General features: G+C 56.2%; 217 protein-coding genes and 1 tRNA gene (1 of these 218 cut by a window edge). 150 read left to right on the forward strand and 68 right to left on the reverse strand.

Annotation, left to right across the window (positions count from 1 at the left end; all coding sequences use genetic code 11):
• The coding region (locus H573_RS0105930) for an integrase core domain-containing protein (protein WP_027873460.1) at nt 1–313 on the forward strand (313 nt) is incomplete at its 5' end.
• Nucleotides 314–348: 35 nt separating this feature from the next.
• The gene (locus tag H573_RS0105935) at nt 349–612 is read left to right on the forward strand and encodes a hypothetical protein (protein ID WP_036255958.1); all 264 of its coding nucleotides are present in this window, start codon (nt 349–351) and stop codon (nt 610–612) included.
• A 445-nt stretch (nt 613–1057) separates the two neighbouring features.
• On the opposite strand, the gene H573_RS19870 is transcribed toward H573_RS0105935, so the two are convergent.
• Both H573_RS19870 and H573_RS0105950 read right to left on the reverse strand, forming a co-directional pair.
• Nucleotides 1058–1210 carry a CcdB family protein gene (locus tag H573_RS19870; RefSeq protein WP_036256026.1) on the reverse strand — a complete coding sequence of 51 codons (153 nt, stop codon included), beginning with the start codon at nt 1208–1210 and terminating at the stop codon, nt 1058–1060.
• Nucleotides 1210–1452 carry a type II toxin-antitoxin system CcdA family antitoxin gene (locus H573_RS0105950; RefSeq protein ID WP_027873462.1) on the reverse strand — a complete coding sequence of 81 codons (243 nt, stop codon included), beginning with the start codon at nt 1450–1452 and terminating at the stop codon, nt 1210–1212. Before H573_RS0105950 ends, H573_RS19870 begins: the two co-directional genes overlap by 1 nt.
• A 162-nt stretch (nt 1453–1614) precedes the next feature.
• Here H573_RS0105950 and H573_RS0105955 point away from each other — a divergent pair, with 162 nt between their 5' ends.
• Entirely contained in the window at nt 1615–1857 is a 243-nt protein-coding gene (locus tag H573_RS0105955; RefSeq protein WP_234701843.1) for a TIGR02450 family Trp-rich protein, read from the forward strand.
• Nucleotides 1858–1912: 55 nt separating this feature from the next.
• Here H573_RS0105955 and H573_RS18885 read toward each other — a convergent pair whose 3' ends face one another.
• A complete protein-coding gene (locus H573_RS18885; RefSeq protein ID WP_051171051.1) occupies nt 1913–2350 on the reverse strand; it encodes a PaaI family thioesterase in 438 nt (145 codons plus the stop codon).
• Between the two features lie 206 nt (nt 2351–2556).
• Entirely contained in the window at nt 2557–3915 is a 1359-nt protein-coding gene (locus tag H573_RS0105965) for a cytochrome P450 (RefSeq protein WP_027873464.1), read from the reverse strand.
• Nucleotides 3916–4203: 288 nt separating this feature from the next.
• Here H573_RS0105965 and H573_RS0105975 point away from each other — a divergent pair, with 288 nt between their 5' ends.
• The 6 genes from H573_RS0105975 to H573_RS0106000 all read left to right on the forward strand — a co-directional run bounded on the left by H573_RS0105975 (nt 4204) and on the right by H573_RS0106000 (nt 11537).
• Nucleotides 4204–5376: an acyl-CoA dehydrogenase family protein gene (locus tag H573_RS0105975; protein WP_027873466.1), complete on the forward strand. Its 1173-nt coding sequence runs from the start codon at nt 4204–4206 to the stop codon at nt 5374–5376.
• Nucleotides 5377–5411: 35 nt separating this feature from the next.
• Nucleotides 5412–6185, forward strand: a complete 774-nt coding sequence (locus H573_RS0105980) for a 3-hydroxyacyl-CoA dehydrogenase (protein WP_027873467.1) — start codon at nt 5412–5414, stop codon at nt 6183–6185.
• A gap of 122 nt (nt 6186–6307) precedes the next feature.
• Nucleotides 6308–7486, forward strand: coding sequence for an acyl-CoA dehydrogenase family protein (locus H573_RS0105985; protein WP_027873468.1), 1179 nt, complete (start codon nt 6308–6310; stop codon nt 7484–7486).
• A gap of 9 nt (nt 7487–7495) precedes the next feature.
• Nucleotides 7496–8626: an acyl-CoA dehydrogenase family protein gene (locus H573_RS0105990; RefSeq protein WP_027873469.1), complete on the forward strand. Its 1131-nt coding sequence runs from the start codon at nt 7496–7498 to the stop codon at nt 8624–8626.
• Nucleotides 8627–8668: 42 nt separating this feature from the next.
• Entirely contained in the window at nt 8669–10222 is a 1554-nt protein-coding gene (locus tag H573_RS0105995; RefSeq protein WP_036255960.1) for a long-chain-fatty-acid--CoA ligase, read from the forward strand.
• 82 nt (nt 10223–10304) lie between these two features.
• Nucleotides 10305–11537 (forward strand): iron-containing alcohol dehydrogenase, encoded by a 1233-nt coding sequence (locus H573_RS0106000; protein WP_027873471.1) that lies wholly within the window; start codon nt 10305–10307, stop codon nt 11535–11537.
• 98 nt (nt 11538–11635) lie between these two features.
• Here H573_RS0106000 and H573_RS0106005 read toward each other — a convergent pair whose 3' ends face one another.
• Nucleotides 11636–13168 carry a hypothetical protein gene (locus H573_RS0106005; protein WP_027873472.1) on the reverse strand — a complete coding sequence of 511 codons (1533 nt, stop codon included), beginning with the start codon at nt 13166–13168 and terminating at the stop codon, nt 11636–11638.
• Nucleotides 13169–13276: 108 nt separating this feature from the next.
• Nucleotides 13277–14335 (reverse strand): helix-turn-helix domain-containing protein, encoded by a 1059-nt coding sequence (locus H573_RS0106010; RefSeq protein WP_154653849.1) that lies wholly within the window; start codon nt 14333–14335, stop codon nt 13277–13279.
• Between the two features lie 205 nt (nt 14336–14540).
• On the opposite strand from H573_RS0106010, the gene H573_RS0106015 reads away from it, so the two are divergent.
• A complete protein-coding gene (locus H573_RS0106015; protein WP_027873474.1) occupies nt 14541–15554 on the forward strand; it encodes an AraC family transcriptional regulator in 1014 nt (337 codons plus the stop codon).
• A gap of 95 nt (nt 15555–15649) precedes the next feature.
• Nucleotides 15650–16090: a nuclear transport factor 2 family protein gene (locus H573_RS0106020; protein WP_027873475.1), complete on the forward strand. Its 441-nt coding sequence runs from the start codon at nt 15650–15652 to the stop codon at nt 16088–16090.
• 29 nt (nt 16091–16119) lie between these two features.
• On the opposite strand, the gene H573_RS0106025 is transcribed toward H573_RS0106020, so the two are convergent.
• From H573_RS0106025 to metG, 7 genes are all read right to left on the reverse strand, one after another.
• Nucleotides 16120–16833, reverse strand: a complete 714-nt coding sequence (locus tag H573_RS0106025) for an electron transport complex subunit E (RefSeq protein ID WP_027873476.1) — start codon at nt 16831–16833, stop codon at nt 16120–16122.
• Complete coding sequence (rsxG, locus tag H573_RS0106030) at nt 16826–17464, reverse strand: electron transport complex subunit RsxG (RefSeq protein WP_027873477.1); 639 nt, start codon at nt 17462–17464, stop codon at nt 16826–16828. Before rsxG ends, H573_RS0106025 begins: the two co-directional genes overlap by 8 nt.
• Nucleotides 17464–18513 (reverse strand): electron transport complex subunit RsxD, encoded by a 1050-nt coding sequence (gene rsxD, locus H573_RS0106035; RefSeq protein ID WP_027873478.1) that lies wholly within the window; start codon nt 18511–18513, stop codon nt 17464–17466. Before rsxD ends, rsxG begins: the two co-directional genes overlap by 1 nt.
• Nucleotides 18514–18515: 2 nt before the next feature.
• Nucleotides 18516–20897, reverse strand: coding sequence for an electron transport complex subunit RsxC (rsxC, locus tag H573_RS0106040; protein ID WP_027873479.1), 2382 nt, complete (start codon nt 20895–20897; stop codon nt 18516–18518).
• A 27-nt stretch (nt 20898–20924) separates the two neighbouring features.
• A complete protein-coding gene (gene rsxB, locus H573_RS0106045) occupies nt 20925–21530 on the reverse strand; it encodes an electron transport complex subunit RsxB (RefSeq protein ID WP_027873480.1) in 606 nt (201 codons plus the stop codon).
• A gap of 10 nt (nt 21531–21540) precedes the next feature.
• Nucleotides 21541–22119 (reverse strand): electron transport complex subunit RsxA, encoded by a 579-nt coding sequence (gene rsxA, locus H573_RS0106050; RefSeq protein WP_027873481.1) that lies wholly within the window; start codon nt 22117–22119, stop codon nt 21541–21543.
• 145 nt (nt 22120–22264) lie between these two features.
• Nucleotides 22265–24310 (reverse strand): methionine--tRNA ligase, encoded by a 2046-nt coding sequence (gene metG / locus H573_RS0106055; RefSeq protein ID WP_027873482.1) that lies wholly within the window; start codon nt 24308–24310, stop codon nt 22265–22267.
• Nucleotides 24311–24524: 214 nt separating this feature from the next.
• Here metG and apbC point away from each other — a divergent pair, with 214 nt between their 5' ends.
• Nucleotides 24525–25595 (forward strand): iron-sulfur cluster carrier protein ApbC, encoded by a 1071-nt coding sequence (apbC, locus tag H573_RS0106060; protein WP_051171052.1) that lies wholly within the window; start codon nt 24525–24527, stop codon nt 25593–25595.
• A gap of 38 nt (nt 25596–25633) precedes the next feature.
• Nucleotides 25634–26200, forward strand: coding sequence for a dCTP deaminase (dcd, locus tag H573_RS0106065; RefSeq protein WP_027873484.1), 567 nt, complete (start codon nt 25634–25636; stop codon nt 26198–26200).
• A gap of 14 nt (nt 26201–26214) precedes the next feature.
• On the opposite strand, the gene H573_RS0106070 is transcribed toward dcd, so the two are convergent.
• From H573_RS0106070 to purM, 3 genes are read right to left on the reverse strand one after another with little or no spacing between them, the layout of a single operon-like run.
• Nucleotides 26215–26955 carry a DUF3108 domain-containing protein gene (locus H573_RS0106070; protein WP_027873485.1) on the reverse strand — a complete coding sequence of 247 codons (741 nt, stop codon included), beginning with the start codon at nt 26953–26955 and terminating at the stop codon, nt 26215–26217.
• On the reverse strand, nt 26909–27559 hold the full coding sequence (gene purN, locus H573_RS0106075; RefSeq protein ID WP_027873486.1) for a phosphoribosylglycinamide formyltransferase: 651 nt from the start codon (nt 27557–27559) through the stop codon (nt 26909–26911). The genes H573_RS0106070 and purN overlap by 47 nt, the downstream gene beginning before the upstream one ends.
• Before the next feature lie 3 nt (nt 27560–27562).
• A complete protein-coding gene (gene purM / locus H573_RS0106080; protein ID WP_027873487.1) occupies nt 27563–28612 on the reverse strand; it encodes a phosphoribosylformylglycinamidine cyclo-ligase in 1050 nt (349 codons plus the stop codon).
• Between the two features lie 151 nt (nt 28613–28763).
• On the opposite strand from purM, the gene H573_RS0106085 reads away from it, so the two are divergent.
• The 6 genes from H573_RS0106085 to H573_RS0106115 all read left to right on the forward strand — a co-directional run bounded on the left by H573_RS0106085 (nt 28764) and on the right by H573_RS0106115 (nt 37351).
• Entirely contained in the window at nt 28764–29840 is a 1077-nt protein-coding gene (locus H573_RS0106085; RefSeq protein ID WP_027873488.1) for a DUF2066 domain-containing protein, read from the forward strand.
• Nucleotides 29837–30934, forward strand: coding sequence for an AI-2E family transporter (locus tag H573_RS0106090; RefSeq protein WP_027873489.1), 1098 nt, complete (start codon nt 29837–29839; stop codon nt 30932–30934). Before H573_RS0106085 ends, H573_RS0106090 begins: the two co-directional genes overlap by 4 nt.
• On the forward strand, nt 30934–31629 hold the full coding sequence (gene hda / locus H573_RS0106095) for a DnaA regulatory inactivator Hda (RefSeq protein ID WP_027873490.1): 696 nt from the start codon (nt 30934–30936) through the stop codon (nt 31627–31629). Before H573_RS0106090 ends, hda begins: the two co-directional genes overlap by 1 nt.
• A gap of 220 nt (nt 31630–31849) precedes the next feature.
• Entirely contained in the window at nt 31850–32959 is a 1110-nt protein-coding gene (locus tag H573_RS0106100) for an OmpA family protein (protein ID WP_027873491.1), read from the forward strand.
• Nucleotides 32960–33262: 303 nt separating this feature from the next.
• Nucleotides 33263–35446, forward strand: a complete 2184-nt coding sequence (locus H573_RS0106110) for a molybdopterin oxidoreductase family protein (protein ID WP_027873492.1) — start codon at nt 33263–33265, stop codon at nt 35444–35446.
• A 51-nt stretch (nt 35447–35497) separates the two neighbouring features.
• A complete protein-coding gene (locus tag H573_RS0106115) occupies nt 35498–37351 on the forward strand; it encodes a DmsC/YnfH family molybdoenzyme membrane anchor subunit (RefSeq protein ID WP_027873493.1) in 1854 nt (617 codons plus the stop codon).
• Nucleotides 37352–37359: 8 nt separating this feature from the next.
• Here the strand turns inward: H573_RS0106115 and H573_RS0106120 are convergent, their stop codons facing one another.
• The gene (locus H573_RS0106120) at nt 37360–38040 is read right to left on the reverse strand and encodes a DNA-3-methyladenine glycosylase I (protein WP_027873494.1); all 681 of its coding nucleotides are present in this window, start codon (nt 38038–38040) and stop codon (nt 37360–37362) included.
• A 153-nt stretch (nt 38041–38193) separates the two neighbouring features.
• Between H573_RS0106120 and H573_RS0106125 the strand changes: the two genes are divergently transcribed.
• The 4 genes from H573_RS0106125 (at nt 38194) to H573_RS0106140 (ending at nt 46219) form a co-directional block, all read left to right on the forward strand.
• The gene (locus H573_RS0106125; protein ID WP_027873495.1) at nt 38194–39906 is read left to right on the forward strand and encodes an FAD-binding protein; all 1713 of its coding nucleotides are present in this window, start codon (nt 38194–38196) and stop codon (nt 39904–39906) included.
• 385 nt (nt 39907–40291) lie between these two features.
• The gene (locus H573_RS0106130; protein ID WP_027873496.1) at nt 40292–43771 is read left to right on the forward strand and encodes an indolepyruvate ferredoxin oxidoreductase family protein; all 3480 of its coding nucleotides are present in this window, start codon (nt 40292–40294) and stop codon (nt 43769–43771) included.
• 12 nt (nt 43772–43783) lie between these two features.
• A complete protein-coding gene (locus H573_RS0106135; RefSeq protein WP_036255963.1) occupies nt 43784–44857 on the forward strand; it encodes a Glu/Leu/Phe/Val family dehydrogenase in 1074 nt (357 codons plus the stop codon).
• A gap of 12 nt (nt 44858–44869) precedes the next feature.
• Nucleotides 44870–46219, forward strand: a complete 1350-nt coding sequence (locus tag H573_RS0106140; RefSeq protein WP_027873498.1) for a class II 3-deoxy-7-phosphoheptulonate synthase — start codon at nt 44870–44872, stop codon at nt 46217–46219.
• 28 nt (nt 46220–46247) lie between these two features.
• On the opposite strand, the gene H573_RS0106145 is transcribed toward H573_RS0106140, so the two are convergent.
• Entirely contained in the window at nt 46248–46724 is a 477-nt protein-coding gene (locus H573_RS0106145; RefSeq protein WP_027873499.1) for an Lrp/AsnC family transcriptional regulator, read from the reverse strand.
• A 180-nt stretch (nt 46725–46904) separates the two neighbouring features.
• Here H573_RS0106145 and H573_RS0106150 point away from each other — a divergent pair, with 180 nt between their 5' ends.
• From H573_RS0106150 to H573_RS17240, 3 genes are all read left to right on the forward strand, one after another.
• A complete protein-coding gene (locus H573_RS0106150) occupies nt 46905–47543 on the forward strand; it encodes a DUF2959 domain-containing protein (RefSeq protein ID WP_036255965.1) in 639 nt (212 codons plus the stop codon).
• 121 nt (nt 47544–47664) lie between these two features.
• Entirely contained in the window at nt 47665–49206 is a 1542-nt protein-coding gene (locus H573_RS17235; RefSeq protein WP_084497948.1) for a flavin-containing monooxygenase, read from the forward strand.
• A gap of 15 nt (nt 49207–49221) precedes the next feature.
• Nucleotides 49222–50091: an alpha/beta fold hydrolase gene (locus H573_RS17240; RefSeq protein WP_051171053.1), complete on the forward strand. Its 870-nt coding sequence runs from the start codon at nt 49222–49224 to the stop codon at nt 50089–50091.
• Here H573_RS17240 and H573_RS0106165 read toward each other — a convergent pair.
• On the reverse strand, nt 50088–51077 hold the full coding sequence (locus tag H573_RS0106165; RefSeq protein ID WP_205618907.1) for an AraC family transcriptional regulator: 990 nt from the start codon (nt 51075–51077) through the stop codon (nt 50088–50090). The genes H573_RS17240 and H573_RS0106165 overlap by 4 nt on opposite strands.
• Before the next feature lie 304 nt (nt 51078–51381).
• Here H573_RS0106165 and H573_RS0106170 point away from each other — a divergent pair, with 304 nt between their 5' ends.
• Nucleotides 51382–53841 carry a TonB-dependent receptor gene (locus H573_RS0106170; RefSeq protein ID WP_084497977.1) on the forward strand — a complete coding sequence of 820 codons (2460 nt, stop codon included), beginning with the start codon at nt 51382–51384 and terminating at the stop codon, nt 53839–53841.
• Between the two features lie 144 nt (nt 53842–53985).
• Here H573_RS0106170 and H573_RS0106175 read toward each other — a convergent pair whose 3' ends face one another.
• From H573_RS0106175 to H573_RS0106190, 4 genes are all read right to left on the reverse strand, one after another.
• The gene (locus H573_RS0106175) at nt 53986–54666 is read right to left on the reverse strand and encodes a copper resistance protein B (RefSeq protein WP_027873503.1); all 681 of its coding nucleotides are present in this window, start codon (nt 54664–54666) and stop codon (nt 53986–53988) included.
• On the reverse strand, nt 54663–56498 hold the full coding sequence (locus H573_RS0106180) for a copper resistance system multicopper oxidase (RefSeq protein ID WP_027873504.1): 1836 nt from the start codon (nt 56496–56498) through the stop codon (nt 54663–54665). Before H573_RS0106180 ends, H573_RS0106175 begins: the two co-directional genes overlap by 4 nt.
• Nucleotides 56499–56508: 10 nt before the next feature.
• Nucleotides 56509–56985, reverse strand: a complete 477-nt coding sequence (locus tag H573_RS17245) for a DUF411 domain-containing protein (RefSeq protein WP_036255967.1) — start codon at nt 56983–56985, stop codon at nt 56509–56511.
• A 68-nt stretch (nt 56986–57053) separates the two neighbouring features.
• On the reverse strand, nt 57054–57470 hold the full coding sequence (locus H573_RS0106190; RefSeq protein ID WP_027873505.1) for a hypothetical protein: 417 nt from the start codon (nt 57468–57470) through the stop codon (nt 57054–57056).
• A gap of 209 nt (nt 57471–57679) precedes the next feature.
• On the opposite strand from H573_RS0106190, the gene H573_RS0106195 reads away from it, so the two are divergent.
• Together H573_RS0106195 and H573_RS0106200 are read left to right on the forward strand one after the other, a co-directional pair.
• Complete coding sequence (locus tag H573_RS0106195) at nt 57680–58750, forward strand: SMP-30/gluconolactonase/LRE family protein (RefSeq protein ID WP_154653850.1); 1071 nt, start codon at nt 57680–57682, stop codon at nt 58748–58750.
• Between the two features lie 105 nt (nt 58751–58855).
• Nucleotides 58856–58932: transfer RNA gene (locus H573_RS0106200), tRNA-Arg, on the forward strand.
• A gap of 354 nt (nt 58933–59286) precedes the next feature.
• Here H573_RS0106200 and H573_RS0106205 read toward each other — a convergent pair.
• Together H573_RS0106205 and H573_RS18890 are read right to left on the reverse strand one after the other, a co-directional pair.
• Nucleotides 59287–59535, reverse strand: coding sequence for a DUF2970 domain-containing protein (locus H573_RS0106205; protein ID WP_027873507.1), 249 nt, complete (start codon nt 59533–59535; stop codon nt 59287–59289).
• 128 nt (nt 59536–59663) lie between these two features.
• Nucleotides 59664–60245: a TetR/AcrR family transcriptional regulator gene (locus H573_RS18890; RefSeq protein ID WP_027873508.1), complete on the reverse strand. Its 582-nt coding sequence runs from the start codon at nt 60243–60245 to the stop codon at nt 59664–59666.
• Nucleotides 60246–60366: 121 nt separating this feature from the next.
• Between H573_RS18890 and H573_RS0106215 the strand changes: the two genes are divergently transcribed.
• On the forward strand, nt 60367–61524 hold the full coding sequence (locus H573_RS0106215; protein WP_036255969.1) for an alkane 1-monooxygenase: 1158 nt from the start codon (nt 60367–60369) through the stop codon (nt 61522–61524).
• A 50-nt stretch (nt 61525–61574) separates the two neighbouring features.
• Here H573_RS0106215 and H573_RS0106220 read toward each other — a convergent pair whose 3' ends face one another.
• Nucleotides 61575–63074, reverse strand: coding sequence for a protein adenylyltransferase SelO (locus H573_RS0106220; protein ID WP_027873510.1), 1500 nt, complete (start codon nt 63072–63074; stop codon nt 61575–61577).
• Nucleotides 63075–63285: 211 nt separating this feature from the next.
• On the opposite strand from H573_RS0106220, the gene plsB reads away from it, so the two are divergent.
• From plsB to olsF, 5 genes are all read left to right on the forward strand, one after another.
• A complete protein-coding gene (gene plsB / locus H573_RS17255) occupies nt 63286–65781 on the forward strand; it encodes a glycerol-3-phosphate 1-O-acyltransferase PlsB (protein ID WP_051171054.1) in 2496 nt (831 codons plus the stop codon).
• A 102-nt stretch (nt 65782–65883) separates the two neighbouring features.
• Entirely contained in the window at nt 65884–67869 is a 1986-nt protein-coding gene (locus H573_RS18895; protein WP_051171055.1) for a sensor histidine kinase, read from the forward strand.
• Nucleotides 67856–68275: a response regulator gene (locus tag H573_RS0106235; protein ID WP_027873511.1), complete on the forward strand. Its 420-nt coding sequence runs from the start codon at nt 67856–67858 to the stop codon at nt 68273–68275. Before H573_RS18895 ends, H573_RS0106235 begins: the two co-directional genes overlap by 14 nt.
• 99 nt (nt 68276–68374) lie before the next feature.
• Nucleotides 68375–69184: a UDP-2,3-diacylglucosamine diphosphatase gene (locus H573_RS0106240; RefSeq protein ID WP_027873512.1), complete on the forward strand. Its 810-nt coding sequence runs from the start codon at nt 68375–68377 to the stop codon at nt 69182–69184.
• Nucleotides 69185–69201: 17 nt separating this feature from the next.
• On the forward strand, nt 69202–70908 hold the full coding sequence (gene olsF, locus H573_RS0106245; RefSeq protein ID WP_027873513.1) for a bifunctional ornithine lipid synthase OlsF: 1707 nt from the start codon (nt 69202–69204) through the stop codon (nt 70906–70908).
• 77 nt (nt 70909–70985) lie between these two features.
• Here olsF and H573_RS0106250 read toward each other — a convergent pair whose 3' ends face one another.
• The 5 genes from H573_RS0106250 to H573_RS0106270 all read right to left on the reverse strand — a co-directional run bounded on the left by H573_RS0106250 (nt 70986) and on the right by H573_RS0106270 (nt 75147).
• On the reverse strand, nt 70986–71735 hold the full coding sequence (locus H573_RS0106250; protein ID WP_027873514.1) for an alpha/beta fold hydrolase: 750 nt from the start codon (nt 71733–71735) through the stop codon (nt 70986–70988).
• The gene (locus H573_RS0106255) at nt 71728–72843 is read right to left on the reverse strand and encodes a DUF2817 domain-containing protein (protein ID WP_027873515.1); all 1116 of its coding nucleotides are present in this window, start codon (nt 72841–72843) and stop codon (nt 71728–71730) included. The genes H573_RS0106250 and H573_RS0106255 overlap by 8 nt, the downstream gene beginning before the upstream one ends.
• Nucleotides 72840–73895 (reverse strand): MJ1255/VC2487 family glycosyltransferase, encoded by a 1056-nt coding sequence (locus H573_RS0106260; protein ID WP_027873516.1) that lies wholly within the window; start codon nt 73893–73895, stop codon nt 72840–72842. The genes H573_RS0106255 and H573_RS0106260 overlap by 4 nt, the downstream gene beginning before the upstream one ends.
• Before the next feature lie 31 nt (nt 73896–73926).
• A complete protein-coding gene (locus tag H573_RS0106265) occupies nt 73927–74454 on the reverse strand; it encodes a phosphatase PAP2 family protein (protein ID WP_027873517.1) in 528 nt (175 codons plus the stop codon).
• A gap of 78 nt (nt 74455–74532) precedes the next feature.
• Nucleotides 74533–75147, reverse strand: a complete 615-nt coding sequence (locus H573_RS0106270; protein WP_027873518.1) for a class I SAM-dependent methyltransferase — start codon at nt 75145–75147, stop codon at nt 74533–74535.
• Nucleotides 75148–75274: 127 nt separating this feature from the next.
• Between H573_RS0106270 and sthA the strand changes: the two genes are divergently transcribed.
• The 4 genes from sthA to H573_RS0106290 all read left to right on the forward strand — a co-directional run bounded on the left by sthA (nt 75275) and on the right by H573_RS0106290 (nt 79018).
• Complete coding sequence (gene sthA, locus H573_RS0106275; protein WP_027873519.1) at nt 75275–76666, forward strand: Si-specific NAD(P)(+) transhydrogenase; 1392 nt, start codon at nt 75275–75277, stop codon at nt 76664–76666.
• A gap of 158 nt (nt 76667–76824) precedes the next feature.
• Entirely contained in the window at nt 76825–77019 is a 195-nt protein-coding gene (locus H573_RS0106280; RefSeq protein ID WP_027873520.1) for a hypothetical protein, read from the forward strand.
• A 198-nt stretch (nt 77020–77217) separates the two neighbouring features.
• On the forward strand, nt 77218–78006 hold the full coding sequence (locus H573_RS0106285) for a DUF3014 domain-containing protein (RefSeq protein ID WP_027873521.1): 789 nt from the start codon (nt 77218–77220) through the stop codon (nt 78004–78006).
• An 85-nt stretch (nt 78007–78091) separates the two neighbouring features.
• Nucleotides 78092–79018 carry an NAD-dependent epimerase/dehydratase family protein gene (locus H573_RS0106290; RefSeq protein ID WP_027873522.1) on the forward strand — a complete coding sequence of 309 codons (927 nt, stop codon included), beginning with the start codon at nt 78092–78094 and terminating at the stop codon, nt 79016–79018.
• On the opposite strand, the gene H573_RS17265 is transcribed toward H573_RS0106290, so the two are convergent.
• Nucleotides 79015–79881, reverse strand: coding sequence for a MaoC family dehydratase (locus H573_RS17265; RefSeq protein ID WP_051171056.1), 867 nt, complete (start codon nt 79879–79881; stop codon nt 79015–79017). The two genes, H573_RS0106290 and H573_RS17265, sit on opposite strands and share 4 nt — an antisense overlap.
• Nucleotides 79882–80029: 148 nt before the next feature.
• Here H573_RS17265 and H573_RS0106300 point away from each other — a divergent pair, with 148 nt between their 5' ends.
• Nucleotides 80030–81061: an AraC family transcriptional regulator gene (locus H573_RS0106300; protein WP_027873523.1), complete on the forward strand. Its 1032-nt coding sequence runs from the start codon at nt 80030–80032 to the stop codon at nt 81059–81061.
• Nucleotides 81062–81094: 33 nt separating this feature from the next.
• Here H573_RS0106300 and H573_RS0106305 read toward each other — a convergent pair whose 3' ends face one another.
• Nucleotides 81095–82480 (reverse strand): 3-oxoacyl-ACP reductase, encoded by a 1386-nt coding sequence (locus H573_RS0106305; RefSeq protein ID WP_027873524.1) that lies wholly within the window; start codon nt 82478–82480, stop codon nt 81095–81097.
• A gap of 170 nt (nt 82481–82650) precedes the next feature.
• On the opposite strand from H573_RS0106305, the gene H573_RS0106310 reads away from it, so the two are divergent.
• Nucleotides 82651–83949, forward strand: coding sequence for an acetyl-CoA C-acetyltransferase (locus tag H573_RS0106310; RefSeq protein ID WP_027873525.1), 1299 nt, complete (start codon nt 82651–82653; stop codon nt 83947–83949).
• A gap of 739 nt (nt 83950–84688) precedes the next feature.
• Nucleotides 84689–85159 (forward strand): Dps family protein, encoded by a 471-nt coding sequence (locus tag H573_RS0106320; RefSeq protein WP_027873527.1) that lies wholly within the window; start codon nt 84689–84691, stop codon nt 85157–85159.
• A gap of 24 nt (nt 85160–85183) precedes the next feature.
• On the opposite strand, the gene H573_RS18900 is transcribed toward H573_RS0106320, so the two are convergent.
• Entirely contained in the window at nt 85184–86329 is a 1146-nt protein-coding gene (locus H573_RS18900) for a GGDEF domain-containing protein (RefSeq protein ID WP_084497953.1), read from the reverse strand.
• 222 nt (nt 86330–86551) lie between these two features.
• On the opposite strand from H573_RS18900, the gene H573_RS0106330 reads away from it, so the two are divergent.
• Genes H573_RS0106330 through H573_RS0106355 form a run of 6 tightly spaced genes read left to right on the forward strand, consistent with a single transcriptional unit; the run spans nt 86552 to nt 92209 of the window.
• On the forward strand, nt 86552–88714 hold the full coding sequence (locus tag H573_RS0106330; protein ID WP_027873528.1) for an FAD-dependent oxidoreductase: 2163 nt from the start codon (nt 86552–86554) through the stop codon (nt 88712–88714).
• 4 nt (nt 88715–88718) lie between these two features.
• Entirely contained in the window at nt 88719–89519 is an 801-nt protein-coding gene (locus tag H573_RS0106335) for a DUF547 domain-containing protein (RefSeq protein WP_027873529.1), read from the forward strand.
• Entirely contained in the window at nt 89512–90222 is a 711-nt protein-coding gene (locus H573_RS0106340; protein ID WP_027873530.1) for a TIGR04283 family arsenosugar biosynthesis glycosyltransferase, read from the forward strand. The genes H573_RS0106335 and H573_RS0106340 overlap by 8 nt, the downstream gene beginning before the upstream one ends.
• A gap of 16 nt (nt 90223–90238) precedes the next feature.
• A complete protein-coding gene (locus tag H573_RS19725) occupies nt 90239–90895 on the forward strand; it encodes a TIGR04282 family arsenosugar biosynthesis glycosyltransferase (protein WP_051171059.1) in 657 nt (218 codons plus the stop codon).
• Nucleotides 90888–91691 (forward strand): sterol desaturase family protein, encoded by an 804-nt coding sequence (locus tag H573_RS0106350; RefSeq protein ID WP_027873531.1) that lies wholly within the window; start codon nt 90888–90890, stop codon nt 91689–91691. Before H573_RS19725 ends, H573_RS0106350 begins: the two co-directional genes overlap by 8 nt.
• The gene (locus tag H573_RS0106355) at nt 91688–92209 is read left to right on the forward strand and encodes an MOSC domain-containing protein (protein ID WP_027873532.1); all 522 of its coding nucleotides are present in this window, start codon (nt 91688–91690) and stop codon (nt 92207–92209) included. The genes H573_RS0106350 and H573_RS0106355 overlap by 4 nt, the downstream gene beginning before the upstream one ends.
• On the opposite strand, the gene H573_RS0106360 is transcribed toward H573_RS0106355, so the two are convergent.
• Nucleotides 92198–92986: a crotonase/enoyl-CoA hydratase family protein gene (locus H573_RS0106360; protein WP_051171102.1), complete on the reverse strand. Its 789-nt coding sequence runs from the start codon at nt 92984–92986 to the stop codon at nt 92198–92200. The two genes, H573_RS0106355 and H573_RS0106360, sit on opposite strands and share 12 nt — an antisense overlap.
• Nucleotides 92987–93103: 117 nt before the next feature.
• Here H573_RS0106360 and H573_RS0106365 point away from each other — a divergent pair, with 117 nt between their 5' ends.
• The 7 genes from H573_RS0106365 to nadA all read left to right on the forward strand — a co-directional run bounded on the left by H573_RS0106365 (nt 93104) and on the right by nadA (nt 100905).
• Entirely contained in the window at nt 93104–93703 is a 600-nt protein-coding gene (locus H573_RS0106365) for a TetR/AcrR family transcriptional regulator (RefSeq protein WP_154653851.1), read from the forward strand.
• Nucleotides 93704–93802: 99 nt separating this feature from the next.
• On the forward strand, nt 93803–94942 hold the full coding sequence (locus tag H573_RS0106370; protein ID WP_027873535.1) for a CaiB/BaiF CoA transferase family protein: 1140 nt from the start codon (nt 93803–93805) through the stop codon (nt 94940–94942).
• A gap of 168 nt (nt 94943–95110) precedes the next feature.
• Nucleotides 95111–96946 (forward strand): phosphogluconate dehydratase, encoded by a 1836-nt coding sequence (gene edd, locus H573_RS0106375; RefSeq protein WP_036255973.1) that lies wholly within the window; start codon nt 95111–95113, stop codon nt 96944–96946.
• Entirely contained in the window at nt 96943–97605 is a 663-nt protein-coding gene (locus H573_RS17280) for a bifunctional 4-hydroxy-2-oxoglutarate aldolase/2-dehydro-3-deoxy-phosphogluconate aldolase (protein WP_036256047.1), read from the forward strand. Before edd ends, H573_RS17280 begins: the two co-directional genes overlap by 4 nt.
• Nucleotides 97595–99046, forward strand: coding sequence for a glucose-6-phosphate dehydrogenase (gene zwf / locus H573_RS0106385; protein ID WP_027873537.1), 1452 nt, complete (start codon nt 97595–97597; stop codon nt 99044–99046). The genes H573_RS17280 and zwf overlap by 11 nt, the downstream gene beginning before the upstream one ends.
• Complete coding sequence (pgl, locus tag H573_RS0106390) at nt 99039–99764, forward strand: 6-phosphogluconolactonase (RefSeq protein WP_051171060.1); 726 nt, start codon at nt 99039–99041, stop codon at nt 99762–99764. Before zwf ends, pgl begins: the two co-directional genes overlap by 8 nt.
• An 88-nt stretch (nt 99765–99852) precedes the next feature.
• Complete coding sequence (gene nadA, locus H573_RS0106395) at nt 99853–100905, forward strand: quinolinate synthase NadA (protein WP_027873539.1); 1053 nt, start codon at nt 99853–99855, stop codon at nt 100903–100905.
• Between the two features lie 353 nt (nt 100906–101258).
• Here nadA and H573_RS0106400 read toward each other — a convergent pair whose 3' ends face one another.
• Nucleotides 101259–102644, reverse strand: a complete 1386-nt coding sequence (locus H573_RS0106400) for a M48 family metalloprotease (RefSeq protein ID WP_084497958.1) — start codon at nt 102642–102644, stop codon at nt 101259–101261.
• A 233-nt stretch (nt 102645–102877) separates the two neighbouring features.
• On the opposite strand from H573_RS0106400, the gene H573_RS0106405 reads away from it, so the two are divergent.
• From H573_RS0106405 to H573_RS0106460, 11 genes are all read left to right on the forward strand, one after another.
• Nucleotides 102878–103108: a sulfurtransferase TusA family protein gene (locus H573_RS0106405; protein WP_027873541.1), complete on the forward strand. Its 231-nt coding sequence runs from the start codon at nt 102878–102880 to the stop codon at nt 103106–103108.
• Between the two features lie 53 nt (nt 103109–103161).
• Nucleotides 103162–104253 carry an AI-2E family transporter gene (locus tag H573_RS0106410; RefSeq protein WP_027873542.1) on the forward strand — a complete coding sequence of 364 codons (1092 nt, stop codon included), beginning with the start codon at nt 103162–103164 and terminating at the stop codon, nt 104251–104253.
• Nucleotides 104254–104275: 22 nt separating this feature from the next.
• Nucleotides 104276–107119 carry an insulinase family protein gene (locus H573_RS17285; RefSeq protein ID WP_051171062.1) on the forward strand — a complete coding sequence of 948 codons (2844 nt, stop codon included), beginning with the start codon at nt 104276–104278 and terminating at the stop codon, nt 107117–107119.
• Nucleotides 107120–107454: 335 nt separating this feature from the next.
• On the forward strand, nt 107455–110100 hold the full coding sequence (gene aceE / locus H573_RS0106425; protein ID WP_027873543.1) for a pyruvate dehydrogenase (acetyl-transferring), homodimeric type: 2646 nt from the start codon (nt 107455–107457) through the stop codon (nt 110098–110100).
• A 15-nt stretch (nt 110101–110115) separates the two neighbouring features.
• Entirely contained in the window at nt 110116–111801 is a 1686-nt protein-coding gene (aceF, locus tag H573_RS0106430; protein ID WP_027873544.1) for a dihydrolipoyllysine-residue acetyltransferase, read from the forward strand.
• Nucleotides 111802–111893: 92 nt separating this feature from the next.
• Nucleotides 111894–112754, forward strand: a complete 861-nt coding sequence (locus H573_RS0106435) for an SDR family NAD(P)-dependent oxidoreductase (RefSeq protein WP_051171063.1) — start codon at nt 111894–111896, stop codon at nt 112752–112754.
• Between the two features lie 148 nt (nt 112755–112902).
• Entirely contained in the window at nt 112903–113736 is an 834-nt protein-coding gene (locus tag H573_RS0106440; protein ID WP_027873546.1) for an alpha/beta fold hydrolase, read from the forward strand.
• Between the two features lie 3 nt (nt 113737–113739).
• Complete coding sequence (locus H573_RS0106445) at nt 113740–114525, forward strand: fumarylacetoacetate hydrolase family protein (protein ID WP_027873547.1); 786 nt, start codon at nt 113740–113742, stop codon at nt 114523–114525.
• 73 nt (nt 114526–114598) lie between these two features.
• Complete coding sequence (locus H573_RS0106450) at nt 114599–115507, forward strand: acetaldehyde dehydrogenase (acetylating) (RefSeq protein WP_027873548.1); 909 nt, start codon at nt 114599–114601, stop codon at nt 115505–115507.
• A 10-nt stretch (nt 115508–115517) separates the two neighbouring features.
• A complete protein-coding gene (gene dmpG, locus H573_RS0106455; RefSeq protein WP_027873549.1) occupies nt 115518–116546 on the forward strand; it encodes a 4-hydroxy-2-oxovalerate aldolase in 1029 nt (342 codons plus the stop codon).
• A 189-nt stretch (nt 116547–116735) separates the two neighbouring features.
• Entirely contained in the window at nt 116736–117860 is a 1125-nt protein-coding gene (locus tag H573_RS0106460) for a helix-turn-helix transcriptional regulator (RefSeq protein ID WP_027873550.1), read from the forward strand.
• Here the strand turns inward: H573_RS0106460 and H573_RS17290 are convergent.
• Both H573_RS17290 and H573_RS0106470 read right to left on the reverse strand, forming a co-directional pair.
• On the reverse strand, nt 117857–118705 hold the full coding sequence (locus H573_RS17290; protein WP_205618908.1) for a methylated-DNA--[protein]-cysteine S-methyltransferase: 849 nt from the start codon (nt 118703–118705) through the stop codon (nt 117857–117859). The two genes, H573_RS0106460 and H573_RS17290, sit on opposite strands and share 4 nt — an antisense overlap.
• A gap of 163 nt (nt 118706–118868) precedes the next feature.
• Nucleotides 118869–119804: a sensor domain-containing diguanylate cyclase gene (locus tag H573_RS0106470; protein WP_027873551.1), complete on the reverse strand. Its 936-nt coding sequence runs from the start codon at nt 119802–119804 to the stop codon at nt 118869–118871.
• 284 nt (nt 119805–120088) lie between these two features.
• On the opposite strand from H573_RS0106470, the gene H573_RS0106475 reads away from it, so the two are divergent.
• From H573_RS0106475 to pyk, 6 genes are all read left to right on the forward strand, one after another.
• Nucleotides 120089–121153, forward strand: a complete 1065-nt coding sequence (locus H573_RS0106475) for a 3-ketosteroid-9-alpha-monooxygenase, oxygenase component (protein ID WP_027873552.1) — start codon at nt 120089–120091, stop codon at nt 121151–121153.
• Between the two features lie 46 nt (nt 121154–121199).
• Nucleotides 121200–122111: a VOC family protein gene (locus tag H573_RS0106480; RefSeq protein ID WP_027873553.1), complete on the forward strand. Its 912-nt coding sequence runs from the start codon at nt 121200–121202 to the stop codon at nt 122109–122111.
• A gap of 93 nt (nt 122112–122204) precedes the next feature.
• Complete coding sequence (locus H573_RS0106485) at nt 122205–123353, forward strand: acyl-CoA dehydrogenase family protein (RefSeq protein ID WP_084497960.1); 1149 nt, start codon at nt 122205–122207, stop codon at nt 123351–123353.
• Nucleotides 123354–123570: 217 nt separating this feature from the next.
• The gene (pomA, locus tag H573_RS0106490) at nt 123571–124341 is read left to right on the forward strand and encodes a flagellar motor protein PomA (RefSeq protein WP_027873555.1); all 771 of its coding nucleotides are present in this window, start codon (nt 123571–123573) and stop codon (nt 124339–124341) included.
• Nucleotides 124341–125198, forward strand: coding sequence for a flagellar motor protein MotB (locus tag H573_RS17295; protein ID WP_036255976.1), 858 nt, complete (start codon nt 124341–124343; stop codon nt 125196–125198). The genes pomA and H573_RS17295 overlap by 1 nt, the downstream gene beginning before the upstream one ends.
• 98 nt (nt 125199–125296) lie before the next feature.
• A complete protein-coding gene (gene pyk / locus H573_RS0106500; protein ID WP_027873556.1) occupies nt 125297–126718 on the forward strand; it encodes a pyruvate kinase in 1422 nt (473 codons plus the stop codon).
• A 38-nt stretch (nt 126719–126756) separates the two neighbouring features.
• Here the strand turns inward: pyk and H573_RS0106505 are convergent, their stop codons facing one another.
• Complete coding sequence (locus H573_RS0106505) at nt 126757–127536, reverse strand: SDR family oxidoreductase (protein WP_027873557.1); 780 nt, start codon at nt 127534–127536, stop codon at nt 126757–126759.
• A gap of 279 nt (nt 127537–127815) precedes the next feature.
• Between H573_RS0106505 and npdG the strand changes: the two genes are divergently transcribed.
• The 7 genes from npdG (at nt 127816) to H573_RS0106540 (ending at nt 135158) form a co-directional block, all read left to right on the forward strand.
• Nucleotides 127816–128490 carry an NADPH-dependent F420 reductase gene (npdG, locus tag H573_RS0106510; RefSeq protein ID WP_027873558.1) on the forward strand — a complete coding sequence of 225 codons (675 nt, stop codon included), beginning with the start codon at nt 127816–127818 and terminating at the stop codon, nt 128488–128490.
• Nucleotides 128491–128499: 9 nt separating this feature from the next.
• Nucleotides 128500–129270, forward strand: coding sequence for a coenzyme F420-0:L-glutamate ligase (gene cofE / locus H573_RS0106515; protein WP_027873559.1), 771 nt, complete (start codon nt 128500–128502; stop codon nt 129268–129270).
• A complete protein-coding gene (cofD, locus tag H573_RS0106520) occupies nt 129270–130226 on the forward strand; it encodes a 2-phospho-L-lactate transferase (RefSeq protein ID WP_027873560.1) in 957 nt (318 codons plus the stop codon). The genes cofE and cofD overlap by 1 nt, the downstream gene beginning before the upstream one ends.
• A 3-nt stretch (nt 130227–130229) precedes the next feature.
• Nucleotides 130230–130952 carry a 2-phospho-L-lactate guanylyltransferase gene (gene cofC, locus H573_RS18905; RefSeq protein ID WP_051171064.1) on the forward strand — a complete coding sequence of 241 codons (723 nt, stop codon included), beginning with the start codon at nt 130230–130232 and terminating at the stop codon, nt 130950–130952.
• Nucleotides 130952–133402: a 5-amino-6-(D-ribitylamino)uracil--L-tyrosine 4-hydroxyphenyl transferase CofH gene (gene cofH / locus H573_RS0106530; RefSeq protein ID WP_234701844.1), complete on the forward strand. Its 2451-nt coding sequence runs from the start codon at nt 130952–130954 to the stop codon at nt 133400–133402. The genes cofC and cofH overlap by 1 nt, the downstream gene beginning before the upstream one ends.
• Before the next feature lie 23 nt (nt 133403–133425).
• Nucleotides 133426–134187 carry an SDR family oxidoreductase gene (locus H573_RS0106535; protein WP_027873562.1) on the forward strand — a complete coding sequence of 254 codons (762 nt, stop codon included), beginning with the start codon at nt 133426–133428 and terminating at the stop codon, nt 134185–134187.
• 83 nt (nt 134188–134270) lie between these two features.
• On the forward strand, nt 134271–135158 hold the full coding sequence (locus H573_RS0106540; RefSeq protein WP_036255978.1) for an AEC family transporter: 888 nt from the start codon (nt 134271–134273) through the stop codon (nt 135156–135158).
• 34 nt (nt 135159–135192) lie between these two features.
• Here the strand turns inward: H573_RS0106540 and H573_RS0106545 are convergent, their stop codons facing one another.
• Both H573_RS0106545 and H573_RS0106550 read right to left on the reverse strand, forming a co-directional pair.
• Nucleotides 135193–135978, reverse strand: a complete 786-nt coding sequence (locus H573_RS0106545; RefSeq protein WP_027873564.1) for an enoyl-CoA hydratase — start codon at nt 135976–135978, stop codon at nt 135193–135195.
• A 116-nt stretch (nt 135979–136094) separates the two neighbouring features.
• Entirely contained in the window at nt 136095–136580 is a 486-nt protein-coding gene (locus H573_RS0106550; protein ID WP_027873565.1) for a DUF3806 domain-containing protein, read from the reverse strand.
• Between the two features lie 184 nt (nt 136581–136764).
• On the opposite strand from H573_RS0106550, the gene dapA reads away from it, so the two are divergent.
• The 6 genes from dapA (at nt 136765) to H573_RS0106585 (ending at nt 141546) form a co-directional block, all read left to right on the forward strand.
• On the forward strand, nt 136765–137640 hold the full coding sequence (gene dapA / locus H573_RS0106560; protein ID WP_027873567.1) for a 4-hydroxy-tetrahydrodipicolinate synthase: 876 nt from the start codon (nt 136765–136767) through the stop codon (nt 137638–137640).
• A 28-nt stretch (nt 137641–137668) separates the two neighbouring features.
• Nucleotides 137669–138688 carry an outer membrane protein assembly factor BamC gene (bamC, locus tag H573_RS0106565; RefSeq protein WP_205618909.1) on the forward strand — a complete coding sequence of 340 codons (1020 nt, stop codon included), beginning with the start codon at nt 137669–137671 and terminating at the stop codon, nt 138686–138688.
• Complete coding sequence (locus tag H573_RS0106570) at nt 138688–139446, forward strand: MBL fold metallo-hydrolase (protein ID WP_027873569.1); 759 nt, start codon at nt 138688–138690, stop codon at nt 139444–139446. Before bamC ends, H573_RS0106570 begins: the two co-directional genes overlap by 1 nt.
• An 18-nt stretch (nt 139447–139464) precedes the next feature.
• Nucleotides 139465–140184 (forward strand): phosphoribosylaminoimidazolesuccinocarboxamide synthase, encoded by a 720-nt coding sequence (purC, locus tag H573_RS0106575; protein WP_027873570.1) that lies wholly within the window; start codon nt 139465–139467, stop codon nt 140182–140184.
• Nucleotides 140185–140345: 161 nt separating this feature from the next.
• Nucleotides 140346–140738: a putative signal transducing protein gene (locus tag H573_RS0106580; RefSeq protein WP_027873571.1), complete on the forward strand. Its 393-nt coding sequence runs from the start codon at nt 140346–140348 to the stop codon at nt 140736–140738.
• A 109-nt stretch (nt 140739–140847) separates the two neighbouring features.
• A complete protein-coding gene (locus H573_RS0106585) occupies nt 140848–141546 on the forward strand; it encodes a VIT1/CCC1 transporter family protein (protein ID WP_027873572.1) in 699 nt (232 codons plus the stop codon).
• Between the two features lie 47 nt (nt 141547–141593).
• On the opposite strand, the gene H573_RS0106590 is transcribed toward H573_RS0106585, so the two are convergent.
• Nucleotides 141594–142643: an AraC family transcriptional regulator gene (locus H573_RS0106590; RefSeq protein ID WP_027873573.1), complete on the reverse strand. Its 1050-nt coding sequence runs from the start codon at nt 142641–142643 to the stop codon at nt 141594–141596.
• A 230-nt stretch (nt 142644–142873) separates the two neighbouring features.
• Between H573_RS0106590 and H573_RS0106595 the strand changes: the two genes are divergently transcribed.
• The 10 genes from H573_RS0106595 to H573_RS0106640 all read left to right on the forward strand — a co-directional run bounded on the left by H573_RS0106595 (nt 142874) and on the right by H573_RS0106640 (nt 153662).
• A complete protein-coding gene (locus H573_RS0106595) occupies nt 142874–144157 on the forward strand; it encodes a DSD1 family PLP-dependent enzyme (protein ID WP_027873574.1) in 1284 nt (427 codons plus the stop codon).
• A gap of 40 nt (nt 144158–144197) precedes the next feature.
• On the forward strand, nt 144198–144563 hold the full coding sequence (locus tag H573_RS0106600) for a c-type cytochrome (protein ID WP_027873575.1): 366 nt from the start codon (nt 144198–144200) through the stop codon (nt 144561–144563).
• Between the two features lie 2 nt (nt 144564–144565).
• Nucleotides 144566–145957, forward strand: coding sequence for a D-arabinono-1,4-lactone oxidase (locus H573_RS0106605; RefSeq protein WP_205618910.1), 1392 nt, complete (start codon nt 144566–144568; stop codon nt 145955–145957).
• 51 nt (nt 145958–146008) lie between these two features.
• Entirely contained in the window at nt 146009–148336 is a 2328-nt protein-coding gene (locus H573_RS17305; protein WP_051171065.1) for a TonB-dependent receptor, read from the forward strand.
• 92 nt (nt 148337–148428) lie between these two features.
• Nucleotides 148429–148992: a Tll0287-like domain-containing protein gene (locus H573_RS0106615; protein ID WP_027873577.1), complete on the forward strand. Its 564-nt coding sequence runs from the start codon at nt 148429–148431 to the stop codon at nt 148990–148992.
• Nucleotides 148993–149147: 155 nt separating this feature from the next.
• Nucleotides 149148–150224: a 3-ketosteroid-9-alpha-monooxygenase, oxygenase component gene (locus H573_RS0106620; RefSeq protein ID WP_027873578.1), complete on the forward strand. Its 1077-nt coding sequence runs from the start codon at nt 149148–149150 to the stop codon at nt 150222–150224.
• The gene (locus H573_RS0106625; RefSeq protein ID WP_027873579.1) at nt 150224–151117 is read left to right on the forward strand and encodes a VOC family protein; all 894 of its coding nucleotides are present in this window, start codon (nt 150224–150226) and stop codon (nt 151115–151117) included. The genes H573_RS0106620 and H573_RS0106625 overlap by 1 nt, the downstream gene beginning before the upstream one ends.
• 21 nt (nt 151118–151138) lie before the next feature.
• Nucleotides 151139–152320, forward strand: a complete 1182-nt coding sequence (locus tag H573_RS0106630) for an acyl-CoA dehydrogenase family protein (protein ID WP_027873580.1) — start codon at nt 151139–151141, stop codon at nt 152318–152320.
• Nucleotides 152321–152331: 11 nt separating this feature from the next.
• The gene (locus H573_RS0106635) at nt 152332–152712 is read left to right on the forward strand and encodes a globin domain-containing protein (protein ID WP_036255981.1); all 381 of its coding nucleotides are present in this window, start codon (nt 152332–152334) and stop codon (nt 152710–152712) included.
• Nucleotides 152713–152801: 89 nt separating this feature from the next.
• The gene (locus H573_RS0106640; protein WP_027873582.1) at nt 152802–153662 is read left to right on the forward strand and encodes an acid phosphatase; all 861 of its coding nucleotides are present in this window, start codon (nt 152802–152804) and stop codon (nt 153660–153662) included.
• Nucleotides 153663–153682: 20 nt separating this feature from the next.
• On the opposite strand, the gene H573_RS17310 is transcribed toward H573_RS0106640, so the two are convergent.
• The 4 genes from H573_RS17310 to H573_RS0106660 all read right to left on the reverse strand — a co-directional run bounded on the left by H573_RS17310 (nt 153683) and on the right by H573_RS0106660 (nt 158892).
• On the reverse strand, nt 153683–153988 hold the full coding sequence (locus tag H573_RS17310; RefSeq protein WP_051171066.1) for an RNA recognition motif domain-containing protein: 306 nt from the start codon (nt 153986–153988) through the stop codon (nt 153683–153685).
• Nucleotides 153989–154055: 67 nt separating this feature from the next.
• Nucleotides 154056–154919, reverse strand: a complete 864-nt coding sequence (locus H573_RS0106650; RefSeq protein WP_027873583.1) for an alpha/beta fold hydrolase — start codon at nt 154917–154919, stop codon at nt 154056–154058.
• 71 nt (nt 154920–154990) lie between these two features.
• Nucleotides 154991–157288: a TonB-dependent receptor gene (locus tag H573_RS0106655; protein WP_027873584.1), complete on the reverse strand. Its 2298-nt coding sequence runs from the start codon at nt 157286–157288 to the stop codon at nt 154991–154993.
• A gap of 167 nt (nt 157289–157455) precedes the next feature.
• Nucleotides 157456–158892 (reverse strand): sodium:solute symporter family transporter, encoded by a 1437-nt coding sequence (locus tag H573_RS0106660; protein WP_036255983.1) that lies wholly within the window; start codon nt 158890–158892, stop codon nt 157456–157458.
• A 150-nt stretch (nt 158893–159042) separates the two neighbouring features.
• Between H573_RS0106660 and H573_RS17315 the strand changes: the two genes are divergently transcribed.
• The 3 genes from H573_RS17315 (at nt 159043) to H573_RS17320 (ending at nt 161409) form a co-directional block, all read left to right on the forward strand.
• Entirely contained in the window at nt 159043–159696 is a 654-nt protein-coding gene (locus H573_RS17315; protein WP_036256060.1) for a TetR/AcrR family transcriptional regulator, read from the forward strand.
• Between the two features lie 20 nt (nt 159697–159716).
• Nucleotides 159717–160490, forward strand: a complete 774-nt coding sequence (locus tag H573_RS0106670) for a 3-hydroxybutyrate dehydrogenase (RefSeq protein ID WP_027873586.1) — start codon at nt 159717–159719, stop codon at nt 160488–160490.
• A 91-nt stretch (nt 160491–160581) separates the two neighbouring features.
• Entirely contained in the window at nt 160582–161409 is an 828-nt protein-coding gene (locus H573_RS17320) for a class I SAM-dependent methyltransferase (protein WP_051171067.1), read from the forward strand.
• Here the strand turns inward: H573_RS17320 and dapE are convergent.
• Entirely contained in the window at nt 161406–162542 is a 1137-nt protein-coding gene (gene dapE, locus H573_RS0106680; protein WP_036255985.1) for a succinyl-diaminopimelate desuccinylase, read from the reverse strand. The genes H573_RS17320 and dapE overlap by 4 nt on opposite strands.
• A 195-nt stretch (nt 162543–162737) precedes the next feature.
• On the opposite strand from dapE, the gene H573_RS17325 reads away from it, so the two are divergent.
• A complete protein-coding gene (locus tag H573_RS17325) occupies nt 162738–164351 on the forward strand; it encodes a class I adenylate-forming enzyme family protein (protein ID WP_051171068.1) in 1614 nt (537 codons plus the stop codon).
• A 172-nt stretch (nt 164352–164523) separates the two neighbouring features.
• Nucleotides 164524–164712: a hypothetical protein gene (locus H573_RS0106690; RefSeq protein ID WP_027873588.1), complete on the forward strand. Its 189-nt coding sequence runs from the start codon at nt 164524–164526 to the stop codon at nt 164710–164712.
• On the opposite strand, the gene H573_RS0106695 is transcribed toward H573_RS0106690, so the two are convergent.
• The 3 genes from H573_RS0106695 to H573_RS0106705 are packed head-to-tail and all read right to left on the reverse strand — an operon-like array spanning nt 164689 to nt 166016.
• Complete coding sequence (locus H573_RS0106695) at nt 164689–165219, reverse strand: CYTH domain-containing protein (protein WP_036255987.1); 531 nt, start codon at nt 165217–165219, stop codon at nt 164689–164691. The genes H573_RS0106690 and H573_RS0106695 overlap by 24 nt on opposite strands.
• Nucleotides 165219–165542 (reverse strand): hypothetical protein, encoded by a 324-nt coding sequence (locus H573_RS19610; RefSeq protein WP_027873590.1) that lies wholly within the window; start codon nt 165540–165542, stop codon nt 165219–165221. Before H573_RS19610 ends, H573_RS0106695 begins: the two co-directional genes overlap by 1 nt.
• A 27-nt stretch (nt 165543–165569) precedes the next feature.
• Nucleotides 165570–166016: a DUF1499 domain-containing protein gene (locus H573_RS0106705; protein WP_051171069.1), complete on the reverse strand. Its 447-nt coding sequence runs from the start codon at nt 166014–166016 to the stop codon at nt 165570–165572.
• A gap of 134 nt (nt 166017–166150) precedes the next feature.
• Here H573_RS0106705 and H573_RS0106710 point away from each other — a divergent pair, with 134 nt between their 5' ends.
• Nucleotides 166151–167659 (forward strand): transglutaminase domain-containing protein, encoded by a 1509-nt coding sequence (locus H573_RS0106710; RefSeq protein ID WP_161624245.1) that lies wholly within the window; start codon nt 166151–166153, stop codon nt 167657–167659.
• Between the two features lie 7 nt (nt 167660–167666).
• Here H573_RS0106710 and H573_RS0106715 read toward each other — a convergent pair whose 3' ends face one another.
• The 15 genes from H573_RS0106715 to map form a co-directional block, all read right to left on the reverse strand.
• Nucleotides 167667–167867, reverse strand: a complete 201-nt coding sequence (locus tag H573_RS0106715) for a hypothetical protein (protein WP_027873593.1) — start codon at nt 167865–167867, stop codon at nt 167667–167669.
• Nucleotides 167868–168032: 165 nt separating this feature from the next.
• Nucleotides 168033–168449 carry a VOC family protein gene (locus tag H573_RS0106720; RefSeq protein ID WP_027873594.1) on the reverse strand — a complete coding sequence of 139 codons (417 nt, stop codon included), beginning with the start codon at nt 168447–168449 and terminating at the stop codon, nt 168033–168035.
• Between the two features lie 27 nt (nt 168450–168476).
• Entirely contained in the window at nt 168477–169031 is a 555-nt protein-coding gene (locus tag H573_RS0106725) for a YaeQ family protein (protein ID WP_027873595.1), read from the reverse strand.
• A gap of 18 nt (nt 169032–169049) precedes the next feature.
• Entirely contained in the window at nt 169050–169478 is a 429-nt protein-coding gene (locus tag H573_RS0106730; protein WP_027873596.1) for a YqaA family protein, read from the reverse strand.
• Nucleotides 169475–170152, reverse strand: coding sequence for a gamma-glutamyl-gamma-aminobutyrate hydrolase family protein (locus H573_RS0106735; protein WP_027873597.1), 678 nt, complete (start codon nt 170150–170152; stop codon nt 169475–169477). The genes H573_RS0106730 and H573_RS0106735 overlap by 4 nt, the downstream gene beginning before the upstream one ends.
• Before the next feature lie 29 nt (nt 170153–170181).
• Entirely contained in the window at nt 170182–171198 is a 1017-nt protein-coding gene (locus H573_RS0106740) for an amidoligase family protein (RefSeq protein ID WP_051171070.1), read from the reverse strand.
• Nucleotides 171179–172264, reverse strand: a complete 1086-nt coding sequence (locus H573_RS17330) for an AI-2E family transporter (protein ID WP_051171071.1) — start codon at nt 172262–172264, stop codon at nt 171179–171181. The genes H573_RS0106740 and H573_RS17330 overlap by 20 nt, the downstream gene beginning before the upstream one ends.
• The gene (locus tag H573_RS0106750) at nt 172257–172709 is read right to left on the reverse strand and encodes an MgtC/SapB family protein (protein WP_036255990.1); all 453 of its coding nucleotides are present in this window, start codon (nt 172707–172709) and stop codon (nt 172257–172259) included. Before H573_RS0106750 ends, H573_RS17330 begins: the two co-directional genes overlap by 8 nt.
• A 9-nt stretch (nt 172710–172718) precedes the next feature.
• Complete coding sequence (locus H573_RS0106755) at nt 172719–172907, reverse strand: PLDc N-terminal domain-containing protein (RefSeq protein ID WP_027873600.1); 189 nt, start codon at nt 172905–172907, stop codon at nt 172719–172721.
• 132 nt (nt 172908–173039) lie between these two features.
• A complete protein-coding gene (dapD, locus tag H573_RS0106760; RefSeq protein ID WP_027873601.1) occupies nt 173040–174077 on the reverse strand; it encodes a 2,3,4,5-tetrahydropyridine-2,6-dicarboxylate N-succinyltransferase in 1038 nt (345 codons plus the stop codon).
• Between the two features lie 20 nt (nt 174078–174097).
• Nucleotides 174098–174457 carry an ArsC family reductase gene (locus H573_RS0106765; protein WP_027873602.1) on the reverse strand — a complete coding sequence of 120 codons (360 nt, stop codon included), beginning with the start codon at nt 174455–174457 and terminating at the stop codon, nt 174098–174100.
• A gap of 96 nt (nt 174458–174553) precedes the next feature.
• Nucleotides 174554–175234 carry an endonuclease III gene (nth, locus tag H573_RS0106770; RefSeq protein ID WP_027873603.1) on the reverse strand — a complete coding sequence of 227 codons (681 nt, stop codon included), beginning with the start codon at nt 175232–175234 and terminating at the stop codon, nt 174554–174556.
• The gene (gene dapC / locus H573_RS0106775) at nt 175231–176421 is read right to left on the reverse strand and encodes a succinyldiaminopimelate transaminase (protein ID WP_027873604.1); all 1191 of its coding nucleotides are present in this window, start codon (nt 176419–176421) and stop codon (nt 175231–175233) included. The genes nth and dapC overlap by 4 nt, the downstream gene beginning before the upstream one ends.
• On the reverse strand, nt 176421–179084 hold the full coding sequence (locus H573_RS0106780) for a [protein-PII] uridylyltransferase (RefSeq protein ID WP_027873605.1): 2664 nt from the start codon (nt 179082–179084) through the stop codon (nt 176421–176423). The genes dapC and H573_RS0106780 overlap by 1 nt, the downstream gene beginning before the upstream one ends.
• Before the next feature lie 5 nt (nt 179085–179089).
• Nucleotides 179090–179881 (reverse strand): type I methionyl aminopeptidase, encoded by a 792-nt coding sequence (gene map, locus H573_RS0106785; RefSeq protein WP_027873606.1) that lies wholly within the window; start codon nt 179879–179881, stop codon nt 179090–179092.
• A 288-nt stretch (nt 179882–180169) separates the two neighbouring features.
• On the opposite strand from map, the gene rpsB reads away from it, so the two are divergent.
• From rpsB to H573_RS0106970, 37 genes are all read left to right on the forward strand, one after another.
• Nucleotides 180170–180916 (forward strand): 30S ribosomal protein S2, encoded by a 747-nt coding sequence (gene rpsB, locus H573_RS0106790; protein ID WP_027873607.1) that lies wholly within the window; start codon nt 180170–180172, stop codon nt 180914–180916.
• Between the two features lie 108 nt (nt 180917–181024).
• Complete coding sequence (gene tsf, locus H573_RS0106795; RefSeq protein WP_027873608.1) at nt 181025–181888, forward strand: translation elongation factor Ts; 864 nt, start codon at nt 181025–181027, stop codon at nt 181886–181888.
• 83 nt (nt 181889–181971) lie between these two features.
• Entirely contained in the window at nt 181972–182703 is a 732-nt protein-coding gene (pyrH, locus tag H573_RS0106800; protein ID WP_027873609.1) for a UMP kinase, read from the forward strand.
• Between the two features lie 65 nt (nt 182704–182768).
• A complete protein-coding gene (gene frr / locus H573_RS0106805; protein ID WP_422730524.1) occupies nt 182769–183290 on the forward strand; it encodes a ribosome recycling factor in 522 nt (173 codons plus the stop codon).
• A 20-nt stretch (nt 183291–183310) separates the two neighbouring features.
• Nucleotides 183311–184069, forward strand: coding sequence for a polyprenyl diphosphate synthase (uppS, locus tag H573_RS0106810; protein WP_051171072.1), 759 nt, complete (start codon nt 183311–183313; stop codon nt 184067–184069).
• A 20-nt stretch (nt 184070–184089) separates the two neighbouring features.
• Nucleotides 184090–184926, forward strand: coding sequence for a phosphatidate cytidylyltransferase (locus H573_RS0106815; RefSeq protein WP_027873612.1), 837 nt, complete (start codon nt 184090–184092; stop codon nt 184924–184926).
• A complete protein-coding gene (gene ispC / locus H573_RS0106820; protein WP_205618911.1) occupies nt 184926–186101 on the forward strand; it encodes a 1-deoxy-D-xylulose-5-phosphate reductoisomerase in 1176 nt (391 codons plus the stop codon). Before H573_RS0106815 ends, ispC begins: the two co-directional genes overlap by 1 nt.
• Nucleotides 186102–186112: 11 nt before the next feature.
• The gene (rseP, locus tag H573_RS0106825; RefSeq protein ID WP_084497962.1) at nt 186113–187471 is read left to right on the forward strand and encodes a sigma E protease regulator RseP; all 1359 of its coding nucleotides are present in this window, start codon (nt 186113–186115) and stop codon (nt 187469–187471) included.
• Between the two features lie 84 nt (nt 187472–187555).
• A complete protein-coding gene (gene bamA / locus H573_RS0106830; protein ID WP_027873615.1) occupies nt 187556–190138 on the forward strand; it encodes an outer membrane protein assembly factor BamA in 2583 nt (860 codons plus the stop codon).
• Nucleotides 190139–190168: 30 nt separating this feature from the next.
• Nucleotides 190169–190678, forward strand: a complete 510-nt coding sequence (locus H573_RS0106835; RefSeq protein ID WP_027873616.1) for an OmpH/Skp family outer membrane protein — start codon at nt 190169–190171, stop codon at nt 190676–190678.
• Nucleotides 190678–191739: a UDP-3-O-(3-hydroxymyristoyl)glucosamine N-acyltransferase gene (lpxD, locus tag H573_RS0106840; RefSeq protein ID WP_027873617.1), complete on the forward strand. Its 1062-nt coding sequence runs from the start codon at nt 190678–190680 to the stop codon at nt 191737–191739. Before H573_RS0106835 ends, lpxD begins: the two co-directional genes overlap by 1 nt.
• A gap of 2 nt (nt 191740–191741) precedes the next feature.
• Nucleotides 191742–192182, forward strand: a complete 441-nt coding sequence (fabZ, locus tag H573_RS0106845) for a 3-hydroxyacyl-ACP dehydratase FabZ (RefSeq protein WP_027873618.1) — start codon at nt 191742–191744, stop codon at nt 192180–192182.
• Nucleotides 192182–192979 carry an acyl-ACP--UDP-N-acetylglucosamine O-acyltransferase gene (gene lpxA / locus H573_RS0106850; protein ID WP_036255992.1) on the forward strand — a complete coding sequence of 266 codons (798 nt, stop codon included), beginning with the start codon at nt 192182–192184 and terminating at the stop codon, nt 192977–192979. Before fabZ ends, lpxA begins: the two co-directional genes overlap by 1 nt.
• A 42-nt stretch (nt 192980–193021) precedes the next feature.
• The gene (lpxB, locus tag H573_RS0106855) at nt 193022–194194 is read left to right on the forward strand and encodes a lipid-A-disaccharide synthase (RefSeq protein WP_027873620.1); all 1173 of its coding nucleotides are present in this window, start codon (nt 193022–193024) and stop codon (nt 194192–194194) included.
• The gene (gene rnhB, locus H573_RS0106860) at nt 194181–194807 is read left to right on the forward strand and encodes a ribonuclease HII (protein WP_234701846.1); all 627 of its coding nucleotides are present in this window, start codon (nt 194181–194183) and stop codon (nt 194805–194807) included. The genes lpxB and rnhB overlap by 14 nt, the downstream gene beginning before the upstream one ends.
• Before the next feature lie 80 nt (nt 194808–194887).
• Complete coding sequence (gene dnaE, locus H573_RS0106865; protein WP_027873622.1) at nt 194888–198370, forward strand: DNA polymerase III subunit alpha; 3483 nt, start codon at nt 194888–194890, stop codon at nt 198368–198370.
• An 83-nt stretch (nt 198371–198453) separates the two neighbouring features.
• Nucleotides 198454–199404 (forward strand): acetyl-CoA carboxylase carboxyl transferase subunit alpha, encoded by a 951-nt coding sequence (gene accA, locus H573_RS0106870; RefSeq protein WP_027873623.1) that lies wholly within the window; start codon nt 198454–198456, stop codon nt 199402–199404.
• 19 nt (nt 199405–199423) lie between these two features.
• Complete coding sequence (gene tilS / locus H573_RS17335) at nt 199424–200743, forward strand: tRNA lysidine(34) synthetase TilS (RefSeq protein WP_051171073.1); 1320 nt, start codon at nt 199424–199426, stop codon at nt 200741–200743.
• Nucleotides 200744–200796: 53 nt separating this feature from the next.
• Nucleotides 200797–201579, forward strand: coding sequence for a tRNA (cytosine(32)/uridine(32)-2'-O)-methyltransferase TrmJ (gene trmJ / locus H573_RS0106880; protein WP_036255995.1), 783 nt, complete (start codon nt 200797–200799; stop codon nt 201577–201579).
• A 145-nt stretch (nt 201580–201724) separates the two neighbouring features.
• On the forward strand, nt 201725–202201 hold the full coding sequence (gene iscR / locus H573_RS0106885; RefSeq protein ID WP_027873625.1) for a Fe-S cluster assembly transcriptional regulator IscR: 477 nt from the start codon (nt 201725–201727) through the stop codon (nt 202199–202201).
• A gap of 59 nt (nt 202202–202260) precedes the next feature.
• A complete protein-coding gene (locus H573_RS0106890; RefSeq protein ID WP_027873626.1) occupies nt 202261–203475 on the forward strand; it encodes an IscS subfamily cysteine desulfurase in 1215 nt (404 codons plus the stop codon).
• 24 nt (nt 203476–203499) lie between these two features.
• Nucleotides 203500–203883: a Fe-S cluster assembly scaffold IscU gene (iscU, locus tag H573_RS0106895; protein WP_027873627.1), complete on the forward strand. Its 384-nt coding sequence runs from the start codon at nt 203500–203502 to the stop codon at nt 203881–203883.
• Between the two features lie 20 nt (nt 203884–203903).
• Nucleotides 203904–204227, forward strand: a complete 324-nt coding sequence (iscA, locus tag H573_RS0106900; protein ID WP_027873628.1) for an iron-sulfur cluster assembly protein IscA — start codon at nt 203904–203906, stop codon at nt 204225–204227.
• A gap of 94 nt (nt 204228–204321) precedes the next feature.
• Complete coding sequence (gene hscB, locus H573_RS0106905; RefSeq protein WP_051171074.1) at nt 204322–204858, forward strand: Fe-S protein assembly co-chaperone HscB; 537 nt, start codon at nt 204322–204324, stop codon at nt 204856–204858.
• A gap of 31 nt (nt 204859–204889) precedes the next feature.
• Nucleotides 204890–206740, forward strand: coding sequence for a Fe-S protein assembly chaperone HscA (hscA, locus tag H573_RS0106910; protein WP_027873630.1), 1851 nt, complete (start codon nt 204890–204892; stop codon nt 206738–206740).
• Between the two features lie 10 nt (nt 206741–206750).
• On the forward strand, nt 206751–207089 hold the full coding sequence (fdx, locus tag H573_RS0106915; protein WP_027873631.1) for an ISC system 2Fe-2S type ferredoxin: 339 nt from the start codon (nt 206751–206753) through the stop codon (nt 207087–207089).
• 28 nt (nt 207090–207117) lie between these two features.
• Nucleotides 207118–207318, forward strand: a complete 201-nt coding sequence (gene iscX / locus H573_RS0106920) for a Fe-S cluster assembly protein IscX (RefSeq protein WP_027873632.1) — start codon at nt 207118–207120, stop codon at nt 207316–207318.
• A 126-nt stretch (nt 207319–207444) separates the two neighbouring features.
• On the forward strand, nt 207445–207873 hold the full coding sequence (gene ndk / locus H573_RS0106925) for a nucleoside-diphosphate kinase (RefSeq protein ID WP_027873633.1): 429 nt from the start codon (nt 207445–207447) through the stop codon (nt 207871–207873).
• A gap of 12 nt (nt 207874–207885) precedes the next feature.
• Entirely contained in the window at nt 207886–209034 is a 1149-nt protein-coding gene (gene rlmN, locus H573_RS0106930) for a dual-specificity RNA methyltransferase RlmN (protein ID WP_027873634.1), read from the forward strand.
• 11 nt (nt 209035–209045) lie between these two features.
• Nucleotides 209046–209837 (forward strand): type IV pilus biogenesis/stability protein PilW, encoded by a 792-nt coding sequence (pilW, locus tag H573_RS0106935; RefSeq protein WP_027873635.1) that lies wholly within the window; start codon nt 209046–209048, stop codon nt 209835–209837.
• A 5-nt stretch (nt 209838–209842) separates the two neighbouring features.
• Nucleotides 209843–210619: a helix-turn-helix domain-containing protein gene (locus H573_RS0106940; protein ID WP_027873636.1), complete on the forward strand. Its 777-nt coding sequence runs from the start codon at nt 209843–209845 to the stop codon at nt 210617–210619.
• Complete coding sequence (gene ispG / locus H573_RS0106945; RefSeq protein WP_027873637.1) at nt 210616–211728, forward strand: flavodoxin-dependent (E)-4-hydroxy-3-methylbut-2-enyl-diphosphate synthase; 1113 nt, start codon at nt 210616–210618, stop codon at nt 211726–211728. Before H573_RS0106940 ends, ispG begins: the two co-directional genes overlap by 4 nt.
• A gap of 30 nt (nt 211729–211758) precedes the next feature.
• Nucleotides 211759–213033 carry a histidine--tRNA ligase gene (gene hisS / locus H573_RS0106950; RefSeq protein ID WP_084497978.1) on the forward strand — a complete coding sequence of 425 codons (1275 nt, stop codon included), beginning with the start codon at nt 211759–211761 and terminating at the stop codon, nt 213031–213033.
• Nucleotides 213034–213058: 25 nt separating this feature from the next.
• Nucleotides 213059–213745, forward strand: a complete 687-nt coding sequence (locus H573_RS17340; RefSeq protein ID WP_036255998.1) for a YfgM family protein — start codon at nt 213059–213061, stop codon at nt 213743–213745.
• Between the two features lie 8 nt (nt 213746–213753).
• Complete coding sequence (gene bamB / locus H573_RS0106960) at nt 213754–214905, forward strand: outer membrane protein assembly factor BamB (RefSeq protein ID WP_036256075.1); 1152 nt, start codon at nt 213754–213756, stop codon at nt 214903–214905.
• A gap of 39 nt (nt 214906–214944) precedes the next feature.
• Nucleotides 214945–216360: a ribosome biogenesis GTPase Der gene (gene der / locus H573_RS0106965; protein WP_027873640.1), complete on the forward strand. Its 1416-nt coding sequence runs from the start codon at nt 214945–214947 to the stop codon at nt 216358–216360.
• A gap of 32 nt (nt 216361–216392) precedes the next feature.
• On the forward strand, nt 216393–216785 hold the full coding sequence (locus H573_RS0106970) for a group III truncated hemoglobin (protein ID WP_027873641.1): 393 nt from the start codon (nt 216393–216395) through the stop codon (nt 216783–216785).
• Nucleotides 216786–216798: 13 nt separating this feature from the next.
• Here H573_RS0106970 and H573_RS0106975 read toward each other — a convergent pair whose 3' ends face one another.
• Nucleotides 216799–217512 (reverse strand): ZIP family metal transporter, encoded by a 714-nt coding sequence (locus tag H573_RS0106975; protein WP_027873642.1) that lies wholly within the window; start codon nt 217510–217512, stop codon nt 216799–216801.
• Nucleotides 217513–217926, reverse strand: a complete 414-nt coding sequence (locus H573_RS0106980; RefSeq protein ID WP_027873643.1) for a YbaN family protein — start codon at nt 217924–217926, stop codon at nt 217513–217515.
• 209 nt (nt 217927–218135) lie between these two features.
• On the opposite strand from H573_RS0106980, the gene H573_RS19730 reads away from it, so the two are divergent.
• The 11 genes from H573_RS19730 (at nt 218136) to H573_RS17355 (ending at nt 229287) form a co-directional block, all read left to right on the forward strand.
• On the forward strand, nt 218136–219113 hold the full coding sequence (locus H573_RS19730) for a Zn-ribbon domain-containing OB-fold protein (protein WP_051171075.1): 978 nt from the start codon (nt 218136–218138) through the stop codon (nt 219111–219113).
• A 1-nt stretch (nt 219114) separates the two neighbouring features.
• A complete protein-coding gene (locus H573_RS0106990) occupies nt 219115–220173 on the forward strand; it encodes a thiolase domain-containing protein (protein WP_027873645.1) in 1059 nt (352 codons plus the stop codon).
• Nucleotides 220173–221336 carry a thiolase domain-containing protein gene (locus H573_RS0106995; protein WP_027873646.1) on the forward strand — a complete coding sequence of 388 codons (1164 nt, stop codon included), beginning with the start codon at nt 220173–220175 and terminating at the stop codon, nt 221334–221336. The genes H573_RS0106990 and H573_RS0106995 overlap by 1 nt, the downstream gene beginning before the upstream one ends.
• A gap of 203 nt (nt 221337–221539) precedes the next feature.
• The gene (locus H573_RS0107000) at nt 221540–223171 is read left to right on the forward strand and encodes an acyl-CoA synthetase (protein ID WP_234701845.1); all 1632 of its coding nucleotides are present in this window, start codon (nt 221540–221542) and stop codon (nt 223169–223171) included.
• 104 nt (nt 223172–223275) lie between these two features.
• The gene (locus H573_RS0107005) at nt 223276–224097 is read left to right on the forward strand and encodes a crotonase/enoyl-CoA hydratase family protein (protein WP_027873648.1); all 822 of its coding nucleotides are present in this window, start codon (nt 223276–223278) and stop codon (nt 224095–224097) included.
• Nucleotides 224098–224185: 88 nt separating this feature from the next.
• Nucleotides 224186–225325: a CaiB/BaiF CoA transferase family protein gene (locus H573_RS0107010; protein WP_027873649.1), complete on the forward strand. Its 1140-nt coding sequence runs from the start codon at nt 224186–224188 to the stop codon at nt 225323–225325.
• A gap of 12 nt (nt 225326–225337) precedes the next feature.
• Complete coding sequence (locus tag H573_RS0107015) at nt 225338–226009, forward strand: nitroreductase (protein ID WP_027873650.1); 672 nt, start codon at nt 225338–225340, stop codon at nt 226007–226009.
• 16 nt (nt 226010–226025) lie between these two features.
• Nucleotides 226026–226796 carry an enoyl-CoA hydratase-related protein gene (locus H573_RS0107020; protein ID WP_027873651.1) on the forward strand — a complete coding sequence of 257 codons (771 nt, stop codon included), beginning with the start codon at nt 226026–226028 and terminating at the stop codon, nt 226794–226796.
• A gap of 51 nt (nt 226797–226847) precedes the next feature.
• Entirely contained in the window at nt 226848–227342 is a 495-nt protein-coding gene (locus H573_RS18910) for a thioesterase family protein (RefSeq protein WP_051171076.1), read from the forward strand.
• A complete protein-coding gene (locus H573_RS18915) occupies nt 227339–228283 on the forward strand; it encodes a peptidyl-prolyl cis-trans isomerase (protein WP_051171077.1) in 945 nt (314 codons plus the stop codon). Before H573_RS18910 ends, H573_RS18915 begins: the two co-directional genes overlap by 4 nt.
• The gene (locus H573_RS17355; RefSeq protein ID WP_036256000.1) at nt 228280–229287 is read left to right on the forward strand and encodes a HupE/UreJ family protein; all 1008 of its coding nucleotides are present in this window, start codon (nt 228280–228282) and stop codon (nt 229285–229287) included. The genes H573_RS18915 and H573_RS17355 overlap by 4 nt, the downstream gene beginning before the upstream one ends.
• A 4-nt stretch (nt 229288–229291) precedes the next feature.
• On the opposite strand, the gene H573_RS0107040 is transcribed toward H573_RS17355, so the two are convergent.
• Complete coding sequence (locus H573_RS0107040; RefSeq protein ID WP_027873652.1) at nt 229292–229651, reverse strand: nuclear transport factor 2 family protein; 360 nt, start codon at nt 229649–229651, stop codon at nt 229292–229294.
• Nucleotides 229652–229747: 96 nt separating this feature from the next.
• On the opposite strand from H573_RS0107040, the gene H573_RS0107045 reads away from it, so the two are divergent.
• Nucleotides 229748–230686, forward strand: partial view of a cytochrome P450 gene (locus H573_RS0107045; RefSeq protein ID WP_084497967.1) — the 5' portion only. Its footprint extends 516 nt past the window's final position; 939 of the gene's 1455 nt are visible here — the first part of the coding sequence; its start codon is at nt 229748–229750; its stop codon lies beyond the right edge, outside the window.

A 230686-nucleotide genomic window follows, 5' to 3' on the forward strand; every position in this document is an offset into this window, starting at 1 on the left:
AGATCAGGGCGTTCAATACACCAGTTTGCGCTTCCGGCAACATCTGTGGCGCTACCAGATTAAGCAGAGCATGAGTCGGCGGGCCAACTGCTGGGATAACGCGCCAATGGAACGGTTCTTCCGCAGCTTGAAAACCGAGTGGGTACCGGAAACGGGATACCGCTCTTTTGCTGAAGCGAAGCAGTCGATCACGGATTATGTGATTGGCTACTACAGCGGAATCAGGCCGCATCGACACAACGATGACCTGCCGCCAAATGTGGCAGAAAGTATGTACTGGAAAACTTATAAACCCGTGGCCAGTTTTACTTGACCACTACACTCTTTCTTCTGAAAAGGAAGGAACATGTGGCGGACGTTCCCTATTTACAATTTGTGACAGCCTTCGGTAATAGTATGTATCAAATAGTATTGCCGATGCCGGAACAAGACTGCAGAATATTGAATAAATCTATTCAGCTTTCTCTTTTTCCAACCCCCTTCAATAAAAAAAATAAATACGGACTAACGTTAGATCGCCAATTAGACTTAAGTAGCTATGAAATCGTAAAAAATGAAGAACAAGTTCTATACATGGGGTTCGAAAGTGTGGTCGTGGATAAAGCCCCTTAACAAGTGCAGGCAATTTTTTCCTTTCGGTCGCCGGACACCCGAAAGGAACGTTCCCCTAATTAGTAGACGCCTATCTCAACCTGGAGGTAGGCAAGTATGGCAAAGATTCATAGCAAAGAACGGGTTATTAAATGCGCGGTTGATTATAAAATCAAAGTGGTAGTGCTAACCGAAAAGCTCGATGCATACACAGCCCAGATTGCAGAGATATTGGGCGTTCGGCCGGTGACGTTTTATCGTTGGCGGCTTTGAAAAACGAGAACAACTTCTTAAAAAAAGTGGGAACAGTATCTGAAAGATCAGAAGCAGGCCGACTGCGATTCATAGAAACGCATCGGGGTGCGTTTGGTGGCAGATACTTATGTAAGCGCTTAGCGGCTGCCGGGCGCCCATGTCAGGGCGCCGCTTATTGTTAGTTCCCAATTTTTACAATGGGGCACAGGTTTTAGGGAAATTTTTTTGCATCCTGTACCGGAGAAGTCGATATAACGACGCGACTATTGAGATCATCGAGTAGGTCGGTTTGTACATCCACGAAGAAAGGGTAGGTTGCGTGGCTATCAGAATCTGGATTCTCGTATAGGTCGAATTGCTTCATTAGAAGCCCCGATGTTTGTCAGCAAAGAGCCCGCTTTCTGCAAGGCGATTGCAGTTCTCTATGGCTTGTTTGTTGTCTTCGCGCCATTTTCTGCGTTTGCTTGCTCTGACTTCCTCTTCCAGTGCTCGCTCAAGGGTAGCAGAAAGGTTTACTTTTAAGCTCTTTGCCTCGGCAAGTAATCTGCTGTTTATGCTAAGGTTTGTGGCTTTTTTTGGAGCCTTTTTATCAAATATCCCGCGCATTCCAGAATCTCCTGTATGCACTATGCGTATACAGTGTGCGCATGATAGCAGTAAGGCATTTAAAAAAACAAAGCTGACCGTCGCCGGAGAGCGTCGTGAACCGCAGAGGGTGCGTATATCTGCTAAGTACCTGCAGTCGTACAATCCCGTGGCCTTAGTACTATGAGCCGCAAAGGAGCAAACTTCACCATGAACCCCATCAATCCCAAAAAACTCCTCCACAGCAAGTGGACGGCGGTTCAGCCAGTCAACAAAGAAAAGCACTTTATGGTGACGGAGGTGGAATTTGATGAAGAGGGTGTGGTGGTGGACTGTGTGATCGAGGCGGTGATGTCCAAGCGCACCGAGTCGATTGACTGGACGGTGTTGAAGAATACGGATAACTGGCGGCAGGGGTGGAAGTAGCGTTTGCTCTGCTTGCACCATTTCGTTCCACTGCCGGTTTCTTGCCGATTAACCCTTAAGCAGGCAACTTTCGTAGTGTGGCGCTAAAGCTGCACAGTATCTTTCCTGCCTGATTGAGCGTGCCGCGCGTAAAGCCCATGCGGCCGGTTTCCTGAAGTAGTTCAACATCGGCGATTATGTCTTGCCCGAGCTTTCCGCCCTGTAAAAACTGCATACTGAAATCGATGGTGACGACGCGTCCTAATGCTACGCAGCGCTCGGTATAGAGCGGCAGATAAAACACTTGTTCAGCGCGCGCGGCGAGGTAGCCGCCGTGTATGCCGTGCTGAATGTTTTTACTGTTGTCGTCGCACCCAAAGCGGGCCTGGGCGTTGTTATTGCCGAGTTTACGAAATTCAAACGCGCCAAGGTGGCTGTCGAAGGAGGTGCCTTCTACCATCGGCATGGTTTGCCAGTCTGAGCTTTCGCATTCGGGGAAGTAAGGAGCGGGCATGGTGGTTTTCTCGTGCAGTTATGTTGTGTGGTGGCCTACTTATTCATCGCTGTGCTGTCTAACGGCGCACGGCGGTGCTTGGCGCGAAGGCACGCAGGACGTTCGCGCATTGCGATAGCGGTATATTTTCAGGCATAAGTATCCACTGAAAATAAAAACGACGGCCCGTGTACGCGGGCCGTCGTTAGTTGGTTTTGCTAGTGCTTTCAGATGGGCTCAAAACTCACGGGCAAGCCGTCGGCAGGGAAGATTAGCGGCACCCAGCTGCGGGGCATTTCATAGCCGTCTTTCACTTTTATGTTGTAGCGGCGCAGCAGGTGGAACAGGAACAGCTTGGTTTGCACCTCGGCAAAGTTCAGGCCCAGGCATTTGTGTGCGCCGCCGCCAAAGGGCACCCATTGGAAGAAGTGTTTTTTGTCTTCGGCGCGTTCTTTGGAAAAGCGCTCGGGGTCGAAGTCATTGGGCTTGCTCCAATACTCTTCCATGTAGTGTGTGAGTAGTGGGGAGATGGCCACTGCGGTGTTTTTGGGCACGTGGTAGCCAAAAATGTCCATGTCTTTCAGGGTGCGGCGCGGAATGGCCGGCACGGGGGGATACATGCGCAGGGCTTCTTTAAACACCAGCTTACTGTCGTCGAGTTTATTCAGGTCGTCGTAGTCGAGCTGGTCTTTGCCGATGGCCGCGTATTCCTCGCGCAGTCGCTGCTGCCACGCGGGGTTCTTGGCCAGTGCGTAAACAATGGAGCACAGCGTGCTGGTTGTGGTGTCGTGGGCAGCGAACAGCAGGAAAATAATATGGTCGCGCACCGCTTCGTCGGAGAAGTAGTTGCCGTCTTCATCGGTGGCGTGGCAGATCTGCGAGAAAATATCCCGGCCTTCGTGTTTGCGCTTGTCGTCGATATGCGCCATCACAAAGTGTTCTAAATGCTTGCGGCCGGTCAGGCCGCGATGCCAAAGCGTGCCGGGGATGGGGAGCTTTAATACCGCCATTGAGGCAAGCATGGTGTCCACAAAGGCGGTATTCACGCCGCTGGCTTCTTCGCCCATTTCCACACCTAGAAACACCTCGGCGGCCACTTCCAGCAGCAGTTGTTTTACGGCGTGTTGAAAGTGGAACTCTTTGCCCTTGGGCCACTCTTCCAGACCGCGCTCCAGGTGCGGGCTCATGGTGTGCAAATAGCCTTCGATAGAAGCCTTTTTAAACGCGCCTTGCAGAATTTTACGGTCGTAGCGGTGGGCCTCGGCGTCTTTCAGCATCAGCCCGTTGGGGAACAGCCTGTCCAGTAATGGGTTCCAGGCCAACATGCTGGAGAACTGCCCGTCGCTGTTTTTCAGTACCAGTTCGTTCGCTTCCGGGCCGAGCAGGGTCAGGCTGTGTTGGAAAAGGGTGTTGCCGCGCGAAATTTTGCCGTATTTGCGGTAGCGCATTTCGGTGAGCGCTTTGTAGTTCTTCAAAAAACTGAAGGTCTGGCCGAACAGGGGCAGGCCGCTGTCACCAGGAATATGCGTCAGCTTGCGATTGGGTTGGCGCGGGTAGTCTTGGTAGTCAACGCTGGTGCTGTTCATGGTGTTCCTCGTTGTGGCTAGCCGCAGTGCGGCACATCTTGGCAGACACAGTAGGGCAGGCGTTTTTTAGGGTCTAGTCGGCAGGCGACGGCGGTGGTCGATGCGCGCCAGTGGGCAGGGGATTCCCGTTTTTTGTAAGAAAATGTCAAGTGGTTGTCACGGTCAATCATTGCCGCTTTGGGGGCGGCGAGGCGATGCTGTGCGTCGACACGCAGTGCCGAGCCTCGGCTCTGGCAGGAAAAACAAACCTCGGCGCCAGCGCGCCGATTGAATAACGAGAGAAGAACCATGCTTCCCAGAGATTTTACAGAAGAGCAGCAAATGTTTCGTTCGGCCTACCGCAAATTCCTGGAACAGGAAGTGGCCCCGAATGTGGATGCCTGGCGCGAGCAGGGCATTGTTGACCGGGAGGTATTTAAAAAGGCCGGTGAGCAGGGCTTTTTGATGGTTTGGCCCGACGAGCAATACGGCGGCATGGGCGACCGCGACTTCCGTTTTGAGCAGATCATTATTGAAGAGACCGCCAACGTTTACGCAGGTGATTGGGCGAACACCCTGCACAGCCGTTTGGTTGGCCCCTATATCGACCGCTTTGGCAGTGAAGAACAAAAGGCGCGCTTTTTGCCGCGCTGTGTGAGTGGTGAATTGATTCTGGCCGTGGCGATGACCGAGCCCGACGCCGGTTCCGACCTTGCGGGTATGCGCGCCGTGGCTAAAGACATGGGTGACCACTGGCTGCTAAGCGGTAACAAAACGTATATCACCAACGGCATTAATTCCGACGTGGTGGTCGTAGCGGCCAAGACCGACCCGGAAAACAACCCCCACGCGATGGGCCTGTTTTTGGTGGAGCGCGGCATGGAAGGCTTCGAGCGCGGCCGCAATTTGAAGAAGATGGGTATGAAGGCGCAGGACACCGCCGAACTGTTCTTCAATGAAGTGCGTATTCCCAAAGAGAACGTACTGGGCGACCCAACCATGGGCTTTATTTACCTGATGGAAGGCCTGGCTGAAGAACGCTTGATTGGCGCCTGCGGCTTTTTGTCTTCAGCGCAGAAGGCGTTTGAAGTGACGCGCGACTTCTGTGAGCAGCGCAAGGTGTTTGGTAAGCCGCTGTCAAAAATGCAGAACACCCAGTTCAAAATGGCCGAACTGCGCACCGAATTGGATGTGGCGCAGGCCTATGTCGACCAGTGTGTTGCCGTGCATAACCGTGGCCAATTAACGGCGGAAGATGCTGCCAAAGCCAAGCTGTATACCAGTGAGTTGCTGTGCCGCATGGTTGATGAGGGCGTGCAGCTGCACGGTGGTGCGGGTTACATGGACGAGTATCCGATTTCCCGTATGTACTGCGATGCGCGGATTACCCGCATTTTTGCCGGTACCTCAGAAATTATGAAGCTGATTATTGCCCGCGATGTATTTGCCGACAGCTTCGTTCCCTTTGTTGATCGCGCCTAGGCGCGGTTTCACTCATAACGTTTAGGAGTAGAAAGATGGATGTAAACGGAAAAGTTGCCCTGGTCACCGGTGGTGCATCGGGTTTGGGTAAGGCGACGGTTGAGTCGATTGTGGCGGCGGGCGGCAAGGTCGCCATTCTGGATATGAACGAAGCCCTCGGTCAGGCCCTGGCTGAGCAGCTGGGCAGCGACAACGCGCTGTTTGTTGCCACCAATGTGGCGGACGAAGCCTCTGTTGAAGCGGCGGTGAAGGCCTGTTTGGAGGCCTTCGGCGCGATTCACATCTGCTGTAATTTCGCCGGTATTGGCAACGCCATTAAAACAGTGGGCAAGCAGGGCGCCTTCCCGCTGGACCAGTTTAAACGTGTGATCGACATTAACCTTGTGGGCTCGTTCAATGTGCTGCGATTGGCGGCTGAAGCCATGGCCAAGCAAGACCCCATTGACGAATTTGGTGGCCGCGGGGTGATTATCAACACCGCATCGGTTGCCGCCTTCGACGGCCAAATTGGCCAGGCTGCTTACAGCGCCAGTAAAGGCGGTGTTGTTGGCATGACCCTGCCGATCGCCCGCGACCTGGCGAGCTACGGCATTCGTGTAAACACCATTGCACCGGGTTTGATCGACACGCCGCTGTTGGCGTCTTTGCCTGAAGAAGCGCGCCAGTCGTTGGCGCAGTCGGTACTTAACCCCAAGCGCCTCGGCCAGCCCGAGGAAATTGCCAGCCTGGCGATGCACATAATCGCCAACGACTACCTCAATGCTGAAGTGATCCGTATGGATGGCGGCATTCGCATGCAGCCGCGGTAAGTCTGCTTGCCCCGGGTCGGCCGCTGCCAACAAACGGCGCCCGGGGACTAACCCCTTTCTGTACGCTGCTGATAGCCTAGATTCAGGATGCAGCGTGGCCTGCCAATAATAGAGAGAAAGCTATGCACGCGACATTTTCTGCAGAAGAGCTCGCCTTCCAAGAGGAAGTTCGGGCGTTTTTGCGCGACAACTTTAACGACGATATGGCCGCGCGAATTCGCGACCCCAAGACCTTTAAAGCCGCAACCATCGAGTGGCAGAAAAAGCGTTTCGACAAGGGTTGGGTGGCGCCGGGCTGGCCGGTTGAGCACGGCGGCTGTGGTTGGAGCGACACCCAAAAATATATTTTCGACAGCGCCCTGGCCGAAGCCGGCGCGCCGGATGTGCCGCCCTTCGGTTTGAAGATGGTCGGGCCGGTGATTTATACCTTTGGCACCGAGGAACAAAAGCAGCAATTCTTGCCCGGCATTCTCAATGGTGACACCTGGTGGTGCCAGGGCTACTCCGAGCCGGGCGCGGGCAGTGACCTGGCCGGTTTGCAAACTCGCGCCGAACGCGATGGCGACGACTATGTGATTAACGGCACCAAAATCTGGACCACTTACGCCCAGTACGCCGATTGGATCTTTGCATTGGTACGCACTGACAACAGCGGCAAGCCGCAGCAGGGCATCAGCTTCTTGCTGATTGATATGCGCACGCCAGGCATCACCGTTTCGCCGATTATTGCCATTGATGGTGAGCACCACTTAAACGAAGTCAGCTTTGAAAACGTGCGGGTGCCGGTGGTGAACCGCATCGGTGAAGAGAATCAGGGTTGGACCTACGCCAAGGCGCTGCTCAGCCACGAGCGCACCGCGCTGTCTGGTATTGCTTACTGCAAACAAGTGCTGAACAACGTGCGCAAGCTGGCGGCCGATGAGAACGACGACGGCCAGCCGCTGTTGAATAACCCCACGTTTCAGGCGCGCATGGCCGACATTGAAATGGAGTTGATGGCGCTGGAATACACCGAGCTGCGCGTGCTGGCCACCGTGGCCAATGGCGGCGCACCGGGCATGGAGTCGTCCTTGCTCAAGCTCAAAGGTACGGAGCTGCAACAGGCTGTGCAGAATTTGTTTTTCGATGTGGCGGGGCTGTACGGCAGCGTGCTGCCGGCCGATGCTGATTTGTCATCGCTGGGCCATGACTACGGCGACCAAGCGCGACGGGAGTACATGTACGGTCGGGCCTGCACCATTTACGGCGGCAGTAACGAAGTACAAAAAAATATCATCGCGAAATTTGGGCTGGGGCTGTAGGAGGGCGTTATGGATTTTTCACTCAATGCTGAGCAGCAACTGCTCAAAGACAGTATCGATAAATATATGGCCGAGCGCTACGGCGCCGACCAACGCAGACAGTACCTGGCTGAAGGGACAGGTTTTTCCGCCAAGGTGTGGCAGGACTACGCCGAGCTGGGTTGGCTGACCGTGCCCCTGCCCGAAGCGGAAGGTGGCTTTGGCGGTTCGGTGGTGGATACCTCCGTACTAATGGAAGCCATGGGCCGCAGCGTTGCCGTTGAGCCCTATCTGGGTTCGATTCTGCTGGGCGCTCAGTTGATTGCGCTCGGCAATAACGCGGCAGTAAAAGGCCGCTACCTGGAAGAAATTATGGCGGGCAGCTGCCACGCCGCGTTCGCCTATCAGGAACGTCGTAGCCGCCACCAGCTCGATGCCATGGACTGCCGCGCAGAGCGCAGCGCTGACGGATATCGCCTGAGCGGCAGTAAAACGCTGGTGCTCAATGGCGCGGCCGCCGATGTGCTGGTTGTGGCCGCATGGCTGGATGACGCTTACACACTGTTTGCGGTGCCCGCGACGAGCAATGGCGTACAGCGCGATGCCTTCAAATTGATGGACGGCCAGCGCGTCGCGAATATTCAATTCGATGCGGTGGAGCTCGCTGGCGATAGCGTGATCTGCGAGGGCGATGCCGCCCTGGCAATGGTCGAAACGGTGATTGCCGAAGCGACCATTGCGGTGTCGGCTCAAGCGGTTGGCGCGATGGAAAAGCTGCTGAAAGAAACAGTGGAATACAGCAATACCCGCAAGCAGTTTGGCCAGCCCATCGGCAAATTCCAGGCCCTACAACACCGCATGGTGGACATGTACACGGCTACTGAGCAATGCCGTTCGCTACTGGTGCGTGCGCTGTGTTCGCACAGTGGTGGCGAAGCGCAGGCAGCCAGTGATACGGCGGCACTGAAAGCCATGGTCGGCAAACACGGCCGCGCAGTCGCCGAGGAAGCGGTGCAGCTTCACGGCGGTATGGGCGTGACCGAAGAGCTGAGCATTGGCGACTACTTAAAGCGACTAATGGTTATCGACACCCTGTTCGGTGACAGTGATTGGCAACGTCGGCGGTTTGCGGCGCTGCGCTACGGGCCGCAGGCCGCGTAGCGGGGCGCGCGCCCTCTGATAAAAACGATAAGGAAGACACCCATGTTTGATAGTTTTGTTGAGTACCTGGCCTTTCAGGCAAAAATGCGCCCCGAAGCGCCCTTTGGCAATGACGCAGACGGCCATTTGAGCTACGCCGAGGCGTGGCAGAAAATGGGGCACGTCGCAGCGCGCTTGCAGGCGCGCGGCATCACCAAGGGTGACCGAGTGGCCATTCTCAGCAAGAACTCCCTGGACAACTTCCTGGTTTTTCTTGGTTGTGCGCGCGCCGGTGTGGTGCCGGTAGGCATTAACTACCGCCTTACCGCTGATGAAGTGGGCTTTATTGCTGAAGACGCCGAGGCTCGAATGCTGTTTGTCGACGGCGAATTTGCACCGTTGATCGGCTCCTATCTGGCCGGTGTGGAGCAGGTTTCTATTGTGGGTGATGTCGATGGCGCAGTGCCCTTAAACGAGTGGTTGGGCGAAGCACTGACGCCGGACGCGGTGACCCTGAACGGCGACGATGTGCTGTTTCAAATGTACACCAGCGGCACCACCGGTTTGCCTAAGGGTACCTTGCTGACCCACCGCAATTTGATCTGTAACAGCATTCAAGCGCCGCTGACCACTGGCCGCGCGCCGCGCGCCGGTGACCGCGCCTTAATTATCGCGCCTACCTTCCATGCCCTGGGCTTGGTGGGTGCCTTGATGGCGGTGTATTACGGCTGCGAGTTGGTGTTGCACCGCGACTACGACCCCATTGGCATGATCGAGACCATGGCCAATGAGAACATCACCTATGTTTCCGTGGTGCCGGTGATGCTGCAGTTCTCGCTCGCCTGCATTCCCGATATCGAGAAATACGAATTCCCGAATCTGCGATGGATCAACTACGGCGCGTCGCCGATTTCGGTGGACCTATTAAAGCGCTGTTTGGAAGTCTTCGACTGCGAGTTTTATCAGGGCTATGGTCAGACGGAGTCGACCACCGCACTGACCTTCCTCACCAACGACGATCACATGCGTGCTCTGCAGGGCAAACCTGAATTGCTGCGCTCCTGCGGTCGCGCGGTGTTTGGCACCGAGTTGCGTATTGTCGATGACAAGGGCAATACGCTGCCTACCGGCGAGGTGGGTGAAATTCTCGGCCGTGGCCCACAGGTGATGAAGGGCTATTGGAAGCGCGAAGAGGCCACTGCAAAAACCGTGGTGGATGGCTGGTTGCATACCGGCGACGCCGGGTATTTGGACGAAGACGGCTATCTGTTTATTAAAGACCGTGTGAAAGATTTGATTATTTCCGGGGGCGAAAACATTTACCCCGCGGAAGTAGAAAACGTATTGATGTCTCACCCGAAAATTGCCGATGCGGCGGTGATTGGTGTGCCGGACGAAAAATGGGGCGAAGTTCCTCTGGCGGTGCTGGTGGCAGGTGAAGACGGTGAGATCACCGTCGACGAAATGGTTGAACACTGTCGCAGCTCACTGGCCGGGTTTAAAACGCCGAAGCTGATCGAATATGTGGCGGCGCTGCCACGCAACCCCAGCGGCAAAATACTGAAAAAAGAACTGCGCGCCAGTATCGTGCCTAAGTATCAGGGCGAAACTGCCTGATAAGGCATGATCCACAGGCCGGTAGCCACTGCGTATACCGAACTGGCTATTACAGAATCACTGTCCTGCTATGGAGTTAAGGATGAGTAAATTTTTTAGAACCCTGCTACAGCGCACGTATCTGGCGTTGATTGCTATTCCCTTCAAGTTGATGCCGTCGCTGGCTTATATGGCCTTCAACGGCCAGGGAAGTACGGCGCAGCTGTGTCGACATATTGCCCGCCAAGGCGCGCAGCGCGTGTTAATTGTCAGCGATAAAATTTTGGTGGAGCTGGGCATTGTCGGTAAGGCCGTTGATGTGTTGAAGGAAGAGGGTGTCGACTGCGTAATTTATGACGGCATTCTTCCCGACCCAACCTTTGCAATGGTTGATGAAGGCCTGGCACTGCAACAGCAGCACAATTGCGATGCGGTGTTGGCTATTGGTGGCGGCTCGTCAATTGATTGCGCCAAGACCATTTCCTCAGCGGCGACCAATGGCCGCGACGGTCGTAAGCTTGAGGGCTACTTCAAAGTAAAAGCGGCGCCTTTGCCGCTATTTGCACTGCCGACGACCTCTGGTACTGGCTCAGAAGCGACCATCGCTGCGGTAATTTCCGACCCAGCGAGCCATGAAAAGTGCTTTTTGGCCGACCCTAAAATGCTGCCCAAAGCAGTCGCATTGGATGCTGACCTACTGCTGGGTATGCCTGCGCCGATCACCGCCGCCACGGGGATGGATGCACTGACCCACGCGGTGGAAACCTACATAAGCCTGTGGGGCACCGAGAGCAGCAATGGCTACGGCTTTGCGGCGGTAAAAATGATTTTCGACTACCTGCCGCGTGCCTACCGTGACGGCAGCGACGCCGAGGCGCGCGAGCAAATGGCGTTGGCGGCCTACTACGCGGGTATGGCAATTAACGACGCCGGGGTGGGTAATGTTCACGCGATCGCTCACCAGTTGGGGCGCCATTACGGCACACCACACGGCCTGGCAAATGCTTTAGTCATGCCTGAGGTATTGCGCTTTATGGCCAAGGCCTCGGAAAAACCGCTGGCTGAGTTGGGGCGCTTGATTGGTGTGGCCGATGCCAGCACTGGCGATGCCCAGGCGGCAGAGAAATTTATCGATGCGGTGGCGGATTTGAATACCCGTTTGGGTGTACCCGATGTGTTGGATACGCTGCGTGAAGAGGATATTGCTGCCATTGCCGCGGATGCGGTGAAGGAAGGGGCGGGTTATCCGGTACCGGTGTTGATGAGCCGCAAAGAGTGTCAGGCGATTTTGCGTACTCTGTTAAAGCAAACCGGTGATGCGCGCGCGATGGCGTAAGTAACACGTGCCACACACTGGTGATAAGCCATAAAAAAACCGGCATTTGCCGGTTTTTTTATGGGCGGCGTTTTCAGCCGCCGCGCGTGCGGAAGGGCTTAGTCGAACCTAAACAGATTGTGCTCCTCGCCGGTGGACACTACGCCACGCCGCCCGATCATATCCTCATGCATCATTTGTGCGAGCAGGGCGTCGTCTTTCTCGGTGTGGGCGATGAAGCGTCGGCCATTGTCCAGGCTGCCAACGATAATGCCCTGCTGCGGGCCGTCGCCGTCGCAGACCACGGTAAAACTGTCCACGACACCGGGGCCTTCCGGGGCGTCATCAATGCGGGGGTGGTCTTGGCTGTCGATCTGCTGTTGCAAGGGCGCGTCGTCGCCGCGCTGCCAGTTTTGGTGAGCGGGGCGCGTGCTGTAAATACCAATGGCCTGCTTGGTCATATACCAGCCGTTGGCGGTAATCATGCCATTGGCGCCGGGTTGCTGGCGCAGTTGCTCGGCCATGGTGACGACGGCGTGCAGGCTGTAACCGTGGCCGGGGCCACCGAAGTAGGGCAGGCCGCCGGTGAGGCTCAGTGCCCGGTCACCGAAGGGGTCGATACCCAGCGCGTCGCAGGCCAGTTCAACGGCGCAGGGGAAGCAGCTGTAAATATCCATCAGAGCGATGTCGTCGATCTGGCAGTTGGCGCGCGCCAGTGCCGTTTTACCGGCTAGGGCGACGGCGTTGGACCGGGAAAGGTCCGCGCGCTCGCCAACAAACCACACATCATTCACTTCGGCGCAACCATTGAGGTAGACCCAGCGGTCTTCGGCAATGCCGAGTTCGCGTGCGGTGCCGACGGTGGTCATAATCACCGCGGCGGCCATGTCGATATTCATCTGAGCGCATAGGTATTTGTTATAGGGCAGCGCGAGACAGGGGCTGCGCTCGTTAAAGCCGGTGAGCTGCTCGGCGCTGCGTGGCCGCTGGTAGGACCAGGCGTCGGGGTTGGCGGCAGCGGTGTCGCTCAAACCCTGCATGATCTTGCCGATATGCTGCTGGTGTTGTTCAAGGCTGTGGCCATAGCGGTGGCGCAGCGCATTTTCAAACAGCGCATACATATGGGTGGGCAGCCACAAATTGTGTTTGTGTTCCTGGGCGTGGGCGCCGTCGCGTTCTGCCCAGGGCTGCTCCGTTTCGCCACTGGCGCCTTGCTGCCAGTGGCCGATATCACCGCCACCACCGAGCAGGGTGCGAAAGCTCGCGGTCAGTTCGCCGCCGCAGATCGCCACGGCGCGACGCTTACCGCGGTTGAGCTCATCGGCGAAGTGGTTGATCAACATTTGCGGGCCGTTGCCGCCGTCGGGGGCTTTCAGGCACTGGGCATTGTCAAAGCCCAAACGCTTTGCCAATTCCGGCCCGGGGAAGCGGTTAAGTAATGCGGCCAGTTCTTCCGAGACTTCCAGCAGGCTGGGCTCAGTACACAGGGCGTCAATGGCACCGCGCAGTGCATCGCCTTTGCCGGTGTTGTCCAGGGCGCCTTGCAGGGCTTCCTGAAGCGCATCGGTAGGGGTGCGCTCGGGATTGCCGGTGTCGCGGTAGGTCTGCTGGCTGACTCCGACCAGAATCGGGGTGTTGTCGGCTGCAATCATAGGTAAACCTTTTTTCTTGTTAGCAAGTTAAAGTATGGCGGTTGCCAGCTAGCCCGCTATTGTGGGGCCAGTTGGTCTACATCAGTAGGGTTTTCGACGCCAGAGTTGTCAGCCTGCGCCAGGCGGCTCTGCGCGCTGAAAGGCTTGGTAGTGCTGCCGTCGCATCGTCTGCGGGGACTGACCATAGTAATCGCTGAAGGCGCGGTTGAAATTGCTTGGGTGTTTATAACCAAGCTGGTAGGCCACCTCCTTCAAACTCATGTGCGTATTAAACAGGTACTCCCGCGCTAATTCCATGCGCACGCTCAGGCAAATTTGGCGAAAACTGTGTCCGCTTTGTTCCAAATGTCGGCGCAGGCTGCGCGGGCTTAAACGCAGTAGCTTTGCCGTTTTTGCCAAATTGAATTCGCAGTCTTGGGGGCGCGACATCAACAGCCGTTTAACCTGCGGGGCAATGCCGGCTGTGCGATAGCTCTCGCTGACGATTTGCTGCACGTGGTGAGAACAGGCAATGAGCGCCTGTTCATTGCCGCTGGGGATCGGTCGGCTCAGCCAGTGCAGGGGCAGGGCAATGGTGTTGCGCGGGGCGTCGAACACCACTTCACAGCCCAGCAATTCGCGGTAGCGCTCGGCGTGGTCGGGTGTGCTGCTGGTCAGCTCTACGTAGTCGGGCACGGCGGCGCGGCCCTCGGGCAATATCCCTTGCACATAGCGCCAGGCAGCGACGCTGCACAGCTCCATTAACAGCTGCTCGATGGGCAGGGCATTGTCGGTGAGTTCAAAGCGAATGAGCGCGTGTTGCTCGCCGCGCTCAAGGTGTACCCGCACTAAAAAGCTCGCTTCGCTGAAGGCGTGACAACTGATATTCGTGGCCTGTTCACAGTTGGCGGCGGTAAGCATGGCGTAGCCCAGCAGGCCGAGGTCGCTCAACTGCGCAAGATCGCCCAGTTCCAGTGCAATGGCAGGCGCGCCGTCGTCGCGCAGGGCGTTTAACAACACCATTACATTTATCAGCGTATCGTTGCCGGTGGCCTGCCACCAGGTCTCGCCCAGCTCGCAGCGCCGACCAAGCGCCGCGCAGTCTATGTCGGGATAGTGTTGTTGCAGTAGGCGCCAAAGTACCCGCAGTAAACGGGCACCCAGCTGCTCCATTTCTATTAATTGCACAATGAATAATCGACTATGGCCATAAATGATACAAATTGGCGGTCACTAATGATAATACTTTTAGTGGCGGAGGGGGACAAGTCTCGCTGCGAAATTGCTAGTCTGTTACGCAGTTTAGGTCATACCGGCGGCGTGCCGCCCACAACAATAACAGTGACAGATTCGCCCGCAGTGCTTTGCCTGGGCGTTTTGTAGGGAGGGTGAAATGCGAACACCAACAGTCTGCAAAGAATATCTCGATAACCTTCTAGAGTACCTTGAGGGCCAGGGCCTCAGCAGCCGGCAGCTGCAATCGGTATTGCGCCTGAATCCTCTTTCTCACATTAGTGAGCAAGGGCGCGTTCCTCTACGCTTGTTTGAAATGACCTTAGACGCCGGTGCGAACTTGCTGGGTGACCCCTGCCTTGGCGCGAAAGCGGGCACTCATTGTTCGCGCACGCCCTGGGGAATGGTGAATTATCTGGGGATGAGCGCTTCCAATACCCGCGAGGCCGTGGATGCGATGCAGCGCTTTTCACGCCTGTTGATCGACCACGGCGATATGGTGCTAAGTGAGGTTAATAGCAGCACGGCTTGCCTGAGCTGGCAACAACCGCCCCGGCAGCAGGCGTCGGTTCATGTTGTCGAATTTTTCTTTGCCAATTGGTATCGCGTCAACAAGCCGATGTTGGACCGCGGTGCCACGCGCCGAGAAGTCCACTTCGCTCACGGTGCGCAGGGGCGTGAAGCGGAAATGGGAGCCTTGTTTGAAGCGCCGGTGTCCTTCGGTAAAAAATTAAACGCGGTGCACTTCGGTCGTGAACTGCTCGACCAGCCAACGCTTTACCCCCATCCCGGTATTCACAAATCGCTGGAGCAAGCGGCGCTGATTGAGTTGTCGAATCTGCAATTTGAAGACCGATTGATCAAAGATGTGCGCGACTGCATCGTGAGTCAACTGGCCGACGGCGTGCCCCGGTTGGAGGATATTTCCGCACAGTTGGGCATTGCGCCGCGCACCTTACAGCGGCGGTTAAACAACACCGAAACCAGTTACAAAAGCTTGGTGGATGATGCCCGCAAGGAGCGCTCACTGGGGCTGATATCGCGCCGTGAACTCGGCTTGTTGGAGATTTCCGCAGAGCTTGGCTTTAGCGACCAAAGTGCTTTCCAAAAAGCGTTTAAGCGCTGGTATGGTCAGGCGCCCGGCCGCTATCGGATGATGCTGCAATCTGCTTAATGCTTGGCGCGAATCGCTGCGCCGTGGTGGGCGGCTTGACCGGCATAGCAAAATTGCGTGTAGTACTCCCTCGCTAATGCTCGAGTGAGGTCGCCGTGGACGACGCGCGTCAGATTGAAAACTTGCTGTATCTCTACGCTGAAAAAATTGATGCCGGTGACTTTGCCGGCGTCGCGGCGTTATTTCGCGACGCCGATATTGTCGCGCCGGCGCACAATAGCGTGGTGAGTGGCGAGGAGGCCGTGTTGGCGATGTACCAGCAGTCGACGCGCCTCTATGCCGATAGCAACACGCCGAAAACCCGCCACCTGATTAGTAATGTGATTATCGAACATTCGCCGGGCGCGGTCAGCGCGACGGCGCGTTCCTGCTATACCGTGCTGCAGGCCACCGATGCACTGGCCTTACAGCCTATTATCAGCGGTCGATACCGGGATGAACTGTGCAAGCGGGACGGCGTGTGGGGTTTTGCCCGCCGCGAGATGCATGTGGATTTGGTGGGCGATCTCAGCCAGCACCTGTTATTTGAGTTGTAAGGCGGACATAGGCCCGCCTAGACGTTGGCTTAGCTAATATTGCCGGTGACCCGTACGCGGCGACTGGTCGGCGCGGTGTTTTCCGCTTTGGCGGCCTCGCGCTTTTGAATCTCGCCGTCGATCACGTTTTTCAGGGCGATGATCAGGCCAGTGAAGATGAAGGCGCCGGGGGGCAATATCGCCACCAGGAAGGCCTTGTAGTCTTCAACCAAAACAATCTTCCAGGCCTTTGCGGACTCGCCGAATAACAGCTCCATATTGGCGAAGATGTGGCCCGTACCAACCACTTCGCGGATAGCGCCGAGCAGAATTAGCACCGCTGAAAAGCCCAGCCCCATAATGAAACCGTCGTACATAGACGGCAGCAGGCGGTTCTTGCTGGCGAAGGCGTCGGCGCGGCCGAGAATCACGCAATTGGTGGTAATCAGCGGCAGGAAGATGCCGAGGATCTGGAACAATTCATAGGCGAAGGCCTGCATCAACAGTTCTATGCAGGTCACGGCGGCGGCAATAATCATCACAAAGGCTGGCAGTCGCACGGCATCGGAGGTGATGTTGCGAATCAGCGACACGCAGGTATTTGATACTGTGAGTACGAAGATGGTGGCCAGCCCCATGCCGATGGCGTTGATCACCGAGCCGGTAACGGCCAGCAGTGGGCACAGGCCCAGCAGCTGCACGATGGCGGGGTTGTTTTTCCACAAGCCATTCAGGGAGATCTCGCGGTAGTTCACATCACTCATCGCCTTTCTCCTGCTTCACTTCGTCTAGCAACATGGGTCGCTGCTGCGCATAGAATTTCAGGCTGCGTTTCACGGCAGCGGTAACGGCGCGCGGCGTAATCGTGGCGCCGGTGAACTGGTCGAAGACGCCGCCATCTTTCTTCACTGTCCACTTTTCTGCTTCGGGATTAAGAAGACTGCGGCCGATAAAGCCGTCTACCCACTGGCTTTTCTTGTAGTCGATCTGGTCACCCAGCCCCGGTGTTTCGCGGTGGCTCAGTACCCGCACACCGGCCACACTGCCGTCCCGATTGACGCCGATGATCAGGTCGATATCGCCGGTGTAGCCATCGCGGGCGGTCGCCGGGAGAATCACCGCCACTACCTCACCGTTTTGTTTGGCGCGGTAGGCATTGCGCGGCTCTCGAAGGCCGAGGAGGGCATCGTCGCCAAGCGCAACGGCGTCGTCGAGCATACTATTGTCGTGGCGATCGCGGGGGATAATTTCCAGCAGGGCGCGTTCCTCAGCGGCGCGAATATTGTCCTGCACCAAGCCGCGGGTAGAGAGGTAGGTGCCGGCGATTACGCCGGTGGTCACCACGGCGAACAGTCCCAGCAGCAAACCGTTTTTCGTAATGGATTGGCCGAGCATTACGCTTTCTCCTGCGCGTTGGGCTTTTTATGCCCGTAAGTGCGCGGCTGAGTGTAGTGGTCGATGAAGGGCGCGGCAAAGTTCATTAACAGCACCGCAAAGGCGACGGCGTCAGGGTAATTGCCCCATGCGCGAATAATGTAGACCAGCACGCCGATCAATGCGCCGTAGATCACCCGCCCGCGATTGGACACTGCCGAGCTTACCGGGTCGGTAATAATGAAGAACGCACCGAACATGGTGGCGCCGCTGAACAGATTGAACAGTGCGCCGCCGCCGGAGGCAGAGCTGCCGCCGTCATTAAACAACAGAGCCATAATGGCAATCGCCAGCAGCATGCTCAGGGGCGCGTGCCAAGTGAAGACGCGGCGATAGAGTAGATACAGGCCGCCGAGCAAAAAGGCCAGGTTGACCCATTCCCAACCGATGCCCGCTACGGTGCCGAATTGCGGGGTTTGTGCCCACAGGTCGTCCACCAGTAGCGCGTCATTTTGTTTGAGAATGTCCAGCGGTGTGGCCATGCTCACGCCGTCTATGGGGGCACTGCCAATGCCGAGGCTGCGCAACAGTGCGTCGACGGGGCCGAGCAGCTCGGATGCCGGCACGGCGCCGCGCGGTGCCAGCCAGTTAGTCATTTCAACCGGGAAGGAGATCAGCAGCAATACATAGGCTGCCATTGCTGGATTAAACGGGTTGTAGCCCATACCGCCGTACATGTGCTTGCACAATAGGATGGCGAAACCGGTGCCCACCAGAATCAGCCAGAGGGGCGAGCCGGGTGGCAGGGCGATACCGAGTAAGAACGCGGTGACCAGTGCACTGCAATCGTTTAAATAAAACGCGATGGGGCGTTTGCGCAGCTTCAGGGCCAGTGCTTCAAAAGCGAGGGCGCTCAGGCTGGCCCACAACACATTGGTGAGGGTGCCAAAACCAAAAAACCAGGTGAGTGCCACCAAGCCTGGAATGGTCGCCATTAATACCAGGCGCATGACGCGGCCGGTGCTCATCGGGCCGTGGGCGTGGGGGGAACTTACTTTCAAAAACGCCATGATCAGTTCTCTTCCTGGCTAAGGGCGTCCAAGGCCTGACGAGCCTCGTCCAGCTTGCCCTGCAATTTGGCCAGGGTGTCGGACAGAATCGCGGCGTTGTCGTCGCCATCGGCCTGGGCTTGGTCGAGCTTTTGCTGGGTTTTGGCAATGCGTTTTTCCAGCGAGCTGACCGCGTTGCGCGCCTTGTCCGCCTCGCTCAACTCGGCATTGGCGTTGCGTGCGGCCAGTGCCCGGGCAATGGCCTGGGCGGCGGGGTCGTCGGCATTGCTTGCTTCGGCGGGTGGTTCAGGCTCGGCGGCGGGCAGGGCTGCTAGCTCAGCGCGCAGCTTGTCCAGCTTCGCCTGGGTTTTCTCTACGGCGGTGGCAAAGGCGGCGGCATTGGCATCGCCCTGGGCCTGTGCATCAGCGTGTTTTTGCTGGGCAGCATCGAGGCGCTTTTCTGTGCTGGCAATTTGCGTCGTCAGGCGCTCGCGGGCGGCATAGGGGCTCTCCGCTTCAGCCCCGCCTGCGCGCTTGGCCTGGGCGCGGGCGATCGCCGCGGCGGCCGGGTCGTCGCTAACACTTTCAGCGGGCGCAGGTGCCTGGCTGGCGCGGTGGGCGTCGAGCTCCTTGCGCAGTGTTTGCAACTTGCCTTCGGTTTTTTCTACGCCGCTGCGGAAGGCCTCAACATTGTCGTCATTGTTGTCGATGGCCAGCTGTAATTTTTGCTGGGCCGCTGCCAAGCGCTTTTCAGTGCTGGCCAGCTGTTTTTCCAGCCGGGCGGTTTTTTCTTCGGCAGTTTCGCTGACGGCGTCGCCACTGCGCGCGGCTTGGGCGCGGGCAATGGCCGCTTGGGCGGGGTCTTGTGACGGCGTGTCGGCGCCACCGGACTTCTTCGCCTTACTGCGGGCGATCGCAGCCTGAATAATGTCGTCTTTACTGCCGTCTTTGGTGGCAGATTGTTGCTTGGCCTTGGCCGCTTCCAGGCGCGCCTTGCGCTTGGCTTCTTTCTCGGCGGCTTCGCGTTCGATACGTGCCTGCCGCGCCTCGAAGCGCTCTTTTGAACGCTCGGCCTTTATCTTGTCTTGCTGGGCCTGACGAATTTCTGCCTTGGAGGCGCGGTAGTACTGCACCAGCGGGATATTGCTGGGGCAGACGTAGGAGCAGGCGCCGCATTCAATGCAGTCGTCGAGGTTGTGTTCCTCGAGTTTGTCGTGCTCTTGCGCGCGTGAGAACCAGTACATTTGCTGGGGCAGCAGCGATACCGGACAGGCTTCGGCGCACATGCCGCAGCGAATACAGGCTTGTGCAGGTGGCGGTGGCGGCAGCTCCTCAACGGTGGGCGCCAGCACACAGTTGCTGGTTTTAACGATGGGCACCGCGGTATCTTGCAGGGTGTAGCCCATCATCGGCCCACCCATAATCAGGCGAATACAGCGACTGGCGTCGAAGTGGCTGAGGTCGAGTAGATATTGCACCGGGGTGCCGATCAACACGTCGTAGTTGCGCGGTGTGCTGCAGGCCTCGCCGGTGACAGTGGTGACGCGAGAGATCAGCGGTTCACCGTGGCAAACGGCGCGATAGATGGCGCGAGCGCTGCCGATATTCTGACAGACAATACCGATATCGGCGGGCAGGCCGCCGGAGGGGACTTCCTTGCCGGTGAGAATTTGAATCAGCTGCTTTTCGCCGCCTGACGGGTACTTGGTGGGGAAGCTAACCACTTCAATGCCGGTGCCTTCGGCGGCAGCGCGCATGGCTGCCAGCGCTTCGGGCTTGTTGTCTTCAACGCCGATCAGGGTCTCGTTGGGCTCGACAATATGCCGCAGGATTTCGGCGCCGGCGATAATTTCGGCGGCGCGTTCCTGCATTAAAATATCGTCGGCGGTGATATAGGGCTCACACTCGGTGCCGTTGAGGATCAGTGTGTCGATGGGCTTGTCTTTTCCGCCACTGAGTTTTACCGAGCTTGGGAAACCAGCGCCGCCCATCCCGGCAATACCGGCGTTGCGGATGGTGTCGACCAGGGTGTTTTTGTCGAGGCTGCGGTAGTCACTAATGCCCTGATGGCTGATCCACTCGTCTTTGCCGTCGCAGTTGATTACCACGCATGGCGCACTCATGCCCGACGGGTGGGGGATGACACGCGGTTCAATGGCGGCTACCGTGCCGGAGCTGGGCGCGTGCACGGGCGCACTGACAAAGCCTTTGGCCTCGCCGATCATCTGACCTTTCAATACGCGATCGCCGACATTAACAATGGGCGCGGCGGGTGCGCCGATGTGCTGAGACAGCGGCACAATCAATTGGGCCGGAATACCGGCAGCGCGGATATTGTCTTGCAGTGATTGTGTTTTATTCTCGGGCGGGTGAATGCCGCCGTGAATGTCCCAAATCTTTCTCATGCTTCGTGACTATCCTCGGGCGTGCGTTCAGGCCGCTTCAATCGGCGAGTTGCCGCGGCGGTCGCTGGCGATTAGGTCTTCTGTCGGCTGCGGCTTGTCCCAGTGCCAGGTCTGCAATGTGGTCTCGATGGGCCGCATCTCTATGCAATCCACCGGGCAGGGCTCAACGCAGAGGTCACAGCCGGTGCACTCGCTCGCGATAACGGTGTGCATATGTTTGGCGGCGCCGAGTATGGCGTCGACGGGACAGGCTTGAATGCACTTGGTACAGCCGATGCATTCGTCCTCGCGAATATAGGCCACAGACGGTACGGCTTCTTCGGCGGCGTCGAGGGGTTTGGCCTCAACCCCTAGCAGGTCGGCAAGTGCGGCGATGGTCGCCTCGCCACCGGGCGGGCACTTGTTAATGTCGTCGCCATTGGCAATGGCTTCGGCATAGGGGCGGCAGCCTGGATAGCCGCATTGACCACACTGGGTTTGCGGCAGCAGCGCTTCTACCTGGTCGGCGATGGGGTCGCCTTCGGTCTTAAATTTTACCGAAGCAAAGCCCAGCAGCGCGCCGAATACCAGGCCCAGACTGACCAGTGCCAGTAGTGCTGCAGCGAAGGGGTGTTGAGTAATTAGCTCGATCATAAAGGCTCCGCTATACCAGTCCGGCAAAGCCCATAAAGGCGAGAGACATCAGCCCGGCGGTTACCATGCCAACCGCGGCGCCCTTGAAGGGCACCGGTACATCGGCAACAGCGATGCGCTCGCGCATGGCGGCGAACAGCACTAACACCATGGAGAAGCCCGCAGCGGCACCGAAGCCGTAGAGCGCGGATTCCACGAAATTGTGCTCTTTATTAATGTTCAGCAGGGCGACACCGAGCACCGCGCAGTTGGTGGTGATGAGCGGGAGAAAAACACCCAGTACTTTGTAGAGCAGGGGGCTGGTTTTACGCACCACCATTTCGGTGAATTGCACGACCACGGCGATCACCAGGATGAAGGTAATGGTGCGCAGGTATTCCAAACCCAGTGGCTGCAGCAGCCACTCGTAGGTCATCCAGCTGCAGATAGAGGCCAGTGTCAGTACAAAGGTGGTGGCACTCGACATGCCAATAGCGGTTTCCAGCTTGCTGGACACGCCCATAAAGGGGCACAGGCCAAGGAACTGAACCAACACGAAGTTGTTCACTAAAATGGCGCCGAGCAAAAGTATTGTGTAATCCGCTAGCAAAGCGCTTGCCTCTATTGCCGTGGAGCGCGGCGGCTACAAATGGCCGCCCGCTATTTATTGTGATCGAGATGCTATTTTATTTCGATCAAGTGTTCAATTTAAAATCTTTTAATCCACAATGCATTATCGGCAAAATCGATAATGCTTACTGGACTCTCATGCCGGGTTTGGCGCCCTCGTGGGGTTCCAGCAACCACAGTTCGTCGCCACCGGGGCCAGCGGCCAGCACCATGCCCTCAGACACACCAAAGCGCATCTTGCGCGGCGCCAGATTGGCCACCATTACAGTGAGCTTGCCGATCAGTTGCTCTGGGCTATAGGCTGCTTTGATCCCCGAGAACACTTGTTTTTGACCGTGCTCGCCGAGATCCAGCGTCAGCTGTAACAGTTTGTCGGCCCCTTCAACGGCCTGGGCATCGACAATCTTGGCCAGGCGCAGGTCTATTTTGGCAAAGTCTGGAAACTCTATCGTGTCCGCAATGGCATCGTCATTGATCTGCGCCGCCTTTTTCTCTGGCTTTTTGCTGGCTTTTTGTACGGTCTTCGCCGCCTCGATGGATTGCCGGCTGTCGTCGACCATCGCTTGCACCTTATCGCTGTCGACGCGGGCCATCATGGCTTTGAAGTTTTCAATTTTGTGGTCGAGTAGTGGGGTGAATTCCTCTGACCAGCTCAGGCGAATATTCAGGAATTGCTCAACCTGCTCAGCAAGTTTTGGCAGCACCGGAGCGAGGTAGGTAACCAATACGCGGAATACATTGATGCATTGCGAGGCGACCGCAGCCGCTTCTTGCTTACCGTCTTCCTGTTTGGCCAGCTTCCAGGGCTCACAGGCGTCGAAGTATTCATTGGTCGCGTCGGCCAGTGCCATAATTTCGCGCACGGCTTTGCCGTAATCGCGGCGCTCGAGGTGCGTGGCGATGTCGCCGGCGGCGCCGGTTACCTGTTGCCACAGTTCCGGCTTGTGAAGTTCGCTGCTCAGGCGGCCTTCATTTCCTTTGTGAACGAACTTGGCGCTGCGACTGGCAATGTTGACCAGCTTGCCGATCAAGTCGGCGTTCACTCGCTTGGTGAAATCCTCCAGGTTCAGGTCGATGTCGTCGACTGCGCCGGAGAGCTTGGCGGCAAAGTAATAGCGCAGGTACTCGGCGGGCAGATGGTTCAGATAGGTTTCTGCCTTTATAAAGGTGCCGCGACTTTTGGACATCTTCTTGCCGTTGACGGTAAGGAAGCCGTGGGCATAGATGGCCGTGGGCTGGCGGAAGCCCGCGGAGTCGAGCATGGCTGGCCAGAACAAGCCGTGGAAATTGATGATGTCTTTGCCGATGAAGTGGTAGAGCTCGGCCGTTGAGCCTTTTGCCCAGTAGTCATCGAAACTGCGGCCTTCGCGCTCGCACCAGTTGGCGCAGCTGGCCATGTAGCCGATGGGCGCGTCCAGCCAAACGTAGAAGTACTTGCCCGGTGCGCCGGGAATTTCAAAACCAAAATACGGCGCATCGCGGGAAATATCCCAGCTTTGTAAGCCGGCATCTAACCATTCGCGAAGCTTATTGGCGATCTGCGGTTGCAGGGCCTCGCTGCTGGTCCAGTCGCGAAGCAGTTGCTCGAAGTCGCCCAGTTTGAAGAAGTAATGGGTGGAGGCTTTTTCGACGGGGGTGGCACCGGAGATGGCCGAGCGCGGATTGATCAGCTCGGCGGGGGTGTAGGTGGCACCACAGGCCTCGCAATTGTCGCCGTATTGGTCCTCGGTTTTACACTTCGGGCAGCTGCCTTTGATATAGCGGTCGGCCAAAAAGAGCTGCTTTTCGGGATCGAATAGTTGGGTGATTTCGCGTTTCTCGATGTGCCCATTGGCCTCGAGGCGGCGGTATATTTCTTCCGAATAATGTTGGCACTCGGGGGAGTGGGTACTGTAGTAGTTGTCAAACTCGATCAGGAAGCCGCCGAGGTCGCGCTCGTGCTCGGCTTTGACGCGAGCGATTTGCTCCTCCGGGGTGATGCCGAGTTTTTCCGCCGTCAGCATAATCGCGGTGCCGTGGGCATCATCAGCGCAGAGGTAGGCGCAGTCGTTGCCGCGCAATTTTTGAAAGCGCACCCAGATATCGGTTTGTATCGATTCGAGGAGGTGCCCCAGGTGCAGTGGGCCGTTGGCGTAGGGCAGGGCACTGGTAACCAGAATCTTGCGCGACATGCTAATCCTTCATAAAACAATGAGTCAGAGACGTAGCGGCGTTTACCGCGGTGTAGACTGCCCGGCGGCGTTGCCGTCGGGGGGCGATACTATAGCGTTTTTACGTTGCCGACGCATCTATGCGGCCGTTGTGAGGGCGCTTGCTGCGGCGTATACTCGCCCGCTTAGCCGCTGTAGTGACGCCTCGCCGAGGCCGCCCATATAGGAGCCTGTTTTGCCATCTGAACACGCCATTCAAGAGTGCCTGTCAGCCGTAACCCTGCCGGGGCTCAGTCAGCCGCTGGCAAGTATTGCCAGTATTCGCATACCTGCCGAGGGTGTTTGCGAGGTGGTGCTGGGTTTTCCGGCGCGCAGCCACCAACAACAGTACGAGGCATTTTTGCGCGACAGTTTGGCGGCGCAGGGGCTGTCTTGTGAAGTGAGCGTGAGCTGGGAAATCGCCGCTCATCAGGCGTCACAGGGCATTAAAAACATGGAAAATGTCCGCAATATTATTGCGGTGGCATCGGGTAAGGGAGGCGTGGGCAAGTCGACCACGTCGGTGAATCTTGCCTTGGCACTGGCTGCCGAAGGCGCGAGAGTTGGCCTGTTGGATGCCGATATTTATGGCCCAAGCGTACAGATGATGTTGGGCGTTGAGTCGGGTGTGCGCCCCAAGCAATACGGCACGCAGTATCTGTTGCCCATTGAGGCGCAGGGTATTCAGTCGATGTCGATGGCGTATTTGGTGACCGAGAAAACACCAATGGTATGGCGCGGCCCCATGGCGACCGGTGCGCTGCAGCAGTTGTTATACCAAACCTATTGGCAGGATCTGGATTACCTGATTATCGATATGCCACCGGGAACCGGTGATATTCAGTTGACCCTTTCACAGAAAGTGCCTGTTGCGGGTGCCGTTGTGGTCACTACGCCACAGGACATCGCCTTGCTCGATGCCAAGAAGGGCATTGAGATGTTTGCCAAAGTGTCGGTGCCGGTGCTGGGTGTGGTCGAGAATATGGCGGTGCATGTGTGCAGCCAGTGCGGCCATGCAGAACATATATTCGGTGAGGGTGGTGGAGAGCATATCGCTCGTGACTACGCTGTGCCGATGCTGGGCGCCTTGCCGCTGTCGATGCAGATTCGCGAACAGGCCGATCGCGGCGCGCCGGTGGTGACGCAGGCACCTGACAGTGAAGCGGCACAATTGTATCGCGATATGGCCACGGCCACGGCGGTCGAGTTGGCCCGGCGCCAGCGCAGCAGTGCGGCGGCACCACAGATTTCTATTAGCGACGATTAATACTATTTGCTGCCGATGCGGCGGCTCAGGGGAAAGCAATGGCGATTAAATCAGACAAGTGGATTCGTCGAATGGCGGAGTCAGAAGGGATGATCGAGCCCTTCGAGCCGGGGCAGGTGCGCGAGCAGGATGGCAATCGAATCATCAGCTACGGTACTTCCAGCTACGGCTACGATGTGCGCTGTGCCAATGAGTTTAAGGTGTTTACCAATACTTACTCGGCAACGGTTGACCCCAAGGCCTTTGACGACCGCAGTTTCGTAAACATTACTGGCGATTCCTGCATTATTCCGCCCAATTCGTTCGCGCTGGCGCGCACCGTTGAGTACTTCCGGATTCCGCGCAGTGTATTGACGGTGTGTTTGGGTAAGTCCACCTATGCGCGCTGCGGTATCATCGTGAATGTCACGCCACTGGAGCCCGAGTGGGAAGGCCACGTGACTCTGGAATTTTCCAATACCACCACGCTGCCAGCGAAGATATACGCCAATGAAGGTGTCGCGCAGATGCTGTTTTTCGAATCTGATGAGGTGTGTGAGGTGAGTTACCGCGACCGTGGCGGCAAGTATCAGGGACAGCGCGGCGTGACGCTGCCAAAAACCTGATAGTGCGTGATTGCTCAGCGCAGGGGCGTGTCGAACTCGGCGCTGAGCAGGTTCATCGAATAGAGCTCGTCGTCTTCGCGCTGTTCTAGTTTCACTATTAAGTAGTTCAATGCTGGCGCCAGCCAGATAAACGTTTCGCTGCTGCTGCCGTCGCGATGCTTGCGCAGCTTCACGGTTTGCAAGGTGCCCATTGCCGTCTCAATACGCTCTTCACCGATGCGGCTGATACCATAGGTTTTGAGCTTACCCTTTCTTTTTACTACCGTCTGATTCTGCTGTGAATCCAGCTGGCCTTTGATCAGCATTTCACGCAACTGCAGCTGGGCGCTCAGTTGGTCGCTGAAGTGAGGTTTGAGGTCTTTCTGCCAAGGCTTTTTGGCCTGCTTGTCGGAAACGATTTGCTTGGTCCAGTCGAAGGTCAGTTCGAGGTTTTTCTTGCTGCTGACATTGTTTTCGTAGCGGTAAGACAGGGGGCGCAACTTGCCCTTGTGCACTTCCAGTTTGCTTTCTTCGTCGACTTTAAAGAAAAACAATTTTGCGTGTTGGCTGAGCCGCCAGTGGTCGCCGTCGCGCTCCAGGATGCGTTCAGCCTTGGTGCTGAGGCCGTCGTGGCTAATTTGGTAGTGCGCGCGATAGGGAGTGAGGGCATCGGCGTCGGCGTGGACAAGGCTGACACTGCCGACAAGCAGCAGGGTGCTCGCCAGGGCCTTAATGCTCGTTAAAGATAACGCCGTGCTGAGGAAGTTCCTGTTCATCGAGTACCGCCTTTGAAGCCACGAGTGACAATCGTCCTTCGGCAAACCAGCGAGCCGCCAAAGGATAAATTTGATGCTCTTTGGACAAGACCTTGTTGGCAAGAGTTGCAGCATCATCGCCAGCGTTTATCGGTATTTTTGCCTGAATTATCGCCGGGCCGCCATCCAGCTCTTCGGTAACAAAGTGCACCGTAGCGCCGGCTTCACGGTCACCGGCATCCAGTGCGCGCTGGTGAGTGTTGAGGCCGGGGTACTTCGGCAGCAGTGAGGGGTGAATATTCAGCAAGCGCCCCAGGTAATGGCGCACGAAACCGCCTGTGAGAATACGCATAAAGCCAGCGAGAATCACAAGGTCGGGTCGATGTTGGTCGATGGTTTCCTGCAGGGCGGCATCAAACGCCTCGCGGCTGCTGAAGTCGGTGTGCGGTAAGCACTTAGTGGCTATTCCGGCGCGTTCGGCCCGCTGCAGGCCGCCAGCGTCAGCCTTGTTGCTGATAACGGCGACGACGTCGCCGCCACCCAGCTGCTGTGCTTGGGCGGCATCAATAATGGACTGCAGATTCGAGCCGCCACCGGAGATCAGAACTACTATACGACAGCCCATCATTTACAGGTCGCTGATAACCACTCGGTCTGCGTCGTCGTCGCTGGCCTCAATGCGGCCAATGACCATGGCTGTCTCGCCGTGCTGATGAAGCATATCGACAATGCTATCGGCCTGCTCTGCTGATACGGCCATGACCATGCCGATACCGCAGTTGAAGGTGCGGTACATTTCGCGTGCTTCGACATTGCCCTGTTCTTGCAGCCAGTCGAAGATGGCGGGGCGCTGCCAGCTGTCACTGTCGATAACTGCGCGGGTGTTGCGCGGCAGTACGCGAGGAATGTTTTCCAGTAAGCCGCCGCCAGTGATGTGGGCAAGCGCATTAACCTGGAACTGTTTGATGATATTCAGCACGGGCTTCACGTAGATGCGCGTGGGGGCGAGCAGGGTTTCACCCAGTGTGCTGCCGCCAAATTCGCTGTCGAGTGCCTGACCACTGTGGTCGATGATTTTGCGAATCAGCGAGTAGCCGTTGGAGTGAGGGCCAGAGGAACCGATGCCAACCAGTGCATCGCCGATGCGAACAGAACTGCCGTCAATAATGCCGGACTTCTCCACAACGCCAACACAGAAGCCGGCCAGGTCGTAGTCTTCACCTTCATACATGCCGGGCATTTCTGCGGTTTCACCGCCGACCAGTGCGCAGCCCGATTGTTCGCAACCGGCGCCGATGCCGGTAACGACACTGCTGGCAATATCGACGTTGAGCTTGCCCGTGGCGTAATAATCGAGGAAGAACAGCGGTTCAGCGCCTGTCACTAGCAGGTCGTTGACACACATTGCGACGAGATCGATACCAATGCTGTCGTGAATGCCTGTGTCCATGGCGAGTTTTAACTTGGTGCCGACACCGTCTGTGCCCGACACCAGGACGGGTTCTTTATAGCCGGTCGGCAGTTGGCACAGGGCGCCGAAACCACCGAGGCCGCTCATGACTTCCGGGCGACGAGTGCGTTTGGCAACATCTTTGATGCGCTCGACGAGTGCATCTCCGGCGTCAATGTCTACACCGGCATCTTTGTAACTCAGGCTGGGCTTGTTGGTATCAGTCATAGTGCTTGGCTGTCCTCTTTGAGGGCGCTATTCTAGCTTGGTTGGTCGCGCAATTCAGCAGCTAAACCGGGAATTTTGCACTGCTTCAGGACTTGGTAGGCGCGCCTTGCTAAACTGTGGCGCCAGTTTCAGGTAGAGGGATTTTAATACTGTGATTAATGCGCTAAAGCGGCCGCTGCTATTGTTGTTAGCCGCCTGCCTGTGCTCGGCCGCTGTCGCGGGCCGAGTCGATGACCTCTACAAGGGGCGCGAGGCCGTTGCCGAACAGTCCCCTGCGACGCTCCGCCGTGGTGCTGCCAGTGCGTTGGAGCAAGTCTTCGTGCGTGTTTCCGGTCAGGGCCAGCTGCCACAGTCCTCCGCACTTTCTGAAGCACTGGCTTCCCCCGAACCATTTTTGACTCGCTACAGCTATCGCCGTGAAAACATCGATGGCGAAGAGCGCCTTTGGCTGGACATGAAGTTCTCTCCTCGGCAGGTCAATGCGGTGCTTCAATCAGCCGGTTTGCCGGTCTGGTCGGCAAATCGTCCTACGGTACTGCTATGGCTGGTGGTCGATACGCCAGAGGGCCGAAGCTTCCTCGGCAGCGGTAGCCACCCGGACTTGGAAGAGGCGCTACAAGAAGCTGTGGCACGCCGCGGCCTGGCGTTGCAGCTGCCGTTATTCGACTTAATTGATGCGGGTAATCTGAGTGCGCAGGCTCTGTGGCAAATGCCCGAGGGCCGAGTTCGCGAAGCCTCGCAACGGTATGCGCCGCCCTTCATTCTTATGGGGCGGGCGTCCCAATTGTCCACTGGCCAGTGGTTGGCGAGCTGGGCCTTGCTCGATGAGCAGAGGGGCGAACGCTTTGATACCCAGAGCCAACAAGACGGTGGCTTTCTGGCGGCAGCGGTCGACCGAGTCGCCGATGTTCAAGCGCGTCGCTACGCGGTTAATAGTGTCGCCGGTGCCGGTGGGCGTACGCTAATCCATGTGAGTGGCCTCACGCGCTTTGACGACTACGCGCAGATGGTGAGTTATCTGGAATCTCTTGCGGTGATAGAACACGCGAATGCGGCGTGGGCGTTTGGCGAGGAGTTGGTGCTGGAATTGGTGTTGAAAGACGATATGGATAAAGTCGAGCGCTATCTGCAGCTGGACGGCCGCCTGCGCCGCGCCGCTGAGGGCGTAAGCCGCAGCCGGGCGCCGCTGGTGACACAAGGTAACTATATCTGGCAGGGTCAGCCATGACCGTGAATGTTCGCTGGTTATGGTGGTTGGGGGGATTATTACTGCTGGCGTGGCTGCTCAATGCCCTAAGCCCAATATTAATGCCCTTCGCCATTGCCTCAGTGCTGGCGTATATGGGGGACCCGCTCGCCGACCGCTTAGAGGCCAGAGGCGTGGGCCGAACCATGTCAGTGGTGTTGGTCTTCAGTGGCTTGTCACTGTTCTCACTGCTGATGTTTTTAATCACCTTGCCGTTGCTGCTGGACCAAATGCAGCTGCTAGTGCAGCGTTTATACGCCTTGCTTGCATGGTTGCAAGAGACGGCATTGCCCGGGCTGCGTGGATTTTTGGATCTGCCTGAGCAGGCCCAGCCAATTGATACGGCTAAAGAGGCAATCAGCAAGCACTGGGATGCGGCAGGTGGCATTTTTGTCTATGTGTGGCAAAAAATAAGCGGCTCCAGTGTCGCGGTGATGACGTGGGTGGCAAACATCACGCTCATTCCTGTTGTCACCTTCTATCTGTTGCGTGATTGGGATGTGATGATGGCGGCAATCCGCAAACTGCTGCCGCGCTCCCACGAAGCGCTATACGTTGATATCGCGCGTCAATGCGACGAGATCTTAGGCGCCTTTGCGCGCGGGCAATTTTTGGTAATGTTATCGCTTGGTGCGATATACACCGTCGGTCTGTTTATCCTCGGGCTTGATCTGGCATTGGTGTTGGGCTTGGCCGCTGGCTTGGCCAGTATCGTCCCCTACCTAGGGTTTATCGTTGGTATCGCTGCGTCGGGTTTGGCGGCGTATTTTCAATTTGACCTCTCCTGGCAGTTGCTGGGCGTTGCGGTGGTGTTTGGTTTTGGCCAACTGTTGGAAAGCTTGTATTTAACACCGTCGCTGGTGGGCGACAAAATTGGCCTGCACCCGGTAATGGTGATTTTCGCTATATTGGCCGGAGGCCAGTTGTTCGGCTTTCTAGGCATTTTATTAGCGCTGCCGGTTGCCTCGGTAATGAAGGTGATGGCCGGCTATCTTCACGATGCCTATTTGCGCAGCGAGTGGTATCGAGAAGGCGGAGAAATCCCGCTAGTGGTTGAAGGCGAGGACGAGGACTGATGGCGTCAACGCAGTTGCCCCTGGCGCTTAGCCTCGATACTGAAGCGACCTTCGACAATTACTATGTCGCACCATCGCAGCAGCTTCCGGTAGCAGTACTAAAGGGGGTGGCAACGGGGCAGGGAGAGAAGCTGGTCTATCTTGCCGGGCGCAGCGGTCGGCGGCACCTGTTGCAGGCCTGTTGCCAGTTAGCCGACGCTCAGGGGCGTTCGGTGCGCTATATTCCCGCCGCGGAATTGCTGGACTATCCTGCTGAAATGGTACTCGAAGATGCCGATTTGGCAGACCTTGTGTGCATTGACGGTTTGTCGGACATTGCCGGTCGCAGTGACTGGGAAGTGGCGCTGTTTAGTCTTTATAACCGTGCGCTTGGCGGGTGCTGCTCCCTGCTTTTTGCGTCCACCGACGTTCCCGATCAGTTGGCGATTGAGCTGCCTGATTTGGCGTCTCGCCTGCAGAGCTTTAGTGTTTACCGACTCTCTGAACTTAGCGAGGAGGAGCGAATCGCCGCGCTTTGCCACCGCGCTCAAATTATGGGCCTGGACATTAATGAGGCCCTCGCTGAGTTTATCTATCGCCGCTGTCAGCGTGATCTAAAAGCGCTATTTGACGTACTAAGCGAGTTGGACCGCCACAGCCTGGCGCGGCAACGGCGACTGACGATCCCGTTTGTAAAGGAAATAATGTCTTGGTGAGTGAACTTTTCACTCAATCCAGACTCTCGATGCGGGCGTGGCGTTGCGAATAGTGGTTGCTTCTTTCTTGCAGAGCTTCTATAACTCTTTGCAACGCCGTCGCGGTAAAATTACTGAAAAGCAGGCGTGCAAGGGCATACTTGCGTGTTATTCTTGAACCAAGACCCACCATTAAGGTAGGGCGACGGAAGACCTAAGTGATAATCAGGGGAGCTACAAAATGCGTAAACAATTAATGGGTGCTGCGATTGCTGCGGTGATTGCCGCACCAGTGATGGCGGACGACCACAGTAATAAGTGGTACTTGAATGCCGGCGTGGGTTATCAAGTTTTTGATTCTGCTTGGGACCTGGAAGAAACGGCTGCCGCGTTGTTCAGCGTTGAGCAAAAACTCAGCAAGGACTGGGGCGTGGAAGTGGGTGTTAGCTACTCGGACACTGACAATCGCTACAATGTAGGCGCGGCGGACGCGGAAGTAACTTTCCTGTCGGCCAGTGCTCTGCGCTATTACGATATGGACTCAAAAGTTGAGCCCTATGCGGCCATTGGTCTGGGCATGGGTGTGGTGAATTTCCACACTATTCGCGAAGAAGAGATTACTCAGGCTAACCTGGGTGGTGGTTTCCGTTACGCACTGTCTGGTCCTCTGTCTCTGCGCGCTGATGCCCGTTACTTTTACGGTTTCGACCATGAAACTAACGACGGTATCGTCTCTTTGGGTCTGAGCTATGCATTCGGCGGTGAGTCTAAGCCGGCTCCTGCCCCAGCGCCTGTTCAAAGCAATGACAGCGATGCTGACGGTGTTGAAGATGGTGCTGATCAGTGCCCAGGCACACCAGCAGGTGTGGCTGTTGACGCGAAAGGCTGTGCCTTGGATAAAGACGGTGACGGCGTACCTAACTACCGCGACAAGTGCCCCAACACGCCAGCGGGCCGCCAGGTTGATAAATTCGGTTGTAAGTTTGTACTCAAGCACACCGAGTCGATCAAAATGGACGTGAAATTCCCACTGAACTCCGACGCAATTCCTACGTCGCAAATCAGTGAGCTGAAGAAAGTCGCTGAGTTCATGAAGCGCTTCGGTGGTGTTAAAGCCGTTGTTGAGGGTCACTCTGACAGCACTGGTGCTGCGGCCTACAACAAGCAGTTGTCTCAGCGTCGCGCCGACGCCGTTCGCAGTGCTCTGATTAAAGAGTTCGGCATTGATGCCAGCCGCCTGAGTGCGATTGGTTACGGTGAAGAGCGTCCTATCGCTGACAACAGCACCAAGGCTGGCCGTCAGGCTAACCGCCGCGTTGTTGCAGTAATGGAAGCAGAAGTCGCTAAATAAATCGCGACTGGTGCATACCGGAAGGGGCCCCTGAGGGCCCCTTTTTTTTGCCTGAATTTCGACCCCCCCTCCTGTTAAATATTCCCCAACTTGTCATGCCCCAATTGAGGGCGAGTTGTTCTGTGTCGCCGAATACCCCTCCGTATTTTCTGGCTCTCAGCCTGATTTAGTTAGTTGGCATAGTTCTTGTTTAATCCAAGGTAGATGCGGTGATTTGCTTGGCAATTCACCAAGTTGGTGCGCTTTTTTAGCCCCCGCTGGCTCGATTTAGCACACAAACAGTGCGCAATAATGAGGAATTCCATGATATTCGGTCGCAGAAAACGCAAGCCCATTACGATTGCTGACAAGCAGGTAGTGGACTGGAAGTATGCAGTCTGTGGTTATTGTTCCACCGGGTGCTCAATTGAGGTCGGTTTGAATGCCGACGGAAAGCCGGTGGCGAGTCGCGGCAAGGGCAATGCGCCGGTTAATCAAGGCAAGCTTTGCATAAAGGGTATCTTCGAGCATGAACTGAGTGGCACCGCTGGTCGTGGTACGCAGCCGCTGATGCGCGACCGGATATACGATGCGTTTTCTCCGACCAGTTGGAATGACGCGCTCGATCGCACGGCTGAGGAGTTTATGCGAATCCAGCAGAAGTACGGTCGCGATAGCGTGGCGATTGTGTCCACCGGCCAACTGCTGACAGAGGAGTTTTACACCCTGGGAAAATTGGTTCGCGGGGTAATTGGCAGCAATAACTACGATGGCAACACCACACTGTGTATGGCATCGGCAGTCTCCGGTTATAAGCGCTCCTTCGGCGCTGACGGGCCGCCCGGCTGCTACGAGGACTTCGAAAATACTCACTGCCTGATGGCCTTTGGCTCAAACCTCCCTGAGCAACACCCCATTATTTATTGGCGACTAAAAGAGGCGTTGGAGAAGCGCAAGTTTCCACTGATTGTTGTCGACCCGCGCGTGACCATGCTGGCGCAATTTGCCGATATCCACTTACCGATAACACCGGGTACTGACCTGGTGCTGCTAAACGCCTTAGCTCACGTCATTTTGAAGGAGGGCTTGCAGGATCAGTCTTATATAGACGCCCACTGCAACGGCTTTGATGAGCTTGCTGCGACAGTAGAAAAATATGACCCCATCACCGCCTCGCGGATATGTGGTATCGACCCAGACACCATCAAGCATGTGGCCCGCATTTACGCAAAGGCACCGTCGGCAATGAGTATCTGGACGATGGGTATTAATCAGAGTACCCACGGCACCGACGGCGTGTGCGGCATTAATAACCTCAACCTGATTACCGGCAATATCGGTGTGCCCGGCGGGACCAGCCTGTCTATTACCGGGCAGTGCAACGCCATGGGCACCCGGGAGTGGTCATCCTGCTCGGGCCTGCCAGGCTATCGTATGCTTGAGAAGCCGGAGCACCGCAAGGAGGTGGCCCAGTTTTGGGGGGTTGATGAATCCTTCTTCCCAGCGAAGCGCGGTTTGCAACAGACCGATATTTTTCCGGCGATAGAGTCGGGTGACATTAAGGCCTTGTGGATCGTTGCCACCAACCCCTTGACCTCCATGCCGAACCAATCGCGAATTAAAAAGGCGTTGGAAAAGCTCGAATTTATGGTGGTGCAGGACGGCTACCGCGACTGTGAAACGGTCGACTATGCCCATGTTTATCTTCCCGCTGCAGTGTGGGGGGAAAAAGAAGGGGTACAAACGAACACCGAGCGGCGGGTAAATTTGGTGCGCAAGTTTACCTCGCCGCCGGGGGACGCCAAGCCCGATCATTGGATTTTCTCGCAACTGGCCAAACGTTTTGAGCGGGGCAGGGAAATCGCTTTCCCAGAGACGACCTCTGAAATCTTCGATGAAATGAAGCAGTTGTCAAAAGGTCGCGGCCGGAATTTGGATATCTCCGGCATGAGCCATGATCTAATTGAAGCGCAGCGCGGCATCCAATGGCCGATGCGCGAGGGCGATGATACCGGTAGCCCACGGTTGTACAGCGACGGTGTGTTCCCCACTGCAAACGGGCGCGCGAACCTGCTGGCCATGGACTACATCGAGGACAATGAGGTGCCGGATGAGCACTATCCTTTCTGGATGAACAGCGGCCGTGTCGTGGAGCATTTCCACACCCGCACTAAGACCGGAAAAATTGGAAACCTCAATAAGTTCAGCCCAACGCCTTACATGGAAATGAATCCAGACTCTGCACGCGCGGCCGGGGTGAGCCACCAGAGCTATGTGCGTCTGGTGTCGCGTCGCGGCGACGCTGTCGTTATGGTGCAGCTCACGCAGCGGGTGCCCCGCAATATGCTGTTTATCCCCATGCATTATCACGACTGTGTTAACCGGCTGTCGCTGGGACTGCTTGACCCCTATTCCCGCCAGCCAGCGTTCAAGCAGTGTGCTGTGCGCATTGAACATATTGATCAAAAGGAGGCGGCGCGACTCAACGTTGAGCGCCGGGCTTTCTAGTTGGCCGTGTTCGCCGTGACATCCCCCATTACACCAAGAAGGGCTTAGTTTATGTGGAAGGTTCGAGACGATGAGCCGCAGTACGCTTTCCTGAAAGAGTCTGGCGCGCCTGAGGTGAATTACTATGAGGCGCCCATTGATCTGATCGCCCGCAGCGGCGGCGCTGTGCCTGCCGGGCGAGAAATGTTTATCAATGAAGAGCCGGGCGTGGGCAGCAACCCGAATCGCAACAAGCAACACGCCTTTCACTTTACCGCGGACAACTGCATTGGCTGCCACGCCTGTGAGGCCGCGTGCAGTGAAAAAAATGATAACCCAGCGCATATCAGCTTTCGCTCAGTGGGCTATGTCGAGGGAGGTAGTTACCCCGACTTCAAGCGCATGAATATCTCGATGGCCTGTAATCACTGCGACGATCCGGTGTGTTTGAAGGGGTGCCCAACGCGCGCCTATACCAAACATGTTGAGTATGGCGCGGTATTGCAAGACCCGGAAACCTGTTTTGGTTGTGGCTATTGCACTTGGGTGTGCCCCTACAATGCGCCGCAGTTAGACCCGATAAAAGGGCAGGTGAGCAAATGCAATATGTGCGTTGATCGCCTGGAAGTAAATTTAAAACCGGCCTGTGTTTCCGCCTGCTTGGGTAACGCGCTTAATTTTGGGGTCGTGGAAGATCTGCCGGAGAATCGCGAGCAGGCCAAGCTCAGTATTCCCGGCTTTCCCAGCCCGGAAATTACGCATCCGAATATTCGCTTCCAGCAAACTAAGCGCATGCCGGATGAGGTGACACGCACCGACGGTATGGCGGTGAAATATCACAAAGATGAGCAGGGTGAGTACCGCCCGGTTGTGGACCAGAAAAAAGGCGTTGAAAAGCGTTGGGGGCTGGACAAGCTTAACTCTCGCGAAAACCCCCTGGTGATTTTTACACTGGTTAGTCAGGCGTCCTTGGGGGCCTTTGCTATCAGTACGCTGGGTTCGGCGTTCGCCCTTGAGCCGATACTCGCGCTGCGCTCATCGGCGCTGTATGTGCCGTTTGTTGCGCTGGTTGTCGCCCTGGCAGGTGTCGGTATGCTGATGTCGGCAACCCACCTGGGCAAGCCGCTGCGCTTTTACCGCGGCTTCAATAATCTTCGCCATTCCCCGGTGTGCCGCGAGGGCTTGGGCATGCTGTTATACATGGTGTTTGCCGGCCTGCATTTGCTGAGCGTACTGCCCGATAATGCGGTATTTCAGCGTTGGTTTGGTGATTGGGGACACTACCCGGTCGCGGCCGCTGTGTTGAGTACACTCGCACTGGTGTCTGGCGCCGTTGGCCTGTATTACATGTATCGCTGCTATCGGATTCCTGCGCGGCCGTTTTGGAATCACTGGCAAACAGGCAGCAGCTTTGTTGGCTCTGCCCTGGCTCTCGGCGGTATTGTTTGCTTGTGGTTTATGTTGCTTAGCGCACCGGCCAGCGGCGCGGCTGAAAACACCGTCGCCATGCTTACTCTTGGGGCTGGGTTGATTGTGGTCGCCGCACTAATCGAGGGACTGGGGCTGTGGCAACACGCCCGAGCAATGAACGTTGCCAACAACGAGGGCAGCGTTTCCCATTACATTCAAACAACGGTGTTTGCTAAAAGTTATTTGCTGCGCAACGCGCTGTTGTTACTTAGCGCGGTGATTGCCCTGAGCCTTACCTTCACACAGGGTGGCATCGCCAGCGGTTTGGTCGCGGCGGCGCTGAGCCTGTGTGTGTTGGGATATGCGGTAATTGGGCGGGCGCTGTTTTATGTGTTGGTTGTACCGACCACGATGCCCGGCGCATTTTTCTGGAAGAACAAAGACTTCGAGGAACACGCCCGGGACATCGGCTTAGCCAACCTGCCGCAGGTCGGTGTGGTCGCCGACCTGCACTAAGCGAGGGTTTAGCGCGGGCCCAGAGACAGTGCGAGAATCATACTGATCTCGCACAGTGGTCGGCCGCTCTGGGACTGGAGGGTGTTGAAGGCATCCTGCACCTTGATCAGGTCGCGTTTGGCAGTGATCTGGGTGCGGTCAACAATCCCCTCGGCCATCAAGGCGGTGGCGACGTCGCGGCTCAGTACGAAGGTATCTTTGCCGACAAAACGCAGGAAGTATTGGCCGCTATTGCCGCCGAGTCGGCAGCCATGTTTTTTCAGATATGCCCAAAGACCGATGGTGTCATCACCGGGCCAGTCGGCGAGGAATTGGCCCACGCCACCATGCTGTTCCTGCAGCTCTAAAACAAAATGGGCGTTTTCCTGCACCGCGCGCACCTTGCTCAGGTTGCGAATAATTCGCGTATCGCTGGCCATCTCTTCAATCTGCTCAGGGGAGCGCATTGCCACCCAGATAGGCAGAAAGTGATTGAACACCTCCTCAAAGCCGGGCCATTTTTGGCCGACAACGCGCCATACAAAGCCCGCGCGAAAAATACAGGCCGCCATTTCAGCGAGGTAGCGGTCGTCCGTTGTACCGATCAGCTCAGCGGGGCTCTTATGGCTGGGCAATTGCGCTTCTATGGCGGCGATGCTGCCGTGTTGATCAATGGCACGAGATAAATAACGGTCATAGAGCGTCGACATGTGATTTCTCCGAGTGCGGGCCAGCCTCATGCAGACGGATGATTGGGTGCTGCGGGGCGTGGGGCTACCATGATGGCCGATCATACACTTTAAATACGCCCGATGGACGCAGTTCGACCGCGATAACTGGGCCAGCACGCCGGAATAAGAACTATGACAGAACAAAACTGGGATCACAGCGTCGACGTCTTGGTGGTCGGCAGTGGTAACGGCGCCATGACCGCCGCTCTCAGCTGCTACGAAATGGGTGTTACCGACGTCCTATTGCTTGAAAAGTCCGAGCTTGTTGGGGGCACCAGCGCAACGTCGGGTGGCGGCGTGTGGATTCCCAATAATCGCTATGCCAAGGCGGCGGGCGCGCAGGACAGCATCGAGGATGCCAAAAAATACTTGCTGAACACCACCCCAGCGGGTGCGGTGCCTGAAGAAATGGTCGATGCCTACCTGGAGAACGGCCCAAAGATGGTCGAGTTTCTGCATCAGCGCAGCGATGTGCGCTACGAGACTCTCGAACACTATCCCGATTACTACACCAATGTAGAAGGCTCGCGCACGGGCCACCGCTCAATGGAACCGGAGCGTTTCGATTCTTCGCTATTGGGCGACGATGTCAAACGCCTGCGCCCGTCGCATCACATGATGCGCCTGTTTGATCGTATTTATTTCACCCAGGTTGAGGCGGCGTTGCTAACGGTTCAAGGGCCGGGTTGGGTAAAGCTGACGCTGAAACTGATGGCCAGCTATTTCCTGGATTTCGCCTGGCTGCTGCGCGGTCGTAAAACCAGCCGCAAGGTGTGTACCGGGGCTGCGGGGGTGGCGCGCCTGTGGTATTCGCTTAAAAAGCGCGACATTCCGCTGTGGACCGAGAGCCCCATGCTATCGCTGATCGAAGAGAACGGTCGCGTGGTGGGTGCCGAAGTTAGCAAACAAGGCAAGCGTATGCGCATTCAGGCTCGCAAGGGCGTGGTGCTGGCGGCCGGCGGTTTTGAGAAGAATCAGGCCATGCGTGAAAAATATTTGCCCGCGCCTACCAGCACACAGTGGAGCGGTGGCGTGGACGGCAACACTGGCGATGCGATCAACGAAGGTATGCGCCTGGGAGCGGCCACCCGCCTGATGGATGGCGCCTGGTGGTGTACCACGATCTCCGTGCCAGGAGAGCCGGCACCGCGTTTGAGCATTATGGAGAAATCCTTCCCTGGCTCGTGCGTGGTGAATATGAACGGTGAGCGTTTTGCCAATGAGTCGCAAAACTATATGGCCTTCCAGAAAGACCTCTACCAAGTGCACAGCGAAGAGAACCCCTGCTCACCGATGTACCAGGTGTTCGACGCGCGTTTTCGTCGCGACTACATTGTTGGCCCATTAATGACGGCCCAACTCAAACCGGATTGGACGATTCCCAAGAATTGGTTTGACACCAAGTTGGTCGGAAAGGCTGACAGTATTCGCGAGTTGGCCGGGCAGCTGGGCATTAATGCCGACAACCTCGAAAAGACCGTTGAGAAAATGAACGGCTATGCGAAAACCGGCAAAGATCCTGAGTTCCAGCGCGGCGACTCGGCCTATGACCGCTACTATGGCGATCAGCGCTTTGAGCCGAACCCCTGTTTGGGCGCCATTGACGAAGCGCCGTTTTATGCGATTCGTGTCGACGCCGGTGATTTTGGCACACAGGGCGGACTGGCCACTAACCCCAACGCACAAGTGATGAAAGAGGATGGCCAAGCGATCGATGGTCTCTACGCGGTGGGCAATTGCAGCGCGGCGGTGCTGCCAACCTACCCAGGCCCGGGCTCAACACTGGGGCCTGCGATGACCTTCGCCTACCAGGCCGCCAAGCACATCAGCGGTTACCAAGACTAAAATACCCGCGGCGAGGGCAATGCTCGCCGCTGTCTCTTTCCTGCAACAAAACCGTCGTCAAAATGTAGTTCTGCTCTATTAGCCTGCTCCCTAACCATATAGTCATCGAGCGCGATAACTAAGGCGGCCCTGATGACTAATGACAACGACGGCGTCGATGACAACAGTGGCGAAACCCAGTTGTTGAACTTGGGCAATATTGTGAATTAAACAATAACCGGCCCTAATCACTCAGTCCGCGCAAGCGGGCTTTTTTTTTGCATTGCTTATATTTGGGTCTAAATTAGACCGCTATCTGCGTTTACCCTGTCTGAATAAAATAAAAAATTCGCGTTCGGCTGCCTATTATTAGTCCATGTCAAAACAATAACAGGCAGGTAGCAGCATGGCACTGCGCAAAGTATCGCTGGCAGACAAATACGCATTGGACACGACCAGGGCTTATCTCACCGGGATAGAGGCCTTGGTGCGTTTACCCATTCTTCAGCATCAGCGCGACCAGGAGCGAGGCCTGAATACTGCAGGTTTCATTTCGGGCTATCGTGGCTCGCCACTGGGCACGCTGGATCAAACGCTGTGGCAGGCTCAGGATTACCTGGACCGCCACCATATCAAGTTTGTACCGGGCATCAACGAGGACTTAGCGGCAACCGCCGTTTGGGGCAGCCAGCAGCTCGGGCTACACGGCCATGCAAAGTACGACGGCGTGTTCGGCATGTGGTACGGCAAGGGGCCGGGTGTCGACCGCAGCATGGATGTCATCAAACATGCCAATGCTGCCGGCACCAGCCAATACGGCGGTGTACTCGCGGTGGCGGGGGATGACCACGCGGCCAAGTCGTCCACGCTGCCCCATCAGTCGGAGCATATGTTTATCGGTGCCTCGATTCCGGTGCTGGCCCCGGCAAATGTGCAGGAAGTGTTAGATCTCGGTGTCTTCGGTTGGGAGTTGTCGCGTTACTGCGGTAGCTGGGTGGCTTTAAAAGCGATCACCGAAAATATGGATTCGGCGATCTCAGCTGAGATAGACCCGCATCGCATCAATATCGTGTTGCCCGAGGACTTTGTTTTGCCCGCTGACGGTGTCCACCTGCGTTGGCCCGACACACCCCTGGATCAGGAGCGCCGGCTGAATAAATACAAAATTTATGCGGCCCGCGCCTTTGCCTTGGCAAACCATATCAACCGCATTGTTATTGATAGCCCCAAGCCGCGTTTGGGCATTATCACCAGCGGTAAAGCCTACCTCGATGTTATGCAGGCGCTGGAGGATTTGGGTATCGATCACGACAGCGCCGCCGCGATCGGTTTGCGTGTATACAAAGTGGGGATGCCGTGGCCACTGGAGCCAGTGCTTACTCACGAGTTTGCCAGTGGCCTGGAAGAGATTCTGGTCGTCGAGGAGAAGCGCTCGATCATCGAAGACCAGCTCACAGGTCAGCTCTACAACTGGGCCGTCGATAAGCGGCCGCGGGTGATCGGTGAATTTGATGAGCACGGCGCAGACCTGCTGCCCAATGTGTCCGAGCTCACTCCGGCAATGGTGGCCCGGGCTATTGCGGCGAGGATCCGCCGTTTTTATCAGAGTGAAGACATTGAGAAACGCCTGAGTTTTTACCAGCAGAAGGAGCAGTCGCTGGCGAGCAAACGCAACAAGATTGATCGCAAACCCCATTACTGCTCAGGCTGCCCCCACAATACCTCTACACAAGTGCCGGAGGGCAGCATTGCCATGGGAGGCATTGGCTGCCACTACATGAGCACGTTTATGGAAAGCCGCCCCGCGCAAACGTTTACGCAAATGGGCGGCGAGGGTGTGACATGGATCGGGCAGGCCGCCTTCACCGACACTGAGCATGTTTTCCAAAACCTCGGTGACGGAACGTATTTCCACTCGGGAATTTTAGCGATCAGGCAGGCCATCGCTGCCGGTGTGAATATCACTTATAAACTGCTCTATAACGATGCCGTGGCAATGACCGGCGGCCAGCCGGTAGACGGTCAGCTCAGTGTGGAACAAATTATTTTACAGTTGCGCGGAGAGGGCGTTGAGCGCATCGCGCTGGTGTCTGACCAACCGGAAAAGCACACCCTTGCCGAGACCGGCGGACTGAGTATTCACCACCGCGATGCGGTGCTGGCGGTGCAGGAAATGCTGCGCCGGGTAAAAGGTTGCAGCGTATTGATCTACGAGCAAACCTGCGCGGCGGAAAAACGCCGGCGGCGCAAACGTGGGTTGTTGGATGATCCCAATCGCCGCGTCGTCATCAATCAGGCGGTATGTGAAGGCTGTGGTGACTGCGCGAAAAAATCCAATTGTCTATCGGTGGTGCCGGTAGAAACGGAGCTGGGTCGCAAGCGCGAGATTGATCAAAGCGCCTGCAACAAAGACTACTCCTGCGTGAAGGGGTTTTGCCCCAGCTTTGTCTCGGTGATCGGCGGCCGTTTAAGGCAGAGCACAGCAACAGCAGAGGATGACTTTGCCGCGCTACCGGAGCCAACAGCCCACACTCTTGAGCAACCTTGGAATATTGTCGTTACAGGCATTGGTGGTACTGGGGTGCTTACCGTTACCGCGGTATTGGCGATGGCGGCGCATATTGAAGGCAAGGGCTGCGCGACGATGAACCAGACGGGGCTGGCGCAAAAATTTGGACCAGTCGTAAGCCATTTGCGCATCGCCCGCCGTCAGGACGATATCAATGCGGTGCGTATTCCCGCGGGTGACGCCGACCTTTTGTTGGGCTGCGACTTGGTAGTGAGTGCCAGCGACGAGGCGATGGCGAAGGTGAATATCGAGCGCTCGCATGCGGTGATTAACGATAGCGAGGCGCCAACATCGGCCTCGATATTCGACCCCGACGCGGCCTTTCCTGCCTGTGAAATGAAGCAAATTATTGAAGAAGAGGTCGGCGCCGGCAAGGTCCACTTTATTGAATCAACTGTCATGGCCACTCACCTGATGGGAGATGCCGTCGCCAGTAATTTCTTTATGCTCGGCTACGCCTTTCAACGCGGTTTAATTCCCGTTTCCAGCGAGGCGGTAGACGCGGCGATTGAGTTGAACGATGTTGCCGTGGAATTCAATCAGCGGGCATTCCGCTGGGGGCGCAGGGCGGCACTCGACGAGTTGGCTGTGCGACGGGCCAGTGGCCTGGCAGCAGAGCACTGGCAACCACTGTCTGACCTGGACCAGATAGTTGAGCACCGTTACGGCCAGCTTTGTGATTATCAAAACGCCAGCTATGCCCAGCGTTACCGCGACGCGATAACGCAGCTTGCCGATAGTGAACGCGCGGTGGTGGGTGACCAGACGTTGTCGCTGAGTATCGCGGCGGCACGGACGCTCTACCATGTCATGGCATATAAAGATGAATATGAGGTTGCCCGCTTATTTACTAACGGAGACTTTATGCGGCAACTGCGCGAGCAGTTCGAAGGGGATTTCACTTTGCAGTTTCATATGGCCCCGCCCTTGCTAAGTCGTGTAGACCCGAATACTGGCGAGCCCAAAAAGCGCCGCTTGCCCGGTTGGTGTCTACCGGCGTTTAAACTACTCGCCGCGGCCAAGGGGCTGCGAGGAAGCCGATGGGATATTTTTTCCTACACGGCGGAGCGGCGCAGGGAGCGAGAATTATGCGAGCAATTTCTCGGGGATCTCGCTGATATCTCCGCGCAGTTAACTTTCGAAAACAGAGACTACGCGCTAGAGCTGGTTAAGAGCCTCGACAAAGTCAGGGGCTTTGGTCACGTGAAGTTGGCGAGCGTTGAACGTTATACGGTGGCTCGCAAGGCGCTGTTGGCGAAATTTCGCGGCGATGCGTTGCCCTTTGTCGAGCTGGCGAGCGCCAGGAATCAAGCATAAAAGGTGTCGGTTATGACAGTGTTTAGTGCTCCCTCTTTTGATCAACACGAGCTTGTCGCTTTCTGTGAAGATCGCTCCACGGGCTTGCGGGCAATTATTGCTGTGCACAGCAGCCAACTTGGTCCTGCGGTGGGCGGTTTGCGAATGTACCCCTACACTGATGATGCGGCGGCGCTTGACGATGTGCTGCGGCTGTCGCGTGGTATGACCTATAAATCTGCGCTTGCCGGGCTACCAATAGGTGGTGGCAAAGCGGTGATTATTGGTGACCCCTCGCGCGAAAAAAATGCCGCGCTACTTGAGGCAATGGCCGGTTTTATTGATAGTTTGGGCGGCCGCTATGTCACGGCTGAAGACTCCGGCACCACGGTGGCCGACATGGCGCAAATAGCCAAACACACCTGCTATGTTTCCGGGCTCGACAGCCACGGTGGCGGCGACCCGTCGCCATACACCGCTTACGGTGTTTACTGCGGTTTGCGCGCGGCACTGCAACAGCAACGCGGCAGCGATAACCTCGATGGTGTGAGGGTGGCAATTCAGGGAGCGGGGGCCGTTGGCAGCCACCTCGCGAGGCGGTTAATCGGAGAAGGCGCAACCGTACTGGTTGCCGATGTGAATCCGGCATTACTGACACCGTTGCAGGCACTTGGGGCGGTAGTGGTCGAGCCAGCAAGCATATTGAGTCAGCCTGTTGATGTTTTGGCGCCCTGCGCAATGGGGGCGGTGCTAAATGCGAAAACGGTGCAACAGCTGAGGGCATCGATTATTGCCGGTGCCGCCAATAATCAGCTGGCAACACCGGCTCAGGCGCAGCAGCTTGCCGATCGCGGTGTCTTATACGTGCCGGATTTTGTTATTAATGCCGGGGGGATTATTGCGGTCTACCATCAGCGCCAGCACGGCGGGGCGTTGTCAGCCGATGCAGAGTCGACCCTGTTGCAGCATATCGAGGGCATTGGCGACAAGCTGGGGTTGATCTTCAAACGCGCGGCGCAGCAATTGTGCCCGCCTCATGTGGTGGCCGAAGCGATGGCTGAAGAGGTATTGTTGGCACAGGGTAGGCAAGCCGCAACAGAGAACTGAAGGAGGGAATAGGTGACAACGTGGAGCCCAGATAGCTGGAGAAATAAGACCGCCTTGCAACAGCCGAGGTATGGCGACGCTGCTGTACTAAGCGCAGTGGAGCAAAGTCTAGCCGCAAAGCCGCCGCTGGTGTTTGCCGCTGAGGCCCGCGCCTTACACAGCCAGTTGGCTGAAGTTGCCGAGGGGCGTGCGTTTTTGCTTCAGGGCGGCGACTGCGCTGAAAGTTTTGGTGACTTTTCGGCGAACAATATCCGCGATACCTTCAAAGTGTTGATGCAGATGGCCATCGTGCTTACCTATGCGGGGCGTTTACCCGTGGTGAAAGTGGGCCGCATGGCGGGGCAGTTTGCCAAACCGCGCTCGGCAGAAACAGAAGAGCGCGACGCCGTGGTGCTTCCCAGTTATCGCGGTGACATCATCAACTCGCCCGAGTTTGATGCGGCGGCCCGAGCGCCCGACCCGCAGCGAATGCTGCAAGCCTATCACCAGTCCACTTCCACGTTGAATTTGCTGCGGGCCTTTGCCACCGGCGGCTTGGCTGATTTACACCAGGTTAATCAATGGAACCTCAGCTTCTTGGATGGCAATCCGCTGCGCGAGCGCTATCAGGCCTTGGCGCACAGCATTCAAGATGCACTGGCGTTTATGGAGGTGTGTGGCATCAATAGCGACAATACCCCCACGCTACGTGAAACGCAGCTGTATACTTCCCACGAAGCGTTGCTCCTCAATTACGAGGAGGCCCTGACTCGCCAGGACCATTTAACCGGCGAATTCTACGATTGCTCGGCACATATGTTGTGGATCGGTGAGCGCACTCGTCAGCTCGATGGCGCTCATATCGAGTTCTTTCGCGGCCTGAAAAACCCGGTTGGCGTAAAGGTCGGCCCGTCGATGACCGGCAACGAGTTGATCGCCTTAATCGACGCCTTGAACCCGGAAAATATTCCCGGTCGCCTAACCCTAATTACCCGCATGGGCGCCGACGTATTGGCTGAGCGTCTACCGGCGTTGGCGCGGCGAGTGCAGCAAGAGGGGCGCAGCGTGGTGTGGTCCTGTGACCCCATGCACGGCAATACCGTGAAGGCGGGTAATGGCTACAAAACACGTTCCTTTGATCGCATTCTGGAGGAAATTCGCCACTTCTTTGCTGTGTTGCGTAGTGAGCAGCAGCACCCCGGCGGTATTCATTTGGAGATGACTGGTCAGCATGTGACCGAGTGTACGGGCGGGGCGTACCGGCTGTCCGAGTCGGACTTGGATAAGTGCTACCAAACTCAGTGTGATCCGCGTTTAAATGCCGACCAAGTGCTCGAACTTGCCTTTTGCGTGGCGGACTTTCTGCGCGACGACGGCCGTTGAAGCAAATGGCTGCCGCACGGCCAGTGACTCACAGCTGAGTTTCTAACGGAAGCTCGGTTGTGTTTTTGATTTCTGTTACCGCGATGTGCGAGTGCGTTTCGCCGATCATCGGCAGGCTCAGCAGGCGCTCACGAACAAAGCTTTCGTAGTGGCCAATATCGCGGGTGATAATCTTCAACATATAATCCCACACGCCGGTCATCGTGTAGCATTCGACGACTTCGGGGAAATCGCTCACCGACGACTCAAACTCTTCAAGCTGCTGCCGCCCGGTAATGCTCAGGTTTACCGTGGTGAAAACCACTAACTCCATACCCAGTTTTTCGCGGTCGAGGATGGCGACTTTTTTACGCACAATCCCGGCTTGCTCTATCCGGTTGATCCGCCGCCAGCAGGGCGACTGGGACATGTTGAGGGTTTCGGCAATCTCACTGGATGTCTTGCTGGCGTCGCGCTGAAGAATGCGCAGGATGGTGATATCTTGTTTGGCCAGTTCTGTTGGCATTCGCGCCCTCCAATGCATAAATAAGATAAGGCTTTATCGCTTTGCGTCTAACTATAGTCGCCGTTGTGGAGTTGTGCGCAATGCGATTTGTGCGCAGCGCGGTGGGGCGCTATGCTTTTGCTCAGAGCATTACACTACACAACACAAGGTCTGTTCTCCGCCCACTAACTGGAATGTCCTATGGTCGCTAAGCGCTTTTTTCTTGTCATTGCTGCACTGCTTCTTGTCGCCTGTGAATCCACCTATTACAACGCCATGGAGAAGGTGGGTATACACAAACGAGACATTTTGGTTGATCGCGTTGAAGAGGCAACGGAATCGCAGCGCGAGGCTCAGGAGCAATTCCGCGATGCCTTGGGTGAGTTTCGCTCCGTGGTCAGTTTTGACGGCGGCGACCTAGAGAAACTTTACGATCGCCTCAATGCCAGCTTTGAAGACAGTCGCGCGGCAGCAGACGACATTCGCGACCGCATCGATGCGGTGGAAAGTGTGGCTGAAGCCCTGTTTGAGGAATGGGAGGACGAGCTCTCGCTGTATAGCAATGCGCGCCTGCGCGATGACAGTGCGGCTAAACTTCGCGACACCAAAAATCGCTATAACCGCTTGCGCAAAAGTCTGCGACGTTCAGAGAAAAGCCTGGCGCCCGTATTAGATAACCTGCAAGACAATGTGCTGTATTTGAAGCACAACCTCAACGCTTCGGCGATCTCTGCCATCAAGGGTGAGTTGGCCACCATCGACCGCGACGTCACCGCATTAATTGCAACCATGGAGGCTGCTATTGCGGAGTCGGAAGGGTTTATCGCGCAATTGCGGTAATGGCAGCGCAGTCTGCGCCTGTCCGAATAACTAAATGATGTGTCCTTCACAGACATTGGGTGAAGGGCCAGCGGCCCCTAAGCTTGGCGGTAGTTCATAAAACAAATAACAGGTAACGCCTATGCCATCTGCTGCACCGTCGCTCGCGCCATCAAGCGGTTCTTCTGCAACACGTTACAGTTACGCCATCGTCGGCACTGGATTTGCCGGCTTGGGTATGGCGATAGAGTTGAAAAAAAAGGGTCGCGAAGACTTCATCATCCTTGAGCGAGCCGAGGATGTCGGCGGTACCTGGCGAGATAATCACTACCCCGGCGCCGCCTGCGATGTGCCTTCTCATCTTTACTCTTTTTCATTCGAACCCAACTGTGACTGGTCGCGGGTATATCCCACTCAGCCAGAGTTAAAGCGCTACCTGCGCGAGGTGGCGGAAAAGTGGGATTTGCTGCCTCATATTCGATTTGGCCACCAACTCAACGCTGCCCATTACTGTGAGCACAGCCAGCGCTGGCAGCTGGAGACCACCGGTGGGCATTACAATGTCGGCATGCTGATCAGCGGCAACGGCGGGTTGGCCGAGCCGCGTCTGCCGGATATTCCGGGGGTGGAGCGCTTTGCCGGGAAGTGTTTTCACTCGGCAAACTGGGATCACAGCTATGACTTACGGGGTAAACGGGTGGCGGTGATTGGCACCGGCGCGTCGGCCATCCAATTTGTGCCGGAAATTGCCGATCAGCCCGCGCAACTCGATGTTTACCAACGCACACCGAACTGGATTATTCCCCGCAAAGACCGGCCATACAGTGAATTGGAAAAGGCGGCCTTTCGCTACTTGCCGGGCGTCCGCCTGGCACTGCGCAGCAAGATTTATTGCCACAACGAAACCCGCATCCTGGGAATGGTGCTGCACCCCTCGCTAATGAAACTGTATGAGCGCATGGCACTGCAGCACATACGTAGCCAGGTAAAAAGCCCGGCGCTGCGCGAGCGAGTCACGCCTAGCTACCCGGTGGGCTGTAAGCGTGTGCTGATCTCTAATGACTGGTATCCAGCCCTGCAGCGGCCGAACGTCAGCTTGTTGAGCGATGGCATACAGGAGATTCGCGAGCACAGTATCGTCGATGCCAACGGCACCGAGCGCGAGGTGGATTGTATTATTTTCGGCACGGGCTTCTATGCCACCGAAAACCCCATTGCCCAGATCATTCACGGTCGCGGTGGCCAGTCCCTGGCAGAGGCATGGCGCGATGGTGAAGAAGCGTATTTGGGCACAACGGTTAACGGCTTTCCCAACCTGATGTTAATCGTCGGGCCGAACGTGACGCTGGGACATAGCTCCATGGTGTACATGATCGAAACGCAAATACGGGCTATTAGCCGCCTGTTAGACGAATGCGAGCAGCGCCACTGTGTGGAAGTTGAAGTGCGCGAGGCGGTGCAGAAGCAGTTCAACCGCACGCTGCACAAGCGGCTTGATACCTCAATATGGGCCACGGGCTGCGATAGCTGGTATAAGCACCGCAGTGGCAAAATCACTCAGCTGTGGCCGGATTTCACCTTTCGTTTTCGGGCGATGCACCGGCGTTTTACGCCCGATGATTACCAGTTCAGCCCCGCCAGCGCAGCGCATATGGCAGAAAGCCATGCGTCGTCGATCAACTAGACGGGGAGAAGTTCGATGGTGAGTGATCACTTGGCGCGTGCAGCGCTGGCTGCTGATCGCTGGCGCTGTGGCCTGCGAGCAAAGTTTTGCATGGTGGGTGAACAGCCTTGGCACTATCTCGAGGGTGGCCTGGGGAAGCGCGAAACGATTGTATTGCTGCATGGCTTTGGCGCCGACAAAGACAACTGGACGCGTTTCGCCGGTCGGCTGCGCGCGAATTACCACGTAATTGCCGTGGATCTGCCGGGTTTTGGTGAAAACCCCTGCCGCAAGGGCTTGGACTACAGTATGGCAGCCCAGGCTGAGCGATTGAGAGGGCTTTTGTCAGCGCTCGGCGTCGGTCGCTGTCACATGGCAGGCAGCTCGATGGGCGGGCACCTAACGGCGGTATACGCCCAGCGCTATCCGCAGCAGTTGCGCAGTATTTGCTTGTTTAATAATGGTGGCATTAAGGCGCCTGAGCTCTGCGATATGGAGCGTGACCTGCAGAAAGGGATCAACCCCTTGCTGGTGTCGTCGGAGTCAGACTTTGATCGACTCTTAGCCCTCGTGTGTGAGAAGCAGCCCTTTCTCCCCAGGTTGGTTCGCAATTATATGGCCAGAGCGGCGATGGCGCGCCGAGAATGTATCGCCGCTATTTTTCGTCAGTACCAACAGGAAATATACGGTGGGCTCGATGCGGTACTGCCTGCCTTGTCTTTGCCCGCACTGGTAATCTGGGGGCGTCAGGACAGGGTGCTCGACGTCAGTAGCGTGGAGGTGATGCGACCCATGTTGCCCCACGCGAGCGTTACCATTATGGAACAAACGGGTCACTTGCCGATGCTGGAGCGCCCCGCAGCCAGTGCCAAGTGCTACCAGCAGTTTCTTTCCTCACTGGCCTAGCGGCGTTGGTGAGTCTTGCGAAAGGCGCCGGGGGTATTGCCGGTCATGCGTTTGAAAGCCTGCGAAAAGCTGGACGCATCGGCGTAGGACAAGCGCTCGGCGATTTGTTCAATACTCAAGGGCGTGCTGCGCAGTAGCTCTTCTGCCAGTGTTAGGCGGATCTCGTCGCTGAGTTGGCGAAATGAACTGCCTTCGGCATCCAGTTTACGGCGCAGGGTGCGGGAGGTCATGTGCAGGCTGCTTGCCACCGCCTCCATGTCCATTTCCATGGGTCGCTGACGCAACAGTAACTCCCTGACCTTTCCCGAGAGGCCGCGTCGAGCACTGCGGCTGGCGAGCAGCTCACCACATTGTTTGGCCAGTAGATTCGCGGTGTTTTCATTGCCGACAGTGCGCGGGATATCCAATAAGGAATTGGGAAACTCCAGGGCATTGTATTCGGCGTTAAATTCAACCGGCCCACCGAAGCTGTCGTGGTAGCGCTCGACATAAGGTGGGCGCGGGTGGCGAAAGCATACTCTGTCGGGCTGAAAATCACTGCCCAGCAGCTCGCGCATAATAACCGCGGCGGCGGCCATTTCGCGCTCTAGGCAGAACAGGCGAACATCTTCTGGAACGTCGCTGTCGTCGAAGATGATGCACGTTTTATCGCCGTGAGTTGCAATGGTAAAACCGGCAAAAACAAAGGTAAGTTCCTGATAGTTGCGCGCCAACTCAATGGCTTTTCTCGGTGTAGGGCTGCTGGCGATGGCAAAGCCCCATATGCCGTAGGCAGACAGTTGGTAGCGCTGCCCCGCCGTCAGGCCTAAGCCTTCGATGGGCGGCAATGCTGCCAGCAGGTTGCGGATAACGGCAAGTTCACTCTGAGCCTCAACCACCGTTTCAGGGTTGTTGAGGTGGGTTTGGCTTAGGCCGCTATTGTGAAGCAGGGCGTGTATGGGGGCGCCTAGCTCTTCTCCCAATGACACCAGAATTTGCGCGCTCATTACACTGCGGCAGAAGTCCCAGTTTTGCATCACTCAACCCATCTGTTGTTATGTCCGAAATTATAAATCGAGTATCGCTAATCGTTCTCGTTTGTGCAACGGCATTGCCCTGCAGAGTTGCAGAACCTGGCGCTCAATTTGCTAAATATGTCCGAGGATTGGGATAAATGTCCGAAAATATCAATTATTTGTACTGTAGACTTTCGTCACTGCTGCCGGGCGATGTCGTCAACAAACATCGCCAATGACGGCAATTGATAATAAGCAATAACCGGCGCACAGCCGGATGAGTAAGGAGTGGTTCATGTCCCGCGATCAGAAGAAAAGGCTTGCCCACCGTGGTTCGGTAGTGGCGATGCGCAGTGCAGTGACCGCCGCGCTGACGGTATCGTTAACGGCCCACGGCGCACCGGCACTTGAAGAAGTGTTGGTCACGGCGCAAAAACGTTCTCAGAGTGCTCAAGATATTCCCGTGGCCGTCACCGGGCTGGGTGGGGATCAGTTGGATAAACTGGGCTTTGAAAACGCCAATGACGTCTCGGCCCAGGTGCCGAATATGCAGGTCAGTGGCCCCTATGGTGATGTTCAGCCGATCTTCTCCATTCGCGGGGTCAGCATGTCTGACTACAGTTCCAATCAGGCGAGCCCAATTGGCGTCTATGTTGATGAGGCCTATCTCGGCCCGGTATACAGCCACGGGGCAAACTTTTTTGATGTTGAGCGCCTCGAGGTTTTGCGCGGCCCACAGGGCACGCTTTACGGGAAGAACACCACTGGTGGTGCCATCAATATTATTACCCGCACACCGGGCTTTGATGAGCCAGCGAGTGGCTTCCTGAAACTTGGCGCGGGCAGTTACAACGCGACAACGGTCGAGGCCGCAGCCGAGTCTGAGCTGATTCCCGGTGTGTTGGCTGGTCGCCTGGCTGGCAGTATTAAGAAAAATGACGGTTACGTTGAGGTGCGCGGCAAAGATGAGAATGCCGCGCAAACCGACTTTAAGGGCGCGCGCCTGGCCTTAAACTGGCGTATTAACGATGCCTGGGACGCGGTACTGAAATACACCACCTCGAATAACGATGCGATCAGCACGCCGCCGCGCAATGAACCGCGCACCGATCTAAGAGGTACGGGGCTAGAGGGCGACTCCAATGGCTTTATTGATTACACCGGTTATTCACGCCCCAGCCGTGGCTTGGACTTCCATGAGAGTGAGGTGAACAACGCCGGAGCGCTGGTCACTAACACCGACTTGGCCGTGCTTACGGTTAATTACAACGCCGACAACTATAGCCTGACCTCGGTCAGCTCCTACCTCGACGCCGATTATTATCAAAAGGCCGACACCGACGGTAGCCCCAATGGCCTGCTGGAAATAACCTGGGCCTCTGACTCCATTAGCTACAGCCAGGATTTACGTTTTACCTCGAATTTCGATGGCATGTTCAACATTATCGCTGGGGTCTTCTACGGTCAGGAAGATCTGTACATGAACAATATCTACGATATTTTCAATCAGATTCCCGACCTGCGAGTGGGCTTAGCGAAGCCAGATACCATTCCCATTTTTCCCTACTTGATCGACTTCGGTAAGCTGGACCAACGCCTGGCAACGGAAAAGAGCAGCGCCGCGGTATACAGCCAAATGCGTTTCGACTTTAGTGCGAACTTTGGCATGGATATCGGCCTGCGTTACACCCAGGACAAGAACACGCTGAGTTATTTGAATATCTCGCGCCTGGCCAACGACGGCACCCCGCGCGGTAGCTATGTACCCGGCAATACCACCGGCGTTGATAATGCGTGGATCACTCTGCCGCTTACCGTGAGTGATATTCAGAGCTTGTTACAAAATCCGCTGGAGTTACTGCAGATAACTCAGACCGGCTATACCCATGGCCCTTACACCCTGGATTCGGCACCCGAGCTGGATACCACCGAGAGGGAGTGGACGGGCAAAGTGGGGCTGGATTACCGACTCAGCGACGAGTTGATGGTCTATGCCAGTGCGAGCCGAGGCTATCGCAGCGGCAGCTTTAACGGCGGTGCCTATTACATCGAGCGACCACTGGAAACTGCCTATGCGTCGCCAGAGTATATCGACGCCTTCGAAGTGGGTTTTAAGGCCGATTTATTTGATAACAGCATGCGCTTGAATGCGGCGGCCTTCCATTACGACTACACCAATCAGCAGTTCATTAACGTGGTGGGCATCTCCAACTTCTTGGAAAATGCCGGTGGTTCGACCATTCAGGGTTTGGAAGCCGAGCTGTGGGCGCGGGTGACGGAGCGTCTTACTTTGCAGCTGGGAGCCGGTTACCTAGATACGGAGTACACCGAGCTGACCTTGGCGAATACCGAGACCATCGCTAACGAGGACGATACGGTTGACTTGTCGGGCAACGAGTTGATCTCGGCGCCCAAGTTCAACTTTAGTATTTCGGCCGACTACGATGTGCTCGTCACTCAGCACGGCTACCTCAGCGTCAATGTGAATGCCAACTTCCAGGATGACCAGTGGTACAGCGCCTACAACGACGATTATGGCTACGGCGAAATTCGCCAGGATGCCTACTGGTTATACAACGGCCGCATCAGTTGGTATGCCAATGACGACAGCTACAGTATTTCCGTCTGGGGCAAAAACCTGGCCGATGAGGAATACGATAGCTATGCGATCAACCTGCAGGCAGGCTTTGGTTTCGACCAGTATCTCGCGGGTGAGCCGCGCAGCTACGGTGCAGAGTTAATGGTGCGCTTCTAGGACGTGATCACAGTGTTTTAAGCCAAGCGCCAGCGCCGGCACGGCTGGGTCTTCGGCAACGGAGTAACCTCTCCAGGTTATGTTGGCCCGCGTAATGCGGGCCTTTTTTATGGCATGCAGGTATACGGGTTAACCGCTCGCTACTTAGAACCAGGCGCGCACTCCTACCACAAACTGTTCCTGCTGGCGGGAGGTGCCACGACGTTGCGCAATGTCGGCGGTGTCGCCATACAGCTGCTGCCACACTGCGCCGATATAGGGTGCCCATTCCCGCTCCGGATAGTAGTAGAGCCTTAAGGCATGCTCCTCTCTGCGCAGGCCGGCACCACTTTCCGAGTCGCCCTGAGCAGCTGCTTCAAGTGTGATTTCCGGTTCCAGAATCCAACGCTGGGTCAGCCTCAGTTCGTAGCTAAGCTCTAGCTCGGCCGAGAGCTCGGCTTGGTCGTTGATAAACACCGCGGCATCGACTTCAACGTGGTAGGGGGCAAGGCCCTGTATGCCGATAACCACGCTGTCGTTGCTACCCTCCGCACTGAAGCTTCGTCGCAGTCCCCCTTGAAGATCCCAATAGGGCGCGATGGCGCGACTGTACAGAAGCTGAAGTTCCGCGTCCTCGGTGGAGCCATCGTGCGCTTCGCGTTCAGCCTTTAGCCAGAGTTTGTTGAGGTCAGTCCCTAGCCATCCCTGGAGGCTAAACGCCTGCTGATGGTCGCTGCGTTGCTCAACTTCGTCGACCATAAACTTTGCCAGCACGGGGTCGGCTTTGCCTCCGGCCAATGCGGGGCCCGCCACTAGCGCGGCGCACAGTACATAGTGTTTTTTCATACCTTGCCTCCCACTACGCGAACCTCGCGAAACATGCCCGGCATGTGAAACATCAGGTGGCAGTGATAGGCCCAGCGGCCAATGGCATTGGCGCTAACGAGGTAGCTGATACGCGACCCTGGTTGCACAATGACGGTGTGCTTGCGCGGGATGTAGCCACTGTCGCCGGTCTCCAACTCACTCCACAGGCCGTGCAGATGAATGGGGTGGGTCATCATGGTGTCGTTGACGACGACAAAACGCAGGCGCTCGTTGTGGCGCAGAATGATCGGCTCTGCGTCGTCGAACATAACACCGTTCATTGACCACATGTACCGAGACATATTGCCGGTAAGATGAATTGCCAGCTCTCGCTCCGGGTCGCGTGGGTCGCGGGTGGGGTGAAGGCCGAACAGGTCACTGTAGCGCAGAACCTTTCTGCCATAGCGTTGGGCGTGCTCGCGCAGGCCAATGCCTGGGTCGGAAAGGCCGTTGGCAGGCATACTTGCGCGCATGTCCACACCTACACCAAATTCAGTGGCGGCATGCTGGATTGTTTGCTTGCTGCCGTGGCCAGCAGGTGCTGTGGTATCTGGCAGCGGCTCAGACATCATCGCGTGGTGGCCGTGGTGAGCATGCTCCTCGTGGGAGGGCAGTTTGTGCTGCATCGCCGGCATGGTGTCGCTCGCCATTGATGTGTGCGCGCTGTTGTCGTGAGCCATCCCCATATCCCGGTGGTCGAGCCGCACGAGGTGGTCCATCGCAGGGATTTCGGCTTGCCACTGCTTATTGGGGCTGAGCGTTGCCCGCGCATAGCCGCTGCGATCAATGCTCTGCGCAAACAGTGTGTAAGCGCGATCGGCGCTGGGCTGAATGATCACATCGTAGGTCTCTGCCGGTGCGATGCGAAATTCATCGACACTGACCGGCTGGATATTTTGCCCATCGGCGGCAACCACTGTCATCGTCAAGCCGGGAATACGAACGTCGAACAGGGTCATGGCCGCGGCATTAATCACCCGTAAGCGCAGGCGTTCGCCGGCGGAGAATTGGCCAAGCCAGTTTGCATCTGGGCTGAGCCCATTCACTAAAAATGTGTAGGCGATGCCGTTGATATCGGCAATGTCGCTGTCGCTCATGCGCATACGGTTCCACATGGCGCGGTCGCGCCAAGTGGCGGCAATGCCTTGTCTGCGAATGTCTTGCCACAAATCGACGGCCGTTCGTTCGCGCCGATTATAGTAATGGCTCTGCTTTTTCAGACGGGCATAGAGCGCCTCGGGGGCTTCGTCGCTCCAGTCGGAAAGTACAATGACGTGCTCGCGATCATAGGCGACCGGGTCGTCGTCTGCAGGGTCAATAATAATGGCGCCATAGAGCCCCGTTTGTTCCTGAAACCCTGAGTGGCTGTGGTACCAGTAGGTGCCGCTCTGCTTTACCTGGAATCGGTAATCGTAGTGGCCGCCGGGCGGAATACCGGCAAAGCTCAGCCCGGGAACGCCGTCCATATCCGTTGGCAAAATCAAACCATGCCAGTGTATTGAGCTGGTATGTGGCAGGTGATTGTGTACGCGGATATGCACTTCCTCACCTTCTTTCCAGCGCAGGGTCGGGGCGGGCACACTGCCATTGACCGCTGTTGCCAGGCTGTCTAGCCCCGTGATGTTTACCGGTAGATAGTCAATGTGCAGGTCAAAGCGATTGCCACGTAATTCTGCGCCAGGGCGTCGTTCTGCCTGCTGATGAGGTGCCTGACTCGCGCAGCCTGTAAGGCCTGTCAGGGCAATAACGCTTGCTGCGCCCGTGACAAAGCGCCGGCGCGGGATACTGGCCGGTGGATATTCACGCTTCATTGTTGCTCTCCTACGGCGCGCTGTGCTGACTAACGCGGGTATACACCTCGTGCTTGCCGCTGCGTTTTAGCAAAATGACATCGTAGTCTTGGTGGCGCGCGCCCATTTCCATGCCGGGGCTGCCGATTGGCATGCCCGGCACGGCGAGGCCGTAGGCATCCTCTGGGGGATTTTCAAGAAAGCGTTTTACTACGTCGGCGGGTATATGCCCCTCGAACACATAGTCTTTCACTTGACCGGTATGGCAGGACTGGAGCTCTCTGGGAACGTCGAGGCTGGCCTTTAGTGTGGCCATGTCGTGACGATTTATCGCCGTGCTGTCAAAGCCGTTCTCATCCATATGGTCAGCCCACTTTGTGCAGCAGCCGCACTGAGGGGATTTATAAACGGTGAGTTCAGCCTTTGCTGATTGTGCGTGTAAGGGGCTGCCTAAAATGCTTAGGCTCGCTACTGTAAAGCCCGCCAAAATAGTTGTGCGAAATGTCATTGGAAACGTCCTATAAAGTCGATAATCACAAGCGGCAAGGTACATTCTGCCGCGCTATTAAGGAGTGATTACGCGGCAATAGGCGGACGTAACAGGCGCTCGTTGTAACGTTTTGCTGAAGCAGCGGCGGCGCTGTTGATCATACCGTCGCGCGATGTTGCAACGGCTAATAACAGTTGGCTGAGCAGGCTGGGCCCGCAGCTGCTATTGGCGCAGTCGCAGTGTTGTTCGCAGCAACGGCTGTGATCGAGTGCAGCATGATCGCCTGAGTGGTGGGCCGACGGTTCCCCCGCGGATTGGCAATGCTGGTGGCCTTCACAATCCATTTGCTGATCGGGCTGAGTGCAGCAGTTGGCATTTGCCAAGTGGTGCATCGCCACTGCCGTAGGGCTTGCCTGGGGTTCACCGGCTTTGCTGAAAGCACTACTCTCCAGCGCCAACAGTGGTTGGCTTAGCACCAATAAGATCCATACGGCAATGTGCATTCGTCGTGTCATGGCCACAGTGTAACAAGCTCTGGTTGGGCAGGGTATTACGCTGCCAGGTGCCGGGGTTGAGAGTGTTCAATACTGTCTACGCTAAACCCTGTTTATTGCTACAGGGTCAAGAAAAAAAGACTGGCCGCGGCACAACTGGTTTTTCTTCACCGCTTGCGGCAGGGTAGTCCGCGGTGAATAACGATAAGGATAACACGGTGAAAAAAACGTTATTGATGACAGCATTTCTGCTGGCTGGCTGCGTTGAGCGCCCTCAGGTAATTAGTGACTGTCAGGGCGTGGCAGAGCGAGAGGTATTGTGTGGTTGGCAGAAGCCCGAAGATATGGAGCTCTTACCCGACGGCCGCCATTTGGTAGTCAGTCAAATGGCGGCGGGGCACGGCAGCGTTGCGGGGTCTTTGGCCCTGCTGGATACCCGGGATGGCAGTAAGCAGGTATGGCCGATGGCCGAGGTGGCGATCTCCGATGGTTGGGGGGATGCCGATTGTGCCGCGCCGGACCCAAACGTCTTCGCGCCACACGGCATTCATCTCTCGCGCCACGAGAGCGGCACGCTGCAATTGCTGGTGGTCAACCACGGTGGTCGTGAGTCTGTGGAATTTTTCGAGTTACGCGACCAAAACGGCGCGGTTAAACCCTTTTGGCGCGGCTGCGTGATTCCCCCTGAAGGCAGCTTCTTGAATGATATTGTGGCCTTGCCTGAGGGCGGCTTTATGGCCACTCACATGTATACCCGCGGCGACGCGCCGGTCGGTACACTGGGTTGGCAGGAAATTACCGCCCTGGCGGGCTTTAACCCCGGCCATATCTGGGTGTGGGACGGCGAACAATTTAGCAAACTGCCAGGATTTAGCGGTGACTACCCCAATGGCATTCAAATCTCGGCCGATGGCGAAACCCTGTTTGTAAACCTTTGGGCGGGCTCAATGCTGCAAAAACTGGATCGCCGCACAGGCAAGCTGCTTGCGGAGGTGGAAATTAGCCATCCGGACAACAGCCAGTGGGATGGTCGCGGCAAGCTGCTGATCGCCAGCCACAACTTCACGCTGGGGGATTTCATTGTTTGCCCCAGTATTGAAGAGGGCGCCTGTCCCGCGGCATTTGATGTCGTGGAACTAGACCCGGACACTCTGCAAAGCCGAGTTGTGGTCAGTGTGTCCGGGCCGCCTATGGGCGCAGGCACCGTTGCCCAGCGGGTGGACGATGCAGTGTACGTGGGCTCTTTTATAGGCGACCGGATACTGCGCCTGCCGTATTCCGCGCAATAGCGCGGTTGAGCTGGTTAAAAGTCGTTCAACGCGAGGATTTTTAAGCTTTTTTTCAAAATCCCGTTGACAGCTAAAACCACCTTGAATATAGTACGCCACCTCGACGCGCTCGTAGCTCAGCTGGATAGAGTACCTGGCTACGAACCAGGCGGTCGGAGGTTCGAATCCTCCCGAGCGCGCCACTATTTAAGAACCCGCACAACTGGAAAGTTGTGCGGGTTTTTTTGTGTCTTTAATTTTCTGCGTGCGGGCGCCCGCTTAATGAAGCGTGGTTAAATGTTTGTCGCGCTATCGCTGATTACGGCCGCTTAATCGAGCGGGGTGGGCGGGATTAGCGTATCAATATTCACGTTATCCCATTTTGGGGAGGGTGGTCGTCGCATGACCTTTTTCATCTCTAGATGAAAATACAGGCATAGAGATATGCTGACCACTACTGGCAACATCCAAAAGCTATAGATCAATAGCTGGAAAATCATGTCAAAGCTCGACAACGGGCGGCCCTCGCTGATCAATTATGGCCGGCGACCTGCGAATCAGGAGGTCAGCAGGCTGATCACAATTTGCGAGCTGATAAAGCAGAACAAGAAAAAGATCGCCATCGCTGTGACGCCGGCGAAGATCAGCGGCATAGGATTGGTTTCAGCCAAGTCCATTAAGCGTTTTTGCCCGGAGCGATTTTGCAGGGCAAACATTAGTGAAATCGCCTGCTTGAAAACCTCGAAGAAGCTCAAAGGTTTTTGGTTGTTCTCTGTGGGTTCCGTTTTCTCTTGCGTATTGTCCATATTACGACCTCGGGCATTCTCAGTAGGTGTCGGTCTTCCTTTGAGTTTGCGGCAAACTCATCTTGTCAGAGAGTTTACCTGATTGCCGTCCAAGACTATAGCTTCCAGTTATTCTTGCTAGGGCGCTTTTATGGAAGAAAATAGCTGCGAAACAACTGGTCGACGCCGTCGCCTTCTCCCCAAATAGCATCGGCGCTGCTAGCCAACGCCACGCGGGTTAGCTCGCCCATCACCAGGTGGGCGATAGCGGCTCGCAGCTCGGCCTTGGGCTTGCCCGAGGGATTTCCCGCCATTAATACGGTGGCAAAAATAATATCGATAAACTCGGTCATTTTGCCCGATACCGGATTGTCGGTGTCACTGCTCATCAGTGCGTGCAGCAGCACGCCGGCTACCCCCTGTTCTTCGGCCTCCAGGTCTCTCAGCACACGGATTATGGCCTGCATAGTCTGTGCATAGTCGCCGCCTTTGGCTCCAACTGCTTGAATGAGTCGCTCTCGCGCTTTTCCCAAAATATCGTCGGTCACCGCGGCAATCAGTGCTTGCTTGGAGGGAAAGTGGTGTAGCAGGGAGGGGCGCCGGATGCCGCAGCGTTTGGCGATGGCGTCCAGCGGCGCGGCGATACCCTGGGTGGAGAATTCAATGCGTGCGGCATTGAGGATTTTACTGCGGGTACTGGGAGCGTTGGGTTGTGTGCGAGGCCGCGCCATGATGAGTCCATAATCTTCAAAATAGTAGGATTAAGTCTACCAGATGTTGACACAGCATTGTTTCGCCAATAATATACAAATTAGTAGGTAAATAAATACAATAAGTAGATTAGGTGGTGAAATGGCTAGTGAGCTTGAAATCAATACGCCGTCGTCCGCAGCAAAGTGGGTCGATGGCAAACGGTATTTGTGGCTATTTGGTATGATCGTGCCGCTGTTTCCGTTAATGAGTGGCGGTATGGCCGCGCTGACCGGTTCGGAGTGGGGATGGTGGTTTGCGCCCTTGTTCCTGTACACGTTGATTCCGGCGCTGGACTACCTAATTGGTAACGATCCGCACAATCCCCCCGAGGAGGTGGTTGCGGAGTTGTCGCAAGACCGCTACTACCGCTACTGCGTGTACGCTTTCCTCCCCTTACAATTTGCCACCTTGTTCTGGGCAATGTCGGTGTTGGCCGGCGGCGAGCTGGGCTGGGTGGGAATCAGCGGGTTGTTGGTTTCGGTCGGCATTGTCAGCGGCGTAGCGTTCAATACTGCCCACGAGCTCGGTCACCAAAATAGCAAGGTTGAAAAATACCTGGGCATGTTGTCCCTGGCGCCGACTTTTTACGGCCACTTTTCCGTTGAGCATAATCGCGGTCACCACGTGCGGGTGGCAACGCCAGAGGATCCAGCCAGTGCCCGTTATGGAGAGAGTTTTTGGCAGTTTTTGCCGCGCACCATGATAGGCAGTCTCCGCAGTGCCTGGGCACTGGAGAAGAAGCGACTTGAGCGTCAGGGCAAGCCAGTGTGGCATTGGCAGAACCACAATCTTCAGGCCTGGTCGATGAGTGTGGTGCTGTACGCCATTATTGCTGCGGTCTTTGGCTGGGCGGTACTGCCATTTATGGCAGCCCAATCCCTCTATTCGATGACCCTGTTCGAAGTGATCAATTATCTGGAGCACTACGGCTTGTGCCGCAACAAGCTGCCCTCTGGGCGCTACGAGCGCTGCCAGCCCGAGCATTCGTGGAATAGCAATCACTTGGTGACGAACATTTTGCTGTATCAATTGCAGCGTCATTCTGACCACCACGCCAACCCCACGCGCAGTTATCAGGCCCTGCGTCACTACGAGGATGTTCCCCAGTTACCCAGCGGTTATGCGGGAATGGTGCCGCTGGCGTACTTCCCGCCGCTGTGGCGCTGGGTGATGGACCGCCGTGTGAAGGCGCACTACAACGGCGACTTGTCTCAGGCAAACGTTGCGCCGAAGGTTCGGGCAAAACTCGGCCTTTGATTGCCGGTCCGCACAGGCCCGCCTTCGCGGGCCTAATTACTGGGACAGCACTAGGTTCCGCAAAAGGTTGCCGTTACCCGGTTGTCGCCGGTAGCGGGCGCGGCAAACTCGGCTGCGTCGCACTGGTATTCAAAGGGTTCTTGCAAGCGCGTCTGTAGGGCAAAGAAAACACTCATATCGCCTTCGTAGGCCTTCTCTATGGCGCTTTCCACCAAGTGGTTTCGGGGAATAAATACCGGGTTGGCCTTTTGCATGGTGAGGTAGCGCTGCTCAGCTGGTGTGGCGTCGGCGTTGAAGCGCTGCTGCCAGCGTTCTAACCAAGGCGCGAAGGCATCCGGCAATTGGAAAAGCCCAATGATGGTGTCACCGGCCCTTTCGCAGTTGCCCAGTACCGCTGCGCGGTCATTCAGGCTGCGGAAACTCAGGGTGAAGTCGCTGTCATGCTCTTCCAGTAGCGCCAGTAAATCGCGATACAGGGCTTCGTCGTCATCGTTGATGTGGGAGAAGCCGAGTTTTTCGGCCATGCGCTGCCGATACGCTTGCAGGAAGGTTTCCGGGAAGGCGTTGAGGGCGTCCTGCGCGCGCTGCACGGCCGGCTTTAGGTCCGACTCGCCCGGCCGCTGCATCAACGTCAGCATGGCTTGGGCAAGTTGCACGAGATTCCACTGGGCGATGGCTGGCTGATTGCCGTAGGCGTATCGCCCTTGCTGGTCGATAGAGCTGAACACCGTGCCGGGGTGATAAGCCTCGATGAATGCGCAGGGACCGTAGTCGATGGTTTCCGCGCACAGCAACATATTGTCGGTGTTCATAACGCCGTGGATAAATCCCAGGGCTTGCCAGCGCGAGATAAGCCTTGCCTGGGCATTGAGAATAGCGCTAAACAGTGCCTCATAGGGCGATTCGCTGTGTTTGCACTCAGGGTAGTGGCGGTCAATAACGTAATCCACCAGTTGCTGCAGTAGTTCGGGGTCCTGCTGCGCTGCGACAAACTGAACCGTACCCACGCGCAGGTGGCTGCTGGCAACGCGGCATAGAATACCGCCGGGCAGAGGGCCGTGTTCGCGAAAGACCGAGTCGCCGGTAGCGATCGCGGCCAAGGCCCGCGTGCTGGGCACGCCCAAGCGGTGCATCGCTTCACTGAGCAGATATTCGCGAATAACCGGCCCCAGTGGTGAGCGGCCGTCGCCACCGCGAGAGTAGGGCGTGCGCCCGGATCCCTTCAATTGAATGTCTTTACGTTGGCCTTGGCGGTCGATGACTTCACCCAGCAGCAATGCGCGGCCGTCGCCAAGTTGCGGATTATAATTGCCAAACTGATGACCGGCGTATACGCAGGCAATGGGCTGGCTGCCAACGGCCAGCCCATTGCCCGACAGAACATCAATTCCTGCCGGCGAGGCCAGCCACTGACTGTCGATATTCAGCTCGTCGGCCAGCTCGGTGTTAATCAGCAGAGCTTGCGGCGCGGAGACCGGCTCTGCCTGCTGGCGATGAAAGAGACTGTCCGCCAGTGTTTGGTAGCTGTTATCGAAGGGAATTGGGCGCATGATGTTCGGGCTCTCGTCTGACCGTTGGCGGGTAACCATTGTACGTGGCGGAGGCTTTCGCTGCTCGTATTGGTGGATTTCTCCGGATCATGCGCGACCTCGGCGCATTAACGCGGTAAAATTACCATTTTCCAACATCTATTCGATAACCATAGTGACCGAGCACAGCTTCGACTGATGCTTGGCGATGCTTTCAGGAAGCCATAGACCCATGCCCTGGTTTACCAAACTGTTTTTTTTGCTGTGTCGATTCGTCTCGGCCCCCGTGTTTGCACTTGTACGACCGAATATTGTGCAGGTAGACGAGGGGCTGCGTGAGGCTATTGACGGTCGACCGGTGTGCTATGTGCTGCGCCAGCACAGCTGGACTGACCGGTTTTTACTCGAGCGGATTCTTAAAGCTGAGGGACTGCCGCTGCTGCGCGCCACGCCGGGCAAACTGCCCGGTAGCAGCCGCGCCGCGTGTCTGTACTTGCCGGTGTTACGCGGCGAGCGCGGCAATGACCGCGGTAAAGCGACCATGTCGGCGCTTATCGCGCGGCTTGGCGATGACACTGCCAGTGCCCTGGCTAAGGAAATGCAGATTGTACCGGTGTCGATGTTTTGGGGGCGCGACCCGGGCAGTGAAACATCATTTCTGAAACTGCTACTCGGCGATGGGGAACGCGGTGGGGCCTTTCGCAAGCTAATGGTGATTATTGCGCAGCGTAAGAATGTGATCTTGCACTTCGCCATGCCCATCAACTTTCAGACACTGGTTGCCCGCACCCAAGAGCCGGCGTCGGCGGCGGAGCTGCTGGCTCGCACCCTGAGCTTCTACTACAGCCGCCGAAAAACTGCTGCACTTGGTCCAAGCCTGCTGTCGCGTCCGGCGATTATTCGCTTGGTATTGCGCCGTCCTGAAGTTAAAGCCGCTATGGCGCAGCACCAGCAGGAAAAGCAGCTAACCGATGCGCAGGTGATGAAGCAGGCGCGAAAAATGGTCGACGAGGTTGCCGCAAACTTCGACTCTCGAATGCTGCGGGTGCTGGACCTGATTCTGAGCTGGGTGTTTCGCAAAATCTTCAGTGGTATTCGTCTACATCATATTGACCGCCTTAATCGCGCGGCCAACGACCGCCAGCTAATTTACATGCCCAGTCACCGCAGCCATCTGGACTATCTGCTCATTTCATACGGCCTATACACCCAGGGCTTGGTACCGCCCCATATTGCGGCGGGGGTAAACCTTAATTTCTGGCCCGTGGGTGGTTTGCTGCGTCGCGGGGGGGCCTTTTATATTCGCCGTAGTTTTGCCGGCCAGCAGCTGTACACAGCCGTTTTTCGCAACTATCTCGATGTGATTCTGGGGCGCGGCTACCCGGTGGAATTCTTTCCCGAAGGCGGCCGCTCGCGAACCGGGCGATTATTACCGCCGAAGAAAGGCATGCTGCGCATGACGGTGGAGAGCTTTTTGGCGCAACCTGCGCGCAAGGCTGCCTTGGTTCCGGTGTATGTCGGTTATGACAAATTGGTCGAGGGCGCGTCCTATGTGAAGGAGTTGCGCGGCGCAGCCAAGCAGAGTGAATCCGCCGGCGGCTTGTTGAAGGCTACGCGAATTTTCAAGTCATCTTATGGTAGCCCTCACGTCTCCTTCGGTGAGCCGATTAGCCTGGATGAGTGTTTGAGCCGGGTTGAGCCAGAGTGGCGCAGTAAGCTGCAGGCCGGGGATAAGAGTTTTATACCCGGTGTTGTCGACCACATCGCCCAGGAGAATATGGAGCGTATCAATGCCGCGGCAGTGATTAATCCAATAGGCTTGGTGGCCATGATCCTGCTGTCCAGTCCGCAACGTGCGATGGCTGAGGATGAACTGTTGGCGCAGATCGACCATTTTATCGCGCTACTGCAGCGCCTGCCTTACAGCGATGATGTGATCCTGCCAGAGGGGAGCGCCCGAGAAATCCTCGATGCGGCGGCGCGTACCGCGGGCCTGTCGCGCATAGATCATAGTTGGGGGCCAATTATCACCGCTACCGGCAAAGAGGCGGTGATGCTGACCTACTACCGCAACTCGGTCATGCACGTTTTGGCCACACCGAGTTTGATCGCGCGGTTTTTCCGCCACAGTGAGCGCGTGAATGAGGCCGAATTGAAAGAGTCTTGCGCGCAACTCCTGCCCTTCCTCAAGCGCGAGTTATTTTTGCGCGTTGACGAGCAGGAGGGCGAGGCGCTCGTTGAGTCTCATATCGATAATCTCGTTGCGCTTGGCTTGTTAGAGCGCTGTGATGAAGGCGTGTTATCACGGCCTGAAGTTGGCACAGAAGCCTATGCCGTGCTGACCGGGCTGGGGCGGATTCTGCGTGAAACCTTTGAGCGCTATACCATGACCAGCTTGCTCTTGGTGCATTCCCCCGGTGAGACGCCGTCGCCGCGCAGTGATATCGAGAGGACCATTATCGACATGGCGCAACGCCTGGCGATTGTCAGTGGCCGGGAAGCGCCGGAGTACTTCGATAAAAACCTGTTTAGGGTCTACCTAGATACCCTGATTTCGCAAGACTTACTGGCGCAGGACGAAGAGGGCGGAGAGCCGCGTATATGGTGCAATCCGCGGCTGGCGGTATTTAGTCAGCGCTGGGTTAGTCTCCTTGGACCGGATGTCCAGCAGAGTATGTTGCAGCTTATTCGGCGCCCCACTATGCCCAGTGCTGCAGAGGGTGAGTAAGGGTTAATACGCAAGCCGCGCCCACGGTGACTAGACTAGTATTATGTATCGGCGGCCTCCAGGGAGAGGGGGCGACTCTGCATGCCGGCTTTTAGAGGCTCGATGAAAAAGCAGCGATTCCTACATCTTGTCAAAGGTAGCTCTATTGCTCGGCGCGTCCTGCTGGTGTTGCTTGCTGCGGTCGTGCTCAGCAATACAGTGGTGATTTTCAGTACCGTTTCTACGCTCGAACAACAGCTGCTTGAGCGGCGTCAGCAGCAGTTGAGTACAGAGGCGGAGCGGTTGAGCGTGCAATTTGATGCCTACATTGGCGAATTGCTTCGCGATGTTGCTTTTCTGCGCCAAGCTCCCGCTGTTGGTGGCTTGCTGGAAAGCCGGGCTGTCGACGCAAATTCGGCGGCCTCGACGCACTGGCGCGATCATCTTCAACAAACATTTTTGCAAATGTTGGCCGCCAAACCCATGAGCGTGCAGATTCGACTTATCGACGCCAGCGGCCAAGAAGTGGTGCGTGTGGATCGCTATGGCAGCGGCGGGCAGGCGAGAGTTGTCGCTGACGCCGACTTGCAGGATAAGGCTCACCGGGATTATGTTCAGGCAGGTTTAGCCTTATCAGAGAATGTCGTCTGGTTGTCTGACATTGGCTTAAACCGTGAAAACCGCCAAATAATGCAGCCGCCCCATGCCGTTATTCGTGCGGTGACACCGGTCTACGATAGCCAGGGTCAGCGCCGTGGCGTGATTGTTGTGAATCACCGCCTTGAAGAAATGTTCTCGCGTCTCGGCGAGACGGCCCAGGATGAGTTAGCAAACTATATCGTTCGAAGCGACGGCGACTATTTACTTCACCCAGACCACAGTAAAACCTTTCGCTTTGAATACGGCGAGCGCAGCACCCTTGTCGATGATCTACCTGAGGCGGACCAGTTTCTCGCCGACCCAAATCGACGAGCTTGGCAAACACAAACAAACGTAGGCGATCAGCGTCGCCTTTTTGCACTTAAAAAACTGGGCTATCAATTTGGTAGCACGCGGCAGCAGCTAGCCGTTGTTGTGAGCTTGCCTTACCGGGATGCCATGGTCGTTAGTCGTGAGCTGTTAAAGAAACAAAGTGTGTTCGTGGTTACCACTTTGCTGGTGTTTCTTGTATTGGCCACCATCCTCGCGCAGAAAATTGTTGCGCCACTTCAGCACATGCGCGCAGTTATTCAACAAAAAGGCAGGGCGACGCGCGCTGAAGATTTGCCGGTAGATGCCTATACAGAAGTAGGGGCCTTGGCCCGAGAGTTCAGCACACTGCTCGACGAACTTACCACGCAGCAGCATGCCCTGGAAAATGAAGTGGCCCAGCGTAGAACGGCGCAAACGGAGCTTGAACAGAACCTGGGGCGAGTGGCCAGAGCCAACAAAGAGCTGGAACAGTTTGCCTACATTGCTTCTCATGACCTGCAGGAGCCGCTGCGTACGATTAAAAGTTTTGTCGGCTTGTTTGAGCAAAAAAATGCCGAAAATTTTGACGAGCAATCGCTGCAATTTTTAGCCTTTATCAACCAGTCAGCCTCGCGGATGGAGCAGTTGATTAACGGCCTGCTTGAATACAGCCGGCTGGGTCAAGACGCTCCCTGGGAGCCAGTGAATTGCCAGTCGCTGGTTGATGGAGTCTGCGACGACTTAGCCGTGCAGATTCGCGAGCGCGGTGCTAACGTCCGCTTCCGGGGCTTGCCGACGATTGTTGGGCATGCCGCCAGTTTACGTATGCTGTTTCAGAACCTGATTGGCAACGGTTTGAAGTACGTTAGGGGCGATGTGGTTCCCTGTGTTGAAATTACCGCCCAGGCCTGTGATGGCGGCTGGCGATTTTGTGTGAAAGATAACGGCATTGGTATTGACGAGGCCCATCGAGAGCGTGTGTTTCTGATTTTCCAGCGTTTGCACGGGCGGGAAGACTACCCTGGAACGGGGATCGGCTTGGCGCAGTGTAAGAAAATTGTCGAACAGCACGGTGGTAATATTTGGATTGAAAGCGCAAGGGATGGCGGTAGTTGCTTCTGTTTTACTCTGTGTGGAGAGCAGCATGGCAAAACTTAAAACAATCTTATTAGTGGATGACTGTCAGGCAACTAATTTCATTCATCGTCTTGTGATCGACAATTACGGTTGTGCTGAGACCGTGGTGGAGTGCCGCGATGGCGCGCAGGCGCTGGATTATCTGCGTAGCGGCGTTGACAAACACCCCCAGCCAGAGCTGATTTTGCTCGATATCAATATGCCGGTGATGAACGGTTGGGAATTCCTGGAGGCTTATGAAAACCTCCCGTCTACGCAGAAGGCCGGCGTCGTCGTTGTAATGCTGACGACGTCGCAGAACCCTGACGATCGGTCTAGAGCTGAAGAGAGAGGCCTGGTATCCGAGTTTACTCTGAAGCCGCTCGATGACGAGAAGCTCGAAGCTGTGCTAAAAAAATACTACCCATCTGCCGTTCGCTCCCACTAGATCTCCTCCCCGTTTGTCATAATTTTGTCGTTAAATTGTCCGAACGCTGTCATTTACGCGCCGTAGCATTGCCACAAATGCATAGCGGGAGCGCGACGCGTGACAGCGCAGACACATTACAAAACCATATGGCTATCTGATATTCATCTGGGCTTCAAAGACTGTCGCGCAGATTACCTGCTCGATTTCTTAAACCGAGTGAACTGTGAAACGATTTACTTGGTTGGTGATGTCGTCGATTTATGGGCGATGAAGCGCAGCCTGTATTGGCCTCCCAGCCACTATGACGTTCTCCGCACCTTGTTCCACAAAGCGAATGCTGGCACACGTGTTGTCTATATACCGGGCAACCACGATGAACCATTTCGGGACTATGTTGGGAATATTTTCGGCCCCATCGAAATTCGCAAAGAGGCCGTGTACACCACTGTGAAGGGGAAGCGTCTGCTGATGTTTCACGGTGATATTCTCGATGAGCATATGCAACTGCGAAAGTGGGAGAGCCTGATAGGCGACGCCGCCTACGATTTACTGTTGTTCCTCAATCGCTGGGCCAATTTTATCCGCCGCCGCTTTGGGCGCCACTATTGGTCGCTTGCCACGTATATCAAACAACGAATCCCCAATGCGCGCCAAGTGATCGATGTCTTCGAGCGTGCCGCTGTTAAGGAAGCGGAGAGGCGCGGTCTGGACGGTGTTATCTGCGGCCACATTCATCAGCCCGCGCTGAAGGAAATTGACGGTCTGCTGTACTGCAATGACGGCGACTGGATTGAGAATTGCACCTTGCTGTCGGAAAGCCATGAGGGCGAGCTTGAACTGCTTCAGTGGACCGAAACGCAGCAATTACTCGACAAGATCGGCGAACCGAAAAGCGCAGATGTACTGCCAATGCGACGCGCCAGTTAATCCAGAGGTACTGAATAATGATCTCCGTTGATGCTGTTATCAATGAGCGATTTCCGCGTATTGCCAGTGGCAATCCCCATATAAAACGCACGCTCACCACCTTGTTGCGATACCTGTTTCACGAGGCGGAGTTTAAGCAGTTCGAAAAGGACTACCCGCATTTACAGGGCATGGACTTTGTTGAGCAGGTGCTGGATTACTTTGATTTCGGCTATGCCGTTAGCGCGCTGGATAAGGAGCGTATTCCTGTGTCAGGCAGGGTGGTCATCATATCCAATCACCCCATTGGCAGCCTTGACGGTCTGGCGCTGTTGAAACTGGTATCGGAAGTGCGCGGCGATGTTAAGGTTGTTGCCAATGAATTGCTGTATGCCCTGAAGCCTCTGCGCTCAATGTTACTGCCCGTGGATAATATGAGCGGCAAACGCAATCGCAAGGAAAATCTCAAGGCGATTCATGAGCATATTGAAGGCGAGGGAGCGGTGATCATTTTCCCCGCTGGAGAGGTCTCGCGTTTTAGCCCCGCCGGTATTCGAGATGGCCGTTGGCGCAACGGTTTTTTAAAGTTTGCCGAGCGTGCCGAAGCGCCGATTCTGCCGGTGCATATTAGCGCTCGCAACTCGGTATTTTTCTACGCCCTGTCTCTGCTAGCCAAGCCGCTTTCTACACTGTGGTTGATCCGCGAAATGTTCAAGCAGAATAACCGCACAGTGAGAGTGAGCATTGGCGCGGCAGTCGAGCCCTCGGTATACCAGCAGCTGCCGCTCACCACCCCGGCAAAAGTCCATCTATTTAAAAAGCATTTATACAAACTGGGAAAGCGCAAACGCCGGGGTGAACCGTGTTTTATGCCTCACGCGCAACCGGTGGCACACCCCGAGGACCGTCAGGAACTGCGCAAGGCGATACGAAGCTGTGAGCGCCTGGGGAGCAGCCGTGACGGCATGGAGATCTACCGCTATCAGTACAGTGGTGACTGCACCATCATGCGCGAGATCGGCCGCCTGCGAGAAGTCAGTTTTCGCGCCGTTGGCGAAGGTACTGGGCACCGACGCGATGTCGATAGTTACGATGCTTACTACGACCACATTGTATTATGGGATGAAGAGCAGTTGGAGTTGGTCGGCGCGTATCGGCTGAAACAGGTTGCCACCTTAACGGACGAGCAAACCCTCTACAGCCAAACCCTGTTTGACTACAACGCGGACGCCGCCAGTGAGATTTTCGCCCGTGGCGTCGAGCTAGGGCGCTCCTTCGTTCAGCCCAAGTATTGGGGCCGCAATGCCTTGGATTATCTCTGGCAGGGAGTAGGCCAGTATTTGGCGAAGTACCCCGAGCTACGTTACCTGTTTGGCCCGGTCAGTTTGAGTGACGAGTTACCGAAGGCGGCGAAAGATGAGCTATTGTCTTTTTATCGCAGCCACTTCGCCGATGATCGACAGTGGGCGAGCGCCAAGATGCCGTATCGCAGCGAGCTAAACACGCAGGTGAGTTACGGCAAGGACTACAAGGAAGAATTCGTGCAGCTCAAGGCATCACTGGCCCAGCAGGGGTGTTCGGTGCCCACCCTCTACAAGCAATATACAGAGCTATGTGAGCCGGGTGGCGTGAGCTTTGCCGATTTTAATGTCGACCCGGATTTTGCCGACTGTATTGATGGCCTGGTACTCGTCGATATAGAGAAAATGAAACCCGCACGCCGCAAGCGCTACTTGGGCTACTGAGCGCGTTAAAAACAGCAAGGTAATGGCGAAGACCGCGCAGGCCAAACAGGCTTGCGCGGTTTTTTTAACTCTGTGGATTATTGCTGCGCGGCAAACTGCTGAATTACCCAGTCCGGTGCATCCAGGGGAAGGTCGTGTCCGGCGTTGGGGTGAACATCCAGCGAACAGTGAAAACGCTGAGCCAGTGCCTCGCTGCAGCGCCACGACACCATGCGGTCGCCGTGACTGGCAAGCAGGTGCAGGCGTTGATGCGGGGCCAGTTTCGCGGGTGCGCGGAAGCGCGAGGCGGCCCAGAGCTGTCGCAGTACATTACTTTTTTGGGCGGGGTGCTGCGCGCGCAATTGTTTGTGTCGATTCAATACCGACGCATCCTCGCTGTGTTGGTTGCTCACCATGTGCAGCGCCCAGCGTTCCTGACTGTCGATCGACGGCGCAAAAACACCGCGTACAAGCAGCGGCAGGGCGCGTGGCTGGATGCGCCACCAGAGCGGGCAATTTGCGCTACTGGAATTGATGAGTATGGCGCGATGCACACGCTGCGGTTCGTGGGCTAACCAGTCCAGCGCAACCATACCGCCAAGTGACAGCGCAACAATGCCGATGGCTTCGCCTTCGGGCAGAGTGAGTCGAGATTGCAGGTTCTGGCGGATTTGTCGGATCGACAGCGGCGATACGCCGCTGTGCTCTGTGCCAAACCCGGGCAGATCCAGGCTATGGCACTGCCAGGCCAAGGTATTCTGACACTGTTCGATAAACGGTTGCCAGTGGCCGGTCTCTCTGGCCAGGCCTCGCAAGAAGAGCCAGTGCTTTGGCGATGATTCAGTCATTGAGGTGCTGATACCAAAGGGTTTGTGCGATTTGCTGCATCTGCCGGTCTTGTTCGCCTTGGGTCAGCCACTCTGCGCTATTTCGGCAGGCGGCCAGCAGGAAGTCGATCAACAATAAGTGCCCCCGTAAGACGCGTGCATGGCGGTGCGGCACGGTCGGGTTAAATAGACCGGCGAAGCTAAACAGCTGGCGGGGGTGTTTTTTCACCCACAGCCAACTGCCCATTTCCAGGGTGAGTGGCAGCAGGCGGCAGCCGCGCTCGCGGCAACGCAGATAAAAGTAGTCCCACATGTCGCCATGGCTGAGGTAGTGCATCGCCTGCGGACCGAATACATAATTGTGGTGGGGAAAGTTGCGCTCCCATAGCAGCTTCAGCGACATATAGCTGCCAATATCATCGATGGGCTGTTTGCGGTAGGCGTGAGGAATCCAAATGTGGTCGCGAAAGCCGAAGCCTGAGTGAAAGTCTATCGCCATCATCATTTGGTCGCCGCCTCGGCTATGCCGGTCGATGATATCGCTCAGTGCTTGAAACTCCGGCTCTACCTGTTTCTCCCAGCGCCCGCGGTACCAGGGCAAATGGCGGGACAACCTTTGCCCGCCAACAAGAAAAGGAACCCGGTCCTCGGCGTCTATGGGGGCATGGCGGTTGAGATCAACCGCGTTGGCGTTGCAGCGGGCGTCGCGCAGCATCCCCGCGGGGTTGACGATAGGTACGGCGATGATGGCGATGTCTTCATCAAATTGCTGTCGCCAGTGAGTGTCCCAGCGGCAGCGTTCCAGGGCTGATTCCAACCAGGCAATCAATACCTGGCTGCCGATACGTTCTACTCCGTGCACACCTCCGGTCAGCAGCAAGCAACTCTTGGCGCGTTGTGGATCCCCCAGGGTTAGCGAAACGATGGGCAGCCGAAAATTATCAACATCAATTACCGCTTCGCAGCGGTTTTTTAGCAGCGGCCCGGCTTGGCGGCAGAGTTGCTCAACCGCCAACAGCTCAGACAGGCGCCGGTGCAGGGGGCCACGGCAGTCGTCCATCAATTCATGGAAATTGAGCGGGGGCGGCCCGACAAAATGTCTGTCGGATGGCGGACTGTCGTTATTCAAAGGGACAGATCGGCGGTCAGGACGTTGTTTTGCTCGTTCTGCCAGAGGGCATCCACGAGCGTCTGGCGATTGTGCCATTGCCCGGAAAGCAACCACTCGCAAATTGCGCCGGCGACGTCGGGGTAGTTTTGCGCGGCACTGGACTGAGGCTGTCGCAGCCAGTTCGCGATGTGCTCGCGATCAATGTCTGCCATGGTGTCGGCAAGTCTGAGTTGCCGCAGTGATGCCGCGTTGCCCAGTTGCTCTGACTGGCCGGCAACGGGCTTGGCCAATACCGGAATGCCCATGTGCAAGCATTCGCTAACCAGCTCAAAGCCGGCGTTGCAGATCACCCCGCGGGCACTGCACAGATTGTGCTTAAACCCGTGAAGGTTGGTTTTTCTGTGTGAAACGTTGCCGAGTTCAGCGTCAGAGAGCGTCGGTGCATATTGAATAAAATGTTGATCTTTGAAGCTTTGTAGCAACGCGGTGACGCGCTGCTGATCCTCGAAGGGAAGATAAACGAGGGTGTGCGACGCTGGTGCTAAACGTTTCTCGTCGGGGTTAATAATTGGCGGCACAATTGGGCCGCCAAAGTGATGCCAGTGCAGGCCGAGCCCCACTTTAACGGGAGCGAACAGCTTCATGATCAAGCGATTGCGGAAATCTACGCCGTCCTCGGGTACACCGGGGTGGCCAAATGCATACTGGTGGCCGACCCCTATTACGGTTTTCCCTTGCAGTCGGCCGGCCCAGGCGGTGACGGGTTCGAAGTCGGTAATCACAAGATCGTAGTCGCTGAGATCGAGCGAGCGCACATCTTTTATAAATTGCAGCGGCCGCGATTCACGCAGGGTTTGCAGGGTGCTTATCCGGCCATCCCGCGTTGCAAAGGTGAGGCCGTGGCGCAGCTGGAAGTCGCCGAACACGTCCATGTCGAAGTACTGTTCCGGCGAGCGACCGCTAAACAGAAATTGCACATCGACATTGCGAGCAGCGAAGTGCTTCGCCATCATGCGGGCGCGGGAGATGTGTCCGTTGCCTGTGCCCTGGACCCCATAGAGTAGTTTCATGGTAAAGCGCTTGTCTCTTTGATTGCTAAGATCAACCGATCACCAGGCTATGGGCAAGGTGCGCGAGGGCAATGCCAAGGCCAGCGCCGGCAAAGGTGTCAGTTGGGAAGTGCACGCCCAGTACCACTCGCGATGCGCCCACGGCCACCGCCCAAAGGAAGAGCACTGATGCCACAGCGCCAAAGCACAGCACGGCTAAGGTCGCGAGTAAGAAGGCGGCGGCGGTATGCCCGGAGGGAAAGCTAAACTCGTCCGAGGCAATGATGGCGGCATTGAATTGCGGGATCGCCGCAGGAGGCCGCTTGCGGCGACAGGTATTTTTCAACACCCAGTAGAGCGGTAGCCAAACCGCGAATCCTGTTGCTACGCTAGCAACAAATATCTCACTGCTGTGCACGCCCAGTGCATAGAGCGCGAGTGGCAGAAAGAGCTGGGTATAGCCATCGCCACTTTTTGATATGGCAAAGGCGAGCCGGCAGAGTTGCTGTTGGTGGCGAGTGTTAACGCAAGCGAGAAACATCCGCACATCGAACTGATTTATTGTCTGTATCAAGCGCATAGTTTAATCCTCTCGAATCAAACACTACCCCTGACAGCTTTCAGTTACGTGACAGCAATATTGCAGTATTGAGACAGTTCAGGCGTTCTCGATACGCAGCACATAGCCGCGGTGAGGTCGCGACGTATAGGCTCTGACGGGCACAAGCTCGGCATAGAAGTCCTCAATACAGGCCTCTGCCACTGCTAAAAAGGGTGGCCGGCCGGGGTCGGCAATGAGAATTCTGCCGCAACCGGCCTCAACAGCGCGGGCGATAAGTTGGTAAACCTCTTCAGCCATGTCGTCCCAAAAGCAAATATCGCTGGCGATCAAGGTATCGGCCGCCGCAAGCGCGTCGCCTGGAACGTCGGTAAAGCGCCAGACCTCGGTGTCGATAGTGAGGTCGTTAATATCGGCCTGCGCCTGAAGATAGGGGAATACCGCTGGGTCCGCGTCGCTGGCAGTCACCGCTGAATTAAAGCGCTTGCGGCAATACAGCCCCGCCAGCCCCCAGCCACAGCCGACATCGAGTACGGAGCGATTGGGCGGGAGAGGGTGCTGGCTCAGGTATTCCATCAATAAGAACGCCGCTCCCCAATTTTTACTGCCGTGCAAGCGGCTGTTGTTGCCGCGTTTGAGGCGGCGCATTGCTGGCGCGCTCGCCATCATATAGCGCAGGCCATAGTGTTCTCGTTGGTGGGAGGTTGTGGGCACGACTCGGTCTCTTGGGCTTGGGGACAGACCAAGGTCGAATCCCCTTTCTCTTGCGATGGCGGTAGTATACTGCCTGAACAGCTCCAAGTGGTTAACGCCCCGCGCAGCGGCGATAAGGAAGGGTAAATTGGCCAACTATGATTTTGATTTACTGGTAATTGGCAGCGGGCCTGCCGGCGAAAGCGCGGCATTGAACGCGGTCAAACATGGTCAAAGTGCTGCCGTTATCGAGGAGCAGTCACAGGTTGGGGGGGCTTGCACCCACCAGGGAACCATCCCTTCCAAGGCCCTGCGCCATATGGTGCGACAGGCGATCCGCTTTAATCGCATGCCCATTTTCCGGGAGATTGGCGACCCGCGAACGCTCACGTATCCGCGTTTACTCAGCCACGCTAATGAGGTGATTGCCCGCCAGGTGGCCATGCGCAGCCGCTTTTACTATCGCAATAATATTCGTGTGATTGCCGGCAGGGCGAGCTTCGTCGATGCGCATACATTGTCTGTGGAAGGTGAAGACGGCAAACAAGAACACTACAGCGCCGAGAACATTGTGATTGCAACCGGCTCGCGCCCCTACCGGCCCGCGAATATCGACTTCAGTCACCCGCGTGTATACGACAGCGACAGTATCCTGGCGATGACCAATACGCCCCGTAAAATTATTGTTTATGGCGCTGGCGTGATTGGTTGTGAGTACGCCTCAATCTTCTCTGGTATCGGGATTAAGGTAGAACTGGTGAATACCCGCGACCGCTTGTTGGAATTCCTCGACGATGAAATCTCCGATGCATTGAGTTATCACTTGCGCCACCTCGGCGTGATGATTCGCCACCGCGAGGTATATAGCGAGGTTGAGGTCAGTGATAAGGAAGTCGTCCTAAAAATGGAAAGTGGCAAGCGCCTTCACGCCGATGCCTTGCTGTGGTGTAACGGCCGCAGCGGCAACACCGACCGCCTGGGGCTAGAGGCCGTGGGCATAACGCCGGATCATCGCGGCCAGTTAAACGTGGACGAGCACTACCAGACGAGTGTAGAGAATATCTACGCCGCGGGTGATGTGATTGGCTGGCCTAGCCTGGCCAGCGCTGCCTACGACCAGGGGCGGGCTGCATCGGCATCGGCGCGCGGTAAGGAACAGTGCCGGTTTGTCGACGACGTACCCACAGGGATATACACCCTGCCGGAAATTAGTTCGGTGGGGCTGAATGAGCGCGAGCTCACCGAGCAACGCGTACCCTACGAAGTGGGTCGGGCATTTTTTAAAGACACCGCCCGAGGCCAGATCAGCGGGGAAACCGTTGGCATGTTGAAGCTGCTGTTTAATGTAGAAACCCTGGAGATTCTCGGGATTCACTGTTTTGGTGCTGAAGCCGCGGAAATTATTCATATCGGCCAGGCAATTATGAAACAGAAGAACGGTGGTAACAGCCTGCGTTATTTCCTGGGAACCACCTTTAACTACCCCACTATGGCCGAGGCTTACCGCACCGCGGCGCTGAATGGCCTAAATCGCCTCTAGGCTGCGCCTGCTCTGTGCTTGGCTGATATAAACCGAGACCAAAGTAGGGGTAAATTTTCATTGACAGGCTGCCGATCTCAGCATAAACAGTCAGCTGAACAACCGTGCTAATTGCCGATGGTTGCTTCCGTATTTAATCGTGCTGGAGTGAGCTTGATATGGCTAGAGAAATGGCAGTGTCAGAGAGTGTTGATGACTTCGATGACAACTTCTTTGACGATGGTGGTGCAAACTACGACGACGGCCCTGATATGGGGGGGCGAGATAATAGTATTCGCCGGCGTATAGAAGAGCGGCTCGAACGTAAAAGGCTAATGGAGGAGCTGGAACTGCTAGACGACCTCGACCTGTAGGCCTTCCATTCTTAACTGGCACCCGTCGGTGTTTTCGATGGGTGCCGGCGCATTATTTTCCCTCGAATATTCTTCCCCACAGTTGCCGCGGTTAGTCCGCGGGGCTACCATGGGCAAATGTCACGTTGCAGCGTCATTGGGCTGTCGCTGCGACAACGTTATTTCTTGCACAATCAAAAAACATAACAGGAAGCGTAAATGAACTGGAAATCCCTGTCTGCGATCGTGATCATTGCTGCTGTTGGTGCCTTCGTCTGGTTTGTAGTCGAGCGCTCAGCAAGCAGTGAATTCAACGAGCCTGAGGCCAGCTCGGAGGATTTGCAGGCCTCGATGCCGCCGAAAACATCAGCGATCAAAGAAACGCTGGCTGTCGAGCAGGAGCAAGACTATCAAGAGCAAGCGGCCGAGGCGCCGGAACCTCCGCGAGAAATAGATGGCAGTGATGACCAGGTGCGAGACGCTGCAACAGAACTGTCTCCGTCGCTGGGGCAGTGGCTGCAACCCCAGCACCAAATTCGCAAGTGGGTCGCTTTGGTTGATCAAATGGCGCGTTTTCGCCTGCCAAACAAACACCTGCCGATCAGTTACGACAAAGAGGCCTTTTTGGTCATTAAGACTGAAAAGGGCATGGCAAACGACCCCGGTAACTTCCGCCGCTGGGAACCGCTGGTAAATACTGTTACCGCTTTAGATCCGAAAAAAGTCGCGATCTACTATAAAAAATGGTCGCCTTTCCTAGAGTCGAGCTACAACGAATTAGGTAATCCACAGTCTTTTGATAATCAGCTGCGTACCACGATTGAGCACTTGCTGATTGTTGAGCCGATTCCCGCCGATGCGGAATTGCGCCGTCCAAAAGTGTTCTATGAATACGCTGACCCGGTTCTGGAAAATGCCGACCCGCTCAGTAAGTGGCTGTGGCGTTTGGGCCCAGATAATATGAAGTCATTGCAAGACTGGTTGCGCCAGCTACAAAGCTACTTGTAAGGCCTGCTTTCAGCCACCCGTTTGGAGGGTGGCTGAAGACCCTTCCCGCGCTACACTCGCCTCAAAGATGAATAATGAGGCAGCTATGACCCTTTCTCCTGTTGATATTTCCGGTAGTCGAATCCTTCTCGCTGGCCCCGGTGGCCAAGTGGCCGCGCCCATTGTCGAAGCGCTTGCTGCGCAGTGTGAGCTGACCGCGGTGGCGCGTTTTTCTGACGAGAAACAGCGTCAGGAGCTCGAGGCAATGGGCGTCAACACTGTCAAAGGAGACCTTGCTGACCACCGCAGTTTGCAGGCCTGCCCCAGTGACGTGGACTACGTGATCAACCTAGCGGTGGTCAAAAGTGGTGACTTTGACTACGACCTGAGAGCAAATGCCGAAGGCATCGGGAATTTGATGGCGCATTGCCGCAGTGCCAAAGCCGTGCTGCATTTCTCATCAACGGCGGTCTATGAATACGCCGGGCAGCCGCCGCGCGAAGAGAGTGCGCCGCTGGGCGATAATCACCGTGCAATGTTCCCAACCTACAGTTTGTCGAAGATTGCTGCTGAGTCGGTCTGCCGTTTCGCCGCTCGCCAATACGGTATTCCAACGACGATTGCCCGCTTGAGCGTCCCCTATGGCAACAATGGCGGTTGGCCGTTTTTCCACCTGCTAATGATGAAAGAGGGCATGGAGATTGACGTCCACCCGGAGGCGCCGAACTTCTATAACTTGTTGCACAGCAGTGACTACATCGAGAAACTGCCCTACCTGCTGGCTGCGGCCAGCACAGAGGTGTGCACGGTAAATTTTGGCGGCTCGGAAGCGGTGAGTATTGAGCAGTGGTGCGAATTCTTGGGCGAGCTCTGTGGCTTGCAGCCGCGCTTCCGAGACAACCCACAAGCCTTTGGTAGCTTACAAATCGACACCGAAAAAATGCACGCACTAATCGGGCCGACTAAAAAAGACTGGCGCCAGGGGCTGCGCGAAATGGTCGAGCAGCTGGCGCCAGACTTACTGCTCGCCTAGGCGCTGATCGGCGACAATTCCCCGATCAGGTGCGGCTTGCCGCTAGCGGCGTCACGCAGTTCAAATACGGTGCTATCGGGGCCTTTTTCGTAGTGAAGTTCGGCCTTCGACGGCAGAAACACGGGTGTTTTAAATTCCACGCGACAGCGCAGAGCGTCGCCGTCATCGATGAGTTTCGCCATACAGGCGGCCTTACTCCACATGCCGTGCACCACCATTTTCTTAAAGCCCAGCACCTTGGCGCTGAGATCGTGTAAGTGAATGGGATTGAAGTCGCCCGAGGCAAGGGCGTAATGACGAGCCGTACTGTTAGGGATGTGCATGGCGTCTTGGTTAGCATAGCGCCGGGCTTCGCGCGGCTTGCCCTTCGCGGGTTTGGCGATCCCGGTCTTACGTCGCGACAGGTACTGGCTGCGGTCTTCCCAAACACACTCATCGCCAGCGTAGACGAGACATTCAAATGTAAACTCAACCCCACGCGCAGTGAGTTCATGGTCGCTCAGACGGCACACCATGCGCAGCGCTTCGCTGCTGCTGATGGCGCGGTGCTGAATGATTTCATTGTTCAGATGTACACAGCCCATTGCCGCAACGGGAAAGTCGCGCTGTATCATTAGCTGCATCTGCAGCCGGAAGGCCATAATATGCAAAAAACTCGCGGGCAGGGTGTTGCCGTCCAGGCTAAAGCCACAGGACTTGGCATAGCGTTTGAGCTGTCGTTGGCTGTAACGCACTGGCGCCAGCTCAATGCTGCGCTCAGGAAAGTTAAGCGCTTTGCTTTGGCGCTTGGGTAATGCCGCTCTGGCGAGGAGGGGGGCGAGGGCCGGTAGACGTTTGATTTTTAGTTCCTGAGCGACGCTCATGCTACTCTTACTCCTTATTCGGTGCAGCTTCACAGTATAATCAATGCTGAGCAGTAAATTATTTGCTGATAAGGCAGAATTGATTCTGCGCTCCGGCCAATCCCTGCCATGAAGTCAGCGTCTAGAGCAGCCATAGATAGCGAGTGTAATGAGCGATTCCACGGAAAAAGGTTTTTCAGAACTGAGTGATTCCAGCTTCCTGATCCAGCTGGCTTACCCGGCCATTCAAGAGCTGGGATTGGATGTTGAGCGGATTGTCAGCGAGTGCAAAATTTCGCCCAAGCTGTTGAAAGATCGCAGCGCGCGTTTCCCCCACGCCGCGCAGGTGCAATTTTGGCGCGTGTTAGAAGAAGTGAGCGGCGACAAAAGCATTGGCTTGCACCTGGCCAATCATGTACCGGTATACCGTGGTCAGGTACTGGAATACCTATTTCTGAGTAGTCCAAGCTTCGGCGATGGTTTGCGCCGGGCGGAAAATTATCAGCGCTTAGTGACTGATGCCATGCAGTTCAAGCTGCACGTGGAAGGCGATGAAGCGCGTGTGGTGCTGGATTTTATTGGCGACAGTGAGGCAGAGCTGCGTCACCGCGATGAGTGCTTTGTGCGTTTTATGCAGCGCTATTTTGAAGCGTTGACCGACGGCGCGTTTCAAACCCGAGAGATTAATCTTGGCCACCCGCCGCAGGGGGATGTTGCCGAGTATGAAAAGCACTTCAACTGCCCGGTACATTTCGACGCCAAAGAACAGAGCTTGGTATTTGCCGCCGATATTCTGGCAACACCATCTAGCCATGCCGAGCCGGATTTGCTGAAACTCCATGAAAAAGTTGCCAGCAAGCAGCTTGAGCGACTCTCTCGTCAGGACGTCGTGGGCGATGTTAAACAGGTGATTGCGGAAATGCTTGAGCTGGGGCAGCCCAGTTTGGAAAGTGTGGCAGAACGCCTGGGAATGAATGAGCGAGTATTGCGCTCGCGCTTGACCGAGGCGGGCACCAGTTTTAACCAGGTGTTGGCAGATTATCGCTGCATACTCGCCAAGCGCTTGTTGTCGCGCACCGATGAAAGCATTGCCGATGTGGTGTATCTTACCGGGTTTTCCGAGCCCAGTACCTTCTATCGGGCATTTAAACGCTGGACCGGCCTGACGCCCATAGAGTATCGCCAACAAAAACAACAGTAGGCGGCGCGCAATGCCCCGCCCACTGAAGCCGTCTTAGGCGCCGAACCAGGACTGGCCGCACACACGCAGTGTATTGCCACTCACCCCGCGAGAGAGGGGGTTGGCGAAGAAGGCGATCGCCTCGGCAACGTCTACTGGCAGCCCGCCCTGGGACAGCGAGTTCAGGCGTCGGCCGAACATCCGGGTGAACAGTGGAATGGCTGCCGTCATTGCGGTTTCAATAAAGCCGGGGGCGACGGCATTGACCGTAATATTGTGAGCGCGTAGCTGTTCGTCATTCTTCATGAAGTCAACGTAACCGATGACACCCGCTTTTGATGCGGCGTAATTGGTTTGCCCACGCTGACCACCAATACCGTTCATTGACGATACACCAACGATGCTGCCGCCATTGCGAATAAGGCCCTGGTCCAGCAGTTCACGCGTAATGCGCTGTGCGGCGGCCAAGTTGATATCCAGCGTCATTTGCCACTGCTGCTCGGTCATATTGGCAATGGTTTTGTCGCGAGTAACACCGGCGTTGTGGACGATGAGATCGATACCGCCTGCCTGTTTAGCGGCACTGGCAATCTTGGCGGGGGCGTCTTCAGCGGTGATGTCTGCGATCAGGGGCTGGCCACCCAGGCGGGTCATCACTTTCACAAGGTCGTCTTCCATCGGCGCAACATCGACGCCGATAACGGTGGCGCCATCGCGCGCCAGCGTGTCGGCAATCGCTTCACCAATGCCGCGAGAAGCGCCGGTCACCAGAGCGGTTTTGCCCGCCAGAGGTTTGTGCCAATCGACATTGCCAGACTGCTCGACGGCGTTAACGGCAATGACTTGACCAGTGACATAGGCTGATTTCGGCGACAGGACAAAACGCAGGCTGCTGCCGAAGTCTCCCTCGGCGCCGCTGGCAACAGTAATCAGTTGTGCAGTGCTGCCGCGCGCACCCACTTCTTTTGCCAGTGAGCGGCTCAAGCCTTCCAGTGCACGCTGGGTGGCTGCCTGCTCGGCGTTGTCGGCGCCCATGTGCGGACGACCCAGGATAACGATGCGGCCGCCGGGGGCCAGTTTGCGAATGTTGGCATTGAAGAAGCGGTAGGCAGCAACCAGCTCTAGTGAGTCGCGCATGCCGGTCGCATCGAATACTAGTGCGGCGAAGGGGGCGTCGCTACCATTGTCTTGTGCCAGGGCAGTGCATTGCAGACGGGCATTGTCGTCGCCGACTACCTCTGCGTCGCTCTCGGCGAGAATTTTTGATACCTGTGCCAGCAAGGCGGCGTTGTCGCCAGCGCCGAGCAATAAGCGCCCTTTGAAAAAGCTGCGCTGGGAGGGGGTGTAGCGGGCGAGTTCACGAGGAGCGTTGACGCCCAGTGCGCCAAGTACCTTTTTACCTGCGCTGGAATTAATAAAGTTCTCGATACGGTCAGACATAAAATGACTCCTGAATGAGGGTGTGCCCTGTGTTATGGGCGGCAATTCTACGCGCAGACCGCCGGTGGTGAATTGACATCGCCGCCGCTGCCGCCGTGTCGCCTCAGCCAATGTGACCTTGCTGCGGCTTGTTACACTGCGCCACCTGACAAAACACCTGAGGATCTGTCATGGCTCAAACCATCAAGCGCGTCGCTATTATCGGCGGCAACCGCATCCCTTTTTGCCGCTCTAATACCGCTTATTTCGGTGCTAGCAACCAAGACATGCTAACCGCAGCGATTGAGGGCTTGGTTCAGCGCTACCAGCTCCAAGGCCAGCGCCTTGGCGAAGTTGCCGCTGGTGCGGTAATGAAGCACAGCCGTGACTTCAACCTTACTCGCGAATCGGTACTGAGCACTTCTCTCGACCCCGCAACGCCTTGCTTCGATGTACAGCAGGCCTGTGGTACGGGCTTACAAGCGCTGAACTTGGTTGCCAACAAGATTGCCCTCGGGCAGATCGATGCAGCGATCGCCGGCGGTGTGGATACCACCTCCGACGCTCCTATTGGCGTGAGCGAGGGGCTGCGTAAAATTCTATTGCAAGTGAACAAGGCGCGTAGCCTGGGCGAGCGCGTTAAGCCCTTCCTGCAACTGCGTGGCAAAGATCTGGGTGTGCAGATCCCTGTCAACTCAGAGCCGCGTACTGGTATGTCGATGGGTGAGCACACCGAAGTGACTGCAAAAGAGTGGGGCATTCCTCGCCAGGAGCAGGACGAGCTCGCATATAACAGTCATAAAAATCTTGCCGCTGCCTATGAGCGCGGCTTGTTTGAGGACTTAATTACGCCTTTCAATGGGGTGGGACGCGACAATATTTTGCGCGCAGATACGACCATCGAGAAACTGTCGACCCTGAAGCCTGCCTTTGACAAAGAGAGCGGCCAGGGTACGTTGACCGCGGGCAACTCTTCAACACTCACCGATGGCGCATCGGCGGTATTGTTGGCAAGTGAAGAGTGGGCCAAAGAGCAAGGACTGCCGATTAAGGCCTACCTGAGCTTTGTGGAAACGGCAGCGGTCGACTTCTTTGGCAAAGACGTGGGTAGCGAAAAAGAAGGCCTGTTGCTGGCACCGGCTTATGCTGTTCCGCGCATGCTCGCTCGCGCGGGTCTAACGCTGCAAGACTTCGATTTTTATGAAATTCACGAGGCTTTTGCCGCCCAGGTGCTGGCTACACTGAAGGCCTGGGAAGACGAAGAATTCTGCAAACAGCGCTTGGGTCTGGATCGGGCGTTGGGCAGCATTGATCGCAGCAAGCTCAATGTGAATGGTAGCTCTTTGGCCGCTGGCCACCCCTTCGCGGCGACGGGTGGTCGTATTGTCGCGACGCTGGCGAAAATGCTGGAAGAGAAAGGCAGCGGTCGAGGCCTTATTTCGATCTGTGCCGCCGGTGGCCAGGGTGTAACGGCGATTGTCGAACGCTAAGGCATAGCCATTGCGGTACACCAAACGGGGCTTCGGCCCCGTTTTTTTTGGCACCCTGCGATGCCTCTTGCTTATGGCCTTGCCCTTGTTTAGGGATGACGGCGATATTCTTGGCCACAGGCTAACCGCGCTTTGACATATCTTTACATGTGCCTTTACAGGCTTCCTTTCAGACCTCCCTACTGCCGTCCCTTTCCAAACGATTCACAACTGCCAAACTCATAGCCAACGACAGCCTCGTCGGCGCAGGCGCTGCAGGCATTGCCATAGGTTTTGTGGGTGGGCGCCGCACAGGGCTGAGTAACGCACTGAATGTGGCTGTCGAGGTGGCCACACACCGGCCGATACTCGCGAGTACATATTTCTGATCGCGGTGACTCGCAGTGGATGAAGCCTTCGCGAGATGCGTCGCTTTGGGCGGGTGGAGTGGAACACGCGCTCAGCAGTGTGAGCGACAACAAAAGTCCGGAGAGTCGAAGGTTCAGGCGCTGCATAAATAAGCTCGATAAAAAGAGAGTGCTGTCATCATAAAGCGGCAGGTGCGTTTGCGGTAGTCGCGATTGTTTTTGGCAATGGCCCCTATAGATATAAACGAATATTCCTATCGGGTGTGAATGCGTAAGCTGAGAACTGTCGATACTGACAGCGATTTAATCGGCTAAGGTCGATCTCGCGTAGGAAAGACACGTCGTCCAGCAGACGGCGTGAGATGGAGTCAAAAACGACAATAGGAGTCATTATGCAAAAGATAGATATCGGTATTAACGAAGCAAATCGACAGCAGATCGCCGACGGCCTGAGCCGTCTGCTGGCAGATTCCTACACGCTCTACCTGCAAACGCACAATTTCCATTGGAACGTTACCGGGCCGCGGTTTCGCGACCTGCATTTGATGTTTGAAGAGCATTACACCGAGCTCGCCACTGCTGTGGACGATATTGCGGAGCGCATTCGCACCCTGGATGTTGCCGCGCCAGGCACCTACAAGGCCTTTGCGTCATTGAGTAAGGTGCAAGAAGTGGATGGCGTGCCCAGCGCCGAGGACATGGTCGACATTTTGACTCGCGGCCATGAACAAGTGGTAAAAACCTGCCGAGAGGTGCTCAGCACGGCCGCTGAGGCCGGCGACGAGTCGACCGTTGCGTTAGTTGGAGACCGTATGCGCATTCACGAGAAAACCGCGTGGATGTTGCGCGCAACGAACCGCTAGTCCGTTGGGCTTTAGCCGTTTTCTTTATACCGGGGAGGGTGCGGTCTCTACTTCGCGCTCCCCGCGCTTCACTCGGTACATGCTTTGGTCTGCGACCTTCAACAGGGTCTCGTAGTTGTCGCCGTGCTCGGGGTAAATAGCGTAGCCAACGCTGGCGCTAACTTGGTGCTCGACATCGCCAATCCGCAAGGGGTCAGACAGTTTGCTGACCAACGTTTGGAGTCGGCTTTGAACCACACTAAGCTGACCTAGGGACTTGAGCATCAGTGCGAATTCGTCGCCACCAAGGCGGGCGACGCAATCATCTTCTCTTATCTCCAAGCGAAGCCGATTGGCAAAGGCGATTAATACTTCATCGCCGAAATGATGACCGAATTTGTCGTTCGCTTCTTTGAACTTGTTAAGGTCGAAATAGAGGATAGTAAATTGTCCCTGACCACGGCGCTCTGCGTTGGATATTTCGCGGTTGATCACTTCGATAAAATGACGGCGATTGGCGATGCCAGTCAAACTGTCATGGTGCGCCAAATGAAAGTATTTGTTTTGTTCTTTGCGCAAGCGCTTGCCCAAACTGCGGCTGTTTAGCTCATAGTAAACCGCTATAAATATGATGAAGGCATGCGTAGTGAGGATGCAGAAGAACTCAGCTAAACTCTGGTTGCTCCCTACGATAATATTGCGATATTCGAACCCCAGTTCACCGGCAATGAACATAGCTGAGCCAATAACAAGAGAAAAAAGGCTCCAAAGAATGCCCGCGCCAGCCCCAAGACTCATTGTCGCTAGCGCTGGAATGACCACTGAACAAACTACCGCAGGGGAACTCAGGCCACCGGTGATTATGACAACGTAGATTAACCCGCCGGACAACGTTGCGATAAAAATGTGCATGGCGAAGTGTCGCTTTGCAGCGATACGCAGTGTTAGTAATGCCGTGGTGATGCCAATGCTAAGGCTCAGGGAAAATTGATTGATCAAGCGCTTACCATCTTCCTTTAGGGGAAGCAGAGTTTCGGTGGCGGCCATCAACACGATTAGATAGGCAAAACTACCCAACAGTATGCTGATGAAGAAACGATATGAGGCTTTTTCGGGGCTACCTTGGCTAACGCCAGGAGGTATCCATGGGTCTATCACCCTAAGCAAAAGGGATTGAATCTGTGTGATCATCGCAGGCGTCTTTCCAACATTATAATTGTTTGAGGGTTCCGTCTCTCATTTGCCGCTGCTTGGTACCACACCCTCCATTTAGGGCAGTGGGGATAATACGCAGTTTTTCTGATTTGTGCCATGAGCGGTGAGGCCTCCGCCGATGTGTAACGGCAGGGCGCCTAGCGCGTCATAGGTAGGTGCATTGAGGTAATGCCTCGCGGGAATCTAATTAGGTGGGTCATGAAAAAGAAAATTTTGCTAATAGTGCTGATGCTAGGCGCTGTGATACTCCTTTCGAGTAGTGGGCTAGGAGACTACTTGAGCCTGGACGGCTTAAAACAAGCTAAAACGCAGGTGACGGCGTTTCAAGCTGCCCATCCAGCGGTGTTTTTCGCTTCGTTTTTTCTGTGTTATGTGCTGGTGACCGCGTTATCGCTGCCCGGGGCGGCGGTGATGACGCTAGCGGGCGGAGCATTTTTCGGCTTGTTGCAGGGGCTGCTGTTAGTGTCTTTCGCCTCGACTATTGGTGCGACGCTCGCGTTTCTCGTCGCGCGCTACTTGCTTCGCGATAGCCTGGTGCGGCGGTTTCCACAGCGCCTTCAGCGCATTGATGAAGGGGTGAGTAAAGAGGGTGGCTTCTATCTGTTTACCTTGCGCCTAGTACCGATTTTTCCGTTTTTCCTAATCAACCTACTGATGGGCTTAACGGCTATGTCGGCGCGACGCTTTTACTGGGTGAGCCAGTTGGGGATGCTGCCCGGCACTGCGGTCTATGTGAATGCGGGCGTTCAATTGGGCAGCCTGGAAAGCCTTTCCGGCATTTTATCTCCGGCGCTGTTGTTGTCCTTCACCCTGTTGGGGGTCTTCCCGCTTATTGCTAAGCGCGCTATCGCCTTCGTCAAGGCACGGCGTGTGTACCGCGGGTGGTCGCGACCCAAATACTTTGACCGAAACCTGGTGGTGATTGGCGCCGGCGCAGCCGGGCTGGTGACCTCCTATATTGCGTCGGCGGTGAAGGCGAAGGTCAGCCTCATCGAAGCAAACGAGATGGGTGGGGATTGCCTGAACACCGGCTGTGTGCCGAGTAAGGCACTTATAAAGTCGGCCAAGGTGGCGGCTACCGCCCGGCGTGCCGAGGAATATGGATTTGAGGAACACAAACCAGCGTTAAACCTCCCGCGTTTGATCGCCCGCGTCCGTGACGTGATTGCAGCAATTGCCCCCCACGACAGTGTGGAGCGCTACACCGAGCTGGGGGTTGATGTGATTCAGGGCCACGCCAGGATTGTCGATCCCTGGACGGTGGAAATTAGTCACAGTGATGGAGGCAGACGCCGCTTAACGACGCGCTCAATTGTCATCGCGGCGGGAGCATCGCCGACTGTGCCGCCGCTGCCGGGCATGGCCGAACTCGGGTTTGTTACCAGCGATACGCTATGGGATCACTTGGAGCGCTGTGAGCGGCTGCCCGAGCGAGTCGTCGTTCTTGGCGGCGGGCCTATTGGCTGCGAGCTAAGCCAGTGTTTTGCTCGGTTGGGCAGCGTCGTGAGCCAGGTCGAGATGCTGCCGCGGCTGCTGCTGAAAGAGGATGAGGATGTTGCAAATTTTGTTACCGAGCAACTGCGCCGCGACGGGGTTGATGTGCTGTGTAATACCCGGGCCGTGCGCTGTGAAATGCGCGATGAGGAAAAGTGTTTGATTGTCCAACACGAAGACGCTGAGGGCGAATCGGCAGTCGCCTACGACCTGTTGATCTGCGCGGTAGGCCGCAGTGCCAGGTTGACCGGGTTTGGCTTGGAAGACTTGGGGATCGCCACCGACAGGACGGTGGATACCAATGAGTACTTGCAGACCTTGATGCCCAATATCTATGCCGCAGGTGACGTTGCCGGGCCGTATCAGTTTACCCATGTTGCGGCGCATCAAGCGTGGTATGCCAGCGTTAATGCCCTGTTTGGGCAATTTAAGAAATTTGCCGTAGATTATTCAGTGATACCTTGGGTGACCTATGTCGACCCGGAAGTGGCGCGTGTGGGCTTGAATGAGCAGGAAGCCAAAGAGCAGGGTATCGACTACGAGGTCACGCGCTACGGGCTGGACGATTTAGATCGAGCCATTTGCGACGGCAACGCGCAGGGCTTTATCAAAGTTCTTACCCCAGTGAACAGTGACCGCATCCTGGGCGTGTGCATTGTTGGGAGTCAGGGCGGTGATTTGCTGGCGGAGTTTGTGCTGGCGATGAAACACAAGCTCGGTTTGGGGAAAATATTGGCGACGATCCACCCCTACCCAACCTGGGCAGAGGGCAATAAATACCTTGCAGGTGAGTGGCGCAAAGCCCATCAGCCGGAGCGAATATTGCGGCTCTTGGCGCGTTTCTTCCGCTGGCAGAGAGGGGGGTAATCGAGTGGCGAAGTCAGTTTGGTGGCGGACGCTGGCGTTTGCGGTATTGGCGATTGTTGCGCAATTTTCACGGGCTGACGATCAGCACGCGCTCTGGCAGAGCCTGTTGTCCAAGCATGTGTATTTAGCTGAGGGTGGCTACGCTACAACGGTCGATTACAGCAGCTTTGCCAAAGACCGTGCCGTGCTTGCACGTTACCTCGAAACGTTATCTGCGGTGTCGCCAGTGGAATTTGACCGCTGGTCTGATGCGCGGCAGTTGGCTTTTTTGATCAATGCCTATAACGCTTGGACAGTGGAGTTAATTTTGCGCCATTACCCCGGCATCGATTCCATTCGAGAGATTGGTGGCTGGTTTCGCTCGCCCTGGAAGCTGGCGTTCTTTGAGTTGCTAGGCAAGCGTCGTAGTCTCGATGAGCTGGAACACGAAATGATTCGAGAAAATTATGCCGAGCCTCGTATTCATTTCGCGGTAAATTGCGCCAGCATCGGCTGTCCCGCGCTGGCCAGAGAGCCTTATCGAGGCGATGAACTGGAGCGTCAGCTGGAAGCCGCGACCCAGCGATTTTTATCAGATCGGCAGCGCAACGGCCTAAGCAAGGGGGCGTTACGGGTATCGCCAATATTTGATTGGTACGAGGAGGATTTCGCCAAGGGCTGGCGAGGCTTACATTCGCTGTCAGATTTTCTTGCCCATTATGCCAACGTGCTCGGTTTAACCAGCGCGCAGCAACGGCAGTTGCGCAGCGGCGCCTTGCGCATTCGCTATAGCGACTATGATTGGGCGCTGAATAAGCGTGACTGAGTCTAGCAGCCAAGGTCCGCCGTTACTGTCGATCATCGTTCCCCTGCTCAATGAGCGGTCGCTATTGCCTGCTGTGCTACCCAACATTTTGCGTTTGCAGCAAAGCCACGGCATCGTAGAGTGGCTGTTTGTCGATGGGGGCAGTTGCGACGGCTCTGTCGAGTATTTGCAAGCGCAGGGCTTGCGCGTCATTGCCAGTGATGCCGGCCGCGCTCGACAGATGAATACCGGGGCCGCACAGGCGAGCGGAGCATGGCTGTTATTTTTGCATATCGATACGCTACTCAGCACAGAGGCGCTGACGGCGTTGCGACGTCACTGCGAGGAGCGGCCGCCCGGCTGGGGGCGATTTGATGTGCGAATACACGGGCGCTCGTCAATGCTAAAGGTGGTTGCAAACATGATGAACTGGCGTTCACGCATTACCGGTATTGTGACCGGTGATATGGGCATTTTTGTTCACCGGGAGGTATTTGCGGCCGTGTCGGGTTTTCCGGAGCAACCGCTGATGGAGGATATCGAAATCAGTCGACGACTGAAGCGAACGGGTCGACCGCACTGTTTATCCCAGCCGGTAATTACCTCTGGGCGACGCTGGGATGAAAAGGGCGTGTGGACGACAATTCTGCTGATGTGGCGACTGCGAATTGCCTATTTTATGGGTCGTTCGGCCGACGATATTGCGCGCCGCTACTACGGTTAAGGCTAAGGAGGGAGGGGTGCCAGTCACAGCAGTCAAAGTTTTCGCCAAAGCGCCCTTACCCGGTCGTGCCAAAACACGCCTGGCCCCCGCCCTGGGGGAGAAGGCCGCGGCAGAGGTGGCGGAGTCGCTATTGGCCTGGAATGCGCAGCTATGCTCACAGCTGCCATCGACAATGGCCGTGGAGTACCAGTTGAGCCCGGGGCCTGATGCGGCTTGCTGGCAAGCGTTTCGCGGTTTAACGGCTTTTTCTCGTGTCGAGCAAGGCGAAGGGGATCTGGGGCAGCGGATGGCGCGGGCGGCGTCGCGTGGCGTTCGCGAGGCAAGCGGGGTGATTTTGATTGGCACAGATTGCCCGTCGCTAACCGCCGAGCATTTGCGCTGGGCCGAGTGTGCGCTGCAAGACGTGGATGCGGCGGTGATTCCCGCCACTGATGGCGGCTATGTGCTATTGGCCTTGGCCAGTGAATGCACAGCCGTCTTTGAAGACGTGGCGTGGAGTACGGACAAGGTTCTTGCGCAAACACGTCGCCGCTTGGCTGATGCCGGCTTGCGTTGGCAGGAGCACACGCCGCTGCCCGACCTGGACGAAGCGTCGGACATTTCAGCACAGCCCGCGACGTTTATTGAATGCTGCCCGCCGCTGCGCAGGTATAGGGAACGTGTCAGTGGCTGAATGGGAGGGCGTGCTGCGCTTGGGGGTGTTTTCTAGCCTGTTTGTCGCGCTGGCACTGCTGGAAGTGTGGCAGCCCTTTCGCAGGGCCTCTCGCCGCCGCTGGTTGGCGAACCTGGGCTTATTGGCCATAGGCAGTGTCGCCCTGCGCGTTGTCTTTCCCTTGGCGGCCACCGGGGTTGCCCTCTGGGCGCAACAGCAGTCCTGGGGACTGTTGAACCAGAGAGAGTGGCCAGCGCTGCTTGAAATTGTCATTGCCGTTGTGGTGCTGGACTGCGCAATATACTGGCAGCATCGCGTGTTTCACCGCCTACCCTGGCTGTGGCGGCTGCACAGCGTTCACCACACCGACACGGCCTTGGATGTAACAACAGGGCTGCGGTTTCACCCCATCGAGCTGCTACTTTCCATGGTGGTAAAAAGCGTTTTCATTGTGGCGCTTGGGGCACCGGCCTTGGCTGTGCTGATCTTTGAGGTGGTGCTAAATGCCTGCTCTATGTTCAACCACAGCAATATCGCCCTACCCAACAAGTTGGAACACAGCCTGCGCCGCGTGTTGATAACGCCCACGCTGCACCGTATTCACCATTCTCAGCGCGTTGAGGAAACCAACAGTAATTTCGGTTTTAGCGTGCCCTGGTGGGACTGGTTGTTTGGGAGTTTTCGGGCTCAAGCCCGGGAGGGGGATACGGCGGTGCGTTTGGGCCTGCCCGGCGCGCAGCAGCGGGCGGGGCAGTTGCTCGCGCTGCTTATTCTGCCGTTTCGTCGGGAAAGTAATTGGCCGAGGAATAAAACATGAACGCGCAGGGGCGGTTGTTATCTCGATACTTGGCCGACCTTCCGCAGGGGCGCTTGGAGTGGATTGGCGTGCGCCCCGAGCGCAAGGCACCGATGGTCGTCGTGGAACAGTGTCAGGCTATTGAGGGTATGGGCTTACAGGGCGACCGCCGTTTGCGTGGCCGCGCCGGTTCCGGTCGCCAGGTGTCACTAATCAGCCGAGAATTTATACGTAGTATCGCTGCGCATTTGGGCAGAGACAGTGTCGATCCGGCCCTGCTGCGCCGCAACCTGGTTGTCTCAGGTATCAATCTCAATGCTTTGCGGTATCAGTATTTTCAAATTGGTGAGGCAATATTCCAAGCCAATGCCCTTTGCCAGCCCTGCTCACGCATGGAGCAGGCCTTGGGAGACGGCGCTGTAGTGGCCATGCTCGGCTACGGAGGCCTTTGCCTGCGTGTGCTGCGTGGCGGTCGCATTGCCGTGGGTGATGCTTTAGTACCGCTGCCAGAGTCCGCCTTGCCGAGCTCACTCTCGTGACTGACCGTGGCGGCCCGCGCCCTGACTAAAAGCCTTTGCACCGCTAAGTGCTTCGCCGGCCGCTAAGCTGGCTTTTCCCAGTGCAAATTCATTTTTCAGCGCCTCAGTTTCGGCCATGCTCCACTGCTCAAAAGCGCTGCGACGGTCGTTGCGCAGGCATTGCTGGGGAGCTTGAGTAATTTGTAGCGCCAGTGCCTTGGCACTGTCTAACAGCTGATTTTTTGGGACAACCCGGTTGGCCAAGCCGAAGGTCAGCGCCTCATTAGCATCGACAGGCCGTCCGGTTAAAATCATGTCCATTGCGCGGCTGTGGCCAATCAGTCGTGGCAGTCTAACGGTGCCGCCGTCAATGAGCGGCACGCCGAATCGTCGGCAGAACACCCCGAATATAGCGTCCTCGCTGGCGACTCTCAGATCACACCACAGGGCCAGCTCCAGGCCACCCGCTACGCAATAGCCATCAATAGCGGCGATTACGGGTTTTTGTAGCTGCATGCGACTGGGGCCCATGGGGCCGTCACCATCGTCCTCTAATGGATTGTAGCGCTCAGGGTCCTCACTGGAGAAGGCTTTAAGGTCTGCCCCGGCACAAAAGTGGCTGCCTTCGCCGCTGAGAATTGCCACTTTGCTCTCTGGGTCATTGTCGAAATTGCGCATTGCCAAGGCCAGGGCTCTGGCAGTGGGGCCATCTACCGCATTGCGATGGGCGGGTCGCCGTATGCGGATGTGGCAAATATCTCCATCCGTGTGAGATGAAACGGGCGCGGTAATACTCATATTGGCGGTTTCCTGCATTTTTATTGAAATTTCAGCCAGATATTAGCGCAGCGACTTGTACATTGCGCGATGGCTCGGGTGTAATAACGCCAGCCTATATCAATGGAGTGATTAAAGGTGGCTAGACCTAGAGTAAGAGAAAGGCTGCTGGATGCGGCCTATATGCTACTGCGCGATGAGGGGGCGGGGGCGCTGACCACGCGCGGCGTTGCTGCAAAAGCGGGTACCACAGAAGCCAGCGTATTCAATAATTTTGGTGATAAAGCCGGGATGTTGCGGGCGCTGATCAATGAACGTCTACCGGAGCTGGTGGAAGCAAAAGACTGTGTTGAGCATGGATCTACCGAAGATCTGCGTCAGTGGCTGGAGCTTGTTTATCACCATGCTGAGCGATTTTATATTACCGGCGCGCCGCTGACGGCCTCGTTTTGGACGGGAAGTCATCGCGATAACAACGGCGGTGCACCCACCGATAATCTTTTCCTTGTCCACTATGCGCTGTGTCGGCGCCTGCAGCGTCTGCAGGAGGATGGGCGTATTGCCCGACAAGTTAATGCTCGCGCCATTGCCTACTTGTTGCTTGGCGCGGCGCTGCACAATGCATTAGATACCATTTCTCAGCGTTTTGGCTGTTCGTCCTCTCCCGAGAGAGACGGTGGCGAGGCCGCTACAGCAAAGGCAACTATCGACAGTGTGCACCGTATGCTCGTCGCATGATGTGTTGGCAGGGCAGCGTAAATGGGGCAATAATGGGCGGCTTTAGCCGCCTTTTTATTGGCGGCTCGTCACGTGTTTCACATACTAAGAGGGATAACAATGGGACCGCTTCACGGGCTGCGTATTATCGAGATAGAAGGTTTAGGGCCTGCCCCCTTCGCGGGGATGATGTTTGCTGACATGGGGGCTGAAGTTATCTCGGTTACGCGACGTTCATTGGCTGAAGGCGCCCAGCCTCAAAACAGCATTAGCGAGCGGGGCAAAAAATCGATCGCCTTGAACCTGAAAGATCCGCGGGCGGTTGAGGCCCTGCTGAATTTATGTGAAACGGCCGATGCCTTAATTGAAGGCTTCCGCCCCGGTGTCGCCGAGCGCTTGGGTATCGGCCCTGAGGATTGTATGGCTCGCAACCCCAAGCTGGTCTACGGCCGCATGACGGGCTGGGGGCAGACGGGGCCTCTCTCTCAGGCAGCTGGCCACGATATCAATTACATCTCTTTATCCGGCGCCCTACACGGGATTGGTCGCGCGGGTGACAAACCGGTCCCCCCCTTAAACCTTGTAGGTGACTTCGGTGGTGGCGGTATGTTTTTGGCTTTTGGCGTGGTGTCGGCAATGCTCGAAGCACAGCGCAGCGGCGCTGGCCAGGTGGTGGATGTGTCGATGGTTGAGGGCTCCGCGGCGCTGATGCACATGATGTACAGCTATTTGAATACCGAGGCCTTCAATTGGCAGGACGAGCGCGGCGTGAATGTGCTGGACACCGGGGCGCATTTCTATGAGGTGTATGAAACCCAAGACGGTAAATATCTGTCGGTGGGGCCGATCGAGCCGCAGTTCTATCAACTATTCAAAGAAAAGGTCGGCCTGGACGAGGATACCTTTGGCGGTCAGTTTGATGTGGCCCGCTGGCCGGAGCTGAAGGAAAAACTGGCGGCGGTGTTCAAGACGCGCACGCGTGATGCCTGGTGTGAACTATTGGAGGGCACAGATGCCTGCGTCGCACCGGTATTATCGATGCGCGAGGCCCCACTGCATCCCCACAATAAAGCCAGGGAAAGCTTTGTCGAGGTCGGCGGCCATGTTCAGCCGGGGCCTGCGCCGAAGTTTAGCCGCTCCCGCCCCGAGGTCCCCCAGCCAGCGCCGCGCCACGGGCAGCACACCGACGAGGTGCTGGCCGAGGCCGGTTATGATCAGGCGCAATTGGCGGCGTTGAGAGCCGAAGGTGTATTGACCTAAGCCCGCCGGGGCCATACGTATTGCTGCTCTCCTGCAGGCCCGAATATTGGGGCTGGTATGCTTCTCGCATGGCATCTATAGTGAATAGACAGCTGGCTGTTCGGCCCGTATCAACGGGCTTTTGATACGCTGTGCCGGGCGCTTGCCAGCGCCACAGGAGAGGCCGCAATGGTTTCCATACACCCGGAATTGCTGCGCATTACCAACGCGATTGCACACCGCAGTCGTGACCACCGCGCAACGTACCTGAGTCGTCAGCGTCGGGCAGGGGGACAACAGCCTGATCGTCAGCAGCTCAGTTGTGGCAACCTTGCCCACGGTTTTGCCGCCTGCGACAGTACTGACAAATCGCGCATACGGCTGATGGAGTCGGCCAATGTCGGTATTGTCACCGCCTACAACGATATGTTGTCGGCTCACCAACCCTTTCGCGATTACCCAGAGCGCATAAAAAACTACGTTCGAGAGCTCGGTTGTACCGCCCAAGTGGCCGGCGGCGTGCCGGCGATGTGTGACGGTGTGACCCAGGGGCAGGCGGGCATGGAGCTGAGCTTGTTCAGTCGTGATGTGATCGCCCAGGCAACGGCGGTGGCGCTTTCCCATCAGATGTTTGACGCCGTATTGTGCCTGGGTATTTGCGACAAAATTGTCCCCGGTATGCTTATCGGCGCCTTACATTTTGGCCATTTACCGACCCTGTTTATCCCGGCTGGCCCGATGCCCAGCGGTATTCCAAATAGCGAGAAGCAGCGTGTTCGTCAGTTATTTGCCGAGGGCAAAATCGATCGCGAGGCTCTGCTCGACGCCGAGGCTGCGTCTTATCACAGCGCCGGAACCTGCACCTTTTACGGTACGGCCAATAGTAACCAGCTAATACTTGAGGCACTGGGGCTGCAATTGCCGGGCGGGTCTTTCGTCAACCCGGGGTCGGCGCTGCGCGAAGCGCTTACCGGCGAGGCCGCCGAGCATATCTGTAAAATAAGCCGCGCCGGCCCGCGATGCCGCCCGCTGGCCGAGGTGATTGACGAGCGCTCGATAGTCAATGCGATGGTGGTTTTACTCGCCTCTGGTGGATCGACCAATCACGGCATACATATACCGGCGATAGCACGAGCTGCCGGCGTGATAGTGAATTGGGACGACTTGGATGCGCTGTCGCGGCTTGTCCCGTTGTTGGTGCGCGCCTACCCCAATGGTGAGGCGGATATCAATCATTTTCACGCCGCGGGAGGCAGCGGGCTGCTGTTCTCTGAGCTGTTAAATGCGGGTTTATTGCACGGCGATGCCAGAACGATGTGGGCGGAAACGCTGAGTGACTATGTGTGCGAGCCCTACCTAGAGCAGGGCGAGCTACGCTGGCGGCAGGCTGCCGAAAAAAGCCTGGACACCAACGTTATTGCGTCGATGAGTTCGCCATTCGATGCCGAGGGTGGGCTCAGGCTGGTAACAGGTAATCTCGGGCGCGCGTTAATCAAAGTGTCAGCAGTGCCATCTTCACGACGCAAGATTCGCGCGCCCGCGCTGGTTATTCAAAGCCAGGATGAGCTGCAAAGCCGCTTTCGTGCCGGGGAGCTGGACAAAGACTGTGTGGTAGTGCTGCCTTATCAGGGGCCACGCTCCAATGGTATGCCTGAATTGCACAAACTCACCCCGTTGCTTGGCGTTTTGCAGGACCGCGGTCACCGCGTAGCCTTGCTCACCGACGGCAGGATGTCCGGCGCCTCGGGCAAGGTGCCTGCTGCGATTCACCTTTCACCTGAAGCGGCAGCCGGTGGAGCGATTGCGCGGCTGCGCGATGGCGATGAGATTGTCATCGACGCCGACGCAGGCGAATTGAATTGCTTGGTCGACGAGCACGAGTGGGCCTCGCGTACGCCGCTGGCATCTACGGTGGCGACGGACGGGGTCGGCCGAGAAATGTTTGCCGGTGTGCGTCAGCAGGTGACCAACGCGGAAATGGGAGCGTCGGTGCTATTTACAGGCGAAGAGAGGGCGCAGCCATGAGTAACACGATGATGCAGATTGTCAGTCGCGCGCCGATTATTCCGGTATTGAGCGTGGCCCGCCCTGAATACGCAGAACCGTTAGCTATCGCCTTGCGTGATGGCGGCTTGCCGGTACTGGAAGTGACGCTGCGAACATCAGCGGCACTGGAAGCCATAGATGTTATTCGGCAGCGGGTCGACGGCGTGTGCGTTGGTGCCGGAACGCTGTTGAACGCGCACGATGTAAAGCGGGCGCGTGCAGCGGGGAGTGAGTTTCTTGTCACGCCCGGTGCGACCAAGGCGTTGATAGCTAGCTGTGCCGACAGCGACTTGCCTTATATGCCTGGGGTCGCCACCGCGACGGAAGCGATACGTTGCCTGGAGCAGGGGGTAGATCTTGTGAAGTTTTTCCCCGCCGAGGCGATGGGCGGAGCAAGGGTTTTGCAGGCGCTTGCCGGGCCGCTGCCAATGATGCGTTTTTGTCCGACGGGTGGTGTCAGCCTGGACAATATGGCGGATTACCTGGCCCTGCCATCTGTGGTTTGTATGGGAGGGTCGTGGATCGCGCCGCCAGCGCTTCAGGCAGAGGAAAACTGGCCGGCCATTCGCGAGCGAGCGACCGTGGCAGCCAAGCGCGCACAGACCTTGCGGGCATCGATGGGGGTGAATGGTGAGTAATGATTGCGACTTGCTGATATTCGGTGCCGCTGGCGACCTCTCAGGGCGTAAGCTCTATCCAGCACTCTTTCAGCTGCACTGCGCGGATCTGTTGCCTACTGATATGCGCATTATCGGTTTAGCGAGGCGCCACCAGGATCGGCAGCAATTTCTGAAGGCGATCAAACATCGTGTGGACCGCGCTAGTGAGGGTGACCCTGCCGCTGAGCAGTGGGCGCGGTTTTGTCAGCGCTTGGAATACTGTTGTATCGACTTCGGCAAGTGCGAGGAATACCCGCAGTTGGCGGCGCACTTGTCGCCGGGGCGGCGCGCCATATTTTATCTGGCAACGCCACCCAGCTTATTTGGCCCGATATGCGAGAAGCTTGGCGCCAATGCGCTTATCGACCCGCAAAGCCGTCTGGTACTTGAAAAGCCCGTTGGCCAGGACCTCGCCAGTTGCCAGGCCGTCAATGAGACGGTTGCGCAGTTTTTCAGTGAAGAGAATATCTATCGCATTGATCATTACCTCGGCAAAGAAACGGTGCAGAACCTGTTGGTGCTGCGCTTTGCGAACCGTTTTATCAATGCCCAATGGGATCAAAGCTGTATCGATCATATCCAGATCACGGTGGCGGAAACCGTCGGCATAGAGGGGCGTTGGTCCTATTACGACGGTGTCGGGCAGCTGCGCGATATGGTGCAAAACCATTTGATGCAATTGCTCTGTTTAGTGGCGATGGAGCCGCCAAATGCCATGACGGCGGAGAGCATCCGCGACGAAAAGGTCAAAATTATGCGTGCATTGCGCCGCATCGATGCCGCCAGCGTCGGCGCGCATGCGGTGCGCGGCCAGTATGCTCAGGGCTGGTACCGCGGAGAGGCGGTGCCAGCCTACATGGAGGAAGCCGATAGTGACGGGGCGGAAAGCGATACCGAAACCTTTGTCGCAATTAAAGCGCATATCGATAACTGGCGATGGGCCGGGGTGCCATTTTATCTGCGCACGGGTAAACGGATGCCGGAAAAATTGACGGAGATCGTGATTACCTACAAAAGCCTGCCGCACAATATCTTTTTCACTGGCGAAAATATCCCCAATCGACTGGTGATCCGCTTACAGCCGAATGAGGGGATTGAGATGCAGATGGTATCCAAGATGCATAGCCTCAAAAATAAAATGGCTCTGGCTCGCCAAAATTTGAACTTGGATTTCCTTGGATCGTCGGGCATGAACCGTATCCCCGATGCCTACGAGCGGCTGTTTTTGGATGTCATTAATGGCGATCCTTCGCTTTTTGTCGGCCGCGAAGAGGTTGAGGAGGCTTGGCAGTGGTGTGATGCTCTGATCCAGGCGTGGCAGAGCCAGGCCATGCCGGTATCGCACTACCATGCCGGGTCGTGGGGGCCAGCCAAGGCGGAACTGCTGATCGAGAGAGATGGACGGAGCTGGCATGAATGAGCACCTGTTAGAGCGGCGCCTCAATCAAGTAGGGGCAAGGCTGTTGAGCTTCAGCTGCCGTGAGTCTCAGGCCGCGGCATTGTCTGACGACCTGTGTTCGGCGCTGACGGCGGGTATTCGCGTGAGCGGGGCGGCAAGCCTCGTCCTGCCCGGCGGCAAAACACCCGAGCGTCTGCTGGAACTGCTGGCCGATGAGGCTGTGGATTGGTCGAAAGTGACCGTGACGCTCTCCGATGAGCGCTGGGTCGATAGCGATAACCGCGATAGTAATGAACGGTTGTTGAGAGAGCGGCTGTTTCGCGGCCGGGCGGCTGCGGCGCACTTCGTACCACTTAAGTCGCCGCACACTGAGTCAGCCGAACAAGACGCTGCCCTTGCGAGCCTAACCTTAGGCGCCATGCCAAGCTTTGATCGCGTCGTATTGGGCATGGGCAGTGACGGACACTGCGCCTCATTGTTTCCCGACAGCCCGCAGCTCGATGCGGCTTTGGATATGGCTTCTGCACTGCCGTGTATGGCGCTGGAAACCGCCGCGAGTCCCTACCCGCGCTTAAGTTTGACACTGCCGCGCTTGCTCAATTGCAGCGAGTTGGTGCTGCAAATCTGCGGTGAAGAGAAGCGGCATGTGCTGGAGCGGGCACTGTATGCTGATCGCGCTGCCCCGGTTGCCGCCCTGTTCGGGCAGAATGTGCCGATCTGCGTGTACTGGGCACCTTGATGGTCGGTTAGGCTAAATAGCTTGATCTCTGGCTTAGCCGTTTGTTTTCTTGTTAAAATCTGGCGCTTTTCGTCCTCAGCATGGGGAAATGACATTGGCGGAACAGGCAATAGCACAAGAGTTGGTGCGCGAGCATCTGGCCCGGCTCAACGAGCCCACGACGCGTCCCGCAGCGGAGCGCGATGCTCTGCGGGCGCGGATTAAAGCGCTGCTCAAGGCGAGAGACGCGGTGCTGGTCGCTCACTATTACACCGACCCCGAATTACAGTCGCTGGCAGAAGAAACCGGTGGCTGCGTGTCGGACTCGCTGGAGATGGCGCGTTTTGGTCGCGACCATCCGGCGTCGATGTTGATCGTCGCCGGAGTGAAGTTCATGGGGGAAACGGCGAAAATCCTGTCACCTGAGAAAACGGTATTGATGCCGACTCTCGAGGCAACCTGCTCGCTGGATATTGGCTGCCCGGCCGATGAGTTTTCCGCTTTTTGCGACGCCCACCCCGACCGCACGGTCGTGGTCTATGCCAATACTTCTGCGGCGGTGAAGGCTCGAGCAGATTGGGTCGTTACCTCCAGTATTGCGCTGGACGTTGTGGACCACCTGGACAGCCAGGGGGAGAAAATTCTCTGGGCGCCGGATAAACACCTCGGTGACTACGTGCAGCGTGAGACCGGGGCAGATGTGTTGCTCTGGGATGGCGCTTGTATTGTCCATGAAGAGTTTAAAGCGCAGGGTATCCTCGACCTGAAAAAGGTGTATCCCGATGCGGCGGTATTGGTGCACCCGGAGTCTCCGGCGAGCGTTGTCGCGCTGGCTGACGTGGTCGGTTCAACGACGCAGATCATCAACGCGGCGCGCGACTTGCCCAACCCGCAAATGATCGTGGCGACGGATCAAGGTATTTTCTACAAGCTCCAGCAGTTAGTGCCGGACAAGGAGTTTGTGATCGCACCAACGGCCGGCAGCGGTGCTACCTGCCGCAGTTGTGCAAATTGCCCGTGGATGGCGATGAACGCACTGGAAAATCTGGCTGAGGTGCTGGAAAACGGCGGTAATGAAGTATTTGTCGAGCCCTCGCTCGGTGAGAAAGCGATGAAACCGCTGACCCGTATGTTGGACTTTGCCGCTGCTAACAAGCCCTAAGGTCGCCCGTCGAGGCGCAAGTTTGCCCGCCAAGGCGTAAGGCCATTCACACCGTTGCTAACAGCCCGCAAATCGCTGCGGGCTTTTAGGGCCTGTTCACACTAATCCGATTATTACTGTTGTGGCTAAAAAAGCACCAATCTAGGCGCGAAGAGCGTAGTTTGGTTATTCCAAATAAGCGATGAGCAACGACGAGTGGTGCTTTTTTAGCCGCAACCCATAGGGCTGGGGCCATTTTTGCCCCCAGCGTTGTTGCCAGCCACTTGTTTAGAGTGGCTAAACGGCGCGTCTGGCGCCTAGCTGGAGGCAAAAATGACCTCCAGCAGTGACAATTGGATTAGTGTGAACAGGCCCTAGCGTCCCTGAAATTCTTTGAGTTGTTTCTTCAGCTCGTCAATATCGCGCAGTCGCTCGGTGATTTTCCCCTGGAGTATTTGATTGCTTCCGCTTTGCTTGTGCGCGTAATGCAATTGGCTGGCAGCGCGCTCGAGCTGTGCGGTGAGGATAAAATACTCTGCCCTCGCCAGATGCACGCCGAGAATATTCCCCGCTAGGCCTCTGACTTCCGCCAATCGGTACCAGATTTTGGGATCGTTCTGCCGCCTTGAGCTCAACGCGGTAAGTACGTCGTCGGCTTGGCGAAAGCGCTGTGCTTGCTCTAAGGCATCAGCCAGATGAAGGCTCAGCGGGTAGTTGTCTGGATTGAGCGCCAGGGCATTGCGCAATAAATCGATCGCCGGGTCGTAGGCTTTCTGCCCAAGCAAGATGTCTGCACGGGCAATGATATAGGCAATGCGCTGGGGGTCGTCGTCAATCAAGTCGTCGAGCTGGTCGCTGGCCTCCTGCCAGCGCTCCATCTCAGTAAGCGCCAGCACGATGCCGTAGCGGCGCGCTTCGCCATTGGCACCTTGTTCATCCTTCCATCGCTGCAGCAGGCTCTCCATTTTTTCAGTGTGATGGACGGTTGCCCGCATTTTCATAAGCTGGAAATTTAAGTTGTCGGTATAGACCTGCCGAGGGTAGTTGCGAGCACGGTTTTTGCTATCGCTAATTCGGTTCTCCGTCAGTGGGTGAGTCAGCAGAAATTCGGGCGGTTTGGCCCGCGCAAAGCGCAAGTTGGCATTCATGTTCTCAAACATTGAGGGAATGCCATTGGGGTCCATATTGGCTCGGGCGAGGGTTTCCATGCCGACGCGGTCGGCCTCTTGCTCGTGCTGGCGGCTAAAGCGCAGTTGGTTTTCAAGCGCCGCTGCCTGACTCGCCGCAATGGCGGCAATGCCAGCATCGGAGCCGGTTGTCGCCGCCAGAATGATCCCGGCTAACATGCCTGCCATGCTGGGAATGCTCGCCTCACGGGCCTTGTCGATGGAGCGGCTGAAATGGCGTTGGCTCAAGTGGGCAATCTCGTGGGCGAGCACGCCGGCAAATTGGGCTTCGTTATCACTGAACAGAAAAAGACCGGTATGCACGCCGATAACGCCGCCGGGCACGGCAAAAGCGTTGATGGTGCTATTGTCGACAACAACGGTTTCTAAATCGCGCTGTTTCAGTTCGCTATTGGCGGCCAGCGTGTAAAGCAAGGACTCAACATAGCTTTGCAGTTGTGGGTCGCCGAGGGTTTTCACTTGTGTGCGAAACATTCTCAACCACATTCTGCCCAGCTGGTATTCCTGCTTAGCCGAATACGGTGAAGCATCGACTTCGCCTAGCTCTGGAAGCTGGCTACTGGTGTCCCTCATCGGCTGGGCCACTGCCGCGCTACAAAGGAGGGTGGCGATAAGGGCGTGTAATAATGTTCGTACCACAATGGAGTCCTTGTTTGGTGCCACCGTACAGGTAGCCGGGTTCGCCGATACAGATCATACAAGTGATAAAGGCTCAGACCTATTAAAGCGCAAAAAGTGCGTCAGTGGCATTCTGTCGCCCCCGGCTGGGGCGCTATACTGCCGGCCTATTCAGAAAGAGGTATGCTATGAGCGAGATACACTGTCGAGTGGATGCGCGTCAGTTGGACTGCCCGCTGCCGCTGCTAAAAGCGAAACAAGCATTGAACCGGATGTCGAGCGGTGAGGTCGTAGAAGTGCTGGCAACTGACGTCGGTTCACAGCGAGATTTTGCCGTGTTCGCTGCCCAGAGCGGTAATACGCTGTTGTTCGATGAAGAGCATCAGGGGGAGTTTAGGTACCTGCTCCAGAAGAAATAGCCGCCGAGCGCACCGGGCGGATGATCTAGGTTTACGAGAAAAAGGACAACCACATGCTTGGAATGGTTCGCAATTGGTTTAATCGCATCTTTGCCGAGGAAGAAACGGTAGTGTTGCTGATTATTCTTGCCGCGATTCTGTTGTTGATCCTCAGCATCGGCAATGTCCTGATCCCCATTATTGCCAGTGTCGTGCTGGCCTTTATGATGCAGGGCGTTATTGCCCGAATGTCGGCGCTGGGCGCCCGGCGTTGGCTCGCTATAGCCGTCGCGTACGGCATTTTCCTAACGGTATTTTTTGGTGTGCTTATGCTGCTGTTGCCCCTGGTGTGGCAGCAGCTGGTGACGCTGATACAAGAGCTGCCGTCGATGTTGCGAAAGCTGCAGCAGGCGCTGATGGTGTTGCCTGAGCGTTCGGAGGTATTTACCGAGGCGCAAATACGGGAGTGGATGACGCTGGCAACCACGGAGATTGGTTCGCTGGGGCAGTACTTGGTGTCTTTTTCTCTTGCGCAGCTGCCCAATGTTGTTGGTTTGATGATCAACATAGTGTTGATTCCCATCCTGGTGTTTTTCTTCCTCAAGGATAAACAGCTGATCCTTGAGTGGTTGTCGGGTTTTCTGCCGCGTCGCCGACCTTTGCTGCGAGCTGTTTGGTTGGAAATGAACGATCAAGTCGCCAATTACGTACGCGGTAAGGCAATTGAGATCGTGATCGTCGGGGTGGCCTCTTACATTTCGTTCTCGCTGATGTCGCTAAACTATGCCGCGCTGCTGGCGTTGGCAGTGGGACTGTCGGTAGTGATTCCCTATATCGGTGCGGCAGTGGTGACGTTGCCCGTCGTATTGGTGGGCTATTTACAGTGGGGATGGGGTGGGGAGTTTTTTACCCTGTGCATTGTCTATGGAATCATTCAAGCGCTGGACGGCAATGTGTTGGTGCCGCTGCTGTTTTCCGAAGCGGTGAATATGCACCCCGTGGCGATTATTGTTGCCGTGTTGGTATTCGGCGGAATTTGGGGAATGTGGGGGGTGTTTTTTGCGATCCCACTGGCGACCTTAGTGAAGGCGATTTTGTACTCCTGGCCGCGACCTCATGCCGTGAGTAACGAGACGGAAACCTCCAGCGAGCAAGCATCGTTGTAATTGACTCTGTAAGGAAATACTTGTGCGCGTTCTGCAACATGTCACCGTCGCTATTCTACTGATTGTTATTTCTGCCTGTGCGGCACTTACCCGTGACGCCTCGCTGTCTGGTCAGGGCGAAAGCATCATTAAACCCGATACCGAGCAGCGCAGTTTTCGCTATCTGCGCTTGGATAACGGTCTCAAAGTATTATTGGTGTCTGATCCGGGCGCAGATAAAGCGGGTGCATCGCTGGATGTGAATGTCGGTAGCCGCCAAGATCCCAGTGACTATCAGGGCTTGGCGCATTTCTTGGAGCATATGCTGTTTCTGGGCACGCGTGCCTACCCGAATGCGGGTGACTACCAGGCTTACATTACGGCAAACGGAGGCAGTCACAACGCTTTTACCAGCTTTGAGCACACCAACTACTTCTTCGACGTCAAGGCGGACGCGCTCGAAGGCGCCCTGGACCAGTTTTCTCAGTTCTTTGTCGCACCGCTGTTCAATGCTAATTACGTGCAGCGTGAAGTTAATGCGGTGGAGTCTGAATATCGCGCCAGACTGCGCAACGATCGCCGCCGAGAGCTGGCGGTGTTTAAAGAGCAGTTAGCGCCGCAGCATCCCTTTCGCAAATTTTCAGTTGGCAACTTACAAACCTTACAGGCAGATCGCGAGGCGGCGCTGCGCGAGCAATTGCTGGCGTTTTATCAGCGTTATTACTCGGCGAATATCATGAGCCTGACGGTGGTGGGTCGAGAGTCGCTGGCGGAGCTTGAGGCGATGGTGCGGGCGCGGTTTAGTGCCATAGAAAATCGCAACGTCGACATTAAACCCATTACGCAGCCGCTGTTCGAGCAACAGGCGCTGCCACGCTGGGTGGCGATACAGCCGGTGCAGACTGAGCGGCGGCTGTCTATTCAGTTCCCGGTAGTTGATGCCAGCCCTCACTGGCGGGATAAACCGCTGTCGTATATTGCTAACCTGCTCGGCCACGAAGGCGAGGGCAGCCTGTTATCTGCGCTGAAGCGCGCAGGCTGGGCCGATGGCTTGAGCGCCGGTCAGAGCCTGGATATGCAGGGGCAGGCAATGTTTGGTGTCAATATTGCGTTGACTGAAGCCGGCATGGAACACCTCGACAGTATTGTCGAACAGGTTTTTGCCTATGTGCGCCTGATTGATGAACAGGGCATTCAGGCTTGGCGCTACCGCGAGCAAAGCCAGCTCGCAGCGCAGCAATTTCGTTTTCGCAACCGTCGAAATTTGACAGAGGAATTGGTGCAATTTTCCTCGGCGCTTCAGCAGTACCCGCCCGCGGAGGTATTGCGGGCGGCCTATGTAATGGCGTCCTTCCGGCCGGAATTGATACGGGAATACCTGCGTAGTATGACGCCGGACAAGGCCTTTATTACGCTTGTTGCGCCGGGCGTCGATACCGACCGCCGCGAGCAACGTTATGACGTACCCTGGAGTGTGCGCGACATTGATGCGCAGCGACAACAGCGCTGGCGTGAGGCCGAGCCAGCGGGGCTGCATTTGCCAGCCAGTAACCCCTACATTGCTGATGCCTTTACTCTGAAGGAAGATGGCGCTGCAAACGGTCAGCCAAGGTTGCTAGACAATGCGCCTATTGAAGGCGTGTGGTTGTACAACGACGATCAGTTTGATGTGCCCAAAGGCCGCAGTTATCTGTTGCTAGAGACGCCTGCAGCGAGAGACTCGTCCTCGGCAGCTGCAGCCACCGAGCTGTGGTTGCGCATGGTCAGTGATCAGCTGAACGAAGAGGCCTATGCCGCGCAATTGGCGGGCTTGGATTACAGCTTGTCGAGCAGTTGGCGCGGTGTTGAGTTGCGCTTGGGAGGGTTTGATCAGAAGCAGGCAGAGCTGCTTTCTCAGGTACTGAAGACACTGCGTTACGTCGACTGGGACGAGCAGCGCTTTGCCCGCATTAAACAGCAGCGCCTGCGCGAGCTGCAAAATGTTCGGCGCCGTTCACCCTATCAGCAACTTTTTGCCGAGCTGCCGCGCTTGCAGCAGCGACAGGAGCCCGCGCTTGAGTCTCTGCTATCAGAGACCGAGGCACTGCGGCTTGCCGATGTTGCGCGCCAGGCGGAGCGGGTGCTAGGGGCCTTCCGCTATCAGGTGTTGCTCCACGGTAATTTCACCCAAGCGGATGCGTTGGACACGGTTGCGCAAATGATGCGAGCGCTCCCGCAAACGTCGCTGAGCACACGGCCGCAGCAACAGATTGTGAAGCTACCTGAGGGGAGCGCGCTGGTGATTGTGCCCGCAGAGCACAACGATGCTGCGCTACTTCAGTATGTGCAGGCGCCCGAGCAGGGGAAGATGGGTAGAGTTGCTCTGGGTTTGGCGGCGCAGATCATGAGTGCTGACTTTTATCATCAGCTGCGTACGGAGAAGCAGCTCGGCTACATTGTTAATGCGGGTGTATACCCCCAGCGAAATGTGGGTGGCTTATTCTTCTTGGTGCAGTCACCGGTTGCTGACGCGGCGATGCTGGCCAAGGAGATTGACGGGTATATCGACGCCTGGATGGAAAATGGCGTTGATGAACAGACTTATGAACAGTTCCGGGCTACTTTGATAAGTAAGTTAGCGGAGCAGCCGGAAAGTCTGAGGGAGGCGGCAGACCGCCATTGGCGGGATCTGTTGGATGGGTATTCGGGTTTTGACAGTCGAGACCAGTTAATCGCTGCGCTAACGAGGCTGGATTATACGCAGTGGTGGTCGCTTATGCGTCAAACGCTGCACGATTCAAACCGTCGCAGCCTGCTAGTGACCGTGCCAGGGCAGTGGCCGTCGGCATTGCCCGCTGGGGAGTCGCGCGCAGTGCTTGATAAGGCAGGTGTCTATTCCTTCGACTAGTATAAGTACTTGTTTTTATAGAGGTGAAACTATTTATTCACAATAAAAATATCTAGATTTTCTTGATTTATGACGACAGGGCTGCGATGATTTTCGCGGCTCTGAAAGTGCATAGGCTTTCAGGGGCCCGAATTCTCATCGGCAGTTCTGCCCGACCCACAAGGTGGGGCAGCGCCAGATAGGCCAGGTGATCACCGTCACCAACGGCAGGCACACCCCGATTATTGATCATGGTCGGTGCGCCCGTTGACGCGGAACACATTCGAGCAAATCGCTTGCTGGTCTAGGCAGCCCACGGTATTGATAAGGACTGTGATATGTACCAAGACCCTGATTTGCGTGAAGATCTCGATCCACAGGAAACCCAAGAATGGCTGGAAGCACTGGATGGCGTGCTTAGCCATGCGGGTAGAGCACGCGCCGCTTTTCTCCTGAAATATTTGGCAAAGCATGCCGCGCGCCAGGGAACCCAGCTCCCAGCAGCCATCACCACCTCATTTCGCAATACCATCGAACCTCGCGATGAAAAACGCATGCCCGGCGACTTGTTTATGGAGCGAAAAATTCGCTCGCTAATACGCTGGAATGCGCTGGCGATGGTAATGCGGGCTAACGACAACAATGAGGGCTTGGGCGGCCACATCTCCAGCTTTTCCTCTTCCGCGACTCTTTACGATGTGGGCTTTAACTACTTTTTCCGCGGCGGTGATAAGGCCGATCTGATCTATTATCAGGGCCATAGTTCTCCGGGTATGTATGCGCGCTCATTCCTGGAAGGGCGCCTCTCGGAGCAGCAGCTCGACAGCTTCCGCCGCGAGGTAGATGGCGATGGCTTATCGTCTTATCCGCACCCCTGGTTAATGCCGGACTACTGGCAATTCCCTACCGTGAGCATGGGCTTGGGGCCCATTCAGGCGATCTACCAAGCCCACGTAATGAAATACCAGCAGAGCCGGGGACTGGTCGATCACGGCGACCGAAAAGTGTGGTGTTTTATGGGCGATGGCGAGTGCGATGAGCCTGAGTCTCTCGGCGCAATTGCCCTGGCGGGACGCGAACAGCTCGATAATTTGTGCTTCGTGATCAACTGTAACCTTCAGCGCCTGGACGGCCCTGTGCGCGGCAATGGCAAAATTATCCAGGAACTGGAAGGGGTGTTCCGGGGCGCGGGCTGGAATGTCGTCAAGGTCATTTGGGGGCGCCACTGGGATCAGCTGCTGGAAAGAGACAAAACCGGCCTGCTGCGCCGACGTATGAATGAAGTGTGCGATGGCGAACTGCAAAACTACAAAGCCAATGGCGGGGCCTATACTCGCAAGCACTTCTTTGGGAAGTATCCCGAGCTGCTAGAGCTGGTTGAAGACCTCTCTGACGACGAAATTATGTACCTGAATCGCGGCGGTCACGACCCTTATAAAGTGTATGCCGCCTACGCCAATGCCAGAGAAACCAAAGGCCAGCCTACCGTGGTACTGGCAATGACGGTTAAGGGCTACGGTCTGGGTAGCGGCGGTGAAGCGCAAAACGAAGCGCATTCGGTGAAAAAGCTTGATTTGGAAGAGCTGAAAAAATTCCGCGACCGGTTTGCCGTGCCGATTCCCGACGATGAACTTAAAAATGTCCCCTACTATCGGCCGCCGAAAGACAGCCCTGAAATGGTGTATATGCACAAGCGCCGCGAGGAATTGGGGGGGTACTTGCCGGCGCGACAGGCCGACTTCGATGCCCTGGATGTGCCGTCGCTGGAGAAATTTTCGGCGCAGCTGAAAAACACCGGCAAACGAGAAGTGTCGTCGACAATGGCCTTTGTTCGCATGCTGTCGACCCTGGTTAAGGACAAAGCCGTGGGCGAGCGTATTGTGCCGATTGTGCCAGACGAAGCGCGTACCTTCGGTATGGAGGGTATGTTCCGCCAGCTGGGCATATATTCTTCTCAGGGGCAGCGTTATACCCCCCACGATGCCGACCAAATTATGTATTACAAAGAGTCCAAGGACGGGCAGATTTTGGAGGAGGGCATCACCGAGGCCGGTGCCTTCTCTGCGTGGTTGGCGGCGGCAACCTCCTATGCGAATCATCGCTACCCAATGGTTCCGTTTTACATTTTTTACTCCATGTTCGGCTTTCAGCGCATTATGGATTTGGCGTGGGCTGCCGGTGACTCTCAGGCGCGCGGTTTCCTGATCGGTGCAACATCCGGGCGTACCACTCTCAATGGAGAAGGCTTGCAGCACCAGGATGGCCACAGCCACTTAATGGCCAATATGATCCCTAACTGCGTGTCCTACGACCCGACGTATTCTTACGAGTTGGCGGTGATTATTCAGGACGGCATGCGGCGCATGTATGCCGAGAAGGAAAATGTTTTCTATTACATCACCACGATGAATGAAAACTACTACCACCCCGATATGCCCGAAGGCAGTGAAGAGGGCATTATCAAGGGAATCTACAAACTCAAAGGCAGCACGGTTAAGAAGCCCAAGCTAAAGGTTCAGTTATTGGGCAGTGGCACAATCTTGCGTGAAGTTGAAGCGGCCGCTGAGCTGCTGAAATCTGATCACAAAGTGGAAGCGGATATCTGGAGTGCCACCAGCATTAACCAGCTGTATCGCGACGGCATGGAATGTGACCGATGGAACTTGCTTCACCCTGAAGAGTCGCCACGCAGTGCGTATGTTAGTCAGCAACTCAATGCGCAGTCCACGCCGGTTATTTGTGCAACGGATTATATTAAAGCCTACGGTGAACAGCTGCGCCCCTATATTGATGGCCGCTATGTGGTGCTGGGTACCGACGGCTATGGGCGTTCCGACACGCGAGCGAAATTGCGCGAGCACTTTGAGGTGGACCGTTACTACGTGACGGTCGCGGCCCTAAAGGCGCTGAGTGATGAGGGCAAAATTGCTGCCTCTGTCGTGAGCAAGGCCATTGCAGACTACGGCCTGGATGCTGAAAAAATTAGCCCGATGCACCGCTAATATGAGGAGTTTTCTGTGACAAAAGAAACGATCAAAATTCCAGACCTCGGCGGTGGTGAAGGCGTTGAGGTAATCGAAGTCTGCGTTGCTGTTGGCGATGTTGTCGAGCAGGAAGACTCCCTGCTGGTTTTAGAATCTGACAAGGCGTCGATGGAGGTGCCTGCGCCAAAGTCTGGCAAAGTGGTGTCGATTGCCGTGTCGGTAGGCGATAGCGTTTCCGAGGGGGATGCCATTCTCGAGTTGGAGGTGGCTGAGGGCAGCGATGAAGCTGCTTCGGAGTCCGAGGCCGAGTCTGCACCCGAGTCGGAATCTGCATCCGAGCAAACGCCAGCTGCTGACGACGACACTGACGGTGGTAACGATAGAGCTGGTGATGCCCAGTCTGAGTCGACAGCGGAGCGCACCGAAACCGTTAAGGTGCCCGATGTTGGCGGCGGTGAAGGTATAGAAGTTATCGAACTGTGCGTTGCCGAAGGCGATGAGGTGAGTGAAGGTGATTCACTGATCGTGCTGGAGTCAGACAAGGCCTCCATGGAGGTTCCTGCACCGTTTACGGGTGTGGTGAGCGCGATGTTGATCAAGGTGGGTGACGCCGCCAGTGAAGGTACGGCGATCGCAGAAATGCGTGTCGCAGGCGCGACCTCAGCCAGTGATGCGAAGGTTGAGCAAACAGCCCAGCCAGCGGAAAAGGCCGATGCGCCTGTGAGCGCCGAGCCCGAGCCAAAGCGCGAAGCCTCGGCAGCTGCGCGCGAGAGCGCCAGCACCAGCGTCAACTCAACGTCGCCTGCGCCGGCTGCCCAAGGGAAGCAAGTATATGCTGGCCCCGCGGTGCGTAAATTGGCGCGCGAGTTTGGTATTGATCTGAGCAAAGTGTCCGGCACCGGCCCGCGCAAGCGCATCGTTAAGGAGGACCTGCATGCCTATGTTAAGCAGTTGGCGAAAGCGCCCGCAGCGGCAGCTGGCGGCGGCATCGCGCCGATTCCTGACGTCGATTTTGCCAAGTTTGGCGAGGTGGATATTCAGCCCTTAAGCAAGCTGGATAAACTGACGGCGGCCAATATGCACCGCAGCTGGTTGAACCTTCCTCATGTGACGCAGTTTGATGATGCGGATGTCACTGAGCTTGAGGACTTCCGTCGTGAGATGAAAAAAGAGGCTGAGCAGCGCGGTGTGAAGTTAACGCCTCTGCCCTTTTTGTTAAAAGCGGCGGCGGCTGCATTGCGCGCCAATGCCAAGTTCAACGCCTCCCTCAGTGCCGATGGTGAGAGCCTTGTCTACAAGCACTATGTCCATATTGGTATGGCAGTGGACACGCCGGCAGGGCTTGTTGTGCCGGTGATTCGCGATGTCGATAAAAAGTCGCTTTGGGAGCTGGCGGAAGAAAGCGCTGAGTTGGCTAAGAAAGCCCGGGAGCGCAAGCTTAAACCTGCGGAAATGCAGGGCGGCTGCTTCACCATTTCCAGCCTGGGCAGTATCGGCGGTACTGGTTTTACTCCCATTATCAATGCGCCGGAAGTCGCGATCCTGGGGGTTTCCAAGCTGGCCGTAAAACCCGTTTGGGATGGTGATGGTTTCCAGCCGCGCAAAATGCTGCCGCTGTCCCTGTCATATGACCACCGGGTGATTAACGGCGCGGATGCCGGTAAGTTCTTTACCGAATTGGCGCAAATGCTGGCCGATATTCGGCGGCTGCTGCTGTGACACGCTCGCTCTAGTCATTTCGGAGGATGCATCTGCAGCCGCGGTCTGTCAGCCTATGCGGCCGTTGGTAGGCACAATAATAGGAACCCATTGTGAAGCAGGATAAACGCATCATTCTCGTGACTGGCGCCAGCCGCGGCGCGGGCAAAGGCATCGCGCTGGCGTTGGCCAAGCCGGGGTCGACAATCTACGTGACTGGCCGCACTCAGTCCGAGGGTGATGCGGCCTTGCCGGGCACCGTCTATGCCACTGTCGAAGCCATAGAGGAGAGAGGTGCAAAGGCCATCCCCTTAATTTGTGATCACCGGGACGACGAACAGGTGCGCAGTGCGCTGGCTGTGATTGAAGCCGAGCAGGGGCGCCTGGATATTCTCGTCAACAATGCCTTGCTGGTGCCCGAGGGCTTGACTCTGCCTGGGCCGTTTTGGGAAAAGCCGCTGGCGTTGCAGGATATTCTCAATGTTGGGCTGCGCTCTAGCTATGTGTCGTCGTACTACGCGGCGCCACTGCTGCTAAAGAGTGCAAAAGGACTGGTAGTGAATACCTCCTCTGCGGGAGGGCGCTGCTATATGCACGGTCCGGCCTACGGTGCCGGGAAGGCGGGTGTGGATAAAATGGCCCATGACATGGCCGTGGATTTTCGTTCACATGGCGTCGCCGTTGTGTCGCTGTGGATGGGACTGCTGAAAACTGAGCGCAGTATGCAGGTCTTCGACGCGCAACCCGAGTTATACGCCGATGCGGTGGCAGCGGCCGAATCGCCGGAGTTTCCCGGCTTGGTGATAGACGCGCTGTACCGCGATGCAGCATTGATGTCGCGCAGCGGCAAGGTCTTCTACGCGGCAGAGCTGGCCGAGGAATACGGGCTGGTGGACATTGACGGCAAGCTGCCCCCGTCGCCGCGAGCCATGTTGGGTAAGCCCCCCAAGTTTAATGACGCTATCGTGGAGTGAGCTGGAAATAGCTGTCATCCGTTTGGGGGATTAGTGTCGCGAAGGCCCTTCTATAAAATTTACACCACAAAAATAGCTCTCGGCAGGCGCTTTCTCTGCGCCTGCTCGGGCACATCATGTTTTTCTGTTTACCTGGGGGCGGGCAGCCATGACTCAAATCGTAGCGGGATTACCCGAGGGGCAGTATGTCACCCTCGACAATGGCCACCGCATTCACTACCTGGATCAGGGTGAAGGGCCTGTCGTGGTATTTCTGCACGGCAGCGGCAGCGGCGCCAGTGGGCACAGCAACTTCAAATACAACTACCCGTGGTTTGTTGAGCAGGGCTTCCGAGTGGTGGTGCCCGACCTGATAGGTTATGGGTATTCCGATAAGCCTGATGACGTTGACTACCCGCTGGACTTTTTCGTCGAGTGTGTTCACCAAACGCTGCGCCACATCGGCGTGGAGCAATACTGCCTGATCGGTAATTCCTTGGGTGGAGCCATTGCGCTGAAATACACCCTCGACTACCCAGAGCGGGTTAGTAAGCTGGTGCTGATGGCGCCCGGCGGAATAGAGCAACAGGCCGACTACTTTCATATGCCTGGTATGCAGATTATGAAAGAGGTCTTCACCTCTGGGCCGATGGCGCCGGAGCGCTTGGAAGACTTTATTCGTCGCGGCCTGGTGTTTGATGATGCCGTAGTCGACGAGCAGCTGGTCAATGAGCGCTGGGGAATTTTTCAGCAACAGAACAGCCAGGTTATCACCACCATGACGGTGCCCGATATGACAGAAAGGCTGGGTGAAATCACCTGCCCAACCCTGGCATTCTGGGGCGTCAATGAGCAAATGATGCCCGAGACCGGCATTATGAAGTTAGCGAAGGGCATCACTGATATTCGCCTTACGCTGGTGTCTCGCTGCGGGCATTGGGTAATGGTTGAGCACCGCGAGCTTTTCAATCGCCAAACCCTCGATTTTCTGCAAAACGGATAAATTATGGATAGCGCCAAAATCAATGCATTGGGTGATGAGCTCTACAACGCCCTACGCAGCCAGCAAAGTATTGCCCCGCTGACCGAGCGTGAGCCGGACATTACCATTGACGATGCCTACTACATTTCCCTGCGCATGCTTACCCGCCGTCAAGAAGACGGGGAGCAAGTGGTGGGGAAAAAAATCGGCGTCACCAGTAAAGTGGTGCAGGAAATGCTCGGCGTACACCAGCCGGACTTTGGTTTTCTAACCGACGCCATGACCTTTGCCAATGGCGCAAAAGTGCCGGTAGCCGGTCATTTGATTTCCCCCCGTGCCGAGGCGGAGATCGGTTTTCGGTTGAAGAAAGACCTGCAAGGCCCGGGTGTTACAGAGGCGGATGTCCTGGCCGCAACCGACGCCATTATGCCCTGTTTTGAAATTGTTGATTCGCGTATCGACAATTGGAAAATTGCTATTCAGGACACCGTCGCGGACAACGCTTCCTGCGGTGTTTACGTGCTGGGGGAGCAGGAGGCAGACCCCAAAGACTACGACCTGCCTGCATTGAAAATTCGCGTATGGAAAAACGGTGAAATTCTCAGTGAAGGCTTGGGCAGTGCGGTGCAGGGCAACCCATTAACCGCGGTGGCGTGGCTGGCAAATACGCTGGGGCGCTTTGGTATTCCGTTCAAAGCGGGAGAGGTGATTCTCTCTGGTTCTCTGGTACCGCTGGAGCCGGTACAAGCAGGTGACAGCCTGCGCATGGAGCTGGAAGGCATCGGCGATGCACAAGTGCATTTCGTCTAATTGCTACATCTAGAACAACAACATCTACCTATTCGGAGCACATAGCGGTGCTCTACTGACAGTGAGAAATCTTATGGCTGAAAAAATTCGCGCGGCCATCATTGGGCCGGGCAATATTGGGACCGACCTGCTGATGAAGGCAATGCGCTCGGAGCTGATTGAACCCGTTTGGATGGTCGGTGTTGACCCTGAATCACCCGGCTTGGCCCGCGCTAAAGAAATGGGCATGAAGGTCACCTCGGAAGGCGTGGATGGTATGTTGCCAACCATGCGTGAGGACGGTGTGCAAATCTGTTTTGATGCAACTTCTGCCTATGTTCACGCCGAGAACTCGCGCAAAGTGAACGAGCAAGGTGCGTTGATGATCGACCTGACGCCGGCGGCGATCGGGCCATTTTGTATCCCACCAGTCAACCTCAGCGATGCCGTGGCCGAGAAGTGCATGAATGTGAATATGGTGACCTGCGGCGGACAGGCAACCATTCCAATGGTTGCCGCCGTGTCGCGCGTGCAGTCGGTGAGCTACGGCGAAATTGTTGCCACGGTAAGCTCCAAGTCAGTGGGGCCCGGCACACGTAAAAATATCGACGAATTCACCCGCACGACGGCGGGCGCGGTAGAGAAAGTGGGCGGCGCTCGTCAGGGTAAGGCGATTATCGTGATTAACCCGGCTGAGCCACCGCTGATTATGCGCGACACCATTCACTGTCTGACTGACGACGAGCCGGATCAAGAGGCGATTCGCAAGTCGGTGGATGACATGGTTGCCGAAGTTCAAAAATACGTACCGGGTTACCGCTTGAAAAATGGCCCCGTTTTCGATGGCAATCGCGTTTCCATGTTTATGGAAGTAGAGGGGCTCGGGGACTTCCTGCCTAAGTACGCGGGTAACCTCGATATTATGACCGCCGCGGGCCTGCGCACCGCAGAGATGTTTGCCGAAGAGATTCTGGCAGGCCGTTTTTCACCATCGGCCGCCTGAGGGGATAGTCATGGATATTCAAGGTAAGAAAGTCGTTCTGCACGACATGTGTTTGCGCGATGGTATGCACGCCAAGCGTCACCAGATTTCTCTGGATGAAATGGTCAGCATTGCCAGTGGCCTCGATGAGGCGGGCATGCCACTGATCGAAGTCACTCACGGTGACGGTTTGGGTGGTAGTTCGGTTAACTATGGTTTCCCTGCGCACAGCGACGAGGAATACCTGAAGGCCGTAATCGGCGCGGTTAAGAATGCAAAAATTTCGGCGCTATTATTGCCCGGTATTGGCACGGTCGACCATTTGAAAATGGCCGCTGACCTCGGTGTGTCAACCATCCGCGTAGCAACCCATTGCACCGAAGCGGATGTATCAGAGCAGCACATTGGCATGGCCAGTGAGATGGGCTTGGATACCGTGGGCTTCTTGATGATGACCCATATGATTGGCGCTGAGGAAATCGTCGAGCAAGCCAAATTGATGGAGTCATACGGTGCCAACTGTATTTACTGCACCGATTCCGCTGGCTATATGCTGCCCGATCAGGTGCAAGAGCGCATTGCGCTGTTGCGCAGCGAACTGAAGCCAGAAACCGAGCTGGGCTTCCACGCTCACCACAACCTGAGCCTGGGCGTCACAAACTCGCTGGTGGCAATCGAGCACGGTGCTAACCGTATCGATGGCTCTGTGGCCGGTCTGGGCGCGGGTGCAGGTAATACGCCGCTGGAGGTATTGGTGGCTGTGCTTGATCGTATGGGCGCGGATCACGGTATTGATCTGTATAAAATTATGGATGTCGCCGAAGACCGCGTGACTCCCATTATGGATCACCCCATCCGTATCGACCGGGACTCTCTGACTCTGGGCTACGCGGGCGTATACTCATCTTTCTTGTTGTTCGCTAAACGCGCCGAGGCGAAGTACGGTGTGTCGGCCCGGGATATATTGGTTGAGCTCGGCCGCCGCCGCACCGTTGGTGGGCAGGAAGATATGATCGAAGACCTGGCACTCGATATGGCCAAGGAGCGCGGCTTGCTCTAAGCCCTGATTGTCAGACGCCAGTCCGGCAAGATGAAACGGCCCCAGCTGGGGCCGTTTTCGTGTCTGGCCGTTCGTCCTGAGTAAATGCGGCGTTTGCGAAGCAGCTGTCAGGCGTTAAAGGCCTGTATCGCATACCCATCTCGGTTATACTCACTGCATGTAAAAAATAACAAGGCATACAGACCTACGATGTTGATCGATCCAAAGTTTGACCGCCTCCTGGCCAGTATTTATCAAGGGCCAATGGAAGAGGAACCCTGGGAAGGCTTCTTGTCTGAGCTGTCTCAGGTCATGCAGGCTGTGTCGGTCACACTGGTGTTAAACCCCCCGTCGGAGCAGGGCCGCGGCGTGCTGCGGGTGCTGGGTGGCAGCACCGTAGAGGGTATGGATCAGTACCAAAAACGGCTGTTTGCTATGGACCCGTTCTTATCGCTGAAGCCGGGCGAGGTCAAAAGCCTGATGGAGCTGGTGTCAGTAGATGACTGGTTGACCAGTGAGCTGTACCTGATGTGTATGAAGCCCTGCGGGCTGTACGATACCCTCGGTGTCGATATCCATGTTCCGGGTGAAATGAATGCCGGCTTGCGCGTGGCGCGCAGTGAGTCTGCACCGGTCTTTGATCAGCACGACAGGGACCTGATTCACGCGCTGATGCCCCATCTGGAGAGAGCCCTGCGCCTGCATGTGCGCCTGAATATTATTGAGTCAGAGCGTGACCTCTATGCCGGGGCAGTGGAGAGCCTATCGCTGGCGACGATCATCCTCGATGAAAATGGCCGCTTGCTAAACTGCAACAAGATGGCGAAAAATCTGGTCGCACGTGAGCCCGAGGTGAAGATCGAAGACGGCTATCTAATGCTGGGTGATCAGGCCACAACTAAGAAGCTACAGGGGCTGATTAACCGCATTCTTGATCACCGGGATCAGCACGAGCCCGCAGTGGTTGAGGCGATGCGGGTGCCCCGTGACGGCGACTTTGCCGACCTGGGAGTGATTGTTCGCCCAGTGCCATTGACCGAGTGGTCGGAGGGGCAGTCTGTACCAACGGTGGCAATTTTTATTAGCGATCCGGAATACGGGGCAGAAGCGCCGGTCAATATCATTATCCAGCTGTTCGGTTTTACCCCAACCGAGGCGCAGCTATCGTTATTGCTGGCTGACGGCTTGAGCCTGGATGAAGCGTCGGAAGCGCTGGGGATGAGCCGCAATACTGCACGCACCCACTTGCGTTCAATTTTCTCCAAAACCGGCGTTAGCCGACAGACCTTGTTGGTGCGCCTGATTTTGAAAAGCGTCGCCCAGCTGGCAGATTAAGCCTGCAGATCGTTGCTGCCACCCTCTCGCGCAATGCTGTTACAGGCCGCTTCGTGCAGCAGGATTGCCCGTTTGCGAGTGACTCCCCATCGATAGCCGCCGAGCACGCCAGTCTGCCTGACCACGCGGTGGCAGGGAATGAGTAGGGCGACGGGGTTGCTGCCAACGGCGCGGCCAACTGCACGAGCGGCTTTGGCTTGACCGATGCGCTGCCCCAGCTGGCCATAGGTAATCAACTGCCCAGGCCGGATCGTCAGGAGTGCTCGCCACACCTGTAACTGAAAATCACTGGCTAGCAGATGTAGCGAAAGCGGCTCACTATGGCTGTGACTGAACGCGCGATGCAGCAGTTTTTGAGAGCCTTCATGATCCTCTGAGAACTGTGCCGCTGGCCAGCGCTGTTGCATCGCCATCAACTCCTCGCCTCCATCCCCGAAGGTAAGTGCACAGATGCCGCGCTGAGTTTGTGCGATAAACACCTCGCCGAAAGGCGAGTCGCCGTTCCCCCAGCGAATGCGCAGGTTCTCACCGCGCGAGCGATAGTCTCCCGGCGTCATTGCTTCGATTCGAATAAAGTGGTCGTAGAGCCGAGAGCTGCTGCTTAACGACAAATCCTCGCTGACATTTAGTAGAGGTTGGCCGGCAGATAGCAGCTGTTTCGCCCGCTCAACGGTGACGAGCTGAGAAAAGCGCTTAGGGCTAATGCCAACCCAGCGGCTAAACATGCGCTGAAAATGCCCGGCGCTAATGTCCAATTTGGCGGCAAGCTCGTCCAAGCTGAGCATGCCCTGCTGGCTGTCCAAAATATGAAGAGCGTGTTCAATGCGCTGATAATCGGAGGGCACGACGGGGTTCCTTATGCGAGCTTGAGATAAGCATAACGCTTCTATCGATCCGGTCGAGCTGATTCTTGCGCTTATTGGCGGTTGTAGGCATTAATTTAACGACGTAAAGGGTCGCCACTTAAGCGGACGCTTCGCGAGCAACAGGAGAGTAAATCAGCGGGCGCTAAGCGACGTCCAGCAGCTCTGTGCCCTGTTGCACAAGCGTACCGACAGAGTGATGAGCGAAGGGATTATAGGCAAGCCAACTGCTTTGCATCACCATGGGTTTGTCGAGTTGCTCGCGGTTCAGTTGTTCCACATCGTGCTCGATGCGTCGCATGAAGTGCGCTACCTGTTCGTAGGGGCAATCGTTGAGAAGGCAGCCAAAGTGCTGCTCGTCGATGCGAGCAACCAAGTCGGCTTCGCGACAGGCCTCAGCCAGTTTTTGTGAAAACAAGGTAATGGCATCGGGTTTCAGCGTGCCGTCATCACTGTCGGTGGGTGCGGTTAGGCGGAAAAAGACAGCACTGATGGGCACGTCGCTGCGGGCACAGGCGTGCATCAATTTATCAGCGAGCAATTCAAACCCCGAGCGGTTGCACAGCCCGGTCGTTTCATCCGTTGTCGCCAGGTAGCTTGCGCAAAGTTCGCGCTCCGCAATTCGGGCAAGGTCCTCGAGGGTTTCAATTTCATCGCTGGATAAGTCCCGAGGCTGTTGGTCAATAATACAAAAGGTTCCCAGCCGCTCGCCAGTTACAGCATGTAGGGGGAAGGCGGCATAAAAGCGGATATTGGGTGCGTGTACCACCAGCGGGTTATCGACAAAGCGCTCGTCTTTGAGGGTGTCGTTAACGATGAACACGCCATCTTGCAAGATGGTGTGACCACAGAATGATATATCGCGGGGCGTTTCCTCAGCGCCCTCGAATCCGGCGCTGGATTTGAACCACTGTCGGTCGTCAGCCACCAAGCTGACCAGTGCCGCGGGTATGTTTAGCATCTTGCACGCCAGTCGAGTCAGGCGATCAAAGCGCTCTTCCGCTGGTGTGTCGAGAATATTGAGCAACGAGAGCGCGGCCAAACGCTTCTCTTCGTTGTGGGGTTTTTCGGGAGCTTTCATCAGAGATTCCCGCTGCATAGAAACCTAATGGGCATTATTGTAGCGCGTCGGGCGAGAATTCCAGTAAGGGTTTTAACCTAGCTTGATGCGCTATCTTGTGGCGCTGTTGAAAGGTGGTTAAACAATACTGAAAAATGGAGAAAAATCTAATAAAAACAGTGTGTTGTGATATTTTTTTGGTCGTCTAAACGGATTATAGAAGGCTTGCCTTGGCTGTGTGAAAATTTTCACCGTGATAGCAGGGCCCCGGCCAGAGGGTCTGCCGAATAACCGAGGAGAGAAAAATGAGCGAGCCCGCGCAGGCACCGCGTCAGCCCCATATTATTGAAGCTAAAGAATTGCCAGACCGCTATGGGCGGGGATGGTATTGTTTGGGGCTGGCCAGCGAATACGATGAGAAGCCGGTCAAGCTAAACTACTTTGGCACCCGCATGGTTGCGTATCGCGGGGAAGATGGTCAAGTCCATATTCTCGACGGCTACTGCCCTCACATGGGGGCAGACTTGAGCGAAGGTTGCGTGGAAGGGAACTCCATTCGTTGCCCATTCCACTCCTGGCGCTGGGGCGCCGATGGTGTGTGCGATGAGATTCCCTATGCCAAGCGCATTCCTCCGAAAGCGGTTATCCGCAGCTATCCAACGCTGGAAGAGAATCACCTGCTATTTATGTGGTACGACCCAGAGGGTCTGCCCCCCATCGAAGACCAGCGCCCGCCGCGCATTGACGATCTGTTCAGCCCAGATTGGACTATCTGGCAGATGGATCTGATGACAATCAATACCAACAGTCGTGAGTTGGTGGATAACATGGCAGATGTGGCGCATTTTGGGCCGATTCACGGTGCGCCTATCAAAGAGTTCAAGAACATTGTTCACAAGCATACCTATGAACAAGTACTGGTCGGCGGCAGCGAGTTATTGGCGGAAGATGGCGAGCTTACCTCCAGCGCCAAGTACTTTGGCCCGGCTTACATGAACACTTACATGACTGGCCAGGTCGAAGGTATGGATGTGGAATCACGTTTGCTGGTGACTCATGTTCCCATCGACCAAAATAGCTTTGACCTGCGCTTTGGTGTGGCGGTTAAGAAAATCCCGGGTATGAGTGACGAGCAGAACAACGAGATGGCGCGTCAGTACACGGAGCAGAACCGGACGGCGTTCTTCCAGGATGTACATATCTGGCACACCAAAACCCGTGTTGATAACCCGGTATTGTGTGACGGCGACGGCCCAATCAACCGCCTGCGTCAGTGGTACAACCAGTTCTACGTGGATCGTGCGGATGTACCCGAGGTCTTTAACGAGCGCCGCGAGTACACAGTGGATTACGCCATTCGCAATGGCTAATGGCATTGTGCAGCGAATTTAATAATCGATAACACAGGATAAACGCATGGATGTACGCAGTTTAGGCTACGTCGTAATCGAGTCGGCAGAGCCGTCAAAGTGGTTGGAATACGGTCGAGACATTCTCGGCCTGATGCCTGCGCCGAATATGCCGGACGACGGCAATGTCTACTTGAAAATAGATGAGCGCCCGTTTCGTTTTGCCATTGTTAAAGGTGACGCGGAGCGACTGAGCCGTTGTGGCTGGGAACTGCGTGACGCGCAAGACTTTGCCGATGCCAAGCTGCGCTTAGCCGAGGCGGGAGTTGCCTTTGAAGAGGGCAGCAGCGACGATGCCAAGGCGCGGCGCGTGCGCGAATTGATCGTATTGAAAGATCCCTCGGGTAACGAGTTGGAACTCTATTGGGGCGGCGAACTGGACTTTGCCAAATTTGTTTCACCGCTCGGTATCAGCGGCTTTGAAACGGGTTTCAATGGCGATATGGGCCTGGGGCATGCAGTACTGCCGGCAGCTAAGCTCAGCGAAACTCACGCGTTCTACAAAGACGTACTCGGCTTTGGTGACAGTGACTACATGCACTTTCACTTCTCGCCAGACCCCAATGATCCCGGTCAGGGCTTGAACTTCATGCACGTGAACAACCCTCGTCACCACAGTCTTGCGCTATACGAAGACAGCAGCAACCCGGTGGGCTGTGTTCACCTTATGCTGGAAGTGAAAGACACGGATGAAGTGGGCTACTGCCTGGATCGTGTTGAGGCGGCGGGAATTCCCATTGTTTCGACCCTGGGACGCCATACCAATGACCGGATGCTGTCGTTCTACATGGCAACACCAACAGGCTTTGCCATGGAGTTTGGCACTGGTGGTTTGCAGGTGGATTGGGACGATTTCACGCCAACCGTGACATCGCTGCCCAGCCTCTGGGGGCACAAATTCAACATGCCTGACGCCTAAAGCTCGGCAAAATCCTTTGCCCGCTGCACCGCGTAATAGGGTAGTGGGCAGTAAATCATAAGATCAAAGACAGAATACAACAGGAGAGCGGTGATGAATTTTGAAACCATGATGGCTGCAATCAAAGAATTGCAGCCAGTATTTCGTGAGCGTGCACCGCAAACGCGCCAAGAACGTAAAGTGCCTCAAGCCTCGATTGATGCCCTGCAAGATGCGGGCTTTTTCCTGAGCTTGCAGCCCAAGCGCTACGGCGGCTTGGAAATGAAGCCGCAGGAATTCTTTAAACTGCAAATCGCCATTGCCGAGGCGTGTATGTCGACGGCATGGGCCAGTGGCATCATCGCTGTTCACGCCGTGCAACTGGCAATGATGGATGATCGCGCGCAACAGGCGGTGTGGAACGACTCCATCCATACGCGTATTTCTTCCTCCTATGCGCCAATGGGTAAAGTGACGCCCACCGAAGGCGGTTTTAAACTCAGCGGCCGGTGGGGTTGGTCAAGTGGTAGCGACCACTGCACCTGGGTACTGCTTGGAGCAATCGTGCCGGGAGAGGGCTATCGTACCTTCTTGGTGCCGCGCAGCGACTACGAAATTATCGATACGTGGCAGTCGATGGGCTTGGAAGGCACCGGCAGCAACGACATCGTGGTAGACGACGTGTTTGTGCCGGACTACATGACCCACAAACAAAGCGACGGCTTCGCGGGAACAAACCCCGGTTTGGCTGTTAACGACGCGCCACTATATCGTCTGCCTTGGGCGCAGAGCTTTATTCGCGTTGTTTCGACTCCGGCTATCGGTGCCTGTAAAGCGACTGTGGATCTGTACAAACATGCGGTGTTGAACAAGGCCAGCGGTGACCCCACTAAACTCGCGGGCGACACCCAAGTGGTAGAGCGCATTGCCGCGGCCCTAAATGGTATCGACGAGATGGAGACCATTCTCTTCCGTAACTTCGATGTTATGTTGGCGCAAATTGAGCGCGGTGAAGAGATTCCTCTCGAAGATCGTGTTCGCTATCGCTACCAGGCGTCTCTGGTTATCAGCAAGAGTATCGACATTGTCGATTCACTGTTTGAAGTGGCCGGCGGTCACTCGGTGTTTAATGACAGTGAGATTCAGCAGCGTTTCCGGGATGTGCACACCGCACGTGCCCACGTTGCTAACAACCCCACCAGTTTCGGTCGTAACTTCGGCGGCGTTGCTCTGGGTATGGAAAACGGCGACTTCTTCATTTAAGCGTCGCAAGATTATACTCCTCCCGACAAGCCCGGCATTCGCCGGGCTTTCTGCTTTCTGGCTCCTAATTTGGCAACGGCAAACCCGTATAGAAAATCTCCGCCTGCAGTCGCAAGCTGTGCAAAACCTCTAAAGGTCTTCTGGCTGCCGCCGATATATGCATTAAGGGGCCAGCTGTCAGGTCGAATTGGCAGAGTCTGTATAGCGGAGAAATATCTTGGATATAGCAACCCTGCTGGGAATGTTTGGCGCATTGGGCGTGATTATTGCGGCCATTGTTTTTGGCGGCAGTGCCGGTGGCTTCGTCGATATCCCCAGCCTGTTGATCGTAGTGGGCGGTGGAACATTTGCCAATCTGGTGAAATTTCCATTGGATCAAACCCTCGGTGCCTTCAAAGTTGCCTCGCGTGCCTTTTTTCACAAACCAACCAGCTCATTGCAGCTCATTACCGAATGCGTTGAGCTGGCGGGTATCGCGCGTAAGGAGGGGCTGCTGGGCCTGGAGTCGCAGGAAATTACCAATGAATTCCTCAACAAAGGCGTCCAGATGGCCATTGATGGCCACGACCCCGCGTTTGTGAAGCGCTTATTAAACAAAGAAATTAATCTGACGATCGAGCGTCAGGAAATGGGTGAGGCAGTGTTTCGTGGCTTCGGGGACTCCGCACCAGCGATGGGCATGATTGGTACCCTCGTGGGTTTGGTGCAGATGATGTCCAATATGTCTGATCCCAAGGCGATCGGGCCGGCGATGGCGGTTGCGCTGCTTACTACCTTGTATGGCGCGGTGCTGGCGAACGCTGTCGCGCTGCCAATGGCTGATAAGCTGAATTTTCGTACCCAGGAAGAGCGCCGCAATCGCCACCTGATACTCGAGGCGGTTGACGGCATACAAGAGGGCTTGAACCCAAGGGTGCTCGAATCACTGCTGTCCACCTATTTGCCCGACAATGCCCGCGATAAAGAAGAAAAGGCTGAGGAAGCCTAGTGGAAGACGTCCCTCAGAAAAAAGCGGCGGCCGGAGCGCCGGCCTGGGTACTGACCTTTGCAGACCTAATGTCCTTGCTGCTGGCTTTTTTCGTTCTGTTGTTCTCATTCTCCGAGATGGACAAGCAGAAGTTTAAGGAGCTGTCAGGCTCTATGCGCGATGCCTTTGGGGTTCAGCGGGAGGTCCCCGCCTTTAAGCCACCGGTTGGTACCAGTATTATCGCGCGAGACTTTAGCCCCGGCAGGCCAACGCCAACCGTCGAAAACCAAGTTCGCCAACAAGCCGTCAATGAAATGCGCATCTACGCTGAAATGGCAATTGACGAATCCGAGCGGATTAGCAAAGAGGAGTTAGAGGCCGACCTGCAAAAGGTGAAGCGCCATTTGGATATCGAGATTCGCGATGGTTTTGTCGAAGTGGATGACGACGGTGAGCGGGTTATTACGATCCGCATTAAGGAGATGGGCTCGTTTCCCTCTGGCAGTGCCGACCTCAACAATGATTTTAAGCCGGTGATCAATAAAATCGCTGAGTTGGTAGAGGATATTGGCGGCCATGTGGTGATTGCCGGCCACACCGATAATCTGCCAATCAGTACCTCGCGCTTCCGCTCGAACTGGGACCTGTCTTCCGCGCGAGCCGCAACGGTTCTGGAGAGTATCGCAGAGCGCAGTGGCCTGCCCGCCGAACATTTCCGCCTAGCCGGGCACGCCGATACCCGACCTTTAGATACCAACAGCACGGCGGAAGGGCGAGCGCGCAACCGCCGTGTTGAAGTTATTTTACTTAGAGGGGGCGTCCACGACTCCGCTGTTGGCCCGGTCTATGGTGGTCGCGAAGCATCGGTGCTTGAATAGCGCCAGAAATATTCGCTACTGACGTCGAACCGCAATGATGGGCGGTGTAACATGGTGATCGGCAAATTAGCCGTTTCAGGGAGTGTAAAGAGATCACCATGCGTCGTACCAAAATCGTAGCCACTGTCGGTCCCGCCTGCGATTCAGAAGCGCTCTTGCGAGCAATGATATCCGCGGGCGTGAACGTGTTCCGCTTAAATTTTTCCCATGGCAGTGCCGAGGAGCACAAGGCGCGCTGTCAGATGATACGGGAAATCTCTGCCGAAGAAGACCGCTACGTGGCAGTACTTGGCGATCTGCAGGGGCCAAAAATTCGCCTGCGTACACTTGCCGTCGATGCCATTGATGTCGCGCCGGGCGATGAGCTTATTCTCGATACACGCTTAGCCGATGGCGAGGGCGATGAGCGTCATATTGGGGTCGATTACCAACCGCTTGCCCGTTCGGTCGAGGCCGGTGATACCTTGCTTATCGACGACGGCCGACTGCAATTATCAGTGGTAAGTGTGGAGGGTGAAGCAGTGCATTGCCGCGCGGAGAGCATCGGTGTATTGCGCTCGCGAAAGGGAATCAATCGCCTGGGTGGTGGTCTTTCGGCGCCGGCACTGACAGAAAAAGATTTAGCCGATATCAAGCACGCGGCGGAAATGGATCTGGATTTTATTGCTATTTCCTTTCCCAGCAGTGCGGCTGATATCAATGATGCGCGGGACAAGCTTGAGGGCGCGGGTTGCCACGCGCAGATCATCGGCAAGATTGAACGCGCTGAAGCGGTTGCCGAGGACGAACACCTCGATGCGCTCATTCGTGCTTGCGACGGCGTGATGGTGGCACGTGGCGACTTGGGGGTTGAGATTGGTGATGCCAGCCTGATCGGCTTGCAGAAGCACATTATCAAGCGGGCGCGGGTGCTCAATCGGCCGGTGATCACTGCCACCCAGATGATGGAGTCGATGATCAGCAACCCCATCCCTACTCGCGCCGAGGTGTTTGATGTCGCCAATGCGGTGCTCGATGGTACCGACGCGGTGATGCTGTCTGCCGAAACGGCCGCGGGCCAGTATCCGCTGGAAACCGTTAAAGCCATGTCGAGAAACTGTATGGGGGCCGAACGCTACCCCTCGGCGCGAAAATCCAGTTACCGGATCGAGCGCAGCTTCGAGTCCGTTGAAGAAACCCTGGCGATGAGCGCCGTGTTTGCCGCTAACCACCAAGTTGGGGTGAAGGCCATTGTGTCCTTAACCGAGACCGGGCGAACGGTATTGTTAATGTCGCGGCTGACCTCGGGCATTCCGATTTTTGCGTTTAGCCGCAATGCCACAACCTGTCGCCGGGTGAGCCTCTATCGCGGGGTGTTTGCGGTATCCAGCCCAGGGCCGTCGCCTGCGGTGCACGACTGTATTGAAACCCTGAAAGCGGGTGGCCATGTCGATGCGGGTGATTTGATCATTATGACCATGGGTGATCAGGTGGGCGTGGATAATCACACCAATACCATGAAGATCGTTCGCGTGCTGTAAGCGGGGGCCAATCCTCTGGCCCCCGCTCAAGGTGTCACTTATTTTTCGTTGTCGGCGTTAGCAGCGTCCAAAAACGCGGGCTTTTCACCGCCGCCGTGCACAGTGAGTGCTGCACCACTTACGTAGCTGGCCATGTCACTGCTCAGGAATAGACAGGCCTCGGCAATATCGTTGGGAACCGCCATTCGCCCCAGCGGAATCGTTTCGCCCACCGCCGCAATACCGGCCTCATCGCCGTAGTGCAAATGGGACTGTTCGGTGCGAATCAGGCCGGCAATAATCGTGTTGCTACGCACCTTGGGCGCCCACTCCACGGCGAGGGAGCTGCTCAGGTTCAACAGGCCGGCTTTCGCCGCACCATAGGCGGCGGTGCCCGGCGACGGGCGCTGGGCGCTCACTGAAGCAATATTGACGATGCTGCCGCCTTCTTGCTGTTGCATCACCGCATTGCAGGCCTGGGCAAAGAAGAGTGGTGCGAGCAGATTGAGGCGTACGATGGATTCGGAAAACCGTGGCGAGGCGGTGGCCGCATCGGCATAGGGGGCGCCGCCAGCGTTGTTGATCAGCACGTCGATGCGACCAAACTTTTCTTTTACGTTGTCGACAAAGGCCTGGACAGCGTCTGGGTCGCGAACATCCAGCGCGCTGAACCACGCTTCCCGCCCTTCGGCACTGGGTAGGCTGTCGGGTTCGCTGCGACCGCAGATCGCTACGTCTGCCCCGGCAGCCAAAAACCGCTCGCTGATACCGCGGCCAACACCTTTGCCACCGCCGGTGACGATGACGACTTTACCCGTAAAATCCAGTGCGTTTTGCATTCCTTCTTACCTACCTTGTGCCCTGTCATGTTAGTGTTTGCGGCGGCTTGGCTTCTTGTGAGCTAATAATCGCCGCGAAATTTTTGGGCGACAGTTTATCGCTTTAGCCCACGATTTAATATGACCGTATTTTTATGCGTAAATGACTTGTTTTGTCAGTGCCAGTTATAGTGCCCACGTTATACTGGCGATCAGTTTGATGCGTTGGGTGCCTGCCGCTGTGTTCGTCGGCGATAGGGGCCAAGCGTGAGTTTCAACATAAATATAAAGGTATGTGATATGTCCAACAGTGCAGTAATTGCGATTTTAGGCGGTACCGGTAATTTGGGCACAGGCTTGGCCAGACGCTGGGCCCAAGCGGGTTACCGGGTGATTATCGGTTCTCGCACCCAAGAAAAAGCCGAGCATGCGGTTGCTGAGCTCAAGGCATTGATGGATGAGCGCGGGGTCGATGCCGTAGCGGTCGAGGCGATGGATAACCAATCGGCGGCTGAGGCGGCAGATATTGCCGCATTGACCGTACCTTTCGCCCACCATCGCAGCACATTGGAGTCGCTGCGCGGCGCGCTGCAGGGCAAGATTTTGATCGATGTGACGGTTCCCCTAGTGCCGCCCAAAGTGGCGCGCGTGCAACTGCCAGAAGAAGGCTCTGCTGGGCAGATCGCACAGGAGATTCTCGGCGATGACGTCAAGGTGGTATCGGCCTTTCAGAATGTGGCCGCCGTGCATCTGCAGGAAGGTTCTGAGCTCGATTGTGATGTTTTGGTTTGTGGCAACAACAAAGAAGCGCGGGCAACGGTTATTAACCTGGTTGAAGCCGCCGGGCTGCGCGGTTTCCACGCGGGCAGTATCGCCAATGCAGCGGCAGTGGAGGCGATGACATCTCTGCTGATATTTATAAACAAGCAGTACCAGTGTCATGCGGGCATCAAACTCACAGGTGTCGACGAGTAAGTTGCACTGATGGCCAGTTCGCAATTACAGCTAGTTGCCTTACAGAATTTCCCGCTGGTGGAACCAGGAGACGATTTGAGCGCCATGGTGGCTGATTCGCTGCTCGGCAATCAGCTAAGCCTGCAAGATGGCGATGTGCTGGTGCTCGCGCAGAAGATCTTCTCCAAGGCGGAAGGGCGCTATGTTCGCTTGTCTGATGTCTCACCCAGTGAAGAAGCGCTGGCACTGGCGCAGCGCTGCGACAAGGACCCGCGACAAATGGAGTGCGTGCTCCAGGAGTCACGGGAGGTGCTGCGGGCGCGTCCAGGTGTGGTGATTGTGGAGCATCGCCTCGGGGTGGTTCACGCAAATGCTGGCATCGACAAGTCGAATATCCCCAATACTGAAGACGACCCCCAGTTGCTGCTGTTACCCATTGACCCCGATGCCAGTGCACGGCGTTTAAAGGCGGCGCTGGATGCGCGTTTTTCGGCAAACATTGCGGTGATCATTAACGACAGCGCGGGCCGGGCGTGGCGCAATGGCACGGTGGGCTTTGCGCTCGGCACCGCCGGGTTCGAGGTTGTTGAAAATCGCATTGGCGATGCCGACCTGTTCGGTCGGACCCTCGAAGTAACCGAAATTGCCGTCGCTGACGAGCTTGCCGCGGCGGCGTCTTACCTGATGGGGCAAGCCGATGAGGGCTGCCCGGTGGTGCTGCTGCGCGGTGCTAATTTGCGCCCCTCTGACGAGGGCTCGCAGGGTTTATTGCGCGACCGCGACCGGGATATGTTTCGCTAATGGCGACGTTATCGGGAAAATTTCTCGCACTGAGCGGGGGCGTTGGCGGTGCCAAATTAGTGAGGGGCTTGGCCGAGTGCCTGTCACCATCGCAGCTGCAAGTGGTGGTGAATACTGCCGATGACTTCGACTACTGGGGCTTACGAATTTGCCCCGACCTCGACTCCAATCTATACGCCCTGGCAGACCTGAATGATGAACAGCGCGGCTGGGGATTGCGCGATGAAAGCTGGGTAACGCTGGAAGCGATGCGTCGACTCGACGACGGCCAGTGGTTCCAGTTGGGCGATCGCGATTTGGCGACGCATTTGTACCGCACTCAAGCGCTGGCGGCGGGGCAGTCGTTAACGGATGTCACTCGTCAGTTGGGCGAGCGCCTGGGCTGTCCCGCGGCGCTGCTGCCCATGACCGAGCAGCGCGTAGCAACGCGAGTGTTTACTGATATGGGTGAACTCGCCTTCCAGGAATATTTTGTTCGCGAGCGCTGTGAGCCCCGAGTGGAGAAGGTCGTTTTCGACGGCCTCGATACGGCTGAGTTCAACCCGGCGATTATCTCCGCGCTTGCCGACCCTGCCCTGCGCGGCATCATTATTTGTCCATCTAACCCATTTCTGAGCGTCGACCCGATTCTATCCTTGCGGGGGTGCCGCGAGGCGCTCATGCAAGCGAACGTGCCGGTGGTCGCTATTTCGCCGATTGTGTCCGGCGCGTCGGTGAAGGGCCCTGCTGCAAAAATGATGCGAGAGCTCGATATACCCCGCAGGGCGGCGGCGGTGGCTGAATACTATGGCGACCTGCTGGACGGCTTTATCATCGACAGAGCTGATGTTCAGCAGTGCGATGACATCGCCCAGACGGGGGTCGCCTGCCGAGCTGTGCCAAGTATGATGACCACTCTTGACAGCAAGCGGCGTTTGGCCGAGGAGACGCTGTCGTTGATTGAGGAATTGGTGTAGGCGATGTGGTTAATACTCCCACTGAAGGATTTTGTTAAAGCGAAACAGCGCTTGTCCGGGTGTCTGAGCATATCTGAGCGGCGGGCCTTGTTTCAGCACATGGTGGAAGATGTATTGGCGCAGCTATCGGCGGTCGATGAAGTGGATCAGCTGTTGATTGTGTCTGACGACCCAGCGGCGCATTTGCTTGCCGAGCACTTTCACGCACTTTGCTGGCCGGAATCGCAGCTGGGCAGCGGTTTGAATGCGGTGTTGGAGGCGACCCTGGATCGAATCGCTTCCCTGGAAAAGCCCCCCCAGCACGTCATGATTGTGCACGGTGATTTGCCGTTATTGAGCGCGGCTGAGCTGCGTGACCTTATCGCCGTGCAACGCCAGGCAAGTGAACAGGTGGTTATCGCCACGGATCGCCACGGTGGCGGCAGTAATGTTGTGTTGATGCCCTTAGCAAGTCGAATCCGTTTGCGCTATGGGGAGGGGAGTTTAGCTGCCCACACCGCAGAGGCGGCGGCGCGCAATTTGCCGCTTCAAGTGTTTCACGCGCCTGGCTTGGCCAACGATATCGATACCCGTGAGGACCTGCTAGCGCTGGTAAGTGCAGGCATCTCCAATCGCGCCCCTCAAACGATGCGCTACCTGAGTGAAAGTGGTATTGCGCGCCGCTTATTGCAGATGAATCCTCGTGAGTGCGCGGCGGTTGAGCCGCCGCGAGTAGTGAGAAGCTGATGATGAATTCTATGTCGATTGACGCCCTTCTAGAGACGGCCTTGCGCGGCTCGCTTAGCGATGAGCAGGCTCGACAACTCATTCGCTGCGAAGATACCGCCACGCTGGCGGCAGCGGCAGCGACCTTGCGAGACCGGGGCTTCGGGAGCGGCGTGAGTTATTCCCGCAAAGTCTTTATTCCCCTTACCCAGTTGTGTCGCGACGTTTGCCACTACTGCACCTTCGCCAAAACTCCCAAGCGTATCGAGCAGGCGTATATGCCGGTCGAGCAAGTGATTGAGCAGGTGCGTCAGGCCGAAAAACTGGGCTGCAAAGAAGCCTTGTTTACCCTGGGTGAACGCCCTGAGCTGCGTTATAAGGCCGCGCGTGAAGCGCTCGCGCAGATGGGATTTGCAAGCACCCTGGAATATCTCGCCCATGTTGCGGGGCGGGTCTTGGCGGAAACATCGGTTCTACCGCATATCAATGCGGGCTGCATGAGCGAAGATGAGATCGCTCTGCTGCGTCCGGTCTCTGCGTCTATGGGCATTATGTTGGAGTCGGCATCGGAGCGCCTGTGTGAAAAGGGCATGCCTCACTACGGCTCGCCCGATAAAACCCCTGAGGCGCGATTGCAAACCCTGCGCCGCGCTGGCCAAGCGAGGGTGCCGTTTACCTCAGGCATCTTAATCGGTATTGGCGAGACCCGTGCTGAGCGCATTGAATCTCTGCTTGCCCTGCGAGACGTTCACCGCGAGTTTGGCCATTTACAAGAAGTGATTGTGCAGAATTTTCGCGCCAAGGAAGGCACTAAAATGGCGTCGGCACCGGAGCCCGATCTCGATGACTTGCTATGGACGATCGCCGTCGCTCGGTTGATATTTGGGGCGGAAATGAGCATTCAAGCGCCACCAAACCTCAGCCCCGGCGTGCTGCCGCAGATCGTTGCTGCCGGGATCAATGACTGGGGCGGCGTGTCGCCAGTGACGCCCGACTTTGTGAATCCCGAAGCGCCGTGGCCACATGTGGAGCGCTTGGCCAAGGAAACGGCGCTAAGTGGTAAATATCTGCACGAGCGTCTGACAATCTATCCCTCTTATGTCCGACGGGCGCAGCATTGGCTGGACCCCGCATTGGTGCCGCGCCTACTTAGTCGCGTGGATGGCCAGGGCCTGCCGAGGGTGGACGAATGGCTTACCGGGCAGGCCGCTGATGCACCCGAGGCGGAGCTTGCATTGCTTGCTAAGCGCCGGCCTGTTGCAAGTGCCGCCGTTGCCGATATTTTACAGCGAGCAGAGGCTGAGCAGCGGCTAACTCAGCAAGATATTGTCAGCTTGTTTGAAGCGCGCGGTGAAGACTTTGCCGCCGTTTGCCAAGCAGCGGACCGCCTGCGCGAGCGGCGCTGTAGCGATACCGTTAGTTATGTTGTCAATCGCAACATCAATTACACCAATGTCTGTTATTTCAAGTGCCAGTTTTGCGCTTTCTCTAAGGGCAAACTCAGTGAGAATTTGCGTGGCCGACCCTATGACCTGAGTGCCGACGAAATCGCCCGGCGCGCCAAAGAGGCCTGGCAGCGCGGTGCCACCGAAGTGTGTATGCAGGGTGGCATTCACCCTGAATATACCGGGCAGACCTATCTGGATATAGTGGCGACGCTGCGCGAGGCGGCGCCGGCAATGCACATTCACGCCTTCTCGCCACTGGAAGTCTGGCAGGGTGCTCAGACGCTGGGTATGCCGCTGGAGGATTACCTGCGGCAATTAAAGGAGGCGGGTTTGCACAGTCTGCCTGGAACCGCTGCCGAAGTGTTGGATGACCGGGTCAGGGCAGTGTTGTGCCCCGATAAAATTAATACCGAGCAGTGGCTTCAGGTCATGGAAGTTGCTCATGGGGTTGGTCTGCCAACAACCGCAACGATTATGTTCGGCCACGTTGACGGCTACGAGCACTGGGCCAATCACCTGCTGGCAATACGCGCGTTACAGCTGAAAACAGGCGGTTTTACTGAATTCGTGCCGCTGCCTTTTGTCGCCGCAGAATCGCCAATCTATTTGAAAGGGCGCGCTCGTCGCGGGCCAACGTTCCGCGAATCGCTGCTGATGCATGCGGTCGCACGCTTGGTCTTTAATGGATTGATCGACAATATTCAGGCGTCCTGGGTGAAAATGGGCGCGGAAGGGGTCATGGCCTGTTTGAATGCCGGGGTTAACGATCTCGGCGGGACGCTGATGAATGAAACCATCACCCGGGCCGCTGGTGCTAGCCATGGCGAAGAGACATCGCCTCAGGAAATGGAGCAGCGCATCGCTGCGATGGGGCGCGTTGCGCGTCAACGCAACACCCTCTACGGCGAGGCCGATACGACGCAGATGGAACGCGCCCGGCATGCCGAGCGCTTGGCGGCTGCGGTCAATACGCCGGCGAGCAAGTATGAGCGCAGTAAGCGTCAACTAATTGCCAGCGGCTAATAATAAAAAATAGGAATAACATCATGGCAGTCTATGCAATGACAGGCGGTGCCACTGGCATCGGGGCAGCGATTCGCGAGCGGCTCTGCGACGCGGGGCATCGCGTTGTGTCGGTGGATTTACGCGATGCCGATATCTGTGCAGACCTGAGCGACTACAATGGCCGTCAGAGGGCTATCGATGGTATTCGCCAGCTTTGCCCGGAAGGCATAGATGGTTTTATCCCTTGCGCGGGTGTCGGACCATCGGTGAAGCCGCCGTCGCTGATTGCGCGCATCAATTATTTTGCGGCGGTCGCCGTGACCGAAGGCGTGCTGGACTTGCTGGAAGCACGTGGCGGCCGCGTGGTGATGATTGCGTCGAACTCCGCGCCGATGGTGCCTCTAAACGATTACGTCGAATTGCTCCTCGACGGCGAGGAGGAAGCGGCTTGCGAACTGGCCGATAGTCGCGATACCCATTCCGCCTATGCCGGTTCCAAGCACGCCATCTGCTGTTGGCTGCGTCGACGCAGTGGCGACTTGGCGCGACGTGGCATTCGCATCAATGCGGTTGCGCCGGGTATTGTGCAAACACCTCTGAGCGAAAAGGTGCTGGCCGATGCCGAGCTTGGTCAGGCAATGCGAGATTTTGGTGACAGTGTGCCCCTTGGGTGTATTGGTCAGCCTCAGCAAATTGCCGATGTGGTGAGCTTTTTACTCGGGCCGGGTGCCGACTACATGACTGGCGCTATTATTTTTGTCGATGGCGGACATGACGCCATGCTGCGCCCCGACAGTTTCTAGCTTTTTGCCATTTACCCTTGGCAGCGCGCATAATGCGGCCCCTGCGCTGTTAATGAACTGCTATACCTGCTGCTAGGGCCGCCATGCTTTCTGTTGTATCTCCCTTACTGCCGATAATGTTGCCGGTGCTGCTGTGCGCGGCCTTGGGTGTTGTTTGGGTGCGCTGCAAACAACCTTTCGACCAGGAATTTGTGCGTCGCATGGTGATGTGGGTCGGTGCTCCCGCGTTGATTGTGTCAACGCTCGGCAGCGTGGAGATTGCGCCGGCCGTGTTGTCGGAGGTGCTTGCTGCAAGTCTTTTAATGCTGGCCTGGACGGCGCTGCTCGGGGCGGCATTTTGCGCCCTTGCGGGGCTTTCCATACGCAACTTCTTGGTGCCGTTGTCCTTTGGTAATTTCGGCAATATGGGTTTGCCGATATGCCTGTTCGCCTTTGGTCAGCAGGGCCTGGCATTGGCGCTGGGGGTATTTTTAGCCACGATGGTTTGCCACTTTTCACTTGGCGTTGCGGTGCTAAATGGCTCAAATGCAGTGCGCGCGGTGCTGCGCTCCCCAATCATTTACGCAGGTGCCCTGGCGGCGTTACTGGTGTTTTGTGATTGGACGCTGCCCGCGACGGCAAGTAATACCCTGAGCATCCTCGGCGGCATGTCGATTCCATTAATGCTGATAACACTGGGTGTTTCTCTGGGGTCCCTGCGGGTTGCCGTGGCTGGGCGTGCGCTGGTCCTTGGCGTTGCTCGCTTGGCGCTGGGCTTAAGTGCAGGTTTTCTTACGGTGTGGTCGCTGGAGCTGGATGGGCTGGTACGCGAGGTCGTGTTGTTGCAGTCGGCAATGCCTGCGGCGGTGTTTAATTACCTGCTGGCGGTGCAATATCAGCGTGAGCCGGCCACGGTGGCGGGCATGGTGGTTAGCTCAACGCTGATAAGTTTTATCAGTATTCCGTTGCTGCTGCTTTACTTAAACGTCTGAGGCCAGTGATCTGCTGGGTCAGCGGTAAAGCACGCTAGCGCTGTTGGGCGCGGCCGCGGGCCATAACCTGCAAGCGCCGGGCTTCGACATCCTCGCTACTCACCTGTCGATTCCACTCACTGGATACGCGGTGCTCCAGCGTTAATGCCGATGCCAGTGTGTGTTTCGCGCCGTCGTCAATCAAATTGTGATAACGGCTAAGCATGCCGGGCTCTACAAAGGCAATATCTTCGGCCAGGGCGATCGCTTCGCTAAGCAGAGTGTCCTCGGGATACACTCGGTTAACAAGGCCCCATTCGGCAGCGGTGTCGGCGCTAATAAAGCGACCGCTCAGCGACATTTCTTTTGCGCGGGACAGGCCGATAATCCTCGACAGTTTCTGCGACAACCCCCAGCCCGGCATGATGCCCACTAGCGCATGGGTGTCGGCAAAGCGTGCCTGTTCAGAGGCGAGCAAAATATCGCAGGCCAGGGCGAGCTCGAAACCGCCAGTAATGGCAACGCCATTAATTGCGCCGATAACGGGCTTGCCGCATTCGGCGATGGCGGTTACCGGGTTGGACATCGGGTCTTGGTCGTTTGCCGCACTGAGGTCGTCTCCGGCGCCGAGTTCTTTTAGGTCTAGGCCAGCGGTAAAGGCTTTGTTGCCCGCGCCAGTGAGCACCACCGCGCGCACCGTGTCGTCGTCGCGGATGCGCCGCATCTGCTTGCATAGGGCGCTGCGCAGCTCGGCGCTGAGCGCATTCATCGCATCGGGGCGATTGAGTGTGACAACGGCAACGCCGTTTTCACGGCGTTCGAGTAATACCGTATCGCTCATGGACTGATCCTTATTATTTATATTGTTCAGCTGAGTTAAGTGTACTGCCGGAAAAAGGGCGAAGATAGCGCTTGGTTGCCCGTGTGGGGGCCGGTGGTCGGGCACCGGCTCGGCCGTCAGCGGACGATAATTTTTTTCTTAATGCGCTTAATTTCCTGTTCTAAGCGCTGGTAGATCGCTTGGACATCAACGTCGGCGCCCACCCGTACGCGACTAGAAATTTGCGTGACAGGAAACAAGAACTCATCCTTCGCGGGCACCTCCAGGGCGCGGCTGCGGCCTTTGGCATCGCTGTAGATTACCCATTTCAGGCCATTTTCCCGGCGCAGGTGCTCACCCAGAATAATACCCATTGCCTGCAGTTGTGCAGTTTCATCGGGTTTCACCAGCTTGCGGTCGAGAATGTCTTGAATCAGGCGGAGGTCGCTATCGCGGCCGTGACCAAAGTTACGCCCCATGGAAATTTGCACCAAGCTGTTGAGCTCTTGTCGGCGCTCTTCCATATAGCGCTGGTCCAGTGGTGTCAGAGGGTCGGTGCGCCACTGCGCGGCGCTGGCGACGGTGGTGACAAGCGCCAGCAGAATGGGCATGAGTATTTTCATTGTCGGTTCTCCTGACTTTGTTAATCAGCAATGGCTTCTCGCCATTATACGGCTTTGGACCGACCGATTGCGGCAATGTTTCTATTGCGGGCAGAGAATGTGCCGAGGCCGCGAAATCTCCCTTGAGCTGGGCCTCTCTGGCCAGTACCATTGGCGGCTTGCAGAAAATTCTGGAGATTCAGGCATGATTACCGGCAGCATTGTCGCCCTAGTTACCCCAATGCACAGCGATGGCAGCATCGACTGGCAGGCGCTGTCTCGCTTGATTGAATGGCACATTGATCAGGGTACCGATGGCATTGTGGCAGTGGGGACCAGCGGTGAGTCAGCGACCTTGGGTATGGATGAGCACAAAATGTTCATCAAAGCCTGTGTCGACCAGGTTGCCGGGCGTGTCAAAGTGGTTGCTGGCACGGGCGCAAACTCCACCAGCGAGGCGATTGAGCTTACGGAAGTGGCGCGGGAAGTCGGGGCCGATGCCTGCCTGTTGGTGACGCCATACTACAACAAGCCCACTCAGGAAGGGCTGTATCGTCACTATATGGCTATTGCCGATGCCGTTGATATTCCGCAAATTTTATACAACGTGCCGGGCCGCACCGCCTGCGATATGCAAAATGCGACCACGGTTCGACTGGCAGACCACCCGAATATTATTGCCATTAAAGATGCGACCGGCGATATTGCACGCGGCCGGGAACTGATTGACGCCGTGGGCGACAAAATAGACGTGTTGTCCGGTGATGATGCCACCGCTATGGAGCTGATGCTGCAGGGGGGTAAAGGCAATATTTCAGTTACCGCGAATGTTGCGCCAGCGGCCATGAAAGCGGTGTGTGACGCCGCGATGGCGGGAGATCGCGCAGCGGCTGAGGCAGCGAATGCGCCACTGCTGGCATTGCATGAGCGGCTGTTTGTTGAATCCAACCCTATTCCCGTTAAATGGGCCTTATATGCCATGGGCAAAATGGAAGAGGGCATCCGCCTGCCGTTGACCCCGTTAAGCGAGGGGGCTCAGCCTCAGGTACGCGAGGCCTTGGAACACGCCGGGCTACTGTAATCCGCCCCACAAGGGCGCTAACTAATAAGTGAAGAAACGAATGCGTTTTAGCTCCGTCCGTTATGCCGTTGTTATTTTGAGCCTGGTCGCGGTCAGCGCCTGTGGTGCGTTCCGCGACCGCTCCCACGACTATCGTCGCGCGCAACTCAGTGAAGCGCTGGTTCTGCCCGCTGGGGTGAGCGATGAAGCGCTCGACGACCTCTATGTGGTTCCCGGTATCCGCGACCACCAACCCCTGCCGGGCGAGTTCGAAGCGCCGCGCCCGGAACAGCTCACCAAGAACGTGGGCACGGCTGAGGTCAAAATTCAGCGCCTGGATGATGACCACTGGATTCTGCTAGACGGTGAGCCCGGCCAAGTGTGGCCGCGAGTGCGCGTTTTCCTGGATCGTGCGGGCGTGCAATTAGCCACTATCGATAACGAGCAGGGCATTCTCGAAACGCAGTGGCGCGACATTGAACAGGGCGCGCCCCAGGAGCGTTTTCGGCTGCGCTTGGAGCACGGCGTTCAAGTAGGGACCAGTGAAATTCATTTATTGGTACAACAGGGGGTTGCCAGCCAGCCCTGGCCTGCGCAGTCCACTGACCCTCAGCGTGAGCGGCAATTGGCGCGGGTACTCGCGCAATTTTTGGCGGATAGCGAAAATCAGGGGTCTGTTTCTATCCTTGCCAAACGCGGCAGCAAGAGCAAAGGAAAGATCTTTATTGAAGGCGAGGGCAACAATCGCTACCTGCGGCTTTTCCTGCCCTATGACCGGGCGTGGGCCGCATTGGGGCTGGCGTTGAACAAAGCGGGTTTTGAAATTGAAGACGAAGCGCCAGCGGTTAACAAATACTGGCTCAGTTACATCGACCCCGAAGACAAAGACGATGGTTGGTTGAGCGGCTTCTTCGGTGCCAATCGTGCCAAGCGTAGTCGTTACGTGGTGGAATTGAAGCCGGTCGCTGAAGGGCAGTCTGTGATCATTTTGAATTATCAAAAGGGACGTCGTTTGCGCAGTGAAGAACGGGAGATCCTGCTCAATCGGATTATGGGATACCTGCACTAATGCGTTTTGCCTCGCTCGGTAGTGGCAGTAAGGGCAACGCCACACTGATCGAGTCTGACGAGGCCTGCCTGCTGGTGGATTGCGGCTTCACGATTGCAGAGACTGAAAAGCGAATGGCCCGCCTGGGGCGTTCGCCCAGCGAATTGAGCGCAATATTGGTCACCCACGAACACAGTGATCATATCAAGGGTGTGCTGCCTCTGGCGCGAAAGTACGATCTGCCGGTGTACAGCAGTTTTGGCACCGCAGAATACAAGCAAATGAGAGCCTATAAACGCTGGCAGCAATTGTCCCTGGGCAAGCAAGCGGACATTGCCGGCATTGATGTTTCCCCGGTCGCGGTGCCGCACGATGCCCGTGAACCCTGTCAATTTGTGTTTCGTTACCAAAAAAAGACCTTCGGCTTACTCACGGACTTGGGTAGTATTACGCCCGTCGTGCAGGAACAGTACGCGCTGTGCGATGCCCTGTTGTTAGAGTGCAACCACGACATGCCGATGCTACAGCAGGGGCCGTATCCGCCATCACTAAAGCGGCGAGTGGGCGGCGATTGGGGGCATCTCAACAACATACAGGCGGCGCAGCTGTTAAGCCGTGTTGATGTTGCGCGCTTGCAGCATGTGGTGATGGCGCACTTGAGTGAACAGAACAACACTCCTGACCTGGCGAGGTCAGCGGTGGAACCTATTTTAGTGAACAGCGATGCATTGCTGTCTGCAGATCAACAAGCCGGTTTCGACTGGTTAGAAATCGCATAATAGCGAAAGAGGCAAACCATGGAAAAACGCGAGGAATTGTATTCGGGTAAAGCAAAGTCGGTATATAAAACCGACGATCCGGATCGCTTCATTCTCACCTTCAGAAATGACACCTCGGCGTTTGATGGCGTGAAGGTTGAGCAGCTTGACCGCAAGGGCATGGTCAATAACAAGTTCAATGCGTTCATCATGGAAAAGCTGCAGCAGGCGGGTGTGCCGACGCATTTTGAAGGCCTTCTCAATGACAGTGAGGCCTTGGTAAAGCGCCTTGATATGTTCCCCATTGAGTGCGTGGTGCGCAATATCGCTGCGGGTTCAATCGTCAAACGTCTGGGCGTTAAGGAAGGCTTGGAGCTCACGCCACCGACCTTTGAAACGTTTTTGAAAGACGACGCCCTGCACGACCCGATGATCAATGAGTCACATATCCGCAGTTTTGGCTGGGCGACCGACGAGCAGATGGCGCGGATGCGTGAGTTGACCTATCAGGTGAACGATATTCTCAAGGCACTGTTCCTGGATGCCGGCATGCTGCTGGTCGATTACAAGCTTGAGTTCGGCGTGTTTAGCGACGGTGAGATTTACCTGGGTGATGAGTTTTCACCTGATGGCTGCCGTATCTGGGACAAAGAGACTCGCGAAAAGCTCGACAAGGACCGCTTCCGTCAAGACCTTGGTAATGTCGTAGAATCTTACGAGCTGGTAGGTCGCCGTTTGGGCATGAATTTCGACGATTAAGTACCCCACCTTTCTGGCCTGCCTCGGGCAGGCCAAGCTCCCCCCCGATTTTGGCATTCAGCACAGGCGCGCTAGACTGTTAGCGATAACGTCGTCCCCTTATACCGGCGGTTGAGTTTCACTCTGAAGCGATGCAACCAGTAAATTGAGGAGTGTTGCCTGTGTTGGTCACAGTTGCCCGCTATTCCTTTCCCTGGGAAGCCCAGATAAATCGCGCTCGGCTGGAAGCCGAGGGGATTCCCACTTTTGTCGCCGATGAACAGACCATCAATATGCAGTGGCTCTACTCCGATGCCCTGGGGGGCGTGCGCTTGCAGGTGCCCTCCGCTTGCGAAGAACGTGCCCGAGAGTTACTAAGCGAAGATCGAAGTGAAGATCTGGAAACGTCGCAGGGCAGTGATGTGTCGCTGTGCCCAGTGTGTTGTGCTGAAATGCAATCTGAGCGGCGAGGTCGTCGCTGGGCCTTTCTCGTGTTCCTGGGCATTGATTTCCCCCTGTTCCCCACACGAAAAATATTGCGTTGTAGCCGCTGTGGTTATGAACAACGGTTATGAACAACCGAGCTGATTAATGCGGTAGAATTTGAGACAGAACTTTTGCGTTAGATTAACGCCGTTCTGACCGCTTAACGATAGTCTTGTGCACGCTTTGCAAAGGGTAGATATGGAGCATCGACACCACTACGAGCAGCATCGAATGGGCCGTATCGCATGGCTGCGCGCGGCGGTGCTCGGCGCAAATGACGGTATAGTCTCTACCTCCAGCTTGTTATTGGGTGTCGCTGCGGCGGGAGCAAGCGGTCATACCCTGTTGCTTACCGGCTTGGCTGGTGTGGTTTCCGGCGCGATGTCGATGGCCGCTGGCGAGTATGTGTCGGTGAGCTCTCAGGCCGATATAGAGCGTGCCGACATCGAGATTGAGCGGCGCGAGTTGGCAGAAAATCCAGTGCAGGAGCATGAAGAGCTGGCGCAGATATACATCCAGCGCGGCCTTGATGATGCGCTGGCAGAGCAAGTTGCCTCGCAGATGATGGACCACGATGCCCTGGCTGCGCACAGTCGCGACGAGCTCGGCTTATCGCCTTACCACCGGGCTAAACCGCTTCTCGCGGCGGTATCGTCCGCAGCCAGCTTTGCCTTGGGGGGCGCACTGCCGCTGGGTTTGGCGATTGCGCTGCCTCCGCCTCTGTTGCTCACCGTGATGCCGGTAGCAATTTTATTATTCTTGGCCCTGCTCGGTGGTACTGCTGCCTATGTGGGTGGAGCGCCAATTCGCGCAGCGGCCTTGCGAGTGACTTTCTGGGGAGCGCTGGCGATGGCTCTTACCGCTTTAGTGGGGCATTTAGTGGGTGTGGTTATCTAGAGATGAAAGTAGAGATCACGGCGCTCGGCATTACGCCAAGGCTATTTTTATCCTTGCGACAGAGAGCGGCGACTTTTCCCCGGTGACTCACCTGTCCAGCGGCGATAGGCGCGCTGGAATGCGCTTTGTTCTGAGAATCCCAGTAGTGCTGCCACGTCGGCCAGGCTCAGTTCCGGGTCGGCCATATACTGCTCGGCCAGGGTTTGACGCAATTCGTCGATCAATTGCCGGAAGCTCAATTCTTGCTCAGCGAGCAGGCGCCGCAGCTTGCGTGGGCTGACCCCCAGTTTCTGTGCGACTTGGCTTAGGTCAGGGGTGCCATTGTGCAACTGCTCGGCAATGCTGCGTTTGCAATCTTTCAGCCATTGCGGCGGTTGTGCCCGGCTTAGCTGTTTCAGTTGCTTTTCACAAATCTCGTCGAGCATGGCCAGCGCCTGAACATTGGCCATTTGAATTGGCAAATCCAGTGCCGCCTCCGGGAAGGCGAGGCTGTCGACGTCGGCATCGAAATATACCGGGCAGCCGAAGAAGCGTTGCAATTCTTCGCTGTCTTCGGGGACTGGATGCCGAAACCGTATCCACGTGGCGCGAATATCGCTGCCGGTAAACTGAGGGGCAAGGGTTTTGACAACGGCGAAGTTGAGCTCGGCATGGTGGTGGCTCAGGGCGATTGCCGGCGGCAGCAGACAATGCCAGCGCAGCACAACATCGCCGTTTTCGTGCACCACCTCGTCCCGGAAGGCGTCGTAGTCTAAACCTGAGTAGCGCACTAAGCGCTGTACTTGTTGTTCCACATTGGCGCAGGCGAACTGCGCCAGCGCGCCCACCCCCACATGTCCTGGCCGCACGAACTGGCCCATATGCAAGCCCAGGTGCGGGTCGCGCAACTGCGCTGCCGCACTGTCGAGCATGCTTGCATAACTGAGGTAGGGGATGCGTTCTTCGGGTTGTTCCAGCAGTTCAACAGGCAGGCCGTGGCTTTCAAGTAGCTGTGAGGCAGGCAGGCCGTTGGCGTCGCAGTAATCGGTGAGCAATCGCAGGAAGTGCACCGCAACGGTGTACTGCATTGCATCGTTGTCTGGGCTGGCCTTGGGCATGGTTTGGCGTGTGTGAACTGTGAATCGTTGCCTTAAGGTACTACAGTCCGGCGCGCTGATCATCTGCCAACCGTGGACAGTTGGGTCAATTCCCTGGCATTACGGTCAAGATGCCCTTGTCAGAGCGAGCTATGCTGTGCACTAACTACCCCTTGTGCAGCCAGCAACGGAGAGGCAATGATAATAATGAATACAGTGTGGACGTTAGGGCCATTTCAGGAGGGCAGGCTATGAAGCGCCGCCGGGTATTAGCGGCCGCTGGCGCCACAATGGCGGCAGGGCTGGGCGGCTTGTGGTTGCGCCCCGGTGACAACGGCGAGCCTTACAACGACTATTTTCGTCGCCTTAACGACGAGTTACAGCGCAATGGTCCTATGCGCCCGGTGATGGTGATAGACCTGGATCGCGTTGACTATAACCTGGCCTTGGTCACCGACAGTCTGGCTAAAACCGGCAAGCACTATCGCATTGTAGAAAAATCACTGCCCAGCATGAAGCTCCTTGACTATGTGTCAGCTAAGTCGGGAAGTAAGCGATTCATGAGTTTCCATCAACCCTTTTTAAATCACGATGCACGGAATATCCCCGACGCTGATCTACTGCTGGGCAAGCCATTGCCGGTTAAGTCGGCCGAGGAATTTTACGCGCGCCATCGCGGTACTTTTGACCCCTCTCGCCAGCTGCAGTGGTTAATAGATACCCCACAGCGTTTGCAACAATACCTGGAGTTGGCAAACCGTTTGGGCACCTCCATGTTGGTAAACGTTGAAATCGATGTTGGCCTTCACCGCGGTGGAGTTGATAGCGATGAGGCGCTGATCGCTATTCTCGACCTGATCCACGCTCACCCTCAGCAACTGACCTTTAGCGGCTTTATGGGTTACGACGCCCATGTTGGCGCGGGGGTGCCGGGTATTTTGGGCAGCCCCGAGGAGCTGCTCGATAAAGCCATGGCAGGCTATCAACACTATGTAGACCTCGCCAGGCAACGCTACCCGGCGATGTGGCAGGGCAGTCTTACTTTAAACACTGGCGGCAGTCCGAGTTATCGCCTGCACGAGCGAGAATCATTGAGTACCGAAGTGAGTGTGGGAACGGCGCTGCTCAAGCCCAGCCACTACGATCTTGCCACCCTGGAAGGGCATCGCCCCGCGGCGTTTATTGCCACGCCGGTGCTCAAGGCAGAGGGGCCAATTCGCCTGCCTGCACTGGACGATAAATCGGCTATTTTCTCGTGGTGGGATGTCAATCAGCGCCAGACCTATTTCGTTTACGGCGGCTATTGGCGCGCAGACTACGAAGCGCCGCAGGGGCTGCAGTTCAACGCTAACTTTGGCCACAGCGCCAACCAAGAGATCGTCAATGGCTCCCCGGCAACCAATTTGCGGGTGGATGACCACGTGTTCTTAAGGCCGATGATTAGCGAGAGTGTGCTACTTGAATTTGGCGATCTACTGGTACTGCGCGGTGGCAAAATCATCGACCAGTGGCCGGTAATGTCGCAAAACGTATGACGCGCTGGCGAGCGCCCCAGCGGACTAAGAGGAAAAAACAATGAAAAAACGTATCGCATTAGTGCTGCTTGCCGGTTTTTCCGGCCTGGTTGCCTGCAGTTCAGAAACGGGTGACAGTGCCGCCGAGGCAGCCGCACCGATTGCAGCGCTACAAATTAACGATCCGGTGTTGCGCCGTACCTACGAAAGCTCATGCATGAATTGCCACGGTGTTGCCGGTACCGGCGCGCCGATCAGTGGCGATGTTGAGGCCTGGGCGCCGCGATTGGCCAAGGGGATGGACACCCTGTTGGATCACAGCATAGATGGTTTTAATTCCATGCCGCCGATGGGCATGTGTCCCCAGTGCTCAGAGGATGACTTTGTCGCACTGATCGAACTGATGGCTGGTGTACAGGGAGAATAGTTGTGGCTGTTACTCGCAGAACCGTTCTTAAGCAACTCTCAACGGCCGCTGCCCTGGGTGCGGTGACAAGTTGGAGCCCGGTATCGGCCGCCGCGCGGCGTCGAAGACTGATTCCGTGGTCGAACTGGTCAGGTGGCCAGCGCTGCATTCCCGCGCAACGGGTCGCGCCCACCAGTGAAGCGGCCATTGCCGACTTGCTGGAAAACAGCCGTGGCGTGGTGCGGCCGGTTGGGGCCTCGCACTCCTTCTCTGCGCTGGTTCCGACCGATGGCACGCTGGTGTCGCTGGCGCAATTGACGGGCATGATCGGCCATAACCCTGACACCCTCGAAGCAGAATTTTGGGCGGGAACGCCCATGTCGCAGATGGGGCAGCCGCTGCATGAGGCGGGGCAGGCGCTGGTCAATATGGCGGATATTGACTACCAAACGCTGGCGGGAGCCATTGCGACATCTACCCATGGGACCGGTATCGACTACGGTTCTTATTCGGCGTATGTCAGCGGCCTGCGCTTGATTACCGCCAGTGGTGACGTACTCGATTGCGATGCGGAAAATAATCCCGAGATTTTCTCAGCCGCTCGCGTTTCGTTGGGGGCGTTGGGGGTAATTACCCGCATTCGCATGAAAAACCGGCAACCGTTCCGCGTGCATGAGCAAACCTGGGTGCAGGACACCAACGAACTGCTCGAAGATGTTGACCGCTTGCGCAGAGAGAATGATCGCTTTGAATTTATTCCCATACTGCATTCGGATGTTTCGCTGTGCGTGACACTAAACGAAACTAACGATCCGAAAACGCTGCCCAAGGAGGGCGGTGGTGATGGCGACAAAGTGGGCTTGTTGCGCAGTGTGCATAAATACGCGGGGAGCTTTCCTAACGCTCGGGCATCGCTGGTGAATACGCTGGCTAAGCAGATGGATTTTCCCGACGTGATCGACCAGTCATATAAGGTGTTTGCCAATGTGCGAGATCAGCGGTTTAACGAAATGGAATACACCGTGCCCGCCGAGGCCGGCCCGGATTGCTTGCGAGAAATCATGGCGCTGGTGCGCAAGAAGAACTTGAACAGCTTTTTGCCGCTGGAGTACCGCTATATCAAAGCCGATGATATACCGCTGTCAATGTTCAGCGGTCGCGATGGCTGTGCGATCTCTGTGCACCAGTCTTACGAGCTGGACTACCACAATTTCTTCGCCGCGGTTGAGCCCATATTTTGGAAGTATGAAGGCCGCCCGCACTGGGGGAAGCTGCATAGTCTGAATGCGGCGCAGCTTTCCAAGTTGTATCCCCAGTGGCAGGACTTTACGGCGCTGCGTGAAGAACTCGATCCCGACGGGCGCTTTTTGAATGGTCACCTGGCCTCTGTTTTTGGTACGCGAATGCGCAACTAATACGGCGTGCTAAACCGCTTTGCTAGCTGCTGCTAAATAAGGAAATTATTGATGAAATCCGCATTTATTCGCCCTCTGCTGTGTATGGTTGGCATTGCCGCCGCTGGCGCCGTGCAGGCTCAGTCGCGGGTCTTGGAAGAGGTGATTATCACCGCGCAAAAAACCGAGCAGAGTCTACAGGACGTGCCTATTTCGGTGACCGCTGTTGACGGCGAGTTTATGCAGGATGCCGCGATCGGCGATTTGCAGGAGCTGTCGGTGTTTGTTCCCAATGTTCGCATGGACGACAACGACCCCGGTTCTCCGCAGATTTTTATTCGCGGTTTCGGCACCAATACCTTTAATCCGAGTTTTGAAAGCTCCGTGGGGCTGGTTCAAGACGAGCTGTTTATGGGGCGGGCCGGTTATTTTACCGAAGGCATGTTTGATGTTGGCCGCGTTGAAGTATTGCGAGGCCCACAGGGCACGCTGTTTGGCAAAAATACCGTGTCTGGTGTTTTCAACGTTTTCAGCCGTCCCGTCACCGAGGCATTCAGCGCCAACGCCGAGCTGCGCGCAGGCGAGTTTGGTGAGCAGCGAGTTGAGGTGGGTGCAGGGGGCATGCTCAACGATTGGTTCGGCCTTCGTTTTGCCGCGATGGATACCCAGCGCGACGGCCAATTGCATAATCAGTTTAGCGGGCGCGACCAAGAGGCCTCAGAGCAGGATGCCCAGCGCTTGAAACTGCTATTTGTTCCCAGCGACGCGATGGAGATCGAGCTCATTGCGCTGGAGTCACAAACCGAAATGGCCTATTGGCCTAAGCAGCTAAAAGCGCTGGATGCGGATACGCGCGACTATCTGGCCGACTTTGATGCCAATATTGAAGATGACCCGGAAGACTTCACCACTAGCATGAACCGAGACGGCGAGCTGGAGAAAGGGTCAACAACATACAGCGCCAAGTTGTCATACAGCTTTGGCGAAGTTGGCGCATTGCGCGACTTGAATATGGTTGCCGTGTTGGGGCGCAGCGACTTTTTTGTTGAGCAAGACCAGGATATGGACGTTTCACCGGCAGATCTGCTCACCTTGTTTAACCGCGAGGACTACCGCCAGGACACCTTGGAATGGCGCTTTACGGGTAATGCCGAAAGCTTGTTTGGCTTGGGTAATGACTTGCAGTTTGTCGCCGGGTTGTTCTACTTCGAGTCGGACTACGAACTTAATGCCAAGCTTCAATTAGGGGATGATATAGGAAGCTGGCTGGGAACCAACGACGCCCAGCAAATGGCAGGCAGTGATGCGATCTTGCTGCCCGGGTTGCAGTTGCTCGCGCAAACAACCACCGATGATCATTTCCGTTTTCACTACTTGCAAAACACCGAGTCGCTGGCACTGTTTGGGCAATTCAGCTTGAGCCTAGGCGATAACTGGGTGGTGACACCGGGGCTGCGTTTTAACCGTGAAGACAAGCGCATTGACACCCTGGGAGAGTCGGCTTGCAGCAGTACCACTATGCTGCCCGCGTTGACCTGTGTCACGCCGCTGTTATTGGATACCCAGGACTACAACAAGCGTGGGCTAGAGCGGAACGAACGCGACGTGTCGCCCAAACTCTCGGTTATGTACTACCTGAGTGAAGAAACCAATGTCTTTGCAACCGTGAGTCGCGGTTTTAAAAGTGGCGGTTTTAACGCTATTTCTTTCACCGGTGAAGACATCGAATTCGATGACGAAAATGCAACCACGGCGGAGCTGGGAATCAAGGGGCGCTTCTTTGATCGCAGCCTCAGCGTGAATGCCACCCTGTACCGCACTGAGTTTGAAGACCTACAGGTCCTGGCATTTAATGGTGTGTTCTTCGACGTTAGCAATGCCGCTACGGCAACCTCGCAGGGCCTGGAGGTGGATTGGCAGTGGCTCACGCCTTGGGAGCCGCTATCAATGTCGGGGTCGTTGGGCTTACTTGATGCGCGCTACGACGAGTATCAAGGAGCACCTGCGCCGGTCACGGATGGCATTGATCAGCGCCAGGACCTCAGTGGCGAGCGCATCGCCTTTGCCCCCGAAGTGAGCGCGACACTTAGCCCCAGCCTGCACTTTACGCTGGGTGATGCCTTCAGTGTGAATATCGCGGCGGATATCATCCATCAAGGTGAGCAATACACCGATGTCGACCTCGATGACAACACCCGGGTACCTGCTAATACCAAGCTTAATTTGCGCCTGTCGCTTGCCAGCGCAGATGAGTGGTGGAGTGCCACCGTTGGTGTGAAGAATGCCAGCGATGAGCGCACTCAGAATCAGGTGATAGACTCGGTGCTGTTCCCGGGAACCTACTACGCTCAGCAAAACCCTGGGCGCCAGGTATACGGATCGCTGCGCTTTAACTGGTAGCACCTGCTCCGGCGCCACTGCGACGATATGTCCCGCCCACTTGCTCGCCTAAGCAGCGATAATGGTGGGGCATGTCAACTCGGAGCGCGTCTATGTCTGTTAACACACCCCTCATCGCCTTACTCGCTGGCTCTCTCGCCGTATCGGCCATCGCCGAGCCCCGGCCCAATGCTGCTGAAATGCAAGCGCAGGCCCTGCCTATCGTGAAACGCTTTGGTGCCACCTTGAAGCCGCAGTTGCAGGCAGCAGTGAAGTCGGGAGGCTTTGCCCATGCCATCAACGTGTGTGCGGATATCGCGCCGGCCATTGCCGCGCAGATTAGCCAGGACACGGGGTGGACAGTTAAGCGAGTCAGTCTCAAAGCGCGCAACCCCAATGCGGTGCCCGACGTCTATGAACGCGGCGTGCTCGAAGATTTTGAGCGGCGTAAGGCTGAGGGAGAGGCGGTCGCGGCGCTAAACGATGGCCAATGGCAGGATGGCCGCTATCGCTTTATGAAGGCGCAAGGCGTTGAAGGTTTGTGCCTGAATTGCCACGGCAGTAATTTGACACCGCCGGTAGTAAAAGCCTTGTCGCAGCGCTACCCCCAAGACCGTGCGACGGGCTATGCCGTGGGAGACATTCGCGGCGCGATCAGCCTGATCGCCCCAGAATAGGCGGGTGTTCGACTCGTCTTTTTGGAGGTCGTCCATTCGGATGGGCAGCTGAGCGCAGTTGATCTATATCAAATTCCAGGAGCGGGGCGCCCCTTACTCTGTGTGCCATGAGCTGTCACAAGTGGTGACAGCATCGAACACCGAGGACAGCCGCCATGAACAAGCCCCTGCGCGAACCCTACATTATCGAAACCAAGCCCCTGCCAGAGCGCTACGCGAGGGGCTGGCATTGTCTGGGCAAAGCCAGCAGTTTTGGCTGCGAGCCTGCGGCATTAAATTATTTTGGCAGTAAATGGGTGGCGTTTCGCGGAGAGGAGAGCGGCGAGCTATTTGTGGTCGGCTCGTATTGCCCACATATGGGGGCGGACCTGAGCCGTGGCAAAGTGTGCGGAAACTCGCTGCGCTGCCCCTTCCATGAGTGGAGCTGGGGTGGCGATGGGGTGTGTGACGATATCCCCTATGCCGACCGCATTCCCCCGAAAGCAGTGATTCCCTCGATGCCGGTTATGGAAGAAAACGGCCTCGCCTTTGTCTGGCACGACCCGGAGGGTCACCCACCCATTCCCGAGCAGCGTCCACGCCGCAACAGTGATTATTTTTCTGGGGAGTGGTCCGACTGGAATATTGCCGAATTTACCATTCACTCCAACTGTCGTGAGCTGGTCGATAACATGGCCGATATGGCGCACTTCGGCCCTGTTCACTACTCCCAAGTGCAGACCTTCAAAAACATTCAAGACGGGCACACCTACACTCAGGTGATGTCTGGTGGCCACGATATTCTGGCCGACGAGGGCCAGGGCTTTACCTCCGTTGCAACCTACGAAGGGCCCGCGTATATGACCACTACCATGGTCGGTTCGATGGACGGGCGAGAAGTGATGACCCACCTGCTGGTGAGCCACGTGCCGGTAAACATGGAAGAGTTCATCATTCGCTTAGGCGTCATGGTTAAAAAAGACCCCAGCCTGAGCGAAGAGGGAAACGCCGCCTTAGTGCAAGCGTACACGCAGATGTCAGTCGACTCCTTCGTGCAGGACGTCGAAATTTGGAACAACAAAGTTCGCATTGATAACCCACTAATGTGCGACGGCGACGGCCCGATTAATATGCTGCGCAAGTGGTACAGTCAGTTCTACATGGATGTTGCGGACATCCCGGATAACATCACCGCGCTGAAAGAGCACGAAACGCGTATCAAGTACCCCCACGCTCAGGCGGAGTCAGAGTAATGTCACTGACACGCATTAACGCTCTTGGTTATGTGCTGATCGAGACCCGTGACACCGCCCAGTGGGCGCACTTTCTCACGCAGGTTGTTGGCCTGCAGGCGGCGGGCCGCTCGGCGGACTGGGACCTCTATAAAATGGACGCTTACTGCTGGCGAGTCGCTGTCGTGCACGGCGAGCGTGAGCGCTTTCATACAGCGGGCTGGGAGCTTGCCGCCTATGAGGATTTGGAAGCGCTGAGTACGCGTTTGGCCGAGCAGGGCGTACACGTCAGCCGCCTGAGCGATACCGCATGCGCGCAGCGCAAAATACGTGACGGACTGGCCCTTAACGACCCTAGCGGTCAGCGAGTTGAACTGGTGAAAAGCTGCGCGCTGGACTGTTTAGCCCTGCAAAGCGATGTCGGTGTGCCAGCGTTTGAAACCGGTTTCAACGGTGACATGGGGCTGGGGCACTATGTGTTGCCGACCCGAGAGTTCGACGCCTGTATCGATTTTTATCACAGGCTGCTGGGTTTTGAGTTTACCGACTCCATGCAGCTGGGCGAGCAGGGCCTGCGCTTTCTTCATGTCGATAACCCCCGGCACCACAGCCTGGCCATTTATCAAGACCCGAATCCGGCGGCGAGTGGCTGTGTGCACCTGATGTTTGAGGTGCCAGACCTCGATCAACTGGGACTGTTCATGGACCGTTGCCGCAGCCACAACGTTGGTGTGGCCGCGTCGCTGGGCAAACACTGCAATGACCAGATGGTATCGGTGTATGTAAATAGCCCAGGCGGTTTTGCGATTGAGTTTGGCTGCGGCGGATTGCAGCTGGATTGGCAACACTACCGTCCCACCTTTAGTACGCGCCCCTCACAGTGGGGCCATCACTGGCAGCACGCCGACAACTAGCAAGAATTGAGGTAGAAAATAATGAGTGATTTTAACCGTAGTAAACAGCTGTTGCTCGACGCCCGCGCCATGGTTCCCGCCCTGCTTGAGCGTCAAGGCGAGGCAGCGTCACTGGGTCGCCTGCCGGATGCCACCATTGCCGAGATGCAGCGCAGCGGATTTTTCAAGATTATGCAGCCAGCCCGCTACGGCGGCTATGAGCTTCCTCCCCAGCAATTTTTTGATGTGCAGCAAACCCTTGCCGAGGGCTGTATGTCGACCGCGTGGGTACTGGGCGTAGTCGCTATCCACAATTGGCAGCTGGGTATGTTTGACGACCGCGCACAGCAAGATGTGTGGGGCGACGACGACTCCACGTTGATCTCGTCCTCATACATGCCAGTGGGTAAGGTAAAACGTGTCGAAGGGGGGTATATGCTGTCTGGACACTGGGGTTTTTCCTCGGGTTCCAAACACTGTAAATGGGCATTTTTGGGGGGCATGGTGCCACCAGTGGCCGACGAAGCCCCGGACTACCGGACCTTTTTGGTGCCGCTGGGCGACTATGACATCGTCGATAACTGGGGTGTGAGCGGCCTTCAGGGAACGGGCTCGAACGACATCGTGATCAAAGAACCGGTGTTTGTACCCGAGTACCGCACCCACCGCAGTGCGGACGGTTTTAGCGGCGATAACCCAGGTTGTAAGGAAAATGCTAATGCCATTTTCCGCCTGCCGTTTGGACAGATTTTCACTCGCGCGGTTGCCTGCTCCTCCATTGGCGCCTTGCAGGGTGTGGTAGACAGCTACGTTGAGGTGAATCGCAATCGCGTTGGTTTGAACGATGGTGCACGTGCGGCCAAAGACCCCAATGTGCAAATGGCTCTGGCCAATGCCGTGTCGGCAATTACCGAGTGCCGGGTAATGCTCAAAGATGATCTGGCGTATTTTGTGAATACCGCCGAGGCCGGTGACACACCCGCCATTGAGCAGCGCATTCAGCGCCGTTTCCACGCTGCCAGTATCTCCCGCAAGTGCGCCGATGCCGTGAATGAGCTTTTCATCGCCTGTGGCGCACAGGGAATCTTTTGCGGTCATCCGCTCAATCGTGCGTGGTTGGATATTAATGCTGGCCGCCAACACGTTGCGAATAACCCCTTCAAGTTTGGCCGCAATTTGGGTGCTACAATGCTGGGACAGCCGAATACGGACTTCTTCCTTTGAGTGAGGCTGCGATGCAAACGCCATACGAGATTTTGGGTGAACGAGGTATTCGCGATGTTGTTGCCGAGTTCTATCGCTTGATGGACAGTGAGCCAGCCTATGAAGAAATTCGCGCCATGCACACGCCGGACCTCGGTCCGGTAAGTGAGCAGCTGAGTCTGTATCTGATCAGCTGGATGGGCGGGCCCCCCGTGTATGCCGAGCGTAACGGCAGTATGTGCATTACCGCGGCGCACCGGGGCCTGGGGCTGGCTCCTAGACACAGTCAGCAATGGCTGGACTGCTTCGCGCAGGCGTTGCAGCCGCGCGATGACGCCGAATTATTGCAAAAAATGCTGTTGCCAGCCTTGCGGCGAATCACTGATATGTTGGAGCGCTCAGCGGCTGAATGACAAAATGGCAATGGCGCGATTGGGCATGATGGCGTAGCGTTGGTGGTGGGGCCTGCCCCTACTGCCAATAATAACAACAGGAACTGCCCATGAAGCGATTTAGCTGCCTCCGCCGCGCTGCCGCGCTGGTGTTTGTACTGCCTTTTTTTGCCGCCTGCTCACCGGCCACCACAGCGCCTTCGCTGGCGCCCGTAGCAGAGCTTCGGCCCGGGATTTTGCAGGGCTATTTATCGCCGCAGGCGGTGCCGAATAGTCTGGCCTTGGTGTCGCCGCCGCCCACCCAGGGCAGCGCAGCAGAAGCCCTGGATCGGGCGATCAATGAACAGGTGTTGACGCTGCGCGAATCACCGCGCTGGCAACAGGCGCGCCGCGACGCAGAGTTGCGCTTTCCCGCCGCCGCAGACGTCTTTTCCTGCGCCTTGGATTTACCCATCAACACCGAACAAACCCCTCAGCTTTACCGCTTGCTTCGCCGCAGCCTGACCGATGCGGGCTTTGCGACCTACGCAGCGAAGAATCACTATCAGCGCCAGCGCCCCTTTATGGTGAATGGCCAGGCCAGCTGTACCCCTGAACAAGAGAATTACCTGAGGAAGGATGGCTCATTTCCCTCGGGACACGCGGCGCTGGGCTGGGCCTGGGCACTGATTCTCGCGGAGCTAGCGCCCGAGCGGCAGGACGCGATTTTGGCCAGAGGGCGCGCCTTTGGCCAGAGCCGGGTGGTGTGCAATGTGCATTGGCAAAGCGATGTCCTGGAGGGGCGGGCTGTCGGTGCAGCAGCCGTCGCCGCCCTCCACAATAACGCTGAATTTACGCAGGCAATGCAGGCTGCACGTGTGGAATTGTCTACCTTGCGATCAGCCGGGGTGACAAGCCCTGGCAATTGCGCCTCTGAGGCGCAAGCTTTGTCGGATTTACCTGATGAAATACCCTGGCCTGCAAATCGTTAACAGAGACGGGAAAACCCCGTTTATGACGACGTGTCGCCGCGGGTCTTCCACGGTGAGTCGCCGGGGGCGGGGCTTTCGGAAGCGGTTTTGGGCTCGGCTTTTTTAACGCGAATGGTCGCGCCGTCTATCTCTGTGCCGTTGAGCGCTTTCATCGCGACTTTTGCTTCCCCCGCTTTTGGCATTTCCACAAATGCAAAGCCCTTCGAGGCTTGTGTATTGGCATCTTTTACCACGGTGCACGACTGTACAGCGCCGTAGGCTTCAAATTGCAGACGCAGTGCTTCGTCGGTAACGGCGCGGCTGAGGTTGCGAACCAATAGTTTCATACTTGGCCTGTCAGTACGGTAAGGGGGAGGGCACTATACGCCCTTTCCTCCGAGAATACCTGTCTGCTTAGCGGCTGTGCGACGCCAGAAATGCGGTAATAGCTGCTTGCGCAGTGGGTTCAGTGAGCAGGGGGGCATGCCCCGTATCGGCGATCTCCAGTACGTTGAGGTCAGGTTTGATGGCCTGCATGCGCGCCACGCAGTGGCGGCTGAGCAAGTCTGACAACTCGCCGCGCAACAGTAACATTGGTGTAGCGGCGGCGGCCTCAAACAGGGGCCACAGGTCCGGGGGGATGCCGTCGCTGTCCGCTTGCAGGGGGACGGCGATGTTGGGGTCGTAGTTCAATACCGGCTGGCCGTCGCTGTTTTCCACGTAAAGGTTGCGGGTAAAGGTTTGCCAGTCCTCATCATTAAATAGCGGGTACTCACGCTGTTGCGTATCGCGGGTACGCTGCACAGCCTCCTGCCAGGTGGTGATCGGTGGTGGACTTGCACAGACATAGGCCTTAATACGCGCAATGCCTTCGGGGTTGGCTTCGGGGCCGATGTCGTTGATCACCGCGCCATGGATGCGCGCGCCCGATGTTGCGCACAATATCATCGAGGTTAGCCCGCCCAGCGATGTGCCGATCAGCTTCACCCTGTCCAATTGCTTGGCGTCCATCAGCGCCAGTACATCGGCGGCATAGGTAGCGGGTTGGTAGTTGTCTGGGTTGCCGTCGTAGTCAGAGCGGCCGCGGCCGCGCAGGTCAACGGCGAGCAGGTGATAGTGTGACGAGAGCTCCTCGCACAGCAGGGCAAAGTCTGCTGAGCTTCGCGTTAGTCCCGGAATACAAATGATACTGTCTGCGTTTTCATCGCCATATTCCCTTGCGTACAGTTTCAGTCCGTCGCTACTGGTATACCAATAGTCGTTATAGTTTTTAGACATAATTGCTAGCTCATAGAGTAAAAAGGCCCGGAGGCAGCCAACGTGCCTGGCTCCGGGCAACGGGGCGCGTATTAGAAGGCGTAGCTGACGCTGGCAGTCCAGGTGCGCGGCGCGCCGTAGAATGCCAGCTCGCCTGAGGCGAGGTTGTAGCCACCGGTTTTGTATTCCTTGTCTTCGATGTTTTTCACAAACACACTCACCGTCCAATGCTCGTCGGCGGAGTACCAGTTGGCACTGGCGTCGAGCAGGGTATAGGACTCGTCCTGGTCGCAGCTGCACTCAACGTTGTTGAAGTTGCGCGATGCATCGCGGTAAGACAGGGCGCTGTTCAAGGCGATACGACCGGCGTTGCCAAGGTCTTTCTCATAATTTAGCGCAAACTGGCCCGTCCAGTTGGGTGCATTGAGCATTTCCCAGCTGTCGGAAACATCCTGTCCGCCCGACTGCACCTCGGTGAGCTCGGCATTCATGTATCCCAGTGCGAGAGAGCTGCTCAGACCATCGGTGATTTGCAGCAGTGACTCCAGTTCCGCGCCGCGTATCTCGGCGGTACCCGCGTTCACAACGTCAGAAGAGAAGAATACCGGCGCGGGTTGGGCTGTCTGCACCGTGAGTTGCATGTCGTCATAGGCCATATCGAAAACGGTGGCGTTAAGGCGAATGCGGTCGTTCCAAAGCTGTGATTTAACACCGAGTTCCCAGGTCTCAACGGTTTCCGGATCGTAGCCTTTGGCGATATCCGGGTTTTTGCTGGCGTCGCCGCGCATATCAAAGCCGCCGGATTTAAAGCCTTCGGCATAGCTCACATAGAACATCACGGCATCGTTCATCTGCCAGTCGAGCTTGATACTGGGGCTAATCTCATTCCAGTCTTTGTCGGCGTCTTTATCGCTGATGTCGGTAAAGGTTGCCAGCAGGGTATCGTTGGCCGGGTCACCGTGGGTAAAGCCGGAGCCCTGCTGCGTGCTATAGGGGAAGGAGTTAGTGGTGTTATACGCCAGGCGCTGAATGTTTGAGTTCTTTTCGTCATTGGTCCAGCGCATGCCGGCCGTTAGGGTCAGGCTGTCGCTGAGGTCATAGTTCACATTGGCGTAGATCGAGGTGCTGGTGGTATCCACATCACCGCCGATCGCCAGATCGTAGTGGTCGCCATCCATGTATGGGGTGCCGCCGAGTCCGTTGAGTACCACGTCGAAGGCACCGGCTGAGTTGCCGGTGAAATAATAGAGGCCACCGACAAAGGCCAGGCGGCCGCTGCCGTAGTTAAATTGCAGCTCGTGGGACTCCTGCTCATCGCTGTACTTGGCGGGTACGTCGAAGGCGTCCAGCGGGGTTCCGTCAAAGTCGATGAACTGCTGGGTTTCACCCTCGCGGTTGGCGTAGATGTACTTCACCACCACATTGTCAGACAAGTCGTAATCGGCGGTTAAGGAGAAGCCGCTGTTCTCCACATTGGATTTATGAGTGGTGCCGCAGGCGCCGTCGTAGGGGTTGCTTGAGCGTTCAAACGGCTGGCCGTTGGCGGGGTGTGTCAGGGCTGTGGGGCTGGACTGTGAGCCGCAGCGCTGGTTGCTGTTGTCATCGGTGCGATCGCCGGCGACGCGAATAAACAGCCGGTCACTTGGGGTGTATTCCGCGCTCAGGCGTGCGACAAGCACATCCTTGTTGTAGTTTTCCTGGCTGCTGCTATAGGTGCCGGTGTTGATGTCATAGCCGGTATCAACATCGCCAAAACCGTCGCGAGTGAGTTTCGCAATAGCCGCACCGACATAGAGCTGTTCGTCGAGAATTGGCAGCTGTGCAGACAGCATCATGTCGCGTTGGTTGTAGGCGCCAACGGCAGTGGTGATCTTCGCTTCGGCATCGCCCGTCATTCTGCGAGTGATGTACTTGATCGCGCCGCCTACGGTGTTTTTGCCATACAGGGTACCTTGTGGGCCGCGCAGCACTTCTATGCGTTCAACGTCGAAGACATCTAGCACGGCTGCCTGTGGGCGAGCGTAGTAAACATCGTCGACATACACGCCGACACCGGGTTCAAACCCCCACAGCGGATCCTGTTGGCCCACGCCGCGAATATACGCAGTGAGTGTGGAGTTGGTGGCGCGGCTGGCGCGCATTTGCGTGTTGGGGACATTTTTCTCCAGTTCGGTAACTGAAGTAATTCCCTTGTTTTCCAGCTCCAGTGCATTGAGCGAGGTAATCGATACCGGTACCTCTTGGAGGTTCTGTTCACGCTTTTGCGCGGTAACCAGTACTTCTTCCAGGGCGACGGCCTGCTGGGCCAGCGCCGATTGATGAATGCCGGCGACACTGCACAAGGCGATGAGGGCGGCGAGGGGTTTTTTGTCACTTTTTATACTTATCATAGAAACACCTGTGGCTTGAATATTTTAGGGTAGTCGCTTTCTTGGCTCCGACTGATTTGTATAGGTTGTTGTTCAACGTTTGTTGAATTCAGTTTCGACGTTATTCAACGATTGTTGAAAAGTCAAATGAATTTTCTCCTTATGTATGCCGCGCTGTGCGAGGCCAGTTAGTTTTTCGCGTTGCGAATACGTAAGTAAGCCAGGCCGAGTAGCACGTAGGCGATGGATGTTAAAATGGCATAGCTCGCCGACACGGCGGGGTTGGCAATGCCACCAAAGAGGTTGAGGTAAAAGTGGATAAGCAGCGCGCTGATCGACGCGCTGGCAATCAACGGTAGCGGTAAACTGCCGCGAAACAACACGCCAAATAGCATCGGCACGAGTGACGCTGCCGCTAAACCATAAACACCTTTCTGGGCGAATAAACCGATTAAGGGAGGTGGGTTCCAGGCGAGGGTTAAGCCAATGATTCCCACCATAATCAGGGTCCAGCGGGACCAGGCCAGGCCCTTGCTGCGGTTTTTGCTCAGCGGGGAGACAATATCATTCACCACCATCGCAGAGAGCGAGACAAGAATGCCGTCGAGGGTGCTCATCCCCGCAGCGAGCAGGGTGATAAAAATAAACGTCAATGTCAGCTCGCCGACCACACTGCCACTAAATTGATGCAACAGGTATTCGCGAACGACGGTGTCTTGTGCGCTGATTTCCAAGCCGTCGAGTCGCGCGTAAAGGCCGACCATCAGAATAAGCGTGAACAGCGTGCCGACCACAACTGTGGTGCCAATGAATTTGCCGATGTCCGCTTCGCTGCGTAAATACAGTACTTTAGTGAGAATATGCGGCTGTAACATCAGTGCAAAGGTGATGATAAAACCCGCGCCAAAAACCGAGAAAAAATCATAGTAAAGGTTGCTGTCGGTGTTCACTACCGCGGCGTAGCCTTCGCCAATATCGCGCAGCGAGGATAGAAAATCGCCGTTGAAATAGTCCGCGCCCTGGGCGAATAGCAGCAGGGTGACCACGATCATCATTATGCCTTGCAAGGTGTTGGTGTAGGCGTGGGCATAGGTGCCGCCCATCAGCACATAAGAGAATACAAACAACAACACAATGACCAACGCTGGTTTTTGCTCGATAGGGAAGATGCCCGTCATCAACAGACTGCAACCGACCAGAATAAGCACTACGAAGCTCACCGATAATAAATTAATAAAGGCGAAAACCAGGCTGAAGCCGCGGTGTTGGTAGCGGTGGTATATCCAGTCTGGAAGGGTCAATGCCTGCTTCTCTTCGCCGAGACGCAAGAAGCCGCGTGACAAGACTAAGAACGCGCTAAGAATGCCGGCCGACCCCGCGACGGCGTAGTGCATATAGGCAGAAACGCCGTGCACATAAACAAAGCCGGGGTTGATGACAAAGGTCGCCGTGGAGGCGATCGAGGCTGCCAGCGTAATGCCGATGATATAGGGGCTCATATCTTTGTTGCCGATGGCAAAGCCGCTAATGTCCTGCGTGCGGCGCATGCCTATCCAGGAGAGCCAGTAGACCAGTGCAACATAGCCACCAGTCAGCACATATTTAAAGACCTCTGTCGATATCATGTACCATCCGCCTTGTATTTTATTTATTGGTGAGCCACTATATTCAACAAGTGTTGAATATACAAGCGGTGGCAAAACACTGTCTACATCACAAGCAAACGCGAACACTGCAGCGGGCAATTTGCAGTGTTAGAAAAACTGGGTGGCACAATGACAAGAAAAACAAATGCGGTGAAGAGCGAGCGAATACTGGACGTGGCAGAGGAGCTCTTTGCCCGTCACGGCTATGACGGCGTCACCATGCGGCAAATTTCCACTGGGGCAAAGGTGGATGTTGCATTGGCCAATTACCACTTCGGCAAGAAGTTAGATGTTTTCTACGCGGTGTTTAATCGCCGTGCAGAACACCTCGGAAGCACCCGCCGCCAGGTACTGCAGGAGCAGTTTACCGATGGAGAACCGCAGCGCTTAGAGCAGGTAATCGAGGCATTTTTGTTGCCGCTAAAGCTGGCTCAGGAGAGCGGTGATCCAGGCTGGAAAAACTACATGGCGCTGCTCGCCTATGTAATGACATCGCCGGTGTGGAGCCGGGAAATGATGGAAAACACCTTTGACAAACACGTGGGCGATTTCATTGCCGCGCTGCGGCAGATTTTCCCAACGGCGCGGGATGAAGACCTGCACTGGTGTTATCACTATGTATCGGGTGCCCTGGCGCTAACCTTAGCGCAGACCGGTCGTATCGACCGCTTGTCGGGTGGCAAGTGTCTGTCGTCGGATTTTGATGCCGCCTATGACCGAATGATTCCCTTTATGGCCGCGGGCTTTCGCGCGGTATGTGGTGAAGAGCGAACTCCCCAATAACTCAAATATATGAGGCAAGCATGCGACACAAAACAGCGTTAGTTACCGGAGCGGCCAGCGGCATTGGGCTGGCCCTTGCGGCTGATTTATCGAAACAGGGTTTTCGAGTTTGCCTCACTGACGCTGACGAACAAGCGGTAACGAGCGCTGCCCAGTCACTGAACGGAGCGGCGGCTGAGGTATTGGCCCTGCCACTGGATGTTACCAACCAAGAGCACATCAGCGGTGCGGTATCGCGTTTGGAGAACGAATGGGGCGGCGTCGATGTACTCATTAATAATGCGGGCATTCAACACGTAGCCTCCTTGGAGGACTTTCCCGTCGACCGCTGGAAATTGTTAACAGAGATTTTATTGGTTGGCCCAGCCCTGCTGAGTCGCGCCGTATTGCCGAGTATGCGAGCGCGAAACTTTGGCCGTATCGTCAATGTGGGCTCCATCCACTCGCTGGTGGCGTCGCCCCATAAGAGCGCGTACGTGGCGGCTAAGCACGGTTTGTTGGGCTTTTCCAAAACCGTCGCGCTGGAAACCGCAGATTGTGATATCACCATTAACACCCTGTGCCCGTCCTACGTAAAGACGGCGCTGGTGCAAAAGCAAATCAGCAGTCAGGCGCTGGCGCACGGTATTTCCGAGGATGAGGTGATCAATAAAATTATGCTCGAGCCGATGCCCAAAAAGAGCTTCATCGACATGGATGAGCTGTGCGGCGCGATGAATTTCTTGCTCAGTGATGCGGCGCGAAATATGACCGGCCAGGAAATGGTCATCGACGGTGGCTGGACTATTCGTTAATGCCGGAGGTGGCGCGCTAGGCGCAGGGCCGGGAGCCACGGTACAATCGCCGCTCAGATAAGCGCGGACCAGAGTGGCAGATTCCATAACAATGACGAGCAAAAAAGTGGCGACGGGGGCGTCTACCGTCGTGCGTCCCCCGCAGGTGGTTAGCCACGGTAACCCGCAACTAGATGCCTTGGCGCGTGCCTTGTCATTAGAATGCACCACACAATTCTCGGCAGATGCTGATCAGCAATACCTCTATGACTACCAGGGCTGTTTGAGTCTGGGCCTGGCGCCCAGTGCTCGTGAACACCCGGTGTATGTCGATTTTGCTCAGCAGTGGCGAAAGCGTCACCGTGGCAAAGAGCTGTTATTAAAAGCGATCGGCGGCCGCCGCGAAGGCTTGCGGGTGCTCGATGCGACGGCGGGGCTAGGGCGCGATAGCTTCCTACTGGCAACGTACGGCGCGTCGGTCGAGATGTGCGAGCGCCATCCTGTGGTAGCCGCGCTGCTTACCGATGGGCTCAAACGGGCGGCACAAGACCCTGACGTGGCGGGCTTTGTACAGCGTATGACGTTGCATGAAGGCAGTGCCATCGAGCGATTGGGCCGCTATCTTGGCGATGCTGAACAGGCCCCGGATGTAGTGTATGTGGATCCGATGTTTCCCGACTCGGGCAAGTCTGCGCTGGTGAAAAAAGAAATGCGCCTGTTCCATCACTTAGTTGGCAAAGACGACGATGACGGCGCTTTGCTCGCCGCGGCGCTGGCGGTTGCCCGCCACCGCGTGGTGGTAAAGCGCCCGCCAAAAGCGCCGATTATCGATGGCCCGGCGCTCAGCGCCCTGGAGGCCAAGGGCAGGCCGCAATTTGCCGTGACCGGCAAGGCCGTGCGCTTTGATGTGTACCCAATAAAGGCCTTTGGCAATAATTAACGCGCCAGCAGGTCGTCCATCATTGCCTGGTACATGGCGCTGAGCTGGTTAAGGTCTTCAGCATTCACGCATTCATCCACCTTGTGAATCGTCGCGTTAACGGGGCCGAGTTCCACAACTTGTGCCCCGGTCGGGGCAATAAAGCGCCCGTCTGAGGTGCCACCGGCGGTCGACAATACCGTGTCGCGCCCGGTGACGCGGCGTATCGCGTTTTGCGCCGCTTCCACGAGTGGGCCTTCCGACGTTAAGAAGGGCTGACCGCTCAAGTTCCACTCCAGTGCGTAGTCTAAGCTGTGTTTATCCAGGATGGCCTCAGTGCGCTGCTGGAGTATGTCCGCCGTTAACTCGGTAGAAAAACGAAAGTTGAAAACCACCTCAAGCTCGCCGGGAATCACATTGGTTGCGCCGGTGCCGCCGTTGATGTTTGAAATTTGAAAAGACGTGGCGGGAAAGAAGTCGTTGCCCTCATCCCACTGCTCAGCAGCCAGTTCGGCAAGTGCCGGCGCCGCAAGGTGGATGGGGTTTTTCGCCAGATGGGGGTAGGCCACATGGCCCTGAATACCCCTGACTTTCAGCACGGCGCCAAGGGAGCCGCGACGGCCGTTTTTGATCACATCGCCCACCGCGTCGGTCGACGAGGGCTCGCCGACGACACACCAGTCAATTTTTTCGCCCTGAGACTCCAGCCACTCTACCACTTTGACAGTGCCGTTTTTTGCCGGCCCCTCTTCGTCGCTGGTGATCAAAAAGGCAATGCGGCCGCGATGGTCGGGGTGTTCACTCACAAAGCGTTCGCAGGCAGTGACCATGGCCGCCAAGCTGCCTTTCATATCGGCGGCACCACGGCCGCGCAGCATACCGCCGCTGATATCTGGCTCAAAGGGGGGCGTTTGCCAGTCGCTCTCGGGGCCGGTTGGCACCACATCGGTATGGCCGGCAAAGCACAGCAGTGGGCCTTCGTCGCCGCGCACCGCCCAAAAGTTGTCAACCTCGCCAAATCGCAGCGGCTCGCAATGAAAGCCAATGGCGGCAAGGCGCGCCATCATTAGCGCTTGGCAGCCCTCGTCCTCAGGGGTAACCGAGGGGCGCTGGATAAGGTCGATGGCAAGGTCCAGGGTAGGGCTGAGGCTCATAATTCGGGCTCTAAAATCAAAAGCGGTATTTTAACAGAGAACGCCGGGAAAATCGGCGGCGGCAGTTCGCTGGCAGCGGCTGTTCAAAATGTCAGTGGAGTGAGTGTTTTTGTCATAGAGAAGGGCTTGGCAGCTCGGTAACATCGGGCTCAGTTGTACGCCAATCGAATGCCTAACGATGATAAAGGAGTGGCTATGAGTGTTGACCTGAACGTGGCGGCCGCCGCCGCGCAGTTTGATTTTGCCGACCAGGATATTCCGCAGCGCCTGCGGCACTGGGCCGAAGTGCGGCCTGATCACCCCTTTATGATTTGGGAGCCGCGTTCGGGCGAAGAGCGCAGCTGGAGCTACAAGGCCTTTGACGAAGAGACCAGCAAAATCGCTGCGGGTCTCTATGCGAAGGGCGTGCGCAAGCACGACAAGGTTATGATTCACGCCGAGAACTGCCCTGAGATGGTACTGGCATGGTATGCCTGCGCCAAATTAGGTGCGGTGGGTGTCACCACCAACACCCGCTGTGTGGGTGGCGAAATTGAGTACTTTGCTGCGCACACTGAGGCAGTGGGGGTAATCACCCAGCCCAAGTTCGTGCAGGAAATTAAGAACAACGCCAAAAATATCCAGTGGCTGGTTGTCACTGAAGACAACTCCGGCGAAGCCGCAGAGGCGGATCAGCAGCACGACGAACAGCTATTCGAAACCCTGTATGGCGATGCCAGTACCGTGCCCGAGCGTCCAGCCGAGCCCATGCTGCCAGCGGGGATTATGTTTACCTCTGGCACGACATCACTCCCGAAGGCGGTAGTGCACACTCATGCCAATGCCCTGTGGTCAGGCACCATGGGCTCACAGAGCATGAATATGGACCGCGATAGCGTTTACCTGGGTTTCCTGCCTTTCTTTCACGTGAACTGTCAGAGCTGGGCATTCTGGGGCTCATTGGGTGTGGGCGGCACTGCAGTATTGTTGCCCAAGTTTTCCGCCAGCCGGTTCTGGGAAATTATCGACAAACACCAAGTGACCCACTGCTCAATGATCCCCTTCGTCTTTAAGGCGATTGGTGCCCAGGCCGTGCCTGAAGAGCACAGCCTGAAAGTGATGCCGATGGGTATTATCTGGAAGGAAATTGAAGGTTGGTTGAAGGCCAAGCCTTTTGCTAGCTGGGGCATGACAGAAACCGTTACCCACGCAACGCGCTCAGACTTCGTGCAAGAGTGGCCGCAGGGCAGTATTGGTAAACCCACGCCGGGCTATCACTTGGCGGTGGTTAACCCCGAAACCGGCGAGCCCTGTAAAAAAGGCGAAATCGGTGAGCTGTGGGTTCACGGCGTACGCGGCGTAAATATCTTCCTGGAATATTACAAAAACCAGGAAGCCATGGACAAGTCGTTCACTGAAAACGGCTGGTTCAAAACCGGTGATATGGTTCACGTGGGCGATGAAGGCCACTTCTACTTTACCGACCGGGATAAAGATGCCCTGAAAGTCGGCGGCGAAAACGTCTCGGCTCGCCAAGTGGAAGAAGTGGTAATGCAAGTTCCCGGCGGCGGCGTCGGCGAAGTGGCGGTGGTTGCTAAGTCTCACGATATGCTGGACATGGTGCCGGTTGCCTTCGTTATTAAGGGTTGGGGCGCGCCGGAGGACGACGACGCGTTCGCCCAGGCCATCATCGATCACTGCAAAGCCAACATGGCAGACTTTAAAGTGCCGCGCGCCGTCTACTTTGTCGACGAATTTCCGCGTGCGACCCTAGAGAAGGTTGCCAAGAACAAACTCCGTGAAATGGCTGACGAGATGCCTGCGGTCTAAATTTTAAGGTGTTTGGAAAAGGTCGCTTAGGCGGCCTTTTTTTGTCCCTAAATAAACGCAGTGGTGTTGCACAGTTGTCATAAAATCATCCCGATTTTGTCACGGGGGCGGCGTAGTCTTCTGGCTGTCGGCGGCGTTTGAGCGTTGCCCAATGTCCATGAGAGGAATTGCGATGAACCGTTACTACAAAGCTCAGGCCTCACAATCCGAACACCACCAGCGCCAAATTCGCGCTGAGCTTTCGCGCCAAGTAGAGGATTTTCTAAAAAAAGGTGGGCATATAGAACAACTGGATGGCCCCAACTTCAAACCGCATCGCAGCGTAAGAGTCAGCAGCTCAGCCTTCACCGAAATGCTGTAAGCGCAGTGCCTGCGGCCATTGGTTAAACGGCTGTTGTGACAAGCTGCTGTTGTAGTAGTTAACGAGGCCGGTTACCTCTTTACCCAGCCAGCTGGCTGTGGGGATTGGCTGATTGTCGTGATCGAGCTCAATTTCGGCGATGATGAGGCCGTGGTTGTCACCGGCAAATTCGTCGATCTCCCAGTGCCGTGTGTCATTGGCAATGGGCAGGGTATAGCGGGTTTTCTCCACCAGCGGCCCTTCACACAGGGCGAGCATCGCGCGGGCGTCGTCGAGAGGAATGGTGTATTCAAACTCGACGCGGCTCGCGCCTTGGCTGATGCCCTTGATGGTCAGCCAGGCGGCATCACCCGCAAGGCGTACCCGAACATTGCGGTGTGGATCCCGGCTAAGATAGCCCTGCACCATATGGCAGCCTATGACGCCCAGCGCCTCGGCCTGTAAACGCCAGTCGTTATTGCTGACCAGGTATTTGCGTTCGATCTCCATGGGGGCAGGGCTGGTCATTATCGTGATTTCTCGCTGAGTTGGCGCCTGTTCAGCGCGGACTCGCTCAGGCAGTGAATTTGTGTTTTGCGGATTTGCCAGCCTTCTTCAGCCAGCGCGCGAATAATGGCGTCGCTCAACCATTCCTCTCCGATCCATGCGCCACCGAGGACCAGCGATTCCTCGACGACGCAATAGACCTGTAAGCTGTTGGGAAAACGCTGATAGTCAACGGTGTGCGTCAGCCAGCAAAAGCCCGGTAGGGGTTTGGCCAGCGCGGTTTCGCAAACGTCGTTAAGGCGGCGGACCAGCTGTTTTTCGCGTTTTTTGTCGGTTTTTCGCATAGCGCCTTATGTAAACGTAGAGTGCGGTCAGGGCGTCGCTGTAGCGTCCAGGAAGCGCAAGCGCAGTGTTTCGATGCGCTCGCGATTTACGCCGAAGTCATAGTAGCCAATTTTAGATGCGCTGCGCACATCGACGCGATTTTTTTCCGGTGTATACAGCAGTTCAACATCGTCACGGTAGCGCATTATTTTACTGTGCACCTCTACGTGGAGGTAGTGCGGGGATTGTGCGATGACCTGGGTTCTCGGCAGTGCGCGCAGTAGCGATTGCAGGGTTTGCCACTGCTCGGCAGAGGTGACTTTAAATGGTGAAGTGAAAGCATCCAGGTCTTCACTCAGGCTCGATACACAGCGGGGCGCTGACGGGCAGCTTGAGAGCGCAGTGGGGGTATCGACCTGCACAGGCGACTGCTGGGGTGCCGCGCAGCCGAAAAGGAGGGCGACGGTCGATGTAATAAGGAATAAGTGGCGCATGTTGAGAATCCCCCGGGCTGATGAATAGCATTGTATACGTGGTAGTGAAAATTCGGTTGTTGTGTCATCGAGTTTTACGCGAACTCTGCTAGGCTGGCGCAGGGTAAGGGCTTCAAAATACGATGGAAGGGCGTGTGCGTATTCGATTATTGGTTTTTGTATTGCTTGCGCTGGTGGCGTCTTGTGCTGCGGTGCCGCCGCAGGCAGCCGGCGAAGACTCAATTATTCCTGCGGCGTCGCAGGCCACTACCCGCTGGCAAAAGTTAAGCGTCGATGGCGTGCCAGTAGGGCTGAGGAAGTTAGTGAGTTTTTGCGATGACACGCGCTGCACGACCGAGCAGACGCTCCGCGTTCAAATTCAGCAGCCGGGGGAGGCCGCTGAACAAACAGAAACGCTACTTCGCTACGTAGAGGCGCGCCATGGCAGGCCGCTTCAGGCAACTAAGGTGCAGCAGTCGCGGGCGGCGACTCACAGGCTGGCCATTGAATACCGTGGTCAGCGCCTATGGTTATCTCAGGGGCAGGCCTTCACGCCTGTCGCTGCTCAAGCCGTGGCGCAGTTTCCTCATCAGCGGCAACGCTTGTTTGCGCAGCATGCCAAAAGCGGTGAGTTGCTTACCCAGGAATGGAGTTTCGCGCAGCAGGCGGTGGAAGCGGTGCGCTACCGGTTTACACCGCTGAATGCACCGTTGACGCAGGCCTTGTCGACCGCATTGACGCCTTGGTTGACGGTGCTGCGCTGGAAAATAAGTAAAGATGTTCAGCGCCAGGGGGCGTGGCAGCGCAGTGCGATTTACTACGCCGATGGCGGTTTTACGGTGTTGGCGCAGTACAGCGAATCTGCCGGTCAGTCGATGTGGTTGTTGCCCTGTGATGACGCGTGCCGCGCCGAGCCATTGGAGGCGATGAGTCATGTATACCAACGGTTATTGCGCTCCCCCTACCGCATAAGCGATCAGGCGTTGAATGGCAAAGTTCGCTACCAGCTGCGCGGCGCGCCCTCGCATTGGCAGCCGCCGAGCACCGGTCAGCAATCCGTGCAAAAAAACGGCGATGATTGGTGGGTTACCGTATGTAAGCACTGTGATCTTGCCTCGCCTGAGGCGGCGCCCGTGGATGACTACCTTGGCGAGAGCTATTGGTTACCCTCGAAGGCCTCGGCATTTACCACCGTGGTGGATGAGCTGATAGGTCCGGCGCCCATTGCGCCAGCGGTAAAAATGCAGCGTCTAACCCGCTTTGTCAGTGCTCATATGGACGACGTGGCCACGTACAGCGGCTATGCGACAGCGCTGCAGGCGATGGAGAGCGCTCAGGGCGATTGCACAGAACATGCGCTGATGTTGGCGGCCCTGGCGCGGGCCGCCGGTATTCCCAGCCGGGTTGTTATGGGAGTGGCTTACAACAACGAACGCTTTTTAGGCAGGCGTTTTGTGTTTGTGCCCCACATGTGGGTAGAAGCCTGGACGGGTGAACGCTGGGAAAACTTTGACAGTGCGCTGGGGCCATTTAGTGCCGGACATATTGCCCTGGCTGTCAGTCATGGTGATCAGGCTGACTTTTTGGCGATGAACGCGTTGCTGGATGGGCTACGTATTGTATCGGCCGTGCAGCTAAAAAGCCGCGTGGCCGATACCGAGTAGAGAGAGCTTATTCGTAGGCGACTGGCATGTCGGCGAGGCTGTCGTCGCCGGCCATATCAATGTCTGCAACGGTGACGGCATCGCTGCTGTGAACCGCGCCAATAACGGTAACTTCTTCCAGAAGCAGTTGAGGCTCGTCGGCGCTGGCAGCGCCCGCTACGATAAGTGCTGCGGCGGCCAAAACTGCGCGAAAACTATTGAGTGACATATTTGATCCCCTTGACGAGTTTGCAAGCAACGACACTGTGCTGCGGTGGTCTTTCAATGGTGGGCAGTATGCCCACGCATTGTTACAGGGGTATGACGAATTTATTTCAAAGCGCGATGTTAGATGAATTTGTCATGAATTTTTGATCTGAAGGAAATGTGGGTGTCACGTTTGCGCTGCCGTTTCAGGCGGGCCTTTCAGTTCCACGCGGTTACCCTCGGGGTCTTGAATATAAATGGATGGCCCGTACCCCTGTGCGCCATAGCGCCGCTGAATGCCCTGATGGGCAATGCCCTGGCCGTCTAGGTAGGCCAGCACGGCGTCGCCGTCGAAGTTGTCCAAGGTCAGGCAGAAATGGTCCATATTGTGGCCATTTTGCCCCGGTGCTGGGCCGCCTTCCTGGCCTAGCGGGGCGTCCACAGGGACGATATCGATAAGGCTGGCACCGGCGCGCAGTTGATAAAGGCCCAGCTGTGCTTCCTCGCGCTCGATGTGACAACCGAGGCGCTGGTAAAAGTCGATCATCGCGGCGAGTCGCGTTGTGCGAAGCACAACATGGTCCAAGCCCTGGATTTGAATCATTGTGACACCTGCGTTTTCAAGGTCTCGTTACTGAGCACGCTGCTCACCATGCAGCCATTGCGGGTGGATGGCAATATTGTCACTGCTGCTCGACACCCAGACACTGTCTTCATCCAAGGTAAACTGTAGCTGCATTGAACGCTGGGTGAGCGCGCTCAATGCCCGCGATTCGTCTTCGGGAATTTCGACGACACTCAACCAGCTTTGCTGGCTCAGCTTGCCTTGGTTTTCCTGCCACCATTGGGCTGTGCTACGGCCGCCGTAGCAAACCACGACAACGTGCCGGGCTTTGGAGCGCGCTCGGCGCAAGCGCTTTTCACTGGGCTGCCCCAGCTCTATCCACAGCTCGGTTTCTCCGCTCAGACTGTGGCGCCACAGGTCTGGCTCATCATCATTGCTGAGGCCGCGAGAAAACTGCAGTGCGGGGTCGGCAAATAGCGCAAAGCTAAGGAGTCGCAGCATCATGCGCTCGTCTGTTTCAGAGGGGTGGCGTGCCAGCGTGAGTTGGTAGGGCTGGTAATGGTGGCGCCGCAGGTCACTAATCTCGATATCGGCTTTGAAAATACTGGCTGTTAACGCCATTGCGGTCACCTCTGTTGTTTACACCGCGGCATTGTACCCGAGTATGAGCAATGCGTAGCGCAGGCTTTTACCAATGGCGACCAAGGTAAAAAAGCTCAGTGCGGGCACGCGCATAATGCCGCCGACCACGGTCAGCGCATCACCGCCGATTGGCAGCCAGGACATCAACAACGTCCATTTGCCGTAGCGGGCAAACCAGCCCTGCGCGCGTTCCAGGTCTTTTTTGCGTGCGGGAAACCAGCGTCGATCAGCATAGTGGCTGAGCTTGCCGCCCATCCACCAGTTGACCCCCGCGCCGAGGGTATTGCCGCTACTGGCTGCAAGCCACAGCCAAAAGGGCAGTAGCCCGGCTTCGAGCTGGGTGATCAACAGCACTTCCGAGTAAAACGGCAGCAGTGTGGCTGCGCCAAAGGCGGCGGCAAACAGGAGTAAATACGCGCTGATCATTGCGTAGCAGCCTGGCAAAGTTGCGCAAATAAACGGCGCTGGCGCGCGTGCTGAGGCAGATATTCGGGGTGCCATTGTACCCCTAGCCGAAACGGTTGTTGCGGGTCTTCAATGGCTTGGGTGATGTTATCAAGGTCGCGACCGCTGACGCGCATGCCTTCGCCCAGCCGATCAACGGCCTGGTGGTGCAGGCTATTAATTCTGCATTGCTCCTCGCCCAGCACGTCGAAAAGTTGTGTGTCGGTATCGACGTGGAGCGTTTTATGGGGCAGCAGCATGCGCCGGTTGCTGGTGCGTTTTCGCAAGGGCGTTAAGTCGACGTGCAAGCTGCCGCCCAATACAACGTTGAGCAGTTGCGCGCCCCGACAGATCCCCAAGATTGGCAGACCGCTTGGCAGTAGCCGCTCCAGCGCGCCGATCTCAAAGCGGTCTCGGCGAGGATTCATTGGCGCGACTTCGGGGGCATCCGGCAGATACAGGCCCTGGTCGATATCGTCGCCGCCACTGATGATAATACCGTCGATATGACGCGGCACGTCGCCGTGCTCAGGGGTGAGGTGAATGGCCTCGGCGCCCGCTCGGCGAAGTGCCCAGCGAATAAACCACCATGACACGGGGAATCGTCTGTCCTCGCCGGTAACCGCGATAACAGGGTGTGAGTCACTCGAGCGCATTTTGCTGATAACTGTCGTCCTTTATGAATTTACAAGAGTTCGGGGATCAATCTGCTATCTACATGCTGTGTCCAGTCGCTGAATAGACTGCTGGTCGTGCTTTCCAGGTGCTCTCGGTAGGCCTGACACATCGCTTGCAAGCGCGCCTCGTCACAGGCCAGCGTGTCGACTTGCAGCCAATCGCGCCAGGGGTGGGTCAAGCCCCAATTTGGGTCGTCGATCAGGCTATTCGGCAAACGGTAATGCAGGGTGGGGCGCGCTTTCACCCGAGGGTCGTCGATATGTTGGCGCAGTAACGTTTCGTTCATATGAGCAAACAGCGGCAGCATGTCCAGTGCGCGGTTGCGAGTTGGATTGAAGTGGATGTAATCCTCGATGAGTTCATCCGCGCTGGGTTGGTAATCTGTTGCGAGCACCTTGCGCATATAATCGCGCTTAAATGGGTCAATATAGCTGGTCAGGCGCCGGCTTAAATCGACCCTGCTGCGCTGCTTGAGCCAGTCGTATAAACAGATAAAGGCGCGAAAATAGTTGAGTACCGTCGAGGCTTCGCAATCGGGCATTTCAGGGTTTAAGTGCAAGCCAAAGGCGTTTTTGGCTGACGCTTCGGTGCCCTTGGCGCCAGCGAGGCGCAAGCGAAGGAATAGATCTTCCAACTGCCAAAGCTCGCTCAGCGCGATAGGCGGGGCGACGATCTCAAAGGGCACCAACTGTTTGGCAACGAGCCCGACTATCGACTCTGTCAGTTCCTCGAAGTCATTGCCGGCACCGGCCTGTTCCCTGTCTCGTCCAAGCTTTTTAATATAAGCCGAATCGAGCTCGACCCCGAAGGTGCCGAAAGGCGTGTCAGTCACTTGGTATTCGTAGTCGGACTGACGTTCGATGCGGCCGCCAAAGCAGTCGACGATAGTCTCTGCGATGGCATCCATTTCCATTCCGGTAAACTCAATTTCCACACCTAGCCGGCGCTCGCTACCCCCTTCTGCATTGCGAGCGGGGGGCAATGGCCACAGACTGGCGCGGTAGTCATTGGGTTTTGATGTCATTCGCGTCTCCGATAATGTTGGCGATAGGCTTGAGTGAGTCTACGTGCTTGCAGACCACTTGGAACAAGGTGAGCAGGGGGACGGCCAGTAGGACACCTGGCGCACCCCACAGCCAGCCCCAAAAAAAGATCCACAGGAAAACAATAATCGGGTTCAGGCTGAAGCGCATACCGTGAATAAAGGGGTCAACAAACTGCCCCACCAGGGCGGTGAACAAGGCATAGCCAAGCGGTGCGACAAGTACCAGAGCCGGTGTGTGAAAACTGACGGCACTGACGATAGTCAACAGCATGACCGTAATGCTCACCCCGAGATAGGGGATGTAGCGCAGCAGCGCGGCAACGGCGCCCCACAGCGCGGGGTCGGGGAAGTCCAATAACCACAGACATACGGTGGTGATTACCCCGACACCAACGTTGACCAAGGTAATAGTCAGTAGGTAGCGCGACATTTGCTCCTGGGCATGGCGAGCGAGTTGGGTGGCTGCGGCCTTATCTTGCTTGTTGGGCAGGCTATTAATAAACCGCTGCATTAGGGCGTCGCCTGAGCTGAGCAAGAAAAATAGCAGGATGATGCTGAGCGTACCGTAGACACCGAAGTTGCGAGCGACCTCCCAAATCTCGCCACGCCAGCCGGTATCCGCGATAACCACCTTGTTTATCTTGGGGTTAGCGGGGCCGGAGAATTCCTCTGCCAAACTGTCTATGCTCGCGGTGGCGGCATCGACATTGCTGCGCTCACTATTGACCTCGCGCAGGTGGTCGCGGATCACCTCTGCCGCTTCGGGGGCGCGCTGTAACCACTCGCTGGCTGGCGATGCCAGGGCATAGAAGCCCGCGCCGATACTGCCGGTGCAGGCCGATAGAATCAGTAGCGCGGCTGCGCTGCGGGGCAGCCGCCAGCTCTGCAAGCGACTCACGGCAGGTGCCAACAACAGGGCGAAGATGAGCGCCAGTGTAATTGGCAACATGACGTCACGCGCAAGCCTAAGCGTATAAAGTACCGCTAAGACCGCCAGCAGGCGCAGGGCCCAGTCGCTGTGTTTCGAAGATTGTGTGTTATGCATTTTCTGAGTCTGTATTTGCCCAGTGTTTGAGGGGGCGCAGAGCGCGAAGGGTTAAAAAGGTCATCAGGCTTACCACGATCGCTATTTCATAGCGCTGCCAAGCCACCGCAGTGCCAATGGCGCCGGTTGCCCAGATCGCCGCAGCTGTCGCGGTGCCACTAACGGCACCACCTTGCTTAAGAATGGCGCCGCCACCGATAAAACCAATGCCACTCATCAAACCATACATTAAACGCGCGTGAGATTCCGAGCCACTTAAGATGTCTCGGCCGATAAGTAGGTAGGCGCAGCACGCAATGGCCACCAGTGGGAACGTTCTCAAGCCGACGCCGCGCGACTCAACTTCGCGGTTCCAGCCGATGGGAATAGCGAGTAGGTAGGCGATAGCCAGCTGCGTTAAGTGGTGGCCGATCAGCGGCCAATTTATATCAGCGATTATGGGCATGGCACAGTGTTACTTTGCCGGCTCTCGCGGCCCGAATAGCCACCAGATGATTAGCCCGAGAAGGGGTAGCAGTAGAATAAGCACGATCCACAACAGTTTATTTGCAGAGCTGTTGCGACTTTGAACGATGTTTAGAATGGCCCAGATGTCGGCGATAAAAATTAACAAGCCGAAAAAACCGGTGATCTGTAACTCCATGTTAGCCCCCGTTATTTTTAGGCCCGGCAATGCCCGGCCACTGAATAATAGAGTAGTTTGTCGACGCAGAGTTCACCAATACAAAAACGCCGCCCAAAGGGGCGGCGTTCTCAAGCGGCTGTTTACCCAGGCTTAGTTGTGGGCGTGCAGCATGTCATTGAGGGCGATTGCTGACTTGTTTGTCAGCACCTCAATGGCGCCATTTTTGGAGTTGCGGCGGAACAACAGGTCCGATTGGCCAGCCAGGTCGCGGGCCTTGGCAGTGCCTGCGTGCTCACCTTTTTCATCGATCATGGTGACGACCGATCCAGCGGTGATGTAGAGGCCGGCCTCTACTGTGCAGCGGTCGCCCAGTGGAATACCCACGCCAGCATTGGCGCCGATCAGGCACTCTTTGCCGATGGAAATAATAATATTGTTGCCGCCGGACAAGGTGCCCATGGTTGAACAGCCACCGCCCAAGTCGGAACCAGAACCAATCATCACCCCGGCTGAGATGCGCCCTTCAATCATACCGGGACCTTCTGTACCGGCATTAAAGTTAACAAAGCCTTCGTGCATGATGGTGGTGCCCTCGCCGAGATAGGCGCCAAGGCGTACGCGCGCGGTGTGGGCAATACGAACACCGGAGGGCATAACGTAGTTCGTCATTTTGGGGAATTTGTCGACGGACATGACCTCAAGCAATTCACCGTTCAAGCGGGCTTCTAATTGGCGCTGGGGCAGCTCGCGAAGGTCGATAGCGCCTTGGTTGGTCCAGGCAACATTGGGCAGAACGCCAAACAGGCCGCTTAGGTCCAGAGAGTGCGGCTTGGCCAGGCGATGAGAGAGCAGGTGCAGCTTCAAGTAACCCTCGGGTACCGAGCTGGGGGCAGCGTCGTCAGCCAGCAAGGTAACAACCAGCGCCTGTTTGGCGGTTGCCAGCTGTGCGGCGATATCGGCCTGGGCGCTGTCGCCGGCGGCCTTCAGTGCTTCAGCGACGCGGCTCATTTGCTCGCTGTTTACAGTAATTGCCGCATTGCCGCCTTTGTACTCAACAATGGGGGCGATCGCCGCGCATAAGGCTTCAGCGGGTTGTAGCAATGGCTGGGGGTAGAAGACATCCAGCCATTCGCCTTTGCTGTTTTGGCTGCCTAGACCCAGGCCCAGGCTAAATAGTGCGTTACTCATGAAGGTTCTCTCTTACAGGCTTAAAGCGTGTGGTGGGTAAATAAACGTTCGTAGTGCTCGGCTTTAAAGCCAAGCTGACGCGCGCTGCCGGTGTCGAGCAGTGGGCGTTTCATTAATGTTGGGTGCTGTTGCAGCAGTTGCACTGCCGAGGCGTCGTCATCAATTGCGCGGCGCTGTTCATCATTTAGCTGTTTCCACGTGGTGCTGCGCTTATTGATCAGGCTGTCGCCCAGCTCTTGCAGCCAGCTGTGCAGTTGCTCGGCGGCAAGGGCCTGTTCGCGGACGTCGTGGAACTGATAGTCGACATTGTGATCATCCAGCCAGTGGCGTGCCTTGCGCACCGTGTCGCAGTTTTTAATTCCGTATAAAGTCGTTGTCATGGCCAATGCTGTGTTCTGAAAAGGCTCGGCATCATAGCAAAAAGCCGCGCTGGGTTCACGGCGCGGCCACGCTCGGCGGACGCGCCATCGGTGTGTTTATGCCTTGCGGGTTTTCTTGGGGTGTTTTCGCTGGGGATAGCAGGTGGTGCATATCTCACAGACGGTGCCGTCGCAGCCACGCGCGCTGCAAAATTCGCGGCCGTAGTAGATGATTTGCAGGTGCAGAGCATTCCAGCGGTCTTTGGGGAACAGTCTTTTCAGGTCTTTCTCGGTTTGGGCAACGCTTTTGCCATTCGTCAGCCCCCAGCGTTGCGCCAAGCGATGAATATGGGTATCGACTGGAAAAGCGGGTACGCCGAAGGCCTGCGACATGACGACGCTTGCGGTTTTGTGGCCGACTCCGGGCAGGGTCTCCAGTGCTTCCATGTCTTCTGGCACCTGGCCATTGTAGTCGGCAAGCAAAATTTCCGAGAGCCGCTTGATGGCTTTCGACTTCTGCGGAGACAGGCCACAGGGGCGGATGATCTCGCGAATATCGTCGACACTTTGCTGGGCCATATCCGCCGGATTGTCGGCGAGCGCAAACAGTGCCGGGGTCACTTGGTTGACGCGCTCATCGGTACATTGGGCCGATAGCAGTACCGCCACCAGCAGGGTGTAAGGGTCTTTGTGATCCAGCGGGATTGGCTGGGTGGGGTAGAGCTCGTCGAGGCGGCGCAGAATAAAGTCGACGCGCTCAGCCTTCAGTAAGTTACGCCCTGGTTCGCCTGCGTTCATGCGTTGAGCGTCTCCACATAGCGGCGAATACGCTGGGCGGCCTCGACACAGTTTTCAAGCTCGGCGACCAGCGCCATGCGCACATAACCACTGCCGGGGTTACTGCCATTCACCTCTCGCGAAAGGTAAGAGCCGGGCAATACGGTGACATGCTGTTGATCAAACAGCTGTTTAGCAAATTCCGTGTCGGCGATGGGCGTTTTTGCCCACAGGTAGAACGAGGCTTCGGGCTGTTGTACGTCTAAGCAGCCGCCCAGTTCCTCTAAAACCCGAGCGAATTTCTCGCGATAGAGGTCGCGGTTTTCTTTTACATGGGCCTCGTCGTTCCAGGCAGCGACGCTGGCAAGTTGGTGTTGAATGGGCATGGCGCAGCCGTGGTAGGTGCGATACAGCAGGAAGTCGGCCAGCACCTTCGCATCCCCCGCGACGAAGCCTGAACGCAGACCGGGCAGGTTTGAGCGTTTCGACAGGCTGTGAAACACGACGCAGCGCTCGTAGTTATCGCGCCCCATTTCTGCACAGGCTTGCAAAAGGCCTGCGGGAGCGTGCTGCTCGTCAAAATACAGTTCGGAGTAGCATTCATCGCTGGCCAGGATGAAGTCGTACTTATCAGCCAGTCGGATCAGCTTTTGTAACGTGGCGACGCTGGTGACGGCGCCGCTAGGGTTGCCCGGGGAGCATAGGTACAACAACTGGCAGCGCTGCCAAACTTCCTCGGGCACGGCGTCGTAGTCAGGAATAAAACCATTGCCGGCGTTACAGGCGAGAAAGTGGGGTTGTGCACCGGCTAATAGCGCCGCGCCTTCATAGATCTGGTAGAAGGGGTTAGGGCTGCATACCAGGGCGTCATCGCTGGGGTTGACGACGGCTTGGGCAAAGGCAAACAGGGCCTCGCGGGTGCCATTGACCGGCAGTACCTGCGTTTCAGGATCTAAAGTCTTCAGGCCAAAGCGGCGCTCGGCCCAGTGCGCAATACTTTGGCGCAACTCGGCTATTCCCTTGGTTGTGGGGTAGTTGCTGAGTCGGCCCAGCTCATTGGCCAAGGTGTCGGCAACAAAGCACGGTGCAGGGTGACGGGGTTCGCCAATGGATAGCGGAATCGGCGGCAAGTCACTGCTGCTGGTGCCTAACAAGGCACGCAGTTTTTCGAAGGGGTAGGCCTGTAGCGTTTGTAGGCGCGGATTCATTAGGCTGATTTACTCGCTTTTTCATCCAGCTCGGAACAAATCGCGTGTTGAATTTGTTCACACAGTTGGGGGTCATTGATCGGGCGGTTGTGTTCGTCGGTGACAAAGAACACGTCTTCAACGCGCTCACCAAGGGTGGCGATTTTGGCATTTTGCAGGTACACGCCGTAGTCATTGAAGATCAGCGCCAGCCTCGCCAATAGGCCTGGCCGGTCTGGGGTAATAACTTCAAGCATGGTGTGACCTTTATTGAGGTCGGTGGCCATACTGGTGCGCGTCGGGGTGGAGAATAGGCGCATTTGCCGGGGCATGCGGCGACTGCTGAGGTCAGGGGAGTCGTCGGGTTTCTCAAGTTGTTGCGTCAGAAACTCGGTGATTTCGCGGATGCGTTCGGGGTTGTCGCCAATGGGTTCGCCATCCACACCGAGTACGTAAAAGGTATCCAGCGTGTAGTTGGTCCCGGTATTGTAGATTCGCGCATCTTGTATGCTGAGGTCAAGTTGTTCCATCGCGCCAGCCAGTACCGCGAATGTGCCTTTACGCGACGGTGCGTGCACAAAGATCTGCGTTGCGCCTTCGTGGTCCAGCAGCCCGCCTTCCTTCACTAATACCAGTGAGTCCTCGGGCGAGGTGCGCTGAGCGATAGCACGGCAGTGCCAAACAATGTCGTCGACTTGCTCGCGGATAAAATAGTCTTCACCCGTGCTTTTCCACAGCTCGCGAATTTCTTCTTCGGTAAAGCCGTAGTCTTCGAGCTTTTCGATAGCGCCAAGCTGGGTCTCTGCAATCCACTCCTGCTTATCGATGGGATTTTCCAGACCGCGCCTCAGGGCGCGGCGCGTTTCTGCATAGAGCTGGCGCATTAGTGAGGCGCGCCAGGACGTCCACAGCGTCGGGTTGGTCGCATTGATATCGGCAATGGTTAAGCAGAAAAGGTAGTCCAGGTGCTGCTGGTCACCCATTTCCAGGGCGAAATCGCGGATCACATCGGGATCCTGGATGTCTTTGCGCTGTGACACCGAGGACATCTCAAGGTGTTTCTCCACCAGCCAGGCAACGAGGTTGGTGTCGCGCCGGTTTAAACCGAGGTATTGGCAAAACTCGCGCGCATCCACCGCGCCTAGGGTGGAGTGGTCGCCGCCGCGCCCTTTGGCAATGTCGTGGAAGAGCCCGGCGAGGAATAGTAATTCAGGCTTGGGCAGACGCTGCATGATGCGGCAGGCCATCGGGTAGACCTTCACCATGTCCGGGTAGCGGAAGCGGCTGAGGTTCTTGATGAGTTCCAGGGTGTGGGCATCGACCGAGTAGATATGGAAAAGGTCGTGCTGCATTTGGCCGGTGATTTTGCCAAATGCCGGGATGAATTTTCCGAGTACGCCAAATCGCTTCATTCGACGGAGGTTGAGTGCGACGCGCTGCGGGGCGCGCAATAACTCCATGAAAAATCGCTTATTGCGCGGGTCGGCGCGAAACTCGTCGTCGATTAAGTGACGCGATTTGCGGATCAGTCGAATGGTGCTGGCACGCACGCCGTCGATAGCGTCGTGATGGGCCATTAACACAAAAATTTCCATCAGCGCGGAGGGCGTTTTTTCAAACACTTTTTCGTTGCTAACTTCGATATGGCCGTTGCGAATGCGAAAGCGCGGGTTGAGCTCAAGTACGGTCTCCGCCTCGCAGGCGCGCAGAATGGTTTCGTCGAAGTGCTGCATCAGTACGTCGTTGAGCTCACCGAGGTGCTGCGCCCAGCGGTAGTACTGTTGCATGAAGCGCTCTACGGCGAGTTTGCTGTCGTCGTCTTCGTAGCCGAAACGGGCGGCCAGGGTTCGCTGGTGATCAAACAGCAGGCGGTCTTCTTCACGACCAGTGATTAAATGAAGGGCGAAGCGCAGGCGCCAGAGGTAGTTCTGGCCGTCTTTTAGCGTGTCGAGTTCTTCCTGACTTAAAAAGAGTTTTTCGCGCAGCTCGTCGATGGATTGGGCGCCAAAGTGGCGTTTGATCACCCAGCCGATCATTTGAATGTCGCGCAGGCCACCGGGAGAGCTTTTAATATTGGGTTCGAGGTTGTATTCGGTATTGGCGTATTTGCGGTGGCGACTGATTTGTTCGTCCCACTTTGCCCGGAAAAACTCGGCGCTGGGCCAGATTTGGTCAGGGCCGACTTCGTTCATCAGCAGCTCGTGCAGGGTGGCATTGCCCTCAAGCGGGCGCGACTCCATTAGGTTGGTAACCACCGTGATGTCGTCAATGGCGGCTTGGCGGCATTCGTCGATGCTGCGCACGCTGTGGCCGATCTCCAGGTTGATATCCCAAAGGTGGGTGATAAAGCCTTCGATATTTTCGCGGTAGTTGTGTTGATCGTCGCGGCTGAGAATCAGCAGGTCGATATCCGAGCAGGGGTGCAGCTCGCCGCGCCCATAGCCTCCAACGGCAATGAGGGAGATGTCGTCCCCCCATTGATACTGCGACCAGAGGTTGCGCAGCAGAATGTCGATTTTCTCTGAGCGCAATTTTACCAGCGTATGTACAGCCTCGTCGGCGTCAAAGCGTTCTCGGAGCTCATCCTGGAGCTCGCTGAGGTACTGTTTATAGGTCGCGATTAAATTATCGGACTGGGCCGTGGCATCCTGCAGGGCCTCTGCATTCAGAAGCGTGCTGCTCATAGAAATTAACCTTTATAGAAGGGCTCGTCGGGGCGGGCAGTGAGAACTTCCACGCCATCGGCGGTGACCGCCATGGTGTGTTCCCACTGCGCCGAGAGTCGGCGATCTTTGGTGGTAACGGTCCAGCCGTCTTTCAGGTTGAGCTTGGTGTGTTTCTTACCGGCATTGATCATGGGCTCGATGGTGAAGGTCATGCCTTCTTTTAATACCAGATCATTGCCGCGGTTGTAGCCCTCGCCATAGTGGAGAACCTGAGGGTCTTCGTGGAAGCCTCTGCCGATGCCGTGGCCGCAATACTCTTCCACCACGCTGTAGTGGTTACTCCGTGCATGTTTGGCGATCACTGTGCCGATATCGCTCAGGCGCGCGCCCGGTTTAACCAATGCAATGGCTTTATACAGGCATTCCTGGGTCACGACGCACAAGCGTTTTGCATGTTCGGGCACATTGCCAACGTAGTACATGCGGTTGGTGTCGCCGTGCCAGCCATCTTTTATAACAGTGACATCGATATTGAGCAGGTCTCCGTCCTTCAACACCTTTTTGTCCGAGGGGATGCCGTGGCAAATGACCTCGTTTACCGAGGTACAGATGGATTTCGGGAAACCGTTGTAATTAAGCGGCGCCGGAATGGCTTGTTGTACATCGACGATATAGTCGTGGCAGATCTTATCGAGTTCAGCGGTGGTAACGCCGGGGCGAACGTGCTCGGCGATCATGTCCAGCACTTCGGCGGCCAAGCGTCCTGCCACGCGCATGGCGGCGATTTCCTCAGGGGTTTTGATAGTTACATTCATAGTGGGGTGATCTGCCCGGATAGTCGTTAAACTGAAAACAGCGCATTGTAGACTATCGCCGCAGCAGACGCGATTGCTCAGCCGCGTCATTGCCTGGGATAGCGTGATTTCTGCTTTATGTCGCTGGGGGCTTGTGGTATAAATACGCGCCCCGAAAGCAGGCCCTCTGCTGAAAGGGCATAAACGACGCGCATTCGTCGACACGTAATCCCGGGTGCTGCAGCATGGCTGTGGTTGGGTTGCGGGGCGGATGCAAGTTCCTAACCCGATGAAAATCAAGGAAAAATCATGTCTCATGTAAGCATGCGTGAAATGCTGCAAGCCGGCGTTCACTTCGGTCACCAGACGCGTTACTGGAACCCCAAAATGGCACCCTTCATCTTCGGTGCCCGCAACAAAATTCATATCATCAACCTCGAGCACACTGTTCCTGCGATGAACAATGCCTTGGACGCGCTGGCTAAGCTGGGCGCGAACAAAAACAAGGTGCTGTTTGTTGGAACGAAGCGCGCTGCCGGTAAAATTATTGCCGAGCAAGCTAGCCGTGCCGGTATGCCCTATGTGAGCCACCGCTGGTTGGGCGGTATGCTGACAAACTACAAAACTATCCGTCAGTCTGTTCGTCGTCTGCGTGAGCTGGAAACTCAGGCTCAGGACGGTACTTTTGACAAGCTGACCAAGAAAGAAGCCCTGATGCGTCACCGCGACATGGAGAAGCTTGAGCGCTCCATCGGTGGTATCAAAGAAATGTCAGGCCTGCCTGATGCGCTGTTTGTTATCGACGTTGACCACGAGCGCATCGCTATCCAAGAAGCTAACAAGCTGGGTATTCCGGTATTTGGCATCGTGGATACGAACAGCAACCCCGATGGCGTTGATTACGTAATCCCCGGTAACGATGATGCGATCCGTGCGATCAAACTTTACGTTACTGCTGTAGCTGATGTGATCATCAATGCTGGCGCTAACGCCGCAGTTGCTGCCGACGAATTTGTTGAAGTAGCGCAGGAAGAAGGCGACGCAGCGGCCGAGTAATTGGCCTGTGTAATCGCGTAAAAGGGGGCAAGGCCCCCTTTTTTTGGATATTTATTGAGCAGGCCCGCAGGGTGGGCCGAAATCAAGCCCAAACAAGAGGATTTTAAGATGGCTGTTTCAGCAGCAATGGTTAAAGAGCTTCGCGAGCGCACTGGTCTTGGCATGATGGAGTGCAAAAAAGCACTTAATGAAGCCAATGGTGACATCGAACTGGCGATTGAAGAGCTGCGTAAGTCAAGTGGTATGAAGGCGGCTAAGAAGGCCGGTCGTACCGCTGCTGACGGTGTTGTTGCAACCAAAGTAGCCGAAGACGGTAGCTATGCCGTGGTTGTGGAAGTGAACAGTGAGACCGACTTTGTGGCTCGCGATGAAGGCTTCTTGAGCTTTGTTGACTTGGTTGCTAACAAAGCCTTTGCTGAAAAGCAGGACGACGTGGCTGCGCTGATGGCGGGTGAGCTGGAAGTTGCTCGTGAAGCGCTGGTACAAAAAATTGGTGAAAACATCTCGGTTCGCCGCATCCAGGTGCTCAGCGCTGAAGCAGGTGTTGTGGACAGCTATGTTCACTCTAACAACCGCATTGCCGTGTTGGTGGCCCTGAAAGGTGGTGATGCTGAATTGGCGCGCGACGTTGCCATGCACGTGGCTGCAGTAAACCCCCGTGTTGCCAAGCAAAGCGATATGCCTGAAGAAGAAGTTGCCAAAGAGCGTGAAATCTTCACTGCGCAAGCGCAGGAGAGTGGCAAGCCAGCTGAGATCATCGAGAAGATGATTGAAGGTCGTATCCGCAAGTTCCTGTCGGAGAATGCTCTGGTTGATCAGGCTTTTGTTAAAGACCCTGAGCAGACAGTGGGCAAGTTGCTGAAGAATGCCGGTGCCGATATTCAAACCTACATTCGTTTCGAAGTGGGTGAGGGCATCGAAAAAGAAGAAGTCGACTTCGCAGCCGAAGTGGCTGCACAGCTCAAGGGCTGAGTCGCGGAAGCGGGGCCTCAAGGCCCCGTTTTTCTATGCGATGATTAAAGTGTGTGCGGTAAGTTGATTTGCAGGGGTGAAATATGTCCACTCAAAGTCGGGACAAAAAATATAAGCGCATTCTTCTTAAGCTGAGTGGTGAGGCCCTGATGGGGCAGCTCGGTTTTGGCATTGACCCCAAGGTGCTCGATCGCATGGCACTGGAAGTGGGGCAGCTCGTCGGTATTGGTGTACAAGTTGGCCTGGTTGTCGGTGGCGGCAATCTATTCCGTGGTGCAGCACTACAAACGGCAGGCCTGGATCGTGTAACCGGCGATCACATGGGTATGCTGGCCACCTTAATGAATGCACTTGCCATGCGCGACGCGCTCGAGCGCAGTAATATCAAGTCGTCAGTGATGTCGGCGATCCCGATGAGCGGCGTGGTTGATCACTATGATCGCCGCAAGGCCATTCGCGCGCTGAGTCGCGGCGAGGTGGTGATTTTTGCCGCGGGTACAGGTAACCCCTTTTTCACGACCGATTCTGCAGCGTGCCTGCGGGGCATTGAGGTCGATGCAGACTTGGTGCTTAAAGCCACCAAAGTGGATGGCGTGTACAGCGCTGACCCAATGATTGATCCCGATGCTAAGAAATACGACCATTTGAGTTACGATGAGGTATTGGACAAGAAGTTAGAGGTCATGGATCTCACGGCGATTTGTCTGTGTCGCGACCACGAGATGCCGCTGCGCGTCTTCGCCATGGAGCAGCAGGGTGCGCTGTTAAATATTGTGGTTGGTGGCAACGAGGGAACTTTGGTATCAGCGGGCTAGTGCCGCGGTGCCAATTGAGGAGAGATAAAGTGATAGACGAACTCAAGCAAGATGCCGAAGAGCGCATGGCAAAGGCCATTGAAGCGCTAGGTGGCAATTTTAATAAAATTCGCACGGGGCGCGCCCACCCAAGTCTGTTGGACAATATTCGCGTCTCTTACTACGGTGCTGAAACGCCGCTTTCTCAGCTGGCAAATATCGGTGTTGAAGATGCCCGAACGCTTACGGTTACGCCCTGGGAAAAGAACGTGGTGCCCGATGTTGAGAAGGCCATCATGAAGTCGGACCTCGGCTTGAACCCCAGCACCGCCGGTGCGGTTATTCGTATTCCAATGCCCGCCCTGACGGAAGAGACTCGTAAGGGCTATATCAAGCAGGCTCGTCAAGAGGCCGAGCGCGCGCGGGTTTCGGTGCGCAATGCGCGTCGCGACGTGCTGGCGGATATCAAAGAGCTGCTGAAAGAGAAAGAGATCAGTGAAGACGAAGAACGTCGCGCTCAGGATGACGTGCAAAAAATCACTGATAAATACGTCGCAGAGGTTGATAAAGCACTCGCGGCGAAAGAAAGCGATCTAATGGAAATTTGATCGACTAAGAAGCAGTTTTCATGGCAGTTGATATGGCCCATCGTGGCTCAGAACCTTCCGCGGCGCCTCGGCATGTCGCCATCATTATGGATGGCAATAACCGCTGGGCGAAAAAGCGCGGACTCAAAGCAGCAGGTGGACATCGCGCCGGTGTGGAAGTGATTCGCGGGCTGCTTAAGTGCAGCCGCGAGCGCGGCGTAAAGGTGATTACGCTGTTCGCGTTTTCCAGCGAAAATTGGCAGCGTCCAAGCATGGAAGTCCAGGCTTTGATGCGGCTGTTTGGCAGTTATCTGGATAGCGAGACCAAAAAGCTCCACGAAGATGGTGTGCGAATGCGCTTCATCGGTGAGCGGGGACGTTTCTCCGCTGGCTTGCGCAAGCAGATGGACTACAGCGAGCAGCTCACGCGCTTTAACACTGAAACGACTCTAGTGATCGCTGTGGATTACGGCGGTCAGTGGGATATTGTCAGCGCCGCACGCGAGCTTGCTCAGAAAGTTGAAGACGGGCAGTTGCGCGTTGACGACATCGATATTACTTTGTTTGATCAACACACGGCCCTGGCTGATCTGCCCAAACCGGATTTGTGCATACGCACCGCCGGTGAACAGCGCATTAGTAATTTTATGCTTTGGCAGCTTGCCTACAGCGAGTTTTATTTTTGCGATTGCTTGTGGCCAGATTTTGATGAAACGGAATTGCATCGGGCGCTAGACGCCTATGCCAGCCGTGAGCGCCGCTTCGGGGGCCGCGATAATGATAATGATAACGGCGAATAGACACCGGAGATTACCCTCTTATGCTTAAGCAGCGGATTATTACCGCCGTCGTGATAGTGGCTGCGCTACTTGCTGCCATGGCCTATCTGTCGGCGGGTCAACTATCGTTACTGTTCGCTGGCATTGTGCTGGTGGCCGCTTGGGAATGGGCTGACCTCAGTGACCTGCGGCCTCAGGTGGCTAGGCTGGCCTATGTCTTGGTCATAGGTGCTCTTATTGCCAGTGTGTACGCGCTGTTGGGCGATGTTGCCTCCTGGTCGGCGGCAGCGTTGCAGGAGTTGTTTGTCGCGGCTTGTGTGTGGTGGGCGGTCGCGTTGCTTTGGGTTAAAGGCTATCCGGTGAGCGCTGGCTTGTGGGGTTCTCGGCCGGTTCGCATCGTTATGGGGGTGGCGGTACTGCTGCCTACGTGGCTGGCGTTGAGCTATCTGCGCAATCTTCCCAATGGGGCCTGGTTGTTGTTAATGCTGGTGGCCTTGGTTGCCATCGCAGACATTGGTGCCTATTTCTTTGGCCGCCGTTTTGGCAAGGCGAAATTGGCGCCGGCGGTCAGTCCGGGTAAATCCTGGGCCGGGTTCTGGGGCGGCTTGGCGTGTAGCGTGTCTTTCATGGCTGCGCTCTGGTACTTCTGGCCAGGCGGTATGCCCGTAAGCTTGCCGGCCATGTTGGTGTTGGCGGCAATCACTTCATTGGCTTCGGTGCTGGGCGACCTGTTAGAAAGCATGGTTAAGCGGCATCGCGGCATTAAAGATAGTAGCCAGTTGTTGCCGGGTCACGGCGGCGTAATGGATCGCGTTGACAGTTTAACCGCTGCATCGCCGGTGTTTGCCCTGGGGCTAATGTCGGTGGGCTGGCAGTAATGGAGCGCGTGACGGTATTGGGGTCTACCGGCTCTATCGGCGTCAGTACCTTGGATGTGCTGTCGCGTCATCGCGACACCTTCGAGCTGTATGCCATCACTGCAAATAGCAGCGTAGAGGCAATCCTACAGCAAACGTTGGCTCACCAGCCTCGCTATGTTGTGCTGCGCGATGAGTCTAGCGCTGAGCAGCTGGCGACGCAGTTGCGCCGAGCGGGCAGTGAATGCGAGGTGCTTGCCGGCGAGGCGGGGCTGTGTAAGGTCGCCGCTGAAGCTGACACGGTGATGGCGGCGATAGTGGGGGCGGCCGGTTTGCTGCCTACATTGTCGGCCGTTGAGGCGGGGGCTAAAGTTCTGCTGGCCAATAAAGAGTCATTGGTTATGGCGGGCCAGTTGTTTATGGATGCGGTCGAGCGCAGCGGTTCGACGCTGTTGCCTATCGACAGTGAGCACAATGCCATCTTTCAGTGTATGCCCGGCGTGCATCGCCAAGGGCTCGATGCGCAGGGGGTGCGACGCATTTTGCTGACCGGCTCCGGCGGGCCCTTCCGGCAGCGCTCGGTGGAGAGCTTGGCGTCGGTGACGCCCGATGAGGCCTGCGCCCACCCTAATTGGTCTATGGGGCGAAAGATCTCCGTCGACTCCGCCACCATGATGAACAAAGGGCTCGAGCTTATCGAGGCGTGCTGGTTGTTCCACTGCCCCCCGGAGCGCATCGACGTGGTGGTTCATCCGCAAAGCGTTATTCACTCGATGGTCGAATATGTCGATGGTTCCGTGCTGGCGCAAATGGGCCAGCCCGATATGCGCACGCCGATCGCCCATGCCCTGGCTTGGCCTAAGCGCATGGAATCCGGCGTTGCCTCTCTGGATTTAATTGTGCAGGCGCGGCTGGATTTTGAGGCCCCGGATGAGCAGCGTTTCCCCTGTTTGCGCCTGGCAAGAGAGGCCGCAGAGCTTGGTGGCAGTGCCAGCGCCAGTTTGAATGCAGCGAATGAAATTGCTGTTGAGGCGTTTTTGGCAGAGCAATTGCCGTTCACCGCAATACCGACACTGCTGGAGCGCGTGATGGCTGACGTTGAAAATGTTGAACCGCTGACACTGGGCGATGTCCAAGCTGCGGACCTTCAGGCGCGTGAGCGCGCGCGGTCTCTCGTTCGCGAATTTGGATTTTGAGGTAGCTGGCCGTGCTGGGACTCCTGCAAACGATATTCATCACGGTACTGACACTGGGTATTCTGGTGTCAATTCATGAGTTCGGTCATTTCTGGGTGGCACGCCGCTGTGGTGTCAAAGTGCTGCGTTTTTCTGTGGGCTTTGGCAAGCCGCTGCTTAGTTGGCGTGACAAGTTGGGCACTGAGTACGCCGTAGCGGGAATACCGCTGGGTGGCTATGTAAAAATGCTGGACGAGCGCGAGGGCGAGGTTCCTGAAGACCAGCGCCACATGGCCTTTAACCGGGCAACGCCGATGAAGCGCATCGCGATTGCCGCTGCCGGCCCCTTAGCGAATTTCGTACTGGCCATATTTGTATACTGGCTGGTTTTTCTCAATGGCGTTAGCGGCGTTGCGCCGGTCATTGATCGCGTTGCCCCCGGTTCACTGGCTGAGCAGGCTGGTCTCATTGAAGGTCAGGAAATTGTTGCTGTTGATGGCGTGGAGACCCCTACGTGGGAAACGCTGCAAATGCAGTTGCTGGAGCGCATTGGCGAGAGTGGCGAACTCAGTATCAGCGTGAAAACTGCGGGCTCGAGTCTGCGCTACGAAAACCGCGTTCAGATCAACAAGTGGATGCAAGGCCTGGAAGAGCCGCGCCCTCTGGACGAGTTGGGCGTGACACTGTTTGTGCCTGAATTAGTGCCTGAAATTGGTGAGCTGGTCGCCGGCGGAGCCGCACAGCAAGCGGGTTTGCAGGAAGGCGATATCATCGTTGAATCCGACGGAAAAGCGGTGTCGACCTGGCAGGATTGGGTGCAAATTGTTCGCGCCAGCCCCGATAAGGCGCTGTCTCTGCGGGTTAAGCGCGAAAACCGCTTGCTAGATCTTGTGATGACGCCGCAGAGAAAGCTTGAAGACAACGGCATGGCTGTCGGTTTTGCTGGGGTAGGGGTTAAGCCTCCGCAATGGCCCGAGAGCATGCTCCGAGAGGTGGATTACGGCCCCGTGGCCGCCCTGGTTGCTGCCGGCGAAAAGACGTGGCGCATGAGTGTGTTTACGCTGGAATCGATAAAAAAAATGATCACCGGCTTGTTGTCGCCGAAAAACTTGAGTGGCCCGATAACGATTGCTAAAGTGGCCGGCTCTTCCGCTCAGTACGGCTTTTTTTCGTGGCTGAGTTTTCTGGGTTTGCTGAGTATCAGTTTGGCGGTATTGAACTTGCTGCCAATTCCGATCCTTGATGGCGGACATATTGTCTATGCCGCGATTGAGGGCATTATCGGTCGCCCGGTAACGGAACAAGTGCAGGCATGGGCTAACCAATTGGGTTTGGCGTTGGTGGTGTGTGTCATGTTTTTTGCTTTATATAACGACGTATTGCGCCTCTGATTTTAGGGTTTAGCGATATATTTTACCCAGTGCTCTTGCACCCTTGTTTTGGTGAAGAGCCCTAGCCGTGGTTGCTGGTTTTTGATGAAACGCTTTTTCCTGTACGCATTGTTTTTTTGTTTGGCGAGTCCGCTTGTGTCTGCGCAAACGCGCATCAACGATATCCGTGTTGAGGGTTTGCAACGTATTGCGGCCGAAACGGTGTTCTCTGCGTTGCCGCTCAATGTCGGTGACCTGATCACCCAGCAAGCTGTTGCCCAGTCTTCCCGTGCGCTGTTTGCTACCGGCAATTTCGATGATATCCAGATCGGTGTGGACAAAGACGTTCTGGTTGTTCGGGTAACAGAGCGCCCCGCTATCAGCAAAATTAATATCGAAGGTAACAAAGCCCTGGCAACCGATGCCCTGTTAGACGGTTTGAAAGGGGCCGGTCTGGCCGAGGGTCAGGTATTCAAGCGGGCAACGCTTGAAAATATGCGAATGGAATTGACCCGCCAGTACGTATCTCAGGGTCGTTACGATGCCAGTATTGAAACCGATGTGGTCGCCGAACCGCGCAACCGGGTGTCGATCTCGATCAATATAGATGAAGGCAGTACCGCGTCGATCAAGCACATCAATATTGTCGGCAACAGTGTTTACGATGATGAAACCCTGCTCGACGAATTTGAGTTAAAGCCCAGTGGCTTCTTCTCCTTCTTCAGCAGCAGCGACAAGTACGCGCGGGAAAAGTTGAAAGGCGACCTGGAAACGCTCAACTCCTACTATCTTGACCGCGGGTATCTGCGCTTTAACACCGACTCAATCCAAGTCTCGATCAGCCCTGACCGTAAGTCGGTGTACATCACCGTCAACGTCACAGAGGGTGATAAGTATACCGTGAGCGGCGCTGAGCTATCGGGTGATTTGGTCATTCCCGAGGATGACCTCAAACGCTTTATTTTAGTGCGGGAAGGCCAGGTGTTCTCGCAGGCCCTGGTTACCAGCACTGAAGAGTTTCTCGTCAAACGCTTGGGTAACGAGGGCTATAACTTCGCAAAGGTACGCGGTATTCCTGAAGTCGATGAAGACGCCGGTACCGTCGCCCTGAAGTTCTTTATCGATCCGGGTAAGCGCACTTACGTTCGACGGATCAGTTTCGAGGGCAATGAACGCACCGCCGACGAAGTGCTGCGCCGAGAAATGCGCCAGATGGAAGCGGCCCCCGCATCGGCAGACAAAATTGAATTGTCGCGTATTCGCTTGGAGCGCCTGGGCTACTTTAAGGGGGCGAAAGTCGATACGCTTGAAGTACCGGGTAGTGACGACCTGATCGACTTGACCTACTCGGTTGAAGAACAGAGCTCCGGCAGTTTGGGTGCCAGTGTTGGTTTCTCGCAAGACAGCGGTCTGTTGCTCAGCGCGAATATCCAGCAGAACAACTTTCTGGGTACCGGCAAACAAGTGGGCTTTGGTGTGTCACGCAGTGACTTCCTGACCAGTGCCAGCTTTAATTATCTCGACCCATACTTTACTGAAGATGGTGTTAGTCGCGGTTTCTCGGTGTTCTACCGCGCCACCGACTTCGAAGAGGTCAACGTTGCCAGTTATACCACCGACACTTACGGCACCAGCGTTAACTTTGGCTACCCGATATCTGAAACTGAGCGCTTAGGGTTTGAGCTGGGTTATAACTTAACTTCCATCGAAGCCGGCGTCCGCGCGGTGAAGGAGATTAAAACCAGCCCTCGTATTTTCGATGCCGTGGATAACTACTTTGTGAGCACGCGCGACCCCAGTACTGGTCGTTACACGGTTGCTGAAGTACTCGAGGATATTGCCAACCTGCCTGCAGGCGCTTTAACAGAAAGTGACGAGCCGGGTTTCTTGGATGAATACGGCGATGAGTTTGGCAACTTTACCGCGGGGATTTCGTGGCGCCAGTCGACATTGAACCGGGGCCTGTTGGCAACGCGCGGTGCCTCTCAGTCTGTGTCGCTGGAAGCGTCAATTCCGGGGTCAGACCTCGAGTACTACCGACTGACCTACAATGGCCAGCTGTACGTGCCGCTCAGCAATAGCTTTACACTGCGCTTTAAGACTGAGCTCGGATACGGTGACGGCTACGGTAACCTGGATAAATTGCCTTTCTATGAGCACTTTTATGCAGGTGGCTTCAGCTCAGTCAGGGGATACCGGAGTAATACACTTGGGCCGCGCAGCTCACCAGCCGATATCTATCGTATTTCGCAGGCGGCAACAGCGATCGACAGTAACGGCAACGCGACGGCGCTGTCAGCGCAAGCCGCCTACGTCCTAGACCCGGCAACCGGGAAGTTAGTGGTAGATACGGCGGCCTCGCTGGGCGATGAAGCCGATCCATTTGGCGGTAATGTGCTGATGGAAGGCAGTATTGAGTTGTTGTTCCCGTTGCCGTTCGTGAAGGATCAGCGCTCTGTTCGCAGTGGTCTGTTCCTTGATGCGGGTAATGTATTCAGTACTAGCTGTAGCTCTACTCAGGTCAACTGTTCGTCTCCCAGTGTCGATGAGCTGCGATACTCTGCTGGCTTTGGTGTTACATGGATCACAGGTTTCGGCCCGCTGACCTTCAGCTTAGGCCGGGCACTGAATGACGAAAAAATTGACGAGACCGAAATTTTCCAGTTCTCTCTCGGTCGGACTTTTTAACCTACATAGAATAATGTTTAGGAGTGTTACATGAAGGTAGTTAAATTTGCCGTTTTAATGGTAGCAATGCTGTGGGGTTCCGTTGCCCTGGCCCAGGGGCGCATCGCGGTTTTTGATTTGGAAGCGGCGGTTCTCAATACTGATGTTGCTAAGCAACGTTTGAACGCGCTGCGTAATCAGAAGGAATTCAAGAACAACTTGTCCGAGCTTGAGACAGTGCGCAAAGACTACGAAAAGCTCGTGCAAAAACTGCAAAAAGACATTGAGATCATGAGTGCAGAGCAGCGCCAACTGGCCAAGAATCAGATCGATTCAAAACGCTCTGACGGCGAGCACTTGGCTCGTAAGATCGAAGCTGCACAGCAGCAGGAAGTGCAGACCATCATGAAAGAAGTTGGACCCAAGCTTCAGAAGCTGCTGCCCGAAATTATTAAAGAAGAAAACATCGGTTTACTGCTGCCAGCTAAGGCGGTAATGCACGCCGATGCGGGATATAACATTACTGCTAAAGTTGCCGACAAGCTCAATCAGGCAAAATAATGGCTGAGCAAAAGTCTTTGCGCCTTGCTGATTTAGCGGGCTTGCTGAAGTTGCCGTACGAAGGAGACGGCAACTTGGTATTGACCGGCATGGCGGCGCTGGACAATGCGAGTTCCTCGCAGCTGAGTTTTCTCGCCAATGCCAAGTACCGCAGCCAGTTGGCTGAGACGGCAGCAGCAGCGGTGATTATTCACCCCGATATGGTCAGCCATGCAAATGAAACGCGGCCAGAGATTGCTGTGATTGTGTCGGCGAATCCCTATCTTGCCTACGCGGAAGCCAGCGCGTTATTCGATCCTCTCGAAAAGCCCCGCGCCGGTATCCACCCCTCTGCCGTTGTTATGTCGGAAAACATTCACGCCAGTGCCAGTATTGGCGCCAACTGCGTTATCGAAGAGGGCGCGATCATCGGCGAAAATGTGGTGATCAGCGCCGGGACGATAGTGGGACGGGGCAGTAGCGTGGGTAAATGCAGTTACCTTCATGCCAATGTCACTGTCTACCACGGTGTCAGTATTGGTGAGTCCTGTGTTGTCCACTCCGGCGTGGTCATTGGCGGCGACGGATTTGGCTTTGCGCCTTCTAAGCAGGGTTGGGTGAAAATACATCAGCTCGGTGGCGTGCGCATTGGCGACCGGGTGGAAGTTGGCGCGAATTCCTGTATTGATCGAGGTGCGCTCAACGACACCGTCATTGGCGACGGCGTCATCATGGATGACTTCACCATGATCGCTCACAATGTTGAAGTGGGCGCGGGTACGGCAATGGCAGCCTGCTGTCAGGTTGCGGGCAGTGCCGTCATTGGTAAGAACTGTACCTTGGCGGGCAATATTGGTGTGGTTGGGCATATCCGTATCGCCGATGGCGTTCATCTTACCGCCCGGAGCCTGGTCACAAAATCGATTAGTGAGGCCGGCTCCTATTCTAGTGGTGGCAGTCCTCTAATGCCGTCTGCGCAGTGGCGAAAGAACACTGCCAGACTGTCCAAGCTTGATGATTTGTATCGCCGTGTTCAGGCGATGGAAAAAGAACTGCGAACGCTGCACGAGGAAAGAGATTGAGCATGGTTATGGATATAAATGAGGTTCAGGAATACCTCCCTCACCGCTACCCCTTTTTATTGGTAGATAAAGTCGTCGAGTTGACGCTTGGCGAGTCGATCGTTGCAATTAAAAACGTTACCGGAAATGAAAACCATTTCAACGGTCACTTCCCTGGCTTGCCGATTATGCCCGGCGTGTTGATTATTGAGGCAATGGCTCAGGCCGCTGGCATTCTCGGGTTTAAAACGCTCGATAAAAAGCCCTCCGATGGCTCGATCTACATGTTTGCCGGCGTCGATAACGCGCGTTTCAAGCGACAGGTTGTCCCCGGCGACCAGCTGATCCTGAAAGCTCAGTACGTCTCAGACCGCAAAGGGCTGTGGAAATTTGAGTGTCAGGCTTATGTTGAGGATACGTTGGCCTGCTCGGCAACCATTTTATGTATTGATCGGAAGAAGTGATGCCAGGCCATATTGATGCCAGCGCGGAGATCGACCCGCGCGCGATCATTGACCCCACGGCGGTCATTGGTGCGAATGTAAAAATCGGTCCGTGGACGATTGTTGGTCCAGGTGTTGAGCTGGGCGAAGGCTGCGACGTGCGCTCGCACGTTGTGCTCAAAGGGCCGAGCCGCATCGGCAAGAACAATACGATTTACCAATTTTCCACGGTGGGCGAGGACACGCCAGACCTGAAGTACAAAGGCGAACCGACCGAGCTGATCATTGGTGACAATAACGTGATTCGCGAGGGGGTTACGATTCACCGCGGCACGGTGCAGGACCTGGGTAAGACCGTGATCGGCAGCAACAACTTGTTGATGGCCTATGCACACGTGGGGCACGACTCGGTGATTGGCGATCATTGCATTATGGTCAACAACGCTTCGTTGGCGGGGCACGTTGTTGTCGGTGACTGGGCGATTCTCAGCGGCTATTCGCTGGTCCATCAGTTCTGCTCGATAGGCGCCCATAGTTTTTCCGGGTTTGGTTGTCATATCAGCAAAGACGTTCCTGCCTATGTTACCGTCAGCGGTAGCCCGGCTGAGGCCAAGACCATTAACGTGGAAGGCCTGAAGCGCCGTGGTTTCAGCAGCGACGCGATCAGCGCTATTCGTCGCGCCTACAAGATTATCTACCGCCAGGGCTTAACCGTCGACGAGGCGCTGAATGCGCTGCAACCGCTGATCGCGGAGCACCCGGAAGTGGAATTGATGGCAGCCTCCCTGAAACAGTCACAGCGCGGTATTGTTCGATAAGCGCTATCAACCAAGGGCCGGTGCGCCGGCATTGATTGCGATATGACTCCTCTCAAAATCGGTTTGATCGCCGGCGAGGCCTCCGGCGATATTCTCGGCGCCGACTTGATACGCGCCATTCGCCAGCGCTTTCCTCAGGCAGAGTTTGAGGGCATCGGCGGCCCCTTGATGATCGCGCAGGGCTTTCACTCTATTTGCGATATGGATCGCCTGTCGGTCATGGGCTTTACCGAGCCCTTGAAGCGCTTGCCGGAGCTGTTGCGTATTCGCCGCCACCTAAAGCGCCACCTTATTGCATGGCAGCCAGATGTAGTGGTGGGTATTGATTCGCCGGACTTTACGCTGAATGTCGAGCGCAGTATGCGCGAGCGCGGTATTCGCACTGTGCATTATGTCAGCCCCTCTGTGTGGGCCTGGCGTCAGGGTCGAATCAAAACCATTGCGAAAGCGGTGGATCACATGCTGACGCTGTTCCCGTTTGAGCAAAGTTTTTACCAAGAGCACGGTGTGCCAGTGAGCTGCGTGGGTCACCCTTTAGCCGATCAAATTCCGTTTGACGATCAGCGTGAAGCCTCGCGGCAATCCCTGTCGATAGAAGGGGATAACCCAGTGGTAGCGCTGTTGCCGGGGAGTCGCGCTGGCGAAGTGTCTCAATTGATTCCCATCTTTTTGGAAACCGCGCAGTGGCTGCGTCGATCGCTTCCCAATATCGAATTTATCGTGCCTGCTGCCAACGCTGACAGAAAACGCCAGATATTGGATGCCATTGCCCAGCAAACTGCCGACTTGCCGGTGCGCGTGGTGTTGGGTGAGTCTCGGACCGTAATGGCGGCCGCCGACGCGGTATTGATGGCGTCGGGGACAACCAGCTTGGAAGCACTGTTGCTGCAGCGCCCCATGGTGGTGTGTTATCGCTTTAGTAAAATGAGTTATGCACTGCTGTCACGTCTGGTCAAAACGCCATTTTTCTCGCTGCCTAATTTACTCGCACAACGGGCGCTGGTGCCGGAGTTGTTGCAAGACGAAGTGTCGGCGGAGGTGATAGGACCGCTGATTCTTGAACAGCTAAGCAATGAAAATCACCGGGAGACCCTGCTGGCTGAGTTTCGGCGCATTCATCAGGACCTGGCGCGCAATGCCAGTGAGCGTGCGGCCAGCGAAATTCTCGCCATTGCCGGTGTGTCTCAACAGGAGTCTGCTAATCGTGCAGACTGATGACCTGTTTGCCGATGCACCGGATTACCCGCGACTCACGGCGGGTGTCGACGAGGTGGGTAGGGGGCCGCTGTGCGGCGATGTGGTTGCGGCCGCGGTGGTACTTGACCCGCTGCAGCCGATTGAGGGTCTGAATGACTCTAAAAAATTAAGCGAGAAAAAACGCGAAGCCCTGTTTGATATCATCCGCGAGCGCGCCCTCAGCTATTGCGTTGCAAGAGCAAGCGTGGAAGAAATTGATCGCTTAAATATTCTGCACGCCAGTCTGCTGGCAATGAAGCGTGCAGTGGAAGGTTTGCGCTACCAGGGCGCCGAACTAGAGCCCGAATTGGTGCTGGTCGATGGCAATCGGCTGCCGCAGTGGCGCTACCGCGCCGAGGCAGTGGTCAAAGGTGATAGCCGGGTAGCGGCAATTGCCGCTGCCTCGATTCTTGCCAAGGTTGTTCGCGACCGAGAAATGCAGGCGATGGATGTCCAATATCCGGGTTATGGTCTTGCCGGTCACAAGGGCTACCCGACGAAGGCGCATCTTGAGGCGCTGAAACGCCTTGGCGTTAGCCCAATACATCGGCGTAGCTATGCGCCGGTCAGGGCGCTTTTAGAAGAATCCTAAATAAGGCAGCTGATTGCGCTGGGGTTATTGCCGGTGAATCAGCGCAAAGCCAACAGTGTTACAGGCTCCGGGACGCTACGATGTTAAACGAGAAATTTGTCCACTTGCGCGTTCATTCCGAGTACTCCTTGGTGGATGGCCTGGTGCGGGTTAAGGACCTGTGTAAGCACACCGCGACAATGGGGATGCCGGCGGTTGCGTTGACCGATATCTGTAATTTCTACGCGCTCATCAAATTTCAGAAAGCCGCGCAAGGCAACGGAATCAAGCCCATTTACGGTAGCGACCTTTGGGTGCGTGACGACAACGATCCCGAGCAAATTAGCACGCTGTGTCTGCTGGTGCAGAATGAAACGGGCTACCGGAACTTAACCGAGTTAATTTCCCGGGCCTATCTGGAGGGGCAGTGGCAGGGTAAGCCCTACGTCTATCGCAGTTGGATAGAGGAAGCCAATGATGGCTTGATTGCGCTGTCGGCGGGTCGCGACGGGGATGTGGGCCAGCTATTGGTAAACAATAAGCTGGAGTTGGCGCGCCAGCGGCTCGATCGCTGGTTGTCGGTATTTGGTGATCGCTATTACCTCGAACTGCAGCGCACCGGGCGTGCCAATGAAGACGACTATATCCATGCCGCTGTTCAGCTTGCGGCCCAGGCGGGGTGCGCGGTAGTTGCCACCAATGATGTGCGCTTTATTCGCAGTGATGAGTTCGAAGCTCATGAGGCGCGGGTGTGTATTCGCGATAGCCGAGTGCTGGACGACCCGCGCCGTCCCCGCAATTACAGCGATGAGCAGTACCTGCGCAGCGCGGAGGAAATGCTTGAGCTGTTTTCCGACATTCCCGAGGCACTGGAGAATAGTGTTGAAATTGCCAGGCGTTGCAACCTGACCGTTAAGCTCGGCACCTACTACCTTCCGGAGTACCCAATTCCGGAGGGAATGACCCAGGAGCAGTTCTTCCGCGAGCTTTGTCACAAGGGCCTCGATGAACGCTTGGATTTCTTGTTTGATCGCAGTGCTGAGGGCTTTGCGGAAACAGAGAAGGAATACCGCGACAGGCTGGATTTCGAGCTCGATATCATCCTCCAGATGGGCTTCCCGGGTTACTTCCTGATCGTGATGGACTTCATCCAGTGGGCCAAAGACTATGATATCCCCGTTGGTCCAGGGCGGGGCTCCGGGGCGGGCTCGTTGGTTGCCTACGCGCTAAAAATCACCGACCTCGATCCCATTGAGTACGACCTGCTGTTCGAGCGCTTCCTAAACCCCGAGCGGGTTTCCATGCCCGACTTTGACGTTGACTTCTGCATGGAAGGCCGCGACCGGGTTATCAGTTATGTTGCCGACAATTATGGCCGCGATGCGGTTAGTCAGATCATCACCTTTGGCACCATGGCGGCGAAGGCGGTTGTTCGCGATGTGGCGCGGGTGCAGGGCAAGTCCTACGGCCTGGCTGACAAGCTTTCTAAATTGATTCCCTTTGAAGTGGGAATGACGCTGGCAAAAGCGTTGGAGCAAGAGCCGGCCCTCAAGGAGTTTTTAGACAGCGACGAGCAAGCCCAGGAAATCTGGGATATGGCGGTACAGCTGGAAGGGGTCGTGCGCGGTGTTGGTAAACACGCGGGCGGCGTGGTGATTGCACCGAGTAAACTCACCGAGTTTGCGCCACTGTACTGCGATGAGAGCGGCGGCGGGCTGGTAACGCAATTCGACAAAAACGATGTTGAAGATGCCGGGCTGGTCAAGTTCGACTTCCTGGGGCTGCGAACCCTGACCATCATCGACTGGGCCTTGAAGATCATCAATGCTCAGCGCGACAAGATTGGCGAGCAGCCGCTGGATATCATGGCGATTCCGCTGGAGGATAAGAAGACCTTCGACTTGTTGAAGTCAGCGGAAACCACGGCGGTGTTCCAGCTGGAATCCCGAGGCATGAAGGAGCTGATTAAAAAGCTGCTACCGGACTGTTTCGAAGACATCATCGCACTGGTGGCATTGTTCCGGCCGGGGCCGCTGCAGTCGGGCATGGTTGATGACTTTATCAACCGTAAGCACGGCCGCGCCGAGCTGGCCTTCCCCCACCCGCAGTACCAGCACGAATGTTTGCAGCCAATCTTGCAGCCCACCTACGGCATCATCCTATACCAAGAGCAGGTTATGCAGATCGCACAGGAGATGGGCGGTTATACCCTGGGTGGCGCTGACTTGCTGCGGCGGGCAATGGGTAAGAAAAAGCCCGAAGAGATGGAAAAACAGCGGGGCTTGTTCCTTGCCGGTGCTGTCGAGAAGGGTTTTGATAAAGACTTGGCGTCGAATATTTTCGACCTCATGGAGAAGTTTGCGGGCTACGGCTTTAACAAGTCGCACTCCGCTGCCTACGCCTTGGTTTCCTATCAAACCGCGTGGCTGAAAACGCATTACCCAGCGCCCTTCATGGCGGCGGTGATGAGCTCGGAACTGGATAACACCGACAAAATCGTTATCTTCATCGAAGAATGCCGCGAGATGAAGCTGGACTATAAGCTGCCCTCGGTCAATGAGGGTGAGTATATGTTCACCGTCAATGATCGCGGCCAGATTGTCTATGGCCTTGGGGCAATCAAGGGGCTGGGCGAAGGCCCGGTGGAGAGCATTATTGCCGCGCGCAATAGCGGTGGTCCCTTTAAAAACCTGTTCGATTTCTGTGAGCGGACCGATCCCCGGAAAGTCAATAAGCGGGCGATTGAGGCGCTTATTCGCAGCGGCGCCTTCGACGACCTGGGCGAGGATCGAGCCGTACTGATGGCTGCCATGCCGGAGGCGGTGCAGGTCGCTGAGCAAGCGGCGCGCAATGTCGAGAGCGGTATGGTCGACCTGTTCGGCGACACCCTGTCGGTTGAGAATCGCGATGTCTACGCTGAGTTTCGCGACGCCAGGCGCTGGACGACCAAAGAGCGATTACAGGGCGAAAAAGATACCCTTGGGCTCTATGTTACCGGGCACCCGATTGATGACTACGAGGCGGAACTCAGGCGCTTCGTGCCGCGCCGCATCGTCGACCTGAATCCGGAAAAGCACCCGCAGACGGTTGCCGGTTTGGCGGTCAATATGCGCACCATGAAAAACAAACGCGGCGATACCATGGCGTTTTTGCTACTCGATGACCGCAGTGCTCGCATTGAGGTTGCCTTGTTCTCTGACGTGTACGAGGAGTGCCGCGAAAAACTTGTCAAAGATGCGGTGCTGGTAGTCGAAGGCGTGTGCAGTTTCGACGAATACAGCGGCGGAAAGAAAATGCGCGTGAAGTCACTGCGCAGCCTGGCAGAGGCGCGAGAGCACCACGCCAAGGAGCTGGAAATTGCATTGACTGCCGAGCACAGCAGCAGTGAACAATTGCAGCGGGTAAAGTCGGCCTTGAGTACGGTGCGCGGTGGCAGCTGTCCAGTGGTGATTCGCTATAGTCGGCCCGAAGGGGAGGGGCGGTTGCGGTTGGGGGCGGAATGGCGAATTCTGCCTCAGGAGGATATGTTAATCCGCTTGCGCGAAGACTGTGGAGCAAATAACGTGGTGATCAAATACGATTAACGTATAATCACCGCCATGAATGGTCCCATATTGAAAAATGATAAAATATGGGCGGACGTCAACAGAGCGAATAAAACAGAGCGATGAACCCGAATTATCTCGATTTTGAACAACCGATTGCCGAGCTGGAAGCCAAAATTGAAGAGCTTCAGTTGGTGGGTAACGACAACGATATCAATATTGGTGAAGAGATCGCCAAGCTGAAGGATAAGAGCAGCAAGCTGACAGAAAAGATTTTTTCTTCGCTGCGTCCTTGGGATGTCGTAAAGATCGCGCGTCACCCTATGCGCCCCTACACCCTAGACTACATCCGGCGCATTTTTACCGATTTCGACGAGCTGCATGGCGATCGCCATTTTGGTGATGATTCCGCCATTGTCGGAGGAATTGGCAAAATCGATGGCAAGCCGGTGATGGTGATCGGTCAAGAGAAGGGGCGCGGTGTCACTGAAAAGGTTAAGCGTAACTTTGGCATGCCAAAGCCAGAGGGGTACCGCAAGGCGCTTCGACTGATGGAGATGGCGGAGCGCTTTAAGCTGCCCATCGTTACGCTCATTGACACCCCGGGGGCGTATCCCGGTATCGACAGTGAAGAGCGCGGTATCTCCGAGGCCATAGCCCAGAATCTGGCGGTAATGTCGCGACTGAAAACGCCCATCATTTGTATCGTGATTGGTGAGGGCAGCTCGGGTGGTGCACTGGGTATCGGTGTGGGCGATCATATTGCCATGCTGCAATACTCTACCTATTTCGTGATCTCCCCTGAGGGCTGCGCCAATATTATTTGGAAGAGCACTGAGTTTGCGCCCGATGCCGCTGAAGCAATGGGTTTGACGTCTACGGTGTTGGAAGAACTCGGCATCGTTGATGCCACCATTCCCGAGCCCCAGGGCGGCGCGCATCGCGACATTGATGCCAGCGCCGAGCGGGTGAAAGAGCACATCCTGAAGCAGTTGGAGTCTTTGCAGGCGCTGCCGGAGTCTGAGTTGCTGGACATTCGCTACCAGCGTTTGATGTCATACGGCACCGTGTAGCGAGTGAGGCCGTCGTGTTATGACGGATCATTTCGACCTCGCCAGCGAGGTTCAGGCCGCCTTGGCTTTGCTCGAGCGGCCTGAGCGTTATTGGCTGGCTTACAGCGGTGGCCTGGATTCCCGGGTGCTGCTGGATATTATGCTGCGACTGCGAGAGCAGTGTCGCAACTTCCCCCCCGTTCACGTTGTGCACGTTAACCACGGCTTGCAAGATGCCGCTGATCAATGGGAGCAGCATTGTCGTGCGCTCTGTGATGCCCACGATATTCCCTTGCTCGTCCACCGGGTGGTGGTGAGTGAAGGCGGTGAGGGCCCGGAAGCCGCAGCCAGACGGGCTCGATACCATGCCTTTGAGTCGACATTGCAGCGCGGCGATGTGTTGTTACTTGCCCACCATCTTGATGACCAGGCTGAAACCGTGTTGCAACGCATGTTAAGGGGGGCAGGATTGCAGGGCGTGGCGGGAATACCCCGCCTGCGGCCGCTGGGTGCGGGGCGCTTGTTTCGCCCATTGTTGGCAGTTCCCCGAGAGCGTTTGTCAGTATTCGCGCAGCGGGAGGGGCTGGATTGGGATGAGGACCCCAGCAATGCCCAGGCGAGTTATGACCGCAACTACCTGCGTCATCACGTCATGCCTTTACTGGCGGCGCGCTGGCCAGCATACCGCCGCAGCTTTGCTCGCGTGGCTGAACACAGCGCGGACAGTGCAGCTCTGCTTGATGAGTACCTAGAGGCGGATCTTGGGGCGCTGATGGACGGTGCCGCACTGGATTTGTCGCGACTCTTACACGTTCCCGCCCACAAACAGCTGCCACTGCTTAATCATTTTTTACGCAGTCGCTGTCAGTTGCGCCTGGAGCAGGCGCAACTTCATATGTTTGCCGAGCAGTTTCTCGAATCCCGGGCGGATGCTCAACCGCAAGTCGTGCACGGCCAGTGGCGGTTTTATCGTCACCGGCAGCGTTTGTATGTTGAGCCCAAAGATGTCGCCGAACAGCCTCATCCTCAGGCTGTGCAATGGTCGCTGACGGAGCCCCTTCGCCTGCCGTATGGGGTGTTGTCTGCGCGTCGTGGCGGGGTATTTTTGCCTAGGGGTAAGGTGACTATTGAATTTCGCCGCGGTGGTGAGCGTTGTCAGCTTGCCGGTGAGGGGCATCATCGCTCGCTCAAAAAACTGCTCCAGCAGTGGGATTTGCCACCCCTGCAGCGCGCACGTTTGCCTCTTATCTACTGCGATGGGGTATTGGCGGCGGTTGCTGATCTGGCGGTGTGCGAGGGCTTTGCTGCGCCGAAGGGCGATGGCTGGCGAGTGTGTTGGCAGGATGTCGCCGGGCACTGACTCCCTGCTTCAGCCTCTGGTAGAATGCGCGGCTTGTAATCAAGGCGCCAACCATGACAGATACTCACTCTCTCGATAATGTCCGCATTGTGCTGGTCAATACTTCTCACCCCGGTAATATCGGTGCGGTTGCTCGCGCCATGAAAAATATGTGCCTGTCGCAGCTGTATCTGGTTGCGCCGCGCAAATTTCCCCACGATGAGGCAACTTGGCGGGCGGCGAGTGCCGGCGATATTCTCGACAATGCTGTCGTTTGTGAAACCCTCGATGAAGCGATTGCCGATTGTCATTTGGTCGTCGGTACCAGTGCCAGGGAGCGGACTGTGCCCTGGCCCTTGCTTAATCCGCGCCATTGCATGGAGGAGGTGTATCGCGAGGCCGGCGCCGGCCATCGCGTCGCGCTAATGTTTGGTCGCGAGGACAGGGGGCTGACTAATGAAGAGCTCCAGCGCTGCAATTTACATGTACACATCCCCTCTAACCCCGAATACAGCTCACTTAACCTGGGTATGGCCGTGCAGGTTATGGCGTATGAATTGCGCATGTTGCAGGTGGCTGGCGAGCTGGATGCGAATGCGATGGCCGAGTGGGATCAGCCGGTAGCCGAGGCTGAGGCACTGGAGCGTTATCTGGTGCACCTTGAGGAAACGCTCTACGACATCAATTTCCTGCGCGCTGAGGCACCCAAAAAGCTGATGCTTCGCCTCCGGCGCTTGTATCAGCGCACCCGCCTCGATGAGATGGAGGTCAATATTCTGCGCGGCATACTCACGTCTACCCAATACTGGGTGCGCAAAGCCAAAGAGCGTGGCGAGGATGGCGGGCAGGAAGGCTAGAAAGTGGAGTGCGCGGCCCCCAGGGGCTATAATGCGCCGCCGCCCCGTCGCGTTCCTGCGACATACCCGACTAAATTAATCGGGTAAATAGTTGATAGAAATACTCGGTTATTGCATAATCTCCCTACGGAGATTAGGTACGTTTATGCGATTAACGACGAAAGGACGATACGCAGTTACTGCGATGCTCGACTTGGCGCTATATGGCGACCGAGGCCCTATCAGTCTGGCTGATATTTCCAGTCGTCAGGATATTTCTTTGTCGTACCTTGAGCAGTTGTTTGCAAAGCTGCGGCGCCGGGAGTTGGTGCGGAGTATACGCGGCCCTGGCGGTGGTTATCGATTAAGTCGGCCAGGTGAAGAAATTTTTGTGGCCGAAATTATCGATGCCGTGGACGAGCGGGTCGATGCCACGGGCTGCTCGGGGCAGAGCGATTGTCAGGACGGCCACACCTGTTTAACGCATCACTTGTGGTCTGATTTAAGCGAGCAGATTCATCATTTTCTCAGTGATATCAGTCTAGCGAGCTTGGTACAGCGTAGAGATGTACAGGCGGTCTCGGCGCGGCAACGGCTGCGGGGCGAGTCCGAGCAAACGATCGTGCTGACCGCCATCGATTAAGCATTCAAACGCGCTGCGGCGCGAGGGGCGATACAGCGCCCCGATACGAGGAGAGAAATATGCAGTTGCCAATTTATCTGGATTATTCCGCAACCACGCCGGTAGACCCGCGTGTTGCTGAAAAGATGATGGCGTGCCTGACCACTGAAGGCGTGTTCGGCAATCCCGCGTCGCGATCTCACCTGTTTGGTTGGAAGGCGGAAGAAGCGGTGGAAAATGCGCGCCGCCAGGTGGCTGATCTGCTCAACGCTGACCCGCGAGAAATTGTTTGGACCTCGGGTGCGACTGAGTCCAATAATCTGGCGGTTAAAGGTGCGGCGCACTTCTACAGCAAGAAGGGCAAGCATATTATTACCTCGAAGATTGAGCACAAGGCGGTTCTTGACCCCTGTCGCCAGTTGGAGCGCGAAGGTTTTGATGTGACCTACCTGGACCCGAATGCCGATGGCATTATTACGCCAGAGGCCGTGGCAGAGGCGCTGCGCGACGACACCGTGCTCGTCAGCATCATGCACGCCAATAACGAAATCGGCACAATTAACGACATCGCGGCAATCGGCGAATTATGCCGTGAGCGCAAAATTGTCTTTCACGTCGATGCCGCGCAAACCGCGGGTAAACTGCCCATCGATTTGGCTGAAATGAAGGTCGATTTGCTGTCCATTTCGGCTCACAAACTATACGGCCCTAAGGGCATTGGTGTGCTTTACGTGCGCCGCAAGCCGCGTGTGCGCCTGGAAGCGCAGATGCACGGTGGTGGTCATGAGCGCGGTATGCGGTCTGGCACACTGCCGACCCACCAAATAGTGGGTATGGGTGAAGCGTGCGAAATTTGCCGCCAGGAAATGGAAAAGGATGCCGCGCACTCGCTGGCACTTCGCGAGCGCTTTTGGAATGGCCTCAAAGACATTGAGCAGGTTCATGTTAACGGCTCTATAGAGCAGCGCTTGCCGGGCAACCTCAACATTAGTTTGGCTTTTGTTGAAGGGGAGTCATTGATCATGTCGCTGAAAGACTTGGCGGTGTCATCGGGGTCAGCGTGTACCTCAGCCAGCTTGGAGCCCTCATATGTGCTCCGCGCGCTGGGTTTGAATGATGAGCTGGCGCACAGTTCGCTGCGGTTCTCGTTCGGTCGTTTCACCACCGACGAGGAAGTGGACTATGCCGTTGAACAGGTGCGCAAAGCGGTAGACAAATTGCGAGAGCTGTCTCCTCTTTGGGATATGTACAAAGACGGCGTTGATTTAGACAGCATTGAATGGGCTGCCCACTAAGGTAGCTCCGGAGGAGGACGACAAATGGCTTACAGTGAAAAAGTACTCGACCACTACGAAAACCCGCGTAACGTCGGTAAGTTTGATGATGCCAGTGATGAAATTGGCACCGGCATGGTGGGTGCGCCTGCCTGTGGTGATGTGATGCGTCTGCAGATCAAGGTCAACGACGAAGGCGTTATCGAAGATGCCAAGTTTAAGACCTACGGTTGTGGTTCGGCCATTGCCTCTAGTTCACTGCTTACCGAGTGGGTTAAAGGCAAAACGCTTGATGAAGCCGAGCACATTAAAAACACCGAGATCGCACAAGAGTTGGCGCTGCCGCCGGTGAAGATCCACTGCTCCGTGTTGGCGGAAGATGCAATTAAGGCTGCCATTACGGACTACCGCAAGAAGAAGGGTGCTTAAGTCGCATGGTGGCTGAAGCAATGAAAATATCGCTGACAGAGTCTGCCGCTGAGCACATAAAGCGGCAGCTTGCCGGCAGAGGGCGCGGCCTGGGAATTCGCTTGGGCGTGCGCACGTCAGGCTGTTCCGGTATGGCATACGTGCTTGAGTTCGTCGATGAAGTGCAGGCGGAAGACAAAGTATTCGAGGCCTTTGGCGCGTCGGTGTTTATTGACCCCAAAAGCTTGGTTTACCTCGACGGTACGGAGTTGGACTTCGTTAAAGAAGGGCTCAACGAGGGTTTGAAGTTTAATAATCCGAATGTGTCTGCAGAGTGCGGTTGCGGGGAAAGTTTTACCGTTTAACAGGCTTGTCGGCATCTGCTGGCGCGTTTCGGTTTATGCCGATCGCGCCTTTTGCGTATATGGGGCGGCGTTTTTTTTTGCCATGGGGTGAATTGTGAGTGAGGGCTCTCAACTGGATTTCTTTACTTTGCTGGGGTTGGAAAAGTCGTACGACATTGACCAGGCTGCGCTGACGGCAAGCTATCGGCAGTTGCAGCGCAGTGCTCACCCAGACCGTTTTGCCGGTGGTGACGAGCGCCAGCGCCTGTTGGCTGTGCAAAAGTCGGCGCAAATTAACGAAGCTTACGAAACGCTTCGCTCGGCAACCCGGCGGGCGGCCTATATGCTCAAACTGGCGGGACACGCCGTCGACACCAGTGCCACCACCTTTCAGGACCCTGAGTTTCTAATGCAACAAATGCAGCTTCGCGAGGAGTTGTCGGACTTGCATAGCGCGGAAGACCCGGAGCAGGCACTCGATCGTTTTTATGCCGATGTGGATAATGCCTTGAGGTCTCAACGGCAAGCGTTTCAGGGCTTCTATGAGCTTGGTGACTACGATGCAGCAAAGTCGAGTTATGCCAAGCTGCAATTTTTAGAAAAGCTGCGCTACGAAGCGGAACAAAAAGAAGGCGAGTTGCTGGATTTTTAGCTCCGTTCACAGCAGCAAATGGAAAGACAATATGGCGTTAATGCAAATTTCTGAGCCGGGACAGAGCCCTGAGCCCCATCAGCGCAAACTTGCGGTTGGTATCGATTTGGGGACGACGAATTCCCTTGTTGCCACCTTTCGAAACGGCAGCTTGCAAGTGTTGGCCGACGAGCAAGGGCGCGCACTGCTGCCATCCGTGGTTCACTACGCGGACAGTGGCAATGTGGTTGTAGGGGACGAGGCACAGTCGTTTGCGGCCGAAGACCCCAGCAATACGCTGGCGTCAGTGAAGCGTTTAATGGGGCGCAGCTACGCCGATGTCAGTGCCACCGAGCAGTTGTCGACGTATGAGTTGATCGATACTGAGGGAATGGTGAGCTTGAACACACGCGCGGGAGTGCGCTCGCCGGTGCAAGTGTCAGCAGAAATTCTCCGCGCGCTGGCTGAGCGCGCTCAGCAGAGTTTAGGTGGCGAGCTTCAGGGCGCTGTTATCACAGTGCCTGCGTATTTTGATGACGGTCAGCGCCAGGCAACCAAAGATGCGGCTAAGCTGGCTGGACTGAATGTGCTGCGCCTGCTTAACGAACCCACTGCAGCCGCAGTTGCCTATGGTCTGGATGAGAAAGAAGAGGGCGCCATTGCCGTTTTCGACCTGGGTGGTGGCACCTTCGATATTTCTGTGTTGCAGATGAGTAAAGGCGTCTTTGAAGTGCTTTCCACGGGGGGCGATTCTGCCTTGGGCGGTGACGACTTTGATCAGGTTATTGCTGCCTGGGCAATGGAGCAGGCCGGCGAGTCGAACCTCGATGCGCGCCAGCGCCGCCAATTACTCGATGCCTGCCGCGCCGCCAAAGAATGCTTGACCAGCGCAGAGACGGCAGAATTGCGTGTTGCTGAGCAGACGCTGTCATTAGCGCGAGAGCAATTCAATGCGCTGGTGGATCCCTTAATTGATCGCGCTATCCGCGCCTGCAAACGAGCCTTGCGTGATGCCAAGCTAAGCAGTGACGATATTCTTAACGTGGTGATGGTCGGTGGCTCGACGCGGGTGCCGCGTGTGCGCGAACGTGTCGCCCAGTGGTTTGGCCGTGAGCCGTTGGTCGACCTTGACCCGGACAAGGTGGTAGCGCTGGGAGCGGCCTCGCAGGCCGACCAGCTGGTCGGTAATCGCAGCGGCGACGAAACCCTGCTTCTCGATGTCATTCCCCTGTCCTTAGGTATTGAAACCATGGGCGGCTTGACCGAAAAGGTGATTCATCGCAACACCACTATCCCGGTGGCGATGGCCCAGGAATTTACCACCTTTAAAGATGGTCAAACGGCCATGGCCATTCACGTGGTGCAGGGCGAACGAGAGCTGGTCGACGACTGCCGATCACTGGCGCGCTTCGAGCTTGGTGGTATTCCGCCGATGGTCGCCGGCGCCGCGCGGATACTGGTGACTTTCCAGGTTGATGCCGATGGTTTGTTGCAAGTGTCAGCCCGAGAAGAAACCACTGGCGTAGAGAGCCAGATTCAAGTTAAGCCTTCTTACGGGCTCAGTGACACCGATATCGCCGATATGTTGACGGCGTCGTTCGATGCCGCTGGTGAAGACAAAGAAGCGCGTGCGCTTCGCGAGCAACAGGTCGAAGCAGAGGCGCTGTTGCAGTCGCTGTCTGCGGCACTGCTGGCCGACGGCGAGGCCTTGCTCAGTGAAGAAGAGCAGCGCGAGCTGCTGGCCAAGATGGAACAGCTCCATAATGAAAAAGCCAGTGGTAGTGCGGCGAGTATCGCCCGCCAAATAGAAATCGTAGGTGCTGCGAGTGAAACCTTCGCGGAGCGCCGTATGGACGCGAGTATCAAAAAAGCCCTCGCCGGACGGCGAGTAGACGAACTGTAAGGAGCGCATCATGCCGCGCATAGTTGTATTGCCAAACGAGACGCTTTGTCCAGAAGGTGAGGTGCTGGAAGTTGCCAGCGGCGAGACCATCTGCGACGCCATGCTAGCCAATGGTATCGACATTGAACACGCTTGCGAGAAGTCCTGTGCCTGCACGACCTGCCACGTTGTCGTTCGCGAAGGGTTTGAGTCTCTCGATGAGGCCGACGAGCTTGAAGAAGATATGCTGGATAAAGCCTGGGGGCTGGAGCCGGAGTCTCGGCTCAGCTGCCAAGCGGTCGTAACGGATAAAGACCTCGTGGTTGAAATACCGCGTTACACCATCAATATGGTGTCGGAACGCCATTAGATTTTATGCGTCGCAAGTGGAGTAAATCATGGGCATAAAATGGACGGATGTACTGGATATCGGCATTGAACTTGCTGAAAAGCACCCTGATATTGACCCAACATACATTAACTTTGTGGATCTGCACCGCCTGGTTGTGGAGCTAGATGAGTTCGATGATGACCCCAAGCGCAGTGGCGAGAAAGTGCTGGAGGCGATTCAAGCTGCGTGGCTGGACGAGCGCGACTAGCCCTCGGTAATTGTGCCTGAGCCCAGCGCAGCGACTGCGTACCTATTTGGGGCGAATACGCGTATAATTCCGTCGATTTTTCGGGGGCTTGCCCCAATTTTTGAACTTTAAGCTGGAGATACTCAAATGGGCGTTGAACGCACCCTTTCCATTGTAAAACCCGATGCAGTTGCCAAAAACGTTGTCGGTGAGATTTACAGCCGCTTTGAAAAAGCGGGCCTGCAAATCATCGCGGCAAAAATGCTGCGCTTGAGCCGCGAGCAAGCCGAAGGCTTCTACGCTGAGCACAAAGGGCGTCCATTCTTTCCCGCTCTGGTTGACTTCATGACCTCTGGTCCTGTCACTGTACAGGTGCTTGAAGGTGAAGGCGCAATTTTGAAAAACCGCGAGCTGATGGGGGCAACAAACCCGAAGGAAGCGGAAGCAGGCACCATTCGCGCTGATTTCGCCGAGTCTATCGATGCCAATGCAGTACACGGCTCTGACTCTGAGCAGTCTGCGGCGCGTGAAATTGCTTACTTCTTTGCCACTAGCGAGCTCTGCGAGCGCGCATAAGAGGGGTGGGGCATGGAAGTGCAAGAGGCAGTCACTCAACATACTGAGCGGGTAAACCTGCTTGGAATGACGCGCTCAAAAATGGAGGCTTGGTTGGTCTCCATTGGCGAGAAGCCCTTCCGTGCCCAGCAAATCCTGAAGTGGATTCACCACTCCGGTGTTGACGATTTCGAGCAAATGAGCAACCTCGGTAAGGCGCTGCGTGCCAAACTGGGCGAGCTTGCCGAGATTCGTCCGCCAAAAGTGGTGCGCCAGCTCGACTCAAAGGACGGCACGCGAAAGTGGGCAATTGAAGTCGGCGGCAATAATTTAGTTGAAACGGTGTTTATTCCCGACGGCCAGCGCGGCACGTTGTGCGTGTCATCTCAGGTCGGCTGCAGCCTCGATTGCAGTTTTTGTTCGACGGGTAAACAGGGTTTCCAGCGGGATCTCACCGCCTCAGAGATTCTCGGCCAGGTGTGGTTGGCAATCAAATCCTACGATGCCTTTGGCCCCGGTAAGAATCGCGTCGTCACCAATGTGGTGATGATGGGCATGGGCGAGCCCCTGCTGAATTTTGAAAATGTGGTCGATGCCACCAACCTGATGATGGACGACTTCGGTTACGGTTTGTCCAAGCGCCGGGTTACGCTCAGCACATCGGGTGTGGTGCCGATGCTGGATAAGCTGGGCGACGTATCGGAGGTGTCACTGGCGGTGTCACTTCACGCTCCTAATGACGCGCTTCGCAATGAGTTGGTACCGATCAACCGCCGCTACCCGATAGCAGAATTGTTGGCGGCATGTCGTCGTTACCTCGATAAGCAGCCAGACAAACATCGTGTGGTCACCGTAGAATACACGCTTATTGCAGGGGTGAACGACAGCATGGATCAGGCAAGAGAGCTTGCTCAGGTCTTGCGTGATTTACCCTGTAAGGTCAATCTTATCCCCTTTAACCCTTTTTCTCTGTCAGACTATCAGCGTCCCTCCAAGTCGGCGGTATCGCGATTTTGGCAGGTGATGACCGACGCCGGTTACGTGACGACTGTGAGAACGACGCGTGGCGACGATATTGACGCCGCCTGCGGCCAGCTAGCCGGTCAGGTGCAAGACCGCACTCGTCGCGCCGAGCGTCATCGTCGAAAAGCGGAAGAAACACAAATCATTCGGGTGATGTAAAGGGGGCACAGGTGCCAGCAGGACCGAAAAAGTACCCATTAATCGTGGTGAGCTGTGCGTTGGCGGCGTTACTGTCTGCGTGTGTAACGACTCACAAGGGCGGCTTCGCCGAGAAAGCCGACGAGCAGAAAGCTTACGAGACCTCACTTCAGCTCGCGAAAAGCTATATCGCCCAAGGCAATTGGGAGCAGGCAAAGCGCCACCTTCAATACGTTGAAGCGAGCAACCCTCATAACGCCGAAACCATGGAAGCTCTCGCTCTGGTATACCAGAATACTGGAGAGCTTGAGATGGCAGAGAGGTATTACCGGCGCGCAGTGGCTGAAGCGCCTAAGTCGATGCGCATTCGCAACAATTTTGCGGCGTTTTTGTACCAGCAAGAGCAGTATCGCGAGGCCGCTGAAAATCTCGAAATTGTTACCGCTGAACTACTTTACGAACGTCGTTTAGAAGCCTTTATCAACCTTGGGCGCTGCTACTTGAAGTTGGAGGAATTGCCCAAGGCTGAAGCCGCCTTCAAGCGCGCGCTCCTAATGCAGAGCAGCAATGCGCAAGTTTTGCTGTCGATGGCTGAAGTGGCCTATCGCCAGAAAAAATACCCGGAATCTCAGCGCTTTTACGATGCCTTTCGTGAGCAGGGCGTTCGCCCCTCAGCGGCGTCGCTGTGGCTGGGAATTCGCCTGGCGCAGATTTTTGACGACCGCGATGCCTATGCGAGCAATGTACTGGCGTTAAAAAATCTTTACCCTAAATCAGAAGAATATCTGCTGTATAAAGCCTCGCTAAACTCGGTGGGGCAGTAAGGGCTATGGGCCAGGGTTTAAACGATAATTATACCGCGCCTCCCGGGTCCGTGTTGCTCGATGCACGGCTGAGCGCCGGCAAAAGTGTTGACGAGGTGGCCGAGGCACTGAACCTGTTGAAGACGCACGTTGAGGCGCTGGAAAGTAACGACTACTCCCGTTTTAACTCGCCGATGTTTGCCCGGGGATATATACGCAGCTACGCGCGTTACTTTGGGTTGGACGAAGCCCCCCTGCTCAACGACTGCGAGCGTATTTGCCGTCGCGATGAAGAGCAGGCCGCCAAAAAGCGCCCGCAGGGGCAAACTCGTGCGCCGGGTCAGGCAAAGTTACTGTTTGCCCTGCTGGGAACGCTGCTGTTTTGGGGGCTGAGCGTGCTGCTCTTCAATAGTCAAAAACAGCCGGAAATACAGCTCAGCTTGATTGAGGAGCGCTATGCGCCACTGGTAGAGTTGCGCGCAAGGCCATCGCTGGGTGAGTCGCTGCTGCAACTTCCGGACAGCGGCACGGCCCTGCGAGTCCCGCCCGAACTATTGCATGATGTCAGCATGACACTGCTCGCCGACGAAACGGTCTGGGTGGAAGTGCGCGATGCTAACAACGTTATGCAGTTCAGCGGCAATATCGACGCCGGGCAAAAGCAGGAATTCGAACTCCAAGGGCCAGTGCAAATCGCCATTGCGTATTGGCCGGCACTGGACATTACCTATAACCAGCAGGCTGTTGACCTCAATGGCTTGGCAGAAAGCAACGCCGTGCGTGTGCAGATTGGTGAATTATGAAGATGGAATCACCCATTAAACGCCGCAAGTCTCGCCAGATATTTATCGGCGATGTCGCCGTGGGCGGCGACGCACCGATTTCGGTGCAGAGTATGACGAATACCGACACCTGCGATGTCGATGCGACGGTGGCGCAAATTCGACGTCTGGAAGAAGCCTGTGCAGATATCGTGCGGGTTTCGGTGCCGAGCATGGACGCCGCAGAAGCTTTCAAAAAGATCCGCGAGCAAGTCAATGTGCCGCTGGTGGCCGATATTCACTTCGATCACAAAATTGCATTGAAGGTCGCGGAATACGGCGTGGATTGCCTGCGAATCAACCCGGGCAATATCGGCAGGGAAGATCGCGTGCGCGCCGTTATCGACGCGGCAAAAGCGCGCAATATACCCATTCGTATTGGCGTGAATGCCGGGTCATTGGAAAAAGAGCTGCAGCGCAAGTATGGCGAGCCGACCCCCGAGGCATTGGTTGAGTCGGCGATGCGCCACATCGACATTCTCGATCGCCTCGACTTTCAAGACTACAAGCTGAGTGTGAAGGCCTCCGATGTCTTTATGGCGGTGGCGGCCTATCGGCAAATTGCCAGTCAAATTGAACAGCCTCTGCACCTGGGTATTACCGAGGCCGGTGGCCTGCGCGGTGGTACCGTCAAGTCTGCCGTGGGCCTTGGCATGCTATTAATGGATGGCATCGGCGACACGATTCGTGTGTCGCTGGCTGCTGACCCGGTAGAGGAAGTAAAAGTTGGTTACGAAATCCTCAAGAGCCTGAAGCTGCGCACCAAGGGCATCAATTTCATCGCGTGTCCGAGTTGCTCCCGCCAAAACTTTGATGTTATTGGCACCATGAACGAACTTGAATCGCGCTTGGAAGATGTCACCACGCCTCTCGATGTTGCCGTGATCGGCTGTATTGTTAACGGCCCTGGTGAAGCGAAAGAAGCGGAAATTGGCCTGACTGGCGGTACGCCCAATAACCTGGTGTACGTTAACGGCCAGAAAGACCACAAAGTGCAAAACCCCGAGTTGGTGGATCATCTTGAAAAGCTGATCCGCGAAAAAGTGGCTCTCAAAGAACAACAAGACAAGGACCTGATCGCCCGCAGCTAAGCATCGGGTGCAGTGGTAATAGGTAAACACTTGGCTAGAATTCAATCGATCCGCGGGATGAATGACATCCTCCCCGAGGACTCGCCGTTATGGCAGTACCTGGAGTCCACAGTGGCGGCGCTGTTGGCGCGCTACGGCTACCGGGAAATTCGCTTCCCGATTTTGGAGCAAACTGAGCTTTTTAAGCGCTCTATCGGCGAGGTTACTGATATCGTCGAGAAGGAGATGTATACCTTCGAAGACCGCAACGGCGATAGTCTGACCTTGCGCCCGGAAGGCACCGCAAGCTGTGTTCGCGCCTGCGACCAAAACGGCTTGCTGCACAATCAAGTTCAGCGGCTGTGGTATGCCGGGCCGATGTTTCGTCACGAGCGCCCACAGAAGGGGCGCTTGCGTCAATTTCATCAGATTGGTGTCGAAACCTTTGGCTTAAATGGCCCCGACATAGATGCTGAGCTGATTTTGCTCAGCGCACGCCTGTGGCAGCAGTTGGGAATCAGCGATGCCCTGACGCTGGAATTAAACAGCATTGGCAACAGCGAGTCCCGCGGCCGCTATCGTCAGGCCTTGGTGGATTATCTCAGCCAGTATAAAGACCAGTTAGACGCTGACAGCCAGCGTCGTTTGGACACAAACCCGATGCGGATTCTCGACAGTAAAGTGCCCGAAACTCAGGCCTTGCTGAGCGATGCGCCGTTACTGTCTGACTATTTAGACGATGCCTCCAAGGCACACTTCGATGGCCTTTGTGCGCGCTTGGACGCGGCCGGCCTGGGCTACACCCTTAACCCGAAACTGGTAAGGGGGCTGGATTACTATGGCCTCACAGTGTTTGAATGGACGACGACGGCGCTGGGGGCTCAAGGAACGGTTTGCGCCGGCGGACGCTACGATGGCCTGGTGCAACAATTGGGCGGCAAAGCGACTCCGGCGGTGGGCTTTGCAATGGGTTTGGAGCGGCTGTGTCTGCTGCTGGAAACCCTGGAGGCCCTGCCGGAATCAAAACCCCTCGCTGATGTCTATATCATCGCCAATGGTGAAGCCTGCGAAGTTCGCGCTCTGAGCCTGGCGGAGTCTCTGCGAGACGCGCTGCCTGCGGTGAAGGTCGTGCTTAATTGTGGTGGTGGCAGCTTTAAAAGCCAGTTTAAGAAAGCCGATAAAAGCGGCGCTGCCGTTGCCGTTGTGCTTGGTGAAGACGAGCTGGCCAACGAGCAGGTAACGGTCAAGGTCTTGCGCGGTGAACCGAACCAGCAACAATTGGCTATCAGCGACCTGGCTGAACATATTAAAACAACGCTGTCGTAAGACAGCTGAAGGCTTGAGGAAGAACGTGGAAACCTACCGTACAGAAGAAGAACAAGTAGAAGCTATCAAGCATTGGTGGCGCGAAAACGGCAAGTCTACCGTGCTGGGCGTGGCCATTGCGCTGAGCTTGGTATTTGGCTGGCGCGGCTGGAATAACTATCAGGCTGACCGCGCCGCCGAGGCCTCGGTGCTGTATGAGAATCTGCTGCAGGCCGATGCCGCCGTGCAAAGTAACGGCAGCAAGCGCGAAACTGCTGAGCACTTGGCGAATACGCTCAAAGACGGGTTTGCAGGCCATAGCTATGCCCAATACGCGGCGCTTATCCAGGCGAAATATGCTGTCAATGACGGTGATTACGACGCGGCAGAAGCCGAGCTGAACTGGGTGTTGGCGCAGGGGCCTGATGCGGCGATAAAGGCGCAAACGCAGTTGCGCTTGGCTCGCGTCCAATTTGCCAAGGGCGAACTCGATGCCGCACTGGCGATTGCTGAGGGGCTGAAAGACGGCAGTGCTGCTGTACAGGCCCTGGAACTGCAGGGCGACGTGATGCGTGCGCAGGGCGACAAGGCTGCTGCACTTGAGGTGTACCGCCAGGCTGACGCTATTAATCGTCAACAGGAAAATCCGCTGAACAATCCGCTGTTAAAAATGAAAATTAACAGCTTGGCCGCCGAACAAGGCGCTGACAAAAATACCACGGCTCAAAACTAGGAATGGCTATGTCACTGTTGCGCCCACTCGTATTCATTCTGCTAGGTAGTGTGCTGGCGGCGTGTTCCTCGACCCCGAAAAGCAGCGACCCCGCGCCGCTGACAAGCTTTGAAGAGCAAAAACGACTCAAGAAAGTTTGGTCTTACTCTCTGGGAGACGGGCAAGGGGAGTCCTACTACCGTATTGCACCAGCTATCGATGGCGATGAAATTTTCATTGCCTCGGCAGATGGTGGTGTCGCGGCCTTGAATAAAAAGACCGGCAAAAAACTTTGGAAGGAATACCACGAGCTGAACATCTCCGGTGGCGTGGGTGTTGCTTCGACGCAGTTATATGTGGGAACTGCCGATGGTGAAGTGGTCGCGCTGGACCGCCTCAGTGGCGACGAGCTGTGGCGCACGGCGGTCAGTGGTGAGGTACTTGGCGCACCGGCAGGCAATGGCAGCGTTGTTGTGGTGCAAACCTACAGCGGCTTGGTACATGGCCTTAATGCCGAGTCGGGAGAGCGTCTGTGGACCTATACCTCCCAGGTTCCTCGCCTTACGATGCGCGGCACCAGCAGCCCGGTGATTGTTCGCGGTGTTGCCTTGGTGGGCTTGGCCAATGGCCGTATTATTGCTCTGGACGCCGATACTGGCACCGTGCGTTGGGAACAGCGCGTAGCGGTCGCACAGGGCAGTACTGAAATCGATCGTCTGGTCGACGTCGACGGCCGCTTGCTGTTGATTGAAAACGAGCAAATAGTGGTCGTTAACGGTTATCAGGGCAAAGTGATCGCCATTGATACTGCCAGCGGTCGGCCATTGTGGGCAAAAGACAATTCCAGCTACGTGGGCGCGGCCGAAGCACTCGGTAACATCTACGTGGTTGATGCCGAAGGCGGTGTCAGCGCGATTGCGGAAGGTGGCCAGAGCATTGTTTGGACGCAAACCGTATTGGCGCGTCGGCGCTTAACAGAGCCGGCGGCGTTAAGCGGTGTTGTTGCGGTTGGCGACTTTGACGGCTACTTGCACCTGCTGGGGCAATTAGATGGCCAGCTTATTGGCCGCACGCGGGTAGACAGCGACGGCTTGCGAGCGCCCATGGCGGTGGATGGAAAACTGCTTTATGTCTACGGCAACAGCGGTAAATTGGTAGCGTATAAAGTTACCGATCGATAGTTGATTGGCTGACGCGGTGTATATTCAGGTAAGAGAAGTATGGTTCCGGTAATCGCCTTAGTCGGCCGCCCCAATGTGGGCAAATCTACATTGTTTAACCGCTTAACCAAGAGCCGCGATGCCTTGGTGGCGAACTTTCCCGGGCTGACCCGCGACCGCAAATACGGCGATGCCATTCTCGGCGATCGCCATTTCATCGTTATTGATACCGGTGGTATTAATGGTGATGAGGAGGGCATTGATGAAGCGATGGCGCAGCAGTCATTGCAGGCCATTGATGAAGCGGATGCGGTGCTGCTGATGCTGGATTCGCGTGCCGGCTTGATGCCTGCTGACCAGGGACTGGTCAACCACCTGCGTGGCTGCTCGAAGCCGGTATTTTTCGTTGCCAATAAGGTGGATGGCGCCGACCCCAATGTTGCCATGGCGGAGTTTTACCAAACTGGCGCCTCGACGATTTATCCTCTAACTGCGACGCACGGCAAAGGTGTGCGCAAGCTGATCGACGATGTTCTCGCCCTGTTTCCCGAAGCTGATGAAGCCGCCGAAAGAGAAAAGGCCACCGGTAAAAAAATAGCGGTAGTCGGCCGACCAAATGTCGGTAAGTCCACCCTGGTTAACCGCATGCTCGGCGAAGACCGCGTTGTCGTCTACGATCAGCCGGGTACCACCCGCGACAGTGTGTACATCAATTATGAGCGCGACGGGGAGCCCTATACCCTGATCGACACCGCAGGCGTGCGCAAGCGCCGCCACATTAACGAAGCGGTAGAAAAGTTTTCAATTGTTAAGACCCTTAAGGCCATCGATGACGCCAATGTGGTGATTTTGGTGATGGACGGTCGCGAGAATATCGTCGATCAGGATCTTCACCTGTTGGGGCAAGTTGTCGACGCCGGACGAGCGGTAGTGGTGGCGATCAACAAATGGGATGGTCTGACCAGCGATCAGAAAAATCGCATCAAGACGGAGTTGGACCGCCGCCTGCAATTCATTGATTTTGCTGAAGTGCATTTCATTTCTGCGCTGCATGGTACGGGTGTAGGGCATTTGTATGAGTCGATAGAAAAGGCCTACCGCTCTGCAACCCAGGATCTGCAAACCCGCCGTTTGACGATGATCCTGGAAGGGGCGGTCTACGACCATGCGCCGCCGATGATCAATGGCCGCAGAATCAAGCTGCGCTATGCCCACCCCGGTGGTCACAACCCGCCGATAGTGGTGATTCACGGCAATCAAACCAGCAAGGTGCCCAATAGCTATACGCGCTACCTGGAGAAGGTTTTCCGCCGTGAGCTGAATATGGTGGGCACGCCTATCCGCATTGAGTACAAAACGTCCGATAACCCCTACGAGGGCAAAAAGAATCAGCTTAGCAAGCGCCAAATAGACCGTAAGCGTCGTTTGGTCAGCTTTGTTAAGAAGAAAGAAAACAAGAAAAAACGCGGGCGTTAACGCGCCAATCGTCCGTGAAAAGCGTTGTGACTATGTCTTTACCTACTACGCCTGCCAATGCCGATATGGATACGCCCGAGCGTATTCGTGAGTTTGTCGAGGCGTTTTACGAGCGTTTACTGGCCGATGAGCGCTTGGCACCCATTTTTATCGATGTCGCCAACATCGATATTCGCGAGCATTTTCCGCGGATCCAGGCTTACTGGGAGAAACTGCTGCTGGGCGGTGATAATTACCAGCGCCACACCATGAATATTCACCGTGCGCTTCACGCCAAGCAAACCCTATCGCCTGCCGATTTTGAAACTTGGCTGAGCTACTTCGAGCAAACCGCGGATAGTCATTTTGCCGGGCCCAAAACTGAGCGGGCCAAAATGATCGCCAAGCGTATCGCCACCAATATGGAGCAAGCCCTCTCGTCCTGAAGGGCGCCCAGTGTTAATGGCTAAGCATGGTGCCTGCCAGCGCCAGGCAAAATCCCATAACTGCCCCGAGTGGCGGTGCCCAGTGTTTGTCTAGCCGCGACTGCGGTGCAATATCCTGAAAAATCAGGTACAAAATCCCGCCTGAAGCGAACAGCATAATCCCACCTAAGATGCCTGGAGCATCGCCCAGGAACAGATAACCGAGTAGGCCTGCGATCGGCCCCAGTGGCACAAAGGCATACATTATTCTCAAACTTCGGCGCGCGTTGGCGCTAATTTGATTGAGCTCGCGGTAGGCGTTAAAGCCCTCGGGCAGGTTTTGCAATCCTATCAGCAGCGCCATCAGTGCAGCCGTCGGTGACCCCTTCGCCATTAGCCCGCCCAGGGCGATCGCTTCAGGGATATAGTCGAGCATCATCCCCATTAATTGTGGTGATTCCCGTCGCCGCAAGCCCATCGCTCTCTCAATGGCGAAAAAGCACAGGCCACCCAGCACAATGGTGGTGATGGCCAGAGCTGGTATGTCCATACCTTTCAGGCCCTCTGGCACTAAAACCAAGCTAACCGCGCCCAGTAAAATGCCGCCACCAAAGGCGATAACGAAGTGGCGGAATTCGTTCTCTAGCCAATCCGAGCCGAGGTGTTCAATGCGTGCCAACAGGCCGCCTATGGGAATGGCGAGGCCGGCCAGCCCAGCGTAGAGCATGATTTGCAGGATGTCAGACACTTATTCAGGCTCGCTCTGCTCAGTATCCGGGGTGGGCTGGCGCAGGATATAGATACTGACTAGCGCGGCGATGCTGCACAACACGGCGCTTACCCAGGGGATTCGCACGATCAAAAAGGCGCTGCTTAACATCATTATCCACAGCACGGTGATTATCAGCGCCTTTATCTTTTTGGGAATGCCTTGCCCCTCAATGTAATAGCGAATGTATACACCGAACCAGGGGTGCTCAGTTAGCCAGTGATAGAACTTGGGCGAGCTGCGAAGAAAGCAGGCGGCGCTGAGAATCAAAAAAGGCGATGTCGGTACCACGGGCAGCAATAAACCGATCATTCCTAATACAAATGACAGCCAGCCTATAGCGATCAGGCTATAGCGTATGACGGGATTGCGGTGCTCGTAGGGTGACTTCATGTTGAGTGGCGGATGACCTCTGGGTTTGTTGTCTGTGGCATTTTAGCGCGCTGATCGTTTTTGTCAGCATAGTGATCAGCTGCGACATTGTCTGGTTTACGCCTCACAGAGATACTCCTTCGGCAAGCCAAATCTGGGCCTGCTATTGCACTACCGGCCACAAGGCCTATGTAGCTGCAGTGCAGGGTACATTACCAAGGAGAGACGAGATGTCTTCATCGGCTGAAATTTTAAGTCAGGCCTTTACATTGGGGTATACCTATACCCGTTCAACCGGCCCTATTGTGGGCCAGTTTCTCACAGCGTTGCGCGACCGGAAAATGGTCGGTATCAAAGGCAGCGACGGCAAGGTTCTTATGCCGCCGGTCGAATTTGATCCAGTGAGTGCGCAAGCGCTGAGCGAGTTTGTGGATGTTGCCGATTGCGGCGTTGTGCAAACGTGGAGTTGGGTCAGTGAGCCGCGTAAGGCGCACCCCAGCGACAAACCCTTTGCCTGGGCGTTGATTAAGCTCGATGGCGCTGATACGCCCATGCTTCATTGGGTGGATGCCGGTGATGCGGCGCAGATGTCTACGGGTATGCGTGTAAAAGCTCGCTGGGCAGAGAAAACCCAGGGCTTAATCTCCGATATCAATGGCTTTGTCCCCGAGGCGACAACGCTGAGTGAAGACTACCAAACAAATGAGGCAGAAGAGCCTATCACGGGTATCGACTCTCCCAGCTACCTGACCTACAACTTCACTGCAGGTGGCGCGACTGCACGTTATCTGGCTGAGCTCAAGAAAGGTAAGCTGGTAGGGCAGCGCTGTCCCTCCTGTGAAAACGTGTATATTCCTCCACGCGGTAGCTGTGCTGCCTGTGGTGTGGCGACAACCGACGAAGTTGAATTAACCAATAAGGCTACCGTCGAATCGTTCACTATCGTGTATATCCCCATTCCCAACAACCCGATCAAGCCGCCCTACGTGATTGCAAATCTGGTGCTCGACGGCGCCAATATCAGCTTCCTGCACCTGCTTAGTGAGTGTAAGAACGAAGATGTGCGTATTGGTATGCGGGTTGAAGCCGTGTGGAAGCCCGAAGAAGAGTGGGGCTATGCCATGGAAAATATCCAGTACTTCAAGCCCATCGACGAGCCCGATGTTCCGGTGGAAGAAATTGGCAAATTGAAAAAAGGGGGCCGTTAAGATGCGCGATGTAGCTATTGTAGCCTTTGCCCAGTCTGATTGTGTACGCGATGCCGGCGCGCGCAACGAAGTTGAGCTGATCATGCCGGTCTTGCAGGAAGTCTACAAGCAGACGGGTATTAACAGTGCTCAGGATGTTGACTTCACTTGCTCTGGTAGTTGCGACTACCAGCAGGGCGCAGCCTTCGCATTTGTGGCGGGTGTTGACGCGCTGGGTGCCGTGCCACCCATTAAGGAGTCTCACGTTGAGATGGACGCCGCGTGGGCGCTCTATGAGTCTTGGCTAAAAATTCAAATGGGCCAGGCCGAGTCGGCGCTGATTTACGGCTTTGGTAAGTCGTCGCCAGGCGAATTGCCGATCGTACTCTCTCAACAGCTCGACCCCTATTACTTGGCGCCGCTTTGGGTGGACACCATTGCCTTTGCTGCCATGCAGGCGCGGGTGATGCTGGAGCAGGGTTTGATTACTGAAGCCGAGATGGCTGAGGTCGTTGCGCGCTCACGCCAAAACGCGAGCAACAATCCCCACGCTCAGCTTAAGGGTGATGTCAGTGTTGATGAGCTGCTCGCCGAGCCCGAATATGAATCTCCACTGCGTCGTCACGATTGCTGCCCAATCTCTGATGGTGCCTGTGCAATGATTATCTGCACGGTCGAGAAGGCTAAAGAATGGGGTAAGCCCTATGCTGTGATTAAGGGGATTGATCACCGCATCGAGACCCACCACATCGGCTCGCGCGATCTAACGCAATCAATCTCTACCAAACAAGCGGCTGAGGCGGCTGGCGTCGCGCAAGGGCCGGTGGATATTGCCGAGTTGTATGCGCCGTTCAGCCACCAGGAAATCATCCTGCGCCGGGCGCTGAATTTATCCGATGACACCAAGGTAAACCCGTCGGGCGGCGTGTTGGCGGGCAATGTGATGATGGCCTCTGGCCTGTCGCGCATCGGTGAAGTGGCCATGCGATTAATCAACGGTGAAGGCAAGCGCGGCGTGGCACACGCAACGTCGGGGCCGTGTCTGCAACAAAACCTGGTAACTGTACTGGAGGCCCAATAATGGCTCAATTAGCTGCTGTGGTCGGCGTCGGTCAGACCAAATACAAAACAAAGCGCGGCGACGTATCGATCGCGGGCTTGGTTCGCGAAGCGGCGCAGAATGCGCTCAATGATGCCCAGCTAACCTGGGATGACATCGATGCTGTGATCCTCGGCAAGGCGCCGGACATGTTCGAGGGCGTGATCATGCCCGAGCTGTATCTCACTGATGCACTGGGTTGTAACGGCAAGCCAATGCTGCGCGTGCACACCGCCGGCTCGGTCGGGGGCTCCACGGCTATCGTGGCGGCATCCTATGTGCAGAGCGGCGTGTTCAAACGCATTCTCACGGTGTCCTTTGAGAAGCAATCCGAGTCCAACGCCATGTGGGCGTTGTCCAATCCACAACCGTTTTCGCCACACTTGAATGCGGGTGCTGGCGGTTATTTTGCGCCGATCATTCGCGAGTATATGCGTCGCTCCAATGCCCCCTATGATGCGGGGATTAAAGTCGCGGTGAAAGATCGCCTGCACGGTGCCAAAAACCCGCTGGCACACCTGCAGCTGCCAGAAATTACAATGAAAGAGGTCGAAGACAGCCCCATGCTGTGGGAGCCACTGCGCTTTCTTGAGGCCTGCCCGTCGTCTGATGGCGCTTGCGCGATGGTTATTGCCAACGAAGATCTCGCTGAGCAGTCACCGGGTAAGCCCGCGTGGATTCGCGGCGCGGCAATGCGCTCCGAGCCAACTATGTACGCGGGTCGTGAGCAGGTTAACCCGCAAGCGGGCCGCGATTGTGCGAAGGATGTGTACAAGCAAGCGGGCATCGATAACCCTCGCAAGGACCTGGATTGCGCCGAAGTCTACGTGCCGTTTTCTTGGTATGAGCCCATGTGGCTGGAGAACCTCGGTTTCGCCGAAGAAGGTAAGGGTTGGGAGCTCACCATGAGTGGTGCCACTTCCCTGCTGGAAGGCGGCGATATTCCCTGGAACTGCTCCGGCGGTGTTCTGTCGTCGAACCCGATTGGTGCCTCGGGCATGATCCGCTTTGCCGAAGCTGCGCAGCAGGTTCGCGGTGAAGCGGGAGACCATCAGGTGGACGGTGCCAAGACGGCATTGGGTCACGCCTACGGTGGCGGCGCCCAGTTCTACTCAATGTGGGTAGTGAGCAGCGAAAAGCATTAACAAATGGTCATCAGCCATCCCCCTCAACTCGTCCCTTGGGAGGATGGCTGGGTGAGAATGGCCTTGTTACTGTGTTGGGCTAAACGCCGTTCTGGCCTGCCCGGCGATACGGTTGCGATACATCGCTGCGAGTGATCGCAGACATAACAATTAAACAAATTGACGCCGCCATCGAGGCGGCGTTGATCTAACAGGGACCCACTATGAGTATGCATTTTAACCTTGCGGATTTGTTTGAAGCCGTTGCCGATAAAGTACCCAGCCGTGAAGCGCTGGTGTGTGGCAGTAGTCGTGCGACTTACGCCGAGCTGGATGCTGGCGCCAACCGTATGGCCCACTACCTGAGCAGTCAGGGGGTGAAGGCCGGCGACCACGTTGGCTTGTACATGTACAACTGCAACGAATATCTGGAAGCGATGCTGGCTTGCTTCAAAATTCGCGCGGTGCCTATCAATGTTAACTACCGCTATGTGAAAGATGAGCTGCTTTACATCTTTGATAATGCAGACATGGTTGCCTGTGTACATCACCGCGAGTTTACACCGCATATTGCTGAAGTCCGTTCGGCGGCTAAGAAACTTAAAGTATTTGTGTCGGTGGATGACGGTAGCGATGCAGACATCGCCAGCATTGGGTCTATCGACTACGCGCAGGCCTGTGAAGGACAGAGCGCCGAGCGCGATTTCGCTGAGCGTGCCGATGACGACTACTTTGTGCTCTACACAGGTGGTACTACGGGCATGCCTAAGGGCGTTATGTGGCCGCATAAAAATGTATTTTTTGCGGCGATGGGCGGCGGCGGTCACTTTTCGCCACTCGGCCCCTGTGAGAAGCCAGAAGATATTACCGAGCGTGTCGGCGAGCACCCGCTGACCGGTATCGCCCTGGCGCCGTTGATGCATGGCGCATCGTGGTGGTATGCCTGTATCCAGCTGCTTGCGGGCAACAAGCTGGTGCTTAATCACAATCGCTCCTTCGACGGTGCCGAGGTATGGCAGATCGTTGCGGACGAAAAAGTGAACGCTGTGCAGATCGTTGGCGATGCCATGGCTATCCCCCTGCTGGACGCACTCGATGCGAACCCCGACCGCTGGGATTTGTCGGCGGTATTTAACGTTGGTTCAGGCGGTGCGATCTTCTCTGAAGCCAAGCAAGAAGCCTTCAAGAAGCATTTCCCCAATGTCTTTGTTACCAACGCGTTTGGTTCGTCTGAAGGCGGCCAAATGGGCATGGATAACGGCAGCAAGAAAACGGCATCGGGACTTGGCAACGTTAGTCGTACCGACTACATGGACGTGATTATCGACGAGCCAGACCAACCGCGTCGTCACGCTGAGCTCGGCGAAACCGGAATCTTTGCTCGCGCGGGTTACATCCCAATGGGCTACTACAATGACCCTGAAAAAACCGCCAAGACCTTCGTTGAGGTGGACGGTAAAACCTGGTTGTTGACGGGTGATGCCGCCAAGCTGGAAGAAGATGGTTCAATTACTGTCTTCGGTCGCGGCTCAAACTGCATTAACAGCGGTGGTGAGAAAATCTTCCCGGAAGAAGTTGAAGACGCGCTTAAGGCCCACGACGGTGTTTTCGATGCACTGGTTATTGGTGTTCCCGACGAGCGTTGGGGTAGCCGCGTGAGTGCGGTTATTCAGGCGCGCGAGGGTGTCGACCTCGACCTTAAGAATGTTCAAGAGCATTGCCGCAAACACGTGGCGGGTTACAAGGTGCCACGCGAGGTACATATCATTGCAGAAATTCCTCGCGCCCCCAGCGGCAAGCCCGACTATAAAACAGCAAAAGCCTTTGCGCTGAGTGGTGAGGGACAGGTTTCCTGACCCTTGGGCCGGGGTGGCGATGCTACTCCGGCACACTCTGCCCGCACTCATGGCCGCTGCTTTTCACTTATTCTCATAACAATGAATTGCGAATGGAGCCAATCATGCCTACCGAACTGCCTATCAGTACCGAAAACTGTATCGTCGAGAAAGACGGCCACGTACTGATTGTTACCCTGAACCGCCCGGAAGCAAAAAATGCGTTCAGCCCTGAAATGCTGTTGGGGCTCTATAAAGCGTGGCGCTTGCTGGATGAAGACGACGATCTTCGCTGCGCTATTCTTACAGCCAACGGCGATACCTTTTGTGCGGGAATGGACCTCAAGGCCGGAGCGGATGGCCAACAGCGCAGCACGGAAGAGTTTATGGAATTGATGGCCACAGTGCCCAATATCCATTGGCAGGCACTGCTGCGTGACAACCGCCCCTGCAAGCCATTGATCCTTGCTGTGGAAGGTTATGCGCTAGCGGGTGGAACGGAAATTCTTCAGGGTACTGACATTCGCGTTGCGGCTGAGGATGCCATCTTTGGTGTGACGGAAGTGGCGCGTGGCCTATATCCGATGTCCGGCTCAACCGTACGTCTGCGCAAACAAATTCCCTACTGCATTGCCGCTGAAATTCTGCTGCTTGGCGAGCACGTTAGTGCACAGCAGGCGCTGGAATTTGGCTTGATTAACCGCATCGTACCCAAGGGGGAGACCTTGAACGAAGCGAAGAAAATAGCCGAAAAAATCTGTGCAAATGGCCCGCTGGCGGTGAAAGCAGTGACGCGTTCATTGCGTGAGCACACCGAGCACCTGGCAGAAGACGACGCTATGTTGAAGTCCGATGAGCTGGCAGGCCCGGTGTTTGCCTCCAAGGATGCCAAAGAAGGCATGCGCGCCTTCAAAGAAAAACGTCCCGCCGAATTCACCGGCGAATAGCCCGACGCGGCGGTGGACGATGTTTCCGCCGCTGCCTCGCGACCCACTTCTCAATACCAATAATTACCCCACTAAGAAGGATGAGGCTATGTCTGGGCCACTAAACGGCGTGAGAGTTATCGAGATGGCGGGCATTGGCCCCGGGCCCTATGCCTGTATGCTGTTATCTGATCTGGGCGCTGAGGTGATCCGAATTGACCGCAGCGGCGCACTGGGCCAGCCGGGTGATATCAGTACCCGTGGCCGGCGCTCGATAGCCCTAAACCTCAAATCAGAAGACGGACTCGCGATTGCCCGTCAGCTGATCGACAGTGCCGACATGCTCGTTGAAGGCTTTCGACCCGGTGTAATGGAAAAGCTAGGCCTCGGCCCCGAGGTGTGTTGTCAGTCAAATGAGAGGCTGATATTCGGCCGCATGACGGGTTGGGGGCAAGACGGGCCGCTGGCTAAAACCGCCGGCCACGATATTAATTACATCGCCTTGAGTGGCATGTTGGCAAGTATGGGCGATGCTGACCGCCCACCACCGGTGCCCCTGAACGTGGCGGGCGATCTGGGTGGCGGCTCGCTGTTCCTGGTGATGGGTATGTTGGCGGCGCTGCATGAGCGGAGTCAATCAGGGAGAGGGCAGGTTATCGATGCGGCAATTTGCGACGGCGCGGCGTCGTTAATGACTACCCTTCATGGCCTCAGAGCGATCGACTTCTGGGATGCCCAGCGAGAGCACAACATGCTTGATGGCGGCGCGCCGTTTTACCGCAATTATGAGTGTAAAGACGGGCGCTATATTTCCTTCGGCGCAATCGAGCCACAATTTTATGCGTTGTTGCTGGACAAACTGGATATTGATTTTGGTGGCACAGACTACAGCGTGCAGTTGAACAAAGCCGATTGGCCGCGCCAGCGTGAGCAAATCGCTGCGCGCGTTAAGGAAAAGACCCTAGCGCAATGGTGCACTATCTTCGACGGCACTGATGCTTGCGTAGCGCCGGTTGTGCCGTTGGATGAGGCGATCGACCATCCACATAACGCCGTGCGTGGGAATCTTGTTGAGCGCGATGGCGTGATTCAAACTGGCGTCGCGCCGAGGTTGTCCCGCACTCCAGGTGAAATACAAAGTGGCCCGGCGGTGAGTGGCGCCCAAAGCCGAGAGCTACTGCAGGAGTTGGGTTTCGATACGGAAAAGATCGAGTCGCTAATAGCGGGTAATGCGGTGAGTACAGACTGATAGGGAGAGAGAATGAATCACGCACAAGCTTTTTACGATGTGCTAAAGCGCAGGCGGTCGGTTCGCGCATTTCGCTCGCAGCCGATAGCCGAGGCGCGCTTACAGAATATTTTTCGCGCTGCACAGCAAGCGCCGTCGAACTGTAATACGCAACCGTGGTTGTGCGCGGTGGTCAGTGGCGAGCGATTGGAAGTGCTCAGAACCGCGATTCCGCAGGCATTTACCGCCGGGCAGTGGACCATGGACTTTCCCTACGATGGTCAATACCAGGGGGTGTATAAGGAACGCCAATACCAGGCAGCGGCTGACCTATACAGCGCGATGGGGATTGCTCGCGAGGATAAAGCCGGGCGCAATGAACAATTCATGCAAAACTTTACGTTTTTTGGTGCGCCCCACGTGGCATTTATTTTCCTGCCCGAGTCCTTTGGTTTACGCGAAGCAGCCGATTGCGGCATGTATGCCCAAAGCCTGATGCTGGCCCTGGCAGCAGAAGGCCTGGCCAGTTGTCCGCAAACGGCGCTGAGCTTTAATGCCGACCTAGTGCGAGAGGTACTGGGAATAGACGCAGAAAATAAACTGCTATTTGGTATCTCCTTCGGCGAGGAAGACACCGATGCCGCAGTGAATAATTGCCGAACCCAGCGCGACACCTCAGACAATTGCCTGCGGTTCTTTTCCTGAATAGAGCGAGATGAATATGAGCGATACAGTACTTCAGAAACTAGATGAGCACGGTGTGCTGCTGCTGACTTTGAATCGACCAGAGAAAAAAAATGCGTTCAGCAATGAGCAATGGCTGGCCTTTGGCGAGGCGCTGGAAGCCGCCGATGAAAATCCGGCAGTTGCCTGTGTGGTTGTGACCGGAGCGGGCCGTGACTTTTCCAGCGGCGTAGATCTAAACGATTTTTCAGAGGCGGATGGTGAGCACCCTTTCGAGCGCTGCGCGCGACGTCTTGTCGACTTTAACAAGCCTATTGTGAGCGCGGCCAAGGGTGTGGCGATAGGTGGCGGTGCGACCTTACTGCTGCATACCGATGTTGTGTATGTGGGCGAATCCCTGCGTTTGCGTTTTCCTTTTACGGCCTTGGGTTTGGTGCCGGAGTGGGGCAGTAGCTATCAGCTTCAGGCCGTCATCGGTGCCCGTAAAGCAGCAGAACTGATGTATACCTCTGAGTGGCTGGGGGCTGAGCGCGCAGTAGAATTGGGTATTGCCACGGCGGCTTACAGCGATGACGAACTGCTGGAGCGGGCTATGGAGAAGGCAAGAGAAATTGCGAAGTGGCCGGTCAGTTCACTGCGTGAGACGAAAGATTTGATGCGTCGTGTGCATCGAGCAGCCATTCATGCCGCCATTGATGCTGAACAAGCAGGCATGGCGAAACTGGCGGGTAAGCCCGAAAATATTGAAGCCGTCGTAGCGATTATGGAAAAGCGCGCACCGGATTTTTCCCAGTTTCGCAAGGCATAACTCTCTTAGATATTAGGGTTGCCAGTATTTGATTGGGCCCAGGGAGTGAATATGAATCAGCCCTATATTGGTTATCGCGGAGCGGTGAAGCCCGAATGGATCGATGTAAACGGCCATATGAATGCGACGCACTTTGGCTTGGTGATCTACGAGGCGCACGCCGCTCACAGTGAGTGGCTGGGTTTTAATGAGGAGTATGTCGACCGGGCCCGATGTGGCAAAGCCGTGCTGGAAAGCCATATGCGCTATGAGCGTGAGGCCGGGTTGGGCGACCAGCTGGAGGTGCGGTGTTGGCTGCTGGCGGTCGATAATAAGCGTCTGCATTTTTTCCACGAACTGTATAACTGCAGCCGGCAATGCCGCAGCGCCACATCTGAGCAGGTGGACATTCATATCGACTTACACGCGCGCCGCTCAGCAGACATGCCCGAATCGCTGCAGCGCTTCTTGCGTGAGCAAGTACGTGAAAATTTGGCGCTGCCGCTGCCGCTAAATATTGGTAGTCAATTGCGGCCGCCGCTAAATACCTGGTTGGATGGCGAATGATCAAGTCGTGGTATCGGCGCCCGCTGATACATTTTCTTGTACTGGGCTGCTTGTTGTATGCGGTAGAGCAGTGGCGGCTGCAATATGCCGCTTATCAGATTACGGCGCCCGATGCGGCGTTTTTGACCAATGCTGCCGCGCAAGTTGAAACACTGCAGGGACGACCGCTCACCTCGGTGCAGCAAGCGGCGCTGCGTCAACATGAAATCGACCAGCGCATACTGTTTAGCGAAGCACTGCGCCGAGAACTGCATCTAACTGACCCTATCGTCAAACAACGGCTACTGCGCAACGCGGCTTTCCTGGGGATGGACGGCAGCGCTGAGCAACAGATGAATACGGCGTTGTCCCTGGAGCTCCATCGCGGTGACGAAGTGATTCGGCGCCGTTTAATACAGCGCATGGAAGCACTCGGCAGCGCTTCCGCACCGCTAACAGCACCAACGGAAGCCCAGCTGAGGGCTGCTTATGAGGCCGATATAGCACGCTGGAGTGGTGAACCGAGTTATAGCTTCCGCCATGTTTTCATCAGCGCAGACAAACGAGATATGCAACAGCGGGCCGAAGACCTACTCCAACAGCTACGTAGTGGGGGGCTTAGTGAATCAGCGGCTCTCTCACAGGGAGATAGCTTTCTGCTCGGCTCTGAGATGTCTCAAGTCTCCGCATACCACCTGGAGCGCAGTTTTGGTGAGTCTTTTTCCCAGTGGATGCAGCAGCACTCAGCAGCGCAGTTGCAGTCTTCGCTTTGGCAGGGGCCCGTTGCCTCGGCGTATGGTTTACATCTGGTTAAGATAACGGGCTTTCATCCTGCTACTGAGCGCGCATTTGCCAGCGTTAAGTCGCAGCTGCGCGAAGAGCTTTTACAACAGCAGCGCGCGAACAATCTCCAAGGTTTCTTACAGCAATTACGTCAACGTTACCGAGTACGCAGCCCATGAACGTATTTTGGCGCCTACCCCTCCTGGCGGGACTACTGCTGTTTGCTGGGGCGAGCTGGGCACATAAATTAGCGCCGTCGTTACTGGAATTTCGCGCGTTAGGCAACGCTGAATATCAGGTGCTGTTTCGCACGCCAGCCGATGCACAGCGGCCGCCGCAGCCGCAGTTTCCTGCTGCTTGTTCAGCTTCTTCGCCGGATATTTCGCCTCAGGGAACGGCCCTGGAGTGGCGCTGGAAACTGCGCTGTTCAAGCCCCTTGCCTGGGCAGAGCATCGCTATCACTGGCTTGCAGCAGAGCCGTACAACGGCATTATTGCGTGTTCAGAATGAACGCGGTGAGCTATTCGAAACGCTCCTAACGGCGGACGCTCCGCGCTTTGAGTTTGCTGAAAAAGCTTCACAGGGTGGCGTCTTTACACAGTATTTGGGCCTGGGGTTCAGCCACATCTTAATTGGTTTGGATCATTTATTGTTTGTGGCGGGGCTGCTGTTACTGGTTAGCACATGGCGCCTGTTGCTGCTGACCATTACCGCGTTTACGGTCGGGCACAGTATCACCTTGGTGCTGGTGAGCGTCGACCTGTTGCCGCATTGGCCAGCCTTGGTGGAGCTGGCTATCGCGGCAACGATTTTACTGTTGGCCCTGGAATTGAGCCGCCCGGCATCTGGCCCTGCCGGCGGTATTTTGCGCCGCCACCCCTGGCCCATGGCGCTGCTGTTTGGTTTGGTTCACGGGCTGGGCTTTGCCGGCGTATTGGCGGAACTGGGCTTGCCCAGCGGTCACCTACTCAAGGCGGTGCTGGCCTTTAATATTGGCATTGAGCTCGGGCAGCTGGTCTTTGTTGCCGCGCTGGCCGCGGTGCTGGCAGCTCTGCGCTCGGTTTCGCGCTGGGAGCCGCCATTGCGCTATGCGCTGATATACAGCATGGGCGCGATATCGGTATTCTGGTGCCTGGATCGCGGCGTTAGCCTTGCGGCAGAGCTTAGCCGCGCCGCCCTGTGAACACTCAGCTACTGAAGGGCGCCATATCAAAGTAGTCCCGCCACTGCTGAATTAACCCGTCGCGCAATAAAAATACCCCCATAACAGGTAGATCAATGGCCTTGCCTCGGTCTGTGCGCTCGTTCATGACAACACCATTTGCTTCATCACAAAGCTGGTGGTGCACAATAAATTCAATGTCTTCCAGACTGTTGAGAAAGCCCTCAATAAACTCGCGTATGGCGGCTTTGCCAACGTGTGGCGGTCCCATAGGGATGTTGCAGTATTCGGCGTTCTCGTGAAAGAAACCCATGATCTGTTCGAGATTTCGCTGGTTCCACGCCTGCATAAACTGGTCGATTATTTGCTGATTCTTGTCACTCATTGGTTGAGTCTCGCCGTTATTATTTTGAGGTTTACAGTGTAAGCTCGCTCGGGTAGTTTTACCAGTACCTGCAATGAAGCTTGCTGAGGCTCTGCTATGAATCGTCCGTTTTACCACAGTCGCCGTCGTTTACTTTCTCACCTCATTGAACGGGGAATGCGTTTGTCGGCGCGACGCTATACCCGTGGTACACAGCGAGTTGAAAGCCAGGACGCCGAGACCGCCCCGGGAAATATCAGCGTTGGGGAGCCGAGGCGACCGGGAGATTTTCGGCCACTGGAAGACGCCTATTTTCAAAACCCCTATGCCTTTTACAAAATGCTGCGCGACGACTACCCGGTTTACCAGTTGCCCAATGGCATTTACTGCCTATCCCGCTATCAAGATATTGTTGAGGTGAGCCGGAACACCGATGTTTTTTCGTCTACTCATCAGGGCGTGATTGCAGGGCTTAAGCCTGGACACAGTGTCGAGCGCGAGGCGGCGAAGTTGCGCGCCCTTGAAATGATGGGAGTGATACCCAGTGATGTGTTGGCGCTGTCTGATCCGCCGGCCCATACGGCCGAGCGCAAGGTCGGGCATCGCGGTTTAAATGCGCGGGTGGTCAAGGCCATGGAAGACGAGGTGACGGCGCTTTGTCGGGAAATGATGGATGCGGTCATCGACAGGGGCGAACTTGAGTTTATGCGCGACTTCGCCTGGCGTTTGCCCATGCGACTGATCATTCGCATGCTGGGCTTTCCCGAAGCAGACTATGAAAAAATAAAAGACTGGTGTGTACACGGTATTGCCACACAAAGCGGTATCGCTCAGGGGGCGGCACTAGCCCGCAGTCAGGCGGAGCTGGTGGTGTTTTATCGCTATTGCTGGCGGCAATTTATACTGGCCAAGCGACGGCCACGCGATGACCTTAGCGCGGTGTTTGTGCAGGCGGCCACGGGCGATGATGCGGTGATGGCTGAGCACACCGCGGTTTCCGCAATTATGCAGTTGCTGATCGCCGGGTCGGACTCTTCTGCGACCAGTATGGGAAAT

The organism is Neomelitea salexigens DSM 19753 (assembly GCF_000422345.1).
Classification (GTDB): Bacteria; Pseudomonadota; Gammaproteobacteria; order Pseudomonadales; family Spongiibacteraceae; genus Spongiibacter; species Spongiibacter marinus_A.

Coding starts and splice junctions, on each gene's coding strand:
- iscX (WP_027873632.1), top strand. CDS start 207,118: ATGGGCATAAAATGGACGGATGTACTGGATATCGGCATTGAACTTGCT.
- fdx (WP_027873631.1), top strand. CDS start 206,751: ATGCCGCGCATAGTTGTATTGCCAAACGAGACGCTTTGTCCAGAAGGT.
- H573_RS0106265 (WP_027873517.1), bottom strand. CDS start 74,454: ATGCGCTTGATACAGACAATAAATCAGTTCGATGTGCGGATGTTTCTC.
- iscA (WP_027873628.1), top strand. CDS start 203,904: ATGAAAATATCGCTGACAGAGTCTGCCGCTGAGCACATAAAGCGGCAG.
- H573_RS0106765 (WP_027873602.1), bottom strand. CDS start 174,457: ATGACAACGACTTTATACGGAATTAAAAACTGCGACACGGTGCGCAAG.
- H573_RS0106570 (WP_027873569.1), top strand. CDS start 138,688: ATGCGTTTTGCCTCGCTCGGTAGTGGCAGTAAGGGCAACGCCACACTG.
- H573_RS0107000 (WP_234701845.1), top strand. CDS start 221,540: ATGAGTATGCATTTTAACCTTGCGGATTTGTTTGAAGCCGTTGCCGAT.
- H573_RS0106720 (WP_027873594.1), bottom strand. CDS start 168,449: ATGATTCAAATCCAGGGCTTGGACCATGTTGTGCTTCGCACAACGCGA.
- bamB (WP_036256075.1), top strand. CDS start 213,754: ATGTCACTGTTGCGCCCACTCGTATTCATTCTGCTAGGTAGTGTGCTG.
- H573_RS0106285 (WP_027873521.1), top strand. CDS start 77,218: ATGAACTGGAAATCCCTGTCTGCGATCGTGATCATTGCTGCTGTTGGT.
- H573_RS0106890 (WP_027873626.1), top strand. CDS start 202,261: ATGCAGTTGCCAATTTATCTGGATTATTCCGCAACCACGCCGGTAGAC.
- dapC (WP_027873604.1), bottom strand. CDS start 176,421: ATGAATCCGCGCCTACAAACGCTACAGGCCTACCCCTTCGAAAAACTG.
- H573_RS18915 (WP_051171077.1), top strand. CDS start 227,339: ATGATCAAGTCGTGGTATCGGCGCCCGCTGATACATTTTCTTGTACTG.
- H573_RS0105950 (WP_027873462.1), bottom strand. CDS start 1,452: ATGCGCGGGATATTTGATAAAAAGGCTCCAAAAAAAGCCACAAACCTT.
- lpxA (WP_036255992.1), top strand. CDS start 192,182: ATGCCAGGCCATATTGATGCCAGCGCGGAGATCGACCCGCGCGCGATC.
- ispG (WP_027873637.1), top strand. CDS start 210,616: ATGAAGATGGAATCACCCATTAAACGCCGCAAGTCTCGCCAGATATTT.
- rlmN (WP_027873634.1), top strand. CDS start 207,886: ATGGAAGTGCAAGAGGCAGTCACTCAACATACTGAGCGGGTAAACCTG.
- H573_RS0106620 (WP_027873578.1), top strand. CDS start 149,148: ATGAACAAGCCCCTGCGCGAACCCTACATTATCGAAACCAAGCCCCTG.
- pgl (WP_051171060.1), top strand. CDS start 99,039: ATGAATGAGCACCTGTTAGAGCGGCGCCTCAATCAAGTAGGGGCAAGG.
- H573_RS0105980 (WP_027873467.1), top strand. CDS start 5,412: ATGGATGTAAACGGAAAAGTTGCCCTGGTCACCGGTGGTGCATCGGGT.
- H573_RS0105995 (WP_036255960.1), top strand. CDS start 8,669: ATGTTTGATAGTTTTGTTGAGTACCTGGCCTTTCAGGCAAAAATGCGC.
- dnaE (WP_027873622.1), top strand. CDS start 194,888: ATGTTAAACGAGAAATTTGTCCACTTGCGCGTTCATTCCGAGTACTCC.
- ndk (WP_027873633.1), top strand. CDS start 207,445: ATGGGCGTTGAACGCACCCTTTCCATTGTAAAACCCGATGCAGTTGCC.
- H573_RS0106145 (WP_027873499.1), bottom strand. CDS start 46,724: ATGCCAACAGAACTGGCCAAACAAGATATCACCATCCTGCGCATTCTT.
- dapD (WP_027873601.1), bottom strand. CDS start 174,077: ATGAGTAACGCACTATTTAGCCTGGGCCTGGGTCTAGGCAGCCAAAAC.
- H573_RS0106545 (WP_027873564.1), bottom strand. CDS start 135,978: ATGAGCGATACGGTATTACTCGAACGCCGTGAAAACGGCGTTGCCGTT.
- H573_RS0106190 (WP_027873505.1), bottom strand. CDS start 57,470: ATGCACATTGCCGTATGGATCTTATTGGTGCTAAGCCAACCACTGTTG.
- H573_RS0106125 (WP_027873495.1), top strand. CDS start 38,194: ATGACAGAACAAAACTGGGATCACAGCGTCGACGTCTTGGTGGTCGGC.
- H573_RS0106460 (WP_027873550.1), top strand. CDS start 116,736: ATGTTGATCGATCCAAAGTTTGACCGCCTCCTGGCCAGTATTTATCAA.
- H573_RS17355 (WP_036256000.1), top strand. CDS start 228,280: ATGAACGTATTTTGGCGCCTACCCCTCCTGGCGGGACTACTGCTGTTT.
- H573_RS0107040 (WP_027873652.1), bottom strand. CDS start 229,651: ATGAGTGACAAGAATCAGCAAATAATCGACCAGTTTATGCAGGCGTGG.
- pyk (WP_027873556.1), top strand. CDS start 125,297: ATGCGTCGTACCAAAATCGTAGCCACTGTCGGTCCCGCCTGCGATTCA.
- H573_RS0105965 (WP_027873464.1), bottom strand. CDS start 3,915: ATGAACAGCACCAGCGTTGACTACCAAGACTACCCGCGCCAACCCAAT.
- cofC (WP_051171064.1), top strand. CDS start 130,230: ATGTGGTTAATACTCCCACTGAAGGATTTTGTTAAAGCGAAACAGCGC.
- H573_RS0106005 (WP_027873472.1), bottom strand. CDS start 13,168: ATGATTGCAGCCGACAACACCCCGATTCTGGTCGGAGTCAGCCAGCAG.
- H573_RS18900 (WP_084497953.1), bottom strand. CDS start 86,329: ATGATCACACAGATTCAATCCCTTTTGCTTAGGGTGATAGACCCATGG.
- H573_RS0106015 (WP_027873474.1), top strand. CDS start 14,541: ATGCGAACACCAACAGTCTGCAAAGAATATCTCGATAACCTTCTAGAG.
- H573_RS0106025 (WP_027873476.1), bottom strand. CDS start 16,833: ATGAGTGATGTGAACTACCGCGAGATCTCCCTGAATGGCTTGTGGAAA.
- trmJ (WP_036255995.1), top strand. CDS start 200,797: ATGACAGATACTCACTCTCTCGATAATGTCCGCATTGTGCTGGTCAAT.
- H573_RS0106590 (WP_027873573.1), bottom strand. CDS start 142,643: ATGCCCAAGGCCAGCCCAGACAACGATGCAATGCAGTACACCGTTGCG.
- H573_RS0106670 (WP_027873586.1), top strand. CDS start 159,717: ATGCGACACAAAACAGCGTTAGTTACCGGAGCGGCCAGCGGCATTGGG.
- metG (WP_027873482.1), bottom strand. CDS start 24,310: ATGTCGCGCAAGATTCTGGTTACCAGTGCCCTGCCCTACGCCAACGGC.
- H573_RS0106970 (WP_027873641.1), top strand. CDS start 216,393: ATGTCTTTACCTACTACGCCTGCCAATGCCGATATGGATACGCCCGAG.
- H573_RS0106330 (WP_027873528.1), top strand. CDS start 86,552: ATGAAAAAGAAAATTTTGCTAATAGTGCTGATGCTAGGCGCTGTGATA.
- H573_RS17280 (WP_036256047.1), top strand. CDS start 96,943: ATGAGTAACACGATGATGCAGATTGTCAGTCGCGCGCCGATTATTCCG.
- H573_RS0106290 (WP_027873522.1), top strand. CDS start 78,092: ATGACCCTTTCTCCTGTTGATATTTCCGGTAGTCGAATCCTTCTCGCT.
- H573_RS19730 (WP_051171075.1), top strand. CDS start 218,136: ATGTCTTCATCGGCTGAAATTTTAAGTCAGGCCTTTACATTGGGGTAT.
- H573_RS0106120 (WP_027873494.1), bottom strand. CDS start 38,040: ATGTCGACGCTCTATGACCGTTATTTATCTCGTGCCATTGATCAACAC.
- iscR (WP_027873625.1), top strand. CDS start 201,725: ATGCGATTAACGACGAAAGGACGATACGCAGTTACTGCGATGCTCGAC.
- H573_RS0106320 (WP_027873527.1), top strand. CDS start 84,689: ATGCAAAAGATAGATATCGGTATTAACGAAGCAAATCGACAGCAGATC.
- rsxG (WP_027873477.1), bottom strand. CDS start 17,464: ATGCTCGGCCAATCCATTACGAAAAACGGTTTGCTGCTGGGACTGTTC.
- rsxD (WP_027873478.1), bottom strand. CDS start 18,513: ATGGCGTTTTTGAAAGTAAGTTCCCCCCACGCCCACGGCCCGATGAGC.
- iscU (WP_027873627.1), top strand. CDS start 203,500: ATGGCTTACAGTGAAAAAGTACTCGACCACTACGAAAACCCGCGTAAC.
- uppS (WP_051171072.1), top strand. CDS start 183,311: ATGGCAGTTGATATGGCCCATCGTGGCTCAGAACCTTCCGCGGCGCCT.
- H573_RS0106310 (WP_027873525.1), top strand. CDS start 82,651: ATGGCTCAAACCATCAAGCGCGTCGCTATTATCGGCGGCAACCGCATC.
- H573_RS0106405 (WP_027873541.1), top strand. CDS start 102,878: ATGAGCGAGATACACTGTCGAGTGGATGCGCGTCAGTTGGACTGCCCG.
- H573_RS0106205 (WP_027873507.1), bottom strand. CDS start 59,535: ATGGACAATACGCAAGAGAAAACGGAACCCACAGAGAACAACCAAAAA.
- H573_RS0106115 (WP_027873493.1), top strand. CDS start 35,498: ATGTGGAAGGTTCGAGACGATGAGCCGCAGTACGCTTTCCTGAAAGAG.
- H573_RS0106650 (WP_027873583.1), bottom strand. CDS start 154,919: ATGTCTAAAAACTATAACGACTATTGGTATACCAGTAGCGACGGACTG.
- H573_RS0106695 (WP_036255987.1), bottom strand. CDS start 165,219: ATGACCAGCCCTGCCCCCATGGAGATCGAACGCAAATACCTGGTCAGC.
- H573_RS0106175 (WP_027873503.1), bottom strand. CDS start 54,666: ATGAAAAAACACTATGTACTGTGCGCCGCGCTAGTGGCGGGCCCCGCA.
- edd (WP_036255973.1), top strand. CDS start 95,111: ATGGTTTCCATACACCCGGAATTGCTGCGCATTACCAACGCGATTGCA.
- H573_RS0105990 (WP_027873469.1), top strand. CDS start 7,496: ATGGATTTTTCACTCAATGCTGAGCAGCAACTGCTCAAAGACAGTATC.
- H573_RS0106280 (WP_027873520.1), top strand. CDS start 76,825: ATGGCTAGAGAAATGGCAGTGTCAGAGAGTGTTGATGACTTCGATGAC.
- H573_RS17265 (WP_051171056.1), bottom strand. CDS start 79,881: ATGAGCGTCGCTCAGGAACTAAAAATCAAACGTCTACCGGCCCTCGCC.
- H573_RS0106305 (WP_027873524.1), bottom strand. CDS start 82,480: ATGTCTGACCGTATCGAGAACTTTATTAATTCCAGCGCAGGTAAAAAG.
- cofD (WP_027873560.1), top strand. CDS start 129,270: ATGGCGACGTTATCGGGAAAATTTCTCGCACTGAGCGGGGGCGTTGGC.
- H573_RS0105955 (WP_234701843.1), top strand. CDS start 1,615: ATGAGCCGCAAAGGAGCAAACTTCACCATGAACCCCATCAATCCCAAA.
- H573_RS0106780 (WP_027873605.1), bottom strand. CDS start 179,084: ATGAGCAGCACGCTTCTGAATGCAGAGGCCCTGCAGGATGCCACGGCC.
- H573_RS18895 (WP_051171055.1), top strand. CDS start 65,884: ATGAAAAAGCAGCGATTCCTACATCTTGTCAAAGGTAGCTCTATTGCT.
- H573_RS0106260 (WP_027873516.1), bottom strand. CDS start 73,895: ATGAAACTACTCTATGGGGTCCAGGGCACAGGCAACGGACACATCTCC.
- H573_RS0106730 (WP_027873596.1), bottom strand. CDS start 169,478: ATGATCAGCGCGTATTTACTCCTGTTTGCCGCCGCCTTTGGCGCAGCC.
- accA (WP_027873623.1), top strand. CDS start 198,454: ATGAACCCGAATTATCTCGATTTTGAACAACCGATTGCCGAGCTGGAA.
- H573_RS0106070 (WP_027873485.1), bottom strand. CDS start 26,955: ATGAACAGGAACTTCCTCAGCACGGCGTTATCTTTAACGAGCATTAAG.
- H573_RS0106755 (WP_027873600.1), bottom strand. CDS start 172,907: ATGGAGTTACAGATCACCGGTTTTTTCGGCTTGTTAATTTTTATCGCC.
- H573_RS0106475 (WP_027873552.1), top strand. CDS start 120,089: ATGAGCGAGCCCGCGCAGGCACCGCGTCAGCCCCATATTATTGAAGCT.
- H573_RS0106655 (WP_027873584.1), bottom strand. CDS start 157,288: ATGATAAGTATAAAAAGTGACAAAAAACCCCTCGCCGCCCTCATCGCC.
- H573_RS0106355 (WP_027873532.1), top strand. CDS start 91,688: ATGAACGCGCAGGGGCGGTTGTTATCTCGATACTTGGCCGACCTTCCG.
- H573_RS0106370 (WP_027873535.1), top strand. CDS start 93,803: ATGGGACCGCTTCACGGGCTGCGTATTATCGAGATAGAAGGTTTAGGG.
- H573_RS0106715 (WP_027873593.1), bottom strand. CDS start 167,867: ATGTCACTCAATAGTTTTCGCGCAGTTTTGGCCGCCGCAGCACTTATC.
- H573_RS0106705 (WP_051171069.1), bottom strand. CDS start 166,016: ATGCGCCACTTATTCCTTATTACATCGACCGTCGCCCTCCTTTTCGGC.
- H573_RS0106740 (WP_051171070.1), bottom strand. CDS start 171,198: ATGACATCAAAACCCAATGACTACCGCGCCAGTCTGTGGCCATTGCCC.
- H573_RS18885 (WP_051171051.1), bottom strand. CDS start 2,350: ATGCCCGCTCCTTACTTCCCCGAATGCGAAAGCTCAGACTGGCAAACC.
- rsxC (WP_027873479.1), bottom strand. CDS start 20,897: ATGAGAAAGATTTGGGACATTCACGGCGGCATTCACCCGCCCGAGAAT.
- H573_RS17245 (WP_036255967.1), bottom strand. CDS start 56,985: ATGACATTTCGCACAACTATTTTGGCGGGCTTTACAGTAGCGAGCCTA.
- H573_RS0106595 (WP_027873574.1), top strand. CDS start 142,874: ATGAAGCGCCGCCGGGTATTAGCGGCCGCTGGCGCCACAATGGCGGCA.
- H573_RS0106505 (WP_027873557.1), bottom strand. CDS start 127,536: ATGCAAAACGCACTGGATTTTACGGGTAAAGTCGTCATCGTCACCGGC.
- tsf (WP_027873608.1), top strand. CDS start 181,025: ATGGCTGTTTCAGCAGCAATGGTTAAAGAGCTTCGCGAGCGCACTGGT.
- H573_RS0106640 (WP_027873582.1), top strand. CDS start 152,802: ATGAAGCGATTTAGCTGCCTCCGCCGCGCTGCCGCGCTGGTGTTTGTA.
- fabZ (WP_027873618.1), top strand. CDS start 191,742: ATGGTTATGGATATAAATGAGGTTCAGGAATACCTCCCTCACCGCTAC.
- H573_RS0106170 (WP_084497977.1), top strand. CDS start 51,382: ATGTCCCGCGATCAGAAGAAAAGGCTTGCCCACCGTGGTTCGGTAGTG.
- H573_RS17315 (WP_036256060.1), top strand. CDS start 159,043: ATGACAAGAAAAACAAATGCGGTGAAGAGCGAGCGAATACTGGACGTG.
- npdG (WP_027873558.1), top strand. CDS start 127,816: ATGTCCAACAGTGCAGTAATTGCGATTTTAGGCGGTACCGGTAATTTG.
- H573_RS0106660 (WP_036255983.1), bottom strand. CDS start 158,892: ATGATATCGACAGAGGTCTTTAAATATGTGCTGACTGGTGGCTATGTT.
- H573_RS0105975 (WP_027873466.1), top strand. CDS start 4,204: ATGCTTCCCAGAGATTTTACAGAAGAGCAGCAAATGTTTCGTTCGGCC.
- H573_RS19870 (WP_036256026.1), bottom strand. CDS start 1,210: ATGAAGCAATTCGACCTATACGAGAATCCAGATTCTGATAGCCACGCA.
- tilS (WP_051171073.1), top strand. CDS start 199,424: ATGACGGATCATTTCGACCTCGCCAGCGAGGTTCAGGCCGCCTTGGCT.
- H573_RS0106735 (WP_027873597.1), bottom strand. CDS start 170,152: ATGCGCTCGAGTGACTCACACCCTGTTATCGCGGTTACCGGCGAGGAC.
- H573_RS0106235 (WP_027873511.1), top strand. CDS start 67,856: ATGGCAAAACTTAAAACAATCTTATTAGTGGATGACTGTCAGGCAACT.
- H573_RS0106690 (WP_027873588.1), top strand. CDS start 164,524: ATGAACCGTTACTACAAAGCTCAGGCCTCACAATCCGAACACCACCAG.
- H573_RS0107005 (WP_027873648.1), top strand. CDS start 223,276: ATGCCTACCGAACTGCCTATCAGTACCGAAAACTGTATCGTCGAGAAA.
- H573_RS0106635 (WP_036255981.1), top strand. CDS start 152,332: ATGCAAACGCCATACGAGATTTTGGGTGAACGAGGTATTCGCGATGTT.
- H573_RS0106180 (WP_027873504.1), bottom strand. CDS start 56,498: ATGAAGCGTGAATATCCACCGGCCAGTATCCCGCGCCGGCGCTTTGTC.
- hda (WP_027873490.1), top strand. CDS start 30,934: ATGGCGTCAACGCAGTTGCCCCTGGCGCTTAGCCTCGATACTGAAGCG.
- H573_RS0106300 (WP_027873523.1), top strand. CDS start 80,030: ATGAGCGATTCCACGGAAAAAGGTTTTTCAGAACTGAGTGATTCCAGC.
- H573_RS0106725 (WP_027873595.1), bottom strand. CDS start 169,031: ATGGCGTTAACAGCCAGTATTTTCAAAGCCGATATCGAGATTAGTGAC.
- H573_RS0106360 (WP_051171102.1), bottom strand. CDS start 92,986: ATGAGTATTACCGCGCCCGTTTCATCTCACACGGATGGAGATATTTGC.
- H573_RS0106625 (WP_027873579.1), top strand. CDS start 150,224: ATGTCACTGACACGCATTAACGCTCTTGGTTATGTGCTGATCGAGACC.
- H573_RS0106540 (WP_036255978.1), top strand. CDS start 134,271: ATGCTTTCTGTTGTATCTCCCTTACTGCCGATAATGTTGCCGGTGCTG.
- H573_RS0106130 (WP_027873496.1), top strand. CDS start 40,292: ATGGCACTGCGCAAAGTATCGCTGGCAGACAAATACGCATTGGACACG.
- H573_RS0106165 (WP_205618907.1), bottom strand. CDS start 51,077: ATGAGCGCGCAAATTCTGGTGTCATTGGGAGAAGAGCTAGGCGCCCCC.
- bamA (WP_027873615.1), top strand. CDS start 187,556: ATGAAACGCTTTTTCCTGTACGCATTGTTTTTTTGTTTGGCGAGTCCG.
- H573_RS0105985 (WP_027873468.1), top strand. CDS start 6,308: ATGCACGCGACATTTTCTGCAGAAGAGCTCGCCTTCCAAGAGGAAGTT.
- nadA (WP_027873539.1), top strand. CDS start 99,853: ATGACATTGGCGGAACAGGCAATAGCACAAGAGTTGGTGCGCGAGCAT.
- H573_RS17235 (WP_084497948.1), top strand. CDS start 47,665: ATGCCATCTGCTGCACCGTCGCTCGCGCCATCAAGCGGTTCTTCTGCA.
- pyrH (WP_027873609.1), top strand. CDS start 181,972: ATGTCCACTCAAAGTCGGGACAAAAAATATAAGCGCATTCTTCTTAAG.
- H573_RS17240 (WP_051171053.1), top strand. CDS start 49,222: ATGGTGAGTGATCACTTGGCGCGTGCAGCGCTGGCTGCTGATCGCTGG.
- H573_RS17305 (WP_051171065.1), top strand. CDS start 146,009: ATGAAATCCGCATTTATTCGCCCTCTGCTGTGTATGGTTGGCATTGCC.
- H573_RS0106400 (WP_084497958.1), bottom strand. CDS start 102,644: ATGAGGGACACCAGTAGCCAGCTTCCAGAGCTAGGCGAAGTCGATGCT.
- cofE (WP_027873559.1), top strand. CDS start 128,500: ATGGCCAGTTCGCAATTACAGCTAGTTGCCTTACAGAATTTCCCGCTG.
- H573_RS0107020 (WP_027873651.1), top strand. CDS start 226,026: ATGAGCGATACAGTACTTCAGAAACTAGATGAGCACGGTGTGCTGCTG.
- H573_RS0106750 (WP_036255990.1), bottom strand. CDS start 172,709: ATGCCCATAATCGCTGATATAAATTGGCCGCTGATCGGCCACCACTTA.
- H573_RS19610 (WP_027873590.1), bottom strand. CDS start 165,542: ATGCGAAAAACCGACAAAAAACGCGAAAAACAGCTGGTCCGCCGCCTT.
- H573_RS0106585 (WP_027873572.1), top strand. CDS start 140,848: ATGGAGCATCGACACCACTACGAGCAGCATCGAATGGGCCGTATCGCA.
- H573_RS17325 (WP_051171068.1), top strand. CDS start 162,738: ATGAGTGTTGACCTGAACGTGGCGGCCGCCGCCGCGCAGTTTGATTTT.
- H573_RS0106940 (WP_027873636.1), top strand. CDS start 209,843: ATGGGCCAGGGTTTAAACGATAATTATACCGCGCCTCCCGGGTCCGTG.
- dapA (WP_027873567.1), top strand. CDS start 136,765: ATGATTACCGGCAGCATTGTCGCCCTAGTTACCCCAATGCACAGCGAT.
- zwf (WP_027873537.1), top strand. CDS start 97,595: ATGGTGAGTAATGATTGCGACTTGCTGATATTCGGTGCCGCTGGCGAC.
- dapE (WP_036255985.1), bottom strand. CDS start 162,542: ATGAGCCTCAGCCCTACCCTGGACCTTGCCATCGACCTTATCCAGCGC.
- H573_RS0106215 (WP_036255969.1), top strand. CDS start 60,367: ATGGCTAGTGAGCTTGAAATCAATACGCCGTCGTCCGCAGCAAAGTGG.
- H573_RS17320 (WP_051171067.1), top strand. CDS start 160,582: ATGACGAGCAAAAAAGTGGCGACGGGGGCGTCTACCGTCGTGCGTCCC.
- rpsB (WP_027873607.1), top strand. CDS start 180,170: ATGTCTCATGTAAGCATGCGTGAAATGCTGCAAGCCGGCGTTCACTTC.
- H573_RS0106450 (WP_027873548.1), top strand. CDS start 114,599: ATGGCTGAAAAAATTCGCGCGGCCATCATTGGGCCGGGCAATATTGGG.
- H573_RS18910 (WP_051171076.1), top strand. CDS start 226,848: ATGAATCAGCCCTATATTGGTTATCGCGGAGCGGTGAAGCCCGAATGG.
- H573_RS0106835 (WP_027873616.1), top strand. CDS start 190,169: ATGAAGGTAGTTAAATTTGCCGTTTTAATGGTAGCAATGCTGTGGGGT.
- H573_RS0106815 (WP_027873612.1), top strand. CDS start 184,090: ATGCTTAAGCAGCGGATTATTACCGCCGTCGTGATAGTGGCTGCGCTA.
- hscA (WP_027873630.1), top strand. CDS start 204,890: ATGGCGTTAATGCAAATTTCTGAGCCGGGACAGAGCCCTGAGCCCCAT.
- H573_RS0106150 (WP_036255965.1), top strand. CDS start 46,905: ATGGTCGCTAAGCGCTTTTTTCTTGTCATTGCTGCACTGCTTCTTGTC.
- H573_RS0106485 (WP_084497960.1), top strand. CDS start 122,205: ATGAATTTTGAAACCATGATGGCTGCAATCAAAGAATTGCAGCCAGTA.
- H573_RS0106220 (WP_027873510.1), bottom strand. CDS start 63,074: ATGCGCCCAATTCCCTTCGATAACAGCTACCAAACACTGGCGGACAGT.
- H573_RS0106630 (WP_027873580.1), top strand. CDS start 151,139: ATGAGTGATTTTAACCGTAGTAAACAGCTGTTGCTCGACGCCCGCGCC.
- H573_RS0106550 (WP_027873565.1), bottom strand. CDS start 136,580: ATGAAAATACTCATGCCCATTCTGCTGGCGCTTGTCACCACCGTCGCC.
- H573_RS0106135 (WP_036255963.1), top strand. CDS start 43,784: ATGACAGTGTTTAGTGCTCCCTCTTTTGATCAACACGAGCTTGTCGCT.
- H573_RS0106440 (WP_027873546.1), top strand. CDS start 112,903: ATGACTCAAATCGTAGCGGGATTACCCGAGGGGCAGTATGTCACCCTC.
- H573_RS0107015 (WP_027873650.1), top strand. CDS start 225,338: ATGAATCACGCACAAGCTTTTTACGATGTGCTAAAGCGCAGGCGGTCG.
- H573_RS0106410 (WP_027873542.1), top strand. CDS start 103,162: ATGCTTGGAATGGTTCGCAATTGGTTTAATCGCATCTTTGCCGAGGAA.
- H573_RS0106250 (WP_027873514.1), bottom strand. CDS start 71,735: ATGACTGAATCATCGCCAAAGCACTGGCTCTTCTTGCGAGGCCTGGCC.
- map (WP_027873606.1), bottom strand. CDS start 179,881: ATGAATGTAACTATCAAAACCCCTGAGGAAATCGCCGCCATGCGCGTG.
- purN (WP_027873486.1), bottom strand. CDS start 27,559: ATGGGCTGTCGTATAGTAGTTCTGATCTCCGGTGGCGGCTCGAATCTG.
- rsxB (WP_027873480.1), bottom strand. CDS start 21,530: ATGATCGAGCTAATTACTCAACACCCCTTCGCTGCAGCACTACTGGCA.
- dcd (WP_027873484.1), top strand. CDS start 25,634: ATGGCGATTAAATCAGACAAGTGGATTCGTCGAATGGCGGAGTCAGAA.
- plsB (WP_051171054.1), top strand. CDS start 63,286: ATGCCCTGGTTTACCAAACTGTTTTTTTTGCTGTGTCGATTCGTCTCG.
- purM (WP_027873487.1), bottom strand. CDS start 28,612: ATGACTGATACCAACAAGCCCAGCCTGAGTTACAAAGATGCCGGTGTA.
- H573_RS17310 (WP_051171066.1), bottom strand. CDS start 153,988: ATGAAACTATTGGTTCGCAACCTCAGCCGCGCCGTTACCGACGAAGCA.
- dmpG (WP_027873549.1), top strand. CDS start 115,518: ATGGATATTCAAGGTAAGAAAGTCGTTCTGCACGACATGTGTTTGCGC.
- H573_RS0106600 (WP_027873575.1), top strand. CDS start 144,198: ATGAAAAAACGTATCGCATTAGTGCTGCTTGCCGGTTTTTCCGGCCTG.
- H573_RS0106470 (WP_027873551.1), bottom strand. CDS start 119,804: ATGAAAGCTCCCGAAAAACCCCACAACGAAGAGAAGCGTTTGGCCGCG.
- H573_RS0106980 (WP_027873643.1), bottom strand. CDS start 217,926: ATGAAGTCACCCTACGAGCACCGCAATCCCGTCATACGCTATAGCCTG.
- H573_RS0106480 (WP_027873553.1), top strand. CDS start 121,200: ATGGATGTACGCAGTTTAGGCTACGTCGTAATCGAGTCGGCAGAGCCG.
- der (WP_027873640.1), top strand. CDS start 214,945: ATGGTTCCGGTAATCGCCTTAGTCGGCCGCCCCAATGTGGGCAAATCT.
- frr (WP_422730524.1), top strand. CDS start 182,769: ATGGCAAAGGCCATTGAAGCGCTAGGTGGCAATTTTAATAAAATTCGC.
- H573_RS0106535 (WP_027873562.1), top strand. CDS start 133,426: ATGGCAGTCTATGCAATGACAGGCGGTGCCACTGGCATCGGGGCAGCG.
- H573_RS0107010 (WP_027873649.1), top strand. CDS start 224,186: ATGTCTGGGCCACTAAACGGCGTGAGAGTTATCGAGATGGCGGGCATT.
- H573_RS0106110 (WP_027873492.1), top strand. CDS start 33,263: ATGATATTCGGTCGCAGAAAACGCAAGCCCATTACGATTGCTGACAAG.
- H573_RS18890 (WP_027873508.1), bottom strand. CDS start 60,245: ATGGCGCGGCCTCGCACACAACCCAACGCTCCCAGTACCCGCAGTAAA.
- H573_RS17330 (WP_051171071.1), bottom strand. CDS start 172,264: ATGCATAACACACAATCTTCGAAACACAGCGACTGGGCCCTGCGCCTG.
- H573_RS0106995 (WP_027873646.1), top strand. CDS start 220,173: ATGGCTCAATTAGCTGCTGTGGTCGGCGTCGGTCAGACCAAATACAAA.
- H573_RS0106090 (WP_027873489.1), top strand. CDS start 29,837: ATGACCGTGAATGTTCGCTGGTTATGGTGGTTGGGGGGATTATTACTG.
- H573_RS0106615 (WP_027873577.1), top strand. CDS start 148,429: ATGTCTGTTAACACACCCCTCATCGCCTTACTCGCTGGCTCTCTCGCC.
- cofH (WP_234701844.1), top strand. CDS start 130,952: ATGATGAATTCTATGTCGATTGACGCCCTTCTAGAGACGGCCTTGCGC.
- lpxB (WP_027873620.1), top strand. CDS start 193,022: ATGACTCCTCTCAAAATCGGTTTGATCGCCGGCGAGGCCTCCGGCGAT.
- purC (WP_027873570.1), top strand. CDS start 139,465: ATGGAAAAACGCGAGGAATTGTATTCGGGTAAAGCAAAGTCGGTATAT.
- lpxD (WP_027873617.1), top strand. CDS start 190,678: ATGGCTGAGCAAAAGTCTTTGCGCCTTGCTGATTTAGCGGGCTTGCTG.
- olsF (WP_027873513.1), top strand. CDS start 69,202: ATGATCTCCGTTGATGCTGTTATCAATGAGCGATTTCCGCGTATTGCC.
- H573_RS0106000 (WP_027873471.1), top strand. CDS start 10,305: ATGAGTAAATTTTTTAGAACCCTGCTACAGCGCACGTATCTGGCGTTG.
- H573_RS0106100 (WP_027873491.1), top strand. CDS start 31,850: ATGCGTAAACAATTAATGGGTGCTGCGATTGCTGCGGTGATTGCCGCA.
- H573_RS0106990 (WP_027873645.1), top strand. CDS start 219,115: ATGCGCGATGTAGCTATTGTAGCCTTTGCCCAGTCTGATTGTGTACGC.
- nth (WP_027873603.1), bottom strand. CDS start 175,234: ATGAACGCAGGCGAACCAGGGCGTAACTTACTGAAGGCTGAGCGCGTC.
- ispC (WP_205618911.1), top strand. CDS start 184,926: ATGGAGCGCGTGACGGTATTGGGGTCTACCGGCTCTATCGGCGTCAGT.
- H573_RS0106445 (WP_027873547.1), top strand. CDS start 113,740: ATGGATAGCGCCAAAATCAATGCATTGGGTGATGAGCTCTACAACGCC.